Origin of the sequence: Bradyrhizobium sp. JR4.1, from assembly GCF_040548605.1 — a bacterium.
In the GTDB taxonomy this organism is placed as follows: Bacteria; Pseudomonadota; Alphaproteobacteria; order Rhizobiales; family Xanthobacteraceae; genus Bradyrhizobium; species Bradyrhizobium canariense.
Map to the genome: position 1 here is coordinate 1 of NZ_JBEPRY010000014.1, position 207,711 is coordinate 207,711.

A 207,711-nucleotide genomic window follows, 5' to 3' on the forward strand; every position below is an offset into this window, starting at 1 on the left:
ATAAAACTCGGCTGCCCCGTCTGCTTCACCGCCATCGTCATTCCTCCAAGGCTTTGCCTTAGAGAATCACAATTGACGGATTACGCAACAGGCCCCTTGCGGGAGAAGCTGGCGCGAAGCGCCGGATGAGGGGTATCTCTCGGCGAGGTCAAGTTGTCAGAGATGCGCTCGCGGAGACAGACCCCTCACCTGAGTGAGTCCGCGTCTACCGGCATCGCTGCCCTCTCCCACAAGGGGCGAGGGCGCATCAACGCGCGTCTCGCTTCGCGCGAATACTCATTTCGTCGCGCGCGCACCCGCGCTCACGATGGGCGGCTTCGCATTCAGCGCTTCCACCTGGAAGCCGGCGACGCGCTTGTAGTTGGCGGCAACATCCTCCAGCTCCTGTTGCGACAGCACGTCAGTGACGACCTTGTAACCATCCGGCGCCCGCTCTTCGACGAGCTGCATCACCTGCTCGGGGCCGTTCTTGCGGTTGAGCAGGACGAGACTGGTGGTTGCAGGCCTTCGCTCGGCCTCATAGGCGAGCAGGGCCGCTTGCGTCGGGCCGTGCGCCAGGATCTCGCGCGTGATGGTGCGGGCATCGAGGATCGCCTGCGAGGCGCCGTTGGATCCGATCGGGTACATCGGATGTGCGGCGTCGCCCATCAGCGTGACGCGGCCGAAAGTCCATTGTGACACCGGATCGCGATCGACCAGCGGATATTCATAGGCGTGCGGGCAGTTCTTGATGAGGCCGGGCACGTCGAGCCAGTCGAACTGCCAGCTCTCGAACCAGGGCAAGAACTCTTCCAGCCGTGCGGTGCGGTTATAGTCCTCGCGCCGCCATTGATAGGTCGGCGGCATGTGGCGCTCGGCAACCCAGTTGATCAGATGGTTGCCCGCGGCGTCCGGTTCCTTCGAGATCGGATAGCAGACGAATTTCAGGATCTCGTGGCCGGCCATGATCATGGTGCGGCCGCTGAGGAAGGCTTTTGCAGGCGTGACGCCGCGCCAGAGGATGCGGCCGTTCCAGATCGGCGGGCCTTCGTCGGGATAGAGTTTTTCTCGCGCGGCGGAATGGATGCCGTCGGCGGCGATCAGGATCGTGCCGTCGTAAGTCCCCGCGGCCTTGCCGGTGGCCTTGTCGATGAAATCGGCGCGCATGCCGTCTGCCGTTTCGGTCCAGCCGGTCAGATGATGGCTGGTGAGGATGTTGTCGCGGCCGAGCCGCTCGATAGCGGTGTCGAGCAGGAGCTGCTGGAGCGTGCCGCGATGGATCGAGAATTGCGGCCATTTGTAGCCGGCCTCCAGTCCGCGCGGCTCGCTCCAGATCGGCTTGCCGTGCTTGGAGAAATAGGCGAGCTCGCGGGTGCGCACGCCGCTGGCATCGAGCTTGTCCATCAGCCCGAGCTCGATCAGCTCGCGCACCGCATGCGGCAGCACGTTGATGCCGACACCGAGCGGCCGCAGCTCGGCGACGCTCTCGAACACTTTCACGGGAATGCCGATTCCGTGCAGGCTGAGCGCAAGCGTCAGGCCGCCGATGCCGCCACCGGCGATGAGTACGGTCATGGGAAAGCCCCTCCAACTAGAGGCGTCTTGGCACAGCCGGGCGCCGGTGGGCAACTGCGAAGAGCAAGGGCACACTGAGAACGCCGTGCTATGGACCTAGGGGCCGGCAGCCGTTAACTTCCGGCTTTCCCATGAGGTCCGACATGCTCAAGCTCTACTACGCCACCGGCACCTGCGCGCTCGCCACCTACATCACCCTGGAAGAAGCCGGCGCCGACTACGCCGCCGAGCGGCTGAGCTTCAAGACCAACCAGCAAAACAGCGCGGAGTACCTCGCGATCAACCCGAAAGGCCGCGTGCCCGCGCTGGTGACCGATCGTGGCGTCCTGACCGAGACGCCCGCGATGCTGGCCTATCTCGCGCAGACCTTCCCCAAGGCCAAGCTCGCGCCGCTCGACGATCCCTTCGACTTCGCCCAGGTGCAGTCCTTCAACTCCTATCTCTGCTCGACCGTGCACATCAACCATGCGCACAAGATGCGCGGCGCGCGCTGGGCGAGCGAAGAAAGCTCGTTCGCCGACATGAAGCAGATGATCCCAAAGACCATGGGCGCCTGCTTCGCCCTGATCGAGCAGAAGATGTACAAGGGACCCTGGGTGATGGGCGAGCAGTTCACGATCTGCGATCCTTATCTTTACACCCTGTCGACCTGGCTCGAAGGCGACAGCGTCGACATCAACACGACGCCGAAGATCGCCGATCATTTCAAGCGCATGTCCGACCGCCCCGCCGTGCGGAAGGTAATGGACGCGCAGAAGGCGTAGGGCTCTTGTAGGGTGGGCAAAGGCGCGTAGTGCCGTGCCCACCATCTCTGATCACTTCAACAGAAGTAGTGGGCAAGCTTCCGCCCTCGCTCTTCGAGCTACGGCGGACAAGTCGCTTTGCCCACCCTACGAAGCCTTCCGCTTCTCCAATTCCCGTCCCGTCTCCAGCATCAGCCGCCTGAGCCAGATCGAGCCGGGATCCATCTGTGCGCGGGTCGGGTAGAACATGAACTGCTCGTCGATCCCGGGGTCGAGTGGTGGCGTCACCGTGACGAGGCCGAGCTGCTTGGACAGCGCCGCGATCAGCCGGCGCGGCACGAAGGCGACGAGGTCGGTGCGGGCGGCGACATGCAGCGCTTCGAGATAACCGGGGACGACGAGAGCGATGTGCCGGTCGATGCCCTTGGTGCGCAGCCAAGTGTCGATCAGGTCCTCCGGCTGGCCGCGGATAACTACTCCGACATGGCGCGCGGCCAGGAACGTCTCGCGCCGCTTCAGCGCCGTGGCGACGGGGTGGCCGCGCCGCACCGCCAGCGCGTCGCTGTCGGTGTAGAGCAGCTGGCGGTGAAATCCCTTGAAGGCGTTGCCGATCGAGATCACGAGATCGATGGTGCGGGCGAACTCGGCGTGGAAAATCGCCGGTCCCCGCCACGGCACCACGTCGATCCGGACGTTGGGAGCGGCCTGCGTCACCTTTTCCATCAAGGGCGGCATCAACAGCTCGACCGCGAGGTCCGGCATCATCAGTCGGAATTGCCGCTCGCTGCGCGCCGCATCGAATTCATTCGATACGAACAGCCCGCGCACCTGGTCGAGTGCCTGCGCCAACGGCGCGCGCAAGGCTTGTGCCCGCGGCGTCAGCTCCATCCGCGCGCCTGTGCGTACCAGGAGCGGATCGCCAAGGATGTCGCGCAGACGCTGGAGCGCATGACTGGCCGCCGGCTGCGACAGCCCGATCCGCAAGGCGGCGCGACTGACGCTGGCCTCGCGCAGCAGTGCGTCGAGCGCGGTCAGGAGATTGAGGTCGAGCGAATTCAAATTCATGAGGCGAATAGATATCATATCCACTATCGATTTGAAGAATTTAGAGCCGGCGGCGATGATCTCGGTGTTCTCACCGAAGGAGATGCCGCCATGAGCGCGAGCGCCAACAAGAAACTGATGCAGGATATCTTTGCAGCCGCCGCCAGCCCCGATCCGGCTGCGCGCGACCGCGGTTTGTTCACCGAAAGTCTTGCCGGTGACGCCAAATGGATCGTGACCGGCCAGTACTCCTGGTCGCGCACCTTTTCGGGCAAGCAGGCGATCCTCAACGATCTGCACGCCTATGTGCGGACCCGCCTTGTCGACCGGACGCGGACGGTTGCCCACCGCTTCATCGCCGACGGCGATGTCGTCGTCGTCGAAGCAAAGGGCGACAATGTCACGCCCGAGGGGGTGCGCTACGACAACGATTATTGTCTCGTGTTTCGTCTCGAGGACGGCAAGATCAAGGAGATCCGCGAATATTGCGACTCGGTGCTGACCGAGAAGGCCCTCGGTCCGTTTCCGCAGACGGCCGCGAGCTGAGCGGATCGAGCGGCGTCGCGTCCGCCGACCGGTGCCGTCCGCCGCGGTCGGCGAGGGGCGGTCGGTCGCACAGGCCGGACAGACTGCAGCGGCATGCATGCCGCTGCGGGCTTCGGGCCAAAACCTTGCTCACCTGCCGATAAAATCAGCAGATGTTGTGCCGTCTGGCGCATGCGCGCGCGAAAAATTTGAAGGTTCAATTGACGAGTGTCGCCCATTGTGTCGCGGTGCAGCGTGGTTCGCGAACAACGCGACCCGCGGCTGCCGGGGTGGCGCGACAAATCGCCGGAGTTGTTCGTCCGCCCGAATTCACATGCTTCTGAGTGGACAGTGGGAATGCCGAGTTTTCGTTTGCGGATCAGGGGACGCCTGTACGCTGGTTTCATGGCCTTGGTGGCGGTTGGTCTTGTGATGGCGGTGGTCGCCATCTGGAATTTGCGGTCCGTCCAGGATCAGGTCGCAAAACTCTCCAAATTGTCGGACAGCACGGCGCGCATCCTGGAGATATCGACCCATCTTCAGGCCATCCAGCGGGCCAATCTGCGCTACATTTACGATGCCAACGAACCTGCGATGCGGGAGGCTGCCGAGCGAGAGACCGCGGCGACCGCGCTGTTGCAGCTCGGAGCAAAGGGCACCCTCTCGGAGGAGCGGCGGAAGCTCTACAACGATCTGATCGGCGACATCGCCAAAATGAAAAGCCTGCGTGACAGTCTCGGCGACGCCGTCAACGAGGCGCGGACCGGCAAGGCGACGCTGTTGCCGAGTGGCGAAGAGCTGACCGTCAAGATGGCCAAGCTGGTGGATGTGGCCCGCGCCGCCGCCGACGACGACACCGTGTCACTCGTCGCGGACCTCGAATCCCGGGTCCTGCTGGTTCGAATCGCGAACTGGCGCTTCCTCGCTCTGCGCGACACCAACGGCCCCACCGCCTTCAGAACCAATGTCGACAGGGCGGTACAGCGGCTGGCAGCCGTCGAAAGGAGCCCGCAGGCGGCGGACCTTCGGTCGTCTCTGACGCCTGTGAAGACCGCGCTCGGTATCTACAAAGCCGCGTTCGAAACGACCTCCGCCGCGATGCTGCGGTCCGACGAGATCTACCACAAGGATCTCGCACCGCTCATCTCCGCGAGCATCGCCAAGCTCAAGGTCACGGAAACCACCTTGAAGGCGGATTACAACGATTCGCGCATGGCGGCCGATGCCGTGATCGACGGCACGACCTCGCTACAGGAGATCGCGGGCGGCCTCGCCGTCCTGTTCGGACTGATCGTCGCCTTCCTGACCGCCCGCAGCATCGTGGGGCCGCTGACCTCGATGACGCGCGCAATGGGGCTGCTTGCCGGGGGCAATCTCGCCGTCGAGATCCCCTCGCGCGGCAAGGCCGACGAGATCGGCGATATGGCCAAGGCGATCGACGTCTTCAAGACCAACATGATCGAGACCGAAAGGCTGCGCCATGAGCAGACCGCAACCGAGGCTCGGCAGGCCGAGGGCCGCAAGGCCGACATGGCCCGGCTCGCCAGTCAGTTCGAGCAGGCGGTGGGCGAGATCGTCGATACCGTATCCTCGGCATCGCAGGAGCTCGAGGGCTCGGCCGGCACCCTGACCGCGACCGCAAGGCGCGCGCAGGATCTCTCCACCGAAGTGCAATCCGCCTCCCAGGAAGCCTCGGCCAATGTGCAGGCGGTCGCCTCCGCGACCGAGGAATTGTCCTCCTCGGTGACGGAGATCGCGCGCCAGGTGCAGGAATCCGCGCGCATCGCGGGCGAAGCCGTCGGTCAGGTGAGCAAGACCAACGCGCGCGTCAGCGAGCTCTCCAAGGCTGCAGCCCGCATCGGCGACGTGGTCGAGCTGATCAGCACCATCGCCGGCCAGACCAACCTTCTGGCGCTGAATGCTACCATCGAGGCGGCGCGCGCGGGTGAAGCCGGCCGCGGCTTTGCCGTGGTCGCCTCGGAGGTCAAGGCGCTCGCGGAGCAGACCGCGAGGGCCACCGGTGAGATCGCGCAGCAGGTCTCGGGCATCCAGGCCGCGACGGAGGAGTCGGTCGGCTCGATCAGGGAAATCAGCGGCACCATCGAGCGGCTGTCGGAGATCTCGTCGACGGTTGCCGCCGCCGTGGAGGAGCAGGGTGCGGCGACGCAGGAGATCTCCCGCAACGTCCAGCAGGCGGCCCAGGGCACGCAGCTTGTGTCGTCCAACATCGGCGACGTGCAGCGCGGCGCTTCCGAGACCGGCTCGGCCTCTTCGCAGGTGCTTTCGGCGGCACGCTCGCTGTCGGCCGACAGCAACCGCTTGAAGCAGGAAGTCGCCAACTTCCTGAACTCGGTCCACGCCGCCTGAGCATGAAAAGCAAAAGGCCACGCGCATGCGCGTGGCCTCGCATTGTGACGTGGTGCGATCAGGCGACTTTCGTCGTCATGTGCTTGAACATGTTGCTGCGGGCCTCGTCGTCCATCTCCGCCTTGAACGTGAACTTGTCCTTCAGCGCGATCGCGCGCGTCGCCGCGGGCCGGGCCGAGATCTCGTCCACCAGCCGCTTCACGTCCGGATATCGCGCGAAGGCGTCGTCGCCAAGCTTGAATGGCACCATCCGTGCCCAACCCCACAGCGCCATGTCGACGATCGAATAGCTGTCGCCGACCATGTAGCGGCGACCTTTGAGGTGACCGTCGAGAATCTTGTAATGGCGATCGGTCTCGAACTGGTAGCGGTTATGCGCGTAGTCGTGGTTCTGGTCTTTCGGCGCAAAATGCTTGAAGTGCACGGCCTGGCCCGAATACGGCCCGACGCCGGTGGCGACGAACATCAGCCATGACAGCATCTCACCGCGAACATTGGCGGCGGGCAGGAATTTGCCGGTCTTCTCGGCCAGATAGAGCAGAATGGCGTTGGAATCGAACACGATGGTGCCGTTGTCATCGATCGCCGGCACCTTGCCGTTCGGATTGATCTTCAGATAGTCCGGCGTGAACTGCTCGCCCTTGCGGGTGTCGATCTTCACCGGCTCGAAGGGCAGGCCGGCCTCTTCGAGATAAAGCGCGACCTTGGTCGGGTTCGGCGAACCGTTAAAATAGAATTTGAGCATCGGGCATCTCCCCTGTGTTTGTTGGCCGAGAGTGGAGGCAGCAACATGTCCGCAAGCCGCCTTGTCTTGCCTGAACCTTGTTGGGGAGGGCAACCGGCGAGTTTGCCGGGCGGTATCTGCGCGCGACGCAGATCAGCCGGCGTAACAAAGGCCGATCGCCGCCGTAATGACCATGGCCGCGCCCACAGCCTCGAGGCGCAGCCCGATCCGCGTGGCGATATGCATGTCGGAGGCCCGCGCCTTGCGCTCCGATCCGCGCGCATAGCCGTGAACGATGACGTCGTGATTGAAACTGTCATGGGCCTCGTTGCTGCTGGCGAGCCCGACACAGACCACGAGCACGCCGAACAAGGCGAGGCCGAAAAATCCCAGCAGCGCAATCAGGAACATCGGAAACATGCCGACCAGAAAGATCGGAAGCAGCGGCACCAGCAGCAATGTCTCGGACTGTCGTCGCATGGCTCGACCGATCAAGACGGGGCGTAGACAGTCAATCTAGTCCCGGCCGTCGCGTCATTCAAGACGCCGTAGGGTGGGCAAAGGCGCAAAGCGCCGTGCCCACCAAACATCGCGGCGAGAATGGTGGGCACGCTTCACTTTGCCCACCCTACAACATGACGGGAAGGCTACCCCGCCGCCATGCCGGCGCGGATCTCGGCGCGGAGCTCGTCGATCAGCTTGAGACCCTTCTTGGTCTCGATGTGCCAGAAGGTCCATCCGTTGCAGGCTTGCGCGCCTTGCGCCACCGCGCCCATGCGGTGAATGGAGCCGACCTTGTCGCCGAACATGATGGCGCCGTCGGCGCGGACCAGCGCGCCGAGCTTCTTCTTGGCGTCGAACAGCTTGGTGCCGGGCATGATCATGCCACGCTCGATCAATTCCGAGAACGCAACCCGCGGCGCTTCGCGCGCCGTCATGAACGGGGCGAGGCTTGCCTCCGGCAACGGCTCGACCGCGGCGATGCGCGCTTGTGCCGCTTTCGCATAGGTCTTGTCACGCTCGAAGCCGATATAGGAGCGGCCGAGGCGCTTGGCGACCGCGCCGGTGGTACCGGTGCCGTTGAAGGGATCGATCACGAGGTCGCCGGGTTTGGAGGACGACAGCAGCACGCGTGCGAGCAGGCCTTCCGGCTTCTGCGTCGGGTGCACTTTCTTGCCATCGGCGCCCTTGAGGCGCTCCTCGCCGGTGCAGAGCGGGATCAGCCAGTCGGACCGTGCCTGCACGTCCTCGTTGGCGGCCTTCAGCGCCTCGTAGTTGAAAGTGTAGCCCTTGGCCTTCTCGTCGCGCGCGGCCCAGATCATGGTTTCGTGTGCGTTGGTGAAACGGCGGCCGCGGAAATTCGGCATCGGGTTGGTCTTGCGCCAGACGATGTCGTTCAGGAGCCAGAAGCCGAGATCCTGCATGATCGCGCCGACGCGGAAGATGTTGTGATAGGAGCCGATCACCCAGATCGTCGCCGACGGCTTCATCGCGCGGCGGGCGGCGAGCAGCCAGGCGCGGGTGAAATCGTCATAGGCGGAGAACGAATCGAACTTGTCCCAGTCGTCGTCGACCGCATCGACATGGGATTCGTCGGGGCGCTTGAGATCGCCCTTGAGCTGAAGATTGTAGGGCGGATCGGCGAACACCAGGTCCACCGAACCAGCCTGAAGCTTCGACATCTCTGCGACGCAATCGCCGAGGACGATGCTGTGCGAAGGAGACTCAAAATTTGTGCGGGGCGCCCTTGCAGACGCCCCGCGACGCGACTCTACCATGACTCAAGAACTCTGACTCAGGCGACGCTGTCGGCGACGCGGGACCAAACAACCGACTGACCGTTACATTGAAGCGGCAAAGTAAAAATCGACTTAACCCGCCGCTTTCGTAAGCAGCCCTCGCATCGCGCCTCGCACGCGGTTCGCTCCGCGTATTCGCCGTGTTTTGCAGTGTATTTCGCGTTTCTTCGCGTCGCGGCTGTGATCGGAGCGCAAAAAGACTCGAAATTTCTCTCGGAAAAAATTGCTCGATGCCCGGAAAAAATTGCTGGCATTGCCATGCTGTCGCACTAGGCAATAATTGCCGAGCGGGATATTGATTAACGCAATGGAAATTTTACGTGCATGGTGCGTTGAGCTTTGCCGCCTTTGCGCCCAATTGATGCCAGCCAGGACCGAGGGAAGCCGCCATGCGCTACGATGATTTCCGCCGCAGCGACGACATCGAGGATCGTCGCGACGATGGTGGCGGGGGCGGTGGAGGAGGCGGGTTCGGCCTCCCCATGGGCGGCGGCGGGCTCGGGATCGGCACCATCATCGTGCTCGGCTTGGTCGGCTACGCCTTCGGCATCGATCCGCGCATCCTGATCGGCGGCGCCGAGATCCTCACCGGCGGCGGCCAGGCGCCGTCCTACCAGACCGATCGCCAGTCGTCGTCCAACGCCAAGCGCGGCGCGCCGACCGACGAGATGGGCAGCATGATCTCCGGCATCCTCGGCGAGATCGACGATCGCTGGAGCGAGATCTTCCAGGCCTCGGGCCAGTCCTTTACCGGTCCGAAGGTCGTGCTGTTCCGCAACGTCACCAATGGCGGGCGTTGCGGCCGGGCCGAGTCGGCGATGGGACCGTTCTATTGCCCGCCGGACAAGACCATCTTCCTCGACACCGGTTTCTTCCGCGAGGTCGAGACGCGTTTTCGCGGCTGCTCCGGCAAGTCCGCTTGTAACTTCACCACCGCCTACATCATCGCCCATGAGGCCGGCCATCACATCCAGAACCTGCTCGGCATCATTCCACGCGTGACGCGCCTGCAGCAGCAGGCCGGCAGCAAGGCGGAGTCGAATGCGCTCCAGGTGAAGGTCGAATTGCAGGCCGACTGCCTGTCCGGTGTCTGGGTCAATCGCGAGGCGAAGAAGCGGCCGAACTTCCTGGAGCCGGGCGACATCGACGCCGCACTCACCACGGCGAGCGCGATCGGCGACGACACGCTGCAGCGCCAGTCCACAGGCCGCGTCGTGCCCGATTCCTTCACCCACGGCTCGGCGGCGCAACGCAAACAGTGGTTCATGACCGGCTACCAGCAGGGCACCGTCCAGGCCTGCAACACGTTTGGTGGCGGACAGTAGGCTGACGGTTTCGTGCCCCGGACGCAGCGCAGCATGTAATGCTGCGCTGCTGAGCCGGGGCCCATAACGCCGGCGCCTCTGAGATTTCACGAGCATGGGTCCCGGCTCTGCGACGCACCGCTGACGCGCTGCATCGCGTCCGGGACACGAGAGGAAGTACAATGACCTCCATCGACGAAACAAAACAATTCGTCCCGCTCAACATCGCAGTGCTCACCGTGTCCGACACGCGCGTGCTCGCGGATGACAAATCCGGCCAGACCTTGGCCGACCGTCTCACCGCGGCCGGCCATCATCTCGCCGCGCGCGAGATCGTCACCGACGACGTCGAGGCGATCCGCACCGTCATCCGCCGCTGGATTGCGGACGCAGGCGTCGACGTCGTCATCACCACCGGCGGCACCGGCTTCACCGGGCGCGACGTCACGCCGGAGGCGATCGAGCCCTTGTTCGAGAAGCGCATGGACGGTTTCTCGATCGCATTCCACATGCTGAGCCACGCCAAGATCGGCACGTCGACGATCCAGAGCCGCGCCACGGCCGGCGTCGCGGGCGCAACCTACATCTTCTGCCTCCCAGGTTCGCCCGGTGCCTGCCGCGACGGCTGGGACGGCATCCTCAAAGCCCAGCTCGATTACCGCACGCGTCCCTGCAATTTCGTCGAGATCATGCCGCGGCTGGACGAGCATCTGCGTCGGCCGAAGGCCCAGGGCGCGACGGTGTAGGGGTCCGCGTTGGCGCGCCATTCTTCCCTTCCCCCCCTTGTGGGGGAAGGTGGCATAGGCCGCCTTGGGCCGCCGTTCTTAAAGAACGCCGAAGCGAAGCTTCGGCTATGGCGCCGGATGAGGGGTATCTATCGGCACGGAATGTGCCGAAGCAAACCCCTCACCCAAGTGGGCTTGTGTCTACCAGCGTCGCTGCCCTCTCCCGCAAGGGGCGAGGGCGCATTCATGCGCATCTCGCTCGTTGCGAAATAGTCAGAGATCCCGCTCCCAGGTCTCGCCGATCAGATCGACACCGAAGCTGTGGTGCTTCTCTTCCTTCACGAGCTTGAAGCCTGCACTTTGATAGATGCCACGCGCGGCGACCAAGATGCTTTGCGTCCACAGCGTCATCTTGCTGTAGCCCCTCTCGCGCGCACCCTGGATACATTGCTGGACCAGCGCGCGGCCGACACCGAGTCCCCGCGCTTTCTTTTCCACCTGCAACAGGCGCAGCTTGGCAATCTCGTCCGTAGCCTTGACCAGAAAGATCGAGCCGGCCGGCTCGCCGCCCACTTCCGCAATCCAGCAGTGCTCGCGGGCGACGTCATAGTTCTTGATGAACTGTGCGCAGATCTCGGCGACCAGGGCCTCGTAGCTGATATCCCAGTTGTAGTCGGCCGCATAGGCGGCGGCCTGCCGTGAGATGACCCAGCCCATGTCGCCGACGCGATGGCTGCGCAGCATGAAAGCCGCGGGCTGGCTTCGACGCTCCAGCACGGCCTCGATGGTCGCCATAGCCTGCGTGAGCCGCGTTGCATCGCTGGCCGAAAGCTGAGCCAGCATTGCGGCGACCTCATTTTGCGAGCTCAGGTTCAGCTTGGCAAAGGTCTGGCGACCCTTGGCGGTGAGGCTGAGCTGGTATTGCCTGCGATCCGCGGGCAGGGGCCTGCGGGTGATCAGGCCCTTTTCGTCGAAGCTTTGGACTATGCGGCTGAGATAGCCGGGGTCGAGGCCAAGCTCGTTGCCGATCTCCTTGGCGGCAAGGTCGTCCCGTTGTGCGAGCTCGTAGAGCACGCGGGCCTCGCTGAGCGAGAACGGGCTCTTTCCAAGGTGCTGGTCGAGCACGCCAAGTTTGCGGGTGTAAAAGCGGTTGAAGGCGCGGACCGCTGCGATGTGGTCGTCGGTACCGTTAAATGACATGGGTCACCTTGATACTTGCCATTGTCAAACAATTATTTGACTTTGGCAAGTATCGAGAGTGTTAGCCGACCATGACGATCCGACTGCGCAGCATGATCCGCGACGAGCGGCCGAGCCGCCGCAGCAGCCGCGCCTCGGAGCGGCGGGCTTGGGGCGCGTAGCCGCCGATGCGGTCGTAGTGATCACGCGCGATCAAAAGTCCCTGATCGCCGAAGGGACCGACGAGCTTGCGCATCAGGGCCCAGAGAATATCGCGGAAGCCGGCATCGGCGTAGGGCGAGCGGGCATAGCGGAAGACGGCCGCACGATCCCGGCCGCTGGTCGAGACGGACTGGATGAACTGGGTGGTTTCCTCGATCCAGCCGGTTTCCAGCACAGCGCCCGCAGGGAGGAACATCAGCCAGGACGAACGGGCCTGGAGTGCGCCGGCGGCGAGCGCGGCGCCTTGCGTGGATCCTTCGAAGCCGATGAAACGGCAGCCCGCGACGTCGGCAACGCGCTCGATGACGCCATTGCGGGTGCCGTCGACCAGGAGCACTTCCCGGATGATGCCTGCGGCGGCACCGGGTACCAGCGCGGCCAGAGTGGCGACCGCCGTCTGCTCGACGCCTTCGGTCGGAATGATGACGCTCAGCATGATTGAGGCTTCAGTGTCCACACTTCGGGAGAAGCGTAGCTCATTATGAGGGCGTCATAAAACATGTGGCGCTGCCGAGCAACTTTCCGGCCGCGCTTCGGGTATACGATGGTAAACCGCTGCAGCTGTCGCATCCAAATGTGTCCCGTACGGGGCGGCGATATTGCCGAATGTGTCGCCCCAAGCCTGTCCTGTCCGTATTAGTCCGGAGACGAACCGCAACATTGCGAGGCGCGCCGGCCGTTCGTAAATCCTGCAAGAGGAGGATGCGATAGCGGGAGAACGGGAAAAACCGTGCAATGGTGCTGCTGACGAGGCTTTGAATGAACGCCGATCAACTTGCTGTTAACTCGCCGGCAACATCTCCCAGGCCGGACGGCGCGCCGACCTTGCGGATCCGCGCCGTGATGCTGGGTGAACGCATCAATCCCTCCGGACTCGAAATTGGCGCGACAGTCTCCTCGATGCCGGCCGCCTTCCGCGTCCATGCCGGCCTTGCGGTCATCTTCCGCTACGGCGTCGTGGTGCTGATCGGTCTCCTCCCTTCGGAGGAGAAAGTGCTGATCGACAGCCTGAAGCCCCGCGTGATCGGCGAGTTCAGCCCCTACGAGGAGGAGATCGCGCATGCGCAACTCTGCAAGGACGAAAGCGCCGAGGCTATCCAGCCGGGTGGCCCGATCTGTCTCGCCAAATTCTCCGACGACCGGCTGCTGCTGATCGCGGACGCGCTTGCCAAGAGCACTTCGCTCGCACGTGACGAGCGCCGCGTCGCCGCCGTCTTCGACGTGATCGAGCCATTTGCGCGCAAGCTCGCCGAGCAGGGCCGCACGCCGCCCCGGCGCAAGGGCATCTTGCAATTGATCGGCAATGCGCTTCTCGTCCAGCAGCGCGTCGCCGGCCGTGTTGCGGTGGCCGAGAAACCCGACGTGCTCTGGGAGAAACCCGAACTCGACCGGCTCTATGCCCGCCTTGAAGACGAGTACGAACTGAAGGAGCGCCTGGACACGCTCGAGCGCAAGCTCGCCGCCGTGTCCGCGACCGCCAACGCACTTACCGACATCATCGATACCCAGCGCTCGCTCCGCCTCGAAATCGCCGTGGTGGTGCTGATCGTGATCGAGGTCGCGATCGGGTGTTTCCAGATTTGGTCGGGGACGCATTAGAACGCGCGGGCCGCTGGATCAATTTACCCCGCGAGCGAGATGCTCGTGACTGCGCCCTCGCCCCTTTCGGGAGAGGGCAGCACCGCAAGGAGACACAAACTCACAGGCGTGAGGGGTATGTCTCCGCATACTCACATGCATACATCAGCGACGAAAGAACCCCTCATCCGGCGCTTCGCGCCACCTTCTCCCGCAAGGGGAGAAGGGAAGCAACGCCGACCGTACGCCGTTGATCACGAACTGACGGCCCGCAGCACCGCCGCACAATGTCGTGCGATCATCAGTTCCTCATTCGTTGGAATGACGAAGACATCGACTGCGCTGTCGCCATCGTTGATACGCTCGCGCGCCGCCTCATTCGCAGCGGCATCGATGCGCACACCGAGCCAGTCGAGACGCTCACCGATCGCGCCGCGGATTTCCCCGGCGTGTTCGCCGATGCCGCCGGTGAAGACCAGGCAGTCCAGCCCGGCAAGCGTTGTCGCCATCGCCGCCACTTCCTGCGCGGCGCGGAAGGTGAAGAGCTCGACCGCCTCCCGTGCCGCAGCTTCGCTGCTCGCAAGCAGCGTGCGCATATCCGAAGCGATGCGGGAGACGCCGAGCAGGCCCGATTCGTGATAGAGCAGGTGCTGGACGTCTTCGACCGACATCTTCTCGTGCTGTTGCAGATAGAGCAGTACGCCCGGGTCGATCCTGCCGCAGCGCGTGCCCATCACCAGTCCGTCGAGCGGCGTCAGTCCCATCGTGGTGTCGATGCTGCGGCCGTCGCGCACGCCGCACAGGCTCGCGCCGTTGCCGAGATGCGCGATCACAGTGCGCTTCGCCACGAGCTGTGGTGCGATTCGGGCGAGCCGTCCCGCGACATATTCGAACGAGAGGCCATGAAATCCGTAGCGCCGGACGCCGCGCTCTTCATAACCTCTCGGAATGGCGAAGCGGCTGGCGGGCGGCGCAATGCCGTGGTGGAAAGCGGTGTCGAAGCAGGCGATCTGCGTCAGGTCGGGCCTTATCGCCGTGATGGTGCGGACCGGCGCCAGGCAGCGCTGCTGGTGCAGCGGCGCCAGCGGCGTCAGCGCTTCCAGCTTTGCGGTGACATCGTCCGTCAGCTCGACCGGAGCGGAATAGTCCGGACCGCCATGGACGACACGATGGCCGACGGCGCGCAAGCGATGGTCGCCGAAACGATCCTCGATGAAGCCGAGCACGTCGGCGAACAGATGATCGCTGTCCGCATCCGATGCTTCCCTCCGTTTCCCGAACAGGTCCTCGCCCGCGGGGCTCTTCACGACGAGCCGCGGCTTCGTCTCGTGCTCGTCGAGCAGGCCCTTGCAGAGCAGGGTGGGCTCGGCCGCCGAGATATCGAACAGGCCGAATTTGATGCTCGACGATCCCGAGTTGAGAACGAGTACTGTGTTTGACATGGCTGCTGTCAGTCGCCTGCCTGCGCCGGCGTGTTGCCGCCGGCGCTGTTCTGCCAGACCCATTCCTGGATTTCCGGCATGTCCTCGCCGTATTCGCGCACATAGCGCGAATGCTCGATCAGCTTATCGCGGAATTGCTGCTTCACCTGCGCCGCCTTGGTGGCCAGTCCCGGCACGCGCTCGATCGCCTCGATCGCGAGGTGATAGCGGTCGAGCTCGTTGAGCACGACCATGTCGAACGGCGTCGTCGTGGTGCCTTCCTCGGCAAAGCCGCGGACGTGCATGCCGGCGTGGTTGGTGCGGTTATAGGTCAGCCGGTGGATCAGATAGGGATAGCCGTGATAGGCGAAGATCACCGGCTTGTCGCGCGTGAACAGGCCGTCGAAGTCGCGATCGGACAAGCCGTGCGGGTGCTGCTCCCTGGGTTGCAGCGTCATGAGGTCGACAACGTTGACGACGCGGATCTTCAGCTCGGGCAGCGCCTTGCGCAGCAGGTCGACGGCGGCGAGTGTTTCCAGTGTCGGCACGTCGCCGGCGCAGGCCATCACGACATCGGGCTCGCCATTCGCGTCTTCCGTGCCGGCCCAGCTCCAGATGCCGATGCCGGCGTCGCAATGCGTGGCCGCCTCCTGCATCGACAGCCATTGCGGCGCCGGCTGCTTGCCGGCGACGATGACGTTGACGCGGTCATAGGTGCGCAGGCAGTGATCGGCGATCCACAGCAGCGTGTTGGCGTCCGGCGGGAAGTAGATGCGGACGATGTCGGCCTTCTTGTTGGCGACGAGATCGACGAAACCGGGATCCTGATGGCTGAAGCCGTTGTGGTCCTGACGCCAGACATGCGAGGTGAGCAGATAGTTGAGCGAGGCGATCGGTCGCCGCCACGGCAGATGCCGGGTCACCTTCAGCCATTTGGCGTGCTGGTTGAACATGGAATCTACGATGTGGATGAACGCCTCGTAGCAGGAGAAGAAGCCGTGCCGGCCCGTGAGCAGATAGCCCTCTAACCAGCCCTGGCAGAGATGCTCGCTCAGGACTTCCATCACGCGTCCGTCCTGGGCGAGATGCACGTCGTAAGGTTTTGTCGGCTCCATCCAGACGCGTTCCGTGGCCTCGAACACCGCATCGAGCCGGTTTGACGCGGTCTCGTCCGGACCCATGATGCGGAAGTTGCGGGCCTCGGCGTTGAGGCGGATGACGTCGCGCAGGAATTTCCCGAGCTCGCGGGTTGCCTCCGCCACGACGCCGCCCGGCTGAGTTACCTCGACGGCGAAGCTGCGGAAGTCCGGCAGCTTCAGCTCCTTCTTCAGAAGGCCGCCATTGGCGTGCGGATTGGCGCCCATGCGGCGATTGCCTTCGGGCGCGAGCGCCTGGAGCTCGGCAATCAGAGCGCCGTTGGCGTCGAACAGATTTTCCGGCTCGTAGCTGCGCATCCAGTCTTCGAGAATCTTCAGATGCGCCGGATTCTCGCGGCAGTTCGCGACCGGCACCTGATGCGCCCGCCAAAAACCTTCGACCTTCTTGCCGTCGACTTCCTTGGGGCCGGTCCAGCCCTTCGGGCTGCGCAGCACGATCATCGGCCAGCGCGGGCGTTCGATGCTCTTGCGGCCGTCGCGGGCGTGCTGCTGGATCGACCGGATGCTGGCGAACGCGACATCCAGCGCGTCCGCCATGGCCTGATGCATCGGCTTGGGATCGTCGCCCTCGACGAACAGCGGCTCGTGGCCGAGCCCGCGGAACAGATTGCGGATCTCGTCGTCGCGCATCCGCCCGAGCACGGTCGGATTAGCAATCTTGTAACCGTTGAGATGCAGGATCGGCAGCACCGCACCGTCATGGGCGGGATTGAGGAACTTGTTGGAGTGCCAGGACGCGGCGAGCGGGCCGGTCTCGGCCTCGCCGTCGCCGACGACACAGGCGACGATCAGGTCGGGATTGTCGAAGGCCGCGCCATAGGCATGCACCAGCGCGTAGCCGAGCTCGCCGCCTTCGTGGATCGAGCCGGGCGTTTCCGGCGCCGCGTGACTCGGGATGCCGCCGGGGAAGGAGAACTGTCTGAACAGCTTGCGCAATCCGTCGGCATCGCGCGCGATATCGGGATAGATCTCGCTGTAGCTGCCTTCGAGATAGGTGTTGGCGACCATGCCGGGGCCGCCGTGGCCGGGACCGCAGACATAGATCACGCTCAGGTCCAGCGCGCGGATGACGCGGTTGAGATGGGCGTAAATGAAGTTCAACCCGGGCGTCGTGCCCCAATGGCCGAGCAAACGCGGCTTGATGTGCTCGGGCCGTAACGGCTCGCGCAGCAGCGGATTGTCGAGCAGGTAGATCTGCCCGACGGAGAGATAGTTCGCGGCGCGCCAGTAGCGGTCGAGCAGATCGAGGTCGCTGCTCGCTGCGGCCAATTGTTGTTGATTTGTCATGTTCCTGCCGACCTTCACCCGGGATCGTCACCAACCGAGTTCCGGCGAGATCGATCCTTCGGCAGCATCAAACGGGATCGCCGTGACGCCACTGTTGCGTGAGGTCAAAAGCGGGCGCGCGAAGTTTGGGCAGCTCTACTGTGCATGGGGTTGTTTTCACGTTTTTCGTTTGTGTTCTTGATTTGTTCCTTTGGCGTGCTATCTTTGCTTCATGAGTCCAGCATCCTCTCATGCTCTCAAGCACCCGCCGGTCACGGCGCCCTCCGAGCCGGCGGGTGCGCCTTCTGACTTCCCTGAGCTGGCGGTCGCCATCGACCGCCAGCGCAGGCGAGGCCGGGGCGCGCAGTCCAACGCCAGCGGCCGGTTCGAGGCCGAGGCGCGCGTCGCATTCGACGATGGCTGGCAAAGCCTTGAAGAACTGCCTCCGTTCAAGACCACGGTCGGGATCGACACCTCGCGCAAGGTGATTACCCGCAACGATTCTCCCGACATCGGCTTCGATCGTTCGATCAATCCCTACCGCGGCTGCGAGCACGGCTGCGTTTATTGCTTCGCGCGGCCGACCCATGCCTATCTCGGCCTGTCGCCGGGGCTCGACTTCGAGTCGAAGCTGTTCGTGAAGCCCGAGGCGCCGGCGCTGCTCGAGAAGGAGCTTGCAGCGCCGGGCTACGAGCCGCGGATGATCGCGATCGGCACCAACACCGATCCCTATCAGCCGATCGAACGCGAGCGCAAAATCATGCGCGGCATTCTGGAGGTGCTGGAGCGCGCCGGCCATCCCGTCGGGATCGTCACAAAGTCGGCGCTGGTGACCCGCGACATCGACATTCTCGCGCGCATGGCCAAGCGCAACCTCGCCAAGGTCGGGATCTCCGTGACCTCGCTCGATCCGAAATTGGCGCGCACCATGGAGCCGCGGGCGTCCACGCCGCCGAAGCGGCTGGAGGCGCTGAAGCAGCTTTCCGAGGCCGGCATTCCGACCACCGTCATGGTCGCCCCCGTCATCCCCGCGCTGAACGATTCCGAGATCGAGCGCATCCTGGACGCCGCCGCTCATGCCGGCGTCAAGGAAGCCTCCTACGTGTTGCTGCGGTTGCCGCTCGAGGTGCGCGATCTCTTTCGGGAATGGCTGATGGCGAACTATCCGGACCGCTATCGCCACGTCTTCACGCTGATCCGCGACATGCGCGGCGGCCGCGACTACGACGCGAAATGGGGCGAGCGCATGAAGGGCACCGGTCCGATGGCCTGGACCATCGGCCGCCGCTTCGAGATCGCCTGCGACAGGCTCGGGCTGAACAAGCGGCGCTCCAAGCTGACGACGGATCATTTTGCCAAGCCGAAGCGGAACGGCGATCAGCTCAGCCTGTTCTGAGGGACGAAGTGGGAGAGGCGTCGTATGAGTCAGGAACTGCCAGCTCCAATCCCGCGGCTCACCGTCATCACGCTGGGCGTGAATGACATCCGCGCCAGCATTGCCTTTTACGACGCGCTCGGGTTTTCGCGCCGGCTCAAGGTGACCGGTGAGGCCGTTGCGTTCTATGACACCGGCGGTCCGGTGCTCGCGCTGTTTCCCTGGGACCAGCTCGCGGTCGACGCCAGATTGCCGGATCATCCGAGGCCATCGACGTTCCGCGGCATGACGCTCGCTTGGAACTGCCGCGCGCGTGAGGAGGTGGATGCGGTGCTGGCTTTCGCCATCGGCAAGGGAGCCGCGCTGCTGAAGGCCGCGCATGAGACCGATTACGGCGGCTATTCCGGCTATTTCGCCGATCCTGATGGCCATCCATGGGAAGTCGTGGTCGCACCCGGCATCGACGTCGGCGAGGACCGGCGGGTGCATCTGGCGGAATAGGGCGGCTGACTTGAATCTTGAATAGCGGGAATTGTCCGAGGTTCCCGGTTGCGCAGGCCGTGCCGCTTGCGCACGATCCCCGCCATGATTCGGGATCAGTCCGCCAAGAAGCCGGCCAAAGGTGCGCCCAAGAAGGCTGCGCCTGAAAACAAGAAAGCTGCGCCCAAAAAAATCGCCAAGGCGCTGGCCGGCACAAAGAGCGCCATCATCGTCGCCCCAAGCTTCCGCCGGGAGCGCGCGCTGATGAAGCGCGGCGTCTGGCCGGTGGCGGGCTGCGATGAGGCCGGGCGCGGGCCGCTGGCCGGTCCTGTGGTGGCTGCGGCGGTGATTCTCGATCCCGACCGCATCCCGCGCGGGATCGACGATTCCAAGCGCCTGACGGCCGAGGAGCGCGAAAGGCTGTTCGACAAGATCTGCGCCACCGCCCAGGTCTCGGTGGCCGTCGCCTCGCGCGCCCGCATCGACCGCGACAACATCCTGCGCGCCTCGCTGTGGGCGCTGAAGCGCGCCGTGGTGGCGCTGCCCGAGCAGCCCCGGCACGTCTTCGTCGACGGCCGCGACCGGCTCGACACGGAATGCGATTGCGAGGCCGTGATCGGCGGCGACGGCATCGTCCTGTCGATCGCAGCGGCCTCGATCATCGCCAAGGTGACGCGGGACCGCCTGATGTGCGCGCTGGCGCAGGACTGTCCCGGCTACGGTTTCGAGCAGCACAAGGGCTACGCCGTTCCCGAGCACCTCGACGCGCTCAACCGCCTCGGTCCCACCGTCCACCACCGCAGCTTCTTCGCCCCCGTCGCCGCCGCCCGCGCCAAGCACATGCCCTGGACCGTCGAGCCGGCGCAGGATCTGTTTGCGGTGACCGAGATCGAGCTGCAGGTGGACACGAGCCTGGAAGTCGACGCGTCGGCAAATCTCTAGACGAGACTCGGTTGCCACGACGCGCCGCGCCCTCTATCAAAATAGTCGTTAGCGAATAGGGCCGGCTTCACGGGTTGGCTGCATCTTTCGGACGTTGCATGCGGTTTACCTCCCTGGTCATCGAGCTCATTCGCGCGCGGCCGCGGCTGATCGTCTGGATCGCCGTGCTGCTCCAGGCCGCGATGTGGCTGTTCGTGGCGCTGGTGTTTTATCGCAGCCCGCCCGGCAGCCTCGCGACCCTGCTGGCGTTCGGCCGCGAATACCAGGTCGGCACTGATTTGGGCCCGCCCTTACCGGTCTGGCTCGCCGACATCGCCTATCGCGCCGCCGGCGGCCACGTGTTCGGCGTCTACGTCCTTGCGGAGCTCTGTGGGGTCGCGACCTTCATCGCGCTCTATCATCTGTCCCGCGCGGTGGTCGGCCCCCAGCAGGCAGTGCTGGCCGTGCTGCTGACCATGACGCTGCTGGCCTTCTCCTCGCCAGCACTCGACTTCGGCCCCCTGGTGCTGGCGCGGCCGCTCTGGGCGCTGCTGCTGCTGCATTCCTGGCAGATCATCGGACAGCGCCGCGGCAACGCTTGGTTCGCCTGGTCGATCGAGGCCGGCCTCTTGCTGCTGACGACGCCGGCTGCGATCTTCTTCTTGCTGCTGATCGTCGTCTTCGCGCTCGCAACCGCGGACGGCCGCCGCACGCTGCGCGCATTCGACCCACTGTTTGCGCTGGTGGTCGTCGCCGTGCTGGCATTGCCCTATGCCGTCTGGCTGATGCGCGCCGAGGTGCTCGTCCTGCCGGCCTTGCCTGAGGTCGCCCAGCTCAATGCCCGCGCGCTGCACGCGGCCTGGCTGCTCGGGGGGCTCCTGCTCGGTGCGGCGGCGATCCCGGCGCTGACGGTCCTCAACACCGGCCTGTTCGTTCCCAAGAGCGAGGAGGCGCCGATCATCTACCGCCCGCCGGTCGAGCCGCTCGCGCGCAATTTCGTCTATTTCTTCGCGCTGGCGCCGCCACTCGGCGCGGTGCTGATCTCCGGCCTGCTGGGCCTCGACGCCGTCGTCGGCGGCGCCGGCGTCGTGCTGGTGTTGTCGGGGCTTGCCGTGGTCGTGGGGGCCGGCGATCTCATCGCGATGCGCCGCGCGAGGATGCTGCGGATGGTCTGGGCGGCCGCCGTCATCGCGCCCGCAATCGGCGTCGTGCTCGCCGTCCTGCTCCTGCCGTGGACCGGTGCCAACGAGATCGCGACCTCGATGCCGGCGCGCGCGATTTCGGACTTCTTCGACGAGAGCTTTGCCCGTCGCACCAATCATCGCCTGCGCGCGGTCGCCGGCGAGACCCAGCTTGCGAGCCTGATCACGCTGCATTCCGGCCGGCCGCATCTCTTCATCGATGCCGAGCCCGCGCGGACGCCTTGGATCAATCAGGCCAAGTTCAGCGAGACCGGCGGCGTCGTGGTCTGGCGCGCCTCTGATACCGGCGGCACTCCGCCGCCGGACATCCTCGCGCGCTTTCCCGGCATCGTCCCGGAAGTCCCGCGCGCCTTCGAATGGCTGGTGACCGGACGCCAGCAACTGCTGCGCATCGGCTGGGCCATCGTGCGGCCGAAGGGGACTTAGTCGCTCGCCCTTTCCCTCGTCATTGCGAGGAGCGCTTGCGACGACGCAATCCAGAGTCCGCGGAAAGATTCTGGATTGCCTCGCTGCGCTCGCAATGACGGGGAAGGGTCGTACGGCTCCTCACGCCCCCGCCAGCGCCTTCGCGATCGCGCGCAGATCCTGCCAGGCCAGCCGCTTGTACGACGGCGAGCGCAACAGATAGGCGGGGTGGAAGGTCGGCAGCGCGCGGATGGTGCGCGCGCCCGTCTCGTAGTCGAACCAGCGGCCGCGGGTGCGCATGATGCCTTCGCGGGTCGACAGCAGCGTCTGCGTCGAGGGATTGCCGAGCGTCACCAGCACATCCGGATTCACCAGCTCGATCTGGCGCTGGATGAACGGCAGGCAGATTTGCGTCTCCTGCGGCGTCGGCGTGCGGTTGCCGGGCGGCCGCCAGGGGATCACGTTGGCAATGTACGCGGTGGTGCGGTTGAGGCCTATGGCTCCTATCATCAAATCGAGCAGCTTGCCGCTGCGCCCGACGAAGGGAAGCCCCTCGATGTCCTCGTCGCGGCCCGGTGCCTCGCCGACGAACATGATGCGCGCCTGCGGATTACCGTCGGCGAAAACCAACCGTGTCGCTGTGTGCTTCAGCGCGCAGCCGTCGAAGCCCTGCATCAGCTCGCGCAGCGCCTCCAAGGTCGGCGCGGTGCGTGCGGCCTCGCGCGCCGAGGCGATCGCGATGTCGGGTGCGGGCGCAGCCTCGCCGCGCAACACCGCCGGCGCGGCGGCCGGCCGTGGCGCCTCGAGCGGAGGTGGGGCGCGCGGGGCCGCAGGTGGAGCATCCAATTCCGCCAGGCGGTCGATCGGTTCCTCTGCGAGCGTGCAATCGACTCCGGCCTCCAGATAGAAGGCGAGAAGCTCTCGGACCGTGGGTGCGGGTTCTGGGATCATTGGAAAGTCTGACTATTAGTCCAGTTTGGGGCGCCTTGCACCCCGGCGAAACGCATTTCCGAGGTTGTCCTACCCGGAAAAATCGGAAACAAGAGGGCGCAATCGACCAAGGACCGTCTCAAGGGCTGAGATCAGATGAGCACCGAAGAACTTCCCCCGCGCGAATCCATGGAATTCGACGTCGTCATCGTCGGCGCCGGCCCCTCGGGCCTGGCTGCAGCGATCCGGCTGAAGCAGATCAATGCCGATCTCAATGTCGTCGTTGTGGAGAAGGGCTCCGAGGTCGGTGCGCATATTCTCTCCGGCGCCGTGATCGACCCGGCCGGGCTCGACAAGCTGATCCCGGACTGGCGCGAGGATTCCGATTGTCCTCTGAAGACCCAGGTGAAGGACGATCGCTTCTACTGGATGACGGGCGGCAGCGCGATCAGGCTGCCTAACTTCATCATGCCGCCGCTGATGGACAATCATCACTGCTATATCGGCTCGCTTGGCAATGTCTGCCGCTGGCTGGCGCGCAAGGCAGAGGCCCTCGGCGTCGAGATCTATCCGGGCTTTGCCGCGGCCGAGGTGCTCTATGACGAGCAGGGCGCGGTGAAGGGCATTGCCACCGGCGACATGGGCATCGGCCGGGACGGCAAACCGAAGGACTCCTTTACCCGTGGCATGGAATTGCTCGGCAAGTACACGCTGTTCGCGGAAGGCGCGCGCGGCAGCCTGACCAAACAGCTCATCGCGAAGTTCGCGCTGGATACCACGAGCGAGCCGGCGAAATTTGGCATCGGGCTCAAGGAAGTCTGGCAGATCGATCCCGCCAAGCACCAGAAGGGCATGATCCAGCATTCGTTCGGCTGGCCGCTCGATCTGAAGACCGGCGGTGGCTCGTTCCTCTATCACTACGACGACAACCTCGTTGCCGTCGGCTTCGTCGTGCATCTCAACTACGACGACCCGTATCTGTCACCGTTCGACGAGTTTCAGCGTTTCAAGACCCATCCGTCGATCCGCTCCACCTTCGAAGGTGCCAAGCGGCTCGCCTATGGCGCGCGCGCCATCACCGAGGGCGGGTATCAGTCGGTCCCGAAACTCAGCTTCCCCGGCGGCGCCCTGATCGGCTGCGCGGCCGGCTTCGTCAACGTTCCCCGGATCAAGGGCGTGCACAACGCGATGGGCACGGGCATGCTCGCCGCCGAGCACGTTGCGTCCGCCATTGCCGCCGATCGCGCCAATGACGAGATCGTCGATTACGAGAACGCCTGGCGCTCCTCCTCGGTCGGCAAGGATTTGTTCCTGGTCCGCAACGTCAAGCCGCTGTGGTCGAAGTTCGGCACAGTGCTCGGCGTTGCGCTCGGCGGCTTCGACATGTGGTGCAACACGCTGTTCGGCGGGTCCCTGTTTGGCACCCAGTCGCACGCGAAGCCCGATCGCGCGACGCTCGATCCGGCCAAGACCCACGCGCCGAGGACCTACCCGAAGCCTGACGGCAAGATTTCCTTCGACAAGCTCTCCTCGGTATTCCTGTCCAATACCAATCATGAGGAGGACCAGCCGGTCCATCTCAAGGTCACGGACATGAACCTCCAGAAGACGTCCGAGCACGACGTGTTTGCAGGTCCCTCGAATCGCTATTGCCCGGCCGGCGTCTATGAGTGGATCGAGGAAGGTTCCGGCCCGCGCTTCCAGATCAATGCCCAAAACTGCGTTCACTGCAAAACCTGCGACGTGAAGGACCCCAACGGCAACATCACCTGGGTTCCCCCCGAGGGCGGCGGCGGTCCGAACTACGAGGCGATGTAGGCGGGGTCAGCAAGCCACGATCCAGGTGACCAAGGCCCAAGGGCGACCAATATTGCGTGACCTTGGCCCTGCGACGCACGTTCGCGTGAGAACCCGGCCGCGGTCGCGGTCCGTGGTCACGATAAGGCCATACTGGCGGCGTCTTGGGGCGCTCTTGACCGGTCACTTGGCCGATTTGGGGCGTGCGGAGGGGATCGCCCGGCCCGAATCCTTGCGGTGAAGCGCCAAAAGCGGCATTGTCGGCCCGACGGTTCCGGGTCCCCATGCCACCGGCCGCGTTCGCATGCGATACGGCCTTCTTCAGACCCAGGCACTACCAACTCAAGGCGAGCCCTGATGTTTTCAAATCGTTTCAACCGCTGGACTGTTGCCGCCATTGCCCTCATGGGCTCAGCGATGGCGACGGTCCCCGGCGCGGTCCTGGCGCAGACGCCGGACCATCCGTCCGACACGGCGGCGCAGTTTCCGACCCGAAACGATCTGAAGGCGCTGACCACCTCCGGCAGCTATCTCGCCGCCCGCCACGCCAGCGTCGAGCGCGACGCGGCCTCCGCCGCCGCGTTCTATCGCTCGGCCCTGCGCACCGATCCCAAGAACAACGAGCTGCTCGACCGCGCCTTCATCTCTTCGGTCGCCGACGGTGACATCGACGAAGCCGTCAAACTCGCCGAGCGCATCCTGACCATCGACAAGACCAACCGCGTTGCGCGCCTCGTCGTCGGCGTGCACGATCTCAAGTTCAAGAAGTACGCGACCGCGCAGACCAACATCAACCAGTCGATCCGCGGTCCGATCACCGATCTCGTCGCCACGCTGCTGTCGGGCTGGGCCGCCTATGGTGCGGGTGATGCCAAGGGCGGCGTCGCCACCATCGACAAGCTGGCCGGTCCGGAATGGTATCCGCTGTTCAAGGATCTCCATGCCGGCATGATCCTCGAGCTCGCCGGCAAGGAGAAAGACGCGGGCGCCCGGTTCGAGCGTGCCTACAAGCTCGACGATTCCATGTTGCGTGTCACCGAGGCCTATGCGCGCTGGCTGTCGCGCAACAAGGACTCGGCCGCCGCGACCACCGTCTACCAGGCTTTCGACAAGAAGCTCGCCCGCCATCCGCTGATCGTAGAAGGGTTGCGCGACACCAAGGCCGGCAAGAAGATGCCGCCGCTGGTCGATAGCGCGCAAGCCGGCGCCGCAGAAGCACTCTACGGCATCGGCGCCACACTGACCCGCCGCGGCGGCGAGGATCTGGCGCTGGTCTACCTCCAGCTCTCGCTCTACCTCCAGCCCACCCATCCCCTGGCGCTGCTCTCGCTTGCCGATCTCTATGAATCGGTGAAGCGGCCGCAGATGGCGATCAAGGTCTATGAGCGGGTGCCGGCGTCCTCGCCGCTCAAACGCAACGCCCAGATTCAGCTCGCCATCGATCTGGATTCCGCCGACCGCACCGACGAGGCGATCAAGATCCTCAAGGGCGTCACCACTGAGGATTCCAAGGATCTCGAAGCCATCATGGCGCTCGGCAACATCGAGCGCGGCCGCAAGAAGTTCGGCGAATGCGGCGCGACCTATTCGCAAGGCGTCGACGTGCTGCCGGCCGGCAACGACAAGGCCAACAGCGTCTGGTATTATTATCGCGGCATCTGCGAGGAGCGCTCCAAGCAGTGGGGCAAGGCCGAAGCCGACATGAAGAAGGCGCTGGAGCTGCAGCCCGACCAGCCCCACGTCCTCAACTATCTCGGCTATTCCTGGATCGACCAGGGCATCAATCTCGACGAAGGCATGAAGATGATCAAGCGGGCGGTCGAGCAGCGCCCGGATGACGGCTACATCGTCGACTCCCTTGGCTGGGCCTATTACCGCATCGGCAATTACGAGGACGCGGTGAAGAACCTCGAGCGCGCCATTGACCTCAAGCCCGAGGATCCCACGATCAACGATCACCTTGGCGACGCCTATTGGCGCGTCGGCCGCACGTTGGAAGCCAAGTTCCAGTGGGCGCACGCCCGCGATCTCAAGCCCGAAGCGGATGAGCTTCCGAAGATCGAGGCCAAGATTGCCAACGGAATGACCGACGACAATTCGAACTCCTCGGCTGCGCAGGCGGAGAAGGAGAAGAAGAAGGACGACGGCAAGGGCGGCTGAGTGAGTTGAAGGTGGGGCGTGTCGTCAATGCCGGCGTTGATTGAAGAAGGGCGCGCGAAGGTCAATCTGAGCCTTCGCGTGGTCGGCCGTCGTGCCGACGGCTATCATGATCTCGAAAGCGTGGTCGCGTTTGCCGACTGCGCCGACCGGCTCACGCTGGAGCCCGGCAGCGAGCTGAAGCTCACCACGACAGGGCCACTCGCGGCGGCCTGCGGCGATATGGCCGACAACCTCGTGTTCAAGGCGGCCAAGCTCCTGGCCGAAGCCGTCCCGAACCTGAAGCTGGGCGCCTTCGCGCTCGACAAGGTGCTCCCGGTCGCCGCCGGCATCGGCGGCGGCTCGGCCGACGCGGCTGCGGCGCTGCGATTGCTGGCGCATCTCAACGATCTTTCGCTCGAAGACCCGCGGCTGCAGAAGGTTGCGCTTGCGACCGGTGCCGACGTGCCGGTGTGTCTGTTCTCGCGCGCCTGCGACATGACCGGTGTCGGCGAACAGCTGCTGCCGCTCGCGTTGCCGAGCATGCCCTGCGTGATGGTCAATCCGCGCGTGCCGGTCGCGACCAAGGATGTGTTCCAGGCGCTGGGCCTGCGCAACGGCGAACTCCTGGTCGGCGCCACCTCCGTCCTCGACGCTCCGGCCTGGCCGGGCGAGGGCGCCTCCATTGCCGATTGGGTCGACACGCTCGAGACCGTCGCCAACGATCTCGAAGCCCCCGCGATGCGCATCGAGCCTGTCATCGGCGACGTGCTGGAAGCCTTGCGTGGCTCCGCCGGCGTCAAGCTTGCCCGCATGTCCGGCTCGGGTGCGACGTGCTTTGCGATCTATGGCGCATCTTCCGAAGCGCATGCCGCCGCCGAGACGATCCGCAGGGATCATTCCGGCTGGTGGGTGCACGCGGGGACGCTGAGCTAGGCCAGCCCGAGAAACTCCCGGATCTCACCTAACACCTCCTGCGGCTTGTCATGTTGCAGCCAGTGTCCGGCCCCGGCGATGGTCTCGACGCGCGCCTGCGGAAAGTAGCGCTCCAAGCCCGCGGCCCTTGCGCCAGCCAGAAAGCTTTCGCCGGCATTCAAGAGCAGCGTCGGACAGGCGATGCGCGACCACAGCGCGATGTGATCGTCCGGCCAGAGCCGGTGCGGCGCAGAGGCGCGCTGGTGGGGATCGAACTTCCAGCTATAGGTGCCGTCCTCGTTCTGCCGCGCGCCGTGGGTGGCGAGATGCAGCGCGAGGTCGCGGGATAGCCGCTTGTTGTGAAGCACCATCTGCGCCGCCGCATCTTCGAGCGTCGAATAACGGCGCGGTGCGCGGTCGTGCAGCTTGTCCAGCTGACCGACCCATTTGCCGATACGCTCATGCACCGGCGGTTTTGGTGTATCCGGCAACATCGTCACGCCGTCGAGCACGACCAGCTTCGAGACCTGTTCGGGGAAAGCCCCTGTAAAGATCAGGCTGACCATGCCGCCCATGGAGTGGCCGATGAGAGTGACTTGAGGCGCTGCGACGGCACGGACGAGCTGGGCCAGATCGTACACATACTCCGTCAGTGCGTAGCTGCCGCCTTTGGTCCAGTCCGAATCGCCGTGACCGCGCAGGTCGGGTGCGAGCACGTGGAAATGCGGCTGCAGCGACCGGGCGATGACGTCCCAGCTCCGGCAATGATCGCGGCCGCCATGAACCAGGATGGCGACCGGCGCGCCGTCGTTGCCCCAGTCGGCATAGTGCAGCCGCAGGCCGTGAGACTCGTAAGTGCGGCTTTGCGGGGCGGGCATGGTGGCGCTATCCATTCGCGGGTCGCCGCGCCAGTGCGAGCGACAGGCCGAGCCCTGCGATGAAGAGGCCGGAGCCCTGGGTGAGACGTCGCATCAGATGTGGCCTTCCGATCAACTGCGTGCGTGTCGCGGAGGCCATCAGCACCACCACGATGTCGGCGAGCGTGTTCAGCGTCACCGAGATCGCACCCAACATGATGAATTGCAGTGTCGGGTTCGATCCCGCGGGGTCAAGGAACTGCGGAATGAAGGCGAGGAAGAAGGCGGCGGTCTTCGGGTTCAGCGCCTCGACCAGCACGCCGTCGCGAAAGGCGCGCTTGTCGCCGACGGGCTCGCTGTCGAATGACAGCGTGCGGCCGGCGCTGCGAAAGGTCCTGATGCCGAGCCAGACCAGATAGAGTGCGCCGACAAACTTCACGGCGGCGAACAGCTCGGCGCTGGCAAGAATGATGGCGGAGATGCCGAGGCTGCCTGCGACCACATGAACCAGCCCGCCGAGCGCGGTGCCCACGGTCGATGCAAAACCGCTGGCGCGCCCTTCCGACAAGGTCCGTGCCGCGACGTAGAAAATACCGGGGCCGGGAACGGCGGCGATGAGACAAGCGGCGGCCAGGAACAGCCAGAAATTCGTGTTGATCATCCCGCTTTGGTAGCGATGCTTGCCGCGATTGCAAGGCCCCGTCGTCTACAAGGCTTGCGTTTAGCCCATCCGGCGGAAGATCACGCTGGCATTCACCCCGCCGAATCCGAACCCGTTCGAGATCGCGTGCTGCATCGGCATCGGGCGCGCCACACCGGCGATGATGTCGATGCCGTCAGCGGCGGGATCAGGGTTTTCGAGATTGAGCGTCGGCGGCGCGATCTGGTCGCGCAGGGCGAGCACGGTGAAGACCGCTTCCAGCCCACCCGCGGCGCCGAGCAGATGGCCGGTGGCCGATTTGGTCGCGCTCACGGCGATGCCGCGGTGACGACCGAACAGGGCGGCAATCGCGCCAAGCTCGCTCTCGTCGCCGGCCGGTGTCGACGTCGCATGCGCGTTCAGGTGCTGCAAATCCGCAGGCGCAAGCTTCGCCTGCCGGAGCGCGATCTCCATGGCGCGCCGCGCGCCGTCACCGTCAGGCGGACCCGATGTCATGTGATAGGCGTCCGCGGTCGTACCGTATCCGACAATCTCCGCGATCGGCGTCGCGCCACGCGCCAATGCATGCTCCAGCTCCTCGATCACCAGGATGCCGGCACCTTCGCCCATGACAAAACCGTCGCGGTCGCGATCGAACGGGCGCGAGGCGCGTGCGTCATTGAACCCGCTCGACAGTGCGCGGGCCGCAGCGAAGCCGCCGAGGCTGACGATGTCGATGCAGGCTTCCGCGCCGCCGCAGATCGCCACATCAGCCTCGCCCGCGCGGATCATGCGCGCGGCATCCCCGATCGCCTGAACGCCGGCGGCGCACGCCGTGACCGGTGTGCCCAGCGCTCCCTTGTAGCCGTATTTGATCGAGACGTGCCCCGCAGCGAGATTGGCGAGGAAAGAGGGGATCGTGAACGGCGACAGCCGGCGCGGGCCGCGCAGTTCGGTGATGCGCACCGCCTCCGCCATCGCCGGAAAACCGCCGACGCCGGAGGCGATGATCGTCGCGGTTCGTTCCTGTGCTGCCGCGTCCTGCGGTGTCCAGCCGGCCTGCGCCACAGCTTCTGCAGTGGCGAGCAGCGCGAACAGGATGAAGCGGTCCATCTTGCGCTGGTCTTTCGGCGCGGCGGCCTGCGCGGGATCGAAGCCGCCGTCCGCATCATCGGCCTTGTCGGGCACGAGGCCGGCAATGCGTGCCGGCAGCGCCTGCGACCATTCCGGCAGCGGGCGCAGCCCGCTTTGACCGGCCAGCAGCCGGCGCCACGACAGTTCGACACCGCAGCCAAGCGGCGACACCGCGCCCATTCCCGTCACGACGATACGACGCATGTCAGTCTCCAGCCGGCGCGACGGCCGGGTTCATGGCTTTGAGCGAGGTCAGCCGTTTGCGCATGACACGGCTGGCGCGGGGACCGGCGATGATGACCGCATTGGTGAGCGTAATCGGCTGCATGTCGGCGGCATCGACCACCACCGGATTGAATGGACGACGATCGCGCCGGTTCGCGAGCAGGATCGCTTCGCCCTTCGGTGCGAGATGCTTGTTGCCCCAGGCGAGCAGGGTCGCGACCACGGGGAAGAAGTCCCGGGCCTTGTCCGTCAGCACATATTCATAGCGCGGCGGCCGTTCATTGTAGCGGCGGCGGACGAACATGCCGCTTTCGGTGAGATGGGCCAACCGCCGCGACAGGATGTTCGGCGCGATCCCGAGGCTTTGCGAAAATTCGTCGAACTTCGTTGCGCCCTGGAAGGCATCCCGCAGGATCAAAATGCTCCACCATTCGCCGACCGTCTCCACGGCGCGGCCGACCGGACATTCCTGAATGGAGGGGGATTTGGGCTGCATGAGGGGAAGGTAGGAGAGTGGCTTGCAAAATGCAAGTCACTGGGCGAGCAGTGGCCGATGTGGGTGGAGGGAGCCAAGGCAGCTGCGAAGCTGAAGCTGTCGCTGCGCTCGCAATGACGGTGTTGATGAAGTGGCGAGGCTATCTCAACGATGTCGTCCCGGCGAAGGCCGGGACCCATACCCACGACCGTTGGTGCACGATGGTGGCCACAGCGCGCTCAGACAACGCTGACCGGGGTCATGGGTCCCGGCCTTCGCCGGGACGACGCTGAGGGTGTGGCGACCGGCAAGCGCTAAGGATGCGGAGCCCTAATGCGACCGTGCCAGACAGAACGCCACGACCTGCTCCAGCGCGCTCTTCATTGGCGAGGATGGGAACAGCGCCAGCGCGTCCACCGCCATGGCGCCGTAGTGCTGGGCGCGGCTGCGCGTGTCTTCGAGCGCACGATGCTTGTTCATCAGCCCGATGGCGTGGTCGAGGTCGGTGTCGCCGATTTCGCCGCGCTCGAGCGCGCGGATCCAGAAGGCGCGCTCGGTGTCGTTGCCGCGGCGGAAGGCGAGCACGACGGGCAGCGTGATCTTGCCCTCGCGGAAATCGTCGCCGGTATTCTTGCCGAGCTTCGCGCTCTTGCCGCCATAGTCGAGCACGTCGTCGACGAGCTGGAAGGCGATGCCGAGATTCATGCCGACCGAGCGGCAGGCGGTCTGCTCCGCCTTCGGACGGTTGGCGATCACGGGGCCGACCTCGCAGGCGGCCGCGAACAGCTCGGCGGTCTTGCCGCGGATCACGGCGAGATATTCGTCCTCGGTGGTCGCGGTGTTCTTGGCGGCGGCAAGCTGCATCACCTCGCCCTCGGCGATGGTGGCGGCGGCCGCGGAGAGAATGTCGAGCGCGCGGAGCGAGCCGACCTCGACCATCATGCGGAAGGCCTGGCCGAGCAGGAAGTCGCCGACCAGCACGCTTGCCTCATTGCCCCAGAGCATGCGCGCCGACAGCTTGCCGCGGCGCATCTCGCTTTCGTCGACGACGTCGTCATGGAGCAGGGTGGCGGTATGCATGAACTCGACGCTGGCGGCGAGCTTGATATGGCCGTCGCCGGTGTAGCCGGCGAGGTTGGCCATGGCCAGCGTCAGCATCGGGCGCAGGCGCTTGCCCCCGGAGGAGATCAAATGGTTGGCGACCTCCGGGATCATGGTCACGTCCGAACCGGTCCGCGACAGGATCGTGGCGTTGACGCGCTCCATGTCACCGGCGACAAGGGCAACCAGCTCTTCGATCGACGCGCCGGGAGTTTCGAAAGGTACGATGACGGCCACGCCGGTCTCCAATATTTGCCCCGGAAGGGCTATTCTGATGGAGAGACAATAGAAACTGGACGGGGATGCGGCAAGGGCCGTGGAACCATTGACATTTGGCGCTTAATCCCCGCCAGGCAGGAGGCTTGTGTTTTGCGAGAACTGGTTCGGACCAACGATATGGTGCTGGTGTCGGCGATCGGCGCGCTGCTCGACGGCGCCAACATCCATCATCTGGTGCTGGACCAGAACATGAGCATCATCGAGGGCTCGCTCGGCATTTTGCCGCGGCGGATCCTGGTCCACGAGGACGACGCCATCGAGGCCCGGCAGCTTCTGACCGAGGCCGGCCTCAGCCACGAACTGCGCGGCGATGAGTGAAGCACTGGCAGACCTCACCGAGGACGCCTTTCTCGGCGGGCAATTGCGGCTGAAGCAGAAGCGGTCCGGCCATCGCGCCGGGCACGATGCCATTCTGCTCGCGGCGGCGACGGAGGCGAGGGCGGGCGACCGCGTCGTCGATTTCGGCGCCGGTATCGGTGCGGCCGGGCTTGCGTTGGCGCGGCGCGTTGCCGGGATCAGGCTCGGCCTGGTCGAGATCGATCCCGAACTGGCGGAGCTTGCGCGCGTCAATGCGGCAGCGAATGCGATTGCCGCCGAGACGATCGTGCTCGACGTCACCGCGGACGCGCAGGCCTTCGCGGCCAGCGGGCTCGCGCCGGATAGTGTCGACGTGGTGCTGATGAACCCGCCCTTCAACGATCCCGCTCGCCATCGCGGCTCGGCCGACCAGGCGCGCCAGATCGCGCATGTGGCGACGGATGAGACGCTGAATGCCTGGGTGCATGCGGCGCGGCGCATCCTCCGCTCGAATGGCGCGCTGACATTGATTTGGCGCGCAGATGGGATCGCGGAGGTTTTGGCGGCGCTGTCTCGCGGCTTCGGCAGTCTTGTGATTCTGCCGGTTCACGGTGAAGCCGGGCGGCCCGCGATCCGCGTGCTGGTGCGCGCGGTCAAGGGCGGGAGGGCCCCGGCACGATTGTTGCCCGGCCTCATGCTCAACGAAGAGTCACGCGTGCCTAAAAAAGAGGTGATGGATATTCTGGAGGGAAGGGCGGTTCTACCCCTGGTGGAACCGTGCTGAGCTATTGCGGAAGCGATTCCGACTGGTGCTCTTGCGGAGTCGTCAGGCGGATCGCCATGAATAGCGCACCGATCAGCAGCATCAGCAGATAGATTTTCATGGTGTTCTCCGCTGGCCCATTGCAGCCTCTCAACGGGGTTTTTGCAAAACACGTTCCGGGCCCTTCCAATGACAGTCGCGTGATAAGAAATGGTTAATTAGAGGTAACGGCATGGCCGAACAATTGAACGATCGTGAGAGTTCCGGCCTGGCCGACAAGCTCATGCAATATCTGCCGGCGCGCTTCCGTCCCGGCACGGCCGTGGTGCCGGTGGTGCGGCTGTCCGGTGTGATCGGCGCGGTGACGCCGCTGCGTCCGGGTATGACGCTCGCGACCGTTTCGCGGGTGCTGGAGCGGGCGTTTTCGACGCGCAACGCCAAGGCGGTGGCGCTGGTGATCAATTCGCCCGGCGGCTCGCCGGTGCAGTCGCGCCAGATCTACCTGCGCATCAAGCAGCTCGCGGCGGAGAAGAAGCTGCCGGTGCTGGTGTTCGTCGAGGACGTCGCGGCCTCCGGCGGCTACATGATCGCCTGCGCCGGCGACGAGATCATCTGCGATCCGTCCTCGATCCTCGGTTCGATCGGCGTGGTCGGCGGCAGTTTTGGTTTCCAGGAGGCGATCAAGCGGCTCGGCATCGAGCGGCGCCTCTACACCGCCGGTGCGCACAAGGCGATGCTCGACCCGTTTCTCCCTGAAAACCCCGACGACGTCGCCAAGCTGAAGGCGCTCCAGCGCGAGATCCACCAGATCTTCATCGCGCTGGTGAAGGAGAGCCGCGGCGCGCGGTTGAAGGGCTCCGACGACACCCTGTTCACGGGCGAATACTGGGCCGGCGAGAGTTCGATCGCGCTGGGGCTCGCCGACAGCATCGGCGATCTCCGCTCAACTCTTCGTGCCCGCTATGGCGAGAAGGTTCTCACCCCCGTGATTGCCCAGCCGACCGGTCTGCTCTCCAGCCTTTTGGGCCGGAAATCGCCAGGCGCGGGGCAGCTTTCGGCCATGGAATCAATGGCCGGCCTGCCGGACGACCTGATCTCGGCGGTCGAGACGCGCGCGATCTGGGCGAAATTCGGGTTCTAGACGGAGCCCCTCCGCGCCATTTGGTCCCAAGGAGACTTGAGGCTGAACCAATTGCGGCGCGGCCCGGTCTGAGCAAGAATGCGCGTGGGGGCTGAGCATTGAACAAGGATCGACCGATGCCGCCGTTCGTCGCTTTCGCGGGCGTCCTGGGCGGGCTTGCCGTGGTCCGCTGGGCCTACAAGACCGCCGTCAGGATCAACCAGGAGCTGGAGGAGATGCGCCTCTCACGCGTCGCCGAGGCCGCCCATAGGGAGGCCGTCCAGACGCTGAAACAGGATCCTGTGACCGGAGCCTATCGACCGGGTTAGCTGGCGTCTTTCCATACGCCGTCATTCCGGGGCGATGCGAAGCATCGAACTAGGGTGCGCAGTTGCGCACCTGAGAAGCTCGACATTCCGGGTTCGCCCTTCGGGCGCCCCGGAATGACGCCATTCCACCCCCTTCGCCTTGATTCCCACCCCTGCCGTCGATACGGTCCCGCGCGATTCAACCCCCCGCGAGAGCCCGATCTGACGATGGACGCCTCCTTGCCCGCCCATATGCGCCCGGAACGCTCGTTCCAGGGTTTTATCCTCGCGCTCCAGCGGTTCTGGGCCGAGCAGGGCTGCGTGATCCTGCAGCCCTACGACATGGAGATGGGTGCGGGCACCTTCCATCCGGCGACGACGCTGCGCGCGCTCGGGCCAAAGCCCTGGAATGCGGCCTATGTGCAGCCTTCGCGCCGACCCAAGGACGGCCGCTACGGCGAGAATCCGAACCGGATGCAGCACTACTACCAGTTCCAGGTGATCATGAAGCCGTCGCCGCCGAACCTTCAGGAGCTGTACCTGAAGTCGCTCGCCGCGATCGGCATCGATGCCGCCATGCACGACATCCGCTTCGTCGAGGACGATTGGGAGAGCCCGACGTTGGGCGCCTGGGGCCTCGGCTGGGAGTGCTGGTGCGACGGCATGGAAGTCAGCCAGTTCACCTATTTCCAGCAGGTCGCGGGTGTCGAATGCGCGCCGGTCGCGGGCGAGCTTACCTACGGGCTCGAGCGGCTCGCGATGTACGTGCAGGGCGTCGATCGCGTCTACGACCTCAACTTCAACGGCCGCGACGGTGACGCCAAGGTCACCTATGGCGATGTCTTCCTGCAGGCCGAGCGGGAATATTCGAAGCACAATTTTGAGATCGCCGACACCGCGATGCTGTTCGAGCAATTCAAGATGGCTGAAAGCGCGTGCAGAACGTACCTAGAAGCCGGCTGGAAAGATGGCAAGCGCGAGGCGCATTTGATGGCGCTGCCGGCCTATGACCAGTGCATCAAGGCGAGCCACGTGTTCAACCTGCTCGACGCGCGCGGCGTGATCTCGGTGACGGAGCGGCAGAGCTACATTCTTCGCGTGCGCGAATTGGCAAAGGCTTGCGGCGAGGCCTGGATCCATACTGAAGCGGGCGGAGCGGCCTGATGCCCGATCTTTTGCTTGAACTGTTCTCCGAAGAAATCCCCGCGCGCATGCAGGCCAAGGCGGCGGAGGACCTGCGCCGCATGGTCACCGACAAGCTCGTCGCCGAAGGCCTCGTCTACGAGGGCGCGAAGGCGTTCGCGACGCCGCGCCGCCTCGCGCTCACCGTGCACGGCATCCCTGCGCGCCAGCCTGACCTGAAGACCGAACGCCGTGGACCGAAGATCGGCGCGGCCGATGCGGCCGTGCAGGGGTTCCTCAAAGCGACGGGCCTGACATCGCTCGACGAGGCCAAGATCCAGCGCGACCCAAAGGGCGACTTCTACATCGCGCTGATCGAGAAGCCCGGCCGCGACGCCATCGACGTGCTCGCGGAAATCCTTCCCGTCATCATCCGCACTTTCCCCTGGCCGAAATCGATGCGCTGGGGCGCGCGCTCCGGCAAGCCGGGCTCGCTGAGCTGGGTGCGCCCGCTGCACGCGATCACCGCGACGTTCGGGCTCGAAACCGAAGAGCCCGACGTCGTGAAATTCGCGGTCGATGGCATCGAGGCCGGCCAGACCACCCACGGCCATCGCTTCATGGCTCCTAGCGCGATTTCCGTGCGCCGCTTCGAGGACTACGAAGCGAAGCTGAAGGCTGCCAAGGTCATCCTCGATCCGCAGGCGCGCAAGGACATCATCTTCGCCGACGCCAAGGAGCTGACCTTCGCGCAAGGGTTCGAGCTGGTCGAGGACCAGGTGCTGCTCGACGAGGTTTCGGGCCTCGTCGAATGGCCTGTCGTCATGATGGGATCGTTCGAGCCGGAATATCTGGCGATCCCGGACGAGGTGATCCGCGCCACGATCCGCAACAACCAGAAGTGCTTCGTCGTCAGGGATTCCAAGACGGGCAAGCTGACCAACAAGTTCGTCCTCACCGCCAACATCGAGGCGCCCGACGGCGGCAAGACCATCGTCGCCGGCAACGAGCGCGTGATCCGTCCGCGCTTGTCGGATGCGAAGTTCTTCTACGAGACGGATTTGAAGACGAAGCTCGAGGATCGTCTGCCGAAGTTCGAGCAGATCGTGTTTCACGAGAAGCTCGGCACTCAGGCTGAACGCATCAAGCGGATCGAACGCCTCGCCGCCGAGATCGCGCCGCTTGTCGGTGCCGATGTCGCGAAGGCGACGCGTGCCGCGCATCTGGCCAAGGCCGATCTGCTGACCGAAGTCGTCGGCGAATTCCCCGAGGTGCAGGGCCTAATGGGCAAATACTATGCGCTGGCCCAGGGCGAGGATGCGTCCGTCGCCGCGGCTTGCGAGGAGCACTACAAGCCCCAAGGTCCTGCCGATCGCGTGCCGACCGATCCGGTTAGCGTCGCCGTGGCGCTCGCCGACAAGCTCGACACGCTTGTCGGCTTCTGGGCGATCGACGAAAAGCCGACGGGCAGCAAGGACCCGTATGCGCTGCGTCGCGCGGCGCTGGGTGTGATCAGGCTGATCGCTGAGAACGCACTGCGTCTGTCGATCATGAAGACGGCGGCGTCCGCACTCGCCGGCTTGTCCTTGAAGCCTGCCGATGCGCAGAAGCTTCCGAGCGACCTGCTTGCTTTCTTCGCTGATCGCCTGAAGGTTCAGCTCCGAGAGCAGGGCGCGCGGCATGATCTCGTCGATGCCGTGTTCGCGCTCGGCGGCCAGGATGATTTGCTGATGATCGTTCGCCGCGTCGAGGCGCTCGGCAAGTTTCTCGAGACCGACGACGGCAAGAATTTGCTCGCCGGCATCAAGCGCGCCAGCAATATCCTGGGCATCGAGGAGAAGAAGGACAAGCGCACGTTCGACGGCGCGCCCGACGCTGCACTCTACAGCCTCGATGAAGAGAAGGCGCTGGCGAAGGCGATCGGCGAAGTGCAGGCGGAAGCAAGCGCCGCCGTCGCCAAGGAAGACTTCGCGGCTGCGATGAGCGCGATGGCAAAGCTGCGCCCGCCGGTCGATGCGTTCTTCGAGAAAGTTCGCGTCAACGACGAGGATGCGAAGGTGCGTGAGAACCGCCTGAAGCTGCTCAACGAAATCCGCAGCGCCACGCGTGCGGTGGCGGATTTCTCGAAGATCCAGGATTGACCTCGTGCCCCGGACGCGGCGCAGCGCTTCTTAGCGGTGCGCTGCAGAGCCGGGGCCCATGCCGCCGCAAAAGATTCTGGGTCCCGGCTCTGCGCCGCAACGCTACGCGCTGCGTCGCGTCCGGGACGCGAGAGCACGCACACACGAAGCACAAAAAGCCCCGCCCGGCGGGGGGAGGACCGGGCGGGGCCTGATGTCCGACTCTACTGCTCGCGTCAGCCTGATTGATGTGACGCGCCGGACACCTAGTCGATCCCTGAAGACGCTAGTCCATCACCTCGACGATGCGCCGCGAGCGCGGCTCGACCAGCACGGTCTCGCCGTTCACGACGGTGTAGCGATAGGTGGTGGCGCCGAAACGTTGCGGCACGTCATAATAGGTCACGCCGCTTTCAGGTAAGGTGGCACCGACCACCACGCGATCCGGGATGCGGAAAGCCGGCACACGTTGTTCGACGACATAGTCGCGGAACGCCGGCCGCTGCTCGACCGCAATGGTCGGACCGCTGTCGACGACGACGGGTGCGCGTCCCACTGTGACGCTGCTTTGCGCCTGCGCCGCAAGGGGCGAGCCGATCGCGGCCGCGAGCGCTGCAAGAGCAAGAATCCTGTTCCGCATGGGCAACTCCTTCGAGAAGGTTTTCGGGAAGCGCCAATGGCGCGACCGGTTGCCAATGCATGCGTCTTCGCGATGTTCCGGAAAACGGCCGCCGCATTCGCGGCATTTTCGGGCAGTTTTCGCGAAGCCGGGAACTCGCGCCCGCCCAGTGCGTCTCTACCCGCGGAACCTAGTCCGCTATGATCCCGCCGCGATTCGCCCCCACCCCACGGAAAGAAAGTTCATGCACATCACCGTCGCCCATATCTCGCCGATCCTGTCGCTGCTTGCGGGTGTGCTCATCCTGATCATGCCGCGCCTGCTGAACCTGATCGTCGCGATTTTTCTCATCATAAATGGTGCGATCGGGCTCGGATTGTTGAAGTGGCTCCATCTCTAGGCCTTCATTCTACGGAACTCTTCGACTTGCGCGGACCTGCCCAAAGTGGTGTAAGGCCCGCGATTACCCATTCCTCTCGCAGGTTGTGTGCAAGCTATGGCCAAAGCCGCCTCGAAAACTTCAGCGAAAATGCCAGCGAAATCAAAGTCCTCTGCCAAGGCGAAAGCCGCGCCGGCGGCCCGCAAGGCACTTGCCAAGCGCGCCCCGAAGCCCGTGGCCAAGGCTGCTGCCAAGCCGGCTGTGAAGCCTGCGGCCAAGGCCGTTTCCAAGGCTGTTGCGAAGGCGCCGAAGAAGCCGGTTGCGCCGAAGGTCGCCGCGAAGTCGGTACCGAGCAAGGCTGCTTCAACCAAGGCGGCGCCTGTTGCGGCCAAGGCCGGCAAGTGGGTGTTCACGTTCGGGGACGGCAAGGCCGAGGGCAAAGCGGAGATGCGCGACCTGCTCGGCGGCAAGGGCGCCAACCTCGCCGAGATGGCCAATCTCGGCCTGCCGGTGCCTCCGGGCTTCACCATCCCGACCTCGGTCTGCACCTATTTCTACGCGCACGACAAATCCTACCCCAAGGAATTGAAGTCGCAGGTTGAGAAGGCGCTCGACCATGTCGGCAAGTTGACCGGCAAGATCTTCGGCGATTCCAGGAACCCGCTGCTCGTCTCCGTGCGTTCCGGCGGCCGCGCCTCGATGCCGGGCATGATGGACACCGTGCTCAATCTCGGCCTCAACGACGAAACCGTGGAAGCGCTGTCGGAACTGTCGGGCGATCGCCGCTTCGCCTATGACAGCTATCGCCGCTTCATCACCATGTATTCGGACGTGGTGCTCGGCTTCGAGCATCATCATTTCGAGGAAATCCTCGACACCTTCAAGGACAGCCAGGGCTACACGCTCGACACCGATCTCACCGCCGACGACTGGGTCGATCTGGTCGGCAAGTACAAGGACGCGGTCGCGCGCGAAACCGGCAAGGATTTTCCGCAGGATCCGCACGACCAGCTCTGGGGCGCCATTGGCGCGGTGTTTTCATCCTGGATGAACGCGCGCGCGGTGACCTACCGCAGGCTGCACGACATTCCGGAATCCTGGGGCACCGCGGTCAACGTGCAGGCCATGGTGTTCGGCAACATGGGCGAGACCTCGGCGACCGGCGTTGCCTTCACGCGCAATCCCTCGACCGGCGAGAGCAAGCTCTACGGCGAGTTCCTGATCAACGCGCAAGGCGAGGACGTGGTGGCGGGCATCCGCACGCCGCAGGACATCACCGAGGAAGCGCGCAAGGACTCGGGCTCCGACAAGGCGTCGATGGAATCGGCGATGCCGGAAGCCTTCAACGAGCTGACCCGGATCTACACGCTGCTCGAGAAGCACTACCGCGACATGCAGGACATGGAGTTCACGGTCGAGCAGGGCAAGCTCTGGATGCTGCAGACCCGCGGCGGCAAGCGCACCGCGAAAGCGGCGCTGCGCATCGCGGTCGAGCTCGCCAATGAAGGCCTGATCACCAAGAAGGAAGCGGTGACGCGGATCGACCCCGCCTCGCTCGATCAGCTGCTGCATCCGACCATCGACCCCAATGCCAAGCGCGACGTGATCGCGACCGGCCTGCCGGCCTCGCCGGGTGCGGCCTCCGGCGAGATCGTGTTCTCCTCGGACGAGGCGGCCAAGCTTCAGGCCGACGGTCGCAAGGTGATTCTGGTCCGGATCGAGACCAGCCCCGAGGACATCCACGGCATGCACGCCGCCGAAGGCATCTTGACCACCCGTGGCGGCATGACCTCGCATGCTGCGGTGGTCGCGCGCGGCATGGGCAAGCCATGCGTCTCCGGTTGCGGCACCATCCGCGTCGATTACGGCCGCGGCACCATGAGCATCGGCTCGCGCACCTTCAAGACCGGCGACGTCATCACCATCGACGGCTCGCTCGGCCAGGTGCTCGCCGGCCGCATGCCGATGATCGAGCCCGAGCTGTCCGGCGAGTTCGGCACGCTAATGAAATGGGCCGACCAGGTCCGTAAGATCGGCGTGCGCGTCAACGCGGACACGCCGGAAGACGCGCACACCGCGATCAAGTTCGGCGCGGAAGGCATCGGCCTGTGCCGTACCGAGCACATGTTCTTCGAGGAGACGCGCATCCGCACGGTGCGCGAGATGATCCTCTCCGAGGACGAGCAGTCGCGCCGCGCTGCGCTGGCAAAGCTGCTGCCGATGCAGCGCGCCGACTTCGTCGAGCTGTTCGAGATCATGAAGGGTCTGCCCGTCACGATCCGCTTGCTTGATCCGCCGTTGCACGAGTTCCTGCCGCACACCCATGCCGAGGTTGAGGAAGTGGCGCGCGCCATGAACACCGACCCGCGGCGCCTGGCCGACCGCGCGCGCGAGCTGTCGGAGTTCAACCCGATGCTCGGCTTCCGCGGCTGCCGTATCGCGATCGCCTATCCCGAGATCGCCGAGATGCAGGCGCGGGCGATCTTCGAAGCGGCGGTCGAGGCCGAGAAGCGCACCGGCAAGGCCGTCGGCCTCGAGGTGATGGTGCCGCTGATCGCCACCAAGATGGAGCTCGACCTCGTCAAGGCGCGCATCGATTCCACCGCGAAGGCGGTGATGCGCGACACCAACACCAAGCTGACCTACCAGGTCGGCACCATGATCGAGCTGCCGCGCGCCTGCCTGCTCGCGGCCGAGATCGCGGAGAGCGCCGAGTTCTTCTCGTTCGGTACCAACGACCTTACGCAGACGACGTACGGCATCAGCCGTGACGATGCCGCGAGCTTCCTCGGCACCTACGTGTCCAAGGGCATCCTGCCGATCGATCCCTTCGTCGCGCTCGACCAGGAAGGCGTCGGCGAGCTCGTCAAGATCGGCGTCGCACGCGGCCGCAAGACGCGCGCCTCGCTCAAGGTCGGCATCTGCGGCGAGCACGGCGGCGATCCCGCCTCCGTCGCCTTCTGTCACGCGATCGGCCTCGACTACGTCTCCTGCTCGCCCTACCGCGTCCCGATCGCCCGCCTCGCGGCGGCGCAAGCCGCGCTCGGCAAAGCGGTTGCGAGCCAGGCATAAGCCGATTTGAAATGCTGAATGCGGAGAGGCGGGGCCAAGCCCCGCCTCTTTCTTTTTGAGGCTCGACTGCTTCCACGCCGTCATTGCGAGCGTAGCGAAGCAATCCAGAATCTTCGTGCGGCAGCAGTCTGGATTGCTTCGTCGCAAGAGCTCCTCGCAATGACGAGCTTGAGGAGCGTGCGTGTGAGCACATCGCGCAATACCGGGAACCCATCGCGCGTCCCGTAATGACACGTGCGAGCAAGAGTTCCTTCACCATTCGCGTTGACCAATTGTTTACCGCGCAGCGTGAGGGCGCGTTTACCAACGCGCATCGTCGCCCTGTGAAAACACCTGCGATTGCTTGCGTGTGCCGCATGCGCAACGCCGATTAACGCCCCGGCAACCTAAATTAGATACTCACGATAAAGATCGAATTGCACGGATGTACTGCGGCTCGATTTTTCTAGCGTAAGCGTAGCGTGAGCGTATCGATGTTATTGTTGCGTACCCATCCGAAGGGCGCGCGGTTCGCGTCCTTCGGCATCGGTCTCTGCATCTTCGCATTGATGCCGAGAGAGACCGGCTATCAGGACATTGCCTCGCTGCTGGCGCGCCAACCCGGCGTCGCGGAGCGTTGGCAGAAGCAGGTATTCTCTGCTGCGTCCTCCATACAGCTGGCCACTTACAGTTTTTCCCGGCCGATCGGCACTTCGGCTCCGCAGAGCGCGATGGTTCGCCTCGCGAGCCTCGATGGCCGCGATGTCACCGGCGCGATCAGCCGCAATCCGGCGCTTCAGGCGCCGCCGCGCTACCAGGCCGCCGATTTTCCCAAGGTCGATCGCTCCATGAAGGGTGATCGCCTCGCAACGGTCACACCGACGCAGGCTCCCGAAGCGGGCGCGCCGACGGCAGCGCCGACGCAGGAAGATCCCGCGACATCGAACAGTTCGGTGTTCGGCGCCAAGACCGTCGCACTGCCACAGGCGATGTCGCCGGAGTCCGCGGCCGCGCTCGATCCCGAACTCGCGGAGGCGCTGCGCGCGCCGCCGCTGCCGCAATACACCAATGCGCCACAGGCCAGCGACGCCGCGCGCTCGATCGCGCTCCAGCCGCTCGAAGCGCTGAAGCAGGCCACCATTCCGGCTGCACCGCCGCGCGATCCGTTCCGCGTCAAGACCTCGAACCTATTCTTCGGCAGTTCCTCGCTCGGCGGCAATGTCGAGAGCATCGAGAGCTGGCAACCCGGTGCGGAGCCGCTGATCGTGATGCCCGACCCCGACATGAAGGTGACGGCCTCGCTGTCGCCGCCGGAGGATCTTGCGAAGGATATCGAAAGTGGCGAGAGCGTCGCGCCGAAAGGTGAGGTCAACGTCGACAACCAGCGTGCCAGATCGCCGGCGGAGCGGCTCGCGCTCGACGACAAGTCGCGCGCGAAGTCCGAAAAATGCCTCGCGGAAGCCGTCTATTTCGAATCCCGCGGCGAGGCCGTGCGCGGCCAGATGGCGGTTGCGCAGGTGGTGATGAACCGCGTGTTCTCCGGTAAATATCCCGACACCGTGTGCGGCGCCGTCTATCAGAACAAGCACCGCCATCTCGCCTGCCAGTTCACCTTTGCCTGCGACAACAATGCCGACGTGATCCGCGAGCCCGAGATGTGGGAGCGTGCGAAAAAGATCTCGAAGGCCATGCTCGACGGCCAGATCTGGCTACCCGAGGTCGGCAAGTCCACGCACTACCACGCCTATTGGGTGCGCCCATCCTGGGTCGCCGAGATGAAGAAGATGTACAAGACCGGCGTCCACACCTTCTATCGCCCGCGCGCCTGGGGCGACGGCAGCGAGGAGCCGAGCTGGGGAACCCCGGCGCAGACCGCCGCGCTCTCCGCCGAGCTCACCCAGGAAGCCAAGAGCTCCGCCGAGATGGGCGTAAGCGAACGAAGATAGGCGTTCACAAGAATTCGTCATGCCCGGGACAAGCCCGGCCATGACGGAGAGGGAAGTCCGCCTCACATCTCGATATCCAGCGCGCAGTCGAAATTCGGCGCCGAATGCGTCAGTGCGCCGGATGAGGCGTAGTCGACGCCGGTCGCCGCGATGGCTGCGATCGAGTCCAGGGTGACGCCGCCGGATGCCTCCAGCTTGAGGCGTCCCTCGTTGATCCCAACGGCTTCGCGCAGCGTCGCAATGTCCATGTTGTCGAGCAGCACGGCGTCGGCAAGGCCGGTGTCGAGCACCTCGCGCAACTGCGCCAGCGTGTCGACCTCGATCTCGATCTTGACGAGATGGCCGGCATGGGCGCGGGCGCGCTCCAGCACGGGGCGGATGCCGCCGGCAACCGCGACGTGGTTGTCCTTGATCAGGATCGCGTCGTCGAGCCCGAAGCGGTGATTGAAGCCGCCGCCGCAGCGTACCGCGTATTTCTCTAATGCGCGCAATCCCGGCGTGGTTTTTCGCGTGCAGCAGATCCGCATCCGGGTGCCCTCGATGCGCGCAACATAGTCCGCCGTGAGCGTCGCAACGCCTGACAGGCGGCCGACGAAATTCAGCGCGGTCCGCTCCGCCGTGAGGACGGCGCGTGCCGGCCCCGAGATCGTCAGCACCTGCTGCCCGCGGGCGACGCGCGCGGCGTCGCGAACATGTGCGCGTACCTCGATGTCGGGCGAAAGCCTTTGCAGGGTGGCGAGCGCCAGCGGCAAGCCGGCGATCACGCCGGATTGCCGTGCGACCAGGATCGCTTGCGCCTTCGTTGCCTCGGGGATCGTCGCAAGCGAGGTGATGTCGCCGGCGCGGCCGAGATCCTCATCGAGCGCGCGGTGCACAGCCTCGTCGATCGCGAGCGGGGAGAGGAAGGCGTCGGGGTAGAGCAGAGAGGTTGGGGTGATCATGGCGGACTCCGTCAAGCGATCATGGGTTGCGCGATGCGTGGTGTCGGGCGTTCGGTTAGGCCATCTGCGATCTCGCGCACTGCTGCGAGCGTCGTCATCGTGCGTTGTGCGAGCGCGGGAACGTCCGCGGAATGGTCGGAGCGGAAATGCGCGCCGCGGCTCTCGCGCCGGTTCCAGGCCGACGCCGCCACGAGCAGGGCTGCCGTTGCCATGTTGCGGACCGTGATGCTCGCGGCCTCGCATTCGAGCGCGGCGAAGCTGCGGACCGCCTCCGCAAGCCCCTCACCATTGCGGATCACGCCGACATGCGCGCTCATCAGCGTCCGCAGCCGGTTCACGTCCGCAGCATCCGGCGCGTCGCCCCGCGGCGTCGGCACGTCCTCAAGGCGCGCGGGCGAGGGAATGGTGCGGCCGGCGATGTCGTCGGCGATGCGCGCGGCGTAGACCACGGCCTCCAGCAGCGAATTCGACGCAAGCCGGTTCGCGCCATGCGCGCCGGTGGACGACACTTCGCCGCCGGCCCAGAGCCCGTCGATCGAGCTGCGGCCGCGATCGTCCACCGCGATGCCGCCCATGTGATAGTGCGCCGCCGGTGCGATCGGGATGGCCTGCGTGGCGGGGTCGATGCCGGCGGCGATGCAGCTTGCATGAACGGTCGGGAACCTGTCGGCAAAACGTGCGCCCAGCGCCTGCCGCGCATCGAGGAAGGCGCCGCGCCCGGCCGAGATCTCCGCGAATACGCCGCGGGCCACGATGTCGCGCGGTGCGAGCTCGGCGAGCGGATGGCGCGCCGCCATGAAACGCTCGCCACGGCCGTTGATCAGCGTCGCGCCTTCGCCGCGCAGGGCTTCCGTGGCGAGCGGCGCGGGATCGCGGCCGACCATGATGGCGGTCGGGTGAAATTGCACGAATTCGGGATCTGCAATGACCGCGCCGGCGCGTGCGGCGATCGCAAGGCCGGATCCGCTGGCCTCGCGCGGATTGGTGGTGACGGCATAGAGATGGCCGATGCCGCCGGTGGCGAGCACCACCGTCCGCGCAGCGAGGAGGACCGGCCGTGCGGCGTAATTGCGGACTTCGCGCAGTTGAAGGCCGATGACAGCGCCGTCCTCGGTCAACAGCGCTTCGGCGACAAAGCCTTCGATCAGCCGGATCGATGGTGTGCGCCGCACGGCCTCGCTCAGGGCTGCGATGATGGCGGCGCCCGCGCCGTCGCCGCGCACATGCACGATACGCCGCGCCGAATGTGCGGCTTCGCGCCCGACGGCGAGCCTGCCTTCGAGATCGCGGTCGAACGGCACGCCATAGGCGAGAAGATCCTGAATCCGCGGTGCGGCCTCGCGCGCGATCCCCAGTGCGACAGCTTCGTCGACGATGCCGCCGCCGACGGCAACCGTGTCCGCAGCGTGCGCTTCCGGCGTATCGCCTTCAGCCACGGCCGCGGCGATGCCGCCTTGCGCCCATGCGGATGACGCGCCCTGTCCGAGCGGCGCGGCCGAGATCAATGTCACCGGCCGCGGCGCGAGCTTCAATGCGCAAAAGAGTCCGGCGAGACCGCCGCCGACGATGACGACATCGTCGGCGCTGCGGGCGAGGGGGTGGATGGTGTTCGTTGTCATAGCTTTCTCCAAGCTCTCAGCTGTCGTCCCGGCCTAGTGCGCAATTGCGCACGGGGGGGCCGGGACCCATGCTCCGCAGCAGCTGTTGTTTGGCTCAGCTGCTTGACGCTGTTCTTTGCAACCGGCGGCGTTCGGTGGTTATGGGTCCCGGCCTTCGCCGGGACGACCGCTGTGTGTTGCTAGTTCTTCAAATTGATCATCCGCTCGACCGAGCGCCTTGCGCGGTCCGCAAGCGTGGGATCGATCGTGACCTCCTCGCGAAGCGTCAGCAGGCTCTCCAGAATGTTGGCGAGCGTGATGCGCTTCATGTGCGGGCAGATGTTGCAGGGACGCAGCATCTCCACATCGGGCAGCTCGGCGCGCACATTGTCGGCCATCGAGCATTCCGTGATCATCACCAGCCGCCGCGGCCGCCGCTCGCGCACCCAGTTGATCATGTGCGCGGTCGAGCCCGTGAAGTCGGCCTCGGCCAGCACGTCCGGAGGGCATTCGGGATGGGCGATGATCTGAACGGAGGGATCGGCCTCGCGGTAGCTGCGCAGCTCGGCGCCGGTGAAACGCTCGTGCACCTCGCAGGCGCCCTTCCAGGCAATGATCTTCACGTCGGTCTTCGAGGCCACGTAAGTGGCGAGATAGCGGTCGGGCAGGAAGATCACGCTGGGCGCGCCGAGGCTCTCGACCACCTGAACCGCGTTCGACGAGGTGCAGCAGATATCGACCTCGGCCTTCACCTCCGCGGAGGTGTTGACATAGGCAACGACAGGCACGCCGGGAAATTTTTCGCGGAGCAGGCGGACGTCGGCGCCAGTGATGCTGGCGGCGAGCGAGCAGCCCGCGCGCGTATCAGGGATCAGCACCGTCTTGTCCGGATTGAGCAGTTTCGACGTCTCCGCCATGAAGTGCACGCCGCACTGGACGATGATGCCGGCCTTCACCCTGGTGGCTTCGACCGCGAGCTGGAGCGAATCACCGCCGATGTCGGCGACGCAGTGGAAGATCTCCGGCGCCTGGTAATTATGCGCGAGAATCACCGCGCCGCGCGCCTGCTTCAGTTCGTTGATCGCCTTGATCGTCGGGGCCATCAGCGGCCATTCGATCGGCGGGATCACCTGTTTCACGCGCTCGCAAAGCGGTGCGGTGGCTCGCTCGACCTCCGGCGTCCATTCCAGTGAAGGCATCGGCAGCGGAGGTCCGGTTCGCGCCTGCCCCGGCCGTGCCGGCGCGATGACGTGGCCCTGCGGCCGGTTGGCAAAGTCGTCGGGGCCGTAAATTCCAGTTAGCGGCATCGAAGCCTCCCGAGTATGTCAGTTGTACTCAATATGAGTATATTTGTGGCCTGAGAAATCCGGCCGAGGGGGCCGGTGGACCGTCGATATGCTCAACTTGAGTAAATCGAAGATAACACGGCGCGCGGCGGGCCGCCAGATCTTGCCGCACACATTTCCGTCAAGTCAGGTGCCCGGCGCGTCGGGCTAGGCCGCGAGGAAATGCAATGCTCCCGCGCCAGCTCTTCGCGGAATGCAATCGTTTTTGACTTGGGGTTTTCATGCAGATGCATTAAACGAGCTGGCTCGCGGCTGCCATTTGCGAATCCGCGACGACGCACGAGGAACAGCATGTCGACACAGATGGGCGAGCTCGGTTCGGTCTCCCGTTCCTCCTCCTGGCGTACGCCGGCGATCATCATTCTCTGCGGCTGCGCGATCGGGATGCTCGGCTTCGGCCCGCGCTCGGCGCTCGGTTTCTTCGTACAGCCGATGAGCCATGAATATGCCTGGGGCCGCGACGTGTTCGGCCTCGCGATCGCGTTTCAGAATTTGCTGTGGGGACTGGGCCAGCCCGTCGCCGGCGCGGTCGCCGATCGCTTCGGCCTGTTCCGGGTAATGTGCGTCGGCGCTCTGCTCTATGCCGGCGGCTTGCTCCTGATGCGCTATTCCTCGACGCCGCTGTCGCTCAACATCGGCGCTGGCGTCATGGTTGGCTTCGGTCTCGCCGGCTGCTCGTTCAATCTGGTGCTCTCGGCATTTACCAAGCTCTTGCCGGCCGAGAAGCGCGGCCTTGCGCTTGGCGCCGGCACTGCGGCGGGATCGTTCGGGCAGTTCCTGTTCGCGCCGATCGGTGTGGCCCTGATCGACAATTTCGGCTGGCAGCAGGCGCTCACCGTGTTCGGCTTCCTGATGCTGCTGATCATCCCGCTGGCGCTGGCGCTCTCGACGCCGCCGGTCGCAAGCACGGCAAACGCGGCGCCTGCGGACCAGCAGACTTTCACCAAAGCGCTCGCGGAAGCCTTCGGCCATCGCTCCTACGTGCTGCTTGTGCTCGGCTTCTTCACCTGCGGCTTCCAGCTTGCCTTCATCACGGTGCATCTGCCGGCCTTCCTGGTCGATAACGGGATCTCCACGCAAATCGGTGGCTGGGTGATCGCGGCGATCGGCCTGTTCAACATCATGGGATCGCTGAGCGTCGGCTATCTCCAGAACTCACTTCCCAAGCGCTACATCCTCTCGAGCATCTATTTCACCCGCGCGCTTGCGACGTTTGCCTTCATCTCGTTCCCGATCACGCCATTCTCGGCGATTGCGTTCGGCGCGGTCTCCGGCCTGACCTGGCTGTCGACCGTGCCGCCGACCTCGGCGCTGGTCGCGATCATGTTCGGCACGCGCTGGTTCGCCACCCTCTATGGCTTCGCCTTCGTCAGCCATCAGGTCGGCGGCTTCCTCGGCGTCTGGCTCGGCGGCATTGTGTTCGAGCGGTTCGGTTCCTACACGCCGATCTGGTGGCTCTCGATCCTGTTCGGCGTGCTCTCGGCGCTGATCAATCTTCCGATCGTGGAAAAACCGGTCCAGCGGGCGGTTGCGCAGCCTGCCTGATCGGCTAAACATCCCCTGAAACAAGTCAGGGAGTTTTGCTGTGGCGACGTTCAAGGCGATCCGGATCGACAAGGCGGACAAGGGCACCACCGCGCAGCTCACGCAGTTCGACGAAGCCGAGCTGATGGAGGGCGACGTCACCGTCCGCGTGGAATGGTCGACATTGAACTACAAGGACGGCCTTGCGCTCACCGGCAAGGCGCCGGTGGTGCGCCGCTTTCCGATGATTGCCGGCATCGATTTCGCCGGCACCGTCGAGCAGTCCTCGCATCCGCAATGGAAGGCGGGCGATAAAGTCGTCTGCACCGGCTGGGGCATGGGGGAGACCCATCTCGGCGCCTATGCCGAGAAGGCGCGGGTGAAAGGCGACTGGCTGGTCGCTCTTCCGCAGGGCCTGTCGGCGCGCGACGCCATGGCGATCGGCACCGCCGGCTTCACCGCGATGCTGTCCGTGCTGGCGCTGGAGAAGCACGGAGTGTCGCCGAACAGCGGTCCGGTCGTGGTGACAGGCGCGGCGGGCGGCGTCGGCTCGGTTGCGACCGCCGTGCTCTCGAAGCTCGGCTATCACGTCATCGCCTCCACGGGACGTGCGTCCGAAGCGGACTATCTGAAAGAGATCGGCGCGACTGAGGTGATCGACCGCAACGAATTGTCAGCGGCCGCCAAGCCCATCGCCAAGGAGCGCTGGGCGGGTGGCGTCGACAGCGTCGGCTCGACCACGCTCGCAAATCTCCTGTCGATGACAAAGTATGGCGGCGCGATCGCGGCCTGCGGCTTGGCGGCCGGCATGGACCTGCCGTCTTCCGTCGCACCCTTCATTTTGCGCGGGGTGTGCCTTCTCGGCATCGATTCCGTGATGTGCCCGATCGAGCCGCGGAAAGCCGCCTGGCAGCGCCTGGCGTCCGATCTGGACCGGACGAAACTAGCTGAAATTACTCACGAAATTCCGCTTTCCGAAGTTCCGGAGTGGGGCGCGAAAATCCTGGCCGGCCAGGTCCGCGGTCGCACCGTGGTAAAAATTCTCTAACGGCGTTCAGACTTTACCAACCATGCTGCTTCAATGTCGCCATGGTTAGTATGGTAAGCAGCGGGTAAAGAGATAAGGCATAGCCCGCTGCGGGGTTGGTTCGGAGTTGAGCATGCTTGCGCGTATTGTGTTGGGGGCGGTCACGGCGGTAGCGACGTTTGCGCCGGCCATTGCTGGAAGCATGAACGCCGATGAGGCGCGCCGCTTCGTCGCCGGGAAGGTGTTTGCTTTCACCTGCTTTGACGGCACCCGCGGGGCTGGCCGCATCATGGACGACCTCGGCGCCGCCGGCGCCGTGCAGTTCTCGGGTGCAGGTCCGGTGAAACATCTCCGTCTGCCCGGCAACACGCTTCAGATCCGCGGCCAGAACGTCTGCGCCTCGATCAAGGGCATTCCGTTCGAGCCCTGTTTCAATCTTGAAAAGACCGACGATCGCAGTTTCCGCGGCTCGGTGTCGGGGATGGGCTTTGCCTATTGCGACTTCCATCACCAAGGCGGCAACCAGATGCTGATGGCGCGCGCCGTCGCGCGGCCGCGCTCGCTGCGCACCTCGGAACACACGGGTTCGGTCGGCGCGACCAACACCGAAGTCGCCGCGCGTGTCGAGACCCCGCGCGTCGAGAGCAGCCGGCTCGAGCCGGTGAAGCCGCAAGTTAAATCGGAGCCCGCCAGGGACGACGCCCCGCTGGAGCTGCGCCGCTCGACCCAGTGAGTTGGCTGCGCGGGACAGTCCGCGCACTTTGTCGTTGAGAGCTGCCATCAAACACGAAGCCGCCGCGCCGTAGTCATACGGACGGCGGCTTTCATGCGTTGGTAGCTGTTCGCGCCCCAGTTTGCGTACGGCCGGGGGGCGCGGCCCGATCAAAGGGTTCAACGATGTCGCTGTACTTCTTCCGTATCAGCACGGGCCGCTATTCCGGTGCTGCCGACCAGCCATATGAGTTCGAGGACCGCGCCGCGGCCTGGACCGAGATGACCGAAGTCTGTGCCAATTTGCTCGGCGGCATCTCACGCGGCCTGAAACAGGACGCCGAATGGCGCATGGAGCTGCTCGACGAGAACAAGGAGCCGGTGTTCCGGATCAGCCTGATCGGCGAGAGCCAGAAAGCCCTTGGTCGCACTGGCTAAAAATCGGGCATCCTACCGCCGCGTGTGGTTAACCTGTTAAGCGCGCGGACCGTGCCATTTTTCAAGGGATTTCCCGGCGAAGCCGGTATTTGTCCGGGGGCGGCCGTTAACCGGATCACCACACCTGAAGCTCAGTTTTTAGGCAAGGGCGATCAACGCCGAGGGCGGCCGACAATGACTTGGCCGCGCATCCCGGGAAACGCCCTCATGTCGAGACTCATCCAGAATCTACAAATTGGTACCAAGCTCGCGCTCGCTTCGGTGTTCGGCGTTATTCTCGTCGGCGCCATGATCGCGAGCCAGGTCATTGGCAACAACACCGTGCGTCATTCCAACCAAGCAGCAATTGCGCAGCAGGAATTGGTGCGCGAGGCCACCGAAGCCAAGCTTGGAATACGTGGCATGCAGCTCGCTGTACGCGACATGCGTCTCGCCAACAATCAGGGTGACTTGCAAAAGGCGAGCGAGACTCTGCTGGAGCGGTCGAAAGCGCTGAACGGCGTCATCGATTCCATGCTCAGATTGACGCACTCCCCGGGAAATCGCGCGCGAATGGAGAAGCTCAGGTCTACGTCCGCCGATTACCTGAAGGGCGCACAGCAGAACGCCTCTTTTCGCAGCGAGGCCATTGCCGTTGCGGCCACGGACCCAGCGCGCGCGGCCAAGATTTCCGAGGAAGGCGCGCGCCAGATCCGTGAGGTGACGCTGCCGCTTGCGACGCAACTGGATAATTTGACCAGCGAGATCGCCGATTTCGCCAAGCACAAAGGCGAGGAAGAAATCGCTGCCGCGACCCAGGAGATGGCCGCGAGCGAGCGTCTCGGCATGGTGGTCGGTGCGTGCGCCGTGCTCGTCCTCGTCGGTTCATGGCTGATGTCCTTCCTGACCATCGCGCGGCCGATCCGCGCGCTCACGGTTGCCATGGACAAGCTCGCTGGTGGTGACTTCTCCGTGGTGCTGCCGGGGCTCGGCCGCAAGGACGAGGTTGGCGGCGTCGCCGCGTCCGTCGAGAAATTCAAGATCGTATCCGAGCAAAAGGCGCGCGAGGATGCCGAGGCCAAGATCAGGCAGGACCAGGTCGCAGCCGCGCAACGCAAGGCAGAGATGCACAAGCTCGCGAACGGCTTCGAAGCTGCCGTCGGGGAGATTGTCGACACCGTCTCCTCGGCCGCGACGGAGCTCGAAGCGTCGGCCTCGACGCTGACCTCGACGGCGGAGCGGGCACAGGAACTGACGATAGTGGTTGCTGCGGCCTCGGAGGAGGCGTCGACCAACGTGCAGTCGGTGGCGTCGGCCACGGAGGAGCTGTCGTCCTCGATCACCGAGATCAGCCGACAGGTGCAGGAATCGGCGCGGGTGGCAAGCGAGGCGGTTACCCAGGCCCGCACCACGACCGAGCGTGTCGGCGAATTGTCCAAGGCGGCGGCTCGCATTGGCGACGTGGTCGAGCTGATCAACACCATCGCCGGCCAGACCAATCTGCTGGCGCTCAATGCCACCATCGAGGCCGCGCGCGCGGGCGAGGCCGGCCGCGGCTTTGCCGTGGTGGCTTCCGAAGTGAAGGCGCTGGCCGAGCAGACCGCAAAGGCGACCGGCGAAATCGGCCAGCAGATTTCCGGCATTCAGGCCGCGACGCAGGACTCGGTCGCCGCCATCAGCGCCATCAGCAACACCATTGAAAAGCTGTCCGAGATATCGTCCACGATCGCCGCGGCCGTCGAGGAGCAGGGCGCGGCGACGCAGGAAATTTCCCGCAACGTGCAGCAGGCGGCGGAAGGCACCCATCAGGTCTCGTCCAACATCACCGACGTGCAGCGCGGCGCGGGCGAAACCGGCTCGGCATCCTCGCAGGTGCTGGCAGCGGCACAGTCGCTGTCCGGCGACAGCAACCGCCTCAAGCTTGAGGTCGGCAAATTCCTCGACACCGTGCGCGCCGCCTAAGAACCTCGTTCCGGACAGCTCGGAAGACGCCCTGCCTCCTTAGGCGGGGCGTTTTTGCATCCGATCGTCGCCGCGAACGTCTCGCGCACGCCTTCGGCGAACGTCGGCTGCAAAAACAAACAGCGGCGACCTCAAGCTGAAATTTACAACTTGCTCGCGAAATTACCCCTTCGATTTCAACTATTTGGGCTGAAATCTCAGTATTTCTCCGAACCCTCCCGTTAACCAGAATGCGAAAACACGAGGACTAGATTCTCCGGCAAGGGCGATCAACGTCCATGCAGCCGGCAAGGACTTGGCTGCGTGTTTCCTTCGGGGAAAACGTACCATGTTGAGCCCTGCACATCATCAGGCCCGAACTCAGGCCGCCAGCGCGTGGAGTCGGCTCGGACATGTTCGGATCGGCACGATCTTGCCGATCATCATCTCTGCCCTGGTCTTGCTGGGGTTGGCCTCGGCCGGATTCATCGCCTATGAGGCCATCCTCAAGAGGCGAGAGTCCGAGGCATTCCTGAAGGTCAATGCAGTTGCCCAGCTGCTGCTGCGCAGCGCAGGACATTGGGCGATTGAACGCGGGCTGACCAACGCCGTGCTGAAGTCTCCTGATGTCGTCAGCCCCGAGCGCCGTGCCGAAATCGCAAAGGCGCGCGCGACGGCCGACGAGGCCTTTCGCCAAGCCATCCTCGATATCAGCGCGATTCCCGAAATGGGGGCGGGGCAAAGACAGATTGCGGACGCAGCGACGAAATTCGAGGCGCTGCGTCTCCTGCGTGAGAAGGCCGACGTGGGAATGTCGCGCCCGCGCGTCGAACGCGAACCTGACCTCGTCGATGGCTTCGCGCCAACGATTACGGAGGTGATCGACGTCGCGAGCAACCGCTTGCGGCTGACGCTCGAAACGCTCACCAGCCCGCCCGTGGCAAGGCTGGCGCAGCTCATCGGCTTGCGACATCTGACAGCTCAGATGGCCGAGAATGCCGGAAGGGAGCGGGCCCTGCTGGCCGGTGTCGTCGGTGCGCGTGCGAAGCTCGGGATGGAGGGCCATGAGCGCCTTTCGGCGCTGCGGGCCAAGGTCGAACTCGCATGGGACACCGTATTGCCGGTGCGGCTGCGCTCGGACTTCGCCCTGCAGATCGGCGAGGCAATGACGGAGGTCGAGAAGTCCTATTTTGGACTCTACGGTGAAACGCGGGCGCTTGTGCTCGCCGGTGGCGAAGGCGGCAACTACAAGATCACCGGACCCGAGTACTTCACGCGGGCCACTGTCGGCATCAATGCGGTGCTGAAGCTCGGTGAAGCCATTGGCGCGGCCGCTGACCGCGAAGCCACGATGCAGGCAGAAGTCAGCACTCGTAATTTCGCTTTCACGGTCGTGTTGCTCTGCGCCTCGGTGATGCTCGCTGGCCTCAGTTTCTGGATCACCTTTGGCCGGATCCTCAAGCCGCTTTCAGCCATTTCGGTTGCGATGGGTGGGCTCGCCAATGGCGACTTCACGACGGTCGTACCAGGCACCCGCCGAGGTGACGAGGTCGGCGAGATGGCACGGACCGTTGAAGTCTTCAAGCAAAACGGCCTCGAAGTCGAACGCATGCGCGGCGATCACGCTGCGGCCGAGAAGCGGGCAGCCGAGCAGCGCAAGGTGGAAATGCGGAAGCTGGCCGACGGCTTTGAAGCCGCGATCGGGGAGATCGTCGACACCGTGTCCTCGGCAGCGACCGAACTGGAAGCCTCGGCGTCGACGCTCACGTCGACCGCGGAGCGTGGGCAGCAGCTCACGACCATGGTTGCTGCGGCCTCCGAGGAGGCGTCCACCAACGTACAGGCGGTGGCGTCGGCGACCGAGGAGCTGTCGTCCTCTATCACCGAGATCAGCAGGCAGGTGCAGGAATCGGCCCGCGTGGCCCACGAAGCTGTCGGCCAGGCGCGTGTCACCACCGAGCGTGTCAGCGAATTGTCCAAGGCGGCGACGCGGATCGGCGCCGTGGTCGAGCTGATCAGCACGATCGCAGGTCAGACCAATCTCCTGGCGCTCAACGCGACCATCGAGGCCGCGCGCGCCGGCGAAGCGGGTCGCGGCTTTGCGGTTGTCGCCTCCGAGGTCAAGGCACTCGCCGAACAGACCGCGAAGGCCACCGGTGAGATCGGGCAGCAGATCGCCAGCATCCAGACCGCGACCGAGCATTCGGTCGGCGCAATCAAGGACATCAGCGGCACTATCGAGAAGCTCTCGGAGATTTCCTCCACGATCGCGGCGGCCGTGGAAGAGCAGGGCGCGGCGACACAGGAAATCTCCCGCAACGTGCAGCAGGCGGCGGAAGGCACCCATCAGGTCTCGGCCAACATCACCGACGTGCAGCGCGGGGCGAGCGAGACCGGCTCGGCGTCGTCGCAGGTGCTGGCGGCGGCCCAGTCGCTCTCTGGCGACAGCAACCGCCTCAAGCTCGAGGTCGGCAACTTCCTCAATACCGTGCGCGCAGCGTGACGCGGCATCGCGCAGCGCAAGCGGAACGCGAGATCGGCTTCGTCTGCTGAGCGACGACGCGCCCGCGCACTGGGATCGACGTTAACGCACGTGACGCGGCAAATTCGCGAGGCGTGTTTCGATTGCGCGGGATGGTTGCGATAATCCGGCAATTGAGCGACATATTCAGTATTTCTACTCAAGCGGCATCGCCTCGCGCTTAACATTAATGGAAAGCTCGCAGACTAGCCTCCAAGGCTGTTCGCGCGCTTCGCCGCGACAATGCGTATCCCGGGGACGTTTTCGATGATGTTCATTCAGAATCTGCGAATTGCCACCAAACTCGCCATCACCTCGGCGCTGACCCTCGCGCTCGTTGCGCTGATGATCCTCCTCCAGATGAGCGGAAGTGCCGAGGTCCAGAAGCTCAACAATAGCGCATCGGGACAGCAGGCGATCGCGCAAAACGCCGCGGAAGCGAAGGCGTCGGTGCGGGGCATGCAGATCGGCATTCGCGACATCCTGACCTCGTCCTCGCCTGCCGAGTTGCAGAAGGCCGCCAGCTATTTCAACGACCGCCAGACGGCTGCCCTTAAGTTTTCCGGTGAAATGGCAGGGCTCTCGCAATCGCCGGAGAACCACAAACGTATCGACCGCCTGACCGTGTTGATTGGCAATTTCCAGAAAGGCGAGCAGCAGATCGAGGCGATCCGTAAGCAGGAGCTCGCGCTCGAGTCGAGGAAGGACGGCGAAGCGGCGACGCAATTGGCAAAGCTGACCGCTGAAATCATCCGCATCCGCAAGGAGATGCTGATGCCGACCAACGCGGAAATATCGGAACTGGCCGACGAGATCACGAACTTCGCCAAGCATAAGAGTGCAGAGGCGCGCACGGCGGCGGAAACAGAGGCTGCGTCCGTTGCGCGGACGTCATTCGTCGCAGGCGTGCTGGTCGCGCTGGTCCTGATCGGCGCGTGCGTCTTCTCGATCTTCAGCATTGCCCGTCCGATGCGCGCCCTGACTGTCGCGATGGAGAAGCTCGCGGGCGGCGACTTCGCTGTGGTGCTGCCGGGCCTCGGCCGCAAGGACGAGGTCGGCGGCGTTGCCGGTGCCGTCGAAAAATTCAAGACCGTATCCGAGCAGAAGGCGCGCGAGGAAGCGGAAGCCAAGATGCGGCAGGACCAGATGGCGGCCGAGCAGCGCAAGGCCGAGATGCGCAGGCTTGCCGACAGTTTCGAAGGCGCCGTCGGCGAGATTGTCGGCACGGTGTCGTCGGCCTCGACCGAACTCGAAGCGTCGGCCACGACGCTGACCTCGACCGCCGAGCGCACGCAACAGCTCACGACCGTGGTTGCAGCAGCCTCGGAGGAAGCCTCGACCAACGTGCAATCGGTGGCGTCTGCGACCGAAGAGCTGTCGTCCTCGATCACCGAGATCAGCCGCCAGGTGCAGGAATCCGCACGTGTGGCAAGCGAGGCGGTAACACAAGCCCGAACCACGACCGACCGTGTCGGCGAATTGTCCAAGGCGGCGGCTCGCATTGGCGACGTGGTCGAGCTGATCAACACGATCGCCGGCCAGACCAACCTGCTGGCGCTCAATGCCACCATCGAGGCGGCACGCGCCGGCGAAGCCGGTCGTGGCTTTGCCGTGGTGGCTTCCGAAGTGAAGGCGCTCGCGGAGCAGACCGCAAAGGCGACCGGCGAAATCGGCCAGCAGATTTCGGGCATCCAGGCCGCGACGCAGGACTCGGTCGCCGCCATCAGCGCCATCAGCAACACCATCGAAAAGCTGTCCGAGATATCGTCTACGATCGCTGCGGCCGTCGAGGAGCAGGGCGCGGCGACGCAGGAGATCTCGCGCAACGTGCAGCAGGCGGCGGAAGGTACCCATCAAGTGTCGTCCAACATCACCGACGTGCAGCGCGGCGCGGGCGAAACTGGATCGGCATCCTCGCAGGTGCTGGCAGCGGCACAGTCGCTGTCCGGCGACAGCAACCGCCTCAAGCTCGAGGTCGGCAAATTCCTCGACACCGTGCGCGCCGCCTGACGGGCGCATATCTCCGAGAGAACTGCAACCGCCGCGCGTAGAAGCGCGGCGTTTGCGCGCGTGCATATTGCGGCGCCGCGACGAAGACCGCGCAGGGTTAACTTTCCGGAAAACCGATGCAGTCATGATCCCCGCAATATTCCGGGCGCTGAGTCGCCCTCACGTATTGCGTATCGACGTATTGGAGCACACTCATGAGCGGCCCTTCCATTCGCCTCGCCCACAAGGTCATGGCGATCGGACTGTTCGGATTGTTGGGCCTCGTCGCCTTCGGCGCGATCTACGAGATCGGCAGTCTCTCCCAGGACGCCTCTCGCGAGATTGCCAACCGGGCTCGTGCGATCGCCGACCTCGACGAGCAGCTCTCGATCGAGATGCTGGAGGCTCGCCGGGACGAGAAGAACTTCCAGCAGCGCCGCAACGAAAGCTACGCCAAGTCCCATGCCGAATTGATCGGGCCGATCAACCGCGACTTCGAGGAGATCGAGCGGCTGGTTGCGGCCGGCGGCATGGGCGCGCTGTCCGACCGGATGAAGCAGGCGCATGACGGCTTCAAGCGATACGCGTCGGACTTCGGCGCATTGGTGGCCGCGGAGACCCGGCTCGGCCTGAACGAGACGCTGGGCCTCTCCGGCTCGCTCCGCGCCGCCGTGCACGACATTGAGGCCAAGCTCAAGGAGATCGACGATCCCAGGTCCACGAGCTGGATGCTGATGATGCGCCGGCATGAGAAGGATTTCATGCTGCGGCGCGACCCAAAATACATCGCCGAGATGAAGAAGGCCGCAGTTGAATTCTCCAAGGCGATAGAGGTTGTCGCGGTCCCTACGGCGGTGATGACCGACATCACGGCCAAGCTGCAGAAATACCAGTCCGAGTTCGCGGCGTGGGCCGACACTGCACGGCAGAGCGCAGCCCTTGACGCCAGCATGATGAAGACCTTCCGCGAGCTCGAGCCGGGTATGGTCGAGGTACGCAATACAGTCGAAGGCCTGTACAAGCAGGCCGAATTTGGGGAAGCTGCGACCCGCGATGCCGTGCGCGTATGGATGATGGTCGCCTTCGGCGTCACCGTCGTCGTGCTCGCCGCAGTCGGCTTCCTTCTGGGGCGTTCGATCTCGAAGTCGCTTGCCGGCATGGTCGGTGCGATGACGCGGCTTGCGCGCGGCGAGCTTTCGATTTCCGTTCCCGGCATCGGGCGCAGGGAGGAGATCGGCGAGATGGCCGGTGCCGTCGAGGTGTTCAGGACCAACATGGTGGAGGCCGAGCGGCTGCGCGTCGAGCAGATCGATGCCGAGGCGCGCGGGCGCCAGCAGCGTAAGGCCGACATGCACCGGCTCGCCGATAGTTTCGAAGGCGCGGTCGGCGAGATCATCGATACTGTTTCATCGGCTGCAACCGAGCTCGATGCGTCTTCGAACACGCTGATGCAGGCCGCCGAGCGCGGCAACGGGCTTGCCACCGTCGTGGCGGCCGCCTCCGAAGAGGCCTCCGCGAACGTGCAGTCGGTGTCTTCAGCGAGCGAGGAAATGACCTCCTCGATCTCCGAGATCAGCCGTCAGGTGCAGGAATCGGCGCGTGTCGCCGATGTCGCCGTCGAGCAGGCCCAGCGCACCAATGCGCGCGTCGCCGAGCTGACCAAGGCCGCTTCCCGCATTGGCGACGTGGTCGAGCTGATCAACACCATCGCCAGCCAGACCAATCTGCTGGCGCTCAACGCGACGATCGAAGCGGCGCGAGCGGGCGAGGCCGGCAAGGGTTTTGCCGTGGTCGCGACTGAAGTCAAGGCGCTCGCCGAGCAGACTGCGAAAGCGACCGGCGAGATCAGCCAGCACATCGGTGCGATCCAGACCGCAACGCAAGACTCAGCCGGGGCGATCAAGGAGATCGGCGACACCATCGCGCGGATGTCGGAGATCTCGTCGACCATCGCGGCCGCGGTCGAGGAGCAGGGCGCCGCCACGCAGGAGATCTCCCGCAACATCCAGCACGTCGCGAATGGCACCTCCGAAGTCTCAGCGAATATCGGCCACGTCCAGCGCGGCGCAGGCGAAACCGGGGCTGCCTCGGCGCAGGTGCATTCGGCTGCGCAATCCCTTTCGCAGGAGAGCAACCGGCTGAAGAGCGAGGTCGCGCGCTTCCTGGAATCGGTACGGGTGGCGTGACAGCCGCTGCCGCGTTGGTCGCATGTTGCGGCGCAAGCGGACACGCTGCGCGTGGCAGCATGAGGTGGCTGCGAGCTGCAACAAATGGTTGCATGAGAAATAGCGACTGTCGGAAGTGTCCCGTAATTTTACGTAGGTCCCTGTTAACGCCTGCTTGCGACTATGTGTGCAATCTCACGGGATAAGAACCAGCCAGCATTGTTGAACTGACATCCGTCTCGCCACCGTCGTGGCGATCACGGCGCAGGTGATTTGCGCGTTGTCAGGTAACATCGGGATTTGTCGTGATGTCGAAATTGTCGATCGTCTTCAAGCTTCTGGCCGTGCTGTCGGTCCTCGTTCTTTCGCTCGCCGGTGTCGGCGTGACGGCGATCGGCACCATGCAGAACATCAATTCCCATACGGTCGAGATTGCGGAGAGCTGGCTGCCCAGCGTGCGCGCGCTTGGCTCGCTTCGCGCCGACATCAACGAGCTGCGCGTGGCGCTCCGTCTGCATCTGATGCAGGACAGCGTCGAGGGCAAGGACGCCGCCGAGAAGCGCTTGGCCTCGCTGCGCGCGCGCATCGACCAGACCCGCAAGGTCTACGAGCCGCTGATCACCTCCGCCGAGGAGCGCTCGCTCTATGGGCAATGGAGCACGGCGTGGGCCGAGTATCTGAACGGCGTGCAGGACGTGATGGCGTTGTCGCGCAAGGGCGTGGGACGTTTCCCGGCCGACGCTAACGAGCTGTTGCAGACCAAGGTCGCGAAGATGGCCCAGGCCGCCGACCCGCTGCTTCAGAAGGGCATCGAGATGAACAATCGCGGCGCCGAGCTGGAGACCAAGCAGGCCGCCGACAGCTATGCCATGATCTTCCGCGTGCTGGTCGGCATCATCGTGCTCTCGGTCGTGATCGCGATTGGCGCCGCCTATTATCTCGTGCGCGACGTTTCCCGTGGCATTGCCTCGATTATCCGCCCGATGCAGTCGCTCGGCGAGGGTGACCTTTCGGCCGAGGTGCCGCATCGCGGCGAGCGGACCGAGATCGGCTCGATGGCGGATGCGCTGCAGATCTTCAAGGAGGCGCTGATCGCCAAGAAGGCCGCCGACGAGGCCGCCGCGCGCGACGCCGAAGTCAAGATCGAACGCGGCCGCCGCGTCGACGCCATCACCCGCAAGTTCGAAGCCATGATCGGCGAGGTCGTCGGCACCGTATCCTCGGCCTCCACCGAGCTCGAGGCCTCCGCCTCGACGCTGACCAACACCGCGCAGCGCGGACAGGAACTCGCGACCGTCGTCGCAGCCGCCTCCGAGGAAGCCTCGACCAACGTCCAGGCGGTAGCATCCGCTTCGGAGGAGCTGTCGTCCTCCATCACCGAGATCAGCCGCCGGGTGCAAGATTCGGCGCGGATGGCCGCGGAGGCCGTCGAGCAGGCGGCGCGGACCAACGACCGCGTCAACGCGCTGTCGCAGGCGGCGTCCCGCATCGGCGACGTCGTCGAGCTCATCAACACCATCGCGGGCCAGACCAATCTGCTGGCGCTGAACGCGACCATCGAAGCCGCGCGTGCCGGTGAAGCGGGCCGCGGATTCGCGGTCGTCGCCTCCGAGGTCAAGGCGCTGGCCGAGCAGACGGCAAAGGCGACCGGTGAGATCGGGGCGCAGGTCTCGGGCATCCAGGCAGCGACGCAGGAATCGGTCAGTGCCATCCAGGAGATTGGCGGCACCATCGAGCGGCTGTCCGAGGTGGCTGCGGCCATCGCCGCCGCCGTCGAGCAGCAGGGCGCGGCCACGCAGGAAATCTCGCGTAACGTCCAGCAGGCCTCGGTCGGCACGCAGGAGGTCTCGTCGAACATCACCGATGTGCAGCGGGGTGCGTTCGAGACCGGCGAAGCTTCGAACGAGGTGCTGTCGGCGGCGAAATCGCTCGCGACCGACAGCACCCGTCTCAAGGTCGAGGTCGCGCAATTCCTGGAATCGGTTCGCGCGGCGTGAGCCTCAAATGCTCGTCTGCGGAGCCGGCGGCGGTGCGACCTGCCGCCGGAACAGGATACGCTGGTAGAGCCAGCCGATCGCGACCAGCACGATGCCGAGGCACATGAAGGACAGCGCGCGGTAGACGCCCGTCAGCGTCGACATGTCGATGACGAAGGCCTTCAGGATCGTCAACGCGATCACGACGGCCGACGCCAGCCGCGCCCGCTCCGAATTGACGAGAATGCCGACGCCGAGCAGCACCACGCCGAAGCCGAGCCAGCCGATCGAATAGGTATATTGCTCGGCGCCCGTCGTCTCCCCGGAGGAGAGGATCGGGCCGTGATAGAAGCGGCGGATCTCCAGCGTGACATAGGTCAGCGCGAACAGCAGCGCGCCGCCCGCAATCGTGTTGGCGTAGGCCTTGCCGCGTTCGCCGGCCACGGCATATGACAGCAGCAGCATCAGCACCGCCGGCAGCGCGTAGCCGAGCAGCAGCAGGTTGAACACGGTCCCGCCGACATCGGTGCGCCACAGCAGCGGGTTCTCCAGGATCAAGAGGCCGAACACGCCGACGAGCCCCGCGATTGCCGTGAGCACGACCGCGCCGACATTGTGCACGATGCTGCGGCTGCGCTGCCGCAGACGCTCCAGCCCGATCGCCATGGCGAGCGCGACACAGGCCTGCAGCGCGCATTCGAGCAGCGACGGTGCCGACGTCACGTCGCCGCCGGTCGCAAAGTGCCGGATCTCCATGAAGGCGAGCAGTGCGGTGAACAGGATCGCGGCGCTCTCGATCATGCGCAACGGGGCGTCGTCGCCGCGGCGGCGCAGGAACAGGCTCGCCGCCCAGAACGATGCCGCCGGCACGCCGTAGCCCCACAACAGCCAGTTGAAGATCGGCGTGGTTCCGACGGCGTCGCCGACGATGCGTGGATCATAGCCGATCCGAGCGGTGACCAGGCCTGCGAAGATCGCGGCCAGCCAGCGCAGGAACGGGATCGGCCGCTGCATCGAGATCCAGGCGGTGCCGAGCGACATCAGCGCGAGTGCGATCGTGAGCCAGCCCTTCTCCAATGCAAATGTCAGCGCCAGCGCCAGCGCACCGAGCGTGCCGGTCGCGAACAAGGCCGTGGAGATCATGGCGCCCGGCCGGGTCTCGCGGCGCGCAAGCGCTTCGGTGGCAGCGCCGAAGGCGGCGGCGAGCAGTACCGCGAGGATGGCGAACGGGATCGAGCGGTCGAGATGCGCGATGCGTGCGTAGAGCGCGACCAGGATCGCGATCGGCGTCGCGACACCCGCGACCGACCACACCACCGGAATGATCGCCGAGTTCGAACGGCCCTGCGCGAGGAAGCCCGCGATGCCGAAGCCGGCGGCGAAGATCGCTGCCATCACCAGATGTAGCGTCACCGCGCTGTCGATCGCCGTCGGCGCGATGCCGGCGATGGGGCCGCCCGGCAGCACCAGCATGTCGGGATTGGCGCGCACCGCCCATTCGGCGAACACGATGAAGACGGTCGCGGCGGCCGCGCCGAGCGCGCCGGTGGCCGCCGGCGCGCGCCAGGCGACAAGCAGCGTCGCGCCGACGAGCAGCGTGAAGGCGATCAGCGCCAGGTCCGCATGCGCGCTCGACAGCACGATCAGCATCGCGCCGAACAGATAGGCACCGAGCGAGCCCGACGAGACCGGCTCGATCTCACCGTCCTCGATCGTCGGGCCGAACATGAAGCCGCAGACGACGAGAAGAGCGGCAAGAACGAAGCCTGCGATCACATGCAAAGCGTGCGGCGCGACCTGCAAGTCGCTGGTATCGAGCCCCGGAAAGATCCAGAGCACGGCGAAGGCGATCGTGGTGACCGCAAGCCAGCGCCACAACCGGATACGGGCGAGGCCGAAGCTCGCGGCGGTGACGATGGCGAGATAGATGTAGAGTGCCCAATAGTTCGGCTTGTCGCTCGAGACGAGGATCGGCGTCACGAACGCGCCGACTACGCCGAGGCCCGCGAGCGCGGGCCCGTGCAAGAGCGCTGCAGCCAGCGTGCCGAGCGCGACGAGGCCGAGCAGCACGAAGGCGGTCGCGGGGACGAGGAATCCATAGAGCGCGTAAGCCGCGTAGATGGTCGCAAATGCCACCGCCGTGCCGGCCGCGGTGAGGATCGCGGGAATGTTGGCGATCGGCAGCGCGGCGATGTTGGAGATGCTCTCCTTGCGGCGTGACCATTCGCCGGCGCCAAGCAGCGCCAGCGCGAACACGCCGCCAAGGAACACGCGCACACCGGGGCCGACGAGGCCGGCCTCGATCGAATAGCGCACCATGAAGAAGCCGCCGAGCGCGAGCGCAAGGCCGCCGATCCACACCACCCAGCGCGTGCCGAGCCGTTCCTCGAAGCCGGGCGCGGGCGCGGGTGCGGGCCGCGGCGGCGGCGCGTCGGCCTCGGTGCTCGCTTCGAGCGGAGGCGGTGAAACATCCTCCGTGACGGGCGGGGGCGGCGCCTCGGCTCCCGGTTCGGCTTGGGGCACAAGCGGCGGCGGCGCTGCAGAAGTCGTCGCGGACGCTTCAGCCCACACATCTGCCGGGATCCGCGGCGGCTGCACGGGCCGTTGCGCGTGGAACGTCGCTTCGAGCGAGCTCAGCCGTCGTCGCAGCTCAGCCGCCTGGCTGGAGGCCTTGATCGCGATGATGAAAGCGATGACCGCAATGATCAGCGCGAAGACGTCGAACGGGCCGTCAGACATAAAGCCTCCAGGCAATCGGCGGGCAGGGGCCGATCACGCATTTCTCGGGTTAGCGCCGGGAGCGTACGCGCAAGCCCGGCGCGGGCCGCTCCTGGAGCACGTCGCGACGGAAGCGGTAGAGCGCCGCCGGACGTCCGCCCGTCTGTGTCGACATCACCCCGGTCGGTTCGACCAGGGCTTCCATTTCGACCAGGCGGCGGAAATTTTGTTTGTGCAGGTGTCGGCCGGAGATCGCCTCCACCGTATACTGCAATTCGGTGAGTGTGAACTCGGCGGGCAAAAGTTCAAAGACCACAGGACGATACTTCAGTTTTGCACGCAGTCGCGCGATCGCTGTCGCAAGAATCCGGCGGTGGTCGAAGCGCATGGATGTGCCGAGCGCGGGCAGTGCCTTGCGCGCTAATGCCGCAGGGCGACCGTCGCGCCGTGCTTCCTCGACCAGCCCGGCCTCGTACAGGAGCTCGTAGCGGTCGAGCACGCGCTCCTCGTCCCAGGACGCGCCGTCGAGACCGAAATAGAACCGCACGCGATCCTTGCGCGGCAGTGCGCGCGTCGTCTCCGGCGTCTCCTCTTCGGCCCACTCGGTCAATGCCGGGATGATGTCGTCCGCGATGATCGCGGGCGGCCCCTCGCGCCAGTCCTCCCACGGCAGGAAGCGATACCACGGCGCGAAGCTCGCACTCGTGGCTGCGAGTTCGCCGCCGATGGCGCGCGTCAGTGCGAGATAGCCGATCGACACCATGTGCGCGCCGATGTCGCCGGCTTCGGCATGCCGGCCGCGATCGCCGAACGTGTAGAGCTGTTCGACATAGCCGAGCCGCAGGCCCGTCTGTTCCTCGACCCAGGCCCGCAGGCCGATCTCGAAAGTGCGATGGCTCGGCGCATCGAACGGGCCGAACGGCAGGCCGGCCAGGCCATCACTGTCGCGCGCGGTGAGGATCAGCGGTTCATGATTCTCGATCGCGACGATCGCGGCAGTCAGGCCGATCTCGATCGGCGTCAGCAGCTTTTCGCTCATGCGACGGCGATCGCGTGAGTGATGAGATAGGTATGCCAATTGTTTGAGCCGGTCTCGCCGCGGGCTCGCTGTAACCTCTCCCGCTTGCGGGAGAGGTCGGCGCGCAGCGCCGGGTGAGGGCTTTCTCCTCTAGGGGACTGTCCCGATGCGGAGATACCCTCTCCCCACCCCTCTCCCGCAAGCGGGAGAGGGAGCGCACCTGTGCTGTGGTGCGCAACGATCATTCGAGCTCGATCACAAAGGGGCGGCCCTCGACCATCATCGCGCCCGGTCCCATCTCGTCGAGTGCGCGCAGCATGCGGCCGTTGCGTCCCAGCGCACGGTCGGCAAGGCTGACGATGCGGCGGTTCGGCGAGGCGATCGGGGAAGCCGCTCTAATCTTCTTTGCGATCTCGGTCTCGTCGCGATCCGGATTGAGTGCGCACACGGCGGCGAAGGCGCTCGCGGTGGAGCGGCTGATGCCGGCATAGCAATGCACCACCAGCGGCGCGTCGCGGTCCCAGCTGCGCACGAAGTTCAGCACCTGCTCGATATGCGTTTCCGATGGCGCGACGAAGCCGTCCATCTCCTCGGTGATGTCGTCCATCGATACCTTGAGATGGTTGGCCGGCAGCACCGACACCGGCCGCGCCACCTGCTCGACATTGGCCATCACGGTCAGCACGTGGCTGGCCTTGGTGAGGCGGACGGTTTCGGGAAGGGCGGCGAGGGAACAGACGTGGATCATGGCGGACCTTTTTGGCGGCGAGTATAGCGAGCGCCCGTAGGGTGGGCAAAGGCGCATCGCGCCGTGCCCACCATTTCGCAACTGCGCATCTCCACCAGTTTGGTGGGCACGCTTCGCTTTGCCCACCCTACAAAGGGATAGGGTTCACGCAAACACTGCGCCAAACCGCTCCAGAAACTGCTTCTCGGCCCGGGCAGCCGTCCAGGGGGTGAGATAGTCGCGCCGGACGCTGTCGGGCAGGCCCGGATCGCGGCCGAACAGGCGCCTGGACTCGCTTTCGCTGAAGCCGGCGAGCGTCGTCGCCTCCAGATAGGCCGCGCCGCGATCGGCGGCCTTGATCGCCAACGTGATCTCCTCCGGCAGCACCGGCGGCAGGCCAAAGCGGATGTGGATGGCGCCGAGTAGGCGTTTTTCGACTGCCTTGTAATGACCGTCGAGCACGGCCTTGAACGGCGATATCATATCGCCGATCACGTATTCGGGCGCATCGTGCAGCAGCGCGGCAAGCCGCACGCGCAGATCCACGCGCGGGTTCTCGTGCCGAATCACGGTTTCGACCAGCAGCGTATGCTGCGCGACCGAGAAGATGTGTGCGCCGATGGTCTGGCCGTTCCAGCGGGCGACACGCGCCAGCCCATGCGCGACGTCGGCGATCTCGATATCGAGCGGGGAGGGATCGAGCAAATCGAGCCGCCGGCCCGACAGCATGCGCTGCCAGGCACGAGACGCCACATCGGGTGACGACTTCCTGGCCGTCATTTGGACTTGAGGCGCGGCTTGCGCTGCGTCTTGCCGCAGCTCGCGTGACAATGGCAGTCGACGAGATGATCGTTGACCATGCCGGTCGCCTCCATGAAGGCATAGACGATGGTCGGGCCGACGAATTTGAAGCCGCGCGAGGACAGCTCCTTGGAGATTTGCGTGGAGAGCGGCGTCGAGGCCGGTACGCTCGCGGTGGTCTTGAAATGATTGACCTTGGGCCTTCCGTCCATGAAGTCCCACAGGAATTTCGAGAAGCCGGGGCCCTTCTCCATGATGTCGAGATAGGATTTCGCGCTTGATATCGTGCCGTCGATCTTGGCCTTGTTACGCACGATGCCGGCATCGTTCATCAGCGCGTGAACTTTCTTCTCGTTGTAGCGTGCGATCTTTTCCGGCTGGAAATCGTCGAAGGCTTTGCGGAAATTGTCGCGCTTGCGCAGGATCGTGATCCAGGACAGGCCGGCCTGGAAACCGTCGAGGATCAGCTTCTCATAGAGCGCGCGGTCGTCATATTCCGGCACGCCCCATTCGGTGTCGTGATAGGCGACGTAGAGCGGATCCTCGCCGGGCCAGGGGCAACGCGTCTTTCCGTCGGGATGCAAGCGTGGAGCACGGCTCATGCGATGGGTTGCTTCGTCGGAATGCGGACGATTTCAGGTTCCGCTAGCCTCACAGCGAGGCCACCGGCAGTCAGCGCCTGTCCTGCGTCGAGCGCATCGGCGACGCGGTCGATGCGCACCAGCGCGATACCCTTGCCCTGCGCCGACGAGCCCATCGTGCCGACCGGCTTGTCGCCGGCGAGAATGCTGACGCCGGGCTCAGGCGAGGAGTCCTCGAGCAGTACCTTGACGCTGCGGGTGCGGGCGGTGCCGCGATGCTGCATGCGCGAGACGACCTCCTGGCCGACATAGCAGCCCTTGTCGAAATCGACGCCGGAAAGGCGGTCCATGTTGGTCTCGTGCGGGAACGCATCGCTGTACGTGAAATCGAGCCCGCCGCGCGGCACGCCGAGCGCGATGCGGTGGGTCTCGTATGCGGCGGCGTCGACGAGCTCGGCGCCGATCAGATCGGACAGCTTCTGTTTGAGATCTTCGGGGATCAGGATGCGGGTGCCGAGGTCTTCATTGCGCGGATCGGCGAAGGCGAGGTCGGGCTGGGCCGCGGGCTTGCCGTCCCAGGCCGCGAGCACGCCGAGATCGTCGGACAGGTTTTCCACAGTGACCTTGGCGCGCAGCTTGTAGAATTTCAGCTTGGTGGCGAGGCCATCGGCAAGCGGCTTCGGGCAATCGATCAGGAACCCGCCGCCATGGCCGGCAGGCGCCTCCGTGATCAGGAAATCCACGATGATCTTGCCCTGCGGCGTCAGCAGCGCGCCGAATCGGCCGAGGCCCGGCTTCAGCTTGTCGGCATCGGTCGTGACGAGGCCATTGAGGAAGTTGCGCGCATCCTCGCCCGCGACCTTGATCACGCCCCGGTCCGGAAGAAACGCTGATTTCATACGAAAATCTCTTGCGACATGTTGCTCCGGAACGTAAGCCCGCAAGGCAAAAACGACAAGACCTCAAGCCCTGCGCTTGGGGACGAGAGAGGCCTTCAGCCATGACCCAGCGTTTCGACGTGATCCTCAAGGGCGGCACTGTCGTCAACCAGGACGGCGAGGGAGCCCGCGATATCGGCGTCGTCAACGGCCGCATTGCCGAGATCGGCACCCTGTCGCAGGCTTCCGCCGCGGAGGTGATCGACTGCAAGGGCCTGCACATCCTGCCCGGCGTGATGGACACGCAGGTGCATTTCCGCGAGCCCGGGCTGGAGCAGAAGGAAGACCTCGAGACCGGCTCGCGCAGCGCCGTGATGGGCGGCGTCACCGCCGTGTTCGAGATGCCGAACACCGCGCCATTGACCGTGACGGAGGCCACCTTCACCGACAAGGTGAAGCGCGCTCATCACCGCATGCATTGCGACTTCGCCTTCTTCATCGGCGGTACCCGCGAGAACGTGCAGGATCTGCCGGTGCTGGAGCGTGCGCCGGGTTGCGCAGGCGTCAAGGTGTTCATCGGCTCCTCGACCGGCGCGCTCTTGGTGGAAGACGACGAAAGCCTGCGCCGCATCTTCCAGGTGATCCGCCGCCGCGCGGCGTTCCACGCCGAGGACGAGTACCGCCTCAACGACCGCAAATCGCTGCGTATCGAGGGCGACACGCGCTCGCACCCGGTGTGGCGCGACGAGACCGCGGCGCTGATGGCGACGCAGCGCCTGGTGAAGCTCGCGCACGAGACGGGCAAGCGCATCCACGTGCTGCATATCTCGACCAAGGAAGAGATCGAATTTTTGCGCGACCACAAGGACGTCGCCTCCTGCGAGGCGACGCCGCATCATCTCACGCTGGTGGCGCCCGAATGCTACGAGCGGCTCGGCACGCTGGCGCAGATGAATCCGCCGGTGCGCGGCGCCGATCATCGCGCCGGGATCTGGCGCGGCATCGAGCAGGGCATCATCGACGTGCTCGGCTCCGATCATGCCCCGCATACGCTCGAAGAGAAGCAGAAGATCTATCCGGCCTCGCCCTCCGGCATGACCGGCGTGCAGACGCTGGTGCCGCTCATGCTCGATCACGTCAATGCGGGTCGGTTGTCGCTGGCGCGTTTCGTCGATCTCACCAGCGCCGGCCCCGCGCGCCTCTACAATATGGCCTGCAAGGGCCGCATCGCCGCCGGCTACGACGCCGACTTCACCGTCGTCGATCTCAAGCGCAGCGAGACCATCACCAACAAATGGGTGGCCTCCAAGGCCGGCTGGACCCCCTATGACGGGTTGCGCGTCACCGGCTGGCCCGTCGGCACCTTCATCCGCGGCCGCCGCGTGATGTGGCAGGGCGAGCTCGTGACGGCCTCGCAAGGTGAGCCGGTGCGGTTTCTGGAGACGTTGAAACAGTAGGGAGCGGCACAAGCGTTCCGCACTCCCGGCGTCGTCCTGGCGAAAGCCAGGACCCATTACCCCGACTGCATCTTGTGCGAAGACTGGTGGCCAACACTTGCGCGCCACAACTTGATCCTGTGGTAATGGGTCCTGGCTTTCGCCAGGACGACGCCGAGGGAGGAATGAATGTCCCAACCGACACCCCTCATCACCACCGAGCAACTCGCCGCCATACTCGGCGATCCCAATCTCCGCCTCTACGACTGCACGACCTACAACGAGCCGGTGCCGCCGGGCAGCGACGTGCCCTATCGCGCCGTGCCCGGCGACAAGACGTTCGAGGCCGGCCACATTCCAGGCGCCGATTTTCTCGACCTGCAAGGCGAGTTCTCCGACGCCTCTGCGCAGCAATTCTTCATGATGCCTGACGTGGCCCAGCTGGAGACCGCCTTCGGCCGCCACGGCCTCGATGCGTCCAAGTCCGTCGTGCTCTACAGCATCGGCACCATGATGTGGTCGACGCGGTTCTGGTGGATGCTGCGCTCGCTCGGCGTTGACGCGCGGGTGCTCGACGGTGGCCTCGACAAATGGAAGGAAGAGGGGCGGCCGGTCGAGACAGGTGCGCCGAAGGGCTATCCGGCCACCACCTTTAAGGCCATACCGCGCGCAGGCTTCTTCGTCGATAAGAATGCAGTGAAGGCACGGCTCGGCGATCCCGCGACTGTTATCGTCAACGCGCTCGGTTCCCAGTTTCATCGCGGCCTCGAGCCGAGCCGCTATGGGCGGCCCGGCCGGGTTCCCGGCAGCGTCAACGTTCCCGCGGCGGTTCTCACCAATGCCGACAAGACGCTGACGACGCTCGCCGATGCCGAAGCCAAATTCGCCGCGGCAGGCGTCACCTGCGACAAGAATGTCATCCTATATTGCGGTGGCGGCATCTCGGCGACGATCGATCTGCTGCTGCTGACGCAGCTCGGTTATGACAAGCTGACGCTGTACGATGCTTCGATGGGGGAGTGGGCGAAGGATCCGGCGCTGCCGATCGAGACGGATTAGGACATTCCCTGGTCTCTCCCCCAGGGGAAGGACAGAAACTTGGGAACCTTTCCCTTGGGGCGGCATCCAATGTCCGGAACGAAGCCAAACGAGCAGGTGACCGCCATGCCACGGACCGCAGCCGGCCTGTCCGCCGGCGCTAAGACTTCAGAAACCCGGACATTGGAAGCCGAACTGGTCGAGCGGGCGCGGGGCCGTGACGAGGCCGCGTTACGCGAGATCATGCAGGCCAACAATCGCAGGCTCTATCGTCTGGCGCGCGGAATTCTGCGCAGCGACAGCGAAGCCGAGGATGTCGTTCAGGAAACCTATATCCGCGCCTTCACCCATCTCGACGGTTTTCGCGGCGAGTCCGGTCTGTCGACATGGCTGTCGCGCATCGCCATCAACGAGGCGCTTGGCCGGACGCGAGGCGCCAGGCCGCATGTCGAGCTGGGCTCGGTGCCCGAAGCGACGCTCGAGGCGCAGATCATCAAATTTCCCGCTTCTCCCGCAGGCGATCCGGAAAGGACCATGGCCCAACGTGAAATCCAGCGCGTCGTCGAGCGCGCCATCGATGAGTTGCCGGATGTCTTCCGCATGGTCTTCGTCGCACGCGTGATGGAAGGCATGAACATCGAGGAGACCGCCGAGCTGCTCGGCGTCAAGCCCGAGACCGTGAAGACGCGACTGCACCGTGCGCGCACCATGTTGCGCGAGAACGTCGAGAAGGAGATCGGTCCGGTGGTGATGGATGCGTTCCCGTTCGCCGGGTGGCGCTGCGAGCGGCTGACCGTGTCAGTGCTGAAGCGGCTCGGCATCGGCGGCTGAATTTTTCGGGAACGTTCGCGCGAAAATTCCATCCAACGCCTGTGAAGCAACGCGCCGGCAAAACATCCGGCACCACAGGAGTGTCAAACCATGTTCGTTCGTTGGACCACGGCGATCGCCGCTGCAATTTTGTTGTCGAGCCCCGCGCTGCTGCAAGGCGCCAGAGCAGCCGACAAGCTGACCAATCCGCAGATCGCCCATATCGCCTACACCGCGGGTGTGATCGACATCAACGCAGCCAAGCAGGCGCAGAAGAAAGCCAAGAACAAGGACGTGAAGGTGTTTGCCGACGACATGCTGCGCGACCACGAGGCCGTCAACAAGCAGGCGCTCGCGCTGGTCAAGAAGCTGAACGTCACGCCTGAAGACAACGACACCAGCAAGGCGCTGTCGAAGCAGGCGAGCGAGAAGCTCGCCGAATTGGACAAGCTGAGCGGTGCGGCCTTCGACAAGGCCTACGTCGCAAACGAGGTCGCCTACCACAAAACCGTCAATGGCGCGCTGGAAACCCAGCTCATTCCGTCCGCCAGCAATGCCGAACTGAAGAGCCTGCTGCAGACCGGCCTGAAAATTTTCCAGGGCCATCAGCAGCACGCCGAGCACATCGCGGCGGAGCTGAAATAGGGAGGCGATGATGCCGGGACGATTGTCTGCGATCGCGTCAGCGGTCCTGCTCGTGGCGTTGGCCGTCCCGGCGCACGCTGCGACCATAGAGATCACGATGGAGAATCTCGAAGTGTCGCCGAAAGACGCTTCGGCCAAGGTCGGCGACACCATTGAATGGATCAACAAGGACGTCTTCGCCCACACCGCGACGGCCAGGAACGGCGATTTCGACGTGAACTTGCCAGCGAAAAAATCGGGGACGTTGGTTCTGAAGAAGGCAGGCACGGTGGATTATTACTGCCGCTATCATCCCAACATGAAAGCGACGCTCAAGATCGAGCCGTAATGGGCTGGGGAGCGCATTCCCGACGGCAGCGGAAACTGGCCCGCCCGCGTGGCGGGGGCGTTTTCGGCAAGGCTTACTGCCTGAAGAAAGACTTACTGTCGGGAGATGTCGACCGAGAATTCGCCGTTGCGGATGCGGCCGGGAAAGCCTTCGACGAACTTCGCCACCGCGTCCTCGCCATAGGTGCCGACGAGCTCGGCAAGGGCCGCGAACAGGCTCGCCTGCGCCAGGCAGTCGCCGTCGACGCCGTCATGGCGCGCTTCGGCCCAGGCCTCGTTGAGATAGCTCAGTGCGGCCTGTTTCTGCTCGTGATCGGGCAGCGGCGCGCGTGCGGGGGCGTAGGACACTGGATGGCTCATGAAACTCGTCAGGGCTGGGGCGCAATCCACGGCGATGCGCTGTGCGAGAGGTGTAGCACGCGGGTTAACGCCCGCTAGGCCACTTCTTTAGGAACGGTTAACGGCTGTGTACAAAGTCGATGACAGGGTTCCCCGATGCCCAACCCTCATGGTGAGGAGCGTGCAAAGCACCCGTCTCGAACCATAGAGGCCCCGCTGCTGCAGCCGGGCCTTTCATCCTTCGAGACGCGCGTTCCGCGCTCCTCAGGATGAGGAATTTACAGGTCTGGATGTGATTGGCGGTAATTCAGTTCGCGTAACGCGCCGTGAGATCGCGCGAGATCTTCGCGCCTTCCTCGATGTAGCGGCGGATCGCTACCGTCGCGGCCGGCGTGCAGCTCCGGTAGGTCTGCTGAAAACCGTTATAGCCGCGGTTGAAGCCGGCGATCATGCGGGTGCGGCGTTCGCCCGCGGGGGTTTCGGCATCGATCAGCGCCTGCATCTCGCTGCGCCATTTGTTGCCCTCGTTGGACCCGCAGATGCCGCGCAGATAGTGCAGCCCGCCGAGGATCTCCGCCAGCCGCTGCAAATCGCCGTCAAACGGCGCTGCCCCGTCCTGAGCCCTCGTGGGCACCGAGGCGCAGGCGAGAATCAGGGCAAAAATGGCCAGAAATCGCATCGACATCGGCCGGGTGTATGCCTCCTCGGGGCGACAGACGCAAGGCGCCGGGCCGCGCGAGCGGTGCGCTCCCTCCCCCGCTTGCGGGGGAGGGTCGGGGAGAGGGTATCTCCGCAGGCGAGCACCCCCAAGAGGAAAAAGCCCTCACCCGCCGCGCTCTCGCGCGTCGACCTCTCCCGCAAGCGGGAGAGGTGCGGCGGAGTTCGCTGTGCTGCCTATGCCTCGATCAGGCGCGCGGCGGACTGGATGACCTCTTCCAGCCCGCCGGTCAGCTTGAGGTCGCCAAGGCTCGCCAGGGCCTGCGGGGCGATCCAGCGGAAGTCGTCGAGCTCGTCGTTGAGAACCGGCTCCCGGGCCACCCAGCGGGCGGCAAAGGACATGATCAGGTAGTGGCCGGCGCCGGCCGCGGCCGGCAGCACTTCGCGCCAGCCCGCGAGGCCAATGATGTCGATATCGAGCCCGGTCTCCTCGTCGATCTCGCGCGCCAGCGCCTGGTGCAGACATTCGCCGAACTCGACCCGGCCGCCGGGCAGCGAATAGAACCCCTTTGCCGGCGATCGCGCGCGACGGGTCAGAAGCACCTTGCCGTCACGAAAAATCGCGGCACTGACCGCGATCTGGGGACGGGTCGGCTGAACGATCGCAGCCATGACTTCACCTGCTCGAGCTCAGTTCGCCATGATATTGTCGACGTCGGCTTCAGCGCCGCCATTGATGATGCCGCCGCAGGCCGCGATCAGCGGCCTGACCCACTGGGCGGCCTGCTCGGCGAGGCGCACCCGGGTCGTGTCCTTCTCGACCTCGCGCATGGCCGAACCGACCGCCGACAGGATCGAGGTCATGGTGTCCGTGAGGTGGTCAAACTGGGCGCGCACGTTCGGATCAGCCTTCTCATAGGCCTCGATCGCCAGATCCCGGGCCTTGAAATTCGATGCGGTGAAATGCTCGGCATAGGACAGCGGCGACCAGGTCAGAAAATCTTCCGCGCATTCCGGCATGTCCGGCACCATTTCCAGCAGCATCACGGCTTCATTGAAATGGTTGAGATAGTCGGTGGCAAGCCCGGTCCGCGGGTTGATGTTGGCCACGCGCAGCCGCTCGGCCCAGGCCACGGCCTCGGGCGCCGTCTGTCCATGCATTCGCGCCGGCTGGGAGACCGTTGAGCTCATCTGCCGCAGTGTTAACGTTCGGGGTTAAAAGGACCTGAACGGACCCTATATAGGCCCTCAAGGATGTGTGGACGCTTCGTCATAACTTCGGCCCCCGCGGCTTTGCGGCAACTATTCGGCTACATTGAGCAGCCGAACTTCCCGCCCCGGTTCAACGTGGCCCCGACGCAACCGATTCCGGTCGTGCTGGCCGAGAACGGCGCGCGCCATTTTCGCCTGATGCGCTGGGGCCTGTTGCCGGGCTGGGTCAAGGATCCCCGCGGATTTACGCTCCTGATCAATGCCCGTTCCGAGACGGTGCTGGAGAAGCCCGCCTTCAAACGCGCGATCCGCCGGCGCCGCGGCCTGATTCCGGCCGACGGCTATTACGAATGGAAGGCGGAGGGTGGCCGCAAGCAGCCCTTCTTCATCCATCGCGTCGACGGCGCGCCGCTCGGCTTTGCCGCATTGTTCGAGACCTGGGTCGGGCCGAACGGCGAGGAGCTCGACACGGTCGCGATCGTCACGGCGGCGGCGGGCGAGGATCTCGCCACGCTGCATGACCGCGTGCCCGTCACCATCAGCCCGCGCGATTTCGAGCGCTGGCTCGACAGCCGCAGCGATGACGTCGATGCCGTGTTGCCGCTGATGACCGCGCCGCAAATCGGCGAATTCGCCTGGCATCCGGTCTCCACCCGCGTCAACCGCGTCGCCAATGACGACGACCAGTTGCTCCTTCCGATCAGCGCGGAGGAGATGGAGGCGGAGGTAGAGGCCGCGAAACCGAAGCGGACGGTGCGGAAGGCCGCGGTCGGCTCGGCGGATGACGGGCAGGGGTCGTTGTTCTGAACACTGGCGCCGTAGGGTGGGCAAAGCGAAGCGTGCCCACCATTGCGCACCGAAGAAGCGGATAGGTGGTGGGCACGGCGCGTTGCGCCTTTGCCCACCCTACGGCAGCGGAGTTTGCGGCAGCCCTACACAATGTCTTTCGCCCGTAGTCCCGCGATCTCCGCCGCGTCAAATCCCAGCTCGCCCAGCACCGCGTCCGTATCCGCACCGAGCTCCGGCGCCATGCGGTCGAGCCTGCCGCCGCCATGCGCGAGCTTGAAGCCGCTGCCGGCGAAGCGCAGGCGACCGTAGGGCGTATCGAGCTCCTGGATTGCGCCGCGCGCCTTGATCTGCGGATGGTCGATGACTTCCTCGACCTTCCAGATGCTGGCGCAGGGCGCGCCGGCATCCTCCAGGATTGTCTCCCATTCGCGCGCCGGCCTGGCCGCGAGCGCCGCTTCGATGATGGCACGTAGTGCCGGCTCGTTCTCGTTGCGCGCGAACCAGTCGGCGAAGCGCGGATCGGACAGCGTATCCTCGCGGCCGAGCGCAGACATCAGCGCGCGATATTGCTTCTCGTTGTTGACGGCGAGCAGGATGTGACCGTCGCCGCATCTAAACAAATTCGCAGTGGTCCTGCGGCTGACGGCCTGATTGCCCGACAGCTGCTGGCGATGGCCGGCGACCGACCAGTCCGCGATCTGTCCCGACAGGAACGCCATCGTCGCCTCCAGCATGGAGACGTCAATGAGTTGGCCCTTGCCGGTGCGATCGCGCTGGTACAGCGCGCTCGACACGCCAAAGGCAGCCGTGGCGCCCGACAGCACGTCGCACACCGCAAAGCCCGCACGAGTTGGCCCAGTCTCCGGATGACCCGTGATCGCCATGATGCCGGACAGCGCCTGCATCTTGCCGTCATAGCCGGGGCGCAGCCGATCCGGACCGGTCTGGCCGAAGCCTGACACCGCGCAGTAGATCAGTTTTGGATTGATTGCGGACAGCGCCTCATAGCCGATGCCGAGCTTGTCCATGACACCGGGGCGGAAATTCTCCATGACCACGTCGACCTGCGCGGCGAGCTTCTTCACGATCGCGATCGCATCGGGCTTTTGCAGATCGAGCGTCAGGCTGCGCTTGTTGCCGTTGATGGCCTGGAACGCCGGCGCCAGCCCGCGCTCGGCCCATTCGCGGCTGAGCGGCGTGCGGCGCATGTCCTCGCCCTCGCGCCGCTCGACCTTGATGACGTCGGCGCCCAGGAGCGCGAGCTGGTAGCTCGCATAGGGGCCTGCCAGCACTTGCGTGAAGTCCAGGATCTTCACGCCCTCGAACGGTCGCGTCACGTCGCTCTCCCTTTTGTTGTGGTTGTCGGAGGACGTCAGGCGGCGCGATTGCCGCGCGCGATCTCCTTCTGCTTGTCGAATTCGGCGCGGCGGCGCGCCAGCTCTTCGGCTGAGAGCTGCGCGACGTTGTTGTAGTCGAGCTTCCAGGAGGCGTCCTCGCTCCAGCGCAGCGGCGACTGCATGGTGGTCTGCGGGCCGCTCGCGGTCTCCAGCAGTTTCAGCGCCAGCTCGAGCGTCTGCGCCTGCGAGACGATGTCGTGCGGCTTGCCGGCGGAATTGCCGAGCGGGAAATCCGAGAACAGGAAACGCGGCACGGCGGCGTGCTCGATGATGTCCTTGGCGCAGCCCATGATCACGGTCGGAATGCCGTTGGCCTCGAGATGCCGCGCCACCAGCGCCGTGGTCTGATGGCAGACGGGACAGTTCGGAACCAGCACCGCGACATCGACCTTGTCGGCAAGGCAGCGCGCCAGAATTTCCGGCGCGTCGGTGTCGAGGGTGACGCGATGGCTGCGGTTGGTCGGCGCCCCGAAGAAGCGCGGGGCCACCTCGCCGATGCGCTCCGCAGCGCTCGCCTTCAAAAGCTGCGGCAGCGGAAACCAGGTGCCGTTGTCGGTGGCCGTGGTGTGCTTGCGGTCGTAGCCGATATGCGAGATGCGAAGGTCGTGCTGCTTCGCCGTGTCGCCGTCATAGACCTGGTAGAATTTCGCGCCGCCATTATACGCCGCGCCCGGGCCCTGGTCGCCCTTGGTGGGGTCGTACGGCGCGGCCGTCGTGATGATAGTGACGCGTGATTGCGACAGCGGCTTCTTCAGCGGCTGGAACGGCGCCTCGGTGTAATGGGCCCAGCGATACGCCGTGGTGTAGCCAATCGCGGCGTAATAGTCCCGCGTGCGCTGCATATAGGGGACGGGGGCGTCATAGTCGGGCGCAAAGCCAAATTCGTCGTCGCGCGAAGCGGACATGGGCGCGTCTCCTGGTTCTTGTTGGCGACAGACTAGAGATAGTCGGGGGAGAGCTCAACGGGGGGCAGTGCGATGCAGGTCAGAATTGCAGCGCTGATACAGCGAGTCCCGCTTTTTCCCCTCTCCCCTTGCGGGAGAGGGTGGCTCGCCGCGAAGCGGCGAGACGGGTGAGGGGTCTCCGTCCGCGTGCTCAACTGCATGAGATGCGCGCGCGGAGAGAAACCCCTCATCCGGCGCTTCGCGCCACCTTCTCCCGCAAGGGGAGAAGGAAGGAAGACAACCTACCGAAACACATGCAGCGCCACATGCTGCAGCAGCATGATCGCCTTGGCGTCGATGATGCGCCCGTCCGCGATCATCGCCAGCGCCTCGTCGATGCCAAGCTCCAGCACCTCGATGTCCTCGCCTTCGTGTTCAAGGCCGCCACCATCGCTGACCCGCATCTCCGGCTCGTACTCGGCGACAAAGAAATGCAGCTTCTCGGTGATGGCGCCGGGACTCATGAACGCTTCGAACACCTTGTGGACGTGGTGCAGGCGATAGCCGGTTTCTTCCTCCGCTTCGGCGCGGATGCGTACCTCGGGCGAGGCATCGTCCAGCACGCCGGCGGCGGCTTCGATCAGGAGATCGTCGTAACCGCGGATGAAGGCCGGCAGGCGGAATTGCTTCACCAGGATCACCGTACGGCGTGCCAGATTATACGGCAGCACGGCGGCGGCGTTGTCGCGCTCATAGGTCTCGCGGTGCTGGGTCTGCCATTCGCCATTGGCGCGCCGGTACTCGAACGTGGTGTTCTTCAGCGTGGTCCAGCCGTCCGAGAGCACGCGGACGTCCTTGATGCGGACGCGGTCGGAAATCGTCATGGCTCGATCTCAATTGCTTGGCGTTGTGGTGCGGCCGTCGAGCCACTTCTGAAACATCACCGAGGTCGATTCCTCGAAACCCAGCGACTGGTAGAACGCATTGGCCTGCTCATTGCCGCGCCGGACCAGGAGCTGGAGCTTTGCGATGCCGGCCGCGCGCAGCCAGTCCTCGGCCGCCGCCATGATGACGCGGCCGTAACCACGTTTCTGGCTATCCGGATCGACCGCGACGTAATAGACCCAGCCGCGATGGCCGTCATGGCCGACCATCACGGTGGCGACGATGGCGCCGCCGTCGCGGCCGAGCAGGACGGTGGAATTGTCGCGCCGCCGCGCCAGCGCGATGTCCGCATGCGGATCGTTCCACGGCCGCGTCAGGCCGCAGCGCTGCCACAGCGTGACCACGGGCTCGACATCGGCCTCGGTGATCGCATCGATCGTGAGCGCACTCACAGCACTTTTCCCGGGTTCATGATTCCAAGCGGATCGAGCATCGCCTTGATGGACCGCATCAGCTCGATTGCAGTCTTGTCCTTCACATCGGGAAGCTCGTCGCGCTTGAGCACGCCGATACCGTGCTCCGCCGAGATCGAGCCGCCCATGCGCAGCACGATGGCGAACACGACCGCGTTCATCTGGTGCCAGCGCGCCAAATAGTTCGCGGTGTTGGCGCCGATGGGCTGGCTGACATTGTAGTGCAGATTGCCGTCGCCGAGATGGCCGAACGGCACCGGCCGCGCGCCGGGGATCAGCTTCACCACGGCTTCATTGGCTTCGGCGATGAAGGCGGGCACGGTGGCCACCGGCACGGAAATGTCGTGCTTGATCGAGCCGCCCTCCGGCTTCTGCGCCGACGACATCTCGTCGCGCAGCTTCCAGAAGCCGGCGCGCTGGGTGAGATTGGCCGCGATCACCGCGTCGTCGACAATCTCGTCCTCCATGGCGCGGCCGAGGATCGTTTCCAGCGGCGTGCGGGCGTCATCGCCGGGGGACGACAATTCCATCAGAACGTACCAGGCATGCTTTTGCGCCAGCGGATCGCGCACGTCGATGCCGTGGCGGATCGAGAAATCGACTGCCATCTCCGACAGCAGCTCGAAACTCGTCAGCGCATTGGCGGCCTCGCTTTGCGCGATCGCCAGCAGTTTCAGCGCGGCGTCCGGCGACTTCAGCCCGACGAAGGCGGTCTCGATCGACCGAGGCTTCGGAAACAGCTTCAGCGTCGCCGCGGTGATGATGCCGAGCGTGCCTTCGGCGCCAATGAAGAGGTTGTGCAGATTGTAGCCGGTGTTGTCCTTCTTCAGCTTCGAGAGCACGCCGAGCACGCGCCCGTCCGCCAGCACCACCTCGAGCCCCAGCGCCATCTCGCGCGCGACGCCATAGGCGAGCGCGGCCGTGCCGCCGGCATTGGTCGAGAGATTGCCGCCGATGGTGCAGCTCCCTTCCGCGCCCAGCGAAAGCGGAAACAGCCGGTCCACGTCCGCGGCCTTCTGCTGCGCGATCTGCAGCACCACGCCGGCCTCGCAGGTCATGGTGTTGGAGGCGGTGTCGATCTCGCGGATCTTGTCGAGCCGCCGCAGCGACACCACCACCTCGCCATTGTGCGGGGTCTGGCCGCCGACGAGCCCGGTGTTGCCGCCCTGCGGCACCAGCGCGATCTTGTGCTCCGAAGCGAGCTTGCAGATCGCGGCGACCTCCGCGGTCGAGCCTGGGCGCAGCACCAGCGGCGAGCGGCCGTGGAACAGATTGCGCTCCTCGGTGACATAGGCCTCGATGTCGGCCGCATCGGTGATGGCGTGCCTCTCGCCGACGATCTTGCGGAATTGTTCGATCAGCTCGGGCGCAAGCGGAGGGGTGGCGGAATGATTAATGTTCATTGTCTTGTCTCTTGCTTCGCTCTTATCTCGCCACGGCCGCCCGGCGCAGCCGGTCGTTGATCGCTTCGCCTAGATCCTCCTCGGGGATCGTCATCACCGCGATCGCCCGCGGGCGCCTCTCATCGAGGGCGCGAAGATAGCCGAACAGATTGGCGGCGGCTTCATCGAGATCACCGCTGGGCGACAAATTCATGACCGCGGCAGCGGCCTCCAGGCCAGGCAGGCGCGCGGGGCCGAACGCCAGCAGCGCTTCGCCCGGCGCGACGTCCTGCGCATTGAGCCGCACATGGGCGCGCGGCGCGTAATGCGAGGCCAGCATGCCCGGCGCCAGCGGCTGGCTGTCGTCGCTGTCGGCCTCCGCCGGCAGTCGCGCCAGCGGTGCGCCGAGCACGGCCTCGATCCGCTCGCGTGACAGGCCGCCGGGCCGCAGCAGCATCGGCGCCGCAAAGCAGCCGACGATGGTCGATTCGACGCCGACCGTAACAGGCCCGCCGTCGACGATCAGGTCGATCCGGCCCGCAAGGTCGCCCTCGACATGAGCTGCCAGCGTCGGCGAGACGTGGCCGGAGAGATTGGCAGACGGCGCCACCACAGCCCCGCCAAAGGCGCGCAGGATCGCCTGCGCCACCGGATGGGCCGGAATGCGGATCGCGACCGTGTCGAGGCCCGCAGTGGCAAGCTCGGCCACCGGGCAGTTTTCCGTCTTCGGCACCACCAGCGTCAGCGGCCCCGGCCAGAACGCCTCCGCAAGGCGCGAGGCGCAGGCGTCGAATCGCCCGATCCTGCGCGCGGCCGCGAGGTCGGCGACATGCGCGATCAGCGGATTGAAGGCCGGCCGCCCCTTGGCGGCGTAAAGATGGGCGATCGCGCCGGCATTTCCGGCATCCGCCCCGAGCCCGTAGACCGTTTCGGTCGGGAACGCGACCAGCCCGCCGGCGGCCAATGTCCGGGCGGCAGCCTCCGCGCCAGCCTCGCCGGCCGGTAAAATCAGCGTTTCAAGACCCGTTTTCACAGGGATAAGATTCCTCAGCTCGGCCGCTTGCGGTGCGCCAAACCCGACGCTATAAGCCGGCCTCTTGTCGGAGTGTGGCTCAGCCCGGTAGAGCACTGCGTTCGGGACGCAGGGGTCGCAGGTTCGAATCCTGCCACTCCGACCAATCTTCCAAAAGTCGACGTTTTCCTAAAGGCTCGTTCCCAAAGGCTTGGCGGACCGGCCGCCGGCGCCCGGGAGCGCCTTCTTGCAACGATTTTCGGGGCGGGTCCACGGCCGATTTGGCCGGGCAGGGCGGCTTGTGTGAGCGGCATGGCTCGGCATTTGCCGATATCAATGACTCGGCGTTGTAAGCTAGGTCAGAGGACTACCGCCGCGCCACCAGCACGCCGATCATGAACGCCACCATCAGCGCCGGCAGCGGCGCCTCGCGCACCATGCCGCGAACGACGTGTGTCCAATGTTGCTCCGGGACGAGGTTCGGCGACCTGATCTCCGGCGTTGGCGTGATGCCCCATTCCGACGCTAGCTCTGCGACCTCGCTCGATGCGAGCCGCACGCCATCGCGGACGCGGAAGATCGCTGCGTCGGATCGTTCGCCTGGTGCGAGCGCCATCAGCGTCGCGACGGCTGTGCGCAACGTCATCTCGCCGTAGCCTTGCAGCCTGACCGATTCCTCGGGGTCGGACGTCATCGCAAATACCTCACAGCGCCAAATGCTCTACAGCGCGAAGTGGCGCGCGATGGTGAAGGCCATCGTCGCGCACAGGACCAGCGTGGATACCGCGCCGGCCACGCCGCGCACGAGATCGGCCCGCGTCAGGTGCCTGGTCATGATCTTGCTCCATGCTCGGCATGGCAATGGCGGGGAGGCGGCGTTGGTTCCTTGCGCGACGGGCGAATCGCGAACCGCGGCTATTTCCGCAGCAGCTCGCTCAGTGCGGCCGTCGCCTCGGCGCAGCGGATATCGTCGATTTCGCGCGACAGGCTGAGGGCGCTCGATCTGAGCTCTTCGACTTTCCAGCTCTCGGGGTGCTGGGTCTCGAGTTGACCGAGCCGCTTGTTCAGATCGTCCAATCTGGTCTGCAACTGCTCGACGCTGGCAGCCCCGTTCACCACCCAGACTCGTTGCGCACGCATCGTCGTTCCCCTGCTCGTCTCACGGCGTTGTGAGAGGGGTTCGTGGCCGCAATGGGAGTTTCTTTTGTCCGGCTTCAGACGGACGGGAACCGTTGCAGATCGGCAACGGGAGTTCCTTCGTGTTAGCGTGCGTCTGGAGCTCGGCCCGTCGCCGCATCAGGCCGCGCGCGGCCACTCGGTCGATTGCTTTTCAAGCCGGCGTTCGAGAATGGCGACGCTCACCCGGATATTCTCGCGTCGAGCCCGCATTTTGTGCGCGAGCATGGGATAGGCGACGTTCTGGGGATCGCAGATTCCAGCCTTCCGCTCTTCCTCCAGAATGTCGGCGTCGATCATTCGCAGGCGCCAGCGCAGGTCGGAGATCAATGCATGGAGCTGTGTCGGCATGGTCGCTTCGAAACGGGACGTCGGGTGCATGATCGCCTCACGATGAGACAGACCCACTGCGGGTCTGAGGGATTTGACTGCCGTGCAGCAAGCGGAATGCCAGTGGGCGGCTGAGCGTCTCGCGCGATTGCTCGACGGCGCACCGGAACGATTGCCACTTTTTCCCGTTGCTGCAGGGGCCTCGACAACGAGGCGATCGAGGGACCCATGCCGCTCATCCGCTATTTCGTCTTCACCGGCGGCGCTCTGCTCGCCCTCCTGTACCTCGCTGACTACTACCTCGCCGGCCCCGTAAGCGCCGCCGCCGAAACCGGACCGGACCTCTCGATCGCCCGAATTCATTCTGCACAGACCTGGCCGGAGAAGATCGTCTTCGACACCAACGTGCGACAGATTCCGTTGACCAAAACTGTGGCGTCAACGTCAGACGCGGCGGCGCCAGTCGCGCCGGACGGTACGCGCCAGGCATTTGCCATGGCGGCGCAGCCCGCCGCGGAGCCCAGGCAGGCCAAGGCGGCCTCTCCGAACAAGCGCGTCGCGGAGCGGCATCGGCGCCGCCAGCCGTCGCGCATGGTGGCGCGCAGTCAGTTCTTCAACGAGCCCGTCGCCGCAGAATGGTGAGTGGCGCCCTGTGAGGGTGTTTGCGCGCGACGTGGATGCGATCAATCCCAATTCATCCTCGGCGCTTCCCGCGGAACGGTCGGGCTGCCTCTCGGTTGGGCACCGTGCCGGACAGCGGGGCTGTGCGCGCGGCGCATCGCGCGATAGGCTCTGCCGCGACCTGACCCGGGAAGCGGACGAGGGAAAGATTCGTGGCGAGATTTGTAACTGTTGCGGCCGGCCAGCTTGGCCCTGTGGCGCGGACCGAGACCAGAACCGCGGTCGTGGCGCGCCTGATGGCCTTGATGCGCCAGGCGCACGCAAACGGTTGCGACCTGATCGTCTATCCCGAACTCGCGCTGACCACGTTCTTTCCGCGTTGGTATTTCGAGGATCAGGCCGAGATCGACAGCTTCTTCGAGCGGGAGATGCCGGGGCCGGAGACGAGAGGCCTGTTCGATCTCGCGCGCGAGATCGGCATCGGATTTTATCTTGGCTATGCCGAGCTGACGGTCGAGGCCGGAATGGTCAGGCGCTACAACACCTCGATCCTGGTCGAGAAGAGCGGCGCCATCGTCGCGAGATATCGCAAGGTTCATCTGCCCGGGCATGCCGAGCACGAGCCCTGGCGCGAATTCCAGCATCTGGAAAAACGCTATTTCGAGCCCGGCGATGGTTTTGGCGTGACCGAGGCCTTTGGCGGCGTGATGGGGATGGCGATCTGCAATGACCGCCGCTGGAGCGAGACCTATCGGGTGATGGGCCTGCAGGGCGTCGAGATGGTGATGATCGGCTACAACACGCCGGTGCACAATCCGCCCGCGCCCGAGCATGACGATCTCTCGCTGTTTCACAATCATCTGGTGATGCAGGCCGGCGCGTACCAGAACGGCACCTTCGTGGTCGGCGTCGCCAAAGCGGGTGTCGAGGAGGGCGTCGACCACATCGGCGGAAGCTGCGTCATCGCGCCCTCCGGCGAGATCATCGCGCGATGCACGACCAAGAGCGACGAGATCGCGCTCGCCCGCTGCGATCTCGATCTCTGCAACTCCTACAAGCGCACCACCTTCAATTTCGACGTTCACCGTCAGCCGCAGGCCTACGGGATGATTGTCGAACGGAAGGGCGTGACCATGATGGCGGATGGAACGCCGGTGCGAACGACGGGGTGATCTCCTGTAGCCCGGGTGAGCGTAGCGATACCCGGGGCCGCTCGCGCGGCGTTCGCACCTTCCCGGATTACGCTTGCGCTCCATCCGGGCTACGGGACTTCCTGTGTCGCCCCCTGTCAGTCCGCCGCCGCTTAGAGGCGATGCTATCCCGTGCTTCGCTCGGAATTGGCCATGTCGCGGCAGTCAGGCGCAACAATCTCAAATGTCGTCCTGGCGAAGGCCAGGACCCATACCGCGAGGTCAAGCGATTTGACGCGGTATCAATCCCACCGAACGAATGTCCGCCAAACCCCTCCCTGGATAATGGGTCCTGGCCTTCGCCAGGACGACGCCTGAGCCATCAGTTTGATCCGTGATCTCATCACAACCAAGTGTCTTTATTCGGAAACAATCATTCCCTATTATTCCGCAATGCAAAAGACCGCCCGCAAATCCCAGCCGATTGCCCGTCCGCCCGGCCGTCCCCGGGAGTTCGACATGGACACCGCGCTCGACAGGGCCGTCCGCGTGTTTTCCGAGCGCGGCTACCATGCCACCTCGATCGGCGATCTCACCACGGCGATGCGGCTGGCGACCGGCAGCGTTTACAAGGCATTTCGCGACAAGCATGCGGTGTTTCTCGCCGCCTTCGAGCGCTACGTGGCTCTGCGCCAGGAGCAGACGCGTAGCGCGGCGGCGAAAGGCGCCAATGGCCGCGAGCGGCTGCGCAACATGCTGCTGTCGTATGTAGAGCATTCCCAGGGCAGCGAGGGGCGGCGCGGCTGCCTCGTGGTCGGCAGCGCCGTCGAATTGTCCGCGGTCGATCCGGTGGTCGCCGCCCTCGTCAGCGCGCGGCTGGAAACCAACGAAGGCTTCATCGCCGGCCTCATTCGCGAGGGGCAGGCCGACGGCTCTATACCCCGCCATGTCGCCGCGGACGACACCGCGCGGCTGATGATCTGCATCACGCAGGGTCTGCGCGTGGTCGGCAAGGCGCGCCTTTCGCTCGACGGCAAGCGCCTGGTCGCTGTCGCGATGAAGCTGCTCGCCTGAATTTTTTGTCATATTAGGGAACAAGCGTTTCCTATAGTTCGGAGACTGTGTGAATGACGATGAATGCCACGATCGAGACCGCGCCGGATCCGGATGCGGTGTCGCAGCTCCTGACCTTCGTGCTTGCCGCGGCCTGTGGCATGGTCGCCGCCAACATCTATTACGCCCAGCCGCTGATCGCCCCGATCAGCGCCGCGCTCGGCCTGTCGCATGAAGCGGCGGGGCTGATCGTCACCATGACGCAGATCGGCTACGGCGTGGGGCTTCTCTTCATCGTGCCGCTCGGCGACCTCGTCGAGAACCGTACCCTGATCTGCTCCGTCATCACGCTCGGCGCGGCAGCCCTGCTCGCCGCGGGGTTCGCGTCCCACGCGCTGCCTTTCCTGATCGCCGCGCTGTTCATCGGGCTCGGCTCGGTCGCGGTGCAGATCATCATTCCCTATGCGGCGCATCTGGCGCCGGCAGCCATTCGCGGCCGCGTCGTCGGCAACGTCTCGACCGGCCTGATGCTCGGCATCATGCTGGCGCGGCCGGTGTCGAGTTTCGTCACGGCGATGCTGTCGTGGCACGCGGTGTTCTTCTCTTCGGCCGCGCTGATGATTGTGCTCGCAGCCGTGCTCTGGATGACGCTGCCGAAGCGTAAGCCGGTCGCGCGGATGCATTACGGCGAGTTGCTGCTGTCGATGCCGCATCTGGCGCGGACCACGCCGCTGCTGCGCCGCCGCGCGCTGTACCAGGCCAGCCTGTTCGGCGCCTTCAGCCTGTTCTGGACCGTGACGCCGCTGCTGCTCGCGAGCGAGTTCGGCTTCACCCAGAGCGGCATCGCGCTGTTCGCGCTCGCCGGTGTCGCCGGCGTGTTCGCGGCGCCGATCGCGGGGCGGCTTGCCGATCGCGGCCACAGCCGCATGGCAACACTGGTCGCGCTGCTGCTCGCGGCCGTGGGCTTCCTGATCACGCATGTCGGCGCGGCCGGATCGGTGCTGAACCTCGCCTGCCTGGTCGTGGCCGCGATCGCGATCGACATCGGCGTGCAGGGCAACGTCGTGCTCGGCTTCCGCGCGATCTTCGCGCTGGGGCATGAGCACCGCAGCCGCCTCAACGGCCTCTACATGGCGACGTTCTTCACGGCGGGCGCGGCGGGCTCGGCGGTCGGCGCCTGGGCGTTTGCGCAAGGCGGCTGGACGCTCGCATCGGCCATTGGCCTCGCGTTGCCCGTCGCAGGGCTGATCTATGCGGCCACCGAGTAGCGGCCGCGGTGGTCCAGATTGCGCGATTCGGCCCGTTTACCAAGGCCGTCCGGCCGGCAATTTCCACCTCGCAGTTTCCCTGCCGCTGTAGTACTTTGGTCGCAAGCGAGCCTGGTTAACGGGCGGCAGGGGGAGGCTGATGAGGCGTGCGGGGCTGGTTGGCGTACCGCGGGTACGACCATGGTCGTGGCAGGCGTTTCTGCTTGGATTCGTCGTTGTCGCGATGTCGGCTGCGCTCCAGGGCGTCTGTGTTGCGCTCGGCGCAAAACTTTATTTCGCGGCGTTCCTACCCAGCCTGTTCGTGCTCGGCATTGTCGCGGGCGCGCCGGCGGCGGCGTTCGCCGCGGTGCTTACAATTCCGCTGGTGTGGTGGGCGTTCATGCCGCCCTTCTTCGAGTTCAATTCGCTGACCAGCGCGCATGCCGATTCCATCAAGCTGTTCTGCCTGCTCGCCGTGCTGGTGATCGGCCTTGCCGATCTCTGCCGTGCGACGATGGCGATCATCAGCCGCGGCGGGTTGAAGCCGCGGAGCGAGAGCGCGGCAACGAATTCGCAATAGATCGGCCTTGCGCGGTCGCGCACGTTGCGCGCAGGCAACAGTCCGGAAACCATTCGCACGCTTGCTGTGCGGCGCTAACTTTTCGAAAAAGATTTGGCCGCAATTTCTCCCCCGGGAATGACGAGGGAGTTTTCGGACATGAACGGCCAAATCACCGGTCACGCCATCTTGGAGAACGTGCGCCGCTACCGCGGTATCGCGTCGCTCTATCGCCAGACCGCTGCATTCCGTCCGGGCCAGAGCTGGTCGCTGCTCGAGCAGGCGAAGGATTGGGAAGCGCGGGCGCTGCTGGAGCTGGAAGCCTATTTTGCCGCGCGGATGGACTACGCCGCGACGCGTGCGGCCTGATCGTTAACCATCGGCGCGGGCTTGGGCAGGCCCGCCGAGGGGCCGGTCGTCGGGTCGCGTACGGAGACCACGGGGCGATTACGGAGTTCTCTCGACGCCCGCCTGTGCTAGCAACGTCCCGACCGAGACATCCCAATTCGGCCGGGGCAAGCGATGACCACCTTTAACCGCATCTTCACGACCGAGCGCCTGCTCCAGATCATCGTCATTCTCGCGGCCACGGTCGCGATGAAGCTGATGGGCTGAAATTCGACGGGCTATCGCGCGCCGAGTTCGGGCAATTCGGGAAGATAGTTCGACCCCTCCGATCCCAAGAAATCGAACATCGCCTGCGCCGGTGGCAACAGCACCTTGTCGCTGCGGCGGATCACGTACCATTGCCGCACGATCGGCAGGCCCGCGACGTCGAGCACGATCAGCCGGCCCTCGGTGAGCTCGTGCGCCACGGTGTGGGCCGAGATGAAGGCGATGCCGAGCCCGGCGATGACAGCCTGCTTGATGGTCTCGTTGCTGCTCATCTCCATGCCGATGATCGGCTCGAGATCCGACCTCTGGAACATGCCTTCCATCAGTGTCCGCGTGCCCGAGCCGGGCTCGCGGGTGAGGAAGGTCTCGTGCACGAGGTCGGTCAGGTTGAGGCCGGAATCCTTCTCCAGCCAGTGCCCCTTGCGCGCGACGATGATGTGCGGATTGCGCCCGAGCTGACGGACGTCGACGCTGACATCGGCCGGTGGCCGACCCATCACCGCGAAATCGAGATCGTAGCCGTGCATGGCCTCGCGGATCTCCTCGCGATTGCCGACCGTGAGCTTGAGCTCGATCTTCGGATACCGCTTCGAGAATGCCGCGATCGCGTGCGGCACGAAATACTTTGCAGTCGAGACAGCGCCGAGATGCACCGTGCCGCCGGTCCGCCCCGCAAGCAGGTCGAGCGCGCCCTGGCAGTCGGCGATTGCGGCTTCGACCCGCTCGGCGAGGGTAAGCACCTCCTTGCCCGCCTCCGTCAGCAGCATGCCGTCGCCGGTCCGCTGCAGCAGCGGCAGTCCGGCGAGATCCTGAAGCTGGCGCAGTTGCTGGGTCACGGCCGGCTGCGTCAGGCCGAGTTGGGTCGATGCGGCCGTGACGCTGCCCTTGGCCGCGAGCGCCGCGAGCGAGCGAAGCTGCCGGATCGTCAGATGCCGGAGCTGTGCTGAGGCATTATAAGATAATTCTTTGGCACTCATTATGAATAGAAATTTTCCTTATTAAGCCGCCCCTGTCAATCTCATCGTTGTTGGCACTGACCGCACCGGACCTCCAGCGGGGAGGGAACTGGATACGGCACCAGCAAGGGGATGGACGCAGATGACCGGGCAACTCAGGCTGGACGACCACCTTCAGCGGTATTCCGAGACGGCGCCGCATGCGCTGGCCGTGGCGGCCGCGGTCGACGCCATCGCGGCAGCCGCGATCGAGATCGCCGATCTCATCGCGACGGGAGACCTTGCGGACGCATCGGGCCTGACCACCGGCCGTAACAGCGACGGTGACGTCCAGCGCGATCTCGACGTGCAGGCCGACGCGATCCTGCGCCGCTGCCTCGGCAAGCTGCCGATCGCGGCACTGGCATCAGAGGAGATGCGCGAACCTCAGATCGGCGACCGCGCGGCGAAGATCTGCGTCGCGATCGATCCGCTCGACGGCTCCTCCAACATCGACATCAACATGACCGTGGGCACGATCTTCTCGATCCTGCCCGCGCCCGATGATCTCACGCTCGCCTTCCATCAGCGCGGCTCGGCGCAGCTCGCGGCGGGGTTCGTCACCTATGGTCCGCAGACCTCGCTGGTGCTGACGCTTGGCGAGGGTGTCGACATCTTCACGCTTGACCGCAAGTCCGGTTGCTTCCGTCTCGCCCGCAGCGCCGTGCAGATCTCCGAGACCTGCGAGGAGTTCGCGATCAACGCCTCGAACCGCCGGCATTGGGAACAGCCGGTGCGCGCCTTCGTCGACGAATGCCTCGCCGGTGTGGAAGGGCAGGCCAATCACAATTTCAACATGCGCTGGGTCGGCTCGCTGGTTGCCGAGGCCTATCGCATCCTCACCCGCGGTGGCGTGTTCCTCTATCCCTCCGATGCACGGCCCGGTTATGGCGACGGCCGCCTGCGCCTCGTCTACGAGGCGCACCCGATGGCCTACATCATCGAGCAGGCCGGCGGCTCGGCTTCGACCGGGCGCGAGCGCATCCTCGAACTCTCGGCGCAGAGCCTGCACCAGCGCGTGCCGCTGATCATGGGCTCGAGCAACGAGGTGCAGCGTGTCGAGGAGCTGCATTGCGATCCCTTGCTGGTCGCCAGCGTCTCCGCACCGCTGTTCGCGCGGCGCGGCTTCTTCCGGCTGTGAGCGAGGCATCCTATGTCCAGGAAGTATCCGATCATCTCCATCACCGGCTCTTCCGGCGCCGGCACCACGTCGGTCAAGAAGACCTTTGAGCAGATCTTCTTCCGCGAGAAGGTCAACGCCGCCTACATCGAAGGCGACGCCTTCCATCGCTACGATCGCGCGGAAATGCGCACGCAGATGGCGAAGGAGGCCGATCGCGGCAACAGGCATTTCAGCCATTTCAGCCCCGAGACCAACCTGTTCGAGGAGCTGGAGCGGGCGTTCCGCGATTATGGCGAGAGCGGCACAGCGATGACGCGCCACTACGTCCACGATGCCGAGGAATCCGCGCTGCATGGTGCCGCACCCGGCACCTTTACCGAATGGAAACGACTGCCGGAGAGCTCCGATCTGCTGTTCTACGAAGGCCTGCACGGCGCGGTCGTCACCGACAAGGTCAACGTCGCGCGCTATGCCGACCTCAAGATCGGCGTCGTGCCCGTCATCAATCTCGAATGGATCCAGAAGCTGCATCGCGACCGCAGTGCGCGAGGCTATTCGACCGAGGCCGTCACCGACACCGTTCTGCGGCGGATGCCCGACTACATCCACTACATCTGCCCGCAATTTTCCGAAACCGACATCAACTTCCAGCGCGTGCCCACGGTGGACACCTCCAATCCATTCATCGCGCGCTGGATCCCGACGCCGGATGAATCGATGGTCGTGATTCGCTTCAAGAATCCGCGCGGCATCGACTTCCCCTATCTGCTCTCGATGCTGCCGCAAAGCTGGATGTCCCGCGCCAATTCGATCGTCTGCCCCGGCGCGAAGCTCGATCTCGCCATGCAGCTCATCCTGACGCCGCTGATCATGCAGCTGATCGAGCGCAAGCGAAACCTGAAGTGAACGAGGGGAGGATCCGATGAACATCTCCGTCCACGCCGACGCCGACCTCACGGCGGTCACGCACAACGATCTCGCCAATTCCGTCCGCTTTCTCGCGGTCGATGCCATCGAGACCTCGCAGTCCGGCCATCCCGGCCTGCCCATGGGCATGGCCGATGTCGCGACCGTGCTGTTCTCGCGCTTCCTGAAATTCGACTCGGCTCACCCCAATTGGCCGGACCGCGACCGCTTCGTGCTGTCGGCGGGCCATGGCTCGATGCTGCTCTATGCATTGCTCCATCTCACCGGCGGCGACCTCAGCCTCGATGACATCAAGGCGTTCCGGCAATGGGGCTCGAAGACGCCGGGGCATCCGGAATATGGCCACACGCCGGGCGTCGAGACGACGACCGGTCCGCTGGGGCAGGGGATTGCGACCGCGGTGGGCATGGCCCTCGCCGAGCGCATGGCCAATGCGCGGCATGGCGATGGCCTCGTCGACCACTTTACGTATGTGATCGCCGGCGACGGCTGCCTGATGGAAGGCATCAGCCAGGAAGCGATCTCGCTCGCCGGCCATCTCGGGCTGGGCCGCCTGATCGTGCTGTTCGACGACAATGGCATCTCGATCGACGGCCCGACCTCGCTCGCGACCTCCGACGACCAGCTCGCGCGCTTCGCTGCCTCCGGCTGGTCGGTTCGCCGTGTCGACGGGCACGATCCCGAAGCAGTTGCGCAGGCGATCGCCGAGGAGCGTGAGAGCACAAGACCGTCATTGATCGCCTGCCGCACCATCATCGGCTATGGCGCGCCGGATCGTCAGGGCACCGAGAAGGCGCATGGCGCGCCGCTCGGCACCGAGCAGGCGGCAGCGGCGCGGCGAGCGCTCGGCTGGGACTATCAGCCCTTCGTGGTGCCAATCCCGATCCTGAAAGCATGGCGGATGATCGGGCAGCGCGGGCAGGTCGCGCGTCTCGCCTGGCTCGATCGCTATGAATGCGCGACGCCCGAGCAGCGCGATCTGTTTGTCGAGGGCAAGACGGTTGCCCTGCCGAACGCCTATGCCCAAGCCTCGGCGAAATTGCGCGAACGCTTTGCCACCGAGCGTCCGAAGCTTGCGACGCGGCAGGCGTCGCAACAGGTGCTCGACGGCATCGCAGGGACGATTCCCGGATTTGTCGGCGGCTCGGCGGACCTCACGCATTCGAACCTGACGCATGCCAAGGCGCAGACCCCGGTCAAGCGCGACGCGTTCGCCGGCGATTACATCCATTATGGTATCCGCGAGCACGGCATGGCGGCCGCGATGAACGGCCTCGCGCTGCACGGCGGCTTCATTCCCTATGGCGGCACCTTCCTCGCCTTCTCTGATTACAGCCGGCCGGCGATCCGCCTTGCGGCGTTGATGCGGATCCGCGTCATTCATGTGATGACCCATGACTCCATTGGTCTCGGTGAGGACGGCCCCACGCATCAACCAGTCGAGCATCTCGCAGCGCTTCGCGTCATTCCGAACCTGCTTGTGTTCCGGCCGGCCGACGCGGTTGAGACGCTGGAAGCCTGGGACTGCGCGCTCCAAGCTGAAAATCGTCCCTCCGTGCTGTGCCTGTCCCGTCAGGCCCTGCCGACCTTCCGCAGCGATGTCCGTGGAAGAAACCGCGTCGCACGCGGCGCCTATCTGATTGTTTCGCCGGACGGCGGCCGAGACGTGACGCTCATTGCAACAGGTTCGGAAGTCTCGACTGCGCTGGAAGCGGCTCGCCTGCTTGCCACCGAGCATATCCGCGCGGCCGTGGTCTCCGCACCCTGCTTCGCGTTGTTCGAGGAGCAGCCGGAGGACTACCGCGCTGCCGTGCTCGGCACTGTGCCCCGGGTGGGCATCGAGGCGGCAGTCGCCGGCGATTGGCATCGCTGGATCGGCACCGAGGGCGAATTCGTCGGCATGCGCGGCTTCGGTGCTTCAGCGCCGGCCCCGGTGCTCTACCGCGAATTCGGCATCACGCCACAAAGCGTTGCGGAAGCCGCCCGGCGGGCGATGGCCCGCACAGGCAAGCAATAACAGGAGGAATTGTCGTGGCCCGTATCACCCTTCGCCAACTGCTCGACCACGCCGCCAGTCACGGTTACGCGGTGCCGGCGTTCAACATCAATAACATGGAGCAGGGTATCGCGATCATGCAGGCGGCGGCCGAGGTCGATGCGCCCGTCATCATCCAGGCTTCGCGCGGCGCGCGCAGCTATGCCGGCGACCTCATGCTCTCGCACATGATCGACGCGCTGGAGCGGACCTATCCGGACATCCCGCTCTGCATGCACCAGGACCACGGTAATGACGAGGCGACCTGCGCCTCCGCCATCGCGCATGGCTTCACCTCCGTGATGATGGACGGCTCGCTCAAGGCCGACGCCAAGACCGCGGCCGATTACGAGTACAATGTCGCGATCACCAGCCGCGTCGTCGATCTCGCGCATTGGGTCGGCGCCTCCGTCGAAGGCGAACTCGGCGTGCTCGGCTCGCTCGAACATGGCGGCGGCGAGCAGGAGGATGGCCACGGCGTCGAAGGCACGGTCAGCCATGATCAGTTGCTGACGGATCCCGACCAGGCGGTCGACTTCGTCCGCGCCACCAAGGTCGATGCGCTCGCGATCGCGATGGGCACCTCGCACGGCGCCTACAAGTTCAGCCGCAAGCCGGACGGCGACATTCTGGCCATGCGGGTGGTCGAGGAGATTCATCGCCGGCTGCCGAACACGCATCTCGTGATGCACGGCTCTTCCTCGGTGCCGCAGCCGCTTCAGGACATGTTCAACCAGTTCGGCGGCGAGATGCCGCAGACCTGGGGCGTGCCGGTCGAGGAGATCGTCCGCGGCATCAAGAGCGGCGTGCGCAAGGTCAATATCGATACCGACTGCCGACTGGCGATGACCGCGGTGTTCCGCAAAGTTGCGGCGCAAACGCGCTCGGAGTTCGATCCACGCAAATTCCTCAAGCCCGCGATGGATGCGATGCGCGAGCTCTGCCGCGAGCGCTTCGAGCAGTTCGGGACCGCAGGACACGCCAGCCGGATCAAGGTCGTTCCCTTGAGCGAGATGGCGCGGCGCTACCGCGCCGGAGAACTCGATCCGAGCGTCGACGCCCGCGACCCTGTCGCAGCCTAATCATTCAGAGAGAGAAGAGCAGGAGAGAGCTATGAACGCACACGCAGGAACCGTCCGCGGCAAGGAAAGATATCGATCGGGCGTGATGGAATACAAGCGCATGGGCTATTGGGAGCCTGACTATGTGCCAAAGGACACCGATGTCATCGCGCTGTTCCGCGTCACGCCGCAAGAGGGCGTCGATCCGATCGAGGCGTCGGCCGCTGTCGCCGGCGAATCCTCGACGGCGACCTGGACGGTGGTGTGGACCGATCGCCTGACCGCCGCGGAGAAGTATCGCGCAAAATGCTATCGCGTCGATCCGGTGCCGGGCACGCCGGGCTCGTATTTCGCCTACATCGCCTATGACCTCGACCTGTTCGAGCCGGGCTCGATCGCCAACCTCTCGGCCTCGATCATCGGCAACGTGTTCGGCTTCAAGCCGTTGAAAGCGCTGCGTCTGGAAGACATGCGCTTCCCCGTCGCTTATGTGAAGACGTTCCAGGGACCGGCAACCGGCATCGTGGTCGAGCGCGAGCGGCTCGACAAGTTCGGCAGGCCGCTGCTCGGCGCCACCGTCAAGCCCAAGCTCGGGCTTTCGGGCCGCAATTACGGCCGCGTGGTCTACGAGGCGCTGAAGGGCGGGCTCGACTTCACCAAGGATGACGAGAACATCAACTCGCAGCCGTTCATGCACTGGCGCGACCGCTTCCTCTATTGCATGGAGGCGGTGAACCGCGCGCAGGCGGCCTCCGGCGAGGCGAAGGGCACCTACCTGAACATCACCGCGGGAACGATGGAGGACATGTACGAGCGCGCCGAGTTCGCGAAGGAGCTCGGGTCGTGCATCGTCATGATCGACCTCGTGATCGGCTACACCGCGATCCAGTCGATGGCGAAATGGGCGCGTCGCAACGACATGATCCTGCATCTGCATCGCGCCGGTCACTCGACCTACACGCGGCAGAAGAGCCACGGCGTGTCGTTCCGTGTCATCGCCAAGTGGATGCGGCTTGCCGGCGTCGACCACATCCATGCCGGCACGGTGGTCGGCAAGCTCGAAGGTGATCCGAACACTACGCGCGGCTATTATGATGTTTGCCGCGAGGACTTCAACCCGACCAAACTCGAACACGGTCTGTTCTTCGACCAGTCCTGGGCGAGCCTGAACAAGATGATGCCGGTCGCCTCCGGCGGCATCCATGCCGGCCAGATGCACCAGCTGCTCGACCTGCTCGGCGAGGACGTCGTGCTGCAGTTCGGCGGCGGTACCATCGGCCATCCCATGGGCATCGCGGCCGGCGCGATCGCCAACCGCGTGGCGCTGGAAGCGATGATCCTCGCCCGCAACGAGGGCCGCGACTATGTCCACGAAGGTCCGGAGATCCTGGCCAGGGCGGCCGAGACCTGCACGCCCCTGAAAGCCGCACTCGAGGTCTGGAAGGACGTCTCCTTCAATTATGAATCCACCGACACGCCGGACTTCGTGCCGACCGCGCTCGAAACCGTTTGAGGAGATTTGACATGAAGCTGACCCAAGGCTGCTTCTCGTTCCTTCCAGATCTGACCGACGACCAGATCACCAAGCAGGTGCAGTATTGCCTGACCAACGGTTGGGCGGTGAACATCGAGTTCACCGACGATCCGCATCCCCGCAACACCTATTGGGAGATGTGGGGCCTGCCAATGTTCGATCTCCAGGACGCCGCCGGCGTGATGATGGAGCTCGCCGAATGCCGCAGAGTGTATGGCGACCGTTACATCCGTCTCAGCGGCTTCGACTCCAGCCACGGCTGGGAGTCGGTGCGGATCTCGTTCATCGTCAACCGCCCGCCGCAGGAGGCCGAGTTCGAGCTGGTGCGGCAGGAGGTGGGCGGACGCGCGATCCGCTACACCACCGTGCGTCGGCAGCCCGCGCACGCGCCAACCTAACTCATTCTCCTCCGCGCGGAGCACTCCCTGCTCCGTTTCCTTGGCGGACCACTGCTTCGCCGCTCCCCCGCGGCGAAGCCCTTTTCTTCGAGGTGCCGATGCTGGATGTTCCCCACGCCATGACCACTGAGCCCGGCGAGACCAGTTTCGATCTCCGCAAGGAGGCCGAAGCGGCTGGAATCACCGGCACGCTGCAACAGCTCGAGCAGGAGCTGATCGGATTGAAGCCGGTGAAGAACCGCGTGCGCCAGATCGCGTCGCTCTTGCTGATCGAACGTATCCGGCAGCGTGCGGGACTGGCTTCGTCGCCGCCGACGCTGCACATGTCGTTCACCGGAAATCCCGGCACCGGCAAGACGACCGTTGCGCTCCGCATGGCAAAGATCCTGCACGGCCTCGGCTTCGTGCGGCGCGGGCAGGTGATCTCGGTGACGCGCGACGATCTCGTCGGCCAGTATATCGGCCACACCGCGCCGAAGACCAAGGAGATCCTGAAGAAGGCGATGGGCGGCGTGCTGTTCATCGACGAGGCCTATTATCTGCACCGTCCCGACAACGAGCGCGACTACGGCCAGGAGGCGATCGAGATACTGCTCCAGGTGATGGAGAACCAGCGCGAGGACCTCGTCGTCATCCTTGCCGGCTATGGCGAGCGAATGACCAGCTTCTTCGCCTCCAATCCCGGCTTCCGCTCGCGCATCGCCCATCACATCGACTTTCCGGACTATGCGGAAGCCGAGCTGCTTGTCATCGCCGAATTGATGCTGAAGGAACGGGGTTATCGCCTCTCGGCGGCGGCGCGCGAAGCTTTCGAGAAATACATTGCGCTACGCCGGACCCAGCCGTTCTTTTCGAATGCACGCTCGATCCGCAATGCCGTCGACCGCATCCGCCTGCGGCAGGCCGATCGCCTGGTATCCGATCTCGATCGCATGCTCGAGATCGCCGACCTCGAAACGATCGATGCCATGGACGTCCTGGCGAGCCGCGTGTTTAGCGGCGTTGCGGACGCGCAGGGGAGTGCGAAGCCATGACCAGAGAAATCCTCATCGCGCCGTCGATCCTGGCTGCGGATTTCGCCCGCCTCGGCGAGGAGATCGCGGCGATCGACGCTGCGGGTGCCGACTGGATTCATTGCGACGTCATGGATGGGCATTTCGTTCCGAACATCAGTTATGGCGCGGACGTCATCAAGGCGATCCGGCCGCTGACGAAGAAAATATTCGACGTGCATCTCATGATCGCGCCGGCCGATCCCTATCTCGAGGCGTTCGCGAAGGCCGGCGCGGATGTCATCACGGTGCATGCCGAAGCCGGTCCGCATCTCGATCGCTCGCTCCAGGCCATCCGCGCGCTCGGTAAGAAAGCCGGTGTCAGCCTGTGTCCCGCCACTCCCGAAAGCGCGATCGAATATGTGCTCGATCGTCTCGATCTCGTCCTGGTGATGACGGTCAATCCGGGCTTTGGCGGCCAGTCCTTCCTGGAGTCCCAGCTCGAGAAGATCGGGCGTATTCGAAGCATGATCGGCGACCGGCCCATCCGGCTCGAGGTTGACGGCGGCATCACGCGCGACAATGCCGCTGCCGTGGCCGCTGCGGGTGCCGATACGCTTGTGGCGGGCTCCGCCGTGTTTCGCGGCAAGAGCAGCGCAGACTATGCCGGCAACATCGCCGCCATCCGCGCTGCTGCGGAAGCCGGCAGGGTTCCGGAGCTGCAACATAGTGCGGCGCAGACGATCCGGACCGGTGAGCCCGCGCTCATCCGGTAGGCTATGGGATACAGGCGGAGCGAGCCGGTACCCGAATGGGCTGTGCCAGGGCCTGCCACTTTCCACCAGACATATTGAGTCCGCGCTGATTGGAACTTTCGGCGCAACACGCGTTTGCCTAGAAGCGGGTCAAGCGCGCGGCGGGCGCAGCAAATCTTTTGCACAACCGCCATCGCCCTGACGCAAATAAGGGCAATAAGCTCTGTGAATGCGAGGGAGGGTCTCATGGACAACGTACGTCGCTATCGCGCGCTAGCGTCCCTCTGTCGTCAGCAGGCCGCCTACCGGCCGCTCCAGAGTTGGGAACTGCTCGGCCAGGCCGAACATTTCGAATATCTCGCCGAAGTCGAACTCAAGGCGCATTTCGACGCGTGCAATGCGCAACACGACGAGGACGGCGTCGAGGCCTCGGCGTGGGAGAGGCCCGCCGCGGCGTGACGGGCCAACCTGTTCGAATATGACCCGAACTTGCCGACGCCGGCACCGCTCAAGGACGAGGTTGTCGGCCCGAACGACAGGTCTTGTGACCGGCCCGACCTGGTCGTCCCTCGATTAATGCGACATCAGCGTCGGAACGGTCATGGCTTCCAGCATGGCGCGGGTGACACCGCCGAGGAACCGCTCCTGCAATCGCGAATGGCCGTAGCCGCCCATGACCAGAAGATCGAGGTTCTCATCGGCTGCCAGCGACAGCATGGTCGGCTGAATGTCGGAGCGCGCCGCCGACAGGTTGACGGTGCGGGTCGACAGTCCGCGCCGGCCGAGATGCCTTGCCAGATTGCGCGTCGAGACTTCGTCGGGAACCATATCTGTTTCGTTGATCGCAATGATCACGATCTCCTCGGCGCGAGCCAGGAATGGTGCGGCGTCGCGCATGGCGCGCGCGGCGAGGCGGCTGCCATCCCAACAGATGCCGATTCGTTTCGCCTTGAACGCTCCATGGAAGGTGTAGGGCAGGAAAAGCACCGGCCCGCCCGCCTGGAACAGGATCTCGCGGGGCACATCGTTGTCGAGTGAGCCTTGCGCCGGATCCGGCTGGAGCACGATGCTGAGATCGTGCAGCCGCGCCATCTCGCCAAGCAACCCGACCGCATCCCCCGGCATCGCTCCGAGTGGGTGGCATGTGTAGGAAATGCCGGCGTTCATCGCTTCGCTCTTGAACACCGCGAGCGCCGCCTCGGCCCGCTCCACTGCGCTTTCGCGCTCCATCTCGAACACCGCCGCCACCGCGGCGCCGCCCTCCATCACGTAGGCCGCGCTGGTTGCCACATAGCCAACCGCGACTGCATCGAGATGGGCGTTGAGGCCCGCTGCGAGTGAGATCGAGCCATCGATCACCGGGCGCATCGGCCGCTCGGTAGGGATGTGGACGAGAATGTCTTTGTACATGACCGCCTCCGATGGACATCATCCGGTAGCTGCAGTCTTTCACGGTGCGCAGCGCCCGCGTTGAGCTGCATCAAACGTGCAGTCTCGACTTTTGGCCGTGTCGCCGGCCCCGGCTACTTTGCCAAGATTTAATCGCGTGGACGGGACGCTGTAAGGTGGCGACCACCATGTTGGGTCCAAGGCGACTTACCCAACATGGACATATCGACATGAACGATCACGTCAATTCCGACACCACCGCGTCCCGCAAGATCCTGAGACCGCGCCGGCTCGCGCTGCTCGGCACCGTGGCCGCGCTTGGCCTGGCCGTGCTGGCGACTGCCCCCGGCTCTTCGCCGTTCGGCGCGAACTCCTTCATTGCGCCCGCCCAGGCCGCGGAGAGCGCCGCGACACCGCCGGGCTTCGGCGACCTCGTCAGCAAGGTCAAACCCGCCGTCATCTCGGTCCGGGTCAGGATCGACCAGGACAACGACAAGAGCGCGATGCTGCAACAGAACCGGATGGATTCGGACGAAGCATCGCCGTTCGACCAGTTCTCACGGCAATTCGGCTTCCGCGGCCCGGGTGGCATGGAAGGCATGCCGCGCCAGCACCGCCAGATGATCACGGGTGAGGGCTCCGGCTTCTTCATCTCAGCGGACGGCTACGCCGTGACCAACAACCACGTCGTCGATCACGCCGAGTCGGTGCAAGTGACGATGGACGACGGCGCGATCTACAGCGCGAAAGTGGTCGGCACCGATCCGAAGACGGACCTCGCGCTGATCAAGGTCGAGGGAAAGAAGGATTTTCCGTTCGTCAAATTCTCCGACCAGAAGCCGCGTATCGGCGACTGGGTGGTCGCGGTCGGCAATCCCTTCGGCCTCGGTGGCACCGTGACCGCCGGGATCGTCTCGGCCAGCGGTCGCGACATCGGCAACGGTCCCTATGACGACTTCATCCAGATCGACGCGCCGATCAACAAGGGTAACTCCGGCGGCCCGGCCTTCGACATGAATGGCAACGTGATCGGCGTGAACACTGCGATCTTCTCGCCCTCCGGCGGCTCGGTCGGCATCGGCTTCGACATTCCGGCCTCGACCGCAAAGCTCGTCGTCGCACAGTTGAAGGACAAGGGCGCGGTCACACGCGGCTGGCTCGGCGTGCAGGTGCAGCCGGTGACGTCGGATATCGCCGACAGCCTCGGCCTCAAGGAGGCGCGCGGCGCGATCGTCGACAATCCGCAGGACGGCAGCCCGGCAGCGAAGGCGGGCATCGAGGCGGGCGACGTCATCACCGCCGTCAATGGCACCGCGATCAAGGATTCCCGCGATCTCGCCCGCACCATCGCCACCCTGGCGCCAGGCACGTCCGTGAAGCTCGATGTCGTCCACAAGGGCGACAACAAGACGGTGACACTGGCGCTCGGCGAGTTGCCGAACGAGCGGCAGGCTAGAGCCGACGAGGGCAAGTCGCAGCCAGATGCCGGCATGCCGCCGCGTCTCGGCCTCAGCCTGGCTCCGGCCGGGGACGTCCAGGGCGCCGGCCAAAAGGGCGTCGTCGTCACCGAAGTCGATCCGCAAGGGCCGGCCGCGCAGCGCGGCATCCAGACCGGCGACGTCATCCTCAATGTGGGGGGCAAGGCCGTCGCCAATATCGGCGATGTCCGTTCGGAGCTGGCGCAGGCGAAATCGTCCGGCAAGCGCAGCGTGCTGCTGCAGGTCAGAAGCGCGCAGGCGACCCGGTTCGTGGCGGTGCCGCTCGCATAAGTCGAACGTCGATCGGCGCAACTCCAAAAAGGCGGCCTACGGGCCGCCTTTCCTGTTCGCCTTCAGGATTTCGGATGCCCGCCGATAACATTCTCGTTAACGGCAGGGAGGATGACCCGGTTCGTCCGAAAAAGCCGTGTTCGTTCATCACAATTACGGATCTCGTATGGACTCGGCGGCAATGAAGCCGCCGACGATTGCAAGCGTGGAACTTCGAACTTGCCGCCGCTGAGCCGGCCGGCAATTCGTATTTGATCGGTGCCGACATGGATCGATTGAAGCTCTCGCTGACGGCTGCGCTGCTCGTGGCGCCGTTCGTGCTGTGGGGCGGAAACGCTCTCGGGCGTGACGACGGCCGCTACGCGGACTCACCTCTTAAGCCGTGGTTCGACGGCCTGCGCAGCCATCTCGGTCCGTGCTGCTCGGATGCGGACGGGTTTGCCGTCGCCGATCCCGATTGGGACTCGCACAATGGACATTATCGCGTGCGGCTCGACGGCGAATGGGTCGAGGTACCGGACGAAGCCGTGATCACCGAGCCGAACCGGGCCGGCCGCACCATGGTGTGGCCGGTGAAGACCGCGTTCGGCGTGTCGATCCGCTGCTTCATGCCGGGCAGCATGATCTGACGGAGGTCAGCGCGACCGTTTGGAAGATTTGCGCTTCGACGTTTTCTTCGAACTCTTCTTCGAAGTCTTCTTGGATGTTTTCCGAGATGTCTTCTTTGACGTCTTCTTGGACGACTTCCGTTTCGCTGCTTTCTTCGGGACCTTCTTGCCCTTCTTGCGCGCTTTCGACAGGCCGATCGCGATCGCCTGCTTGCGGCTCTTCACGCGTCCGCCTCGACCGCCAAGTCCGCTTTTCGCGGTCCCCTTCTTGTAGCGCTTCATCTCGCCTTCGACATCGCTGCCGGAGCTGCGCGAGTAGCGGCGCTTCTTTGCCTTGCGTGCCATGCATGTTCTCCCTTGGCCTGGGAAAACAATCCGAGACAGGCATAGTTCCGAAAGCGCAAGCAACGTCCCGGATACGCGGCCTAGCCTAGAACGAATCCGCCAGCTCGATCTCCGCTTCCAGCACCTGAATGCGCCGCGCTGCCTCGCTGGAGGACAGATCCCGCGCATATTGCGCGGGTTGATACGCCTCTTCGCTCAGCCGTTTCAGCCGGAGGCCCTGCGCCCGCGTCATCTGCTCGGTGAGGAAAGCTTTGGCGTCGTATCTACCCTGAACCTGCATATCGCTTCTCCCTTCTGAAATCGTGACTTGACTATATGTTCTTATTTTGTTCTAACAAGTCATGGACAATAGAATTAATGAAATTCGACGTAAAATCAGCGCCTTGAGGTTGGAAATGGCCGATATCGAGGTGTCCGTCCGCGAACTCGTCGAGCGCGATCGCGACTGCACGGAGAAGGCCCTGGCGCAGATGGATCTGCGCCGGAAAATCAATCTGCTGATCGGCGAATGGAAGGCTGCAGGTGGCGGCGATGTCCTGCCGAATGTCCGCGATAGGATGCGCCTTCGTTCCGCGAAGGCAGCAGGTAGTCCTCTGCGCGTGGTCGCGCGCCGCTGAGAGCTTTGGGAGCGCACGGTGGGGGAAGACCCGGATGTGTACCGGATTCTAAAGCTGCGCGCCGAGATTCTCGAACTGGGCTCTGCCATCCGGCAGCTGCAACGCGAGGGGCTCGACGACGCCGCGGCCCAGCTCTTGATCGCCCGCAAGCGGGCACGGCTCGATCATCTGGTGAAATCAGATCCTGCGGGCGTCCACCCTGACATCCTGGGCAGCCATCGTAGCTGAGCCTTGGCGTAACGCGCGTGCGGGGCTCGTCGATACCGCATGTCGACGAAGCGGCCCGAGAAAAAGTTCGTTTGAACACCAAAGCAAAAGGCCCCGCGATCGCGGGGCCTTCATGATTTCGGGGAACACCTACTTGGTGTTGCTCATGCCGCCCTTGTTGTTCGTCATGGTGCCGCCCTGGTCGGAGCCGGGGCCGGAGCCGCCCTGACCGGAGGGATCAGCACCCTTGGAAGACTTGGTGTTGGCGCCCGTGGTGGTCTGCGACGATGACATCGAGGATCCGTGTTTTGCCTTGTGCGACTTGGCCTGCACGGCGAACGGTGCGGCGGCGAGGCCGGTTGCCAACATCACGGCAAGAGCGAGCTTGGTGGTCTTCATATGCGGGAACTCCCTGAGTTGAATTGACGCAGGCAGCCAACTGCCATTGGTCGCAGGAGTTCCGAACAAGGAAGTTCCGGTAAAGCACGCATCCTTCAAGATTGCTTGTCCTCTTCGAGGATGAATACGACCCCGGTCAGTGTTGCGCCGATCGCGAACGTCGTCACCAATGTGAGGGCGAAAACGACAACGGCCTGCCTTCCGCCGTGACTCAGCAAATTGGCGACGCCGGGATTGGACAGCACGAGCAAGAGGCTGAAAGCGAGCCCGAGGGCTGCGCCCATCATCGCGTGCGTCATCAGCTTGACGAGCCCGCTGGGAGAGATCAGGTCCGACGACTTCTTCGCGCGCATGGAACTCTATCCCAATCCCGCATGAAACGCCTGCGACACGCGCCGGTTCCACCCGCATGAAGGAATCGTTATCGCCCGCTTCATCCGACGTTCATGCCGGGTGGGCGAGAATGACCCTGCAACACGGGAACATTCGATATGGGTAAGGTGGTCTTTCTCTATCGCTCTCTGGCTTATCGCAACGCCGCTGCGGACATCCTCCGCAAAGCGCGCAAACTGCCCCGCGGCGCGGAGCGAAGCGCGGCGCGCCGCTATGCCAAGGCGCTGCGCGATCTCGCCCAAACGGAAGCCTGGCTCGAAGGGCGGGTCGCGCGCGAACCGCAAACGACGCAGCGCAGGAAGAGTGCGGCCTCCGGTTAACCGGACGCGCGCTGCAATTCGGCGGAGCTCGCGGCTTCGAAGTTTCCGGGCGCAGTCGTCGCGGCAGTCTTGCGGACCAACGGCACCTCGAGCCGGCACAACAGACCCTCGGCGCGCCAATCGAATCGCGCCTGCCCGCCGAGCTGGGACTCGACGCTCGCAAGCAGGCTCCGCGTACCAAAGCCGCGGGATTTCGGCGTCATGACAAGCGGGCCGCCGGATTCCTCCCACGTCAGCGTGAGCAGCTCGTCCTCGACCTGCCAGTCGATCGCGAGCCGTCCCGTCCGCGTCGAGAGCGCGCCATACTTCGCCGAGTTGGTGAAAAGCTCGTGCAGCGCCAGCGCCAGCGTCTGGGCGGTCGCCGGCAGCAACTGAACTTCGGACCCCGCCAATTTGATCTGGCCGCCGAGGGAATAGGGCGCAAGCTCCTCGTCGATCAGCTTCGAGAGTTCTGCGCCCTGCCAGCTCGACAGCGACAGGATCGTATGCACGCGCGCCAGTGCATTGATGCGTCCCTCGACGGCGCTGACATAGGCTTTGACCTCGTCGGCGCGGGTGAGGCGCACAATCGATTGCGCCAGCGCCAGCGCATTCTTGGCGCGATGATCGACTTCCCGCGCCAGGAGAGTCTGCCGTTCCTCGGCGCGCTTGCGTTCGGTGATGTCCACCGTCACGCCGCTGACGCGCATGACCCGACCGCTATCGTCAACCGTGGCGGCGGCCGTGCCGACACACCAGCGCACATCGCCGTCGGGCCGCACGATGCGGAACTCCGTTTCATAGGAGCGTGTGCCCTTGTTGAATTCGGCGATCGCCTTGCGCAACTGATCGACGTCATCCGGATGCAACAGCGCCTGAACGTTGGCCGGATTCACCGCGAAGCTCTCCGGGCCAACACCAAAGATGCGGTACTGTCCCTCGTCCCACATCCAGTCGCCGGTGATCCAGTCCCAGTCCCAGGAACCCATCTTGCCGGCGGCGATCGCCATACTGCGCCGCTCTTCGCTCTCGCGCAGCTTTGCAGTGGAATTCTCCAGCTCGGCGGTGCGTGCGCGCACGCGGTCCTCGAGATCCTGGTTCAGTCGTTCGAGTTCGCGCGTCTTGCGATAGAGCTCCGCAAACACCTTGACCTTGGCGCGCAGCACCTCCGGCACGACGGGGACCGGGACGTAGTCGACGGCGCCCATCTCGTAGCCGCGCAGGCGGTCGATGTCGCTGACTTGAATGGCCGAGATGAAGATCATCGCGGTCTTCTGGAAGCGCGGGTGCTCACGGATCATCGCGGCGAGCTCGAAGCCGTCGAGCTCGGGCATGCAGACGTCGACCAGGATCACCGCGATCTCGGTCTTGAGCAGCACCTCGAGAGCCTCGCGACCGGACGAGGCGATCACGAGGTTCTGGCCGAGATCCTTCAGGATCACCTCATAGGCGAGCAGCTTGGCCGGCTGGTCGTCGACGAGGAGGATGTTGACCTTTTCGTGGTCCATACGGGCATCCAACTCAGCGGTGCAGCCACATGCGGATTGCAAGCAGCAATTGATCGGTGTTGACGGGTTTGGCGAGGTAGTCGGACGCGCCGGCCTCGAGGCACTTCTCGCGGTCGCCCTTCATGGCCTTGGCCGTCAACGCGATGATCGGAAGACGGGCGAAGGTCGGATTTTCACGAATGACGCCGATGGTCTGATAGCCATCCATCTGCGGCATCATGATGTCCATCAGCACGATGGCGATCTCCGGGTTGGATTCGACCAAGGTCACCGCCTCGTTGCCGGTCGTGGCCGTCAGCACCTTCATGCCGCGCCGCTCCAGCACGCTCGACAGCGCGAAGATGTTGCGGGCGTCGTCGTCGACGAGCAGGGCTGTCTTGCCGATCAGGTCTTCGTCGGAACTGTTCAGCTTCTCGAGCATGCGCTGCTTCTCGACCGGCAACTCCGTGATCACGCGATGCAGGAACAGCGCGGTCTCGTCAAGCAGGCGCTCCGGCGATTCCACGCCCTTGACCACGATGCTTCGCGCCATGGTGTGGAGCTCCGCATCTTCCTCGGCCGACAGCTCGCGGCCGGTGAAGACGACGACCGGAACGTTCGAGAGCGCCTCGTCGTTGCGGATCTGGTCCAGCACCTCGAAGCCGGTCATGTCGGGCAGGCGCAGGTCGAGCACGACGCAATCACAGGGGGTCTCACGCAGCATCGAGAGCGCGTCGGCACCGGTGCCGGTCGTCACGATCTCGATGTCGTCGTGATGCAGGAGCTCGCGGATCGAGAGCTGCTCGGCCTCGTTGTCCTCGACGATCAGCAGCCGCTTGCGCCGCGGCCGCGCATATTCCTTGATCTGGGTCAGCGCGGCCGAGACGCCCTCGGTCGTCGTCGGTTTGTTGACGAAGGAGAAGGCGCCGCGCGCCAGCGCATGCTGGCGGTCCTCGTCGAGCGTGATGATCTGCACGGGGATGTGGCGGGTCAGCGGATTGTGCTTGAGCTGGCTCAACACGGTCCAGCCGAGCATATCCGGCAGGAATACGTCGAGCGACACGGCCCTCGGCTGGTACTGCTTTGCTAGCTCCAGCGCCTCCGCGCCGCGTGCGGCGACCAGCACCTTGAATCCCTTGTCGCGCGCGAGGTCGACCAGCACGCGTGCGTAGTGCGGGTCGTCCTCGACGATCAGGAGGATACTGTCGCCGGGTTCGAGGTTGAGCCGGTCGTCGGGAAGCTGCTCGATGACGCGCTGCGGTTCGGCTGTAGCGGGCTGCAGCGCCGGCGGCTGGCTTTGTTGGGGCGTCGCGCGGGGCGCGAGCGTCGGGCCGGAATATTTCAGCGGCAGGTAAAGCGTGAAGCACGAGCCTTTGCCCGGCAAGCTGCGCAGGTGGATCTCGCCGCCGAGCAGGCTTGCGAGCTCGCGGCTGATCGCAAGGCCGAGGCCGGTGCCGCCATATTTGCGGCTGGTGCCGGCATCCGCTTGCTGGAACGCCTCGAAGATCAGCTTCTGCTTCTCCAGGGGAATGCCGATGCCGGTATCGGACACTTCGAATGCGATCACGGCCGGCGCCGAGTTCAGTACGGGATGATCCGTGCCCCAGCCGCCGACCGCGGCGGCGACCTTCAGGCGCACTTCGCCCTCGGCGGTGAACTTGAAGGCGTTGGAGAGCAGGTTCTTCAAAACCTGCTGCAGGCGCTTGGAATCGGTGACGAGGCTGCGTGCGAGATTCGGATCGACGTCGATCTTGAACGACAAATTGCGGTTCTCCGCCTCGTGACGGAACGGCCGCCCGACCGTCTCGAGCAGGTTCGCGGTCAGGATTTCCTCGGCGTCGACCGTCACCGTACCGGACTCGATCTTGGAGAGATCGAGAATGTCGCTGATGAGATTGAGTAGGTCGGTGCCGGCGCCGTGGATGGTGCGGGCGAATTCGACCTGCTTGCCGGTAAGATTGCCGTCCGGATTGTCGGTGAGCTGCTGGCCGAGGATCAGGATCGAGTTCAGCGGCGTGCGCAGCTCGTGGCTCATATTGGCCAGGAATTCGGACTTGTACTTCGAGGTCAGCGCGAGCTCGGTCGCCTTTTCCTCCAGTGCGCGGCGGGCCTGCTCGATCTCCTGGTTCTTGCGCTCGACTTCGACGTTGCGCTCGGCGAGCTGCTGCGCCTTCTGTTCGAGCTGGTCATTGGTCTGCTGCAATTCGCGCTGCTGGGTCTGGAGTTCGCCGGCGAGCTGCTGCGACTGCTTGAGCAGGCCTTCGGTCTGCATTGTCGCTTCGATCGAGTTGAGCACGATGCCGATCGAGTCCGTGAGCTGCTCCAGGAAGGTCATCTGCGAGGTCGTGAAGGAGGTGAGCGAGGCGAGCTCGATGACCGCCTTGACCTGGCCTTCGAACAGCACCGGCAGCACCACGAGGTTCTTCGGCGCGACGCGAAGCAGCGCCGAATTGATCGGCACCACGTCGGGCGGAATGTCCGCAATTACGCGCGGGCGCCGGTCGAGCGCGCATTGGCCGATCAGGCCGTCGCCGAATGGCAGCACGCGCGGATACGGATAGACGCCGTCGCCGGCATAGGAGGCAAGCAGCAGGAGCCGCGGATTGTCTTCGTTCTCGACCTGATAGATCACGCCGGTATGCGCGTTCACCAGCGGCGACAATTCGGTCAGCAGCAGGCGACCGACAGTGGTGAGGTCGCGCTGGCCCTGAAGCATGTTGGTGAATTTCGCCAGATTGGTCTTCAGCCAATCCTGCTCGGTGTTCACGTCCGTCGTGAGACGGAGGTTGGTGATCATCGTGTTGATGTTGTCTTTCAGCTCCGCGACCTCGCCGCGGGCGTCGACCTGGATCGACCGCGTCAGGTCGCCCTTGGTCACGGCGGTCGCCACTTCCGCGATCGCGCGCACCTGCGAGGTGAGGTTGGCCGCCAGGAGATTGACGTTGCCGGTGAGGTCCTTCCAGGTGCCGGCGGCGCCGGGCACGTCGGCCTGACCGCCCAGCCGGCCCTCGACGCCGACCTCGCGCGCCACCGACGTCACCTGGTCGGCGAAGGTCGCGAGCGTCTCGGTCATGTTGTTGATGGTGTCGGCGAGTGCGGCGACCTCGCCCTTCGATTTCACGGTGAGGTTCTGCTTGAGATCGCCGTTGGCGACCGCGGTCACCACCTTGACGATACCGCGGACCTGCTCGGTCAGGTTCGCCGCCATGAAGTTGACGGTGTCGGTGAGATCCTTCCAGGTGCCGGCGACGCCGGGCACCTGGGCCTGGCCGCCGAGTTCGCCTTCGGTGCCGACCTCGCGCGCAACGCGCGTGACTTCGCCGGCGAACGCATTGAGCTGGTCCACCATGGTGTTGATGGTGTTTTTGAGCTCGAGGATTTCGCCCTTCACGTCGACGGTGATCTTGCGCGACAGGTCGCCGCGCGCCACCGCGGTGGTGACTTCGGCGATGTTGCGGACCTGGGTGGTGAGGTTCGCGGCCAGCAGGTTGACGTTGTCGGTGAGGTCCTTCCAGGTGCCGCCGACGCCGGGCACGACGGCCTGGCCGCCGAGCCGCCCCTCGGTGCCGACCTCACGTGCGACGCGTGTCACTTCCGCGGCGAAGGAGCGAAGCTGCTCGACCATGGTGTTCAAGGTGTCCTTGAGCAGCAGAATTTCGCCGCGCACGTCCACCGTGATCTTCTTCGACAGGTCGCCGCCGGCGATCGCGGTCGCGACCTCGGCGATGTTGCGGACCTGCGCCGTCAGGTTCGAGGCCATGAAGTTGACGTTGTCGGTGAGATCCTTCCAGGTGCCGGCAACGCCGGGGACTTCGGCCTGGCCGCCGAGCTTGCCTTCGGTGCCGACCTCGCGCGCGACGCGCGTCACTTCACCGGCGAAGCCGTTGAGCTGGTCCACCATGGTGTTGATGGTGTTCTTCAGCTCCAAAATCTCACCACGGACGTCGACGGTGATCTTGCGCGAGAGGTCGCCGCGCGCCACGGCAGTGGTGACTTCGGCGATGTTGCGGACCTGGGCAGTGAGGTTGCCCGCCATCGAGTTGACGCTGTCGGTGAGGTCTTTCCAGGTGCCGGCGACGCCGGGCACGTTGGCCTGACCGCCGAGCCGGCCTTCGGTGCCGACCTCGCGCGCGACGCGCGTCACTTCACCGGCGAAGCGGTTGAGCTGGTCGACCATCGTGTTCAGCGTGTCCTTGAGCTGAAGGATCTCGCCGCGCACGTCCACGGTGATCTTGCGCGACAAGTCGCCGCCGGCGATCGCAGTCGCGACTTCGGCGATGTTGCGGACCTGGGCGGTGAGGTTGCCCGCCATCGAGTTGACGCTGTCGGTGAGGTCCTTCCAGGTGCCGGCGACGCCGGGCACTTCGGCCTGACCGCCGAGCTTGCCTTCGGTGCCGACCTCGCGCGCGACGCGCGTGACTTCGCCGGCGAAGGCGTTGAGCTGGTCCACCATGGTGTTGAGCGTTTCCTTCAGCTGAAGGATTTCGCCTGACACGTTGACGGTGATCTTCTTCGACAAATCACCCTTGGCCACCGCAGTCGCGACCTCGGCGATGTTGCGGACCTGGCCGGTCAGGTTCGAGGCCATCGAGTTGACGCTGTCGGTGAGATCCTTCCAGGTGCCGGCGACGCCGCGCACCTGGGCCTGGCCGCCGAGTTTGCCTTCAGTGCCGACCTCGCGGGCGACGCGCGTGACTTCGCCGGCAAAGGCGTTGAGCTGGTCCACCATGGTGTTGATGGTGTCTTTCAGCTCCAGGATTTCGCCGCGGACATCGACCGTGATCTTTTTCGACAGATCGCCGCCCGCGACCGCGGTCGTCACCTCGGCGATGTTACGGACCTGCGCGGTGAGGTTCGAGGCCATCGAGTTGACGCTCTCGGTCAAGTCCTTCCACGTGCCCGCGACGCCTAGCACGTTGGCCTGGCCGCCGAGCCGCCCCTCGGTGCCGACCTCGCGCGCGACGCGCGTGACTTCGCCGGCGAAGGCGTTGAGCTGGTCGACCATGGTGTTGAGCGTTTCCTTCAATTGAAGGATTTCGCCCGAGACGTTCACCGTGATCTTCTTCGACAGGTCGCCGCTCGCGATGGCGGTGGCAACATCGGCGATGTTGCGGACCTGCGCGGTGAGGTTCGACGCCATGAAATTGACGTTGTCGGTGAGGTCCTTCCAGGTACCGGCGACGCCCGGCACCTGGGCCTGGCCGCCGAGCTTGCCTTCGGTGCCGACCTCGCGCGCCACGCGCGTCACTTCCGAGGCGAACGAGTTGAGCTGGTCCACCATGGTGTTGATGGTGTCCTTCAGCTCCAGGATCTCGCCGCGCACGTCGACCGTGATCTTGCGCGACAGGTCGCCGCGCGCCACGGCGGTGGTGACGTTGGCGATGTTGCGCACCTGCGCGGTGAGGTTGCCGCACATCGCGTTGACGCTATCGGTGAGATCCTTCCAGGTGCCGGCGACGCCTGGCACGATGGCCTGGCCGCCAAGCTTGCCGTCGGTGCCGACCTCGCGCGCCACGCGCGTCACTTCCGAGGCAAAGGAACGGAGCTGGTCCACCATCGTGTTGATGGCTTCCTTGAGCTGAAGGATCTCGCCGCGGACGTCGACCGTGATCTTTTTCGAGAGGTCGCCGTTCGCAACCGCGATCGTCACCTCGGCGATGTTGCGAACCTGGTTCGTCAGGTTGTTCGCCATCGAGTTGACGCTCTCGGTCAGATCCTTCCAGACGCCGGTCACCTCAGGTACCTGGGCCTGGCCGCCGAGCTTGCCCTCGGTGCCGACCTCGCGCGCCACGCGCGTCACTTCGGAGGTGAACACGCCGAGCTGCTTGATCATGGTGTTGACGATGGTCGCCGACTGCAGGAATTCGCCGCGCAAGGGACGCCCATCGACGTCGAGCTTGACGGTCTGGAGCAGGTCGCCCTGCGCCACGGCCGCGACCGCGCGCGTCACCTCGCGCGTCGGCCACAGCAAATCGTCGATCAGCGTGTTGACGGAGCCTTCCATGTCGGCCCAGGAGCCGGAGGCCAGCCCAAACTTTACGCGCTGCCGCGTCTTGCCCTCGCGGCCCACGACCTGGCCGACCAGTTCGAGCTGCTGCGCCATGCGCTGATTGGCGGCGATGATGTCGTTGAAAGTGTCCGCGAGCTTGCCGTCGATGCCGAGATAGTCGCCGCTCATGCGCACGGAGAAATCGCCGTTGCGCATGGCCTGCAGGGCGAGCAGCAATTCTGCCCGGGAATCGGGCTCCGACATGCCGTTGGTTTTTGGCTTTGGAACGCGACGACCGGAACGTGATGCAGATCCGGGATCGAGGTCGCTCATACTGATTCCCCCGCAGGCGTCGGCCGATTCCCAGGCGAGACGCGGTTTATCAAAATAGAGCGTCAGCCAAATTCGAAATCAAGCGCCAACGTGACGGCGCCAGGAAGTGGAACCTGCTTTGCTCAGCCCGATTAACCTAAGTGCGATCCCTCGGAATGGTTCCAGCCGGTTCCAGTATTTCCGGGCCGGCCGTTTGTTTTCAGCGACTTGGTTATCTGCCTTCCGGAACGGAGCGCCGGGCGTGCCGTTAGCCCGCAGATGGAGGGAGAGCGCACATGAAAGCAGGATTTGCCGTCATCGGGACCGTGATGTTGTTGGCCGGATCGGCGTTCGCGCAGGGCGGGGCCCCCAGCGGCCGTGGGGCCGTCACCGGCGATCCCGCCGCAAGCTCCGCCACGCCACGCGCGGACACACCAACTACGGGTACGTCGACCCGGCCTAACCCCAGCGGTAGCGGCACGTCGAGTTCGGGCGGCAAGGATGACAATGGGGATGCCGGCCGCGACAGGATGCCGGAGAGCAACCGCACCGTGCGGCCGGAGAGCCAGCAAAGTCATCCCAGCGACAAGTGAACGGTCTACTTGTCTGCCATGGTGCGCTCGGCGTCCTTGACCTGCGAGCGCAACATCGGGAGCTGCTCGCGCGCGAACGCTGCAAGCGCGGCATTGTCGGGTGCCTTGAGATAGCGTTCGAGCAAGTCGATGACAGATTCATACTCGGGAATCTGCGCGGCATAGAAGCTTCTGACGAAAGTGGGTCCGTCCGAGGTTTCGGGCTCGACCAGGCTCGCGCTCGCCGGGGTCGTCTTGGTGACGCGCGGTTCGGTGCCGATCGCCTCCTGAATTGGCTTCAGGGTCTTATCGCGCCGGGCCGCTTCTTCGGCACGCAGGGCGGCGAGGTTCTTGACCTCGGCATTGCCCTTGAGGTCGGTGCTCTCCAGCAGACCCTGCTGGAAGCGGCTGAAGCTGTAGAGATCGCTGATGGTCTCGGTTGCGGTCGGCGTGCGGCCGCCCGGCCTTCGCTCCCCAGTGCTGTCGGCAAGCGCTGCCGTGCTGACGAATGCCAAAACGATCGCGAGAAGAATCCGCATGGATATCCAAGGCGGACGGCGGTCGAAAGTTCCGCAGATGTTACGATCCGGTAAGGGCGGTTGCGACGCGACGGTTCCGTCCCCAATTCATACTGATGAAACAGTCCGAGATCTTCAGGAATAACGCCGACAACTGCCTCCAGCTCGCCGAGAGGGCCGAAGGGCAGCCGGCACACAATCGTTTTCTGCGCATGGCGAATGCGTGGACGGCACTTGCCGACGAGCAGGATTGGCTCGACGGCGAGGTGCCGCCCGTTCCAGCCCGCATCCGTCAAAAGCAGGATGCGTAACGCTCTCGTTTCGTGGATCTGCGTGTGAGACTGCTCACGGACAGCAAGCAGGATCATTCGTAACAGTCGATCGCGTTGATTTCCTATTCCAGGAGGTTTTTGCAATGGCTCCACGTCTGGCTCTTCTTTCGCTCATCCTCGCCTTTGGCGTGTCGGTCGCGTTCGCCACCGTGACGACAGTGCGGCAGGTGCATCACGAAAATGCATCGGCCCCGGTGCACTCAGCGCACAGTTAGCAGTCCGATCTCGCGGGCCGGAACCTTCGACGCTCCGGCGCGTAAGCGCTTCGAGACAGCAAAGAGGCGAGAGCTATCATGGCCCATTCCGACCAAGGCATCATCAGAGATCAGCGCGGTGAACAGCAGCCGCGGGACAAGCAGCGCGCGCAGACCGTGCACAAGTCGGAGCCAAAGGGCTCGCCCTCTCGTGAGGCTACGCGCGATCCCAAACTGAACGACAACAGCAAGACGCCTGGCTCCGGCATGGCGCCGGATGATTCCGGCGACGCCCCGAGCGGCTAATTCCATCAGGAACGAATTCGCACGCAAAGAGTCGAGGGATTGCTTCCGGCTGTCATGCCCCCGGTGATCCGGAAGCAATCTCCAAGGACGGCCCTGGCACCCCGTGCCGGGGCCGTTTGCTTGAGCATCAGGCTGGACTAATCCTCGGCGTCGCGGTGCGGATGCGGTTGCGTATGGCCGTCCGGGCCGCGCCCGAAAACCCCGAACCTGCTCGATTTGACATTAGGCCCTGCATCGACAGCGGCGGTGGCCAGGCCGAGCTTGAGGAGCTCGCGCACAGCCGCGGCTCGCGTCGGCATGCGATGTTTGAACCGGAAGTCGTCGACCGCGGCCAGTTCTTCCGGTGACAGCATGACCTGGAGCCGCTCGGCGCGAAGGTCGTTCATGATCAATCATCCAAAATGAGCAAGTTGAGTAGTTTACTCAACGAACTCATTCCACCGCGGTTCCATAAGATGCGGCTATGGCGCCAAGTGAGTAAAATAATATAGCAAAATCAACAAGTTGAATGGTGCAAAGGTCGTTGGGCGGGTGTATGCTTCCGGCAAATGGGAGAGACCTCATGACGAGCGAAGTCACATTGCCCCGCAAACATGTCGACGAGAGCGCGGCACCCAAGCCGGTGCGCCCCAGCCACCAGAAGGTCATCGAGCAGGTCGAGCGCTGGGCCAACAGTCCGGGCCTTCAACCGCCGAGATTGCGGCCGTCAACGCATGCCAAAGCGGGCTAGCGCTTCGCAAGGGGAGAGCCCTTTGACGATAGCGAATGGGCTGATCGGTGCGATTTGCGGGAGACGATGCGAAGCTTGCGCCTGAGCCACCAGGCCAAGACCGAAACGATGGTCCAGACTGTCAACGCGGCAGCGAAAGCGCCCGGAACGCTCGCGGCCACGGTGAAATGAAAGACGGCAGCGAATGCCAGGAGACCGATGCTTCCCCAGGCGGCACCAGCCGCGTCGAGCGCGGCGGCCTCTTGCCCGCGGCGCGTGCCGCTGAGGCCGGCCTTCTCCTTGGTGCGGCGTTCATGGCTTTCGACCAGCGTGGCGCTCGCGCAAAAGATGGCGGGAAGCGCAAGGAAAAGTCCGCCGACGGACACACCGAAGCGCGCTCCCAGAACCCCCGTGAGCACGGTCGCCAGGCCACCGAGCAGGAAACGAATGCCGTATTCGTACCAGCGTGTCTGCTTGAGCGCGGAGAGCGACAGCTTGACCGGCATCAGGCCGCACCTCCGAACCCGGCGAGCAGGCCGAAGGCGACTGCAAGCCACACGATAACAGCAAGGACTGTCGCGGGCAGCGCGGACACACGGTATCTGATCAGCAGATGGCAGACGACGACGCTGTAGCAGCCGAGCGCGACCGCGCCATAGATCATCGTCCAGCTTTCGGCCGCAGCATATTGCGGGCCGTGCTGGACGACGGCGATGCCGAGCGTCGCCAGTGCGACCGACGGTGCCGCGCCGAGCAACCCCGCAAAGCTTTTGGGTTTGAGCATATCGCCCAAGATCGCAAAAGCGGAGACGATGATGCCACCGGCGATGAAGCGCACGATATATTCGGTCACGGCTTTTCCCGCCGATTGACTTGCTTGCGGAACGATTGCGTCAGTGTCCATGGCCGCAAGAGTCTCTCTACGGCCGCGCCAAGCGCAAAGCCTGCGACCACGTCGCTTGCCCAGTGCGCGAGCACCGCGATCCGTGTCAGTGACAGCGCGATCGCAACCGTGCGCAGCAATCGGCGCGGCGTCTTCGGTAGCAAGCCCGCCGCCGAGGCAAGAGCGCCCATATGGACCGCGTGACCGGACGGGAAGGCGTCGCGCGCTCGTCCTGAGACGGGTACTCCATGCCCGTGCCCGCGTATGGTCAGCCGGTCTGGCCTGGTCTGATCGAACACGGATTTCAGGACATGCGGCAGGGCGGCCGTCGCGAGCGACACGGCCAGGACGTGGTTTGCCACGGGCCGCTGTTGCGGCTGCCGAATATGAGTATAGAGCCACCCTATTGCGGCCAGCGCGAGCAGCACGTGCTCGTCAGCGGCCCAGGTCAATGTCTGCGCCGTGTGCTCGACGCCTGAATTGGTGTGATCAGCGATCGTATCCGCGATCGCGGTGTCGATCCGGCTGGGTTTGACCTCTACCAATGCCATCGGTCTGCAAGCGTGATGTCCTTTGTGACAGTTTTGTAAAGCCCGAAGACAAAGAAGGTTCCTGGGCCCTACCTTGCGGCATCAGCCTGGGGCCGGACCAAAGCGCCGTTTACGGCTGTCCCGATCCACCAGCGGACCCATACACCTGGCCGGTCGCATAGCTCGCGTCGGCTGCGGCAAGCTGCACGTAAATGGAGGCCAGTTCGGCGGGCTGGCCGGGACGGCCGAGCGGCGTCATGCCGCCGAATTTTTCGAGCTTCTCCATCGTGGCGCCGCCGGAGACCTGGAGTGGCGTCCAGATCGGTCCCGGGGCGACGCCATTGACGCGAATGCCCTTCGGACCCAACTGCTTTGCCAGCGACTTGACGTAGTTCATCGTCGCCGCCTTGGTCTGCGCGTAGTCATAGAGATCGGGCGAGGGATCGTAAGCCTGCTCCGATGCCGTGCCAATGATGCACGAGCCGGGCTTCAAATGCGGCAGCGCCGCCTTGATGATCCAGAACGGCGCGTAGATGTTGGTCTTCATGGTCGCGTCGAAGTCTTCCGAGGAGACGTCGAGAATGGACGCACGTGTCTGCTGCCGCGCCGCGTTGCAGACGACGATGTCGAGTCCGCCGAGACCTTGGACGGCCTGCTCGACCAGCTTCTTGCAGAAAGCCTCAGCCTTGAGGTCGCCGGGAATCGCGAGCCCGATACGCCCTTCCTTCTTGATCAGCGCGATGACGTCCTGCGCATCCGGCTCTTCGGCCGGTAGATAGTTGATGGCGACGTCGGCGCCTTCGCGTGCGTAGGCTATCGCAGCGGCGCGGCCCATACCGGAATCGCCGCCGGTGATCAGCGCTTTGCGGCCGGCGAGCCGGCCGGAGCCCTTGTAGCTGGTCTCGCCGTGATCCGGGGGCGGCTCCATCTTGCCGGCGAGGCCAGGCCAGGGCTGCGATTGCTTCTTGAACGGCGGCTTTGGAAAGCGGGTGACGGGATCGACCAGGTTCTGCTCGGCCATTTTCTGCTCGGCCATGGACGTGTCTCCTTTCGCTGTGGAAGAGGCCAGCGAAGCGGCAGCAAGCGTTGCGCTCGCCGCTTGGACGACGTGCCGGCGGGATACTGAAGCCTTGTCGTGATGTGTCATGACGATCTCCGCGATCTCGCGATCTCAATGCGCGGAGAGAGGCATCGTTGCAAAACGAGAGGACGCCGACCCGCAAGCCGGCGTCCTCGGAAGATGTTTACTTGGTCTGGCCGACGCTTGGCGCCTTGCCGAGCTCCTTGGCCATGTCGAGATGGTGCTTGAGCGCCGGCAGCGTCTTGCCGGCCCAATCCTTCAGGTCGGAATTGTCGCCGCCCTTGGCGTAACGCTCGAACAGCGAGACCGCGTCCTCGTGGGCGCTGACCTGGTACGAATTGTAATCCGAGCTGAAGTCCCTGCCATTCGCGCTCTTGAGCTTGTCGAGCTTGCTCTGATGCGAGCTGTCGAGCGCTGTCGGAAGGGTCGCCTGCACCTTGCCGCCGGTGACGAGGCCCTTCAGTTCGCTGCTGGTCTTGGTGTGGTCGGTCACCATCTGTTGCGCAAATGTCTTTTCCTGCGCGTTGCCTTTCTGCTCGGCAAGTTTGCTCGATTCGATCTCGAACATGTCGCTGATGGCGACTTCCTTGACGAAGTCGGTGGTGGCGGGCGCGACGCCGAGCGCCGAGTTGACGCCGGTTTTCTCGCCGAGCGACTGGGCGAGCGCGGGGCCTGCGAGCAGCACGCAAGCAGCTGCGATAATCATTCGTTTCATGGTCCGATCCCTCCGAATGGGCGCGCAGCCTCTCGCCGCGCGGCGTTGCGCCCACCAACACGCTGCAGCGGCCGGAGTTCCTAACGGCTAATCCGTCGGTCTCCGCCCGCTCCGTGGGTTGATGGGATCCGTCGGCTTGCGCCGAAGCCGTTCGGGCAGGAACGGCTCGCTCGGCGTGGCAGTGGCCTCGGCACGCACGTCTGCATGTCGTTGTGCCCGTTCATGCGGCGTCCGGTTGTCGTTGATCTGCCGCTTCACGTCGAGGCCATCGACGGGATCGTTGACGCCGTGCTGGATATCGCGGAAATCGCTCATGCTTCACCTCATTCACTTCCAGGCAGGATCTTTTCCAACACCTGCCGCGCCGCGCCCTTGATCACTCCGCTCTCGTTGGGATCGCCCTTCATCAGCGCAAGAGAGAAGTTCTTGGCCTGCTGCAAGGTGATGTGCGGCGGCAGCGGCGGCACTTCGGGATCGGTCTTCACCTCCAGCACCACCGGCATCTGGCTCGCGAGCGCCTGGTCCCAAACCGAGCCCAGTAGCTGCGGGCTGTCGACGTAGATGCCGGAGAGGCCGATCAGCTCGGCAAAGCGCGAATAGGACACGTTCGGGATGCGCTGCGATGCCTCGAATTTCGGATCGCCGTTGATGACGCGCTGCTCCCAGGTCACCTGGTTGAGGTCTTCGTTGTTGAAGACGCAGACGATGAAGCGCGGATCCTTCCACTCGCGCCAATACTTCGCGGCGGTGATCAGTTCGGCCATGTTGTTCATTTGCATCGCGCCGTCGCCGACAAGGGCAATCACCGGGCGGTCGGAATGCGCGTATTTCGCGGCGAGCGCATAGGGCACCGCGGCACCCATCGAGGCGAGGCCGCCTGAGAGCGAGGCCGTCATGCCGCGGCGCATCTTCAGGTCGCGCGCGAACCAGTTGGCGCAGGAGCCGGAATCGCTGGTGACGATGGCGCGGTCGGGCAGGCGCGGAGACAGCTCCCAGGCGACGAGTTGCGGATTGACCGGTGCCGCGGGCTGATGTGCCCGATCATCGAGCGTCTTCCACCATTTCGCGACGTCGTCTTCGATGCCCTGGCGCCAGGCGCCATCGCTCTTGGGTTTCAGTCGCGGCAGCAGGGCGCGCAGCGTCTCGGCGGCATCGCCCACCAGGCCAACCTCCATGGGAAAACGGATCGCCATCATGCTGGCGTCGATGTCGATCTGCACGCCGCGCGCCGCGCCTTCCTTCGGCAGGAACTCGGAATACGGAAACCCCGAGCCGACCATCAGCAGCGTGTCGCATTCCATCATCATGTTGTAGCTGGGTTCGGTGCCGAGCAGGCCGATCGAGCCGGTGACCCAGGGGAGATCGTCGGGGAGCGCCGCCTTGCCGAGCAGCGCTTTGGCGCAGCCGGCGGACAAGCGGTCGGCGACGGCGATCACCTCCTCGGTGGCGTTGAGTGCGCCGGCACCGATGAGCATCGCGACCTTCTTGCCGGCGTTGAGCACCTCGGCGGCGCGGTCGAGGTCAGCGTCACGAGGCTTGATGCCTGGCGCGCTGTAGCCGACGCCAGAGTGCAGGGTGCCGTGAGCGCGCGGCGGATCCTCGTACGGCTCCTCCTGGATATCGTTGGGCAGGATGATCACCGTGGGCGTCCGCCGGGCCAGCGCGGTGCGGATCGACCGGTCGATCAGATGCCGGATTTGCGCCGGCGAGGAGGCCTGCATGACGTAGGCGCCAGCCACATCCTTGAACATCGAGACCAGATCAAGTTCCTGCTGATAGTGTCCGCCCAGTGCATTGCGTGCCTGCTGACCGACGATCGCGAGCACGGGCTGGTGATCCAGCAGGGCATCGTAGAGCCCGGTGATCAGATGCGAGGCGCCGGGGCCCGAAGTGGCGATACACACCCCCAGTTGGCCAGAGAACTTCGCATAGGCGCTCGCCATGAAAGCGGCCATCTCCTCATGCCGCGCCTGGACAAAGCCGATCTTGCCCTCAGCGCGCTGAAGCGCACCGAACACGCCGTTGATGCCGTCGCCGGGATAGCCAAAGAGGTGGCGCACGCCCCATTGATGCAGACGTTGAACGATGAAGTCGGAGACGGTCTGTGACATCGAGGGCGCCCTTCGTTTTCCGGTATTTGGATTCCGGGATTTGAAGCTGAGAGAACCGCCCGTTTCCGGCGATGTTCCTCAAGTCTGACGGAATATGCCGGAACGATCGCGCACCTCTTTGGGTTGTCTCCACACTGGCTGAGTGGAGAATTGAGATGTTGAATCAGGGTGAACTGGACCAAAACGAGATGGGTCGGTTGATCGGCAGCGACAAGGTCGAGGGAACATCGGTCTACGGCGCCGATCGCAACAAAATCGGCTCGATCGAACGCGTGATGATCGACAAGATCAGCGGCAAGGTGTCCTACGCCGTGCTCGGCTTCGGCGGATTTCTGGGCCTCGGCAACGACCATTATCCGCTGCCCTGGCAGTCGCTGAAATACGACACGGAGCTCGGCGGTTACGTCACGGGCATCACCACCAAGGAACTGGAAGGCGCGCCGAAATATGGCGAGCGGAGTGATTGGAACTGGGGGGATGACGCCGCGGTTCGCGGCATCAACTCCTATTATGGCGTCCCCTTCGCGTAAGCGTTTCCACCGAAAGGAAGCTCGATGAGCAAGGAACGGCCTAACGACGATCCCCGGCAGCAGAGCGACTGGGGTTCGCACAAGCAGACGGACAAGCCCTGGAAGGGCACTCCGGAAAAGGAGCAGGGATCGGACGAGGTGAAGCCCGATCTCGAGAAATGGCACGCGACGAAGACGCACTGAGACACGGTGCCGTTCCCATGAGTCATCGAGGCGAGCGCGGCATCCAGTGTGCCGCGCTCGCTTTTGGGCAGGGCGTTCACGAACGCGATGGTGCTCGCAACAAGGGGAACCATGATCAGGAGTTGCAGTTGGGCTCGCGTCGCGTGAGCCGGCTTTGGCGGCTCTGCCGCCAGTTTAATCCCGAGAAAGGTGTTTACCGTGGATGCTCAGACACGGGAGCGTGGACCGTCCGCGGAGCAGCCGCAGAGGGCGAAGGAAGCTCCGAAGACATCTCCTGATCAGGCCCACGACGCCAAGGATTCGAAGCCGGCGAAGGCGCCGTCGCTGCAAGACCGGCTTCGCGAGCATTGGCTGGTGGCAAGCGTTGGCGCCATCGTCTTGCTCGCAGCTCTGATCGGCGGATTGCTCTATTGGCTCCAGATAAGCCACTATGAATCCACCGACGATGCCTTCGTCGCCGCGCGCAGCTTTTCCGTGGCCTCCAAGGTCGGCGGCTACGTGACCGACATCCCGGTGACGGACAACCAGCATGTCAACGCCGGGGACCTTCTCGCCAAGATCGACGAGCGCGACTATCGGATCGCCATCGATCAGGCTAATGCGCAAGTCGCGGTCGCCAAGGCGAACATCGCCAATGTCCAGGCGCAGATCGTTTCGCAGCAGGAGCAGATCAAGCAGGCGGAGGCGCAGCTCGAACAGGCCCAGGCCCAGCTTCAGTTCTCGCAGGAAGAATTCGCGCGCGCCCAGGATCTGGTCGAGAAGGGCGCCGGCACCGTGCAGCGCCAGCAGCAGACCCGCTCCGATCTTCAGGCGCAGCAGGCCAACACCGAGCGCGCGAAGACCGCGGTGACGGCCGCGCAAGTCGGCATCAAGACGCTGCAAGCGCAGCTTGAGGGCGCCCGGGCGCAGCTCGAGCAGTCGCAGGCGCAGGTCGATCAGGCCAAGCTGAACCTGCAATATACCAGCGTCGGTGCGGCGCAGTCCGGCCGCGTCGTCAAGCTCAGCGGCGCCAAGGGCACTTTCGTCACAGCGGGACAGAGCCTGATGATGTTCGTGCCTGACGAGGTCTGGATCGTCGCCAACTACAAGGAGACGCAGCTCAACGACATGCGGCCGGGCCAGCCGGTCGAGATCCGCATCGACGCCTATCCCGGGCGCAAGCTGACCGGCCATGTCGAGTCGGTGCAGCCGGGCTCCGGCACTGCGTTCAGCCTGTTGCCCGCGGAGAACGCCACCGGAAATTACGTCAAGGTGGTGCAGCGCGTGCCTGTGAAGATCGTGGTCGACAGCTGGCCGGCCGATTTGCCCGTCGGTCCCGGCATGTCGGTCGTGCCCTGGACCAGGGTGCGATGACCGACACGGCGCAAGGCGGCGCGTCCGCGGGCGGCTGGTCGCCGGAGCGCTCGGCGGCCGGCGGTCATAATCCTTATCTCATTGCGTTCGTCGTCTCGATCGCGACCTTCATGGAGGTGCTCGACACCACCATTGCCAATGTCGCCTTGCGCCACATCGCCGGTGGGCTTGCCGTCGGCATCGACGAGAGCACCTACGTCATCACCAGCTATCTCGTCGCCAACGCCATCGTGCTGTCGATCTCGGGCTGGCTGTCGACCGTGATCGGCCGCAAGCGCTTCTACATGATCTGCGTTGCGGTTTTCACAATCTCCTCGCTCTTGTGCGGCTTTGCCTGGAATTTGCAGGCGCTGGTGCTGTTTCGAATCCTTCAGGGCCTTGGCGGCGGCGGCATGGCGACCAGCGAGCAGGCGATCCTCGCCGACTCCTTCCCGCCGCACAAGCGCGGCCAGGCTTTCGCAATCTATGGCGTCGCCGTCGTGGTCGCGCCCGTGGTCGGTCCGACGCTCGGCGGCTGGATCACCGACACCTACACCTGGCACTGGGTGTTCCTGATCAACGTCCCCATGGGATTGCTGTCGCTGTTCCTGGTCGGCACGCTAGTCAAGGAGCCCTCGGGGGCGGAGGAGGAGAGGGAGAAGCTGCTGAGCAAGGGCCTGCGCGTCGACTATGTCGGCTTCGTGCTGGTCGCGATCGGGCTCGGCTCGCTCGAATACGTGCTCGACGAAGGCCAGCGCAACGACTGGTTCGGCTCGAACATGATCGTGTTCTTCGCGGTGCTTTCGGCCATGTCACTGCTTGCGCTGATCCCGTGGGAGCTGACGCGTGAGGATCCCATCGTCGATCTCCGCCTGCTCGGCCGCCGCCAGTTCGCCGCCTGCTTCCTGGTCATGCTTGCGACCGGCGCGGTGCTGATCTCGACGACGCAGCTTTTGCCGCAACTGCTCCAGAGCGATTTGAACTACACCGCCATGCTGGCGGGTCTTGCGTTGTCACCGGGCGGAATCGCGACCCTGGTGCTGATGCCGGTGGTGGGCCGTCTCGTCAGCAGCGTGCAGCCGAAATACCTCATCATGCTCGGCGCCACCATCGTCGCGTTCTCGATGTGGCATCTCACGGGCCTCACCGGCGACATCACCTACGGCTACGCCGCGATGTCGCGCATCTTCCTGGCGCTCGGTCTGCCTTTCCTGTTCCTGCCGGTCACGACCGCGTCCTATGACGGCGTGCCGCCGGACAAGACCAACCAGGCCTCGGCGCTGATCAACGTCGCCCGCAATATCGGCGGCTCCATGGGCGTTGCGCTGGCGCAGACAATCCTGGCGCAGCGCCAGCAATTCCATCAGAGCCGTCTGATCGAGCACGCCGCGCCGTCGGACCTCGGCTACCAGCAAGCTATCGAGACGATGACCCGCTTCTTCCAGGCTCAGGGCTCGAATGCGAGCGATGCGGCTGCGCAGGCGGTCGCCTGGGTCGGCCGCACCTTGCAGCAGCAGGTCGATTTGCTCGCTTATATCGACGTGTTCTGGACGCTCGCGGTCATCGCGGTGCTGATGATCCCGACCGCCGCGGTGCTGCGCCCGATCAAGCTGGGCGCCCCCGCGCGGGGGCATTGAGGCAACAGCCGCTCGGCTCGAAATGGAGAGAGAAAGGGTGACCGCGGCGCAAATGTCCGGCTAGACTGGTCCGAACGTCAAGCAAATGCCCGGGAGGTAATTTAAGTGAAGACCGCGATCACCGAACTGTTCGGCATCGAGCACCCCATCATCCAGGGCGGCATGCATTTCGTCGGCTTTGCCGAGCTGGCGGCTGCCGTCTCCAATGCCGGCGGGCTCGGCATCATCACCGGTCTCACGCAGAAGACGCCGGAGCTGCTTGCAAAGGAGATCGCACGCTGCCGCGATATGACCGACAAGCCGTTCGGCGTGAACCTCACTTTCCTGCCGACCTTCGCCGCGCCGCCTTATCCGGAATACATCGCGGCCATCGTCGAAGGCGGCATCAAGTCCGTGGAGACCGCCGGCCGCAGCCCGGAAGCCTACATGCCCGCGCTGAAGGCCGCCGGGATCAAGGTCATCCACAAATGCACGTCGGTGCGCCACTCGCTGAAGGCCGAGCGCATCGGATGCGACGCCGTCAGCGTCGACGGCTTTGAGTGCGGCGGCCATCCCGGCGAGGACGACATTCCCAACATGATCCTGTTGCCGCGCGCGGCGGAGGAATTGAAGATTCCGTTCGTCGCGTCCGGCGGCATGGCCGACGGCCGCAGCCTCGTCGCGGCGCTGTCGCTGGGGGCGGCCGGCATGAACATGGGCACGCGCTTCATCGCCACCAAGGAAGCGCCGGTGCATCAGAACGTCAAGAACGCGCTGGTCGCCGCGACCGAACTCGACACCCGCCTGATCATGCGGAGCCTGCGCAACACCGAGCGCGTGCTGAAGAACGCCAATGTCGACCGCCTGCTCGAGATCGAACGCGAGAAGGGCGACAAGCTGAAGATCGACGACATCCACGACCAGGTCGCGGGCGTTTATCCCAGGATCATGCTGGACGGGCAGATGGACGCGGGCGCGTGGAGCTGCGGCATGGTCGCAGGCCTCATCCACGACATCCCCACCTGCAAGGAACTCGTCGACAGGATCATGGCTGAAGCGGAAACCATCATCCGTACCCGTCTAATGGTGTTTCTTGAAGAGACGGGTGCACCGCGAAAGGTCGCCTGACACCGCCAAACTTCTTAACCACGGCGGCAGTTGACCGCTGGAATTGCGCGCGACGCCTCCTAAATAGAGGTAAATTACCTCTTAACAATCGATTTCAGGAGGCGTCCGTGATTATGAAGAGCGCTCCTTTTGCAATGGCCGTTGTCCTCGTGCTCGCATGGGCCGGCGTCGCGCGCGCTGACGACTACAAGCCCGACGAATATCTCGGCCTCGATCTTTCGAAGGCGGTGTTGTCGCCGAAGCGGCTGGGGCCCGAAACCCAGTTCGCGCCGGTCGCGCTGGAGGCGCGCGGCGGCAACGAGGCGCAGGCGCGCGCCGAGCCGGTCGACGTGCCGAAGAAGGTCGCTGCCGAACGCGTGCGCGTGTCGGAGCCGAAGGTCGCGCACGCCAAGCCCGCGCACCCGCGCGGCGCGGCGCGCACCAAGCTCGCGCATCGTCACGGCAATCCGCTCGACGCGCAGGCGATGGACACCCGCATCCAGACCTGGCCGTGCCGCAGCGGCGGCATCTGCAACTGGAAGCATTAGGTCAGTTCCGAGCGTCATCCGCACGTCGTAAAACCGTAGGCCCGCGGTCAAGAAACCGTAAGCCGGGGGTCAAACGACGCAGGCACCTTCCGTCGCTAGTCGACGAAGGTTTCCTGAATGGTAGCGCTCCGCGCCTCGCGCGCCTGGACCCGGCGGCAATTCCTGGTCCGTTCCACCTCGAGCCTCACCGTTGCCGCGCTCGCAACGCCACATCTCAGCCGCGCCGCGGATCGTCCGCAGCTCGCAGGCGGCATCCAGTCCGGCGACGTCTCGGATGGCTCGGCGGTGATCTGGGCGCGCGCCGACCGGCCGGCGCGGATGCGGGTGGACTATTCGACCGTGGAGAGCTTCAAGACGATCATTGCGTCGGCTTCGCGCGATGCGTCGCCCGATGCCGACTTCACCTCGAAAGTGCTGCTGAACGATCTGCCGCCCGGGCAGGACATCTTCTATCGTGTGCGCTTCGACGACATCGCGACCGGCATCGCCGGCGAAAGCCGCGTCGGCCACTTCCGCACTGCGCCGGCTGCCGGCCGGTCGATCTCGTTCCTGTGGTCCGGCGACACCGCGGGGCAGGGCTGGGGCATCGACACATCGCGCGGCGGCTATCGCAGCTATCGCACCATGCTCGACAATCGCCCGGACTTCTTCATCCACTCCGGCGATCACATCTACGCCGACTGCACGATCCCCTCCGAGCAGAAGCTGCCGAACGGCGAGATATGGCGCAACGTCGTGACCGAGGAGAAATCCGAGGTCGCGCACACGCTGGCGCAGTTCCGCGGCAATTACAAATACAACCATCTCGACGAGCACTTCCGCGCCTTCCATGCCGAAGTGCCGATGTTTGCACAATGGGATGACCACGAGGTCACCAACGATTGGTCGCCGACCGGTAGCTATGACGCCGCCGGCCATGAGGATGACGGCACCCCGCGCCTGGTCGCGCGCGCCCGCCGCGCATTCTTCGACTTCATGCCGATCCGCGACATCGGCGCGCGAAAGGGGCGGGTCTATCGCAAGATCGCCTATGGTCCGCTGCTCGACGTCTTCATGATCGACATGCGCAGTTATCGCGACGAGAGCTGGAACAAGGGTGATGATCACCGCGGCTGGATCCTGGGCGCCGAACAGCTCGCCTGGCTGAAGCGTGAGCTCGCGGCCTCGCGCGCGACCTGGAAGGTGATCGCGGCCGACCTGCCGATCGGGCTCGTCAGTCTCGATGCGGTCGCGCTGGGGAATGGGACGCCCGACCGGCGCGAGCATGAGATCGCCGATCTTCTTGCGTCCATCAAGCGCGCCGGAATTCGCAACATCGTCTGGCTCACCGCCGACATGCATTACACCGCCGCGCATTACTACGATCCGAACAGGGCGCAATTCCAGGAGTTCGAACCGTTCTGGGAGTTCGTCTCGGGACCCTTGCATGCCGGCACCTGGGGCCCGGGCGAGCTCGACGACACCTTTGGTCCGGTCGCGATGTACCAGAACGGGTGCAGTGAGGCGCAGGGCGAAAACCTCGCGCCCTGTTTCGGACTGCAGTTCTTCGGCAAGGTCGACATCGATGGCCGAACCGGCGCGATGACCGTGAGGCTGAAGGACGTCGACAATCGGGATCTCTGGTCGGTCAATATCGAGCCGCAGCCGCAGACGCGTCCAGCCGTGGTGGCGCAGCATTCCTAGGTCGCTAACCCGATCTTGATTGGCCGCCGTGCGCCTGCCGCGCTATGATGTCCGTTCCCGCCACCTCTTTTCCGTCCCCGAAGAGTCTGCTCACGCAGCATCGCTGCTGGCCTCCGGCGGGCTGAACGATGTCAGGAGCCTTTTCATGGATAATCTCAAGACCCAGGGCATCAGCATGCCCAAGCTCGGCCTCGGGACTTTCCGCATGCAGGGCGATGCCTGCCGTGCGGCGGTCGAGAGCGCGCTGTCGATCGGCTATCGCCATATCGATACCGCCGAGATGTACGGCAACGAAGAATCGATCGGCGCGGCGCTCGCCGCGGCCCGGCTGCCGCGGGGCGAGCTGCACGTCACGACAAAAGTCTGGCACGAGAACCTCAGCCCCGACGCCATCCGCCGCGCCTTCGACACCAGCCTGAACAAGCTGCGGCTCGACCATGTCGATCTCTATCTCGTGCACTGGCCGTCCAAGGCGGCGAACTGGGGCGCGGTGTTCGAGACCTTGATGACGCTGAAGCAGGAGGGGCGGACGCGGGCGATCGGCGTCGCCAACTTCACGACGGCGCTGCTCAAGATCGCGGTCGAGGACATCAAGGCACCGATCGCCTGCAATCAGATCGAATATCACGCCATGCTCGATCAATCGAAGGTGCTGGCCTATCTCAACGCCAAGTCGATCCCGCTGGTCGCCTATTGCCCGCTGGCGCAGGGACGCGTCGCGTCAGATGAGTTGCTGGCCGAGATCGGCGCCAGGCACAATGCAACCGCTGCGCAGGTCGCGCTGAAATGGCTGCTCGACCAGGACGGTGTCGCCGCGATACCGAAGGCGTCGCGGCGAGAGAGCCAGCAGGCCAATCTCGACGCGCTGAAGATCACGCTCGACGATGCCGACCGCAACAAGATCGCCGCGCTGCCGAAGGACAGACGCTGCGTCAATCCCGGTTTCGCACCGGCGTGGGACTGAGAGTCGTCGCTGAGCGCACCGTCTCTCTCCGCGTGCACATTTGTCAGTTTGAATTCGCCGGGGAATACCCCTCATCCGGCGCTTCGCGCCACCTTCTCCCACAAGGGGAGAAGGAAGAAAGAACGCAAAGAAATGGCCCCGTGAGGGGCCATTTCCATATTGCGTTGCGCATTAGTCCCAATGGTGACGGTGGCCACGCTTGATCACGACGACGCGGTCGCGATTGTGCCAGCCGCGATGCCAACCGTGATCGCGATGCATGCCGTATTCGGCGCGGGCGCCATACATGCCGTGATGATGACCTCCGCGCTTGATCACCACCGTCTCCGCGCTGGCGAGCGTCGGCAATGCAACAGCGAGCGCGCCGACAGCGGCAAGCACATAACCAAACTTCTTCATGATGTCCTCCTCCAATGGAATGCAAATCTAAACGGCGCATTCGCGGGAACGTTCCGGAGGAATCGCAGGAGAATTCTGAACGCCTGTTCAGGCGGGTTAATCGCAGCGCTGTTGTGGAGGTGTCGGCGCGCCGGTCGCGACGTATTTGCCGTCCCTGATCGTGTACTCGCCGCGCTCGCTGCGATTGTAGATCGCGCGCAAGCTGCCTTGCTTCGAAAGGAGCAGGCCGAACTCGCGCGTCTGCTGCAGCAAGGGGAAGTACACCATCACATCGAGCAGGCCGTCGGCGTTGACCATCGCCGATACCACTTCGTTTTCGTCTTTGGCCTCGCCGAAATTGCGCCGGTACATCACCCTTCCGTCCTTCCGGATCTCGTAAACCAAGAGCGCGCCCTTGTCGCGGTCGGGCCGGGCCGCGCAGTCGACCGCCCATGAGCCGAGCAGGCCCCATTGCTCGACGGTCGTCGCAAGCGATTCGGCACCGGCCGCGGGCGTGAACGCAACCCACAGCACTGCTGCCGCAATCCAGCGGCTCAAGCAACTCGTCATGTCCTGATAAGCCCCACCTCCGAATAATTCCGAAGTGTAGCATCCCGCGCGCGATCGTCCACGCTGACCGCCATTCGCGCGCGAATTTGATCCGCGTCAATGAGGCCGGCCGCTTCCGGAGTAGGATGGCGTTCCCGAAGGCGAAATTGGATAGACCGATGCTGAATCAAGTCAGGGATTTCGCAGGCGAGGTGCTGCCGGGGAGCTGTGCCGTGCCGCCTTATTCCGAGACCGCGTTTCTGGCCGAGCTGGGCGACCGCTTGAAGTCCTCACGCATGCGCTGCGTCCTGTCGCGCCGGGAGCTGGCCCGCCGCTCCGGGATTTCCGAGCGCTACATCGCCCAGATCGAGGCCGGCAAGGGCAACGTCTCGATCGTGCTGCTGCTGCGGCTGGCCTCCGCGATCCACGGCAGCCAGCCCCAGATCGTCTGAAGGCTCAGGCCCGCTTCTCCACATTGGCGCTGCGGGCCGGCACGCCGAACTCCTTGCGGCAGATCTCGGCCAGCACGGCGACGCCCTCGCGGATCTGCTGATGCGAGGGGCTCGCAAAGCACAGCCGCAGTCGCGATCTGGAGTGGTTTTTGTCAGTCGACCATTCCGGCCCCGGATTGATCGATACGCCGGCGGCAAGCGCGGCCTGATACAGCTTCAGCGTATCGACCTGATCGGGCAGCTTCACCCAAAGGAAGATGCCGCCCTTCGGCTCCTCGAATTCGGCGGCCGTCCCGAACTGCTCGTTGACGGCCTCCATCAGCGTGTCGAGCTTGGTGCGCAGTGCCTTCGTCAGCGCCGGCACGTGGGTCGAGAAATGCGGCTTGCAATAGGCGGCGAGCACCATCTGCTCCAGTGCGCCGGAGCCGGCATCCGTCTTCAGCGCCAGCATCCGCGACATCACATCCCAGGGCGCGACGATGAAGCCGACGCGCAGCGCGGGCGCGATCGACTTCGAGAACGAGCCGATATGGATCACGCCGCCGTTCGGGCTCATCGCATGGATCGCCGGCGGCCGCTGTCCTGACCAGACCAGATCGGCATAGCAATCGTCTTCGAAGATGGGCACGCCGTAGTCTGCCGACAGCCGCAACAGCTCCGTGCGGCGGCCCTCCGGCATGATGCTGCCGGTCGGGTTCTGCACGGTCGGAATGGTGTAGATGTACTTCGGCCGGATGCCGCGGCCCTTGAGGTCGGCAAGCATCGTGGCCAGCACGTCCATGCGCATGCCGTCCTTGTCGAGGGGGATGCCAACCACATTGACCCCGAGCCGCGCCAAACGGGTCAGCGAGCCCTGATAGCTATCCTGCTCGAAGATCACGGTATCGCCGCGCGTCAGCAGCGTGGTGTTGACGAGGTCGAGCGCCTGCAGCGAGCCGGAGACGATCAGGAGATCGTCGACCGTGCAGTTGATGCCGGCATCGCGCTTGAGTTTCGTCACCAGGAATTCGCGCAAGGGCAGATAGCCCTGGGGACCATGTGCCAGCCCGTAAGTGGCGAGCGAGCGGCCTTCGCGTTGCAGAGCCATGTTGGCCGCCTCGATCAGATGATCGAGCGGCAGCTGCTCGGCGTCGTTGTTGCCGCCGACAAAACTGTATTTGGCGAGACCCGTCCAGCGCGCAGAGGGGGCCGGCAGCCCTGCGGGAAACAGGGGCGCAAAATCGAAGCTGGACGTCATGGGAGCGTTCCTCATTCTATTCTTGTCAGGCTGCCGGCTTTGCGCAGGTCAGTCGTGCTTCTTACTTATTTCTTGCCGACCGTCCGGGTCGGACGGCCCTGGCTGATGAAAGCGTAATGCGCATTGGCGACGCCGCCAACCATCAAGGCCTCGACGGCAGGCTCGGCGATCTCGCTTGTTGCGGCCCAATCGACGAGGAAATTGGCTCCCGTCCCGCCGCGTACGTCGTCGGTCGGAATGAAGATCGAGACGGTGGCGAGGGGCTTCAACGCGACGGGTGCCTTCAGATAGCTCTCGACCTGCTTGCCTGAGGTATCGAAATAGCCGATGCGTTTGACCACCAGTGCTTGCGTCTCGGAGGCGTTGTGCACGCTCAGGGTCACCGAGAAGTCGACGCGCAGCTTGCCCTGGCTCATCGCGACGCTGGAATAGGCGGGCACGTAGAACCCGCCGGAGACGGCGAGTTCTTCCTTCGGCAGCGCGGTGAGGGAATCGGCAAAGCTTTGTTCGATATTGACCTTGGATTGAGCGTCTGCGGGGATGGAGGAGGCGAGGGGGCATAGCAGCATTGCAATGGCGAGCCCCATCCGGATGTGACGAATTGCTCGCTTGCCGCGCCGCACTCGATCACTAGGGTGCGGCAAAACGGACCAATCTGGCATGCACGAGCTCATTCGCGACATCACTCTCTGTATCCTGTTTGCCTGGATGCTGGGCCTGCTTGCCCACTTCTCCAGGCAGCCGCTGATCCTGGCCTATCTTATCGCCGGCTTCTGCATTGGTCCATTTGGCGCCGGCTGGGTCAAGTCGCAGGAATCGATCAGCGTCATCTCCGAGCTCGGCCTGATCTTCATGCTGTTCATGATCGGCCTGGAGATCGACCTGAAGAAGATCGTGCGGGCCGGAAAGGTCATCCTGTTCGCGGCGGGCGGCCAGCTCCTCGGCGGCTGTCTGCTCGGGGTGCTGTTCTTCGTCGGCATCGGCCTATCGCTCGGTGGGGGCCAGTTCGACGCGGTTTATCTCTGTGTCGCCTGCGCGCTGTCGAGCACCGTCATCATCGTCAAAGTGCTCTACGAGAAGCGCGAGCTCGACACGCTGCCGGGCCGCATCACCCTCGGCGTGCTGGTGCTCCAGGACATCTTCGCCATCCTGTTTCTGGCGGTGCAGCCGAGCCTTGCCAATCTGGAAATCAGCGTCATCCTGCTCTCGATCGGCCGGGTCGCGGTGCTGGTCGCCGCGGCACTGCTGGTGAGCCGCTACGTGCTGCCGCGTCTGTTTCACCAGATCGCCCGCCGCCCCGAGCTGATCCTGCTCGGCGCGCTCGCCTGGTGCTTCCTGGTCGCCGAGACAGCCGAGCGGCTGTCGCTGTCCCGCGAGATGGGCGCCCTGATCGCCGGCGTCTCGCTCTCGACCTTTCCCTACGCGCTCGACGTCACGGCTAAGGTCACGACGCTACGCGATTTCTTCATCACGCTGTTCTTCGTCGCGCTCGGCATGACCATTCCCGTGCCCGGGTTCTCCGTGATCGGGCTTGCCCTGATGATCGCGGCGTTCACGGTGGTGAGCCGCCTCGTCACCACTTTCGCCCCGCTCTATCTGATGAAGCAGGGCCTGCGCGCTAGCCTGTTGCCGGCCCTGAATCTCGCGCAGATCTCCGAGTTCTCGCTGGTGGTGATCCAGACCGGCGTCGCCGACCACCACATCGCGGCCGAGACGGCGAATGCGGTCTCCTTCGCCTTCGTGGTGCTGGCGGTGCTCTCGACCTTCGTGATGACCCGCAGCGACGCGATCACCCGCTGGGCGATCGGCCCCCTCAAGCGGATCGGCCTGCGCGATCTCGATCACGGCAATGGCCAAGGCGAGGAAGGGCACGAAGGCCATGGCGAGGCCCGCCGCATCGTCATCCTCGGCTTTTTCCGTGCGGCGAGCGCGCTGCTGGCCGAGATCGAACGGCAGGCCCCGGTGCTGCTCGAGCAGATCACCGTGATCGACTTCAACCCCAATGTGTACCAGACGCTGCTTTCGCGCGGCCTGCACGTGATCTATGGCGATATCAGCAGCGCCGACACGCTGCTCCATGCCGGCGTCGGCAAGTCCGAGATGATCATCCTCAGCGTACCGGATGCGCTTCTGAAGGGTGCCAGCAACGAGAAGCTGGTCCGCCACGTTCGCACCCTCAACCCGACCGCCATGATCGTTGCCACGGCCGATCTGTTGTCGGATGTAGGCGAACTCTACGCGGCCGGCGCCAGCTATGTCACCGTGACCCGGCTCAGCGACGCTCATGAGTTGTTCACGGTGATCGAGGCCGCCCAAGCCGGCCTGTTGGCCGACAAGCGTGCCGAGCTCGATCAGCGGCTCGGCGAGCGGCGCGAAGTGCTGCCCTGACCGCGCCCGGCTGGCTTCTCACCGGGCTTTTCCGCGCCCATATCCCTGGTATGCCCGTGCAAGCCGCCCGCCGGGCAGGGCTGCGGTCCGGCATATGTGGTTGCGCCGGGGACACTAGCGCCCCGGGCCAAGTCCGGCTAAGCCTCCGGGCCATAACCGATAGAGATTGGGAAATGCCGGATAACGTCCAGGAAGTCTTGCAGGCCTTTGCCCGGGGTGAGCTCGTGGTCGTCACCGACGACGATGACCGCGAGGGTGAGGGCGATCTGATCGTCGCCGCCTCGTTCTGCACCGCCGAGAAGATGGCGTTCATCATCCGCCACACGTCCGGCATCGTTTGCGCGCCGATCACCACCGAAGATGCGCGCCGCCTGCGGCTCGATCCGATGGTGGCCCACAACGATTCCGCGCACACCACCGCATTCACGGTTTCGATCGACTACAAGCCCGACGGCGGCACCGGCATCTCGGCCGAGGAGCGCGCCTCGTGCTGCCGCGCGCTGTCCAATCCCAACGCCGGCGCCAACGATTTCGCCCGTCCCGGCCATATCTTCCCGCTGATCGCCAAGGATGGCGGCGTGCTGCTGCGCTCCGGCCATACCGAGGCCGCGGTCGATCTGTGCAAGCTCTCCGGCCTGCCGCCGGTCGGCGTCATCAGCGAGTTGATGAACGACGACGGCAGCGTGATGAAGGGCGAGCAGGTCGCCCGCTTCGCCGCCCAGCACAAGCTCAAGCACGTCACCATCGCCGACATGATCGCCTACCGCCAGGTTCGCGAGAAGCTGATCGAGCGGGTCTCGACCTTCGTCACCGAGAGCCCGATCGGGCCGCTGCAGGGCTATGCCTACCGCTCGCCGTTCGATTCCATCGCCCACGTCGCCTTCGTCTACAACGGCGTCGGCGACGGCAAGAACGTCCTGACACGCTTCCACAAGCCGAACATCGTCAAGGACATCTTCACCGGCCACAAGCGCATGGCGGCGGTGCTCGAGCACTTCAAGAAATCCGGCCGTGGCGTTCTGGTCTATCTGCGCGACGGTGCGGCCGGTGTCCCCGTGGCGCCGCTGCCCGATGAGAGCGCGACCGAGGCCGACCGCAACCGCCAGTGGCGTGAAGTCGGCGTCGGTGCGCAGATCCTGCGCGATCTCGGCGTCACCTCGATCCGGCATCTCACCTCCTCGGTGCACGACTACAAGGGCCTTTCGGGCTTCGGCATCGAGATCGTCGCCAACGAGCAGCTCGAAAGCTAGCGCTGTCATCTCGGGGTGCGCGAAGCGCATCCCCCGAGGTGAGCCTCGCTCGTCCCCGGGATTCACGCAGACCCGATCATCTGCAACGCAATTGCACTTGTTGCCGCGGCGCTTTACGTTGTCGGGCAAATTTTGACGGAACCAGACGAAAGGACGTTTCATGACCGCGCGCCCTCAGGCCAAGGACAAGCCGGCTTCGGCTTCTTTCCAATGGGACGATCCGTTCCTGCTCGACGAGCAGCTCACCGAAGACGAGCGCATGGTGCGCGACACCGCGCGCGCCTACGCCCAGGACAAGCTGCTGCCGCGCGTTGCCAAGGCCTATCTCGAAGAGAAGACAGATCGCGAGATCTTCAACGAGATGGGCGAGCTCGGCCTGATCGGCATCACGTTGCCGGAGGAATATGGCTGCGCCAATGCAGGCTATGTCGCCTATGGTCTGGTCGCGCGCGAGATCGAGCGGGTCGATTCCGGCTACCGCTCGATGAACTCGGTACAGTCCTCGCTGGTGATGTATCCGATCTACGCCTATGGCGACGAGAACCAGCGCAAGAAGTACCTGCCGAAGCTCGCCAGCGGCGAGTGGGTCGGCTGCTTCGGGCTGACCGAGCCTGACGCCGGCTCCGATCCGGCCGGCATGAAAACCCGCGCCGAGAAAGTTTCGGACGGCTATCGCCTGACCGGCAGCAAGATGTGGATCTCGAACGCGCCGATCGCCGACGTGTTCGTGGTCTGGGCCAAGTCGGCCGCGCACGACAACCAGATCCGCGGCTTCGTGCTGGAGAAGGGCATGAAGGGCCTGTCGGCACCGAAGATCGGCGGCAAGCTGTCGCTTCGCGCCTCCATCACCGGCGAAGTCGTGATGGACGGCGTCGTGGTTCCGGAAGACGCGCTGCTGCCCAACGTCTCCGGCCTGAAGGGCCCGTTCGGCTGCCTCAACCGCGCCCGCTACGGCATTTCCTGGGGCGTGCTCGGCGCGGCCGAGGACTGCATGCACCGCGCCCGGCAGTACACGCTCGACCGCAAGCAGTTCGGCAAGCCGCTCGCTGCGACCCAGCTCGTGCAGAAGAAGCTCGCGGACATGCAGACCGAGATCGCGCTGGGCCTCCAGGGCTCGCTTCGCGTCGGCCGCCTGATGGACGAGGGCAAGTTCGCGCCCGAGATGATCTCGATCATGAAGCGCAACAATTGCGGCAAGGCCCTCGACATCGCCCGCGTCGCGCGCGACATGCACGGCGGTAACGGTATCTCGATCGAGTATCACGTGATGCGCCACGTCCATAACCTCGAGACCGTCAACACCTACGAGGGCACCCACGACGTCCACGCCCTGATCCTGGGCCGCGCGATCACGGGTATTCAGGCGTTTTTCTGATTGCCATGTATTCCATGGCAGTTGCCTTGCTCCGCTGTCATCGTCCGCCTTGTGCGCATTGCGCACTGGGGCGGACGATCCAGTATCCCAGAGGCCTCGCCTTCGTCTCGACCGCCGCGGCGTACTGGATACCCCGCTTTCGCGGGGTATGACGGCAGAGAGTTTGGCTACAGGAAGTCCCATGTCCGACAACGACGACGTCCCGTTCAACCGCGACTTTCCGCTGAAGCCCGGCATCGTCGAGGAAGTCCGTCCTGGCGTGCGGCGGGTGCTCTGTAACAATCCGAGCCCGTTCACTTTCACCGGCACGGTCAGCTACATCGTGGGCCGGGGCAACGTTGCGATCATCGATCCCGGTCCGGACGACGAGGCGCATGCGGCGGCGCTGCTCGATGCCGTCAGCGGCGAGACGGTGAGCCATATCTTCGTGACCCACACCCACCGCGACCATTCGCCGAACACCGCGCGGATCAAGCGGGCGACCGGCGCGCCAGTTTACGCCGAAGGCCCCCACCGCGCCTCGCGCCCGCGTTTCGAGAGCGAGAAGCACAACCCGGAATCCGGCGCCGACCGCGACTTCGCGCCGGATATCAGGATCGCCCATGGCGACGTGGTCGAAGGAGACGGCTGGCGGCTTGAGGCCGTGGCGACGCCCGGCCATACCGCCAATCACCTCGCGTTCGCCTGGCCCGAGCGGAAGTTCAACTTCGTCGGCGATCACGTGATGGGATGGTCGACCTCGATCGTGGCGCCGCCCGACGGCTCGATGATCGACTACATGGAATCGCTGGATCGCCTCGCCGTGCGCGAGGAGGATGTGTATTTCTCCGGTCACGGCCCCGAAATTCCCGACGGTCCGCGCTTCGTGCGTTTCCTGATCCGTCACCGCAAGGCGCGCGAGGCCTCTATCCTGCACCGCCTGGCCAAGGGCGAGACCGACATCCCGACCATGGTCCGGGCGATCTATATCGGCATCGATCCGAGGCTCACCACCGCGGCGGGCTACTCCGTGCTGGCGCATCTGGAAGACCTGGTCGCCCGCGGCGTGGTGGCGACGGACGGCGATCCCGTGATTGGCGGGACCTATCGGATGGCGAACTAGTCCCTCGTCATTCCGGGGCGCGCGTTAGCGCGAACCCGGAATGACAGAATCCTACTTCTTCACCGTCTTGGCCGGCGCCTTCGGCGGCGCCACCGGCGTCTTCTTCACCGGCTTGAGTGCGTCGGCATCGGCGGCGGTGTTGAGATCGTCGATGAATTTCTTCACGCGCGCGGCGTTGCTGCCGAGGTCGCTCTCGAAATAGCGCGAGGCGGAGCGGATATCGACGCGGGAATCCTCGCCGTCGGGCACGACGCGGATCGCGATGTCCTCGCGGAACCCCATGATCGGCGAGCGCGCCACCGCCTCGATGCGGCCGATGCGGCGCGGCGGCTGCGGCGCGCGCTCGTCGATCACCAGCCATTTGCGCTTGTTGACGAGCTGAAGCGCGATCGCATAGGCGCGGTCGACTGAAATCTCGAGTTCGATCGGCTCGATATCGGGATAGAACTGACGCTGCTGCTCGGCCGAATAGAGGCCGGCATACACCGCGGGGTTGGCACCATCGCCGGTGCGCAGGCGGGCCAGTGCGTCGAAGCGCGGCGGGTCGATCGGGTCAGTCGTGATGTCGTGGATCGCCGGCAGCTTGCGGTATTGCAGGCCGAGATAAGCGGGGTAGGCGAGGATCGCACCGTCGATCAGGAACGCAAGCAGGATGCGCGCCATGCCGCGCGAGCCGTTCTGCCAGATCGCGGCGAAGCCGGCGAGCCCGAACAGGATCGAGAGCGCCGCAATCCCGAGCCCGCCGAAGAAGGTCGCGAGTGCAGGCTTCATCTCCAGGAAGCCGAACCGGACGATGATGATCGAGACCACCACCGCCACCACCGCGAACACGGCCAGATTGCGCGCCCAGCTCGCGAGGCTGGACACGGGCTCCGACTGATAGGGAGCGGAAAACCTGCGGGCCATCGGGTGAGCTCTGCCGGGGTCTTGAGGGCGATGCCGGCCGATCGGGCACGACGATGGGCCGTTGAGACCACGGCCCCGAGGCAAATTCAAGGGAGACCGGACTGTTACCGCCCGTCATTCCGGGGCGATGCGGAGCATCGAACCCGGAATCTCGAGATTCCACGGTGCGCAATTGCGCACCTGAGGTCTGGTCCTTCGGACCATCCCGGAATGACGTCGCTTGCTTTACCGTTACGCCGCCGCGTTCGGGAAGCGGTATTCCTTAAACTGGTCGCGCAGCGCGGTCTTCAGGATCTTGCCCGTCGCCGTATGCGGGATGCCTTCGACGAAGGCAACGTCGTCGGGCATCCACCATTTGGCGATCTTGCCGTCCATGAACTTCAGGATGTCCTCGCGGCTGGCCTGCTGGCCCTGCTTCAGCTGCACGATCAGCAGCGGACGCTCGTCCCATTTGGGGTGGAACACGCCGATCACGGCGGCTTCCGCCACGGCCGGATGGCCGACTGCGAGGTTTTCCAGGTCGATCGAGGAAATCCACTCGCCGCCGGACTTGATCACGTCCTTGGAGCGGTCGGTGATCCGCATGTAGCCGGCCTCGTCGATGGTCGCGACGTCGCCGGTGTCGAAAAAGCCGTCCTCGTCCAGAATGTTGGCGTCGACCCGGTAATAGGCCTTGGCGACGGCCGGGCCGGCGACCTTGAGGCGGCCGAAGGTCGTGCCGTCCCACGGCAGTTCCTTGCCGGCATCGTCGGTGATCTTCATCTCGACGGCGAACGGCGCGTAGCCCTGCATCTGCAGCACGTCGAGCCGTGCCTCGCCCGTCGCATTCTGGAACGGCGGCTTCAGCGCCGCGACGCTGCCGATCGGGCTCATCTCGGTCATGCCCCAAGCGTGGCGGACGTTCGAGCCCATGTCGAGGAAGGCCTTGATCATCGAGCGCGGCATCGCCGAGCCGCCGCAGATCACCATCTTCAGATCCGGCAGTTTGAGATTGTTGGCGGTCATGTGCTGGAGCAGCATCAGCCACACCGTGGGCACGCCGGCGGTATGCGTCACCCTCTCGGTCGAGAGCAGCTCATAGACCGAGGCGCCGTCGAGCTTGGCGCCGGGCATGACGAGCTTGGTGCCCTGCGAGGGCGCGGAGAAGGCGATGCCCCAGCTGTTGGCGTGGAAGAGCGGCACCACGGGAAGCATGGTTTCGGAGGCGCTGGTGCCGAGCGCATCGACATTGTTGGCCATCAGCGCGTGCAGCACGTTGGAGCGATGCGAATACAGCACGCCTTTGGGGTCGCCGGTGGTGCCCGATGTGTAGCACATCGCGGCCGCCGTGTTCTCGTCAAAGTCCTTCCATTTAAACTTGCCGTCGGCCTCCGCAATCCAGTCCTCGTAGGCGACCACGTTCTTCAGCGTCGTCTGCGGCATGTGCGCCTTGTCGGTCAGTACGACGTAGCGTTCCACGCTTGTCAGCTTGTCGGCGATCTTCTCCAGGACCGGAATGAACGTGATGTCGGTCATCACGATGCGGTCCTGCGCATGGTTGATGATCCAGGCGATCTGTTCGGGGAAAAGGCGGGGATTGACGGTATGGCAGATAGCGCCGATCCCCATGATGCCGTACCAGACCTCAAGATGGCGCCAGGTGTTCCAGGCGATCGTTGCGACACGGTCGCCGAGCTTGATGCCGTCGCGTTCCAGCATCTGCGAGACCTTGAGCGCCCGCTTGTGGATATCGGCATAGGTGGTGCGATGGATCGGTCCCTCGACCGAGCGCGTCACGACCTCCTGCTTGCCATGAATCTTGGCGGCGTGTTCGATGATCCGGTGGCAGAGCAGGGGCCAGTCTTGCATCAAACCAAGCATTCCGTCGTTCCTCCGAGAAGCCGCTGGGCGGATTGTCGCTCTCAGCGTTGGGCCAAAGAATTGTCATGAGTCTTAGCCTGCCCGCCATTCGCCGCAAATGGTCTTGTCGCGGCTATATGTCCGTCGGCGCGGCCATGGTTACCGTGGCGCTCGGGCTCGCGGATCGGGCAGAGGCGCGCAAATATGGGTCCCCGCTGGACATCTTTGGTATTGCTGCACCACGGCCGCGCGCGACGGTTCGTTCTGCCAATATCTCTGGCAAGATCCCGCTCCCAAGGCCTCGCCCCGAGGAGGCCCCCAAGGCGTCGGACGAGGCGTCGGACGAGGCTCCTCCGGAGACCGGCGGCAAGCCTTCCGTGGACAAACCTGGCACCACCAAGCCCGCCGAGGCGGCGCCGCCGCCCGAGAAGCAGGCCTCGGCGTGCCGCCTCGGGCTGACCGAGGAGATCGCGATCGCGCCCTCGATCCCGGATATCCGCGGCCCCGGCGCCTGCGGTGGTGAGGATCTGGTGCGGCTCGAAGCCATCGTGCTGCCGGACCAGCGCAAGGTGGCGGTCAAGCCCGCGGCGATCCTCCGCTGCACCATGGCGTCCGCAATCGCCGATTGGGTGCGCAAGGACGTGGTGCCGCTGGCCGCGAGCCTCGGCTCGACCATCAGCGATCTCGACAATTTCGACAGCTTCGAGTGCCGCGGCCGCAACCGCGTTGTCGGCGCCATGCTGTCCGAGCACGGCAAGGCCAACGCGATCGATGTCCGCGCCATCAAGCTCGCTAACGGGCAGTCGATCGGCCTGACCGACCGCACCATGTCGCGCGAGGTGCGCGAGCGCGTGCTGCATTCGGTCTGCTCGCGCTTTTCGACCGTGCTCGGCCCCGGCTCGGATTGGTACCATGAGGACCATATCCATCTCGACCTCGCGCAGCGGCGCAACGACTACCGGATCTGCCAGTGGAACGTCTGGGATCCCCTGCCGCAGGTTGCGCCGCTGCTGCCGCCGGAACGGCCCGAGGAGGCCCCGCCGCGTGAGGTCGCGGCCAAACCTGAAGAAAAGCCCGAGACGAAGCAAGGAGTTGACGACGAGGCGGAGAAATCTCCTACGCCTGCGGACAAGTCGGCGGCCGAGGGCCACAAAGCCCAGCCGCACAAGCCGGCAACAAAAAAGCGCCGGTGAAACCGGCGCTTTTGAATGTCAGAGATCAGGAGGCAATCAGTAGCTGCCCGCCTGGCCAGTTCCGCCGCCGCCGAGCGCAAGGCGCGAATTGTACGGCGAGTCGCCATGCTTCGGTTCGAGCACCACGACGATGGTGCCGACCTTGACCCGGCCATAGAGGTCGATCGCGTCCTCGTTGGTCAGGCGGATGCAGCCCGACGAGATTGAGGCGCCGATATATTCCGGCTGATTTGTGCCGTGAATGCGGAACAATGTGTCCTTGCCGCCCGAATACAGATACATCGCCCGCGAACCCATCGGATTGTCCGGACCGGGGGCGACGAAGGTGGGCACGCCCAGGCGCGAAATCTCGCCGGGGGTCGGGTGCCAGGCCGGCCATTCGGTCATGCTGCCGACCTTGGCAATGCCGGACCAGGCCATGGCTTCTTCACCGACGGTGATGCCGTAGCGGATCGCCTTGCCGCCATCCAGGACGTAGTAGAGGTAATGGTTGTCGGAATCGACCACGATCGAGCCGGGCGATTCCTTGCGGTGGTACTCGACGATGGCGCGGCGGAACGGCTCTGCGACCGGGGTGTTCTCGTACCGAACCTTGGCAAGGAGTTCCTTGTCCTTCGGCTTGAATGCCTTGGTGTCGGTCGCTTCAAAATGCGTGGCCTGCATGCAGCCCGACAGCATCAGGCCAGCGGCCAAAATACCCAGCGTAACTTTCAGCAACGACATGATTTGGTTCCAATCGACAACAACAAGCTTTCGTGGGGCTTGAGCAGGCCCAATTCCACGATTCCGTTGGCCCCATTATCGTTGAAATCTGCCACAATTCCAGCCTTACGAAGCTTCTCCCGCGCTGCAAGACCTTACCTGTGGCTTTTCTGCCGCAAGTTTTGCGGGCCCGAGTCGGTTTCTGGGCAAAACGGGCACATGTGTCGATTCCGTGCCACAGTTGGGCCACGGCGCCGCCACAAATGCAAACGCTCCGTTAATGTGCTTGTCATCATCAACTTGTCAGAATCGCGCTAAGGGCTGTCAGTCTGTCGCAGGCCCCTCCTGGAGTTGTGCATGTTTTCTGTGTTTGTTCCCTCCGAGTCCTCCCTCAAGAAGGCCATCGTCGAGGATCTCGCGGCAGTACCGGAGCATGCGGTCTGGATCGACCTGGTCAACCCGACCGCGGCCGAGGACAAAGCCGTCGAGAAGCTCTCGGGGATCGCAATCCCGACCCGGGAGGACATGCAGGAGATCGAGATCTCGAGCCGCCTCTATATGGAGAACGGCGCGCGCTACATGACCGCGACGCTGATGTGCCACTCCGATACCGATATGCCCCGAACCACGGCGGTGACCTTCATTCTCGGCGACCACCGCCTGGTGACGGTGCGCTATGACCAGCCCAAGCCCTTTGCGCTGGTCGAGGCCAAGCTGGCCCGTTCCTGCACGCCGGCCATCACCGGCGAGATGGTGCTGATGGAACTGCTCGATGCCGTGATCGACCGCTGCGCCGACATCCTGGAGCGCTGCGGCGCCGAGATCGACCAGGTCTCGCATGACATCTTCGAGCCGGAGAGCGAGCGCCACGGTCATGCCAAGCAATATTCGCAAATCCTGATCTCGATCGGCCGCAAGGGCGACCTGACCTCCAAGGTTCGCGAGAGCCTGGTCTCGATCGGCCGTGTCGTCGCCTTCCTCTCGGCGGTGGTGGAGGGCGTGAAATGGTCGAAGGACATGCGCGAGCAGCTCAAGACCATGCAGCGCGACGTCGTCTCGCTGACCGATCATGCCTCCTATCTTTCCAGCAAGATCACCTTCGTGCTCGACGCCATGCTCGGCGTCGTCAATCTCGAGCAGAACAACATCATCAAGCTGTTTTCGGTCATGGCGGTTGTCCTGATGCCGCCGACGCTGATCGCCTCGATCTACGGCATGAACTTCAAGTCGATGCCGGAACTCGAATGGGCGCACGGCTATCCGTTCGCGCTGGTGCTGATGCTGATTGCGGCGATCGTTCCGTACTGGATCTTCAAGTGGAAGAAGTGGCTGTAATAGCTACCGAGACCTTACGCGGGACGCAGAGACACAGTGTCTGGTGTCGCAGAATAGAGCGGGATTGCGGCCGCACGGCGATGTGTGCTCGCCGCCCCAATTCCTCCGGTAAAATTTGAGCGGTGGGCTGAACGTTTACGCGAAACTTGTCTGCGATAAGGAGCAGGTAAGCCGCGAGGAACAGCCATGGTTGAAAAACACATAACGACGCCCCCCAACGTCATCGATCTGGCGAGCTATCGCCACGTCGTGACGAGCGGCAAGGCGTCGTCGATGTCGGCACGCATGTGCCGACACTGTGGTGCTCCGCTGCTCGACGGTGAGAACGACGACGATTGTTCGACTGCAATCAGCACGGCCGCTCCGCAGCCACGCGAGAGGTCACGTCGGATTCGACTCGATTGAGGAACGGGAGCCAAGGGCGATCCAGGTCTTGCGGCGGCGTTGTCTGGATCGCCTTGCTCCCGCCCTTCGGCAAATCAGCTAGCGCTTCACGATCTGCGCCGTCGAGACGATGGTCTCGGCCACGACCCCGTTGCCGCTGAAAGAAGCCAGGTGCTCCCGGACGTCGCGTAGCATCGCCTCGACATTGTCGCCCAGCGCATCTGGTGATGACGACGAATAGGTCAGCGTGCGCCGCGTCAGGTCCTCCACGCCAACTACGTGGCTGGTCTCGACCGTGACGAGTTCGGTGGGCTGAAAGGCGCTGCCGCGAAAGAACGCTGGCAAGTCGCGATGGGTGCGCGTGCCCCTGCCTGCCTCCTCCCAGAGCTTGGCCGGCGACCAGCGGCGGCGTACGTCGCTGTAGCCATCGAGCCACGGGTTTCTGCCGTCGGTGACCGAGAACGAGGCGCAGATCAGAATTGCGCCACCGCGCGCAACCAGCCGATCGAGCCGTGCAAGCGTCGGCTCACGATCCATCCAATGCAGCGCGCGGCCGATCGTCACGACGTCGAAGCTGATGTCGGGGCTGAGCGTCTCGACCTTGCCTTCGATCAGCGTGAGTGCGTGGCCTGCGCTCGCAGCCGTACGTCGCGCCGCATCGAGCATGGCAGGTTCTGGGTCGACGCCGACGATGCGGCCGACATAGGGCGCAAAGCCGAGCGCCAGCAGCCCAGGTCCGGTGCCGAGGTCGATCAAGCTGCTTTGCGTGGAGAGGCCGAGCTTTTCCGCGACGCTGCGAAAGAATTCGCTCGGGTACGGCGGTCGCAAATGCTCGTAAAGTGCCGCAGTGCTAGCGAACCGCCCCATGCTTCGCCTACACGTGCTGGCCACCGTTGATGTGGATCTCGGCGCCGTTGACGTAAGAACTGGTGTCCGTACACAGCACGTAGATGATCTTGGCGACCTCGTCGGGCGTGCCGAGCCGGTGCATCGGGATCTGCTGGTCGACGATCTTCTCGGTGCCCGGCGACAGGATGGAGGTGTCGATCTCGCCCGGCGCGATCGCGTTGACGCGCACGCCGACGCGGCCGAAGTCGGAGGCCATCTCGCGCGTCAGGGATGCCAGCGCGGCCTTCGAGGTGGCGTAGGCGGCGCCTGCGAAGGGATGCACGCGCGAGCCCGCGATCGAAGTGACGTTCACGACAGAGCCCTTGGCCGTCTTCAGTTCCTCGAGCAGCCCGCGCGCCATCATGATCGGCGCGAAGAAGTTGACGTTGAACACATGCGTCCAGGTGTCGAGGTCGGTGTCGATCGAGCCGAGCCTGGAGCCGCCGGCGCCCTTCGGTGAGATCGCGGCATTGTTGACCAGCGCATGCAGCATCCCGCCTTCGAGCCGGTCGCGGATGTCGGAGATTGCGCGGGTGGTATCGGCGGGCGTGGCGAGGTCGACCTGGATATGGTCCTCAGGGCCTGCATCCCACGGACAATCCTCCGGGAACGGATGTCGCGAGCAGGTGATCACGCGCCAGCCGGCCGAGGAGAAACGGATCACGGTGGCATGGCCGATGCCGCGGCTCGCCCCGGTCAGGAGCAGCGTACGGCGCGGCGCGTTGGAAGGCTGCGGCATGAAGGTCTTTCAGGTTGGAGCATGATCCGGATCCGGAGGGGCCGCGTTAGCGCAAAGCGTGCAGCGGTTTTCCGAAAGGACCATGGTCGAACAAAATACTAGGGATACATCCGCGTCTTGGACCATTTCTGGCCGGCCGCGTCACGGCGAAATTCGATGCGGTCGTGCAGGCGGAATGGGCGGTCGTGCCAGAACTCGATACGCGACGGCGCGATGCGCCAGCCGCTCCAGCCCGGCGGCCGTGGCACCTCGCCGATCATGTGCTTGGCGGCGACCTTGGCGATCGCCTGCTCGAAGGCGAAGCGGCTCTCCAGCTCCTGCGACTGCTTGCTCGCCCAGGCACCGATCTGCGCCTGCTTCGGGCGGGTGGCGAAATAGGCGTCGGCTTCGGCCTCGGTCACGGGCGTCACGTTGCCGCGGATGCGGACCTGCCGGCGCAGCGACTTCCAGTGAAAAAGTAACGCCGCCTTAGGATTTGCGGCGAGTTCGCGGCCCTTCTGGCTGGCGATGTGGCTGTAGAAGACGAAACCATCGGTATCGAAGCCCTTCATCAGCACCATGCGCACATCCGGCAGGCCATCGGGATCGACGGTTGCGAGCGCCATGGCGTTCGGATCGTTCGGCTCGCTCTTGATGGCTTCGTTCATCCAGGCCTCGAACAGCGCAAACGGCTCGTCGGCGGCGGTGAAATCACCGGATGTTAAGGGTGTCTGGTGTTTCATCGAGGTCGTGTCGGTCATGTCTGGGGTCCGAGTTGCGTCCTGCGGTCCAAAACGCGCTGTTGTCTGCTACCGCCCTATATAGGGTATGGGGACGCGTTGGCCTATCGGCGATCCGGCCGTCCGGCTTCGTCATGACGATCATTCTGATCGGGCTCGGCACCGGCGGTTGCAGCTTCTCCCGCAACGACAAGAGTGCCTACGCCAAGGCCGAGGACAGCGACCTCACCGGCTCGATCGCAATGCCGGCCAGGGCGGCGGCACCGACCGAGACCGATCTCGCCTTCGCCCGCAACGCCGCCTCCGACGTCCTCAGCAAGAACGATAAGGATTCCAGCCAGCATTGGGAGAATCCGGAAACCGGGGCGCGCGGTTCGGTCACGCCGATCGCGCAATCCTATGCCGCCGAGGACGGCCGCAAGTGCCGCGACTTCCTGGCGAGCTACGTCAACGGCAGCACCGAAAGCTGGCTCCAGGGCGCGGGCTGCCAAAGCAGCCGTGGCAGTTGGGAGATTCATACGCTAAAGCCGTGGCGGAGCTAGGAATCGCTTCACCAGGCTAGTTGCAAAAATACCACTCGCCCCCCACATGAGGCTCAGTTGGGGGCGGGGAGCCCTTTGAACAATTCGATTTCTTGAAGGAGACGTGACGGATGCGCGACCCCTATGAGGTCTTGGGGGTGCCGCGGAGCGCCAACGCTGCCGCGATCAAGAGCGCCTATCGCAAGCTTGCTAAGAAGCACCATCCTGACAGCAACAAGAACGACCCGAAGGCGGCCGAGCGCTTCGCTGAGCTCAATTCGGCCAACGAGATCCTCGGCGACGAGGACAAGCGCAAGCAATTCGACCGCGGCGAGATCGACGCCGACGGCAAGCCGCGCTTCCAGGGCTTTCCCGGCGGCGGCGGGCCGCGCGGTCGCGCGGGTCCCGGCGGGTTCGAGAGCTATACGTTCCGCGGTGGCGGCGCGGGCCCTGGTCCGGGCGGCGGCGCGTTCGAGGACATCCTCAACAGCATGTTCGGCGGTGGGCCGCGTCCGCGCCCCGGGGCCGGCGGCGGTGCCCAGTTCGAATTCGACACCGGCGGGATCGGGCTCGATCTCGACGTCAATGTCGCTATGACCGTCTCGCTGGAGGAGGCGGTGAAGGGTGGCGAGAAGCGCGTCCGGCTGCCGAACGGCAAGGAACTCAACGTCAAGGTTCCGGCCGGCGTGACCGAGGGCCAGCAGATCCGGTTGCGGGGACAGGGCGAGAGCGCCCAGGGCCATCCGCCGGGTGATCTCTTGATCACGATCGGCATCGCGCCGCATCCGTTCTTCAAGATCGAGGGCGCCGATCTCCGGATCGACCTGCCGGTCACGCTTTATGAGGCGGTGCTTGGCGGCAAGGTCCGCGTGCCCACCCTCGGCAATGCCGTGGAGCTTTCGGTCCCGCAAAACACCTCTAGCGGCCGGACCTTCCGGCTTAAGGGCAAGGGACTGCCAAAAGCTGGCGGAACCGGGGATCTCTTCGTCACTGTCAGGATTATGCTACCGGACGGGAACGACGCCGAGCTTGAAGCATTGATGGAGAAGTGGCGGGACCAACGCCCCTACAATCCACGTAGCGGGCTTGGCTAAGCGTGATCCAGAAAGTGTGAAGGGGTTCTCCTAACGACTGAGAGCGTCGTCCATCGAGATGATGCTCATCATATGCCCGAGGCGTGGTAGCTCTTCTTGGCTCAGGTGCTCGACGTGTCGGCTGTCCGGCGGGGCAGCCGATAAAAAGGTGCGGCCTCGAGAGGGGGACCAGCGCGGTACCAAAAACCCCAATCGAGGCCGCCCGCGTCGATCGGCGGATCGAACGCTGCTCATTTTCGCGTGATCATCCGGTGCGATAATGAGACGCGCCGATGTCTTCATTCCAAATTTTCAATGTCGGAATCGAGGCACCGCGTTTGCGTAGTTGTCTAGGTGCCGCTTTTCTCTGCTTGGTCGTAGACCGCCTGCGCCACTTTGGTCAGCCGGTCCCGGTCACCGCCACCGCTGACGACGTAGCCGACGCCGCGCTCCGACCAGAACAGCGCCCCGTCCTTGTCCGTTCGGGCGTAGCGCATCTGCGTTGCACCATTCTCGGTCTTGGCGGTGTAAATCGTGTACCGCTCGCCCGAGGCACCCTCATACATCAGGAACGACGCCGGCCCGTTCGGCCCCGGCAAAAGCCGGCCACCGACGAGCTTTAGTCCACTCGCCTCCAGGTTCGGTGCAAACACGGTCCAGCCGCAGCGCCGGGTCAGCCAGGCCTGGAGGTGGTCGCGCTCGTTGCCGCCGACCTCGACGGGATGGCGAACCTCGACGACATAGAGGCGGTGGGCGTCGAGTGCGTCAGTCGTAAAGCTCTGGAAGGTCGAGGGCGCGTTGGCGGCACCATGCGCCAGCCAGCCGGCGGTGCCGCCGGCGACGAAGGCCACCAGCACGGCCGCGGCGGCGCCATAGAGCCAGTGCCGCGGGCGGCGCTCCAGCCGTTCGAGCTCGAGCCGCGCCGGCACCGGCTCCTGGGCGACGGAATCGTAGCGGGCGTGCAGCATCTCGGCCATGGCGCGCCAGGACTGCACGCGCTCGCCATCCTCAGGCTGCGCGGCAAGCCAGGCCTCGACGTCGGCGCGGCGCTCGGCCGGCAACTCGCCGTCGACATAGGCGTGCAGTTCGTCCTCGGTCACTGGGATCTTGCGGTCGTTCATATCGATCGTCTCTGGCTCTGCGGCCCAAAATGTTCTTCGTGGTTCAACTGCGCCGCTTCCCATGCCATGCAGGAGAAACGACCGGCGCGATGCATCAATCCTGCCATCATTTCACCCGCCTGAGCGCCGGGCGCTCACCCTCCAGCGAGGCTTTAACGTGGGCGCGGGCGCGTGCCAGGCGCGACATCACGGTGCCGATCGGCACGCCCTGGATGTCGGCGACCTCGCGGTAGCTCATGCCCTCCAGCATCACCAGGAGCAGCACCGAGCGTTGCTCCTCGACGAGCGTCGCCAGCGCCCTCTCGATATCGCGCCCTTCGGCTTCGGTCCCGCTGGCGTCCGGGTTGTTCTCCGTCAGCTGCATGAATTGCGGGCGCCGTGCCAGCGAGCGCCGCCGGTTCTTGTTGAGGTTGGTCAGGATCGTATAGAGCCAGCTCCTGACGTCGCCCCCGAGGAACAGGCGCTCCGAACGCAGCGCCCGCACCAGCGTGTCCTGCACCAGATCGTCGGCCGCATCTGCCTCGCGCGTGAGCGCGCGGGCGTAGCGGCGCAACGCCGGGATCATGGCTTCAACACTCTGGCGAAACGCACTCATTGCGATCTTGACGTCCTGATGTCCGGCGCGAGCGCCACAACGATCATAACACCCGAGCGGAACGGCTATTCCGGCGCGTGAAACAGCGTTAACGCCGCGTATTAGGACTGTACCGCCACGGAGGGCTGGTGTACCTCCAAACCTTACCGGGAGCTCGACGGGACGTTAGCAAAATGGCGCAGAATTCAGGTCTGATGCAGGGCAAGCGGGGCGTGGTCCTCGGCGTTGCCAACAACCGCTCGATCGCCTGGGGCATTGCCAAGGCATGCCACGCGGCCGGCGCCGAGCTTGCCTTCACCTATCAGGGCGATGCGCTGAAGAAGCGCGTCGAGCCGCTCGCCGCCGAGATCGGCGGGCTCGTGCTCGGCCATTGCGACGTCACCGATGCTGCGACCATCGATGCGGCCTTCGCGGTGCTGAAGGAGAAGTGGGGCGAGATCGACTTCCTGGTGCATGCGATCGCCTATGGCGAGCAGCTCGACGGCCGCTACGTCGACACCACGCAGGAGAATTTTTCGAAGTCCATGCTGATCTCCTGCTACTCGTTCACAGCCGTGGCGCAGCGCGCCGAGAAGCTGATGACCGACGGCGGCTCGCTGATCACGCTCAGCTATTACGGCGCCGAGAAGTGGATGCCGCATTACAACGTCATGGGCGTCGCGAAAGCGGCGCTCGAAGCGAGCGTGCGTTACCTCGCCGCCGATCTCGGCGAGAAGAACATCCGCGTCAACGCGATCTCCGCAGGGCCGATCAAGACGCTCGCGGCGTCCGGCATCGGCGATTTCAGATATATCCTGAAGTGGAACGAGGCCAACGCGCCGCTGCGGCGCAACGTCTCCACGGAAGACGTCGGCGGCAGCGCGCTGTATTTCCTCTCCGACCTCTCGCGCGGCGTCACCGGGGAGGTGCACCACGTCGATTCCGGCTATCACGTGCTCGGCATGAAGCGCCCGGACGCGCCGGACATTTCGTTCGGCGGGAAGGACTAACTTTTTACCCAGCAATGCCCGTGCCCACGATCTATTATCTGCGCCACGGCGAGACCGAGTGGAATGCGCTCGGGAGGCTTCAGGGCATCAAGGACATTCCGCTGAACGCGCGCGGTCGCGATCAGGCCGTGCGGGCCGGCGGCATTCTCGCCGATCTGTTCAAGCGCGAGGGCCGCGACAAGGCTGCATTACCCTACGTGTCGAGTCCGCTTGGCCGCGCGCGACAGACCATGGAACTGGCGCGGAGCAAGCTCGAACTGCCGATTGCGGACTATACGCTCGACGATCGCCTGCGTGAGATCGGCTACGGCACCTGGGAGGGACTGACGCTGGCCGAGAGCGAGGCCTCCGATCCCGACATCTACGCCCGGCGCCTCGCCGACAAATGGACTGTGGGCCCCGCGGGCGGGGAGACCTACGCCGATGTCCAGGTGCGCGTGCGCGCCTGGTACGACCAGCTCCGGACCGACACCGTCGCAGTCGCCCATGGTGGGACCTGCCGGGCCCTGATGGTTTCACTCGGCCTGGAGACGCCGGCGAGCGCCGCCGAACTCTATATCGAGCAGGGCGCCGTCTACGTGTTCCGGGATGGGCGGCTCGAGAAGTTCAGTTAAGCCGGCTCGCCGTCTCCGTGGGGGCTGCGGGTTTGACCACCGGCGCCCCGCGCGTTACCACACGCGGGAACCGAGCCAGCGAGCAGCGATGTCCTTCAACACCTTCGGCCACATGTTCCGCGTCACGACCTTCGGCGAGAGCCATGGGGTGGCGATCGGCTGCGTGGTCGACGGCTGCCCGCCCATGATCCCGCTCGTCGAGGCCGATATCCAGGGCGATCTCGACCGGCGGCGGCCAGGCCAGACGCGCTTCACGACCCAGCGTCAGGAGGCGGACCAGGTCAAGATCCTCTCCGGCGTGATGGCGCATCCGGAGACCGGCGTGCAGGTGACGACGGGCACGCCGATCGGGCTCCTGATCGAGAACACCGACCAGCGCTCCAAGGACTATTCAGAGATCAAAGACAAGTTTCGCCCCGGTCATGCCGACTTCACCTATGAAGCAAAGTACGGCCTGCGCGATTATCGCGGCGGCGGCCGCTCGTCGGCGCGCGAAACCGCGACGCGCGTTGCCGCCGGCGCGATCGCGCGAAAGGTGTTGCCCGATGTGAAGGTGCGCGGCGCGTTGGTGCAGATGGGGCCGCACAAGATCGACCGCGCGAAGTGGGACTGGGACGAGATCGCGAAGAATCCGTTCTTCTGTCCGGACAAGGACAAGGCCGCATTCTTCGAGACCTATCTCGACGGCATCCGCAAGAGCGGCTCCTCGATCGGCGCGGTGATCGAGGTCGTCGCCGAAGGTGTGCCGGCTGGCCTTGGCGCGCCGATCTACGCCAAGCTCGATTCCGATCTGGCGGGCGCGATGATGACCATCAACGCGGTGAAGGGCGTCGAGATCGGCGCCGGCTTTGGCGCGGCGGAATTGACCGGCGAAGAGAACGCCGACGAGATGCGCACGGGCAATGACGGCACGCGTTTTCTCTCCAACCACGCCGGCGGCGTGCTGGGCGGCATCTCCACAGGGCAGCCGGTGGTGGTGCGTTTCGCGGTCAAACCGACCTCGTCGATCCTGCAGCCGCGTCTCACCGTCGATCGCAACGGCGCCGACACCGAGATCATGACCAAGGGCCGCCACGATCCCTGCGTCGGCATCCGCGCCGTACCCGTCGGCGAAGCCATGATGGCCTGTGTTTTGGCGGATCATTTCCTGCGCGACCGCGGCCAGGTCGGGCGCTAGCGTTCTGCGAGGCGCTTGTATCGCGCCACTGGCCCACCGCGCAGCTTGACGATCCCACAACTTCGTCCGCAAATGCGCGCATGGAAAGTTCCGAGCTCCAACGCATCACCAGCTGGCTGATCGACGGCGCCTGGTCGTCGAAGACCCCGGCCGAGATGACGGCGGAAGCCTGCGAACGGATGGTCGCAGCCGGTCTGCCGCTATGGCGGTTCGGCATCTTCATCCGCACGCTGCATCCCGAAATTTTCGGTCGCAACTTCATCTGGCGGGAGGGCGAGGAGGTCGAGATCGGCACGGTCGATTTCGAGATCCTGGAGACGCCGGAATTCGCCAGAAGTCCGCTGCGGGTCGTGTTCGAGCAGGGACTTGAGGTGCGCGGACGCATGGACGATCCCGGCAGCAAGCATTTCCCTTTTTTCGACGATATGCGTGCCGAAGGCGTAACCGACTACGTCGCGATGCCAATGCAGTTTCTCGACGGCTCGGTCCACGCGACGAGCTGGACCACGCGCCATCCAGGCGGATTCACCGATGAACACATCGCGGCGATTCACGCCATCATCAAACCGCTCGCGCGCATCACCGAGATCATCAGCCTGCGCCGCACCGCCGAGATGCTGCTCGACACCTATGTCGGCAATCGTGCCGGCGCGCGCATCCTTGGCGGTCAGATCCGCCGCGGCCACAACGACACCATGCAGGCTGCGATCTGGCTCTCCGATCTGCGCGGCTTCACCGCACTGTCGGACCGGCTGCCGGCCGAGACCGTGGTCGAGATCCTCAACCATTATTTCGACTGCCAGGTCGCCGCGATCCGCGGCCATGGCGGCGAGGTGCTGAAATTCATGGGGGACGGCCTGCTCGCGGTATTCCCCATCGACGAATATGTCGGCGATGCCGCGCATGTCTGCACGCGGGTGCTGGAGGCGGCGCGCGAATCCCGCGCCAGCGTCGAGGCGCTCGCGTACCCTGTCGGCGACGTCGTCGAGCGCTTCCGCTTCGGCGTTGCGCTCCACGTCGGCAACATCCTCTACGGCAATATCGGTGGCGGCAATCGCCTCGACTTCACCTGCATCGGTCCCGCCGTGAACCTTGCCGCCAGGCTCGAGAAGATCACCGGTCGCCTGGGGCGGACCGTCGTGGCCTCGGAAATGTTCGCCAATGTCTGCCGCCACGACTGGCACGAACTCGGCGAATTCCCGATCGCGGGCTTTTCAAAGGCGCAGCGCGTGTACGGGCTGACGGAGGAGACGCCGGTGCTGATGGCCTGAGGTCGTCCTCGGATGTCCGCCGCCGCCAAGCCGGTGAGCAGAATTCAGGCGTTCGACGCCATCACGGACTTCAGCGGTACATCCAGCTGATAGACAAATCCGGACGGTTCGTAGGCCAGCCGCACCTGCCCGTTCAGTTGCTGGCCGAGCGACTCGATCATCCGGGTGCCGTAGCTTCGCCGCGTCGGCGGCGCCACCACGGGGCCGCCGCTTTCGCTCCACTTCAGGCGCAGCCTTTGCTCGATCTCGTCCACCGTCCATGCGATCTCGACATGGCCGGAGGAACTGGACAGCGCGCCGAATTTCGTTGTGTTGGTGCAGAGCTCGTTGAATGTCATCGCCAGCGCTATCACGGCACCGGACGTGATCCGGAGGTCCGGCCCATTGAAATGGAATCGTCGGCCCCCCTGACTGTCAAAAGGATCGGTGGCGCCGCTCAGGGTGTGAGTGAGGCTCGCATTTGACCAGCTGACCTGTATCAACAGGTCGTGGGCACGCCCCAACGCCAGCAAGCGGCCATCCATGGCTTTTTGGCCTTGCTCGAGATTGATTGCGGCCCGGAAGCTCTGGGCTGCGATTGCGCTCACCGTCGCAAGCGTATTCTTGATGCGATGATGCAGCTCTCCGAGGATGAGCTTTTGCAACTTGTCGGCGGCCTCGCGTTCGTGGGCTTCGATGCCGGCTTGAGCGAGCAGGACCTTGGCGTCGGTGTCGGCCTGTTCCAGCAACAGGCGCAGATTGTCGTTCTCCGCTACCAGAACCGATTCCTGTGGCGATCGAGCAACCTCAAGGTTTTCCCCGGGATCTGTCGTTGTGTTCGGAAGGATTTTTAGCGCGCCCGCTCCGATCATCGTCTGCAACTGCGAGATCATTTCGTCGACGGCGAGCGGCTTGCGAAAGAAGCGGCTGTCCGCCGGCGTTTCGTTTTCAGACGGCTTTACCTGACCGGAAACCAGCACGATCTTGATGGCAGGCCAGCGATCGTGCACCGCGTGGGCCAGCTTCAAGCCGTCCATGGTCCCGGGCATCTGGATGTCGCTGAACAGAAGCGAGATGTCCGACCGCGACTCGAGGATTGCGATGGCTTCGTCGGCGTTGACGGCCTGCACAGGGCAGAAGCCTGCATCCTCCACGATATCGACCGCGCGCATGCGCAGGATCATCTCGTCTTCGACGACGAGCACATTCGGCAGGGAGGTTGGAGGTGTTGACATCTGTGCACGATACTTTCCTGGACATCCGACAAGCTCGGCCGGCGCTTTGCGATTGTTGATTTAGCGGCGCGCCGTCACCAAACGAGCTTCATGAACCCTGACATCGGATTCACCTCGGCGCAGACACGACGCTTCGAAGTCCGGCCAGACCTGGCCCAGGCAATTCCTGGCCACCGGATGGCTCGCCAGCCGGTCCGCCTTCGCCAAAGCAACGGTTTCGCGCGCTTTCACTTGCGGAGCGAAGCCGGGCAACACCATTACCGACACTCCGAGGAGCGCGAACATCGCGAACGCGATAAGAGATTTCATCATCGGGGGGCTGCTTTGCTGTTGCCTGCTCCCGCTGCGTTCGGGGAACGCTATCTCAACAATCAAAACAAGATATCGTTCACCACGTGCAACTTATATTTGAGTTCTGGTTTCCGGGAATGCTGCGCCGGCGCTCAAACTGGCACTGCTGCCTTGGGCTTCGCTCCATCGGCAGGCTGATGCATTCGCGACTAGCGCGGCGCCTTCAGGCCCGGCGAACTTAGCCAATCATGAATGTGCGAGGCTGTTTCGCTCAAGCGCGCCGCCTTGAGAAGCGATTCCCGCTGAACGCCGGGCGGGGCAATCTCTGCGCGACGGCGAGCCTCGGCTGCCAATTGGGCAAGGCGATTGCTCAGCGGGATGGTTCTCTTGGTGGTGTCTTGCATGGGACGCTCCGCATTGGGCGGGAGCGCAAAGACTCTCTCAGTCACCGATAGATGCCGTGACGGGCCGGTGATGGCTCACCATGCGCCTGTTGACGGCCAATAGATACATTATTCGGCAGAGCCGATTCGGCGCTGAAATCGCAACAGGGCGCCAAAGCACCAAAGCCGGGCCGGAGCCACTATTCCTCCGGCTCCGTGGTGAACAGCAGCGGATAGCCCTTGGTGCGGCCGGCATCCGTTGCGCGGGTAGCCTTGGTCTCGGCGACGTCCTTGGTGAAAACCGCGACCACGCAGGCGCCGAGCTTGTGGGCGGTGATCATCACCTTGTAGGCCTGATCCTCGGTCATCCGGAACTCGGCCTTGAGGATCATCGTGACGAATTCGCGCGGCGTGAAGTCGTCGTTGATCAGGATGACCTTATGAAGCTTCGGCCGCTCGACCTTGGTCTTCGTCCTGGTTTTCGGTTTGGCAACGGTATCGTTCATTCCGCCTCCCGGATATGGCGGGCTCGGGTTCCTGCCGGCGCGCTCAGCGCGCGGCCTTCTCACCATATTGCAGGACCTGCACCTTCTCCAAGGTGATCAGGCCGCTCGACATCATGCCATCCAGGATGGGCAGGAATGCATTGATGTTGTCCTCGCTGTCGACGATCTCGATCAGCAGCGGCAGGTCTTCCGAGAGCCGCAGAATCTTCGAAGTGTGCAGCCGGCTCGACTTGCCGAAGCCCATCGGGCCGCGCAGCACGGTGGCGCCGGCCAGATGCCGCTCGCGCGCCGTCATCACGATCGCTTCATAGAGCGGCTTGCCGTCGAAATGGTCGTTCTCGCCAATGAAGATCCGGAGCGAAACTGCCTGATTGGGGATTTGCATGATTAGCTCCTTCGCAAGCGGTTGGTGCCGCTGGCTATCATATGGCCTGCCCATACCGACACCAGCCAGCAAATGACGGATGCCGCGATATAGGCGAGCGCCGTATATTTCATGCCGCCGTGGAGCAGGCGGAAAGTCTCCAGGCTGAAGGTCGAAAAGGTCGTGTAGCCGCCGCAGAACCCGGTCATGACGAACTGCCGGTGCTCGGGCCGGGCCAGCAGGCGGCCGTCGGGCCCGGTCAGGGTCGCGTAGAAGCCGATGATCAGTGAGCCCGTGGCGTTGATGAACAGCGTCGCGACCGGGAAGCCGGGGCCGGTGTCGAGCGCAAGCCCGACCAGATAGCGCGCCAGCCCGCCGACCATGCTGCCGGCGGCAATCCAGGCATAGAGCGTCGCGGTGCGCCAGCGATCGGCAAAGGAGGGGGACTTCATCTGCCTCTAGCCTGCCAGAGTGTCCGCGAGGAGGAAGCCGCAACTGACGGCCGCGAGGCAGAGCACGACCGAGACCGCGACATTCCCGAGCGCGTGCATCGCCTCGCCGTTGCGCGCCAGCGTCAGCGTTTGCAGACTGAACGAGGACACCGTGGTGTAGCAGCCAAGAAAACCGGTGACCGCGAACAGCCATGGATCGGGCGCGGCGAAGACCGAGCCGGGATGGGTCGCCAATGCGCCAAAAATGCCGATCAGAAAGGCGCCGGTGACATTGATGGTCACGGTGCCCCACGGAAACGTCTCGCCCAGCCGCCGGGCGATCGCGCCGGAGATGAAATAGCGCGCGCAGCCGCCGAGCATGCTGCCGATCATGATCGCAAGCACTCCGCTCAGCACGGCGAACAGCCCCCCGTCATCGTTTCTCCTCCGTAGCCAGCCTGCCGCCGACGGCGAATAGTCCCACGAGCGCGACCAGCGCGAAGCCGAGCCCCGCCAGGAACGTGCCGGCCGGACCATAGGCATCCCACAAGGCGCCGGCGATCACGCTTGCGGCCAGCAAGGCAAGGCCGGTGAACAGGTTGAAATAGCCGAACGCGGTGCCGCGCAGGCTCGGTGGCGCCGCGTCGGCGACGAGGGCCGAGAGCAGGCCTTGCGTCAACCCCATATGCAGTCCCCACAGCACGACGCCGAGGGCGAGGCCCCCAAGGTTTGGCAGCAGCGCGAGCGCAAGATCGGCGCCGGCGAGGAAGACGAGGCCGAGCGCGAGCAGGCCGGTGCGGTTGATCCGGTCCGAGAGCACGCCGGCCGGATAGGCCGACAACGCATAGACGATGTTCATCAGCACCAGCACGGCCGGCACCCACATCGCATTGAGGCCGATGTTCTGCGCGCGCAGGATCAGGAAGGCCTCGCTGAAGCGCGCCAGCGTGAACACGACGCCAACCGCGACCACGCGCCAGTACACGGACCCGAGTTGGCGCACCGCGGCGGTATTCAGTGGATTCCTTGAGGGCTCCCGGCCAGGGTCTGGCTCCGGCTCGCTCACCGCGAACGCGATCAGTCCGAACGACAGGAAGCCCGGCAGCACGGCCACCCAGAACACCATCGTAAAATTGTCCGCCGTCCACCACATCAGGCCGATCGCCATGAGCGGCCCGACGAAGGCACCGATAGTGTCGAGCGACTGCCGCAGGCCGAAGCTCGCGCCACGCAGGCCGATGGGTGCGATATCGGCGATCAGCGCATCGCGCGGCGCGCCGCGAATGCCCTTGCCGACGCGGTCGATGAAGCGCGCGGCAACCAGCCATCCGACGCCGGGGGCAAGCGGGAATAGCGGTTTTGTCAGCGCGGCGAGTCCGTAGCCCAGCGCGGCGAGCAATTTGCGCCGGCCTAGCCAGTCGGACAACGCGCCGGAGAAGATCTTCGTGATCGAGGCGGTCGCCTCGGCAATGCCCTCGATGAAGCCAACGGTAAGCGTGGAGGCGCCGAGCACGGTGACGAGATAGACCGGCAGCAGCGCGTGGATCATCTCGGAAGAGACATCCATCAGCATCGAGACGAAACCGAGCACCCAAATTCCCCTGGGCAGCCCCGCACGTGCAGCATTCGGTGTTGTCGTCGTCACGTCCAGGACTTCTCCTCGGCCTCTGCTTGACCTCTGCTTGACCTCTCCTTGGCCTTCGCGTCCAGGCAACAAAAAACCCGCCAGCGGCGGGTTTGTCCATGCTCCCGCCGAAGGCAAAGGCTTAGAAATTGCCCGTCCTCAAGCAGGAGTCATCAGCCCATTACGGTCACAGGCCGCCGGGCGGTTGTCGGGGGACTCCATCCCCATCTGTGTCGCCAGCCTAGCATGAAAATGGCGCCGGACAAATGGGCGAGGGTGCTCTGTCCAGTGGCCCGTTCTTCCGGGGCGCATGGCGCATGACGGCATACCCGTGCCAGCGATCGCGCAGTCAGCGGCGCGAGCGCGGCAACATGGCGGCAGCTTTGCGTAATGCTTCGCAATTCCCGACTCGCAGATCCCAACGCGCAAATCCCTAACTGGAATGTGAAGCGCAAGCGATCTTCGGACTTTGCGGCAAGGCGATTGCATGTCACCATCGCGTCATACGACGGGAGGCTGCGATGCGCTTGCTGTTCTCGATCGGGGCTGTGCTGGTGACCGGCATGTTTGCCGGAGGGGACGTCGCGGGCATAGCGGCACCAGGACCCAAATTTGAGTCGCCTAAAATTCAGCCGCAGCGGCAAGCAGCCGACAGGGAGGCGCAGACGGTCGATGTCGAGCTGATCCTCGCTGTCGACGTCTCCTACTCCATGGACATGGACGAGCTCGCGATCCAGCGTGAAGGCTATGCGCAGGCGATCCAGTCGAAGGAATTCCTGCAGGCGCTGAAGCTGGGCCCGAACGGCCGGATCGCGGTGACCTATTTCGAGTGGGCCGCCTCGACCGACCAGAAGATCATCATCCCCTGGCGCCTGATCGACGGACCGGAGACCGCCGATGCCGTCGCCGCCGAAATCCTGAAGACGCCGATCCGGCGCGCCTCGCGCACCTCGATCTCCGGCGCGATCAGTTTCGCGATGCCGCTGTTCGACGAGGATCCCTATCGAGGCTTGCGCCGTGTGATCGATATTTCCGGCGACGGTCCCAACAACAATGGCACTCCGGTCACGATTGCGCGCGACGCGGCGATCGAGAAGGGCATCGTGATCAACGGCCTCCCGATCATGGTCAAGGAGCCGTCCTATTCGACCATGGATATCGACAATCTCGACTTCTACTATGAAGATTGCGTCATCGGCGGCCCCGGTTCCTTTGTCATCACGATCAAGGATCGCGAGAAGTTCAAGGAAGCCATCCGCACCAAGCTCTTGATGGAGGTTGCAGGCCGTATGCCGGAGCGCCCGGTGATGCGCGTTGCGGAGAAGGACAGGGAGCCGCGTGTGAACTGCATGATCGGCGAGAAGATCTGGTCAGACCGCTGGGGTCGCTGAGCGCGGCCCCCGGACGAGACCTTTTGCCCTATTTGCCCGCGATGGAATTTTAACCATGCGTTAACTGTTGCGTGGCCCTAATCGGCTGCTTCCAATTGTTTCCGGATACTGTTCTGACGTTCCTGTCGGGGCGCGAACCAAGCGGGCCTGTCAGACAAATCCGCCGAGCAATCCAATGGCCATCGTCTCATCGAGCACCAGCCAGATTTCGCCCGCCAACGAGCGGGTGTATCACCAGAGCGCCCTGCTCGGTGACTGGAAGGGCAATTGGGCGGGCAACAACCAGCCCGTCGGCTTCAAGGTCGTGAACATCCGCGGTGCCCGGGCGCAGGTCGAGTACACCCATAACGGGCACACCGAGCGCGGCTTTGGCGAGGTCGCCGGTTCGCTTCTCACCTTCGGTAACATCACGGTCGGCACCAAGGACGGCAAGAGTTTGGTGCTGTTATCCTCCGCGGGCGCTGGCAAGCAGACCGCGACGCTGGACAAGCAGGCGCCGCCGGCCTCGGACAGCCGTCTGATGGGAAGCTGGGGTGGCTATTCAAGTGACAATGGCAAGAGCGCGAGCTTCAGGGTGCTCGGTGTCAACGGCAACGAAGCGCAGGTCAGCGTCACCACCGACGGCGTCACCCGTCAGGGCACCGGCACCGTCTACAAGAACGTCATCATGTTCGGGCAGGCGCAGATTGCGACCGACGACGGGCAGAACGGCAAGATCATCTACCAGGTCGGCAACAAGTCATTCATGGTGCCCGTGACGAAATATCCGCCGGCGGACACATCGTCCTCGGTGGACAGGACGGCATAGCCGATCACGGCTGCTGCTCGCTGGACCGCGTCAGCGCCTTCAATTGCCGGTCGATCTGACGCAAGACGTCGCACGCGGGCGCCAAAGCGCCATTACCGATCATTTGCGGCGGCCAGCTTACGTTGCCGCGCGAGCGAGGCAAGGATGTCGGCGCCAGGCGTGGCTGCAGCATCGGCATGGCCATATACCGCAGCCACGCGCCGGAATGGGGAAGATCAGATCCGCGCCTCCAGAATCAGATTGAAGGGCGTTTCAGCTGCGCGGCGGAAGCGCGTCAGTCCGCCCTCTCGCGCGACCTTGCGCAGCCTTGCCTCGCCGGCTTGCGCGCCCAGTGCGAGGCCCACCTCCTGGTCGAGCGAGGCCGGCGTGCAGATCATGGTCGACGCCGCATAATAGACCCGCCCGACCGGGTTGAGATTGTCCTCGAGGCGGTCGCCTGCGAACGGCTCGACCAGCATGCAGGTGCCGTCCTTTGCCATGGTCTCGCGCACGTGGCCGATGGCGCCGACGGGATCGCCCATGTCATGCAGGCAATCGAAGAAGCAGACGAGATCATAGCCCTCGGCCGGATAGGTCTTGGCGGAATGAACAGCGAAGCTGACCCGGTCGCCCAATCTGGCTTCGGTGGCCGCCTTTCGCGCGGCCTCGATCGAACCCTCGTGATAGTCGAAGCCGTAGAAGCGGGAGTTCGGGAAGGCTTCCGCCATCAGCCGTGTCGAGACGCCGTGCCCGCAGCCGACATCGGCGACCTTGGCGCCGCGCTTCAGCTTGTCCACGACGCCGTCGAGCGCGGGCAGCCATTCCTGCACCAGATGATGCATGTACCCGGTCCGGAAGAAGCGGGCGGTGCCGCAGAACAGGCACTCGCTGCGCCGGTTCCAACCGACGCCCTTGCCGGATTTGAATGCGTCCGAGACCTTCGGCTCGTCGAGAAACGCCGAGGCAATGACATTGCCGAACGCGCCGAGGAACACCGGACTGTCCTCATCGGCAAGCGCCATCGCCTGCTCCGGCAGCATCGAGAATTTTGCCGAAGCGGAATCGTATTCGATATAGCCGGATGCCGCCTGGCTCGCGAGCCATTCGCGGACGTAGCGCTCCGCCGTCCCGGTGGCGCTTGCGAGCTCGGACGAGTTCATCGGTCCCTTGGCGGCAAGGGTACGGTAGAGACCGAGCTTGTCCCCGAGCAGGACCAGCGACGCATTCATCGCTGCCCCGAATTCGGTGACCATCTTGCCCATAAAGGCATTCAACCTGTCGGAATTGACCTCCATGACAGCCTCCGTGCTGACGCGCCCCCTTAGGTGGGTCAATCCGGAATGCGGGAAGTTCAAACTGGCAGGAAAACGTGATCCCGGAACTCAAGGGAAGACTGGTGTCGCTATGCTGGCATTCATGCTGTCTGGTGGGTATAATTCGCAAGCTTTTCGACGGTTATTTGGATGTCCAGGCTTACACGCTCTTGCGGTCTCGCGGTTTTTCTTGCCCTGCTCTGCCTCGGCGAAGCGCCGGCTCATGCGCAAGGCGCACCCCTGCAATATTGGATCCCCGGCGGACCTTTCGGCTTCGGCGGCGTTGCCGGCCAGAGCGCCGACAGCTACGGCAATTTCCCGAGCTTCAATGGCGGCGACGCAAGCGGCCGCAGCAATTTTGCGAACGGCTTCTTTGTCGGCAGCCAGCATGGCAATCTCAATTGGAGCGGTCTCAGCCCGGCCGGACTGAGCGGCAATTTCAGCGCGCTCTCCTACGACAGCACGCAGTTCGGCTACAACACCAAGACTGCGGACGGCATGCCCGTCACGTTCTTTGCCGGTTTCGACACCCTGAAATACGGCAACGGCATCGGCAGCTCGCTTGCGCCGCTCACCTCCAGCGCCTCGCCCGGCTACGGCGCATTTGCGGGTGTCGAGTTCAAGCCGACCTCCAACCTCAGCCTGTCGTTCGGCGCCGGCTTCACCCAGCAGGACTCGGGCCGCATGGATAGCGATCTCAGATCGAACATGCTGCCCGGCGAGTCGCCGGCGTTGAGTGGCCTTCGGCGCTAACTAGCGCGTGAACTTCGCAACCAGCTCGACATGCGGCGTGTGGCGGAACTGATCCACCGGCACGACTACGTCAATCTTGTAGCCGCCATCGATCAGCAGCCGCGCATCGCGAGCAAAGGTCGCGACATTGCAGGAGACCGCGACCACCACCGGCACCTTGCTCGCGGCGAGCTTCAAGGCCTGCGCCTGTGCGCCCTGGCGCGGCGGGTCGAACACGACAGCGTCAAAATCGCGCAGCTCCGGCGCCACCAGGGGACGGCGGAACAGGTCGCGCGGCTCGGCCTTGATCGGCTTGAGCCCCGGCGTGCGTGCTGCTTTTTCGAGCGCTGCAATGGCGCCGACGTCGTTGTCATGGGCGCTGATGCGGGTCTTCTCGGCGAGCCGCAACGCAAACGGCCCGACACCGCAGAAGAGGTCGAGAACGTTCTTCGCCTTGCCGATGCGCTCCGCGACCAGCGACGCAAGCGTCTCTTCGCCGGCGACGGTGGCCTGCAGGAACGAGCCCGGCGGTAGCGTCACTTCGGCGCGGCCCATCTGCAGGGTCGGTGGCAGGCGTTGCAGCACCAGTTCGCCGTGCCGTGTCAGCCGTGCCAGGCGATGCTGCTCGGCGACGCGCGACAGCGCCGTCACGAGCGGCGTTGGCAGCGGGCCGGAGCCGCGCACGTCCACGTCGAGACCGTTGGCGGTCGCGGTCACCTGGATGTCCAGCGGCTTCGTCACCAGCATTTTGGACGTCAGCAGTTCGGCGAGCGCCCAACCGGCATCGAGCGCGCCCTCGAGCCCGGGATCGAGGATCGGGCAACGATCGATCGGGATGACATCGTGCGAGCTCGCAGCCGAGAAGCCGACCTTGAGGATGTCATGGGTGCCCAACCGGCCGTGCAGCGTGATGCGCCTGCGTCCCGCACCGTGGGCATCGACCAGCGGCGCCACCTCGCAGTCGATGCCGGCCTGGGCCAGGGTCTCGACCACGATGCCGCGCTTCCAGGCGTGATACGGTTCAGTCGCCCAGTGCTGGATCGCGCAGCCGCCACAGACGCCGAAATGCGGACAGAACGGCGCGACGCGCTCGGGGCTGGCGACATCCACCGCCAGCAGCTTGCGGCGATCAGGATGGTTGCCGACGACACGATCGACCTCGACGGTCTCGCCGCCGAGCGTGTAGGGCACATAGACGGCATCACCAGCGTCGAGCGAGACGCCGTCGCCGCGATGGCCGACGTGATCGATCGTCATGCGCTCAACCACGGCGCGCGCCCAGGAAGAATTCGATATTGCCGTCGCCGCCGGTGATCGCCGACGGGAACACCTCGATATCGGTGCAGCCGAGCGAGGCCGCAAAGGCGGCGATGTCGTCGCAGATCTCGCGGTGCACGGCGGCGTCGCGGACGATGCCCTTCTTGTTGTGCTTCCGGTCCGCCTCGAATTGCGGCTTAATCAGTGCCAGCAGGCTCATCGGCGCGGCCGCCAGCGACAGCGCCACGGGCAGCACCGTCTTGAGCGAGATGAAGCTGACGTCGATCACGACGACATCGGGCCGCGCCGGCAAACGCTTGCCGTCATAGGCGCGGATGTCGGTCTCTTCCATCGACACGATTTTGGAGTGACCGCGCAGCGAGGGATGCAGCTGACTAGAGCCGACGTCGACGGCAAAAACGAGACTCGCGCCATTCGCCAGCAGCACCTCGGTAAATCCGCCGGTGGACGCGCCGACGTCGAGGCAGACATGGTCCTCGATCTCGATCGGATAGCGCTCCAGCGCGCCGGCGAGCTTGACGCCGCCGCGGGAGACGTAGGGGTGCGCGGGCTCGGCCTGGATCACGGCGTCCTCGGCGATGGTCTCCGACGGTTTTGCCACCCGCTTGTCGTCGGCCGTGACGAGCCCGGCCTCGATCGCCGCGCGCGCCCGCGCCCGGCTCTCGAACAGGCCGCGCTCGACCAGCAGAACATCCGCGCGCTTGCGGGCAGGGGACATCATCTCTCCGAAGACGCCTGAGGCGCTTATGTAGCGATCAATCGCGCGGCCGCCATCCGGACGCAAGCCTCGAACGCGGCCAGATCGTGCCAGACGTCGATCGGCATTTGCGCCGGCGTCACCAGCGGGCAGCCATGCAGCTCCAGCGCGTGGATCATCATGAGATTGTCGACGAGGCCGAAATCCTCGACCGTCAGCCCCTGCGCATCGATCAGCCGCCCGTCCTCTGACGTCACGTCCATGAAGCGACTGAGGCGGTCGGCATAGGCGGCGCCATCATTGGAATAGGCGAGGCAGAACTTGCGGCGGCCGGCCATGTAGCCGAGCTCGTAGACCGTGCCCGGATCGGCGCCGGCGCCGCGGAACGGCGTGAGGTTGGCGATGATCGCATCGGCGCCGTCCATCATCGCCTCGTTGCCGCAGAAGATCTGCCGCGAGGCGTCGGGAGCGGCGAGGTCGATCTCGTTGTCGAGGGGATAGAGGCCGGTGAGGCCGTTCGCGGCACAGATCGCGACCTTCTGCCGGCCGATCTCGACCGCATCTGGCAGGAACACGTCGGGGCCTGCCAGATAGATTTTCATCAGAGCTGCTTCGCGGAAGGTCGAAGCTCGCTGTTAGGCGAGCTTGACCGTCTCGGCCTTGACGTCCTTGCCGAGCGCCTCGAACACCTTGGCGACGATGCCCTTGGCGTCGAGACCGGCACGACCGTACATCGCCGCCGGGGTGTCGTGGTCCTGGAACACGTCGGGCAGCACCATGGTGCGGAACCGCACCAGGCCGCTGTCGAGCGCGCCCTGGTCGGTCAGGTATTGCGCGACATGCGAGCCGAAACCGCCGACCGAGCCTTCCTCGATCGTGATCAGGATCTCGTGGTCGCGCGCGAGCTTGAGCACCAGCTCGGTGTCCAGCGGCTTCATGAAGCGCGCATCCGCGATCGTGGTCGAAAGGCCGTGGGCCGCGAGCTCGTCGGCGGCCTTCTCGCATTCGGCAAGGCGCGTGCCGAAGGAGAGCAGGGCGATCTTGCTGCCCTCGCGGACGATGCGGCCCTTGCCGATCTCGAGCGGAACGCCGATTTCGGGCATCTCGATGCCGCGGCCTTCGCCGCGCGGATAGCGCAGGGAACTCGGACGATCGTTGATCGCGACCTGGGTTGCGACCATGTGCACCAGCTCGGCTTCGTCGGCCGCCGCCATGATCACCATGTTCGGCAGACAGCCGAGATAGGCGTTGTCGAACGAGCCGGCATGGGTGGCGCCGTCGGCGCCGACGAGGCCGGCGCGGTCGATGGCGAAGCGCACGGGCAGGCTCTGGATCGCGACGTCATGCACGATCTGGTCGTAGCCGCGCTGCAGGAAGGTCGAGTAGATCGCGCAGAACGGCTTGTAGCCTTCGGTGGCGAGACCGGCGGCGAACGTCACCGCGTGTTGCTCGGCAATGCCGACGTCGAAGGTGCGGTCCGGGAACGCCTTGTTGAAGATGTCGACGCCGGTGCCGGAGGGCATCGCCGCGGTGATGGCGACGATCTTGTCGTCCTTCTCCGCTTCCTTGACGAGGCTCTGGCCGAACACGTTCTGATAGGCCGGCGCGTTCGGCTTGGACTTGGCCTGGGTGCCGGTCGCGACGTCGAACTTGACCACGGCGTGGTACTTGTCGGCGGAGGCTTCCGCCGGGCCGTAGCCCTTGCCCTTCTGCGTCACGACGTGGAGCAGGATCGGGCCGGTCTCCATGTCGCGCACGTTCTTGAGCACGGGCAGGAGATGGTCGAGGTTGTGGCCGTCGATCGGGCCGACGTAATAGAAGCCGAGCTCCTCGAACAGCGTGCCGCCGTCCATCATGAAGCCGCGGGAATATTCCTCGACGCGATTGGCGCGGTTGGCGAGGATCTTGGGCAGGCGCTGGTTGATCTGCTTGGCCACATCGCGCAGCGTGCGATAGGTCTTGCCGGAGTAGAGCCGCGACAGATAGGCGCTCATCGCGCCGACCGGCGGTGCGATCGACATGTCGTTGTCGTTTAGGATGACGATCAGGCGCGAGTTCATCGCCCCCGCATTGTTCATGGCCTCGTAGGCCATGCCCGCCGACATCGCGCCGTCACCGATGACGGCGATAACGTTGTTCTTGCCGCCGGAGAGGTCGCGCGCGACGGCCATGCCGAGGCCGGCGGAGATCGAGGTCGAGGAATGCGCGGCGCCGAACGGATCGTAATCGCTCTCGCTGCGCTTGGTGAAGCCGGACAGGCCGCCGCCGGTGCGCAGGGTACGGATGCGATCGCGCCGGCCGGTGAGGATCTTGTGCGGATAGGCCTGGTGGCCGACGTCCCAGATCAGCCGGTCGCGCGGGGTGTCGAAGACGTAATGGATCGCAGTGGTGAGCTCGACCACGCCGAGGCCTGCGCCGAAGTGACCGCCGGTCACCGAGACGGCATCGATGGTCTCCTGACGCAGCTCGTCGGCGACCTGGCGAACCTGCTCGACCTTGAGCTTGCGCAGGTCGTCCGGCGTCCGGATGGTGTCGAGAAGCGGCGTTTTACTATATGCGTTCACGGCGATTTCCAATTTGTCAGCGCCGGAAGATTGTTCCGGTGCGCGATGGGTTTGCTCAATATCGGCGCAGCGCGAGTCCTTAAACCGTCGGAGCCACCTGCATGGGGCAAAGCCCCGTCTTCAAGCTTAGGTGAGCTTAAGTGCTCTCCGGTTCAGTCTCTGTGATCCCTGTCACTTAGATCGGCTTCGTCCATCCCAGCCAATTCATCAGCAGTTTGAAGCGCTTGTCGTCGGTAATCAGTGCCTACGCAAGGCTTACAAAAAGCCACACTCCGCGCAGCTTTACACCAAAGCTTGGGCCAAAGCCAACCCGCTGGGCCGATTACGGGCATGCACCTGCAACCCCCGGGCCAGAGTGGTTAATCCCAGCGCCAGCGGAAGGGTTCCAAGCTTGCCCGGTTCCTCGGCAAGGTTTTTCGCGTGCGGAAGCTATTTTTAGACGGATTTAGGAGGGCGAGGGGCCCTCTGCGGGAGGTTCCGTGATCTCCAGAGTGCCGGTTCCCTTGAATCAAGCAGCAGCAGCAACGCCGACGGCGCCGTGCGATCATGAAAAATTGCCGGTGCCCGCTGCGTGAGATAGGCGGCTTTGAAGGCGGCCCTTACTGGACGTCGAGCGGCGCGGTGCCGGTGGCCTGGCCGCTGGCATCGGTGGTGATCTTGTCGACGCGCGCCTCGGCCTGGCGCAGCAACTCCTCGCAGCGGCGCTTCAGGGCCTCGCCGCGCTCGTAGATCGTCACGGATTCCTCGAGCGGCACCTTGCCGTCCTCGAGCCGCTTCACGATGGTTTCGAGCTCCTCGATGGCGCGTTCGAAGGTCAGCCTGGAGATGTCGATTTGGGTATTTTCGGCCATATAAGTTTCCGATTGCCCGATTCGCTTCATGTCGGAGAAAGCAAAGTTTTGCGGGCGCAATGTGGCGGGTGTGTCAGGCGCCCATCAGGGCGCCGACATGCGCCGTAACAGATTCTTTCAGTCCTTGCAGGTCGTAGCCGCCCTCGAGCACAGAAACAACGCGCCCCCCGGCGGTCTTGTCGGCGAGGTCCATCAGCTTGCGCGTCACCCAGGCATAATCCTCCGCGCGCAAATTCAGCGACGCCAACGGATCGCGATAATGCGCGTCGAAGCCCGCAGAGATGACGAGCAGCTCCGGGCTGAATTTTTCGAGCTGCGGCAGGATCAAATTCTCGAACGCGATGCGGAATTCCGGCCCGCCGTCCTCGGAGGCGAGCGGCGCGTTGACAATGGTGTCGTGGTCGCCGCGCTCGCTCTTGGCACCGGTGCCCGGAAACAGCGGCATCTGGTGCGTCGAGCAGTACATCACGGTCGGGTCCGACCAGAAGATGTCCTGCGTGCCGTTGCCGTGATGCACGTCGAAATCGACGATGGCCGCGCGCTTGATGCCGTATTTGCGCTGCGCGTGGCGCGCGGCGATGGCGACGTTGTCGAAGAAGCAGAAGCCCATCGGCTTGCCGATCTCGGCGTGGTGGCCGGGCGGGCGCACCGCGACGAAGGCGTTGCGATGCTCGCCATTCATCACCGCTTCGGTCGCCGCGACCGCGCCGCCGACGCCGCGCATCACCGCTTCCCACGTGCCCGGCGACATCGAGGTGTCGCCATCGATATAGACGAGGCCGCTGGTCGGCGCGATGTGGCGCAGCTCCGTGACGTAGTGCTCGTTGTGGCAGAGCGTGACGAGATCGAGATCGCCCTCCGGCGCCTGGTCGCGCACCAGGAACTGGAAGCGCTCGTGCGACAGCGCCTCCTCGACCGCGCGCAGGCGGTCCGGCCTTTCAGGGTGTCCCGGCGGCGTGACGTGGTCGAGGCAGGCCTTGTGGGAGAGGAGAAGCGTACTCATCAGTCGGCCTCATGGGATGCGGGCTCTCGACGTCGCTTGGCGCATCCGGCGCCAAAACGCAAATGCAAAACCCAATCTATGCGTTCCCCCGGGAATGGCAAAGGGTGTCCCGAACCGGCCCGTTTGATCCGGATCAATTCACGCGCAGGATGCGGCTCAGCGGCAGCGGCCCGATCGGTCCGTGCGCCCTGAAGAACGCGAACAGCGCGTCAGCGTCGTAGCCGCCATATTGCGGCCCCGTGCCTTGTTTGGCGACCGTAAAGCCGTCGCCGCCAACTGCGAGGTAATCGTTGAGGGTGACGCGGTAACCGCTTCCGGCTTCGATCAGCCTGCCGTTGAGCGTCATCTTCTCGTTGATCACGCGCTCGCCGAATGGCTTCGCCGCATCCCAGGCGTAACTGAACCCGTTCGAGACCTGGAGAATCCGCGGCCGCTTCGGATCGAGCCATTGCTGCTCCAGCATGTCCTTGAGCTGGCTGCCCGTGAGCGTCGTGGTGACGAGCCGGTTGCGGAACGGCTGGCTGGCGAAAACGTCGCCGAAGGTGATCGCGCCGTTCTCCTTCGGGACGATGTCGGTGCGGATACCGCCGGGATTGGTGAGCGCGATGACGGCGCCGCCATCCTTGGCGTCCCTGGTCGCGGCGAGCTGCGCGTCCGCAATGACGTCGCCGAGCGGGCTTTCTCCGGCCTTGTTGGGCACGCGTGACAGCGCCTGCGTCACCGATCCAGCCGGGCGATTGGCGATCGGCGCCGAAAGCCTGTCGTAGGCATCGATCAGTGCGGTCTGCTCGGGATCCCTAGGCAGCGAGGCGTTGGCGACGAGGACGTTCTCGGCCCGGGCGCTGACGACGTCGCGGGTTACAGGATCGAGCTTGAGGTCGATCGCGGTGACCAGCGTCCCGTATTTGTCCCCGCTGGTGACAAGCCGCCCGTCAATATCGCAGACATAAGCACGATGAGTGTGGCCGCTGACGACGACGTCGACGGCGCGATCGAATTGTTTCACGATGTCGACGATCGGCCCCGTGATCGCAGGGCATTCGTTGTAGTCGCCGGCCGGCTCGCCGCCCTGGTGGATCAGCACCACGATCGCCTCGACCCCGCGCGCCTTCAGCTGCGGCACCAGCGCGTTCACCGTCTCGGCTTCGTCGCGGAATTCAAGACCCGTGATGCCCGATGGCGAGACGATGCCCGCGGTGTCCTTCAAGGTCAGCCCGATGAAGGCGATGGGGATGCCCTCGAATTCCCTGATCTCGTAAGGGGGCAGCACGCTCCTGCCGGTCGCGGTCTCGATGGTGGACGCCGCGAGATAGCGGAATTTGGCGCCCGTGAAGGGGTGCGGCCCCTGGCAGCCGTCGACGGGATGACAGCCCCCGTTCTGCATCCGCAACAGCTCGGTCTTGCCCTCGTCGAATTCGTGATTGCCGACCGAGGTGATCGCGAGCCCCATCATCGAGAGCGACTCGATCGAAGGCTCGTCGTGGAACATCGCCGACAGGAACGGGCTCGCGCCGATCAGGTCGCCGGCGGCGACGAAGATCGTGTTCTTGTGGCCCTCGCGCAGCTGCTTCACCAGCGTCGCCATGTATTCGGCACCGCCGGCCGCCACCATCACCTTCCTGGACTTGTCCTCGGGATCGCTGATCCGGATGCCGCCCGGCGGCGGGCGCAGATTGCCGTGGAAATCGTTGATCGCGAGGATGCGCAGCTCGACGGGGGCGGGCGTTTGGGCGGACGCGGGCAGGGCAGCGAGCGCGAGCGCGAAGACGGTCAGGCGGAGAACATGTCGCATGGAACCAGACTAGTCGTTCCGCACGAAGTTTTCACGAAAGTTATCGCGTCATTCCGGGACGAGGCGCCGGGCGGCAGCCTACTTTTTCTTCTTCCTGCTCGCAAACGCGTTGAACGCGGCGGTGGCTTCTTCCGACTTCAGCCGCTCGCCGAACAAATGGGCCTCCTGGTCGATCCGGCGGGTGAGCTCCTCGGATGCGACGCGCAGCAGTTTGCGCGAGGTCGCGACCGCTTCGGCGGGGAGCCGGCAGATATCGCGCGCCACCTTGCGCGCCTCGACCTCGGTATGTCCCGGCGAGACCACGGTGTTGACGAAGCCGGCGGCATGCGCTTCCGCGGCCGTAAAAGTCCGCCCCATCACCAGCATGGCGAAGGCGCGCTGGTAGCCCATCGTGTTCGGCATCAAGAGGCTGGACGCGCCGACCGGCACGAGCCCGAGATGGATGTAGGGCGCGGAGAAGGTCGCCGCGTTCGAGGCCAGCACATAGTCGCAATGGAACAGCATCACGGTGCCCATGCCGATCGATGCACCGTCCACGGCCGCGATCACCGGCTTGGCGTTGAGGGCGAGCGAATAGAGAAACTTGGCGCCGTCGGACAGCGTCTCGGGGCGCGACGTGTCGGCGTGCATGAAATCGTCGATATCATCGCCGGCGGTGAACACGCCGGAGCCTCCGGTGATGATCATGCAGCGGATGTCGGGATTGTTCTGCGCGGTGTCGATCGCGCGGCTCATCTCCCGATACATGTCCTGCGTGATCGCGTTCTTCTTGCTCGGGCGACGCAGGGTGATCACGCGTGTTCCGCGCTCTTCGGTGACGACGATATTGCCATTCGGCATGAGGGGCCCCTGCGGTCACCGCGATACTGACATTGGCTAGACTCGCGAAACGTCAGCCTACATCATCTTGCAGGCGTGCCAATGCGCTCGCTCAACCTTTTGGAGGTCGAATTCGCCCGAGACGGGCGCATCACGCTCCCGCCGTGTGACGCGTTGCAATAATCAGCTGCCATTTTCGATTGAAAAACCCCTGGTTGTGGTGCACGATCGCCTCGCGCCGCTCCATTTGGCCGATTGCCTGATTGATGATTGCCGCCACTCGTGTTGACGAATCCTCGCTGCACTATCGCGGCTGGCGCGTCGTGCCGGCCTGCTTCCTGATGGCTTTCTTCATGTTCGGCTTCGGCCTCTACGGCCAGGGCGTCTATCTCGCCGAACTCCAGCGCGCCCATGGCTGGCCGGGCACGCTGGTCTCCGCGGCCAGCACCTTCTCCTTTCTCCTGACTGCCGTCCTCGTCATCTTCACCGACGATCTGCTCGCCCGCATCGGGCTTCGGTCGCTGATCCTGTGCGGCCTGTCGGCGCTCGGCGCTTCGACGGTGCTGCTGGCGCTGCTGCAGACGCCCTGGCAGCTCTATCTCGCCTATGCGCTGATGTCGGTCGGCTGGACCGGCATGGGCACGGTGGTGATCGCGACCGTGCTGAACTCCTGGTTCGAACGGCGCCGCGGGCTCGCGCTCAGCCTCGCCTACAACGGCGCGACCTGCGGCGGCATCGTCCTCGTGCCGCTGCTGCTGTCGCTGAGCGCCAGCATCGGCTTCCGTTCCGCGATGCTGGCAGCCACGCTCGCGATGGTGGTGCTGGTGCTGCCGGTGGTGGTCATCTTCACCGGCTGGCGGACCGAAATGCCGCCGACGCCGGGTGGGGATTCATCCGCTGGCGGCACTGCCTTGCCCGCGATTCACTCGCGCAAGACGCTACTTGCCAACGCGGCGTTCTGGACCATGGTGCTGCCGATCGCGGTCGCGCTGCTGGCGCAGATGGGATTCATCATCCACCAGGTGACGTTCCTCGAACCGCTGATCGGCCGCGCCAGTGCGGGCCTTGCCGTCACCGTCATGGCGGCGATGGCGGTGGTCGGGCGCCTGTCGCTCGGCCTGTTCGTGGACCGGCTCGATCCGCGGCTCGCCTGCGCGGCATCGATGACGAGCCAGGCGGCGGCTCTGTTCGTGCTTCTGCAAAGCACGAACCCGACCGTGCTGCTCGTGTGCTGCGCCGTCTACGGCTTCTCGATCGGCAACATGATCACGTTCCCGCCCTTGATCATCCAGCGCGAGATCGGCGCGAGCGCCTTCGCCGCCGCGATGGGACTGGGCACGTCGATCAGCGGCATCGTCAGTGCCTTCGGCCCCGGCATCGTCGGTCTCGTGCGCAGCGTAACCGGCGATTACACGACGGCATTTGCGATGTGCGTGGTGCTCGACCTGTTGGCGGCGGGCGTGGTGCTGTGGCGGCCGGGGCGACGTACCAAGCTCGCGGCTTCGTAGCCCGGATGGAGCGCAGCGCAATCCGGGATTCGTGCCACGAGCAATGACGGCCCTGGATTACGCTGCGCTCCATCCAGGCTACGCCGTCCCAGCTACCCCAACAGCACCGCATCCGCCGCCGCGACCGACTCCGCGCTTTCCGTCACGGTGCGCTCGAGCGCGCCGGCCTGCACGGCGATGTTCTCGGCGAAGAAGCGCGCCAGCGAGACGTAGCGCGCGGCGTCCGTGATGCCATCGGATTTCGCGGCGAGCGCTTCGGATGCCAGCATGCAGCCGCCGAGCGTGGCGCCGAACTGTTGCAGATACGGCGTCGCGCCGGCCAGCGCCTCGTTCGGCGCGGACGCAACCCGCTCCAGCAGCCATTTGCTGGTGCGCGTCAGCGCCTCCAGTGCCTCGCGCAACTTCACGCCCGTGGTGCCGAAGGCGGGATCGTTGGAAGCTTCGACCTGCTTCACGATGGCCGAGAGTTCGTCGAGCAGCGCCCACACCGCTGCGCCGCCGTTGGCCGCGAGCTTTCGCGTGACGAGGTCGATGGCCTGGATGCCGTTGGTGCCCTCGTAGATCGCGGTGATGCGGGCATCGCGATAGTGTTGTGCCGCGCCGGTCTCCTCGATGAAGCCCATGCCGCCATGCACCTGCACGCCGAGATAGGCGACCTCGTTGCCGATGTCGGTGGAATAGCCCTTGGCCATCGGCGTCAGCAGCGCCGCGCGCGCGGCAGCGTCGGCGCGGACCTTCGGATCACTGGCGCGCGTCGAGACGTCGATCGCCACCGCGGTCGCGTAGCAGATGGTACGCGCCGCCGCGGTCTGCGCCCGCATCCGCATCAGCATGCGCTTGACGTCGGGATGCACGAAGATCGCATCGGAGCCGTCACCCTTCTTGCCGAGAGCGCGGCCCTGCTTGCGCTCCTGTGCGTAAGACAATGCCTGCTGATAGGCGCGGTCGGCAACACCGACGCCTTCGAGGCCGACGCCGAGGCGGGCCTGGTTCATCATTGTGAACATGCAGCGCATGCCCTGGTTCTCTTCGCCGACCAGGAAGCCGATGGCGCCGCCATGATCGCCCATTGTCATGGTGCAAGTGGGCGAGGCATGCATGCCGAGCTTGTGCTCGACGCCGCTTGCGAAAATGTCGTTGCGCGCACCCAGCGAGCCGTCTTCGTTGACCATGAATTTCGGCACCAGGAACAGCGATATCCCCTTGGTGCCGGCCGGCGCGTCCGGCAGGCGCGCCAGCACGAAATGCACGATGTTGTCGGTCATGTCGTGCTCGCCATAGGTGATGAAGATCTTCGTCCCCTTGATGCGATAGGTGCCGTCGGCCTGCTTCTCGGCGCGGGTGCGCAGTGCGCCGACATCGGAGCCGGCCTGCGGCTCGGTCAGCTGCATCGTGCCGGTCCATTCGCCGGAGACGAGCTTCTCGAGATAGATCTTCTTCAGCTCATCGCTGCCATGCGCGTCCAGAGCCTCCATCGCCGACGCCGTCAGCAGCGGGCAGAGGCCGAAGGCGACGTTGGCGGCGCTCCAGATCTCGGTGCAGGCGGCGTTGATCGCGAGCGGCAGGCCCTGGCCGCCAAAATCCTCGGGGCCGGAGACCGCATTCCAGCCGCCCTCGGTCCAGCGCTTATAGGCATCCGGCCAGCCCGGCGCGGTCGTGACCTTGCCCTCGCTGAGCTTGATGCCGTGCTCGTCGCCGACCTTGTTGAGCGGCGCCAGCACGTCGGTTGCGAACTTGCCGGCTTCCTCCAGCACGGCGCTCACGATATCGCCGTCGAAATCGCCGTAATGGCCGGCCTCCATGGCAGCCTTCAGGCCGGCGCCGTGGTTGAGCGACAGCAGCATGTCAGAGATTGGCGCGCGGTAGGTCATGGCTCACTCCCGTGGACAGTTCTTGGCGCCGTATTCCCACGAAACGGGGGAGGTCTCAACTGCCGGGAGGGGTGGCGGAGCGGCCGTCGGGAGCGGGGGGCGTAGCGCCCCTATAAGGCATGGCGCGGCGCCGCCGGCGCCTGTGGTATTTTGCCCCTCCGGGCGGTTGAAATGCCGCGCCTCTCCCTATAGACCGGCACCACTCGAGGGAATCCGCGGGCGCTCCTGTCGCCGCCGTTCCCACGGGCCTGATGGGGCGTAGCCAAGTGGTAAGGCAGCGGATTTTGATTCCGCCATTCGGAGGTTCGATCCCTCCCGCCCCAGCCAGCGCTTAGCTCGCGGCGCTTACTCGGTCGCTTCCATGTGGTTTTGGTCGACGACCCGCAGCGTCCGCCGCACCATGCCCTCGACAATGACCGTCGACTCGCTTGGACGCAGATGGATCGCCGTGGACCTGAGCAGCCATGGCAACACCGACTGCTCGAGCCGCTCTTCATAGGCGTGGCGCATCATGTCGAATGCCATCAGGCCTGGACCCGCCAGGATGACATGGTGCGGCCGCAGCACCGATATGGTTGCGGCGACCGCCTCCGCGAGCGCGCGACCCGCCTGCAGGAACAGGTGCTCGAGACGTGGATCTCCGCCCAGTGCGCGCTCGCGCAACAGAGCCATCTGTCCTTCGGACGGCTGCTGCGAGTCCGCCGGCGGCAGATCGAGAAAGGTGCGGGCGTCGCGGTAGAGCGCATAATCGGCAAGATAAGCCTCGATGCAGCCGCGCTGGCCGCAGCGGCATTGCGGGCCGTCCGGCGCCAGCTTGACATGGCCGATCTCGCTGCCGGCGCCCCAGCGTGCTTCACCATCGGCAACGACGCCCATCCCGATGCCGTGACCGACCATGATCGTGGCCGAGAGGCCTTGCGCCAATGCCGGTTCGGCGGACGTGAGGGCGAGCGCGACCGCGACAGCGTCGTTCGCCATCACGACCTCGACCCCGAACGCCTGACGTATCGGCGTCGCCAGATCGACTTCGGTGATCGACAGCGCGGGACTCCACAGCGTCGTGCCGGTGTCGACGTTCACGATGCCTTGCAGCGCAATCCCGATTCCCAATAGCCGATGGCGCGGCGTCGCCGTCGCATCGAGCAGCGCATTGATCTGCGCGATCACGAGATCGCGCAGCGCGTCTGCATCGAGCGCGCGCGTCGACAGTGCAAGTCGCGACTGCGCCACGCCGGAGCCCCGGAAATCCGCGATCAGCGTCTCGATCAGGTTCATACGCACGGAGATCGCGACGATGCGCCCGAACTCCGGGTTCAAGGTCAGCAGCACGGCCGGCCGGCCGCGGCGACGGCCATTCGGCCCGTCCGCATCCTCTTCGTCGGGATCGTCGGACCATGCGGTTGCCGCTGTCTCGGTCTCGCACAGCATCTCTTCCGCGATCAGCCGCGACGTCAGGCCTGAAACGGCCGGGAAGCTCAATCCCGTGTTCCGGGCGAGCTCCACACGCGGCAACGGCCCTTGGCGTCGCAAGACTTCGACCAGGCGGCCACGGTTGGAGCCGCGGGCCACGGTTGAAACGCGTCTCGGCGGCTCAGTCTGGTCAACCATGTTGCCCCTTTAATTCTATTGGTGAATTTAATATGCGCGCGGTGCAGTACTGTGGCGTAAAAAGCACATTCGGAAAACGTCTTTGGGCGCCATGTTTACTAATATCGTACCTTATGTACTATTTACGCTTGAATAAGACGCTCGTACATCCTGATCTTGACACTTTGCGCTGCGTCATTTCTTCGCGGCGTAAATAAAATAAGGGCGCAAAAGCGCTGTGAAGCCCCGGAGTGGGTGAACAAAGGGAGATACACATGAACGGATCAATCAAGAAATTGATAGTGCCGCTGCTCGCGACCGCCGCCGCGCTCGCGATGGCCACGGGAATGGCGCAGGCTCAGCAGAAAAAGACCATTGCGCTGGTCACCAATGCCGCGGCCGATTTCTGGACCATCGCGGGCCGTGGGCTCGAGAAGGCTCAGAAGGAGCACCCGGAATACGACATCCAGTTGATCGTCACCAACGAGGCCACCGCGGCCGGCCAGCGGCGCGAGCTGGACGACCTGCTGGTGCGCGGCGTCGCCGGCATTTCCATCTCGGTGGATGATGCGCCGCACGCAACCGAAGAGCTCAACAAGGTTGCGGCCAAGACCGTGCTGATCACGACGGACAGCGACGCGCCGCAGAGCAATCGCCTTGCCTATATCGGCACCGACAACGTCGCGGCCGGACGCCAAGCAGGCGAGGAGATCAAGAAGGCGCTGCCGAACGGCGGCAAGATCGCGCTGTTCGTCGGCACGATGGATGCGGACAATGCCCGCGAGCGGGTGCAGGGTATCAAGGACGCGATCGCCGGCACCAAGGTCGAGCTGGTCGACGTGTTCACCGACCAGGTGGACTTCGCCAAGGCCAAGGCGAACATGGAGAACGTGCTCGTCAAATATCCCGACATCGCGCTGTTGTCCGGGCTTTGGAGCTACGAGACACCGCTGATCTATGACGCCGTCAAGGCGGCGGGCAAGGCCGGCAAGGTGAAGATCGTCGGCTTCGACGAGGACCAGCGCACACTGCGGGGCGTTTCCGACGGCACGATCGAATCGACGGTGGTGCAGCAGCCCTACGAGTTCGGCTATCTCTCCGCCACCAACATCATCAAGACGCTGAACGGCGACAAGTCCTGGATCCCGGCGGGCGGCAAGCTGATCGTGCCGACCAAGGTAATCAGCAAGGCCAACGTCGCGGCGTTCACCGCAGACATGAAGAACCTCCTCAAGAAGTGAGTATCAGGCGCCCGGCGGCACGTCCGCCGGGCGTCGTGCGGGAGGAAATGAATGGCGGAAATCCTGTTCGAACTCGCCGGGATCAGCAAATCCTATCCCGGGGTCATGGCCCTCGATGACGTCAGCCTGCGGGTGTACCGCGGCGAGGTGTTGGGCCTGATCGGCGAGAACGGCGCCGGCAAGTCGACGCTGATGCGCGTGCTCGGCGGCGTGATCGCGCCGAGCGAGGGTGTGATCCGCATCGGCGGTAACGACTACGCGCGGATAACGGTGAACGAGGCGACGCAGGCCGGCATCGCCTTCGTGCATCAGGAATTGAACCTGTTCGAGAATCTCGACGTCGCCGCGAACGTCTTCATCGGGCGCGAGAAGCTGATGGGCGGGCCGCTGAAGCTGGTGGACAGCGCGCAGATGCGCGCCCGCGTGACGCCGCTGCTGGAGCGGCTGGGTGCGGATTTCGCGCCGGATACGCTGGTCGAAGACCTGTCCATCGCCGAGCGTCAGATGGTGGAGATCGCCAAGGCGCTCTCGATCGACGCCCGCGTGATCATCATGGACGAGCCGACCTCCAGCCTGACGATTTCGGAGACGGAACGGCTGCTCGAGGTGATTGCCGACCTGAAGGCACACGGCATCTCGGTGATCTATATCTCCCACCGGCTCGGCGAGATCATGACCTGCGCCGACCGCGTCGTGGTGCTGCGCGACGGCCGCACGGTGGGAGAGCTGGCGCGGAACGAGCTAAGCCATGCCGCGATGATCCGGCTGATGATCGGCCGCGACCTGAAAGCGCTGCATACTCCGCCGAAATACCCGCCGCAGCCGGGCGGCTGCGACATCGTCGGCGTCGTGACATCAGCCTTTCCCGACCGGCAGGTCGATCTTTCGGTGCGGCATGGCGAGATCCTGGGCCTAGCGGGGCTGGTAGGCGCCGGCCGCACCTCTCTTGCCCGCGCGGCCTTCGGGGTTGACCCGCTGCTGGGCGGCGAGATCAGGATCGACAACGCGCCGATCGCAATCGCATCGCCGCGCGACGCGATCAGCCAAGGCATCTATCTGGTGCCGGAGGATCGCAAGAAATCCGGGCTCGTGCTGGAGCTGCCGATTCGCGAGAACATGACGCTGGCGAGCCTGTTGGATCATGCGCGGATGTGGCTGGTCAGCGGCGCGGCCGAACGCAAGGTCGCGAAAGAGCAGGTCAGGCGCCTCTCCATCAAGGCGCCGAGCATCGACATGGAGGTGGTGACGCTCTCCGGCGGCAACCAGCAGAAGGTCGTGCTCGGCAAATGGCTGTCCATGCAGCCGCGCGTGATGTTCTTCGACGAGCCCACCCGCGGCATCGATGTCGGTGCCAAGAGCGAGATCTACGCGCTGATGCGCGACCTCGCCGACCATGGCGTCGCGATCGTGATGATCTCGTCGGACATGGAGGAAGTCATCGGCGTCTCCGACCGGGTGGCGGTGATGCATGAAGGCAGCGTCAGCGGCGTGCTCGAGCGGGAGCAGTTCAGCGAATACAACGTATTGCGACTGGCCATGGGCCAGGCGCTGGAAACCGCGGAAGCGGCTGCGCCATGATCAGGAAAGAGCTCGGTCTGGGATTGCTGCTGGTGGTGATCGCCGCCATCACGGGCGCGATCAATCCCGCCTTCCTGTCGCTGGTGAACCTCTTGAACATGGCCAATCTGATCGGCCTGTTCGGTGTGTTCGCGCTCGGCGAGGGGCTCGTGATCATCACCGGCGGCATCGACCTGTCGCTCGGCTCGATGTTTGCGCTGCTCGGCGTCGTGTTCGTCGACCTTCTGACGACCTACGACGTGCCGTGGCCTCTGGCGCTGGCGGCCGTGCTGCTGGGCGGGCTGGTGCTTGGCGGCATCCAGGGGTTCCTGATCACCCGGCTGAAGATGCAGCCCTTCATCGTGACGCTGTGTGGGTTGCTGATCTATCGCGGCGCCGCCCGCTACTACACGAGCGATTCGACCCGCGGCTTCGGTTATGGCGACGAGGCGGCGACACTGAGCAACATCGCCTCGGGCAATGTGGCGGGAATCCCGAACACCTTCATCCTGCTGATCGTCCTTGCGCTGATCCTCGCTGTGCTGCTGCACCGCTCGGTCTACGGGCGCTGGCTTTATGCCGTCGGCAAGAACGAAGAGGCGGCGCGCTTCTCGGGCATCAGCACAAACGTCGTGATCGCAACCGCCTATATCATCAGCGGCGGGCTCGCCGGAGTTTCGACGGTCTTGTTCGTGTTCTACACGAACTCGGTCTCGCCGAGCTCCTTCGGCAATTTCTACGAGCTCTACGCGATCGCGGCCGCCGTCCTGGGCGGGTGCAGCCTGCGCGGCGGCGAGGGGTCTATTCTCGGTATCGTGCTGGGCACGGCGCTGCTGCAGGTGTTGCAGAACCTCGTGAACATCCTGGGCATTCCCAACTCGCTGAACTTCGCGGTGATGGGCACGGTCATTCTGATCGGCGTGTTGGCGGATCAGCAATTGCAGGCACGACGGCGCCGCAAGCTGGCGCTGGCCGGCCTCGCCCGTGCGGCGCCGAAATCGACATTGGCCGAGCAAGTCCAAGGCGCGTCACCGCGCCCCGCGGATGCATTGCCGGCGAGAACGGGTGATCGGGCATGACAGATCCACGCTCCAGTTGACACAAGGCCGCCTGGTCGGCGGCCGCTGGGGGAGGGAGCGCGTTCCAGGCTCGAGGGCTTTGGGCAGGGGCGTGAGGCGAAACAAGCAAAGCCTGAGACGGCGGGAGGACGAGACAAATGTTGCGCAGGTTTATAAACACCGCAGGGGTGTGCGGTGTGGGGATTGCTTTCTCATCGCTGTTTTGCGGTGGAGTACATGCGGCCGATTTTTCGACGAAAGCTGCACCTGTTCCTTATGCGGCTGACGATTTCTGGACGAGACCGTATCTGTTCGGCGATCTCGGCAGGACCAGGCTGAAGGAGCAGGGCATCGATATCGGCCTGACGCTCGGTAACGAATCCGTCGGCAATCTCTCCGGCGGAAGCAGGAACACTGCGGCCAACGCCGGTCAGTTGTGGTTTGGCGCGAAGCTGGACATGGGGAAACTCGCCGGCATCCCCGGCGGCACCGTCGGTCTCACGCTGGTCGACCGCTTCGGCAAGAATCTGAATACCGAAGCGGACATTCCCGCCCTGCAGCTGACGAACGAAGTGTTCGGTCGCGGCAATATTCTGCGCCTGACGCAGCTCTACTACTCGCAGAAGCTTTTCGATGACCGGCTTGAACTCAAAGGCGGCCGTCTTCCGGTCGGCTCGGACTTCTTCTTCGGCCTGTGCGAGTTCATCAACCTGACCTTCTGCGGCGGCCAGCCCGGCAACATCCAGGGCGGCTACATCTACAATTGGCCGGTGAGCCAGTGGGCCGGTGTCGTGCACTACAAGATCGCGCCGGAATTCACGGTGTCGGTCGGTGTCTACGACGCCAATCCGGGTTACCTGACGACGTCGGACCCAGGCGTCTACTTCTTGCCCGGCATTCCCGCCTCGAATCGCGCCAGTGGCGTGATGGTGCCGGTGGAATTGGTTTGGACGCCGAAGGGGCCCTTGACCGGGACCTGGAGACTTGGCGGCTGGTACGACAGCGCCTCGTCTATTGATGGTGGCCTTCCGGGTGTTATCAGCACCATCCCGGGCGTCGGTGGTGTGCCGGATCAAAATATCAGCGATCAACGCGGCCGCTTCGGCGTCTACGAGTCGATCCTGCAACGATTGACTGTTGACGGTCCCGGTGCGGTAGGTTGGTACACCTTCCTCAATACGACCGTTGCCGATCACCGGACGTCGTACCAGGATTACCAGATCGCCCTGGGCTTCAGGCATACCGGTACGTTCTCCTGGCGTCCCCAGGACGAAGTCGGCTTCGCGGTGGGCACGACCCACGTGAACACGGCTGCCCTCAGTCCCAACGCCGGCGGCAACGAAGTGCCGCTCGAAGTCTGGTACGGATGGCAGGCGACCGGCTGGCTGAACCTCAAGTTCGACGCCCAGTATGTCATCAATCCCGGCGGGCGCGGCTATAACGGGGTGGGCGTGAAGACCGACAATGCCGTGGTTCTTGGCATGCGCACCGAGGTCCACTTCTGACGGGACGCTCACCCGTCTGATGCGAAAGGTGGGGCATGCCCGTCCCACCGGAGCGCACGCAACATGTGGCGGCTCCGCTCAGCGGAGCCGCCCGGCCGCGCCTTCGGTCATTCCGACGTTGCTGCGGCTAGGCGCGGGACTTGGTTATCACCTATCCCTCGTATTGATCCGGCCCCATCGCCCAAAGCGCCTGATCGTGGCCGGATGCATAGTTCCGATTGTTCAGCGCCGGATTGCGATTGACCATCGGCCGCATGAACATCGGGTGGGTGGCGCTGCGCACCTCGTGCTCGACCGTGAACAGCGGCTTGCCGCTGTCGAGATCGACGATGTCGCAGAAGCGGTACTGGTACTGATTGTCCTCGCGCGAGATCAGATCGCGGGCCAGCAGCTTGCGATAGGGGCCGGAGAAATCGGTGATGTACATCTGCACATGGTGGCCGTCATAGTCGCCTTGCGGCCGATCGGTCTCGCGAAACAACAAATGCTGGTCGCGGCCGGTCTTCACGGCGGCAACCGTGCCGTCGCCGTTCCGCAACTCGGATGGCATGCCCATGATCTCGGGGTAGAAGGTGCAGATGCGCGCGGCAGATCCCACCGGCACGTCGAACTCGACATAGGGAATGCCGAGCGCGACGCGACCGAAGCGCGCGGCGTCGGGCTCGTAACAGCGTAGCCGGTTGCCCCACGGACAAATCGCTTCGACATGGTCGTTACGCTCGGCGAAGGCGAACGCCGTGCCCTCGAGCTTCTTCGCGACTGACGCCAGTCGCGCCAGCAGCGCCTCGCGGCCCGCGATGACCAGCCCGACATGACCGCGCAGCACCTGCGGCCGGCCGCTCGGCAAATGAAACTGGCTCCGTCCGGCGTTGATCCACATGTTGGTGTCGGACACCATGAGGTAGGGATCACGGGTGAGCCCGAGGCCTGCGACATAGAACAGCGTGGCGAGGCGCTGGTCCGGGACCTGGATGTTGACGTGCTCGAAATGGATCGCGTTGCCGAGATCTTCTTTGGATCGATCGAATTGTTGCGGCATGGACGGGGCTCTGATGCGGGAGGGGCAGGTCCATACTAGAGCACAATTTCCGCCAGTCGAAATGATTCGCCGATCACATCTCGAGGGCGGGGCATGGCGTCTGTTGCCACCTTGCCGCAAATGCCAATCCCTGTAAGCTGACGAACAGCACAAAGGAAAGAGATCGATGGGAGGGGTTCTGGACGGCGTCCGGGTTCTCGATTTCGGGCGCTATATCGCGGGGCCCTATTGCGCGACCTTGCTGGCCGAATTCGGCGCCGAGGTCATTCGCGTGGAGAAGCGCGACGGCAGCGAGGATCGCTTCGTGGCGCCGGTCGGCGAAAATGGCGAAGGCGCGCTGTTTCTTCAGGTCAACCGCAACAAGAAGTGCCTCACGCTCGATCCGATGAAGCCAGAAGGGCAGGAGGTGATGCGCCGGCTGATTGCGACCGCGGACGTGGTCGTCGCCAATTTGCCGCCGCAGACATTGCGCGCGATGAAGCTCGACTACGATTCGCTCAAGGCGATCAAGCCGGACATCATCCTGACGACGGCGACCGCGTTCGGCGGGCCGGGGCCATGGTCCGACCGCGTCGGCTTCGACGGTGTCGGCCAGGTCATGTCGGGATCGGTGTACATGACGGGCGCCGGCGATCCGCCCTACCGGGCTGCGGTCAACTGGGTCGATTTCGGGACTGCGCTGCATTGCGCGTTCGGCACGCTCGCCGCGCTGATCGAGCGCGGCAAATCCGGGCGCGGGCAGATCGTCGAGGGCGCATTGCTCGCCACCGCCTTGTCCTTCACCAATGCCACGCTGATCGAGCAGGCCGTCATCAACGTCAATCGGGTGCCGACAGGCAATCTCGGCCAGACCGCGGCGCCCGCCGACATCTATCGCACGAGGGACGGCTGGGTGCTGTGCCAGGTCACGGGGTATCCGCTGTTCAAGCGCTGGGCGAAACTGATGGGCGAGGAGGAGGTCTGGCTGAACGATCCGCGCTTTACCGACGACATCAGCCGCGGCAACAACGGCCCTGTCATCAGCGAGCGGATGGCGCGCTGGTGCGCCGAGCGCACCACGCAGGAGGCCGTCGACACCCTGGGCAAGGCCATGATTCCGACCGGCCCCGTGCTGAGCCCGCAGCAGGCGCTGGATCATCCGCACATCCGCTCCGCCGGATTCATGCAGGACGTCGACTATCCCGGCTTGCCGAAGCCCGCACCGGTGGCGCGCGCCGCCGTCCGCCTGTCCGAAACGCCCGGTGAAATCGCGACGCGCCCGCCCACGCTCGGCGAGCATACCGACCTTATCCTGAGCGAGCTCGGCTACGACAAGGCCGCGATCGCGGCGCTCCGGCAGGGCGGCATCGTCTAGCGGTGAACAACGGCGCCTGCACGGCGGCTTGCCGTCGTGATCGCCGCGCTTTGCCGCACGTTGAGCAATTGCTTCAACGCCTGTGCATCGGCCGGCGCCGCGCTCTTCTGGTCGTTGTCGAAATAGACGTAGACGTCGCAGCCCTGCCGCTTCCAGGACGTGATGCGCCGCGCCCATTGCGCCAGCGTGGGTTTCGTATAGTGCCCGTGATAGCGCCCGCTTGGTCCGTGTCCGCGCACATAGACGAAATCCGCGGTGCGCTTCCACGGCGCCGGCGCGTCGTGATGGTCGGACAGGCACAGCGAAATGTTCTCGTCGGCCAGCATCCGCAAGATGCGCGGTTGATACCAGCTCGGATGACGGAATTCGAAACTGTAACGCCGCTTCCGCGACAACAGCTTGAAGAAGCCGGCGAGGCGGTCCGCGTCGGCTTCGAATTGCGGCGGCAGCTGGAACAGGATCGGGCCGGCCTTGCCGCCGAGCCGTGAGATGCGATCCTCGAGCAGCTCGAGGCTGTTCACCGAGCGGTCCGACAGGCGCTTCCAATGCGTGATGAATTTCGAGGCCTTCCAGGAAAAGACGAAATCGCGGCCGGTCTGCTCGCGCCACCCCTTGACGGCCTCCGGCGTCGGGGTGCGGTAGAACACGCCGTTCAGCTCGGTGGTGTCGAACTGTCCGGCGTAATAGCTCAGCTGCTGCTTCAGCGTCACGCCCTCGGGAAAGAACGGGCCTCGCCAGGAGGCGTAATGCCAGCCGGAAGTTCCGATCAGAACGCGCGCCATGTTTGCCATGTCCATCCGTTGCGATTTGCCGGATGGGAACGTCCGTGCGGCCGATACGTTGCTCGTGAGCTTGATCAACGCAGGAACGGAACCGATGTACGCGCTGTTCGAAGGCAATAAGCAGATCGGCGACCCCTTTCCCTCCGAGAAGGAAGTGTGGGAAGCCGCCTTGATCGAGGGGCTGGTGACCGACGTGCCGGTCGCGGACGAGGAGGGCGGCCGGCTTCTGCCTGCCGGCTATCACGTCGCGCAGGTCGAGGAGACGTTCGAGCCGAAGCCGGGCTGGAAGCTGCCGCGCGAGATCTCTTGAGCGGGCGCGTGTTCGCAGGGCGGTGAGCTTACTACGCGCAGCCAGGCTTAGCCGGATGAATGCGCAAGACCCGGTGAGTTCGTTATCGCTTGAAGCACGGCAAGACGGTCGGGCCTCAAGATGATCCGCCGCGGCGGCTGATCGCCGACTTTCGAAATTGGTCCGTCGACGAAGTAGTGGCGCACCTCGTTGAGGCCCGTTCAGCGAGGCATGACGGATTTGGATTTGCTCAGGTTCAGTTCTTCGATGCCGCTATCGCGATGTCGGGCCGAAACCCGAAAGCTCGTCGAGACCGTCACATAGTTTGCATCGAGGTTAAAATGATACTTGGCAGATCTGACGGCATTTGGCTGAATGAGCCGAAACAATGGACCGAGAAGGGCAACAGCCTTGAAGTGGTCACTGACAATGCCACCGACTTCTGGCGCGAGACTCATTACGGCTTTATCCGCGACAACGGACATTTTCTCGGGTTTCTGGCCGGGGATGCCTTCACGGCCGAGTTGCGGGTGCGAGGTAATTTCCAAGCGCTCTACGATCAAGCCGGCATCATGGTGCGCGTAGACGCTAATCGCTGGCTTAAGGCCGGAATCGAATTTGCGGACGGACGGGCCATGCTTTCGAGCGTATTGACGGATGGGCGGTCGGACTGGGCAACAGCACCCTATGAGCACGACGCACGTGACTTCCGATTGCGGGTAACCGTTGCTCATGGCGTTCTTCGTGTGCAAGCTTCGAACGATGGCAAGGTTTGGCCTCTCATGAGGCTTGCGCCGTTTGCCAAGAAACCTTCCTATCTTGTTGGACCGATGGCTTGCACGCCGGAGCGGGCCGGGCTGGAAGTGGCTTTTTCGGAGTTTCGGATGACGGCGCCGCTCGGCAAGGACCTTCACGATCTAGAATGAGGCTGCTGGCGCGGCCGGAGGCAGCGCTGAAGTCTGAAGTCGCCCATCGCCGTCGGTTGGCGCATTGCAGCGGCAGGTGTGGAGTCGGGGTAGGGCAGAAGTCGTTGCCCGGTGCAGACCGCCGCCTTTGACCCGTCGGAAGCATGGCGGGCATCAAGTGCAGTGTCATTCATGGATACACACTCTAGTTCGAGGCCAGCGCCGCCTTGGCGACTTCCACCATCCAGCTCGATGCCACCGGCAAAATCGCGTCGTTGAAATCATAGCGCGGGCCGTGCAGCTCGGCGCCGTCGCGCAATTCGCCGTTGCCGATCCAGACGAAAGCGCCGGGGCGCCGCGAGAGATGGTGGGCGAAATCCTCACCGGCCATGCTGGGCGCGAGGTCGCGTCGGAGCTCGGCCCGCACCTTGTCCGCGGCGAGGCGCGCGAGATCCGCCTCGGCCGGCGTGTTGATCACGACGCCGACGCCCATGACGATCTCGGGCGTGACCTTGACGCCGAAGCTCGTGGCAATCCCGGCGCAGATCTGTTCGATCCGCGCCACGACGGTGTCCTTCACCGCATCGCGATGGTAGCGCAGCGTGCCGCCGATCGAGACGCGTCCGGCGATTTGGTTGCGTGCCGTGCCGCCTTCGAGCGTACAGAGCGAGAGCACGGCGGTGTCGAGCGGATCGACGCTGCGCGAGACGATCGATTGCAGCGCCACGATCAAATGGCCGGCCGCCATCACCGGATCGCGCGTCAGATGCGGCATGCCGGCGTGTCCCGCATGGCCATCGATGGTGATGGTGATGCGCCCGCCGGAGGCCATGACGACGCCGTCATGGACCGCGATGGTGCCGGCGGCAAGCCCCGGCCAGTTGTGAAAGCCGAACACCCGCTGCATCGGAAATCGCTCGAACAGCCCGGCCGCGACCATCGCGCGCGAGCCGCCATAACCTTCCTCGGCCGGCTGGAAGATGAAATCGACCGTCCCGCTCCAGCTGGTGTCGGCGGCGAGCAGCGCGGCGGCGCCGAGCAGCGAAGCGGTATGTCCGTCATGGCCGCAGGCATGCATCACACCGGGATTTTGCGAAGCGTAAGCTAGCCCCGTATCTTCGGTGATCGGCAGCGCATCCATGTCGGCGCGCAGGCCGACGCGGCCCTGGGCGTGGCCGCGCGTGAGGGTCGCGACGATACCGTGGCCGCCGATGCCTGACACGAAGGGAATGCCGAGCTCGGTGAGCTTGTCCTGCACGAAGGCGGCGGTGGCTTTCTCCTGGAGGGACAGTTCGGGATGCGCATGCAAATGCCGGCGCCACGCGGTCAGTTTCTGGTGCAGCTCGGGTGTCAATGCGGGAATCTCTCGGCTTGTGTGTCGGCGCCGACACCATAGCCGAATAATTGCGGCTTGCATCAAGCGCCAGTGAATGCCCCGCGTGCAGCAACGCGTTGGTGATTGCTGGGACAAACCGACTGCGCTGCGCGCTCCGCTTCACCTCTCCCGCTTGCGGGAGAGGGGGCGCGGTCGTGGCTCCGCGCTACGCCGACAGCTTCGCCAGCCCGTCCCAATCGAAGCTGATGCCGTGGCCGATCCGGTCCGGCGCGAGCGCAAGCCCGTCCTCAAGCACCAGCGGATGCTCGATATATTTGTCGAGCCCAAAACCGTGCGCCTCCAGATACGACCGGTTCGGGCAGGCTGCGAGCAGGTGCACGGTGATGTCGTGCGCGCCGTGGCTGGTGACGGGCAGGTTGAACGCTTCCGCCAGCCGCGCGATCTTCATGAAGGCGGAGACGCCACCGCAATTGGTGACGTCAGGCTCGGGATAGGACACCGCGCCTGCGACGATGTAGTTCTTGAACTCCCACAGCGAACGCAAATTCTCGCCCGCCGCGATCGGCACGCCGCCGGCCTGCATGATGCGGGCGTGGCCCGCGACGTCGTCGGGAATGATCGGCTCCTCGAGCCAGGTGAGGTCGTAGGGTTGGAATGCGCGGGCGGCGCGGATCGCTTCCTCGACCGTCCATTTCATGTTGGCATCCACCATCAACGGAAAGCCGTCGCCGAGATGCTGTCGCATCGCCGCGACCCGCGCCACATCCGATTTGAGATCGGGCCGGCCGGCCTTCATCTTGATGGCGCGAAAGCCCTTGGCGAGATTGCCGTCGGTCTGCCTGAGCAGGGCCTCGACCGAGAGATCGAGGTCGATGCCGCCGGCATAGCAGGGCACGCGCGCATCGAAGCCGCCGAGCAATCGATACAGCGGCAATTTCGCGCGCCGCGCTTTCAAATCCCACAGCGCGATGTCGAGCGCCGAGAGTGCCAGCACCGCCGGCCCGCCGCGCCCGCCATAATGCAGCGCCCACCAGACCTGATGCCAGATCGCTTCGGTATCATCGGCTTCGCGACCCTCGACCAGCGGCGGGATTTCGCGCTTGAGGATGTCGGCGACGGCGCCGCCATTGCGCCCGACCGTGTAGGTGTAGCCGACGCCCTCGGCGCCATCGGCATCGCGGATGCGGCAGGTGATCAGCTCGAACGCGGCGATGTCGCCGTGGGTCGAGTCGGAGAGCATGACGGGGAGGGGGATCCGGTAGAATCCGGTCTCGATGGTCGAAACGCGCGGCATGCGGCCTCCCTTATTTTTTTTCTTGTAGGATGGGTTTCGCTGCGCTCTACCCATCCTACAGGCTGCGTGCTCACCGCATCGTTGCGAGCTGCACGGCCAGCGCGCAGGCGCGGTCATATTCGTCGAGATTGATCCACTCGTCGATCGTGTGCGCCTCGTTCTGGCCGGCGCCGAAGGTCACGGTCGGAACGCCGTGGCGGACCATCCAGTTGGCATCGAGGCCGCCATTGGCGGTGCGCACGTTCGGGGTACCGCCGACGGCGGACACGGCCTCGACAGCGCGTTTGACGACGGGCAAATTGTCCTTCATGCGGAACGGGAAATAATCGGTCTCGGCCTTGAACTTGACCTTGCCGGATTTGCCTTGCGCGTTGGTGACTTTCTTGGCCGCCTTCTCGAACGCGGCCTTGTAGGCTTTCGTGATCTCCTTGAAGAACTTTCCGTCATGGCTGCGGCTTTCGCCGCGCACATGCACGTAGTCGGTGACGACGTTGGTGGCGTCGCCCGCAGGCCGCCCCTCGCCGCCGGTGACGGGGCCGACATTGCTGGTGCCTTGCTGCTTGCGCTTGACCACCTTGCCGAACCAGCCGCCGGCCTTCACGTCGGCGAGCGCGAGGGCCATGATCATGGTCGATGAAATGCCGCGCTCCGGCGCGACGCCGGCATGCGAGGCGCGGCCGAAGATTTCGACGGTCCAGCGGTCGGCGCCGACTGCGCCGATGACGACGTTGGAGGCCGAGCCGCCGTCATAGTTGAACGCCATCACCGGCGAGCCGAGTTCGTCGAGCTTGACGTGGCGCGCGCCGTAGAGCCCGCTCTCCTCGCGCACGCAGAACAGCAACGTGATCGGCGGATGATCGAGCTGCTGCTTCTCGAGCTCGGCCGCCAGCGTCACCAGCACGCCGCAGCCGCAGCGATTGTCGCCGCCGAGTGCGGTCTTGGCCTCGTTGACGATCTTGCGACCCGACTTCTTCGGCTTGGCGCCGGCGCACAGCGGCACGGTGTCCATGTGGGTCATGAACATGACGCGCGGCTGGTTGTGCAGCGCGCCGCGGCCGGGCAGGTCGACGATGAGGTTGCCGGTCTCGGTCGGCACCGGAATGCGCGTATTGGCGTCGTCGAGCCGGATCGCCTTCGCCGGCACGCCGCTCTCCTTCAGCGCGGCCGTGAGCTCATGCCCGATCGCCGCCTCCTGTCCGGTGACGCCCTCGACGGCGAGAAAGCGCATGAGGCGTTCGGTGGCGGCTTTGGTGTCGACAGGCATGAGATGTCCCTTTGATGCACGGTGCCTGCCAGCATCCCCTGCGGCAGCTTGTTTCGCAAGGCGGCCTCAACGCATGAACTGTGGCGCCGCGTTGCTGTGCGCGCATGGTCCCAGAACCAACCGCTGTTCCCGTCCGATCAGTCGTGCACGATGGCCGTCGCCTCTATTTCGACACGAGCCCGGGCGGGGGTTAAAGCGGCTACCTGAACGAGCGTGCTTGCCGGACGCGTCGCCCCGAATGTTTCGCTATGCGCGCGGGCGACTTGGTGTGTGTCCGCCATATCGAGAACGTAGACGACTGTTCTCACCACGTGCCGCAGCTCCGCGCCAGCATCTGCAAGCGCCTCGGCGACTATCGCGATTGCGCCCAGCATCTGTATGTACGCATCCCCTTCGAGTGCCGGAGGACGAGCCGTCGTTCCGGAGACGAAGACATGGTCCCCGACACGGACGGCACGCGCATAGCCATAGCTGTCCTCAAAAGGATAGCCGGACATGACGCTTTTCCTGATCAAAACGATTTCCCGCATCTGCATCTACGACATCAGCACGCCTTCCGCACCGGATGTCTGCGAATTGACATCCTCCGGCCGGGACTTCGCCGGCTACATCTGCCGGGCCGCGCCGGAGACCCGGATGCTCGCGCCGGGTTCGGCGCTGATCTCGGCGCGCAGCCGCGACGGCACACCCATGTCCTCGCCCTGAACGATATCAATCGTGCCGCCATGAGGCCAGCCAAGGTCCCGCAGATATCCGGCGAGGGCCGCGGCCGCGGCGCCTGTCGCGGCATCCTCGTAGACTCCGCCGGCTGCGAATGGATTGCGGGCGTGGAACAGCGTGTCGGTCTCGGCATGGACGAGGCTGATGGTGACGAGGCCGGCTGCTGTCATCAGCTGCCGCCCTTGCTCCAGGTCATAATGCATCGCGGCCAACTTCTGCCGGCTCGCCAAGGCCAGGACGAGATGCCGGGCGCCGGCCTCGGCGATCGCGGGAGGCAGGCGCGGGTCGAGATCGGCAACGCTGTACGAAAACAAACCCAGCGCGGCTGCGACCAGTGCGTCGGGCGCCTGCGCGCTGCGCGTGCGCGGCGATTGCAGCGCCGCCATCAGTGCGGACTGCTTCCGCCAGCCTGTCACCGTGATCGCTGTGTCGTTGAGCTGGAGCGCGAAGGTGCCTTCGCCATGGGCAAGGGCAAGCGCGGCCCCGAGCGCGATCGTTGCATGGCCGCAGAACGGCACCTCGATCTCGGGGGCGAAGTAGCGCACCCGCCAGCCATCCTGGTTTGGCGCGGCGAAGACCGTCTCCGAATACCCGACCTCCGCCGCGATCGCCAGCATCCGGTCGGCCGGAGGCAGCGCGTCGCAGAGTACGACCCCGGCAGGGTTGCCCCCGTTCTCTCCTTGCGAAAAAGCGGCGATCCGCTGCACGTCCATTCGTCCCTCCAGAATGAAGACCAGGAACTCCGAGCCTACCGGTTTTGGACGGTCCGCGTATAGGCCAGAAAGATGAGCGTACCGAACAGAAGCATGGCTGCCATGAACAACAGCACCGCCGGCAGTCCCGCGAACGCCGCCACCGCGCCGGTGATCGACTGCATCAGCGCCGCGCCGAGGAAGAAGGCGAGGTTGATCGCCGCGAGCGCCTTGCCTGCAACCTGGGCGTCGACCAGCTGCCGCGACATGCCGAACAGCAGCGGCTGCGCCGAGGTCGCCAAGCCAATGAGCACGAACAGTACGAGGTCGTATTCCGGCGGCATCACGGGAAGGCCGAGCAGTATCGAGACGGCATAGTGCGGCGCCCCTAACGCCATCAGCGCCAGCAGCAATGCGCCGGCCAGGTGCGTCCCCGCCACCAGCGCGCGGCGGCGGCCGATCCTGCGGTCGATCATGCCGATGAGAAGCGGACCTGCGATCATCGCCAGCGTAAACGCGCCGAGCTGGTTGCCGGCCTCGACCCGCGACAATCCCTTGACCTGCATCAGCCACGGTCCGCCCCAGAGGCCGCGCAGCACCAGCGAGGTCGCAAGCGACACCAGCGCCAGCGCGATCAGGCCGCGCAAGGGCCGCGACAGTCCGAGCCTGAGCACCTCGATCATCTGCGACAGCGGCGAGGATTCGTCCTTGTGCTCGGCCGGCTGGTTCGGCACCAGCAGGAACACCGCGAGCGCCACGGCGACGCCGCCGAGCGCCGAGATCCAGAACCCGGCGCGCCAGCCGTAGGTGTCGACCACGAAGGCGAGCGGGCTCGACGACAACAGCATGCCGATATTGCCGATCGAGAGGATCGCGCCCGACCAAAGCCCGAAGCGGGCGGCCGACAATTGCTTGGCCGCCAATGTCATCGGGCACATCAGCATGCCGGAGGTGGCGACGCCCAGCAGCACCTGACCGACCGCGAAGCTTTCGGGGCCCGTCGCGAATCCCGACGCGATGGCGCCGACCACGGTTCCCGCAAGCAGGCTCAGCGACACCGGCCGCACGCCAAAGCGGTCCATCGCCGCACCGACCGGGATCTGCGCGGCCGCAAACGCGAACGGGTAGACCGAGGTGAGGCTCGCCAGCGCCTGCGGTTCGATGCCGAAATCCGCCGCCATCAAATCGAGGCTGACCGCCGGAATGGTGCGCAGTAAGGTCGAGAGCATGTGCCCGCAGGCCAGCGCAAGCAGCGCAAAGATCAGCGCGCGGGTGGCTCCCGCGTCGTTGGTGGCGGCGGTGGTCATGGGCGTTGCGTCCCGAGAAGGTTTCGGGTGGGGTTACATGATTGACGGGTGCGTGCCAACATCGGGAACGCCATGGCCGCAATGTCATGGATGCACAAGGCAAGTGACATCATGTATCTCGGCATCGACCTCGGCACCTCTGCCGTCAAAACCGTTCTGGTCGACGACGCGCAGCGCGTGGTGGCGAGCCGCAGCCGGTCGCTGACGGTCTCTTCGCCGCGTTCCGGCCATTGCGAGCAGGACCCGGCGCAGTGGATCGAGGCCACATTTGCGACGCTGGACGCGCTGAAGGCAGATCACGCGCGCGAACTGGCCGCGGTCGAGGGCATCGGCCTGTCCGGCCAGATGCACGGCGCGACGCCGCTCGACGCCGGTCACATGCCGTTGCGGCCCTGCATTCTCTGGAATGACGGACGGTCCGTTGCGGAATGCGCCGAGCTGGAGCGGCGCTGGCCCGCCTTGCGAATGACGACAGGCAACAAGGCGATGCCGGGATTCACGGCGCCAAAATTGCTGTGGGTCGCGAGGCACGAACCGGAGATCTTCGCGGCGACAACACTCGTGCTGCAACCAAAAGCCTATCTGCGCCTGGTGCTGACGGGCGAGGCGATTGAGGATGTCTCGGACGCCTCGGGTTCGCTGTGGCTCGACGTTGGCAGCCGCGATTGGTCGGATGTGGGGCTTGCCGCGACCGCGCTGTCGCGCCGGCAGATGCCGCGTCTGGTCGAGGGCTGCGCGCCGGCGGCACGGCTGCGCAGCGAGATGGCGCAGCGCTGGGGCATGACCGGGCGGCCGATGCTCGCCGGCGGGGCCGGCGACAATCCGGCGGGAGCCGTCGGCATCGGCGCCATCAATCCCGGCGCAGCCTTCATTTCGCTCGGAACCTCCGGCGCATTGCTGGTGCCCACCGAGACGATCGCGGTCAACCCGGAGCGGGTCGTGCACACGTTCTGTCACGCCGTCCCCGACAGGTGGATACAAGCCGGCGCGATCCTCTCGGCGGCCTCGTGTCTGGCCTGGATCGCGCGGCTGTTCGGGACCTCCGAGGCCGACCTGCTGGCGCCGCTCGGGTGCCGCCCGCGGGCGCCGTCGCAGGTCAGCTTCCTGCCGTACCTCTCCGGCGAACGCACCCCGCACGATGATCCGGATGTGCGCGGCATGCTCGACGGGCTCAGTCACGCCACCGATCGTGATGCGATCGTGCAAGCCGTGCTCGAAGGCGTCGCCTTCGCGCTGGCGGATTGCCGGGACGTCCTTGCCGAGACCGGATTGGCGATCGCGGAGGCGGATGTCATCGGCGGCGGCTCGCGGTCGCGGTTCTGGCTTTCGGTGCTGGCCAATGTCCTGAACATCCCCATGCATCGCTTTGCCGACGGCGAGACGGGCGCGGCGTTTGGTGCGGCGCGGCTTGGCCGCCTCGCCGTCACCGGGGAGGCGATTGATGCCGTCTGCACTGCACCACGGCGCGTCGAGACCTTCGAGCCTGAGCCCGCGCTTGCGCAGGCCTATGCCGAGCGGCTTCCGCAATGGCGCCGCCTGTACCGGCCGCGGCGCTGATCGCGATACGCGATGATGTGGCGAAGAAAAGGCATCACGCGTGGGATCGGTTCCGTCTGCAAAAGATAAAAGCAGCGCCGGACCGTTCGTCGGCATGCGTGAGGTATTGCCCTGCGCCACAACCTTTTGTTTAATGCTTGCACCCGCGCCAGGGACCAACGAGACGCGGGTGAGATTGCGATGCCGCCGTCGGCGCATCGGGGAGGTGTGATGAGCGAGCCCATCCTCGAGATGCGCCGGGTCTCTAAATCGTTTTTCAGCATCAAGGCGCTGCGCGACGTCGACCTCACCGTCTACGCGGGCGAGATCCACGCTTTGATGGGCGAGAACGGCGCCGGCAAATCCACCCTGATGAAGATCCTGTCGGGTGCCTACCGGCCGGACCCGGGCAGCGAAATCCGCATCGACGGCCAGCCCGTGCAGATCAGCGGTCCGCTCGGCGGCCGCGCGGCCGGCATCGCGATCATCTATCAGGAACTCTCGCTCGCCCCCAATCTGAGCGTTGCGGAGAACATCTATCTCGGTCGCGAGGTCTCCCGCGGCGGCTTGCTGGCGCGCGAGGCGATGCAGGCCGGCGTCGGTCCGATCCTGGCGCGGCTCGGCGCGGATTTCACGCCGCAGACGCAGGTCGCCAATCTCTCGATGGGCCAGCGCCAACTGGTCGAGATCGCGCGCGCGCTGCACGCCCGCTCCAGGATCCTGATCATGGACGAGCCGACCACCGCGCTGTCGGCCGGCGAGAGCGAAAGGCTGTTCGCGCTGATCCGCCAGCTGCGCGCCGAAGGTCTCGCCATCATCTACATCTCGCATCGCATGGACGAGGTCTATGCGCTCGGCGACCGCGTCACGGTGCTGCGTGACGGCACGCTGGTCGGTTCGCTCGACAAAGGCGACATCCGCGCCGACACCATCGTCCGGATGATGGTGGGTCGCGACGTCTCCTCCTTCTACAAGAAGGAGCATGATCCCAGGAATGATGCGCGGTCGGGAGCTCCCGTGCTCGCGGCCGTCGACATCGCCGACGGCAGGCGCGTCAAGGGATGTTCGCTGACGGTGCATGCGGGCGAGGTCGTCGGCCTTGCCGGCCTGGTCGGCGCCGGCCGCACCGAGCTTGCGCACCTCATCATCGGCGCCGCGCCGATGGTCTCCGGTCATGTCGAGATCGAGGGGCGCACGGTCTCGATCCGCACGCCCGGTGAGGCGCTGGATGCCGGAATTGCCTATCTCACCGAGGACAGGAAGGCGCTCGGCCTGTTCCTCGACATGTCCTGTCTCGACAACATCAATCTTGCGGTGCTCGGCCGGGATGCGAAATTCGGCGGCATCCTCGATCGCGACAAGGCCCGCGACCGCGCCAAACGCGCGTTTGCGGGGCTCGGCATCCGTGCTGCCAATGTCGGTGTTCCCGCCGGCGGGCTCTCCGGCGGCAACCAGCAGAAAGTGCTGCTGTCGCGGCTGCTCGCGATCGGCCCGAAGATCCTGATCCTCGACGAGCCGACGCGCGGCGTCGACGTCGGCGCCAAGTCCGAGATCTATTCGATCATCGACAATCTCGCGAAGTCGGGCACCGCGGTTCTCGTCATCTCGTCCGACCTGCCCGAGATCATCGGCATCTGCGACCGCGTTATCGTGATGCGTGCGGGACATATCGCCGGGCAGATCCGGCGCAACGCGACATCGCCGCTCAGCCAGGAGGACATCATGGCCCTCGCCACCGGAACGGAGCAGCTCGATGCCTGAGAACGGCGCTTCCTCCAGCACCGCCCCCGCCAAAGCCGTCCCCGTCGCGCCCGGTCTTGCCGCCGCGCAGGAGACGAAGCGGCAGCGGACGCGGATGATCATTCGCGCGGTCGGCATGCTGCCGGTGCTGCTGCTGCTGTGCATCGGTTTTCACGTGCTGTCGGACGGCCGCTTCTTCACCGGCCAGAACATCGGCATCGTGGTGCAGCAGTCCGCGGTCAATACGGTACTGGCCGCAGGCATGACCTTCGTCATCCTCACCGGCGGCATCGACCTGTCGGTCGGCTCCATCCTGGCGGCGTCGGCGATGGCGGGGCTGATCATCTCCAAATTCCCCGATCTCGGGGTGCTGTGGTTGCCGGCCGCGGTGCTCACCGGCGCCGTCTTCGGCATTCTCAATGGCGGCTTGATCGCGCTGTTGCGCCTGCCGCCCTTCATCGTCACGCTGGGGTCGTTGACCGCCGTGCGCGGCGCGGCGCGGCTGCTCGGCGCCGACACCACGGTGTTCAATCCGTCGATCCCCTATGCTTTCATCGGCAACGGCGCTTTGACGCTCATTCCGGGCGTCGTGTCGATTCCCTGGCTCTGGGTGATCGCGTTGCTGGTCATCCTGGTGTCGTGGCTGGTGCTCAAGCGCACCGTGCTCGGGGTCCATATCTACGCGGTCGGCGGCAACGAGAGCGCCGCGCGGCTCGCCGGCATCAAGGTCTGGGCCGTGCTGATCTTCGTCTATGGCGTGTCCGGCCTGCTCGCGGGCCTCGGCGGCGCGATGCAGGCGGCGCGGCTCTACGCCGCCAATGGCCTGCAGCTCGGCCAGTCCTACGAGCTCGACGCCATCACCGCCGTGATCCTGGGCGGCACCTCCTTCGTCGGCGGCATCGGTTCGATCTGGGGAACGCTGGTCGGCGCGCTGATCATCGCCGTGTTGTCGAACGGCCTGATCCTGATCGGCGTGTCCGACGTCTGGCAATATGTGATCAAGGGCCTGGTGATCATCGGCGCGGTGGCGCTGGACCGCTATCGGTTGCAGGGCTCGGCCCGCACGTGAGCGCGGAAAAAATGCAGCGGGCGCTGCGCCGTCATGTTCATTTCGTCACGGCAACTGGTCGCCGTGCCGGAGCTTCAAACGGACCAGGGAGGAAGCCAATGTTGAAGTCGATCTCGTTTGCCGGCGCCGCGATGGCGCTCGTCCTGAGCTCCGCGCCGTCCTTTGCGAAGGAGCTCAAGTCGATCGGCGTTTCGCTGGGCTCGCTCGGCAATCCGTTCTTTGTCGCGTTGTCGAAGGGCGCCGAGTTCGAGGCCAAGAAGACCAACCCCAACGTCAAGATCACCACCGTCGGCTTCGAATATGATCTCGGCAAGCAGGTCACCCAGATCGACAATTTCATCGCCGCCGGCGTCGACCTGATCCTGCTCAACCCCGGCGATCCCAAGGCGGTCGGACCGGCGATCAAGAAGGCGCAGGCCGCCGGCATCGTCGTGGTTGCCGTCGACACCGCGGCCGAAGGCGCCGACGCCACGGTGACCACCAACAACGTCCAGGCCGGCGAGATCTCCTGCCAGTACATCGTCGACAAGCTGGGAGGCAAAGGCGACGTCATCATCGAGAATGGCCCGCAGGTCTCCGCGGTGATCGACCGCGTCGTCGGCTGCAAGAACGTGCTCGGCAAGAACCCCGGCATCAAGGTCCTGTCCAACGACCAGGACGGCAAGGGCTCGCGCGAAGGCGGCCTCACGGTGGCGCAGGGCTATCTGACCCGCTTCGCCAAGATCGACGCCATCTTCGCCATCAACGATCCGCAGGCGATCGGCACCGACCTTGCCGCGCGCCAGCAGCAGCGCACCGGCATCATCATCACCGCGGTCGACGGCGCACCCGACATCGAAGCAGCCCTCAAGGATCCGCAGGCGGCGCAGATCCAGGCCTCCGCCTCGCAGGACCCGTTCTTCATGGCCCGCCGCGCCGTGCAGGTCGGCGTCAACATTCTCAACGGCCAGAAGCCGGCGTCCACGGTCGAGCTGCTGCCGTCGAAACTGGTGACGCGCGACAATGTTGGCGAGTACAAGGGCTGGACCTCGGACCGGACGCAGTAGCGGGCGCGAGACGGCCGGCGCCGGATGTGGCGCTGGCCGGCTTGCGTGGCGTGGTGCTAGCTCGGCATGTAGCGTTTGACCGGGGCTGGGTCGACCGCGCTCTCGTTAGGCTCATGATCTTGAGGTCGCAGGTTCAAATCCTGTCCCTAATCATACCCGCAGACTCAACCACCCGACGTCCGCTTTTCGACACGAAGCGGGCCCCTGGCTTTCAATGCACCAGTTCAGCTTGTGACCCGTTGCCGACATGATCCGTGTCCGACATATTGATCGCATGCCTAGGGATGAGAGCTATCTTGAAGGAATTTCTGATCTTGCACCTCAATTGAGAGAGGTGCTCGCTAAACTGAAGGCCCAGTGGTCGCCCGAAGTGGTGCCCGTAACCCTCGTGGGTACCGGATTGGCGGAGGCTTTTGTCGAGCATTTCAATCGACTGCCAAAAAGCACAGTACGATCCATCTTTGAACTCTGCGAACAAGCACTCGAAGACGGCTCTGCTCAAGAACGTGCCGCCTTATCAACCGGCTTTCTTGAATCACTACAGCATGCAGATGGCAGAAAGGCGTTCGATTTCAGGTCGGTGGTAGGCCTCCTGGGACCGAAGTCCAGAGAGCATTGCTCAGCAATGGATAGGTTCTGGAAAGCCACGACGAGCGGCTTGTAGAGGTCCGCTTATGGCCCATAGCTGACCTGTCCCGCGCAGCCGGTCCATGACCGCTTGTGACCCTTAGCCGACCTCGCGCCGCTTGGCTCAGGTGCGGACATCAAGTTGCACCAGAATTGCGATCGGACAATTCCACCGGCTTGCGCAGCGACATCGTGTGTTGGTGGGGTGCGCCGCCGCGTCAATGCGTTACCACGATGAAATCCGTGTCTTTTCCCGTCTCCTGGCTAATTCCGTTGTCGGAAACAATCAACGAAGAGGCCGGCGTCAGGAGTTCAGAGATCTTCTCAACCGTATCCTGGGGCATTTCGATGCGGTTGAGCGCCGCGTTGGCTTTGTCGGGTAACGGTTCCGGCGCGGTTTGCTTCGCGGGCGCTTCTCGCCGTTTCGTGGCAGCTTCGGACATACGGGGCAATTCCTCTGGAATCGACACGACGCTCCAGCGAATAGCCGTTCCCTCGTTCTGGAATTCCATTGCGGTAAACACGTGCGTTCCCAGCGGCTCCTCCGGATTTTCGATCTTGACCGGGACATCAAACAACGGCGTGAAGCCCTGACGCACGAACAGCTTGCTCAACTTACGACTGACGAAGATGGAGATCGGGACGATCTTTTTAGGCACGCTTGCAGCGGGAGCCGAGCCCGGCTCCTGGAGACTGGCGGCTTCTGGAGTCTCGGCGCTTGACACCAGTGATCCCTGCGTTGCCGCGGCTGCACCGATGCTCTTGGTTGCGACGGTGGCACTCTGGAATTCGGACGAACCGGACGCGGCTTTCGGTTGAAAAAGATGCGGATTGGTTATCTCGACCGGCTGGACATCACCATGCGCAATGATCACGCGCGTGCCGCGCTTCGTGAGATGCCAGAGTCGAACGGCAAAATCATTTTTCAAACGGATGCAGCCGTGTGACGCTGGATGCCCGGGCACGACACCGGCGTGCAACGCTATCCCTGACCAGGTGATGCGTTGCATGTAGGGCATGGGGGCGGCGCTATAAATATTTGAACGGTGCCATCGTTCTTTGCTAATGACGCTGAACACGCCGAGGGGAGTCGGATGCCCCTCCATTCCCGTGGACACCGAAGAGCGTGCAATCAGGGCCCCGTTGTCAAAAAGCGAGACCCGTTGGTCTGCGAGCGAGATGATGATCTGGAGCGGGCCCTTCGGAAGGGGCTCGGGCCGAACGCTCTTGGCCGTTTCAGAGTTTGTCTGCCGGTGGTGGTGCTTGTCTTTGTACGGAGCGTATTGGCTTCGCCAGAACGTGTGTTGGGGTCCAAACAGAAATTGAGCGTGTGCGATCCCCGCAGGGAGCATGAAAATGGCGAGTACAGCGGTTGTTATCGCGCGCTGCATTGCTGGTAATTCCTTAACGAGCATCGCCCGGTCCCGTAGGCGCGATTCCATCGTTTCGAGACGATGCGCGAAGCCGAAGCCTGATGCGTCATCCTGACAGCGCACCAAGCCTCTCCTCCAAATCTGGTCGCAGTGGGTCGAAAATTGGACCGTACTCACAATTACCGTGGGAGTTGCCGCTGAGACGGGCGCGATTGCTTGCGATCGACGCGTTGCAATCGGGCAACACGTTTCGGAAAAATTGACGAGCGGCCGTTTGCGCCATTGCGCGACCCACATTGATCCCAAGAATGAGCCTCTTCGCATGCTTGGCTTTTCTACACGGCTCCGGTGGAGCCTATGGGGGCGACGGCATCATGAACCCGCGGCGACTTACGATGGTGGCGCCGACGTTTTGCGGAACGGTCGTTCTCGCGGGGTGGATCGTTGGCTGGCTGGCCGGCTTCGGTCCGGCCGGCTCCGAGAACGGCCGCGCAGTGACCATCCAGGACCGCGCAGCATCTCTCGCCGCCACCGCGATGCTCGCGGATGAACCGCAGGCAATCGCAATGGGCAACACCGGACCCGCGAACGCCGCTGTCGCTAGCGCCGAAGTGGCGACGGCCGCTGAGCCCGCGGCGGTGACGGCCACCGACACGACGGCGGCCTCGGATAAATCGGAATCAATCGTCGTGGCCGCGTTGCCCGATCCGTCGCAAACGCTGTCGGCCGATTTACCGCCTGCGCAGGACTCGGTGGACTTGGGCCACCACGATGTCGTCCAGCCGGCGCCGACCACGTGCGGTGCATCCGGCGGTGCCTCCAGCACGGGGCCGCAGGATTTCCGGTATCTCATTTGTTATGTCTGGTCCGAACTGCCGCCTGCCGAGAAGCCGGCGGCGATCGTCTTGCGTTCGTTCAAGGACATCCCGGTCGGAACGCCGGTGGAAGAGATCAAGCGCGCGTCCGACGCTTTCGGTCTGGATTTCACTTTCATGAAGGCCGTGGCCAAGGTCGAGTCCGGTTTCGATCCCAAGCAGCGCACCGGGTCATATATCGGGCTGTTCCAGCTGAGCAAATACGAGTTCAGAAAATTCGGCTCCGGAGACATTCTTAGTCCCCGCGATAATGCCGTTGCGGCAGCCTACAAGGTCATCACGGAAGGCATTCTATTCCAGTGGGTGACGCACAGGAAGCCGGACTTGAACGATCTTTACCTGATCCATCAGCAGGGCTGGGAAGGCGCCGCGGAGCACCTCAGTCAACCCAATCGCATCGCCTGGAAATCGATGTGCGCCACTGGCGAAGGCAGGGAGAAGGGCGAAAAATGGTGCAGGCGCGCGATCTGGGGCAATACGCTTCCGGCCGTCAAAGAGGCGTGGAAATCCGTGGAGAAGCTGACGTCGGAGGCGTTCGTCGGAATGTGGCGCGAGCGGGTTGCTCATTTCCAATCGAAATACATGGGCACCGCGACCGCCGACGCCGAGCGGGCGCAGGCACCAGTGAATGTCCGTTGAGTGGTTAGCAGGAGTTGCCGCACCCGCGGGCGAGCGGGCCTTCCGTCGCTGGTCGCGCGGATGCACTTTACATTGTTGCCTGATCAGTCATTCGCGCCGACATCGGTAAAAAGGAACCCCGCCGGCGTCTTGGTAAAGACGAAGATGACCTCGCCGCAGAAGACGAAGTAAGTGTCGTTGTTCTCTTGATCGCGGTCGTAGACGGCCTTGCCGCGCTGGATACACGCGCGGTTTTTCGCCGTGAACGAGGTCGGATAGGTCTTGGCGCGAAATTGCGCGGCGTCACGAATTGCGCTGTCGTTCATGAACGGCAATCGTGTCATACCGGCGACGGCGGCGGAATCGTTTGTCCTCAGCGCCGCGCGAAACCTCTCGATGAAGGCATCGAATTCCTTCTGCAAGGCAGGAGAAGCGACGGCTTTCTTCGCTTGTACAACGGCTGGAGCAAGGTTCACGAAAGCGGTTGCGAGCATAATTCTCAGCAAAAATCCCAAGGGTCGGCTCCGTCCATCGACTAATCAAGGCCCTCCGACCGATCCAAATCCATGGTGTTCTGTTGCGTCAAGGGCTTTCTGGCGCGCCAGCGCAGCGTTAGCCCGCGCCCAGGCGTGGACCAACAGTATTTGCTTGGCGCCCACTGCTGATTTTCAACCCTTAGCCGATCTCCAGGCTGGCGCCGAGCTTGTCCGCTCGTGACGGCGTAGCCGAGCAAAGCCCTCAGGGACTTTAAGAAAATGACCCACGGTGCAAGTCTGCAGGGCATCTGTTGCGGGTCTCTGCAAGCGTCCTCGTCAACAACAATTGCGATCTACGCTGGCTTGAGAATCTATTCGGCAACTCGCGACAGCTCCCCAAGTAGCTTCAACGCATCATCCAGCACCTCGTGAAGCTGCCTTCGTTCAGCGGCCGTATCACGCGTGAATGCGCCGTGCGTTTGCGCATTCTGATTTCCTTTCGGCGCGCCTGATCTCCGTGCGCCGCCGTGCATGCGCCAGCGAGACTTGCCGTGCACGGCGGGTGAGAAGACAGCTATTTTGATCTCGCTCCAATGCGAGCAACGCAAGGATCAGCGCGCGGGCACCGCCCGCGTCGTTGGTGGCGCGGTCCCCATCAGCGTCCCGTCCCGATCAGCTTTTCGGTGGCGTTACACGATCGGGCGGCCCGTGCGCAAGTGGCGCGCCGACAGACCATCGTTGCAGATGGCGAACGGTCAGATCACGGCGTGGAACATCATATACAGCAGGCCGGCGATCAGCATGGCCGCGGGCAATGTCAGAACCCATGCCAACACGATGTTCCTGATCGTGCCCGTCTGCAGCCCCGAGCCGTTGGCCGCCATGGTGCCGGCGACGCCGCTGGACAAGATATGCGTGGTCGACACCGGCATGCCGTAAAACTCAGCGCCGAGGATGGTGCCGGCGGCCACCAGCTCGGCCGAAGCACCTTGCGCGTAGGTCAGGTGCTGCTTGCCGATGCGCTCACCGACCGTCACGACGATCCGCCGCCAGCCGACCATGGTGCCGAGGCCAAGCGCGATCGCGACCGAGACCTTGACCCAGGTGGGAATGAAGCGCGTGCCGTCTTCCAGGCTGGTGCGATAGTTCTTCAGGATCGCGGCATCGCCCGGCTCGAGCTTGGCGCCCGCCTCGGGCAGCAGACGGATGGCGTCGGCCGCCAGGTACATGTCGTTGCGCATATTGGCCGTCGCCGCCGCCGGAACCCGGCTGATCGATCCGTAGCTCTTCACGCCATTGGCGACCTCGTCGGACAGGCTTGCGAGCGCTGCGAACACGTCCGGCCGGTTCAGGTTCCGGGTCTTGAGCGCGGTCCCGATCAGGCCGCGTGCATCGTTCGGACTGACCTGCTGAGCGCCTTGTGCATGCGCCGCGAACACCCACTTCGCCTTGCTGGTGATGTCGACGAACGCCGGCGTGCTCGAATCCGGCATGGTCCGGTTCAGAGCGTAGGCGGTCGGCGCCACGCCGATCAGGATCAGCATGATGAGGCCCATGCCCTTCTGCCCGTCATTGCCGCCATGCGCAAAGGACACGCCGGTGCAGGTCAGGATCAGGATGCCGCGGATCCACCACGGCGTCTTGCCCTTCGGCTCCTGGTACAGCTTCGGCACGGGAACGACGGCCTTCAGCAACAGCAGCAGCAAGGCCGACAACGCGAAGCCGACCACCGGACTGAACAGCAGCGCCTTGCCCACGCTCATGGCCTGGGTCCAGTCGACCCCCGACGTGGCCTGCCCGGCGGGGGCGAGAAGCTCGTTGGTAAGCCCGACGCCCATGATCGATCCGATCAGACAGTGCGACGAGCTGTTCGGGATGCCCATCGACCAGGTCGCGAGATTCCAGATGATTGCCGCGATCAGCAGGGCGAAGATCATGGCGTAGCCGGCGGCGCTGCCGACCTGGAGGATCAGGTCGACCGGCAACAGCGTGATCACGCTGTAGGCCACCGCGCCGGTGGAAACGAGCACGCCGAGAAAGTTGAACACGCCCGACCAGATCACCGCGGTCAGCGGCGGCAGGCTGTGGGTGTAGATGACGGTCGCGACTGCATTGGCGGTGTCATGGAAGCCGTTCACGAATTCGAAGCCGAGTGCGATCATGAGGGCGACGCCCAGCAGCAGCAGCGCACTGATCGCGAGTGGCTCGCCGACGCTTTGCGTATCGGTGAAGATGCCGTAGGCGGCATAGCCGATGCCGCTGACGAGGAAGAGCAGGAAGACCGCCACCATGCTGACATGGGGTTTCTTGTGGAGGTCGGGTTTGGCGGCGGCTTGCGCGGCCGGACGTGCATCGTTGAGTGCGAGATCGGACATGGGGATTGCTCGGCGGTCAGTCTGTCAGCGATGATCCCGGCGGATCAGGAAATCCATGGGAGCCTCAGCTCAGCCGCTGGGCACGGCGCGCAGCCGGCGCAACCGGTGCAGCTCCCTTGCCGCGTCCTTCATCAGGCCATCGGCGGCCTCGCGTTCCTGGCCGACGATGACCCCCGATGTGAAAGCCTGGGCGCGGCGGTGTGCAGGCGGCGCCGCCAGCGCAGCCTCGGTCGCCAGTTTGCGGTGTGTCATGAAGTCGTTCAGCGATCCCAGGGCCGATTGAATCTGCTTCAGCCGGCCGGAAAGAGCTGCAAGCTCCCTCTGGCCGCGATCGCCGTAAAGGCTGCTGAAGAAGTCGGTTGCATAGCGAATCTTCTTGATCTTGATCCGCAGCTTGTGGCGTTGCACCGGATCGAGATCATTCAGTCGCTTGCCTTGCTTTCGCGCCTTCCTGATGCGCCGATCCAGCACCTCCGCGGCGTAGGCGGCGATCGAGCGGTCGTCATCGACGCGAGGCCGTCCGGCTTCGATCCACTCGATCGTATCGATCAGCAGGCGGCGGTAACGCGCCGCCGCGACCGCGTCGCGGGCGCGCTTGAAAGCCGCCATCCTTTGCCTTGAGAACCTCTCGCGGATCGCCCGTGCGCCGCGTGCCGGGACGCCGTGCCTGGTGATCGGCTGTATGCTCTCCTTCAGAAACACGTCGATTTCACGCGCAGGCGCCAGTTCGTCGGTGAGCCATTTCAGCTCGGCCTTGATCCGCGCCGTGCTTGCTCGCGGCAGGATGTCGCCGAACAGCGAAATCGCCGCGCGCAGGCGCCGCAGCCCGACGCGCATCTGATGAACGCCCTCGGCATCGAGGTCACGCACCGGATCGGCGTTCGCCGTGATGTGACGCAGCGTCGAATGCGCGATCACGCGGAATGCCTCGTGCGGCGATTGCTCGGGAATGAGCTCGATCGCCTCGGCATGTTGCGCGCCGCCGCCGCTGTTCGCGACGAGCTGGTAACCGCGCTCGGCCTTGGAGCGCAGATCAAGCTCGGCCCCCGTTCGGCGTTCGAGATGGCGCGCGAGGCGGAACAGGTCCGCGACATGTCCGGATTTGAGTTCCAGCTCCAGTTCGGCAACGGGCCGTGACCGCCGCCCGGCGCTGATGCGGCCCCGGTCGACGGCGAGTTCGATCTGGCTCTTTCGTACGCGGCGGGCCTGCGCCATCCGACGGATGTCGGTCTGGAATACCGGCTTCAGCTTGCGGGGAAGTTTCCCCGTAGCAAGGCGCCGGAGCGGTGTATGGCTGGTCTTGGCAAGATCGGGATTTGCGCCGGAGACCTCGTGCTCCCATTCTCCGCGCCTTATGCCGCCCGCGCTGCCTGCTTTGACGGTTTGCACGTAGCGGTCCTCGATCTTGCGAACGCGTAGCGTTAGGCCGTGGCGCCTCAGCTTGTGCCTGTTCGTATCGTAGTAGGTCGACACCAGCGTCTGCTCGGATTTGTCGCGGCGCTGGCCCGCAGCGCCGCTCCGCAAAATCGACGACAGTTTGTGCGGTGAAATCCGGAATTTCAGTTCCGTTTCTGCATTCATGGCTGGATCTTTCCGTTGCCCATTCAAAGTGGCGCACCCGCGGGAAGTTCCGATGCTGCGAGCATTTCAAAGCGGCTGGCGATTAGGGGCGCCGCAAGTCATGGAAACTTCACGGAACCCGGCGCCAGCGTGCTCGATTGAGGAGCAGCACCACGATTGAAGGAGGCAGCCTTGAGGCGAACGAACGCAATTGCGATCCTGATCATCGTGCTCATCCTCGCTGGCGGTGCTGCTGCGCTTTATCGTCTGGATACCGGCGAAGGAACCCGTACCAGTCGCGCGGATTCGGCAAGGACGGCGTCGGATTGAGCCGGGCGGATCCTGCCGAGAGCCAGGCTTGCTGCAGCGATTGACCGGAGAGCAAATACGTCGATGTCCAGAACCGCGATCACCGTTCGAGACCTCACGGCCGGGGTGCTTGCCATTGTCCATGCGCATCCAGACTGCGAGCTCGTGAAGGAGATCGCGATCACGCCGGTTGAGATCACCGGCGTGGGAAGGACTTGGCACGCGAATCTCGTCGACAGCGGCGGCGCCGATGTGCAGCGCGCGGCCAGCGTCTTGAGGCAGGCGAGAGACGATCTCGAGCCGATGTTTGAATTGGTTGACGAACCGCCACCGAAGGACGAGCCATGAAAAAGCCCGCGATCCATCCAGATGACTTCCCGGTTGAGACCAGCAAGACGACCGTCAAGACCAACAAGGGCGAACCGCTTGCGGACGCCGAAAGCGAGCCGGTGGCGGAGGAGATCGCCGACCGTCTCAACGAGCATGCCTACCGCGAGGAGCACGATCGATGGTCGCCGTGACCTCCGGATATCCACGGTCGCGATCGACGCTACGCGCAACAGCCGTTCGCTGTCATTCCGCCGACGGACTGGCGGCTTAGTTCGCGAAGCAGTTCGCCTGCCTGATCCAGCAGCGTCCGAACGTTGTTCCGCTCCGCGACCGCTTCCCCCGTGAACATCCCATGCTTCCGCGCATTGCGGTTGCCGGGCGGCGCGCCTGTCCTTGCGGCGCCGCCATGCATGCGACATCGACTCTTGCCGCGCACCGCCGGCGCGCAACAGGGGGTACCACTACGAGCCCTTGCGCCGCAGCGGCGGCTCGCTTGCATCGGGCTGGTGTTGCGAACGTGATCGCTGCTCATGCGATGGCGCCGTCCTCTACGTCAACGTTCGGCTCCGCGACGATCATGCTGGCGTGTTGCGTGACGTTGCCTACGATCGCCCTGCCGCCGTCCTGCACCGACAAATTCCGGACCGTGATCGCGCGCTCGCCGTTGTTGCGGTGGCGGCTCAGTGCCTCGATCTGGCTTGCGAAGGTGCGGGCCAGCCGGGTCAGCGCGCGTGTGAGGCTCTCCTGCTGCGGGATGTCATCGGTGAGGGCGAGGCGGCAGGCGGAGCGCATCGCTGCGGCGTGAACGGACACCATCTGCACCGCGAGCATGGCCTCGATCGAGTCCTTCGGCGCGATATTCTTCACCAGTGAGATCAGGAAGGCGAGGGCGGATTCAAACGGTCGTCGCAACACCAGTTACTTTCACTCATAACAGAAGATCGTCAAGCGCCTCCGCCGGCGTTTTCCAGCCTAGTGTCTT

Annotated in this window: 202 protein-coding genes, 2 tRNA genes, 1 pseudogene and 1 riboswitch; of the genes and pseudogenes, 103 read left to right on the forward strand and 102 right to left on the reverse strand. The window is 64.7% G+C overall.

Annotated features, from left to right (window positions below; translation table 11 throughout):
- Positions 1-276: 276 nt before the first annotated feature.
- Complete coding sequence (locus ABIB90_RS24695) at positions 277-1,554, reverse strand: flavin-dependent oxidoreductase (RefSeq protein ID WP_354162125.1); 1,278 nt, start codon at positions 1,552-1,554, stop codon at positions 277-279.
- A 143-nt stretch (positions 1,555-1,697) separates the two neighbouring features.
- On the opposite strand from ABIB90_RS24695, the gene ABIB90_RS24700 reads away from it, so the two are divergent.
- Positions 1,698-2,318 (forward strand): glutathione S-transferase family protein, encoded by a 621-nt coding sequence (locus tag ABIB90_RS24700; RefSeq protein WP_354162122.1) that lies wholly within the window; start codon positions 1,698-1,700, stop codon positions 2,316-2,318.
- Between the two features lie 126 nt (positions 2,319-2,444).
- Here ABIB90_RS24700 and ABIB90_RS24705 read toward each other — a convergent pair whose 3' ends face one another.
- Positions 2,445-3,362 (reverse strand): LysR family transcriptional regulator, encoded by a 918-nt coding sequence (locus ABIB90_RS24705; protein WP_354162119.1) that lies wholly within the window; start codon positions 3,360-3,362, stop codon positions 2,445-2,447.
- Between the two features lie 90 nt (positions 3,363-3,452).
- On the opposite strand from ABIB90_RS24705, the gene ABIB90_RS24710 reads away from it, so the two are divergent.
- Positions 3,453-3,887 carry a nuclear transport factor 2 family protein gene (locus ABIB90_RS24710; protein WP_354162116.1) on the forward strand — a complete coding sequence of 145 codons (435 nt, stop codon included), beginning with the start codon at positions 3,453-3,455 and terminating at the stop codon, positions 3,885-3,887.
- A 336-nt stretch (positions 3,888-4,223) separates the two neighbouring features.
- Positions 4,224-6,233: a methyl-accepting chemotaxis protein gene (locus ABIB90_RS24715; RefSeq protein ID WP_354162113.1), complete on the forward strand. Its 2,010-nt coding sequence runs from the start codon at positions 4,224-4,226 to the stop codon at positions 6,231-6,233.
- A gap of 58 nt (positions 6,234-6,291) precedes the next feature.
- On the opposite strand, the gene ABIB90_RS24720 is transcribed toward ABIB90_RS24715, so the two are convergent.
- The 3 genes from ABIB90_RS24720 to ABIB90_RS24730 all read right to left on the reverse strand — a co-directional run bounded on the left by ABIB90_RS24720 (position 6,292) and on the right by ABIB90_RS24730 (position 8,735).
- On the reverse strand, positions 6,292-6,978 hold the full coding sequence (locus tag ABIB90_RS24720) for a glutathione S-transferase family protein (RefSeq protein WP_354162111.1): 687 nt from the start codon (positions 6,976-6,978) through the stop codon (positions 6,292-6,294).
- A 132-nt stretch (positions 6,979-7,110) separates the two neighbouring features.
- A complete protein-coding gene (locus tag ABIB90_RS24725) occupies positions 7,111-7,437 on the reverse strand; it encodes a hypothetical protein (protein WP_219684695.1) in 327 nt (108 codons plus the stop codon).
- Positions 7,438-7,604: 167 nt separating this feature from the next.
- Positions 7,605-8,735, reverse strand: a complete 1,131-nt coding sequence (locus ABIB90_RS24730) for a site-specific DNA-methyltransferase (protein WP_007607106.1) — start codon at positions 8,733-8,735, stop codon at positions 7,605-7,607.
- A 410-nt stretch (positions 8,736-9,145) separates the two neighbouring features.
- Between ABIB90_RS24730 and ypfJ the strand changes: the two genes are divergently transcribed.
- Both ypfJ and moaB read left to right on the forward strand, forming a co-directional pair.
- Positions 9,146-10,081, forward strand: a complete 936-nt coding sequence (gene ypfJ, locus ABIB90_RS24735; RefSeq protein WP_007594991.1) for a KPN_02809 family neutral zinc metallopeptidase — start codon at positions 9,146-9,148, stop codon at positions 10,079-10,081.
- Between the two features lie 161 nt (positions 10,082-10,242).
- Positions 10,243-10,806, forward strand: coding sequence for a molybdenum cofactor biosynthesis protein B (moaB, locus tag ABIB90_RS24740; protein WP_007594989.1), 564 nt, complete (start codon positions 10,243-10,245; stop codon positions 10,804-10,806).
- A gap of 252 nt (positions 10,807-11,058) precedes the next feature.
- Here the strand turns inward: moaB and ABIB90_RS24745 are convergent, their stop codons facing one another.
- Both ABIB90_RS24745 and ABIB90_RS24750 read right to left on the reverse strand, forming a co-directional pair.
- Positions 11,059-11,985, reverse strand: a complete 927-nt coding sequence (locus tag ABIB90_RS24745) for a bifunctional helix-turn-helix transcriptional regulator/GNAT family N-acetyltransferase (RefSeq protein ID WP_354162108.1) — start codon at positions 11,983-11,985, stop codon at positions 11,059-11,061.
- A gap of 61 nt (positions 11,986-12,046) precedes the next feature.
- On the reverse strand, positions 12,047-12,622 hold the full coding sequence (locus ABIB90_RS24750; RefSeq protein WP_007594985.1) for a glycosyltransferase family protein: 576 nt from the start codon (positions 12,620-12,622) through the stop codon (positions 12,047-12,049).
- A 323-nt stretch (positions 12,623-12,945) separates the two neighbouring features.
- Here ABIB90_RS24750 and ABIB90_RS24755 point away from each other — a divergent pair, with 323 nt between their 5' ends.
- Positions 12,946-13,785 (forward strand): RMD1 family protein, encoded by an 840-nt coding sequence (locus tag ABIB90_RS24755; RefSeq protein WP_354162105.1) that lies wholly within the window; start codon positions 12,946-12,948, stop codon positions 13,783-13,785.
- A gap of 233 nt (positions 13,786-14,018) precedes the next feature.
- Here ABIB90_RS24755 and ABIB90_RS24760 read toward each other — a convergent pair whose 3' ends face one another.
- Positions 14,019-15,206, reverse strand: a complete 1,188-nt coding sequence (locus ABIB90_RS24760) for an acetate/propionate family kinase (protein WP_354162102.1) — start codon at positions 15,204-15,206, stop codon at positions 14,019-14,021.
- Positions 15,207-15,214: 8 nt separating this feature from the next.
- Positions 15,215-17,629, reverse strand: coding sequence for a phosphoketolase family protein (locus ABIB90_RS24765; protein WP_354162099.1), 2,415 nt, complete (start codon positions 17,627-17,629; stop codon positions 15,215-15,217).
- A 211-nt stretch (positions 17,630-17,840) separates the two neighbouring features.
- On the opposite strand from ABIB90_RS24765, the gene ABIB90_RS24770 reads away from it, so the two are divergent.
- The 4 genes from ABIB90_RS24770 (at position 17,841) to ABIB90_RS24785 (ending at position 22,012) form a co-directional block, all read left to right on the forward strand.
- Positions 17,841-19,004, forward strand: coding sequence for a PA0069 family radical SAM protein (locus tag ABIB90_RS24770; RefSeq protein ID WP_007594981.1), 1,164 nt, complete (start codon positions 17,841-17,843; stop codon positions 19,002-19,004).
- A 24-nt stretch (positions 19,005-19,028) separates the two neighbouring features.
- Entirely contained in the window at positions 19,029-19,484 is a 456-nt protein-coding gene (locus tag ABIB90_RS24775; protein WP_007594979.1) for a VOC family protein, read from the forward strand.
- Between the two features lie 84 nt (positions 19,485-19,568).
- Complete coding sequence (gene rnhB / locus ABIB90_RS24780) at positions 19,569-20,405, forward strand: ribonuclease HII (protein WP_354162095.1); 837 nt, start codon at positions 19,569-19,571, stop codon at positions 20,403-20,405.
- Between the two features lie 98 nt (positions 20,406-20,503).
- Positions 20,504-22,012, forward strand: coding sequence for a glycosyltransferase family 39 protein (locus ABIB90_RS24785; protein ID WP_219684689.1), 1,509 nt, complete (start codon positions 20,504-20,506; stop codon positions 22,010-22,012).
- A 120-nt stretch (positions 22,013-22,132) separates the two neighbouring features.
- Here the strand turns inward: ABIB90_RS24785 and ABIB90_RS24790 are convergent, their stop codons facing one another.
- Positions 22,133-22,942: a uracil-DNA glycosylase gene (locus ABIB90_RS24790; protein ID WP_007594976.1), complete on the reverse strand. Its 810-nt coding sequence runs from the start codon at positions 22,940-22,942 to the stop codon at positions 22,133-22,135.
- Positions 22,943-23,077: 135 nt separating this feature from the next.
- Here ABIB90_RS24790 and ABIB90_RS24795 point away from each other — a divergent pair, with 135 nt between their 5' ends.
- The 3 genes from ABIB90_RS24795 to ABIB90_RS24805 all read left to right on the forward strand — a co-directional run bounded on the left by ABIB90_RS24795 (position 23,078) and on the right by ABIB90_RS24805 (position 27,790).
- Complete coding sequence (locus ABIB90_RS24795; protein WP_354162091.1) at positions 23,078-24,739, forward strand: electron transfer flavoprotein-ubiquinone oxidoreductase; 1,662 nt, start codon at positions 23,078-23,080, stop codon at positions 24,737-24,739.
- A gap of 336 nt (positions 24,740-25,075) precedes the next feature.
- Positions 25,076-26,878, forward strand: a complete 1,803-nt coding sequence (locus ABIB90_RS24800; RefSeq protein WP_219684687.1) for a tetratricopeptide repeat protein — start codon at positions 25,076-25,078, stop codon at positions 26,876-26,878.
- 27 nt (positions 26,879-26,905) lie between these two features.
- Positions 26,906-27,790 (forward strand): 4-(cytidine 5'-diphospho)-2-C-methyl-D-erythritol kinase, encoded by an 885-nt coding sequence (locus ABIB90_RS24805; RefSeq protein ID WP_354162088.1) that lies wholly within the window; start codon positions 26,906-26,908, stop codon positions 27,788-27,790.
- Here the strand turns inward: ABIB90_RS24805 and ABIB90_RS24810 are convergent.
- From ABIB90_RS24810 to ABIB90_RS24830, 5 genes are all read right to left on the reverse strand, one after another.
- Complete coding sequence (locus tag ABIB90_RS24810; RefSeq protein ID WP_354162085.1) at positions 27,787-28,647, reverse strand: alpha/beta fold hydrolase; 861 nt, start codon at positions 28,645-28,647, stop codon at positions 27,787-27,789. The genes ABIB90_RS24805 and ABIB90_RS24810 overlap by 4 nt on opposite strands.
- A 7-nt stretch (positions 28,648-28,654) precedes the next feature.
- Positions 28,655-29,287 carry a LysE family translocator gene (locus ABIB90_RS24815; RefSeq protein WP_354162083.1) on the reverse strand — a complete coding sequence of 211 codons (633 nt, stop codon included), beginning with the start codon at positions 29,285-29,287 and terminating at the stop codon, positions 28,655-28,657.
- A 60-nt stretch (positions 29,288-29,347) separates the two neighbouring features.
- Positions 29,348-30,604, reverse strand: a complete 1,257-nt coding sequence (fabF, locus tag ABIB90_RS24820) for a beta-ketoacyl-ACP synthase II (RefSeq protein ID WP_354162080.1) — start codon at positions 30,602-30,604, stop codon at positions 29,348-29,350.
- 1 nt (position 30,605) lies between these two features.
- Positions 30,606-31,121, reverse strand: coding sequence for a winged helix-turn-helix transcriptional regulator (locus tag ABIB90_RS24825; protein WP_354162078.1), 516 nt, complete (start codon positions 31,119-31,121; stop codon positions 30,606-30,608).
- Between the two features lie 309 nt (positions 31,122-31,430).
- Complete coding sequence (locus ABIB90_RS24830) at positions 31,431-32,438, reverse strand: polyprenyl synthetase family protein (protein ID WP_007594965.1); 1,008 nt, start codon at positions 32,436-32,438, stop codon at positions 31,431-31,433.
- 132 nt (positions 32,439-32,570) lie between these two features.
- Between ABIB90_RS24830 and ABIB90_RS24835 the strand changes: the two genes are divergently transcribed.
- The 6 genes from ABIB90_RS24835 (at position 32,571) to glyS (ending at position 38,231) form a co-directional block, all read left to right on the forward strand.
- A complete protein-coding gene (locus ABIB90_RS24835; protein WP_007607161.1) occupies positions 32,571-32,798 on the forward strand; it encodes a putative signal transducing protein in 228 nt (75 codons plus the stop codon).
- A complete protein-coding gene (locus ABIB90_RS24840; RefSeq protein ID WP_354162074.1) occupies positions 32,791-33,561 on the forward strand; it encodes a tRNA1(Val) (adenine(37)-N6)-methyltransferase in 771 nt (256 codons plus the stop codon). Before ABIB90_RS24835 ends, ABIB90_RS24840 begins: the two co-directional genes overlap by 8 nt.
- 211 nt (positions 33,562-33,772) lie before the next feature.
- Positions 33,773-34,681 (forward strand): S49 family peptidase, encoded by a 909-nt coding sequence (locus tag ABIB90_RS24845; RefSeq protein WP_354162071.1) that lies wholly within the window; start codon positions 33,773-33,775, stop codon positions 34,679-34,681.
- A gap of 116 nt (positions 34,682-34,797) precedes the next feature.
- Complete coding sequence (locus ABIB90_RS24850; protein ID WP_354162142.1) at positions 34,798-34,989, forward strand: hypothetical protein; 192 nt, start codon at positions 34,798-34,800, stop codon at positions 34,987-34,989.
- Between the two features lie 207 nt (positions 34,990-35,196).
- Positions 35,197-36,132 (forward strand): glycine--tRNA ligase subunit alpha, encoded by a 936-nt coding sequence (locus ABIB90_RS24855; RefSeq protein WP_354162068.1) that lies wholly within the window; start codon positions 35,197-35,199, stop codon positions 36,130-36,132.
- Positions 36,132-38,231: a glycine--tRNA ligase subunit beta gene (gene glyS / locus ABIB90_RS24860; protein WP_354162065.1), complete on the forward strand. Its 2,100-nt coding sequence runs from the start codon at positions 36,132-36,134 to the stop codon at positions 38,229-38,231. Before ABIB90_RS24855 ends, glyS begins: the two co-directional genes overlap by 1 nt.
- A 265-nt stretch (positions 38,232-38,496) precedes the next feature.
- Here glyS and ABIB90_RS24865 read toward each other — a convergent pair whose 3' ends face one another.
- Positions 38,497-38,850: a DUF1236 domain-containing protein gene (locus tag ABIB90_RS24865; protein ID WP_007594952.1), complete on the reverse strand. Its 354-nt coding sequence runs from the start codon at positions 38,848-38,850 to the stop codon at positions 38,497-38,499.
- Positions 38,851-39,073: 223 nt separating this feature from the next.
- Between ABIB90_RS24865 and ABIB90_RS24870 the strand changes: the two genes are divergently transcribed.
- From ABIB90_RS24870 to ABIB90_RS24880, 3 genes are all read left to right on the forward strand, one after another.
- Positions 39,074-39,229, forward strand: a complete 156-nt coding sequence (locus ABIB90_RS24870) for a DUF3096 domain-containing protein (protein WP_007594951.1) — start codon at positions 39,074-39,076, stop codon at positions 39,227-39,229.
- A 96-nt stretch (positions 39,230-39,325) separates the two neighbouring features.
- Positions 39,326-42,280, forward strand: coding sequence for a pyruvate, phosphate dikinase (gene ppdK / locus ABIB90_RS24875; protein WP_007594947.1), 2,955 nt, complete (start codon positions 39,326-39,328; stop codon positions 42,278-42,280).
- 473 nt (positions 42,281-42,753) lie between these two features.
- On the forward strand, positions 42,754-44,205 hold the full coding sequence (locus ABIB90_RS24880) for a cell wall hydrolase (protein WP_354162060.1): 1,452 nt from the start codon (positions 42,754-42,756) through the stop codon (positions 44,203-44,205).
- A gap of 62 nt (positions 44,206-44,267) precedes the next feature.
- Here ABIB90_RS24880 and nadC read toward each other — a convergent pair whose 3' ends face one another.
- The 3 genes from nadC to nadA all read right to left on the reverse strand — a co-directional run bounded on the left by nadC (position 44,268) and on the right by nadA (position 48,051).
- Entirely contained in the window at positions 44,268-45,146 is an 879-nt protein-coding gene (gene nadC, locus ABIB90_RS24885; RefSeq protein ID WP_354162057.1) for a carboxylating nicotinate-nucleotide diphosphorylase, read from the reverse strand.
- Between the two features lie 11 nt (positions 45,147-45,157).
- Positions 45,158-46,765, reverse strand: coding sequence for an L-aspartate oxidase (locus ABIB90_RS24890; protein ID WP_354162055.1), 1,608 nt, complete (start codon positions 46,763-46,765; stop codon positions 45,158-45,160).
- A gap of 179 nt (positions 46,766-46,944) precedes the next feature.
- Positions 46,945-48,051, reverse strand: coding sequence for a quinolinate synthase NadA (gene nadA, locus ABIB90_RS24895; RefSeq protein ID WP_354162052.1), 1,107 nt, complete (start codon positions 48,049-48,051; stop codon positions 46,945-46,947).
- A gap of 330 nt (positions 48,052-48,381) precedes the next feature.
- On the opposite strand from nadA, the gene ABIB90_RS24900 reads away from it, so the two are divergent.
- The 9 genes from ABIB90_RS24900 (at position 48,382) to ABIB90_RS24940 (ending at position 62,382) form a co-directional block, all read left to right on the forward strand.
- Positions 48,382-49,635, forward strand: a complete 1,254-nt coding sequence (locus ABIB90_RS24900; RefSeq protein ID WP_219684676.1) for an MFS transporter — start codon at positions 48,382-48,384, stop codon at positions 49,633-49,635.
- A gap of 40 nt (positions 49,636-49,675) precedes the next feature.
- A complete protein-coding gene (acuI, locus tag ABIB90_RS24905) occupies positions 49,676-50,662 on the forward strand; it encodes an acrylyl-CoA reductase (NADPH) (protein ID WP_219684675.1) in 987 nt (328 codons plus the stop codon).
- A 112-nt stretch (positions 50,663-50,774) separates the two neighbouring features.
- A complete protein-coding gene (locus ABIB90_RS24910) occupies positions 50,775-51,374 on the forward strand; it encodes a hypothetical protein (protein ID WP_007594937.1) in 600 nt (199 codons plus the stop codon).
- A 164-nt stretch (positions 51,375-51,538) separates the two neighbouring features.
- Positions 51,539-51,790, forward strand: a complete 252-nt coding sequence (locus ABIB90_RS24915; RefSeq protein WP_007594936.1) for a DUF6894 family protein — start codon at positions 51,539-51,541, stop codon at positions 51,788-51,790.
- Positions 51,791-51,997: 207 nt separating this feature from the next.
- A complete protein-coding gene (locus tag ABIB90_RS24920) occupies positions 51,998-53,731 on the forward strand; it encodes a methyl-accepting chemotaxis protein (protein ID WP_354162047.1) in 1,734 nt (577 codons plus the stop codon).
- Positions 53,732-54,059: 328 nt separating this feature from the next.
- On the forward strand, positions 54,060-56,213 hold the full coding sequence (locus tag ABIB90_RS24925) for a methyl-accepting chemotaxis protein (RefSeq protein ID WP_354162044.1): 2,154 nt from the start codon (positions 54,060-54,062) through the stop codon (positions 56,211-56,213).
- 285 nt (positions 56,214-56,498) lie between these two features.
- Entirely contained in the window at positions 56,499-58,241 is a 1,743-nt protein-coding gene (locus ABIB90_RS24930; protein WP_354162041.1) for a methyl-accepting chemotaxis protein, read from the forward strand.
- Positions 58,242-58,435: 194 nt separating this feature from the next.
- Complete coding sequence (locus ABIB90_RS24935) at positions 58,436-60,406, forward strand: methyl-accepting chemotaxis protein (protein ID WP_354162038.1); 1,971 nt, start codon at positions 58,436-58,438, stop codon at positions 60,404-60,406.
- A gap of 287 nt (positions 60,407-60,693) precedes the next feature.
- The gene (locus tag ABIB90_RS24940) at positions 60,694-62,382 is read left to right on the forward strand and encodes a methyl-accepting chemotaxis protein (protein ID WP_354162036.1); all 1,689 of its coding nucleotides are present in this window, start codon (positions 60,694-60,696) and stop codon (positions 62,380-62,382) included.
- A 3-nt stretch (positions 62,383-62,385) separates the two neighbouring features.
- On the opposite strand, the gene ABIB90_RS24945 is transcribed toward ABIB90_RS24940, so the two are convergent.
- The 6 genes from ABIB90_RS24945 to ygfZ form a co-directional block, all read right to left on the reverse strand.
- Entirely contained in the window at positions 62,386-65,100 is a 2,715-nt protein-coding gene (locus ABIB90_RS24945; protein ID WP_354162034.1) for a DUF2339 domain-containing protein, read from the reverse strand.
- A gap of 49 nt (positions 65,101-65,149) precedes the next feature.
- Positions 65,150-66,118 (reverse strand): NUDIX hydrolase, encoded by a 969-nt coding sequence (locus ABIB90_RS24950; RefSeq protein ID WP_007594925.1) that lies wholly within the window; start codon positions 66,116-66,118, stop codon positions 65,150-65,152.
- Between the two features lie 220 nt (positions 66,119-66,338).
- A complete protein-coding gene (locus ABIB90_RS24955; RefSeq protein ID WP_007594910.1) occupies positions 66,339-66,845 on the reverse strand; it encodes a tyrosine phosphatase family protein in 507 nt (168 codons plus the stop codon).
- Positions 66,846-66,989: 144 nt separating this feature from the next.
- Complete coding sequence (locus ABIB90_RS24960; RefSeq protein WP_007594908.1) at positions 66,990-67,604, reverse strand: YfbR-like 5'-deoxynucleotidase; 615 nt, start codon at positions 67,602-67,604, stop codon at positions 66,990-66,992.
- Positions 67,601-68,227, reverse strand: a complete 627-nt coding sequence (locus ABIB90_RS24965; RefSeq protein WP_007594906.1) for a DNA-3-methyladenine glycosylase I — start codon at positions 68,225-68,227, stop codon at positions 67,601-67,603. Before ABIB90_RS24965 ends, ABIB90_RS24960 begins: the two co-directional genes overlap by 4 nt.
- The gene (gene ygfZ, locus ABIB90_RS24970; protein ID WP_354162029.1) at positions 68,224-69,105 is read right to left on the reverse strand and encodes a CAF17-like 4Fe-4S cluster assembly/insertion protein YgfZ; all 882 of its coding nucleotides are present in this window, start codon (positions 69,103-69,105) and stop codon (positions 68,224-68,226) included. Before ygfZ ends, ABIB90_RS24965 begins: the two co-directional genes overlap by 4 nt.
- A gap of 101 nt (positions 69,106-69,206) precedes the next feature.
- On the opposite strand from ygfZ, the gene ABIB90_RS24975 reads away from it, so the two are divergent.
- From ABIB90_RS24975 to ABIB90_RS24995, 5 genes are all read left to right on the forward strand, one after another.
- Positions 69,207-70,541 (forward strand): dihydroorotase, encoded by a 1,335-nt coding sequence (locus ABIB90_RS24975; RefSeq protein WP_219678670.1) that lies wholly within the window; start codon positions 69,207-69,209, stop codon positions 70,539-70,541.
- 168 nt (positions 70,542-70,709) lie between these two features.
- On the forward strand, positions 70,710-71,579 hold the full coding sequence (locus ABIB90_RS24980; RefSeq protein ID WP_219678668.1) for a sulfurtransferase: 870 nt from the start codon (positions 70,710-70,712) through the stop codon (positions 71,577-71,579).
- A gap of 105 nt (positions 71,580-71,684) precedes the next feature.
- The gene (locus ABIB90_RS24985; RefSeq protein WP_354162024.1) at positions 71,685-72,389 is read left to right on the forward strand and encodes an RNA polymerase sigma factor; all 705 of its coding nucleotides are present in this window, start codon (positions 71,685-71,687) and stop codon (positions 72,387-72,389) included.
- Between the two features lie 90 nt (positions 72,390-72,479).
- On the forward strand, positions 72,480-73,013 hold the full coding sequence (locus ABIB90_RS24990) for a DUF4142 domain-containing protein (RefSeq protein ID WP_354162021.1): 534 nt from the start codon (positions 72,480-72,482) through the stop codon (positions 73,011-73,013).
- Between the two features lie 10 nt (positions 73,014-73,023).
- Positions 73,024-73,341, forward strand: coding sequence for a cupredoxin domain-containing protein (locus tag ABIB90_RS24995; protein WP_007594893.1), 318 nt, complete (start codon positions 73,024-73,026; stop codon positions 73,339-73,341).
- A 92-nt stretch (positions 73,342-73,433) separates the two neighbouring features.
- Here the strand turns inward: ABIB90_RS24995 and ABIB90_RS25000 are convergent, their stop codons facing one another.
- From ABIB90_RS25000 to ABIB90_RS25015, 4 genes are all read right to left on the reverse strand, one after another.
- Entirely contained in the window at positions 73,434-73,700 is a 267-nt protein-coding gene (locus tag ABIB90_RS25000; RefSeq protein ID WP_007594892.1) for a hypothetical protein, read from the reverse strand.
- Positions 73,701-73,986: 286 nt separating this feature from the next.
- A complete protein-coding gene (locus ABIB90_RS25005) occupies positions 73,987-74,364 on the reverse strand; it encodes a TIGR02301 family protein (protein WP_007594891.1) in 378 nt (125 codons plus the stop codon).
- 209 nt (positions 74,365-74,573) lie between these two features.
- Positions 74,574-75,008, reverse strand: coding sequence for an NUDIX hydrolase (locus ABIB90_RS25010; RefSeq protein ID WP_354162017.1), 435 nt, complete (start codon positions 75,006-75,008; stop codon positions 74,574-74,576).
- Between the two features lie 18 nt (positions 75,009-75,026).
- Positions 75,027-75,527: a hypothetical protein gene (locus tag ABIB90_RS25015; protein ID WP_219678657.1), complete on the reverse strand. Its 501-nt coding sequence runs from the start codon at positions 75,525-75,527 to the stop codon at positions 75,027-75,029.
- Between the two features lie 63 nt (positions 75,528-75,590).
- Between ABIB90_RS25015 and ABIB90_RS25020 the strand changes: the two genes are divergently transcribed.
- Positions 75,591-76,355, forward strand: coding sequence for an SOS response-associated peptidase (locus ABIB90_RS25020; protein ID WP_219678655.1), 765 nt, complete (start codon positions 75,591-75,593; stop codon positions 76,353-76,355).
- Positions 76,356-76,480: 125 nt separating this feature from the next.
- Here ABIB90_RS25020 and ABIB90_RS25025 read toward each other — a convergent pair whose 3' ends face one another.
- The 6 genes from ABIB90_RS25025 to ABIB90_RS25050 form a co-directional block, all read right to left on the reverse strand.
- On the reverse strand, positions 76,481-77,674 hold the full coding sequence (locus ABIB90_RS25025) for a CaiB/BaiF CoA transferase family protein (protein ID WP_354162012.1): 1,194 nt from the start codon (positions 77,672-77,674) through the stop codon (positions 76,481-76,483).
- A gap of 35 nt (positions 77,675-77,709) precedes the next feature.
- A complete protein-coding gene (locus tag ABIB90_RS25030; RefSeq protein ID WP_007594885.1) occupies positions 77,710-78,639 on the reverse strand; it encodes a hypothetical protein in 930 nt (309 codons plus the stop codon).
- Positions 78,640-78,920: 281 nt separating this feature from the next.
- Positions 78,921-79,502 (reverse strand): NUDIX hydrolase, encoded by a 582-nt coding sequence (locus ABIB90_RS25035; RefSeq protein WP_007594883.1) that lies wholly within the window; start codon positions 79,500-79,502, stop codon positions 78,921-78,923.
- 9 nt (positions 79,503-79,511) lie between these two features.
- Positions 79,512-79,955, reverse strand: coding sequence for a GNAT family acetyltransferase (locus ABIB90_RS25040; RefSeq protein ID WP_354162008.1), 444 nt, complete (start codon positions 79,953-79,955; stop codon positions 79,512-79,514).
- Positions 79,952-81,379, reverse strand: a complete 1,428-nt coding sequence (locus ABIB90_RS25045; RefSeq protein WP_354162006.1) for an FAD-binding oxidoreductase — start codon at positions 81,377-81,379, stop codon at positions 79,952-79,954. Before ABIB90_RS25045 ends, ABIB90_RS25040 begins: the two co-directional genes overlap by 4 nt.
- 22 nt (positions 81,380-81,401) lie before the next feature.
- Positions 81,402-82,391, reverse strand: coding sequence for an L-threonylcarbamoyladenylate synthase (locus ABIB90_RS25050; protein WP_354127348.1), 990 nt, complete (start codon positions 82,389-82,391; stop codon positions 81,402-81,404).
- Positions 82,392-82,459: 68 nt separating this feature from the next.
- Here ABIB90_RS25050 and ABIB90_RS25055 point away from each other — a divergent pair.
- Positions 82,460-82,536: transfer RNA gene (locus tag ABIB90_RS25055), tRNA-Pro, on the forward strand.
- Between the two features lie 201 nt (positions 82,537-82,737).
- Here ABIB90_RS25055 and ABIB90_RS25060 read toward each other — a convergent pair.
- From ABIB90_RS25060 to ABIB90_RS25070, 3 genes are all read right to left on the reverse strand, one after another.
- Positions 82,738-83,064: a hypothetical protein gene (locus ABIB90_RS25060; RefSeq protein WP_219678648.1), complete on the reverse strand. Its 327-nt coding sequence runs from the start codon at positions 83,062-83,064 to the stop codon at positions 82,738-82,740.
- A 221-nt stretch (positions 83,065-83,285) separates the two neighbouring features.
- Positions 83,286-83,510: a hypothetical protein gene (locus ABIB90_RS25065; RefSeq protein ID WP_007594875.1), complete on the reverse strand. Its 225-nt coding sequence runs from the start codon at positions 83,508-83,510 to the stop codon at positions 83,286-83,288.
- A gap of 156 nt (positions 83,511-83,666) precedes the next feature.
- Complete coding sequence (locus ABIB90_RS25070) at positions 83,667-83,846, reverse strand: hypothetical protein (RefSeq protein ID WP_354201561.1); 180 nt, start codon at positions 83,844-83,846, stop codon at positions 83,667-83,669.
- Between the two features lie 258 nt (positions 83,847-84,104).
- Here ABIB90_RS25070 and ABIB90_RS25075 point away from each other — a divergent pair, with 258 nt between their 5' ends.
- The 6 genes from ABIB90_RS25075 to ABIB90_RS25100 all read left to right on the forward strand — a co-directional run bounded on the left by ABIB90_RS25075 (position 84,105) and on the right by ABIB90_RS25100 (position 88,855).
- Positions 84,105-84,518 (forward strand): hypothetical protein, encoded by a 414-nt coding sequence (locus ABIB90_RS25075; protein ID WP_219678647.1) that lies wholly within the window; start codon positions 84,105-84,107, stop codon positions 84,516-84,518.
- A 191-nt stretch (positions 84,519-84,709) separates the two neighbouring features.
- On the forward strand, positions 84,710-85,669 hold the full coding sequence (locus tag ABIB90_RS25080) for an N-carbamoyl-D-amino-acid hydrolase (RefSeq protein ID WP_219678645.1): 960 nt from the start codon (positions 84,710-84,712) through the stop codon (positions 85,667-85,669).
- A gap of 411 nt (positions 85,670-86,080) precedes the next feature.
- A complete protein-coding gene (locus ABIB90_RS25085; protein ID WP_035993264.1) occupies positions 86,081-86,701 on the forward strand; it encodes a TetR/AcrR family transcriptional regulator in 621 nt (206 codons plus the stop codon).
- Between the two features lie 53 nt (positions 86,702-86,754).
- Positions 86,755-87,948 (forward strand): MFS transporter, encoded by a 1,194-nt coding sequence (locus ABIB90_RS25090; RefSeq protein WP_354127345.1) that lies wholly within the window; start codon positions 86,755-86,757, stop codon positions 87,946-87,948.
- A 139-nt stretch (positions 87,949-88,087) separates the two neighbouring features.
- Positions 88,088-88,507: a hypothetical protein gene (locus ABIB90_RS25095; protein WP_007594853.1), complete on the forward strand. Its 420-nt coding sequence runs from the start codon at positions 88,088-88,090 to the stop codon at positions 88,505-88,507.
- A 138-nt stretch (positions 88,508-88,645) separates the two neighbouring features.
- The gene (locus tag ABIB90_RS25100) at positions 88,646-88,855 is read left to right on the forward strand and encodes a hypothetical protein (RefSeq protein WP_007594851.1); all 210 of its coding nucleotides are present in this window, start codon (positions 88,646-88,648) and stop codon (positions 88,853-88,855) included.
- Between the two features lie 257 nt (positions 88,856-89,112).
- Here the strand turns inward: ABIB90_RS25100 and ABIB90_RS25105 are convergent, their stop codons facing one another.
- Positions 89,113-90,078: a LysR family transcriptional regulator gene (locus ABIB90_RS25105; protein WP_219678637.1), complete on the reverse strand. Its 966-nt coding sequence runs from the start codon at positions 90,076-90,078 to the stop codon at positions 89,113-89,115.
- Positions 90,079-90,199: 121 nt separating this feature from the next.
- On the opposite strand from ABIB90_RS25105, the gene ABIB90_RS25110 reads away from it, so the two are divergent.
- The 9 genes from ABIB90_RS25110 (at position 90,200) to ABIB90_RS25150 (ending at position 99,380) form a co-directional block, all read left to right on the forward strand.
- Positions 90,200-91,237 (forward strand): class 1 fructose-bisphosphatase, encoded by a 1,038-nt coding sequence (locus ABIB90_RS25110; RefSeq protein WP_007594848.1) that lies wholly within the window; start codon positions 90,200-90,202, stop codon positions 91,235-91,237.
- Positions 91,238-91,249: 12 nt separating this feature from the next.
- Positions 91,250-92,125, forward strand: a complete 876-nt coding sequence (locus tag ABIB90_RS25115) for a phosphoribulokinase (protein ID WP_007594842.1) — start codon at positions 91,250-91,252, stop codon at positions 92,123-92,125.
- A 16-nt stretch (positions 92,126-92,141) separates the two neighbouring features.
- Positions 92,142-94,163, forward strand: a complete 2,022-nt coding sequence (gene tkt / locus ABIB90_RS25120; RefSeq protein ID WP_354161996.1) for a transketolase — start codon at positions 92,142-92,144, stop codon at positions 94,161-94,163.
- 14 nt (positions 94,164-94,177) lie between these two features.
- A complete protein-coding gene (gene fba, locus ABIB90_RS25125) occupies positions 94,178-95,263 on the forward strand; it encodes a class II fructose-bisphosphate aldolase (protein WP_354161993.1) in 1,086 nt (361 codons plus the stop codon).
- A 31-nt stretch (positions 95,264-95,294) separates the two neighbouring features.
- Positions 95,295-96,755: a form I ribulose bisphosphate carboxylase large subunit gene (locus ABIB90_RS25130; RefSeq protein ID WP_027516500.1), complete on the forward strand. Its 1,461-nt coding sequence runs from the start codon at positions 95,295-95,297 to the stop codon at positions 96,753-96,755.
- Between the two features lie 11 nt (positions 96,756-96,766).
- A complete protein-coding gene (locus tag ABIB90_RS25135; RefSeq protein ID WP_007594833.1) occupies positions 96,767-97,174 on the forward strand; it encodes a ribulose bisphosphate carboxylase small subunit in 408 nt (135 codons plus the stop codon).
- A 98-nt stretch (positions 97,175-97,272) separates the two neighbouring features.
- On the forward strand, positions 97,273-98,208 hold the full coding sequence (gene cbbX / locus ABIB90_RS25140) for a CbbX protein (protein WP_354161988.1): 936 nt from the start codon (positions 97,273-97,275) through the stop codon (positions 98,206-98,208).
- Positions 98,205-98,942 (forward strand): ribulose-phosphate 3-epimerase, encoded by a 738-nt coding sequence (rpe, locus tag ABIB90_RS25145; protein WP_354161985.1) that lies wholly within the window; start codon positions 98,205-98,207, stop codon positions 98,940-98,942. Before cbbX ends, rpe begins: the two co-directional genes overlap by 4 nt.
- Positions 98,943-99,167: 225 nt before the next feature.
- Positions 99,168-99,380, forward strand: coding sequence for a hypothetical protein (locus tag ABIB90_RS25150; RefSeq protein ID WP_354127340.1), 213 nt, complete (start codon positions 99,168-99,170; stop codon positions 99,378-99,380).
- A 114-nt stretch (positions 99,381-99,494) separates the two neighbouring features.
- Here the strand turns inward: ABIB90_RS25150 and ABIB90_RS25155 are convergent, their stop codons facing one another.
- Positions 99,495-100,331, reverse strand: coding sequence for a universal stress protein (locus ABIB90_RS25155; RefSeq protein WP_007594814.1), 837 nt, complete (start codon positions 100,329-100,331; stop codon positions 99,495-99,497).
- A gap of 209 nt (positions 100,332-100,540) precedes the next feature.
- Between ABIB90_RS25155 and ABIB90_RS25160 the strand changes: the two genes are divergently transcribed.
- Positions 100,541-102,079 (forward strand): Do family serine endopeptidase, encoded by a 1,539-nt coding sequence (locus ABIB90_RS25160; RefSeq protein ID WP_354161981.1) that lies wholly within the window; start codon positions 100,541-100,543, stop codon positions 102,077-102,079.
- 266 nt (positions 102,080-102,345) lie between these two features.
- The gene (locus tag ABIB90_RS25165; RefSeq protein WP_007594801.1) at positions 102,346-102,708 is read left to right on the forward strand and encodes a hypothetical protein; all 363 of its coding nucleotides are present in this window, start codon (positions 102,346-102,348) and stop codon (positions 102,706-102,708) included.
- 6 nt (positions 102,709-102,714) lie between these two features.
- Here ABIB90_RS25165 and ABIB90_RS25170 read toward each other — a convergent pair whose 3' ends face one another.
- Together ABIB90_RS25170 and ABIB90_RS25175 are read right to left on the reverse strand one after the other, a co-directional pair.
- Positions 102,715-103,032, reverse strand: a complete 318-nt coding sequence (locus ABIB90_RS25170) for a DUF6496 domain-containing protein (protein WP_354161978.1) — start codon at positions 103,030-103,032, stop codon at positions 102,715-102,717.
- Between the two features lie 85 nt (positions 103,033-103,117).
- Positions 103,118-103,312, reverse strand: a complete 195-nt coding sequence (locus ABIB90_RS25175; RefSeq protein WP_007594797.1) for a DUF3072 domain-containing protein — start codon at positions 103,310-103,312, stop codon at positions 103,118-103,120.
- A gap of 115 nt (positions 103,313-103,427) precedes the next feature.
- Between ABIB90_RS25175 and ABIB90_RS25180 the strand changes: the two genes are divergently transcribed.
- Complete coding sequence (locus ABIB90_RS25180) at positions 103,428-103,649, forward strand: hypothetical protein (protein ID WP_007594795.1); 222 nt, start codon at positions 103,428-103,430, stop codon at positions 103,647-103,649.
- 18 nt (positions 103,650-103,667) lie between these two features.
- Complete coding sequence (locus ABIB90_RS25185) at positions 103,668-103,877, forward strand: hypothetical protein (RefSeq protein ID WP_354161974.1); 210 nt, start codon at positions 103,668-103,670, stop codon at positions 103,875-103,877.
- Between the two features lie 129 nt (positions 103,878-104,006).
- On the opposite strand, the gene ABIB90_RS25190 is transcribed toward ABIB90_RS25185, so the two are convergent.
- Positions 104,007-104,255 (reverse strand): hypothetical protein, encoded by a 249-nt coding sequence (locus tag ABIB90_RS25190; RefSeq protein WP_007594791.1) that lies wholly within the window; start codon positions 104,253-104,255, stop codon positions 104,007-104,009.
- Positions 104,256-104,350: 95 nt separating this feature from the next.
- On the reverse strand, positions 104,351-104,608 hold the full coding sequence (locus tag ABIB90_RS25195) for a hypothetical protein (protein WP_007594789.1): 258 nt from the start codon (positions 104,606-104,608) through the stop codon (positions 104,351-104,353).
- Between the two features lie 138 nt (positions 104,609-104,746).
- Here ABIB90_RS25195 and ABIB90_RS25200 point away from each other — a divergent pair, with 138 nt between their 5' ends.
- Complete coding sequence (locus ABIB90_RS25200) at positions 104,747-104,968, forward strand: hypothetical protein (protein ID WP_007594788.1); 222 nt, start codon at positions 104,747-104,749, stop codon at positions 104,966-104,968.
- On the opposite strand, the gene ABIB90_RS25205 is transcribed toward ABIB90_RS25200, so the two are convergent.
- Positions 104,965-106,455 carry an HWE histidine kinase domain-containing protein gene (locus ABIB90_RS25205; RefSeq protein WP_354161970.1) on the reverse strand — a complete coding sequence of 497 codons (1,491 nt, stop codon included), beginning with the start codon at positions 106,453-106,455 and terminating at the stop codon, positions 104,965-104,967. The two genes, ABIB90_RS25200 and ABIB90_RS25205, sit on opposite strands and share 4 nt — an antisense overlap.
- A 13-nt stretch (positions 106,456-106,468) precedes the next feature.
- The gene (locus tag ABIB90_RS25210) at positions 106,469-112,756 is read right to left on the reverse strand and encodes a HAMP domain-containing protein (RefSeq protein ID WP_007594784.1); all 6,288 of its coding nucleotides are present in this window, start codon (positions 112,754-112,756) and stop codon (positions 106,469-106,471) included.
- A gap of 275 nt (positions 112,757-113,031) precedes the next feature.
- Between ABIB90_RS25210 and ABIB90_RS25215 the strand changes: the two genes are divergently transcribed.
- Positions 113,032-113,328 (forward strand): hypothetical protein, encoded by a 297-nt coding sequence (locus ABIB90_RS25215; RefSeq protein WP_354161967.1) that lies wholly within the window; start codon positions 113,032-113,034, stop codon positions 113,326-113,328.
- Between the two features lie 5 nt (positions 113,329-113,333).
- On the opposite strand, the gene ABIB90_RS25220 is transcribed toward ABIB90_RS25215, so the two are convergent.
- Entirely contained in the window at positions 113,334-113,846 is a 513-nt protein-coding gene (locus ABIB90_RS25220) for a DUF4142 domain-containing protein (protein WP_354161964.1), read from the reverse strand.
- Positions 113,847-113,941: 95 nt separating this feature from the next.
- Between ABIB90_RS25220 and ABIB90_RS25225 the strand changes: the two genes are divergently transcribed.
- Both ABIB90_RS25225 and ABIB90_RS25230 read left to right on the forward strand, forming a co-directional pair.
- On the forward strand, positions 113,942-114,136 hold the full coding sequence (locus tag ABIB90_RS25225; RefSeq protein WP_354161961.1) for a hypothetical protein: 195 nt from the start codon (positions 113,942-113,944) through the stop codon (positions 114,134-114,136).
- A 314-nt stretch (positions 114,137-114,450) separates the two neighbouring features.
- Positions 114,451-114,657: a hypothetical protein gene (locus ABIB90_RS25230; protein ID WP_007594775.1), complete on the forward strand. Its 207-nt coding sequence runs from the start codon at positions 114,451-114,453 to the stop codon at positions 114,655-114,657.
- A gap of 137 nt (positions 114,658-114,794) precedes the next feature.
- Here ABIB90_RS25230 and ABIB90_RS25235 read toward each other — a convergent pair whose 3' ends face one another.
- Complete coding sequence (locus tag ABIB90_RS25235) at positions 114,795-115,043, reverse strand: hypothetical protein (protein WP_354201562.1); 249 nt, start codon at positions 115,041-115,043, stop codon at positions 114,795-114,797.
- Positions 115,044-115,219: 176 nt separating this feature from the next.
- Here ABIB90_RS25235 and ABIB90_RS25240 point away from each other — a divergent pair, with 176 nt between their 5' ends.
- Complete coding sequence (locus ABIB90_RS25240) at positions 115,220-115,387, forward strand: hypothetical protein (RefSeq protein ID WP_354201563.1); 168 nt, start codon at positions 115,220-115,222, stop codon at positions 115,385-115,387.
- Here ABIB90_RS25240 and ABIB90_RS25245 read toward each other — a convergent pair.
- The 7 genes from ABIB90_RS25245 to ABIB90_RS25275 all read right to left on the reverse strand — a co-directional run bounded on the left by ABIB90_RS25245 (position 115,384) and on the right by ABIB90_RS25275 (position 120,686).
- Positions 115,384-115,872: a hypothetical protein gene (locus ABIB90_RS25245; RefSeq protein WP_354161956.1), complete on the reverse strand. Its 489-nt coding sequence runs from the start codon at positions 115,870-115,872 to the stop codon at positions 115,384-115,386. The two genes, ABIB90_RS25240 and ABIB90_RS25245, sit on opposite strands and share 4 nt — an antisense overlap.
- Complete coding sequence (locus ABIB90_RS25250) at positions 115,872-116,219, reverse strand: DUF3147 family protein (protein ID WP_027568683.1); 348 nt, start codon at positions 116,217-116,219, stop codon at positions 115,872-115,874. The genes ABIB90_RS25245 and ABIB90_RS25250 overlap by 1 nt, the downstream gene beginning before the upstream one ends.
- Positions 116,216-116,800 carry a phosphatase PAP2 family protein gene (locus ABIB90_RS25255; protein ID WP_354161953.1) on the reverse strand — a complete coding sequence of 195 codons (585 nt, stop codon included), beginning with the start codon at positions 116,798-116,800 and terminating at the stop codon, positions 116,216-116,218. The genes ABIB90_RS25250 and ABIB90_RS25255 overlap by 4 nt, the downstream gene beginning before the upstream one ends.
- A gap of 109 nt (positions 116,801-116,909) precedes the next feature.
- Positions 116,910-117,800 carry an SDR family oxidoreductase gene (locus ABIB90_RS25260; protein ID WP_354201592.1) on the reverse strand — a complete coding sequence of 297 codons (891 nt, stop codon included), beginning with the start codon at positions 117,798-117,800 and terminating at the stop codon, positions 116,910-116,912.
- Between the two features lie 223 nt (positions 117,801-118,023).
- The gene (locus tag ABIB90_RS25265) at positions 118,024-118,575 is read right to left on the reverse strand and encodes a DUF4142 domain-containing protein (protein WP_354161950.1); all 552 of its coding nucleotides are present in this window, start codon (positions 118,573-118,575) and stop codon (positions 118,024-118,026) included.
- Positions 118,576-118,662: 87 nt separating this feature from the next.
- Positions 118,663-118,890 (reverse strand): hypothetical protein, encoded by a 228-nt coding sequence (locus tag ABIB90_RS25270; protein ID WP_018456212.1) that lies wholly within the window; start codon positions 118,888-118,890, stop codon positions 118,663-118,665.
- An 8-nt stretch (positions 118,891-118,898) separates the two neighbouring features.
- Positions 118,899-120,686 carry a thiamine pyrophosphate-requiring protein gene (locus ABIB90_RS25275; RefSeq protein WP_354201564.1) on the reverse strand — a complete coding sequence of 596 codons (1,788 nt, stop codon included), beginning with the start codon at positions 120,684-120,686 and terminating at the stop codon, positions 118,899-118,901.
- A 155-nt stretch (positions 120,687-120,841) separates the two neighbouring features.
- Here ABIB90_RS25275 and ABIB90_RS25280 point away from each other — a divergent pair, with 155 nt between their 5' ends.
- The 8 genes from ABIB90_RS25280 to ABIB90_RS25315 all read left to right on the forward strand — a co-directional run bounded on the left by ABIB90_RS25280 (position 120,842) and on the right by ABIB90_RS25315 (position 128,649).
- Positions 120,842-121,216 carry a PRC-barrel domain-containing protein gene (locus ABIB90_RS25280; RefSeq protein WP_007594753.1) on the forward strand — a complete coding sequence of 125 codons (375 nt, stop codon included), beginning with the start codon at positions 120,842-120,844 and terminating at the stop codon, positions 121,214-121,216.
- A gap of 24 nt (positions 121,217-121,240) precedes the next feature.
- Entirely contained in the window at positions 121,241-121,399 is a 159-nt protein-coding gene (locus ABIB90_RS25285; protein WP_007594751.1) for a hypothetical protein, read from the forward strand.
- Positions 121,400-121,597: 198 nt separating this feature from the next.
- Positions 121,598-122,752 (forward strand): HlyD family secretion protein, encoded by a 1,155-nt coding sequence (locus tag ABIB90_RS25290; protein WP_354201565.1) that lies wholly within the window; start codon positions 121,598-121,600, stop codon positions 122,750-122,752.
- Entirely contained in the window at positions 122,749-124,368 is a 1,620-nt protein-coding gene (locus ABIB90_RS25295) for a DHA2 family efflux MFS transporter permease subunit (RefSeq protein WP_354161942.1), read from the forward strand. Before ABIB90_RS25290 ends, ABIB90_RS25295 begins: the two co-directional genes overlap by 4 nt.
- Positions 124,369-124,473: 105 nt before the next feature.
- Positions 124,474-125,475 carry an NAD(P)H-dependent flavin oxidoreductase gene (locus ABIB90_RS25300; RefSeq protein WP_354201566.1) on the forward strand — a complete coding sequence of 334 codons (1,002 nt, stop codon included), beginning with the start codon at positions 124,474-124,476 and terminating at the stop codon, positions 125,473-125,475.
- A 134-nt stretch (positions 125,476-125,609) separates the two neighbouring features.
- The gene (locus ABIB90_RS25305) at positions 125,610-126,002 is read left to right on the forward strand and encodes a hypothetical protein (RefSeq protein WP_371261317.1); all 393 of its coding nucleotides are present in this window, start codon (positions 125,610-125,612) and stop codon (positions 126,000-126,002) included.
- A 117-nt stretch (positions 126,003-126,119) separates the two neighbouring features.
- On the forward strand, positions 126,120-127,685 hold the full coding sequence (locus ABIB90_RS25310) for an alkaline phosphatase D family protein (protein ID WP_354201567.1): 1,566 nt from the start codon (positions 126,120-126,122) through the stop codon (positions 127,683-127,685).
- 145 nt (positions 127,686-127,830) lie between these two features.
- Positions 127,831-128,649 carry an aldo/keto reductase gene (locus ABIB90_RS25315; protein WP_354201568.1) on the forward strand — a complete coding sequence of 273 codons (819 nt, stop codon included), beginning with the start codon at positions 127,831-127,833 and terminating at the stop codon, positions 128,647-128,649.
- 171 nt (positions 128,650-128,820) lie between these two features.
- On the opposite strand, the gene ABIB90_RS25320 is transcribed toward ABIB90_RS25315, so the two are convergent.
- Positions 128,821-129,048, reverse strand: coding sequence for a hypothetical protein (locus tag ABIB90_RS25320; protein WP_007594737.1), 228 nt, complete (start codon positions 129,046-129,048; stop codon positions 128,821-128,823).
- Between the two features lie 96 nt (positions 129,049-129,144).
- Positions 129,145-129,597, reverse strand: coding sequence for a hypothetical protein (locus ABIB90_RS25325; protein WP_354201569.1), 453 nt, complete (start codon positions 129,595-129,597; stop codon positions 129,145-129,147).
- Between the two features lie 158 nt (positions 129,598-129,755).
- Here ABIB90_RS25325 and ABIB90_RS25330 point away from each other — a divergent pair, with 158 nt between their 5' ends.
- On the forward strand, positions 129,756-130,028 hold the full coding sequence (locus tag ABIB90_RS25330) for a helix-turn-helix domain-containing protein (protein ID WP_219678604.1): 273 nt from the start codon (positions 129,756-129,758) through the stop codon (positions 130,026-130,028).
- Between the two features lie 4 nt (positions 130,029-130,032).
- On the opposite strand, the gene ABIB90_RS25335 is transcribed toward ABIB90_RS25330, so the two are convergent.
- Both ABIB90_RS25335 and ABIB90_RS25340 read right to left on the reverse strand, forming a co-directional pair.
- Positions 130,033-131,265 carry an aminotransferase-like domain-containing protein gene (locus ABIB90_RS25335; RefSeq protein WP_354161930.1) on the reverse strand — a complete coding sequence of 411 codons (1,233 nt, stop codon included), beginning with the start codon at positions 131,263-131,265 and terminating at the stop codon, positions 130,033-130,035.
- Between the two features lie 65 nt (positions 131,266-131,330).
- Positions 131,331-131,834 carry a DUF3124 domain-containing protein gene (locus ABIB90_RS25340; protein ID WP_502918243.1) on the reverse strand — a complete coding sequence of 168 codons (504 nt, stop codon included), beginning with the start codon at positions 131,832-131,834 and terminating at the stop codon, positions 131,331-131,333.
- A 91-nt stretch (positions 131,835-131,925) separates the two neighbouring features.
- Here ABIB90_RS25340 and ABIB90_RS25345 point away from each other — a divergent pair, with 91 nt between their 5' ends.
- From ABIB90_RS25345 to ABIB90_RS25360, 4 genes are all read left to right on the forward strand, one after another.
- Complete coding sequence (locus ABIB90_RS25345; protein ID WP_354161928.1) at positions 131,926-133,653, forward strand: cation:proton antiporter domain-containing protein; 1,728 nt, start codon at positions 131,926-131,928, stop codon at positions 133,651-133,653.
- A 173-nt stretch (positions 133,654-133,826) separates the two neighbouring features.
- Entirely contained in the window at positions 133,827-134,903 is a 1,077-nt protein-coding gene (gene ribB / locus ABIB90_RS25350; RefSeq protein WP_007594722.1) for a 3,4-dihydroxy-2-butanone-4-phosphate synthase, read from the forward strand.
- A gap of 160 nt (positions 134,904-135,063) precedes the next feature.
- Complete coding sequence (locus ABIB90_RS25355; RefSeq protein WP_007594720.1) at positions 135,064-136,278, forward strand: acyl-CoA dehydrogenase; 1,215 nt, start codon at positions 135,064-135,066, stop codon at positions 136,276-136,278.
- A 181-nt stretch (positions 136,279-136,459) separates the two neighbouring features.
- A complete protein-coding gene (locus ABIB90_RS25360) occupies positions 136,460-137,380 on the forward strand; it encodes an MBL fold metallo-hydrolase (RefSeq protein ID WP_354161923.1) in 921 nt (306 codons plus the stop codon).
- A gap of 51 nt (positions 137,381-137,431) precedes the next feature.
- On the opposite strand, the gene ABIB90_RS25365 is transcribed toward ABIB90_RS25360, so the two are convergent.
- Both ABIB90_RS25365 and ABIB90_RS25370 read right to left on the reverse strand, forming a co-directional pair.
- Entirely contained in the window at positions 137,432-138,286 is an 855-nt protein-coding gene (locus tag ABIB90_RS25365; protein ID WP_354127320.1) for a DUF1499 domain-containing protein, read from the reverse strand.
- Between the two features lie 231 nt (positions 138,287-138,517).
- On the reverse strand, positions 138,518-140,146 hold the full coding sequence (locus ABIB90_RS25370; protein ID WP_354161920.1) for a fatty-acid--CoA ligase: 1,629 nt from the start codon (positions 140,144-140,146) through the stop codon (positions 138,518-138,520).
- Between the two features lie 65 nt (positions 140,147-140,211).
- On the opposite strand from ABIB90_RS25370, the gene ABIB90_RS25375 reads away from it, so the two are divergent.
- Complete coding sequence (locus tag ABIB90_RS25375) at positions 140,212-141,318, forward strand: extensin family protein (protein ID WP_354161917.1); 1,107 nt, start codon at positions 140,212-140,214, stop codon at positions 141,316-141,318.
- Positions 141,319-141,354: 36 nt separating this feature from the next.
- Here the strand turns inward: ABIB90_RS25375 and ABIB90_RS25380 are convergent, their stop codons facing one another.
- Positions 141,355-142,041: a L,D-transpeptidase gene (locus tag ABIB90_RS25380; RefSeq protein WP_007594711.1), complete on the reverse strand. Its 687-nt coding sequence runs from the start codon at positions 142,039-142,041 to the stop codon at positions 141,355-141,357.
- Between the two features lie 336 nt (positions 142,042-142,377).
- Between ABIB90_RS25380 and ABIB90_RS25385 the strand changes: the two genes are divergently transcribed.
- Positions 142,378-143,355, forward strand: a complete 978-nt coding sequence (locus ABIB90_RS25385) for a magnesium transporter CorA family protein (protein WP_007594709.1) — start codon at positions 142,378-142,380, stop codon at positions 143,353-143,355.
- A gap of 483 nt (positions 143,356-143,838) precedes the next feature.
- Here ABIB90_RS25385 and ABIB90_RS25390 read toward each other — a convergent pair whose 3' ends face one another.
- The 3 genes from ABIB90_RS25390 to pdxH all read right to left on the reverse strand — a co-directional run bounded on the left by ABIB90_RS25390 (position 143,839) and on the right by pdxH (position 146,106).
- On the reverse strand, positions 143,839-144,606 hold the full coding sequence (locus tag ABIB90_RS25390) for a class I SAM-dependent methyltransferase (protein WP_354161913.1): 768 nt from the start codon (positions 144,604-144,606) through the stop codon (positions 143,839-143,841).
- 7 nt (positions 144,607-144,613) lie between these two features.
- A complete protein-coding gene (locus tag ABIB90_RS25395) occupies positions 144,614-145,366 on the reverse strand; it encodes an SDR family NAD(P)-dependent oxidoreductase (RefSeq protein ID WP_007594703.1) in 753 nt (250 codons plus the stop codon).
- A gap of 98 nt (positions 145,367-145,464) precedes the next feature.
- Positions 145,465-146,106: a pyridoxamine 5'-phosphate oxidase gene (gene pdxH, locus ABIB90_RS25400; RefSeq protein WP_354161910.1), complete on the reverse strand. Its 642-nt coding sequence runs from the start codon at positions 146,104-146,106 to the stop codon at positions 145,465-145,467.
- A gap of 113 nt (positions 146,107-146,219) precedes the next feature.
- Between pdxH and ABIB90_RS25405 the strand changes: the two genes are divergently transcribed.
- Both ABIB90_RS25405 and ABIB90_RS25410 read left to right on the forward strand, forming a co-directional pair.
- Positions 146,220-146,627 carry an RT0821/Lpp0805 family surface protein gene (locus ABIB90_RS25405; protein WP_007594695.1) on the forward strand — a complete coding sequence of 136 codons (408 nt, stop codon included), beginning with the start codon at positions 146,220-146,222 and terminating at the stop codon, positions 146,625-146,627.
- 110 nt (positions 146,628-146,737) lie between these two features.
- Entirely contained in the window at positions 146,738-147,700 is a 963-nt protein-coding gene (locus tag ABIB90_RS25410; protein ID WP_219678588.1) for a DnaJ C-terminal domain-containing protein, read from the forward strand.
- Between the two features lie 329 nt (positions 147,701-148,029).
- On the opposite strand, the gene ABIB90_RS25415 is transcribed toward ABIB90_RS25410, so the two are convergent.
- Together ABIB90_RS25415 and ABIB90_RS25420 are read right to left on the reverse strand one after the other, a co-directional pair.
- Positions 148,030-148,800, reverse strand: a complete 771-nt coding sequence (locus ABIB90_RS25415) for an anti-sigma factor family protein (RefSeq protein ID WP_007594681.1) — start codon at positions 148,798-148,800, stop codon at positions 148,030-148,032.
- A 106-nt stretch (positions 148,801-148,906) separates the two neighbouring features.
- A complete protein-coding gene (locus ABIB90_RS25420) occupies positions 148,907-149,395 on the reverse strand; it encodes a sigma-70 family RNA polymerase sigma factor (protein ID WP_007594679.1) in 489 nt (162 codons plus the stop codon).
- Between the two features lie 173 nt (positions 149,396-149,568).
- Between ABIB90_RS25420 and fabI the strand changes: the two genes are divergently transcribed.
- The 4 genes from fabI to ABIB90_RS25440 all read left to right on the forward strand — a co-directional run bounded on the left by fabI (position 149,569) and on the right by ABIB90_RS25440 (position 153,446).
- Positions 149,569-150,384, forward strand: coding sequence for an enoyl-ACP reductase FabI (gene fabI, locus ABIB90_RS25425; RefSeq protein ID WP_354161905.1), 816 nt, complete (start codon positions 149,569-149,571; stop codon positions 150,382-150,384).
- A 14-nt stretch (positions 150,385-150,398) separates the two neighbouring features.
- Entirely contained in the window at positions 150,399-150,998 is a 600-nt protein-coding gene (locus tag ABIB90_RS25430) for a histidine phosphatase family protein (RefSeq protein ID WP_354161902.1), read from the forward strand.
- 88 nt (positions 150,999-151,086) lie between these two features.
- Positions 151,087-152,175, forward strand: coding sequence for a chorismate synthase (gene aroC, locus ABIB90_RS25435; protein ID WP_354161899.1), 1,089 nt, complete (start codon positions 151,087-151,089; stop codon positions 152,173-152,175).
- A gap of 80 nt (positions 152,176-152,255) precedes the next feature.
- The gene (locus ABIB90_RS25440; RefSeq protein WP_219678582.1) at positions 152,256-153,446 is read left to right on the forward strand and encodes an adenylate/guanylate cyclase domain-containing protein; all 1,191 of its coding nucleotides are present in this window, start codon (positions 152,256-152,258) and stop codon (positions 153,444-153,446) included.
- Between the two features lie 44 nt (positions 153,447-153,490).
- On the opposite strand, the gene ABIB90_RS25445 is transcribed toward ABIB90_RS25440, so the two are convergent.
- The 8 genes from ABIB90_RS25445 to ABIB90_RS25480 all read right to left on the reverse strand — a co-directional run bounded on the left by ABIB90_RS25445 (position 153,491) and on the right by ABIB90_RS25480 (position 158,280).
- Entirely contained in the window at positions 153,491-154,660 is a 1,170-nt protein-coding gene (locus ABIB90_RS25445) for a sensor histidine kinase (RefSeq protein ID WP_354161893.1), read from the reverse strand.
- 60 nt (positions 154,661-154,720) lie between these two features.
- The gene (locus tag ABIB90_RS25450; protein WP_219678579.1) at positions 154,721-154,972 is read right to left on the reverse strand and encodes a hypothetical protein; all 252 of its coding nucleotides are present in this window, start codon (positions 154,970-154,972) and stop codon (positions 154,721-154,723) included.
- A gap of 188 nt (positions 154,973-155,160) precedes the next feature.
- Positions 155,161-155,355, reverse strand: a complete 195-nt coding sequence (locus ABIB90_RS25455) for a hypothetical protein (protein WP_219678576.1) — start codon at positions 155,353-155,355, stop codon at positions 155,161-155,163.
- 179 nt (positions 155,356-155,534) lie between these two features.
- Positions 155,535-155,840 carry an ATP-dependent Clp protease adapter ClpS gene (clpS, locus tag ABIB90_RS25460; protein WP_007594672.1) on the reverse strand — a complete coding sequence of 102 codons (306 nt, stop codon included), beginning with the start codon at positions 155,838-155,840 and terminating at the stop codon, positions 155,535-155,537.
- 43 nt (positions 155,841-155,883) lie between these two features.
- Complete coding sequence (locus tag ABIB90_RS25465) at positions 155,884-156,225, reverse strand: DUF190 domain-containing protein (protein ID WP_007594670.1); 342 nt, start codon at positions 156,223-156,225, stop codon at positions 155,884-155,886.
- A 2-nt stretch (positions 156,226-156,227) separates the two neighbouring features.
- Positions 156,228-156,656, reverse strand: coding sequence for a fluoride efflux transporter CrcB (gene crcB / locus ABIB90_RS25470; RefSeq protein ID WP_219678574.1), 429 nt, complete (start codon positions 156,654-156,656; stop codon positions 156,228-156,230).
- 6 nt (positions 156,657-156,662) lie between these two features.
- A complete protein-coding gene (crcB, locus tag ABIB90_RS25475) occupies positions 156,663-157,061 on the reverse strand; it encodes a fluoride efflux transporter CrcB (RefSeq protein WP_219678686.1) in 399 nt (132 codons plus the stop codon).
- A 7-nt stretch (positions 157,062-157,068) separates the two neighbouring features.
- Positions 157,069-158,280, reverse strand: coding sequence for an MFS transporter (locus tag ABIB90_RS25480; RefSeq protein WP_354201570.1), 1,212 nt, complete (start codon positions 158,278-158,280; stop codon positions 157,069-157,071).
- Between the two features lie 136 nt (positions 158,281-158,416).
- Positions 158,417-158,494: riboswitch (Fluoride riboswitch) on the reverse strand.
- Between the two features lie 286 nt (positions 158,495-158,780).
- On the opposite strand from ABIB90_RS25480, the gene ABIB90_RS25485 reads away from it, so the two are divergent.
- Together ABIB90_RS25485 and ABIB90_RS25490 are read left to right on the forward strand one after the other, a co-directional pair.
- Positions 158,781-159,650 (forward strand): DUF1194 domain-containing protein, encoded by an 870-nt coding sequence (locus tag ABIB90_RS25485; protein ID WP_354201571.1) that lies wholly within the window; start codon positions 158,781-158,783, stop codon positions 159,648-159,650.
- A 175-nt stretch (positions 159,651-159,825) separates the two neighbouring features.
- Positions 159,826-160,458, forward strand: a complete 633-nt coding sequence (locus ABIB90_RS25490; RefSeq protein ID WP_219678568.1) for a hypothetical protein — start codon at positions 159,826-159,828, stop codon at positions 160,456-160,458.
- Between the two features lie 4 nt (positions 160,459-160,462).
- Here ABIB90_RS25490 and ABIB90_RS25495 read toward each other — a convergent pair whose 3' ends face one another.
- Entirely contained in the window at positions 160,463-160,642 is a 180-nt protein-coding gene (locus tag ABIB90_RS25495; protein ID WP_354201572.1) for a hypothetical protein, read from the reverse strand.
- A 31-nt stretch (positions 160,643-160,673) separates the two neighbouring features.
- Positions 160,674-161,732: a class I SAM-dependent methyltransferase gene (locus ABIB90_RS25500; protein WP_027516562.1), complete on the reverse strand. Its 1,059-nt coding sequence runs from the start codon at positions 161,730-161,732 to the stop codon at positions 160,674-160,676.
- Positions 161,733-161,900: 168 nt separating this feature from the next.
- On the opposite strand from ABIB90_RS25500, the gene ABIB90_RS25505 reads away from it, so the two are divergent.
- Entirely contained in the window at positions 161,901-162,503 is a 603-nt protein-coding gene (locus ABIB90_RS25505) for a hypothetical protein (RefSeq protein ID WP_354201573.1), read from the forward strand.
- Here the strand turns inward: ABIB90_RS25505 and ABIB90_RS25510 are convergent, their stop codons facing one another.
- The 9 genes from ABIB90_RS25510 to ABIB90_RS25550 all read right to left on the reverse strand — a co-directional run bounded on the left by ABIB90_RS25510 (position 162,504) and on the right by ABIB90_RS25550 (position 171,766).
- Positions 162,504-163,751 carry a class I SAM-dependent RNA methyltransferase gene (locus ABIB90_RS25510; protein ID WP_354201574.1) on the reverse strand — a complete coding sequence of 416 codons (1,248 nt, stop codon included), beginning with the start codon at positions 163,749-163,751 and terminating at the stop codon, positions 162,504-162,506. It lies immediately after the preceding gene.
- Entirely contained in the window at positions 163,744-164,478 is a 735-nt protein-coding gene (locus tag ABIB90_RS25515; RefSeq protein ID WP_354201594.1) for a TlyA family RNA methyltransferase, read from the reverse strand. Before ABIB90_RS25515 ends, ABIB90_RS25510 begins: the two co-directional genes overlap by 8 nt.
- Positions 164,479-164,504: 26 nt before the next feature.
- Entirely contained in the window at positions 164,505-165,059 is a 555-nt protein-coding gene (locus ABIB90_RS25520; RefSeq protein ID WP_354161873.1) for a nucleoside 2-deoxyribosyltransferase, read from the reverse strand.
- 33 nt (positions 165,060-165,092) lie between these two features.
- Positions 165,093-167,021: a 1-deoxy-D-xylulose-5-phosphate synthase gene (dxs, locus tag ABIB90_RS25525; protein WP_007594649.1), complete on the reverse strand. Its 1,929-nt coding sequence runs from the start codon at positions 167,019-167,021 to the stop codon at positions 165,093-165,095.
- A 599-nt stretch (positions 167,022-167,620) separates the two neighbouring features.
- Positions 167,621-167,872 carry an exodeoxyribonuclease VII small subunit gene (locus tag ABIB90_RS25530; RefSeq protein WP_007594646.1) on the reverse strand — a complete coding sequence of 84 codons (252 nt, stop codon included), beginning with the start codon at positions 167,870-167,872 and terminating at the stop codon, positions 167,621-167,623.
- A 73-nt stretch (positions 167,873-167,945) separates the two neighbouring features.
- Complete coding sequence (locus ABIB90_RS25535; protein WP_354161866.1) at positions 167,946-168,875, reverse strand: histone deacetylase family protein; 930 nt, start codon at positions 168,873-168,875, stop codon at positions 167,946-167,948.
- A 133-nt stretch (positions 168,876-169,008) separates the two neighbouring features.
- A complete protein-coding gene (locus tag ABIB90_RS25540; protein ID WP_354201575.1) occupies positions 169,009-170,667 on the reverse strand; it encodes a bifunctional metallophosphatase/5'-nucleotidase in 1,659 nt (552 codons plus the stop codon).
- Between the two features lie 78 nt (positions 170,668-170,745).
- Positions 170,746-171,507, reverse strand: coding sequence for an enoyl-CoA hydratase-related protein (locus ABIB90_RS25545; RefSeq protein ID WP_007594643.1), 762 nt, complete (start codon positions 171,505-171,507; stop codon positions 170,746-170,748).
- 130 nt (positions 171,508-171,637) lie between these two features.
- Positions 171,638-171,766 carry a hypothetical protein gene (locus ABIB90_RS25550; RefSeq protein WP_256375804.1) on the reverse strand — a complete coding sequence of 43 codons (129 nt, stop codon included), beginning with the start codon at positions 171,764-171,766 and terminating at the stop codon, positions 171,638-171,640.
- On the opposite strand from ABIB90_RS25550, the gene ABIB90_RS25555 reads away from it, so the two are divergent.
- Positions 171,753-172,994 (forward strand): MFS transporter, encoded by a 1,242-nt coding sequence (locus tag ABIB90_RS25555; protein ID WP_354201576.1) that lies wholly within the window; start codon positions 171,753-171,755, stop codon positions 172,992-172,994. The genes ABIB90_RS25550 and ABIB90_RS25555 overlap by 14 nt on opposite strands.
- 92 nt (positions 172,995-173,086) lie before the next feature.
- Here the strand turns inward: ABIB90_RS25555 and ABIB90_RS25560 are convergent, their stop codons facing one another.
- Positions 173,087-174,865 (reverse strand): acyl-CoA dehydrogenase family protein, encoded by a 1,779-nt coding sequence (locus ABIB90_RS25560; RefSeq protein ID WP_354161857.1) that lies wholly within the window; start codon positions 174,863-174,865, stop codon positions 173,087-173,089.
- Between the two features lie 252 nt (positions 174,866-175,117).
- On the opposite strand from ABIB90_RS25560, the gene ABIB90_RS25565 reads away from it, so the two are divergent.
- Positions 175,118-175,192: transfer RNA gene (locus tag ABIB90_RS25565), tRNA-Gln, on the forward strand.
- 18 nt (positions 175,193-175,210) lie between these two features.
- Here the strand turns inward: ABIB90_RS25565 and ABIB90_RS25570 are convergent.
- Entirely contained in the window at positions 175,211-176,473 is a 1,263-nt protein-coding gene (locus tag ABIB90_RS25570; RefSeq protein WP_354161600.1) for an ROK family protein, read from the reverse strand.
- 254 nt (positions 176,474-176,727) lie between these two features.
- On the opposite strand from ABIB90_RS25570, the gene ABIB90_RS25575 reads away from it, so the two are divergent.
- From ABIB90_RS25575 to ABIB90_RS25590, 4 genes are all read left to right on the forward strand, one after another.
- Positions 176,728-177,693 carry a sugar-binding protein gene (locus ABIB90_RS25575; RefSeq protein WP_007594182.1) on the forward strand — a complete coding sequence of 322 codons (966 nt, stop codon included), beginning with the start codon at positions 176,728-176,730 and terminating at the stop codon, positions 177,691-177,693.
- A gap of 51 nt (positions 177,694-177,744) precedes the next feature.
- The gene (locus ABIB90_RS25580; RefSeq protein ID WP_354201577.1) at positions 177,745-179,271 is read left to right on the forward strand and encodes a sugar ABC transporter ATP-binding protein; all 1,527 of its coding nucleotides are present in this window, start codon (positions 177,745-177,747) and stop codon (positions 179,269-179,271) included.
- Positions 179,268-180,329: an ABC transporter permease gene (locus ABIB90_RS25585; protein WP_007594180.1), complete on the forward strand. Its 1,062-nt coding sequence runs from the start codon at positions 179,268-179,270 to the stop codon at positions 180,327-180,329. The genes ABIB90_RS25580 and ABIB90_RS25585 overlap by 4 nt, the downstream gene beginning before the upstream one ends.
- 137 nt (positions 180,330-180,466) lie before the next feature.
- Positions 180,467-181,813: a carbohydrate porin gene (locus ABIB90_RS25590; protein ID WP_354161590.1), complete on the forward strand. Its 1,347-nt coding sequence runs from the start codon at positions 180,467-180,469 to the stop codon at positions 181,811-181,813.
- Between the two features lie 151 nt (positions 181,814-181,964).
- Here ABIB90_RS25590 and ABIB90_RS25595 read toward each other — a convergent pair whose 3' ends face one another.
- Positions 181,965-182,852: a VOC family protein gene (locus ABIB90_RS25595; protein ID WP_354161587.1), complete on the reverse strand. Its 888-nt coding sequence runs from the start codon at positions 182,850-182,852 to the stop codon at positions 181,965-181,967.
- Between the two features lie 166 nt (positions 182,853-183,018).
- Here ABIB90_RS25595 and ABIB90_RS25600 point away from each other — a divergent pair, with 166 nt between their 5' ends.
- The gene (locus tag ABIB90_RS25600) at positions 183,019-184,206 is read left to right on the forward strand and encodes a CaiB/BaiF CoA transferase family protein (protein WP_354201578.1); all 1,188 of its coding nucleotides are present in this window, start codon (positions 183,019-183,021) and stop codon (positions 184,204-184,206) included.
- On the opposite strand, the gene ABIB90_RS25605 is transcribed toward ABIB90_RS25600, so the two are convergent.
- On the reverse strand, positions 184,203-184,988 hold the full coding sequence (locus ABIB90_RS25605; protein ID WP_354201579.1) for a DUF72 domain-containing protein: 786 nt from the start codon (positions 184,986-184,988) through the stop codon (positions 184,203-184,205). The genes ABIB90_RS25600 and ABIB90_RS25605 overlap by 4 nt on opposite strands.
- Before the next feature lie 94 nt (positions 184,989-185,082).
- On the opposite strand from ABIB90_RS25605, the gene ABIB90_RS25610 reads away from it, so the two are divergent.
- Positions 185,083-185,298, forward strand: a complete 216-nt coding sequence (locus ABIB90_RS25610; protein WP_007607539.1) for a hypothetical protein — start codon at positions 185,083-185,085, stop codon at positions 185,296-185,298.
- A 320-nt stretch (positions 185,299-185,618) separates the two neighbouring features.
- Positions 185,619-186,203, forward strand: a complete 585-nt coding sequence (locus ABIB90_RS25615) for a DUF1349 domain-containing protein (RefSeq protein ID WP_354162131.1) — start codon at positions 185,619-185,621, stop codon at positions 186,201-186,203.
- A gap of 184 nt (positions 186,204-186,387) precedes the next feature.
- Here the strand turns inward: ABIB90_RS25615 and ABIB90_RS25620 are convergent, their stop codons facing one another.
- From ABIB90_RS25620 to ABIB90_RS25645, 6 genes are all read right to left on the reverse strand, one after another.
- Positions 186,388-187,536 carry an amidohydrolase gene (locus ABIB90_RS25620; protein WP_354201580.1) on the reverse strand — a complete coding sequence of 383 codons (1,149 nt, stop codon included), beginning with the start codon at positions 187,534-187,536 and terminating at the stop codon, positions 186,388-186,390.
- 187 nt (positions 187,537-187,723) lie between these two features.
- Entirely contained in the window at positions 187,724-188,812 is a 1,089-nt protein-coding gene (locus tag ABIB90_RS25625) for a mandelate racemase/muconate lactonizing enzyme family protein (RefSeq protein ID WP_354201581.1), read from the reverse strand.
- A 70-nt stretch (positions 188,813-188,882) separates the two neighbouring features.
- Positions 188,883-190,076, reverse strand: a complete 1,194-nt coding sequence (locus tag ABIB90_RS25630) for a M20/M25/M40 family metallo-hydrolase (protein WP_354161570.1) — start codon at positions 190,074-190,076, stop codon at positions 188,883-188,885.
- 137 nt (positions 190,077-190,213) lie between these two features.
- A complete protein-coding gene (locus ABIB90_RS25635) occupies positions 190,214-190,612 on the reverse strand; it encodes a Rid family hydrolase (RefSeq protein ID WP_354161567.1) in 399 nt (132 codons plus the stop codon).
- A gap of 69 nt (positions 190,613-190,681) precedes the next feature.
- Positions 190,682-191,509 (reverse strand): PhzF family phenazine biosynthesis protein, encoded by an 828-nt coding sequence (locus ABIB90_RS25640; protein ID WP_219685137.1) that lies wholly within the window; start codon positions 191,507-191,509, stop codon positions 190,682-190,684.
- A gap of 35 nt (positions 191,510-191,544) precedes the next feature.
- Positions 191,545-192,795 carry an MFS transporter gene (locus ABIB90_RS25645; protein ID WP_354201582.1) on the reverse strand — a complete coding sequence of 417 codons (1,251 nt, stop codon included), beginning with the start codon at positions 192,793-192,795 and terminating at the stop codon, positions 191,545-191,547.
- A gap of 111 nt (positions 192,796-192,906) precedes the next feature.
- On the opposite strand from ABIB90_RS25645, the gene xylB reads away from it, so the two are divergent.
- The 5 genes from xylB to ABIB90_RS25670 all read left to right on the forward strand — a co-directional run bounded on the left by xylB (position 192,907) and on the right by ABIB90_RS25670 (position 198,850).
- Positions 192,907-194,352 carry a xylulokinase gene (gene xylB, locus ABIB90_RS25650; RefSeq protein ID WP_354201595.1) on the forward strand — a complete coding sequence of 482 codons (1,446 nt, stop codon included), beginning with the start codon at positions 192,907-192,909 and terminating at the stop codon, positions 194,350-194,352.
- A gap of 210 nt (positions 194,353-194,562) precedes the next feature.
- A complete protein-coding gene (locus tag ABIB90_RS25655) occupies positions 194,563-196,092 on the forward strand; it encodes a sugar ABC transporter ATP-binding protein (RefSeq protein ID WP_354161558.1) in 1,530 nt (509 codons plus the stop codon).
- A complete protein-coding gene (locus ABIB90_RS25660; RefSeq protein WP_354201583.1) occupies positions 196,085-197,140 on the forward strand; it encodes an ABC transporter permease subunit in 1,056 nt (351 codons plus the stop codon). Before ABIB90_RS25655 ends, ABIB90_RS25660 begins: the two co-directional genes overlap by 8 nt.
- A 98-nt stretch (positions 197,141-197,238) precedes the next feature.
- On the forward strand, positions 197,239-198,186 hold the full coding sequence (locus ABIB90_RS25665) for an ABC transporter substrate-binding protein (protein ID WP_354161555.1): 948 nt from the start codon (positions 197,239-197,241) through the stop codon (positions 198,184-198,186).
- A gap of 247 nt (positions 198,187-198,433) precedes the next feature.
- Positions 198,434-198,850: a DUF7674 family protein gene (locus ABIB90_RS25670; protein ID WP_354201584.1), complete on the forward strand. Its 417-nt coding sequence runs from the start codon at positions 198,434-198,436 to the stop codon at positions 198,848-198,850.
- Positions 198,851-199,031: 181 nt separating this feature from the next.
- On the opposite strand, the gene ABIB90_RS25675 is transcribed toward ABIB90_RS25670, so the two are convergent.
- On the reverse strand, positions 199,032-200,309 hold the full coding sequence (locus ABIB90_RS25675) for a L,D-transpeptidase (protein ID WP_311985943.1): 1,278 nt from the start codon (positions 200,307-200,309) through the stop codon (positions 199,032-199,034).
- 251 nt (positions 200,310-200,560) lie between these two features.
- Between ABIB90_RS25675 and ABIB90_RS25680 the strand changes: the two genes are divergently transcribed.
- Positions 200,561-201,700, forward strand: a complete 1,140-nt coding sequence (locus ABIB90_RS25680; RefSeq protein ID WP_354201585.1) for a lysozyme family protein — start codon at positions 200,561-200,563, stop codon at positions 201,698-201,700.
- Positions 201,701-201,783: 83 nt separating this feature from the next.
- On the opposite strand, the gene ABIB90_RS25685 is transcribed toward ABIB90_RS25680, so the two are convergent.
- The 3 genes from ABIB90_RS25685 to ABIB90_RS25695 form a co-directional block, all read right to left on the reverse strand.
- Positions 201,784-202,194 carry a hypothetical protein gene (locus ABIB90_RS25685; RefSeq protein WP_007594128.1) on the reverse strand — a complete coding sequence of 137 codons (411 nt, stop codon included), beginning with the start codon at positions 202,192-202,194 and terminating at the stop codon, positions 201,784-201,786.
- A gap of 716 nt (positions 202,195-202,910) precedes the next feature.
- Positions 202,911-204,530 (reverse strand): inorganic phosphate transporter, encoded by a 1,620-nt coding sequence (locus ABIB90_RS25690; RefSeq protein ID WP_354201586.1) that lies wholly within the window; start codon positions 204,528-204,530, stop codon positions 202,911-202,913.
- 69 nt (positions 204,531-204,599) lie between these two features.
- The gene (locus ABIB90_RS25695) at positions 204,600-206,111 is read right to left on the reverse strand and encodes a CYTH and CHAD domain-containing protein (protein WP_354201587.1); all 1,512 of its coding nucleotides are present in this window, start codon (positions 206,109-206,111) and stop codon (positions 204,600-204,602) included.
- A 372-nt stretch (positions 206,112-206,483) separates the two neighbouring features.
- On the opposite strand from ABIB90_RS25695, the gene ABIB90_RS25700 reads away from it, so the two are divergent.
- Together ABIB90_RS25700 and ABIB90_RS25705 are read left to right on the forward strand one after the other, a co-directional pair.
- A complete protein-coding gene (locus tag ABIB90_RS25700; protein WP_219685128.1) occupies positions 206,484-206,747 on the forward strand; it encodes a hypothetical protein in 264 nt (87 codons plus the stop codon).
- A complete protein-coding gene (locus ABIB90_RS25705; protein WP_007594113.1) occupies positions 206,744-206,920 on the forward strand; it encodes a hypothetical protein in 177 nt (58 codons plus the stop codon). The genes ABIB90_RS25700 and ABIB90_RS25705 overlap by 4 nt, the downstream gene beginning before the upstream one ends.
- A 29-nt stretch (positions 206,921-206,949) precedes the next feature.
- On the opposite strand, the gene ABIB90_RS25710 is transcribed toward ABIB90_RS25705, so the two are convergent.
- Together ABIB90_RS25710 and ABIB90_RS25715 are read right to left on the reverse strand one after the other, a co-directional pair.
- On the reverse strand, positions 206,950-207,261 hold the full coding sequence (locus ABIB90_RS25710) for an HGGxSTG domain-containing protein (protein WP_354201589.1): 312 nt from the start codon (positions 207,259-207,261) through the stop codon (positions 206,950-206,952).
- Positions 207,258-207,638, reverse strand: a pseudogene (locus ABIB90_RS25715) (hypothetical protein); the annotation flags it as partial. The gene ABIB90_RS25710 and the pseudogene ABIB90_RS25715, both read right to left, overlap by 4 nt.
- Positions 207,639-207,711: the final 73 nt, after the last annotated feature.

Excerpts from the sequence above, each read along its gene's own strand:
- ABIB90_RS24695 (WP_354162125.1), bottom strand. The coding sequence starts at position 1,554 with ATGACCGTACTCATCGCCGGTGGCGGCATCGGCGGCCTGACGCTTGCG.
- ABIB90_RS24700 (WP_354162122.1), top strand. The coding sequence starts at position 1,698 with ATGCTCAAGCTCTACTACGCCACCGGCACCTGCGCGCTCGCCACCTAC.
- ABIB90_RS24705 (WP_354162119.1), bottom strand. The coding sequence starts at position 3,362 with ATGAATTTGAATTCGCTCGACCTCAATCTCCTGACCGCGCTCGACGCA.
- ABIB90_RS24710 (WP_354162116.1), top strand. The coding sequence starts at position 3,453 with ATGAGCGCGAGCGCCAACAAGAAACTGATGCAGGATATCTTTGCAGCC.
- ABIB90_RS24715 (WP_354162113.1), top strand. The coding sequence starts at position 4,224 with ATGCCGAGTTTTCGTTTGCGGATCAGGGGACGCCTGTACGCTGGTTTC.
- ABIB90_RS24720 (WP_354162111.1), bottom strand. The coding sequence starts at position 6,978 with ATGCTCAAATTCTATTTTAACGGTTCGCCGAACCCGACCAAGGTCGCG.
- ABIB90_RS24725 (WP_219684695.1), bottom strand. The coding sequence starts at position 7,437 with ATGCGACGACAGTCCGAGACATTGCTGCTGGTGCCGCTGCTTCCGATC.
- ABIB90_RS24730 (WP_007607106.1), bottom strand. The coding sequence starts at position 8,735 with ATGGTAGAGTCGCGTCGCGGGGCGTCTGCAAGGGCGCCCCGCACAAAT.
- ypfJ (WP_007594991.1), top strand. The coding sequence starts at position 9,146 with ATGCGCTACGATGATTTCCGCCGCAGCGACGACATCGAGGATCGTCGC.
- moaB (WP_007594989.1), top strand. The coding sequence starts at position 10,243 with ATGACCTCCATCGACGAAACAAAACAATTCGTCCCGCTCAACATCGCA.
- ABIB90_RS24745 (WP_354162108.1), bottom strand. The coding sequence starts at position 11,985 with ATGTCATTTAACGGTACCGACGACCACATCGCAGCGGTCCGCGCCTTC.
- ABIB90_RS24750 (WP_007594985.1), bottom strand. The coding sequence starts at position 12,622 with ATGCTGAGCGTCATCATTCCGACCGAAGGCGTCGAGCAGACGGCGGTC.
- ABIB90_RS24755 (WP_354162105.1), top strand. The coding sequence starts at position 12,946 with ATGAACGCCGATCAACTTGCTGTTAACTCGCCGGCAACATCTCCCAGG.
- ABIB90_RS24760 (WP_354162102.1), bottom strand. The coding sequence starts at position 15,206 with ATGTCAAACACAGTACTCGTTCTCAACTCGGGATCGTCGAGCATCAAA.
- ABIB90_RS24765 (WP_354162099.1), bottom strand. The coding sequence starts at position 17,629 with ATGACAAATCAACAACAATTGGCCGCAGCGAGCAGCGACCTCGATCTG.
- ABIB90_RS24770 (WP_007594981.1), top strand. The coding sequence starts at position 17,841 with ATGAGTCCAGCATCCTCTCATGCTCTCAAGCACCCGCCGGTCACGGCG.
- ABIB90_RS24775 (WP_007594979.1), top strand. The coding sequence starts at position 19,029 with ATGAGTCAGGAACTGCCAGCTCCAATCCCGCGGCTCACCGTCATCACG.
- rnhB (WP_354162095.1), top strand. The coding sequence starts at position 19,569 with ATGATTCGGGATCAGTCCGCCAAGAAGCCGGCCAAAGGTGCGCCCAAG.
- ABIB90_RS24785 (WP_219684689.1), top strand. The coding sequence starts at position 20,504 with ATGCGGTTTACCTCCCTGGTCATCGAGCTCATTCGCGCGCGGCCGCGG.
- ABIB90_RS24790 (WP_007594976.1), bottom strand. The coding sequence starts at position 22,942 with ATGATCCCAGAACCCGCACCCACGGTCCGAGAGCTTCTCGCCTTCTAT.
- ABIB90_RS24795 (WP_354162091.1), top strand. The coding sequence starts at position 23,078 with ATGAGCACCGAAGAACTTCCCCCGCGCGAATCCATGGAATTCGACGTC.
- ABIB90_RS24800 (WP_219684687.1), top strand. The coding sequence starts at position 25,076 with ATGTTTTCAAATCGTTTCAACCGCTGGACTGTTGCCGCCATTGCCCTC.
- ABIB90_RS24805 (WP_354162088.1), top strand. The coding sequence starts at position 26,906 with ATGCCGGCGTTGATTGAAGAAGGGCGCGCGAAGGTCAATCTGAGCCTT.
- ABIB90_RS24810 (WP_354162085.1), bottom strand. The coding sequence starts at position 28,647 with ATGCCCGCCCCGCAAAGCCGCACTTACGAGTCTCACGGCCTGCGGCTG.
- ABIB90_RS24815 (WP_354162083.1), bottom strand. The coding sequence starts at position 29,287 with ATGATCAACACGAATTTCTGGCTGTTCCTGGCCGCCGCTTGTCTCATC.
- fabF (WP_354162080.1), bottom strand. The coding sequence starts at position 30,604 with ATGCGTCGTATCGTCGTGACGGGAATGGGCGCGGTGTCGCCGCTTGGC.
- ABIB90_RS24825 (WP_354162078.1), bottom strand. The coding sequence starts at position 31,121 with ATGCAGCCCAAATCCCCCTCCATTCAGGAATGTCCGGTCGGCCGCGCC.
- ABIB90_RS24840 (WP_354162074.1), top strand. The coding sequence starts at position 32,791 with ATGAGTGAAGCACTGGCAGACCTCACCGAGGACGCCTTTCTCGGCGGG.
- ABIB90_RS24845 (WP_354162071.1), top strand. The coding sequence starts at position 33,773 with ATGGCCGAACAATTGAACGATCGTGAGAGTTCCGGCCTGGCCGACAAG.
- ABIB90_RS24850 (WP_354162142.1), top strand. The coding sequence starts at position 34,798 with ATGCCGCCGTTCGTCGCTTTCGCGGGCGTCCTGGGCGGGCTTGCCGTG.
- ABIB90_RS24855 (WP_354162068.1), top strand. The coding sequence starts at position 35,197 with ATGGACGCCTCCTTGCCCGCCCATATGCGCCCGGAACGCTCGTTCCAG.
- glyS (WP_354162065.1), top strand. The coding sequence starts at position 36,132 with ATGCCCGATCTTTTGCTTGAACTGTTCTCCGAAGAAATCCCCGCGCGC.
- ABIB90_RS24865 (WP_007594952.1), bottom strand. The coding sequence starts at position 38,850 with ATGCGGAACAGGATTCTTGCTCTTGCAGCGCTCGCGGCCGCGATCGGC.
- ABIB90_RS24870 (WP_007594951.1), top strand. The coding sequence starts at position 39,074 with ATGCACATCACCGTCGCCCATATCTCGCCGATCCTGTCGCTGCTTGCG.
- ppdK (WP_007594947.1), top strand. The coding sequence starts at position 39,326 with ATGGCCAAAGCCGCCTCGAAAACTTCAGCGAAAATGCCAGCGAAATCA.
- ABIB90_RS24880 (WP_354162060.1), top strand. The coding sequence starts at position 42,754 with ATGTTATTGTTGCGTACCCATCCGAAGGGCGCGCGGTTCGCGTCCTTC.
- nadC (WP_354162057.1), bottom strand. The coding sequence starts at position 45,146 with ATGATCACCCCAACCTCTCTGCTCTACCCCGACGCCTTCCTCTCCCCG.
- ABIB90_RS24890 (WP_354162055.1), bottom strand. The coding sequence starts at position 46,765 with ATGACAACGAACACCATCCACCCCCTCGCCCGCAGCGCCGACGATGTC.
- nadA (WP_354162052.1), bottom strand. The coding sequence starts at position 48,051 with ATGCCGCTAACTGGAATTTACGGCCCCGACGACTTTGCCAACCGGCCG.
- ABIB90_RS24900 (WP_219684676.1), top strand. The coding sequence starts at position 48,382 with ATGTCGACACAGATGGGCGAGCTCGGTTCGGTCTCCCGTTCCTCCTCC.
- ABIB90_RS24910 (WP_007594937.1), top strand. The coding sequence starts at position 50,775 with ATGCTTGCGCGTATTGTGTTGGGGGCGGTCACGGCGGTAGCGACGTTT.
- ABIB90_RS24915 (WP_007594936.1), top strand. The coding sequence starts at position 51,539 with ATGTCGCTGTACTTCTTCCGTATCAGCACGGGCCGCTATTCCGGTGCT.
- ABIB90_RS24920 (WP_354162047.1), top strand. The coding sequence starts at position 51,998 with ATGTCGAGACTCATCCAGAATCTACAAATTGGTACCAAGCTCGCGCTC.
- ABIB90_RS24925 (WP_354162044.1), top strand. The coding sequence starts at position 54,060 with ATGTTGAGCCCTGCACATCATCAGGCCCGAACTCAGGCCGCCAGCGCG.
- ABIB90_RS24930 (WP_354162041.1), top strand. The coding sequence starts at position 56,499 with ATGATGTTCATTCAGAATCTGCGAATTGCCACCAAACTCGCCATCACC.
- ABIB90_RS24935 (WP_354162038.1), top strand. The coding sequence starts at position 58,436 with ATGAGCGGCCCTTCCATTCGCCTCGCCCACAAGGTCATGGCGATCGGA.
- ABIB90_RS24940 (WP_354162036.1), top strand. The coding sequence starts at position 60,694 with ATGTCGAAATTGTCGATCGTCTTCAAGCTTCTGGCCGTGCTGTCGGTC.
- ABIB90_RS24945 (WP_354162034.1), bottom strand. The coding sequence starts at position 65,100 with ATGTCTGACGGCCCGTTCGACGTCTTCGCGCTGATCATTGCGGTCATC.
- ABIB90_RS24950 (WP_007594925.1), bottom strand. The coding sequence starts at position 66,118 with ATGAGCGAAAAGCTGCTGACGCCGATCGAGATCGGCCTGACTGCCGCG.
- ABIB90_RS24955 (WP_007594910.1), bottom strand. The coding sequence starts at position 66,845 with ATGATCCACGTCTGTTCCCTCGCCGCCCTTCCCGAAACCGTCCGCCTC.
- ABIB90_RS24960 (WP_007594908.1), bottom strand. The coding sequence starts at position 67,604 with ATGACGGCCAGGAAGTCGTCACCCGATGTGGCGTCTCGTGCCTGGCAG.
- ABIB90_RS24965 (WP_007594906.1), bottom strand. The coding sequence starts at position 68,227 with ATGAGCCGTGCTCCACGCTTGCATCCCGACGGAAAGACGCGTTGCCCC.
- ygfZ (WP_354162029.1), bottom strand. The coding sequence starts at position 69,105 with ATGAAATCAGCGTTTCTTCCGGACCGGGGCGTGATCAAGGTCGCGGGC.
- ABIB90_RS24975 (WP_219678670.1), top strand. The coding sequence starts at position 69,207 with ATGACCCAGCGTTTCGACGTGATCCTCAAGGGCGGCACTGTCGTCAAC.
- ABIB90_RS24980 (WP_219678668.1), top strand. The coding sequence starts at position 70,710 with ATGTCCCAACCGACACCCCTCATCACCACCGAGCAACTCGCCGCCATA.
- ABIB90_RS24985 (WP_354162024.1), top strand. The coding sequence starts at position 71,685 with ATGCCACGGACCGCAGCCGGCCTGTCCGCCGGCGCTAAGACTTCAGAA.
- ABIB90_RS24990 (WP_354162021.1), top strand. The coding sequence starts at position 72,480 with ATGTTCGTTCGTTGGACCACGGCGATCGCCGCTGCAATTTTGTTGTCG.
- ABIB90_RS24995 (WP_007594893.1), top strand. The coding sequence starts at position 73,024 with ATGCCGGGACGATTGTCTGCGATCGCGTCAGCGGTCCTGCTCGTGGCG.
- ABIB90_RS25000 (WP_007594892.1), bottom strand. The coding sequence starts at position 73,700 with ATGAGCCATCCAGTGTCCTACGCCCCCGCACGCGCGCCGCTGCCCGAT.
- ABIB90_RS25005 (WP_007594891.1), bottom strand. The coding sequence starts at position 74,364 with ATGTCGATGCGATTTCTGGCCATTTTTGCCCTGATTCTCGCCTGCGCC.
- ABIB90_RS25010 (WP_354162017.1), bottom strand. The coding sequence starts at position 75,008 with ATGGCTGCGATCGTTCAGCCGACCCGTCCCCAGATCGCGGTCAGTGCC.
- ABIB90_RS25015 (WP_219678657.1), bottom strand. The coding sequence starts at position 75,527 with ATGAGCTCAACGGTCTCCCAGCCGGCGCGAATGCATGGACAGACGGCG.
- ABIB90_RS25020 (WP_219678655.1), top strand. The coding sequence starts at position 75,591 with ATGTGTGGACGCTTCGTCATAACTTCGGCCCCCGCGGCTTTGCGGCAA.
- ABIB90_RS25030 (WP_007594885.1), bottom strand. The coding sequence starts at position 78,639 with ATGTCCGCTTCGCGCGACGACGAATTTGGCTTTGCGCCCGACTATGAC.
- ABIB90_RS25035 (WP_007594883.1), bottom strand. The coding sequence starts at position 79,502 with ATGACGATTTCCGACCGCGTCCGCATCAAGGACGTCCGCGTGCTCTCG.
- ABIB90_RS25045 (WP_354162006.1), bottom strand. The coding sequence starts at position 81,379 with ATGAACATTAATCATTCCGCCACCCCTCCGCTTGCGCCCGAGCTGATC.
- ABIB90_RS25060 (WP_219678648.1), bottom strand. The coding sequence starts at position 83,064 with ATGACGTCCGACCCCGAGGAATCGGTCAGGCTGCAAGGCTACGGCGAG.
- ABIB90_RS25065 (WP_007594875.1), bottom strand. The coding sequence starts at position 83,510 with ATGCGTGCGCAACGAGTCTGGGTGGTGAACGGGGCTGCCAGCGTCGAG.
- ABIB90_RS25070 (WP_354201561.1), bottom strand. The coding sequence starts at position 83,846 with ATGATCGACGCCGACATTCTGGAGGAAGAGCGGAAGGCTGGAATCTGC.
- ABIB90_RS25075 (WP_219678647.1), top strand. The coding sequence starts at position 84,105 with ATGCCGCTCATCCGCTATTTCGTCTTCACCGGCGGCGCTCTGCTCGCC.
- ABIB90_RS25085 (WP_035993264.1), top strand. The coding sequence starts at position 86,081 with ATGCAAAAGACCGCCCGCAAATCCCAGCCGATTGCCCGTCCGCCCGGC.
- ABIB90_RS25090 (WP_354127345.1), top strand. The coding sequence starts at position 86,755 with ATGACGATGAATGCCACGATCGAGACCGCGCCGGATCCGGATGCGGTG.
- ABIB90_RS25095 (WP_007594853.1), top strand. The coding sequence starts at position 88,088 with ATGAGGCGTGCGGGGCTGGTTGGCGTACCGCGGGTACGACCATGGTCG.
- ABIB90_RS25100 (WP_007594851.1), top strand. The coding sequence starts at position 88,646 with ATGAACGGCCAAATCACCGGTCACGCCATCTTGGAGAACGTGCGCCGC.
- ABIB90_RS25105 (WP_219678637.1), bottom strand. The coding sequence starts at position 90,078 with ATGAGTGCCAAAGAATTATCTTATAATGCCTCAGCACAGCTCCGGCAT.
- ABIB90_RS25110 (WP_007594848.1), top strand. The coding sequence starts at position 90,200 with ATGACCGGGCAACTCAGGCTGGACGACCACCTTCAGCGGTATTCCGAG.
- ABIB90_RS25115 (WP_007594842.1), top strand. The coding sequence starts at position 91,250 with ATGTCCAGGAAGTATCCGATCATCTCCATCACCGGCTCTTCCGGCGCC.
- tkt (WP_354161996.1), top strand. The coding sequence starts at position 92,142 with ATGAACATCTCCGTCCACGCCGACGCCGACCTCACGGCGGTCACGCAC.
- ABIB90_RS25130 (WP_027516500.1), top strand. The coding sequence starts at position 95,295 with ATGAACGCACACGCAGGAACCGTCCGCGGCAAGGAAAGATATCGATCG.
- ABIB90_RS25135 (WP_007594833.1), top strand. The coding sequence starts at position 96,767 with ATGAAGCTGACCCAAGGCTGCTTCTCGTTCCTTCCAGATCTGACCGAC.
- cbbX (WP_354161988.1), top strand. The coding sequence starts at position 97,273 with ATGCTGGATGTTCCCCACGCCATGACCACTGAGCCCGGCGAGACCAGT.
- rpe (WP_354161985.1), top strand. The coding sequence starts at position 98,205 with ATGACCAGAGAAATCCTCATCGCGCCGTCGATCCTGGCTGCGGATTTC.
- ABIB90_RS25150 (WP_354127340.1), top strand. The coding sequence starts at position 99,168 with ATGGACAACGTACGTCGCTATCGCGCGCTAGCGTCCCTCTGTCGTCAG.
- ABIB90_RS25155 (WP_007594814.1), bottom strand. The coding sequence starts at position 100,331 with ATGTACAAAGACATTCTCGTCCACATCCCTACCGAGCGGCCGATGCGC.
- ABIB90_RS25160 (WP_354161981.1), top strand. The coding sequence starts at position 100,541 with ATGAACGATCACGTCAATTCCGACACCACCGCGTCCCGCAAGATCCTG.
- ABIB90_RS25165 (WP_007594801.1), top strand. The coding sequence starts at position 102,346 with ATGGATCGATTGAAGCTCTCGCTGACGGCTGCGCTGCTCGTGGCGCCG.
- ABIB90_RS25170 (WP_354161978.1), bottom strand. The coding sequence starts at position 103,032 with ATGGCACGCAAGGCAAAGAAGCGCCGCTACTCGCGCAGCTCCGGCAGC.
- ABIB90_RS25175 (WP_007594797.1), bottom strand. The coding sequence starts at position 103,312 with ATGCAGGTTCAGGGTAGATACGACGCCAAAGCTTTCCTCACCGAGCAG.
- ABIB90_RS25180 (WP_007594795.1), top strand. The coding sequence starts at position 103,428 with ATGGCCGATATCGAGGTGTCCGTCCGCGAACTCGTCGAGCGCGATCGC.
- ABIB90_RS25190 (WP_007594791.1), bottom strand. The coding sequence starts at position 104,255 with ATGAAGACCACCAAGCTCGCTCTTGCCGTGATGTTGGCAACCGGCCTC.
- ABIB90_RS25195 (WP_007594789.1), bottom strand. The coding sequence starts at position 104,608 with ATGCGCGCGAAGAAGTCGTCGGACCTGATCTCTCCCAGCGGGCTCGTC.
- ABIB90_RS25200 (WP_007594788.1), top strand. The coding sequence starts at position 104,747 with ATGGGTAAGGTGGTCTTTCTCTATCGCTCTCTGGCTTATCGCAACGCC.
- ABIB90_RS25205 (WP_354161970.1), bottom strand. The coding sequence starts at position 106,455 with ATGGACCACGAAAAGGTCAACATCCTCCTCGTCGACGACCAGCCGGCC.
- ABIB90_RS25210 (WP_007594784.1), bottom strand. The coding sequence starts at position 112,756 with ATGAGCGACCTCGATCCCGGATCTGCATCACGTTCCGGTCGTCGCGTT.
- ABIB90_RS25215 (WP_354161967.1), top strand. The coding sequence starts at position 113,032 with ATGAAAGCAGGATTTGCCGTCATCGGGACCGTGATGTTGTTGGCCGGA.
- ABIB90_RS25220 (WP_354161964.1), bottom strand. The coding sequence starts at position 113,846 with ATGCGGATTCTTCTCGCGATCGTTTTGGCATTCGTCAGCACGGCAGCG.
- ABIB90_RS25225 (WP_354161961.1), top strand. The coding sequence starts at position 113,942 with ATGAAACAGTCCGAGATCTTCAGGAATAACGCCGACAACTGCCTCCAG.
- ABIB90_RS25230 (WP_007594775.1), top strand. The coding sequence starts at position 114,451 with ATGGCCCATTCCGACCAAGGCATCATCAGAGATCAGCGCGGTGAACAG.
- ABIB90_RS25235 (WP_354201562.1), bottom strand. The coding sequence starts at position 115,043 with ATGAACGACCTTCGCGCCGAGCGGCTCCAGGTCATGCTGTCACCGGAA.
- ABIB90_RS25240 (WP_354201563.1), top strand. The coding sequence starts at position 115,220 with ATGACGAGCGAAGTCACATTGCCCCGCAAACATGTCGACGAGAGCGCG.
- ABIB90_RS25245 (WP_354161956.1), bottom strand. The coding sequence starts at position 115,872 with ATGCCGGTCAAGCTGTCGCTCTCCGCGCTCAAGCAGACACGCTGGTAC.
- ABIB90_RS25255 (WP_354161953.1), bottom strand. The coding sequence starts at position 116,800 with ATGGCATTGGTAGAGGTCAAACCCAGCCGGATCGACACCGCGATCGCG.
- ABIB90_RS25260 (WP_354201592.1), bottom strand. The coding sequence starts at position 117,800 with ATGGCCGAGCAGAACCTGGTCGATCCCGTCACCCGCTTTCCAAAGCCG.
- ABIB90_RS25265 (WP_354161950.1), bottom strand. The coding sequence starts at position 118,575 with ATGAAACGAATGATTATCGCAGCTGCTTGCGTGCTGCTCGCAGGCCCC.
- ABIB90_RS25270 (WP_018456212.1), bottom strand. The coding sequence starts at position 118,890 with ATGAGCGATTTCCGCGATATCCAGCACGGCGTCAACGATCCCGTCGAT.
- ABIB90_RS25275 (WP_354201564.1), bottom strand. The coding sequence starts at position 120,686 with ATGTCACAGACCGTCTCCGACTTCATCGTTCAACGTCTGCATCAATGG.
- ABIB90_RS25280 (WP_007594753.1), top strand. The coding sequence starts at position 120,842 with ATGTTGAATCAGGGTGAACTGGACCAAAACGAGATGGGTCGGTTGATC.
- ABIB90_RS25285 (WP_007594751.1), top strand. The coding sequence starts at position 121,241 with ATGAGCAAGGAACGGCCTAACGACGATCCCCGGCAGCAGAGCGACTGG.
- ABIB90_RS25295 (WP_354161942.1), top strand. The coding sequence starts at position 122,749 with ATGACCGACACGGCGCAAGGCGGCGCGTCCGCGGGCGGCTGGTCGCCG.
- ABIB90_RS25305 (WP_371261317.1), top strand. The coding sequence starts at position 125,610 with ATGGCCGTTGTCCTCGTGCTCGCATGGGCCGGCGTCGCGCGCGCTGAC.
- ABIB90_RS25310 (WP_354201567.1), top strand. The coding sequence starts at position 126,120 with ATGGTAGCGCTCCGCGCCTCGCGCGCCTGGACCCGGCGGCAATTCCTG.
- ABIB90_RS25315 (WP_354201568.1), top strand. The coding sequence starts at position 127,831 with ATGGATAATCTCAAGACCCAGGGCATCAGCATGCCCAAGCTCGGCCTC.
- ABIB90_RS25320 (WP_007594737.1), bottom strand. The coding sequence starts at position 129,048 with ATGAAGAAGTTTGGTTATGTGCTTGCCGCTGTCGGCGCGCTCGCTGTT.
- ABIB90_RS25325 (WP_354201569.1), bottom strand. The coding sequence starts at position 129,597 with ATGACGAGTTGCTTGAGCCGCTGGATTGCGGCAGCAGTGCTGTGGGTT.
- ABIB90_RS25330 (WP_219678604.1), top strand. The coding sequence starts at position 129,756 with ATGCTGAATCAAGTCAGGGATTTCGCAGGCGAGGTGCTGCCGGGGAGC.
- ABIB90_RS25335 (WP_354161930.1), bottom strand. The coding sequence starts at position 131,265 with ATGACGTCCAGCTTCGATTTTGCGCCCCTGTTTCCCGCAGGGCTGCCG.
- ABIB90_RS25340 (WP_502918243.1), bottom strand. The coding sequence starts at position 131,834 with ATGCTGCTATGCCCCCTCGCCTCCTCCATCCCCGCAGACGCTCAATCC.
- ABIB90_RS25345 (WP_354161928.1), top strand. The coding sequence starts at position 131,926 with ATGCACGAGCTCATTCGCGACATCACTCTCTGTATCCTGTTTGCCTGG.
- ribB (WP_007594722.1), top strand. The coding sequence starts at position 133,827 with ATGCCGGATAACGTCCAGGAAGTCTTGCAGGCCTTTGCCCGGGGTGAG.
- ABIB90_RS25355 (WP_007594720.1), top strand. The coding sequence starts at position 135,064 with ATGACCGCGCGCCCTCAGGCCAAGGACAAGCCGGCTTCGGCTTCTTTC.
- ABIB90_RS25360 (WP_354161923.1), top strand. The coding sequence starts at position 136,460 with ATGTCCGACAACGACGACGTCCCGTTCAACCGCGACTTTCCGCTGAAG.
- ABIB90_RS25365 (WP_354127320.1), bottom strand. The coding sequence starts at position 138,286 with ATGGCCCGCAGGTTTTCCGCTCCCTATCAGTCGGAGCCCGTGTCCAGC.
- ABIB90_RS25370 (WP_354161920.1), bottom strand. The coding sequence starts at position 140,146 with ATGCTTGGTTTGATGCAAGACTGGCCCCTGCTCTGCCACCGGATCATC.
- ABIB90_RS25375 (WP_354161917.1), top strand. The coding sequence starts at position 140,212 with ATGAGTCTTAGCCTGCCCGCCATTCGCCGCAAATGGTCTTGTCGCGGC.
- ABIB90_RS25380 (WP_007594711.1), bottom strand. The coding sequence starts at position 142,041 with ATGTCGTTGCTGAAAGTTACGCTGGGTATTTTGGCCGCTGGCCTGATG.
- ABIB90_RS25385 (WP_007594709.1), top strand. The coding sequence starts at position 142,378 with ATGTTTTCTGTGTTTGTTCCCTCCGAGTCCTCCCTCAAGAAGGCCATC.
- ABIB90_RS25390 (WP_354161913.1), bottom strand. The coding sequence starts at position 144,606 with ATGGGGCGGTTCGCTAGCACTGCGGCACTTTACGAGCATTTGCGACCG.
- ABIB90_RS25395 (WP_007594703.1), bottom strand. The coding sequence starts at position 145,366 with ATGCCGCAGCCTTCCAACGCGCCGCGCCGTACGCTGCTCCTGACCGGG.
- pdxH (WP_354161910.1), bottom strand. The coding sequence starts at position 146,106 with ATGACCGACACGACCTCGATGAAACACCAGACACCCTTAACATCCGGT.
- ABIB90_RS25405 (WP_007594695.1), top strand. The coding sequence starts at position 146,220 with ATGACGATCATTCTGATCGGGCTCGGCACCGGCGGTTGCAGCTTCTCC.
- ABIB90_RS25410 (WP_219678588.1), top strand. The coding sequence starts at position 146,738 with ATGCGCGACCCCTATGAGGTCTTGGGGGTGCCGCGGAGCGCCAACGCT.
- ABIB90_RS25415 (WP_007594681.1), bottom strand. The coding sequence starts at position 148,800 with ATGAACGACCGCAAGATCCCAGTGACCGAGGACGAACTGCACGCCTAT.
- ABIB90_RS25420 (WP_007594679.1), bottom strand. The coding sequence starts at position 149,395 with ATGAGTGCGTTTCGCCAGAGTGTTGAAGCCATGATCCCGGCGTTGCGC.
- fabI (WP_354161905.1), top strand. The coding sequence starts at position 149,569 with ATGGCGCAGAATTCAGGTCTGATGCAGGGCAAGCGGGGCGTGGTCCTC.
- ABIB90_RS25430 (WP_354161902.1), top strand. The coding sequence starts at position 150,399 with ATGCCCGTGCCCACGATCTATTATCTGCGCCACGGCGAGACCGAGTGG.
- aroC (WP_354161899.1), top strand. The coding sequence starts at position 151,087 with ATGTCCTTCAACACCTTCGGCCACATGTTCCGCGTCACGACCTTCGGC.
- ABIB90_RS25440 (WP_219678582.1), top strand. The coding sequence starts at position 152,256 with ATGGAAAGTTCCGAGCTCCAACGCATCACCAGCTGGCTGATCGACGGC.
- ABIB90_RS25445 (WP_354161893.1), bottom strand. The coding sequence starts at position 154,660 with ATGTCAACACCTCCAACCTCCCTGCCGAATGTGCTCGTCGTCGAAGAC.
- ABIB90_RS25450 (WP_219678579.1), bottom strand. The coding sequence starts at position 154,972 with ATGATGAAATCTCTTATCGCGTTCGCGATGTTCGCGCTCCTCGGAGTG.
- ABIB90_RS25455 (WP_219678576.1), bottom strand. The coding sequence starts at position 155,355 with ATGCAAGACACCACCAAGAGAACCATCCCGCTGAGCAATCGCCTTGCC.
- clpS (WP_007594672.1), bottom strand. The coding sequence starts at position 155,840 with ATGAACGATACCGTTGCCAAACCGAAAACCAGGACGAAGACCAAGGTC.
- ABIB90_RS25465 (WP_007594670.1), bottom strand. The coding sequence starts at position 156,225 with ATGCAAATCCCCAATCAGGCAGTTTCGCTCCGGATCTTCATTGGCGAG.
- crcB (WP_219678574.1), bottom strand. The coding sequence starts at position 156,656 with ATGAAGTCCCCCTCCTTTGCCGATCGCTGGCGCACCGCGACGCTCTAT.
- ABIB90_RS25485 (WP_354201571.1), top strand. The coding sequence starts at position 158,781 with ATGCGCTTGCTGTTCTCGATCGGGGCTGTGCTGGTGACCGGCATGTTT.
- ABIB90_RS25490 (WP_219678568.1), top strand. The coding sequence starts at position 159,826 with ATGGCCATCGTCTCATCGAGCACCAGCCAGATTTCGCCCGCCAACGAG.
- ABIB90_RS25495 (WP_354201572.1), bottom strand. The coding sequence starts at position 160,642 with ATGGCCATGCCGATGCTGCAGCCACGCCTGGCGCCGACATCCTTGCCT.
- ABIB90_RS25500 (WP_027516562.1), bottom strand. The coding sequence starts at position 161,732 with ATGGAGGTCAATTCCGACAGGTTGAATGCCTTTATGGGCAAGATGGTC.
- ABIB90_RS25505 (WP_354201573.1), top strand. The coding sequence starts at position 161,901 with ATGTCCAGGCTTACACGCTCTTGCGGTCTCGCGGTTTTTCTTGCCCTG.
- ABIB90_RS25515 (WP_354201594.1), bottom strand. The coding sequence starts at position 164,478 with ATGTCCCCTGCCCGCAAGCGCGCGGATGTTCTGCTGGTCGAGCGCGGC.
- ABIB90_RS25520 (WP_354161873.1), bottom strand. The coding sequence starts at position 165,059 with ATGAAAATCTATCTGGCAGGCCCCGACGTGTTCCTGCCAGATGCGGTC.
- ABIB90_RS25530 (WP_007594646.1), bottom strand. The coding sequence starts at position 167,872 with ATGGCCGAAAATACCCAAATCGACATCTCCAGGCTGACCTTCGAACGC.
- ABIB90_RS25535 (WP_354161866.1), bottom strand. The coding sequence starts at position 168,875 with ATGAGTACGCTTCTCCTCTCCCACAAGGCCTGCCTCGACCACGTCACG.
- ABIB90_RS25540 (WP_354201575.1), bottom strand. The coding sequence starts at position 170,667 with ATGCGACATGTTCTCCGCCTGACCGTCTTCGCGCTCGCGCTCGCTGCC.
- ABIB90_RS25545 (WP_007594643.1), bottom strand. The coding sequence starts at position 171,507 with ATGCCGAATGGCAATATCGTCGTCACCGAAGAGCGCGGAACACGCGTG.
- ABIB90_RS25555 (WP_354201576.1), top strand. The coding sequence starts at position 171,753 with ATGATTGCCGCCACTCGTGTTGACGAATCCTCGCTGCACTATCGCGGC.
- ABIB90_RS25560 (WP_354161857.1), bottom strand. The coding sequence starts at position 174,865 with ATGACCTACCGCGCGCCAATCTCTGACATGCTGCTGTCGCTCAACCAC.
- ABIB90_RS25570 (WP_354161600.1), bottom strand. The coding sequence starts at position 176,473 with ATGGTTGACCAGACTGAGCCGCCGAGACGCGTTTCAACCGTGGCCCGC.
- ABIB90_RS25575 (WP_007594182.1), top strand. The coding sequence starts at position 176,728 with ATGAACGGATCAATCAAGAAATTGATAGTGCCGCTGCTCGCGACCGCC.
- ABIB90_RS25580 (WP_354201577.1), top strand. The coding sequence starts at position 177,745 with ATGGCGGAAATCCTGTTCGAACTCGCCGGGATCAGCAAATCCTATCCC.
- ABIB90_RS25585 (WP_007594180.1), top strand. The coding sequence starts at position 179,268 with ATGATCAGGAAAGAGCTCGGTCTGGGATTGCTGCTGGTGGTGATCGCC.
- ABIB90_RS25590 (WP_354161590.1), top strand. The coding sequence starts at position 180,467 with ATGTTGCGCAGGTTTATAAACACCGCAGGGGTGTGCGGTGTGGGGATT.
- ABIB90_RS25595 (WP_354161587.1), bottom strand. The coding sequence starts at position 182,852 with ATGCCGCAACAATTCGATCGATCCAAAGAAGATCTCGGCAACGCGATC.
- ABIB90_RS25600 (WP_354201578.1), top strand. The coding sequence starts at position 183,019 with ATGGGAGGGGTTCTGGACGGCGTCCGGGTTCTCGATTTCGGGCGCTAT.
- ABIB90_RS25605 (WP_354201579.1), bottom strand. The coding sequence starts at position 184,988 with ATGGCGCGCGTTCTGATCGGAACTTCCGGCTGGCATTACGCCTCCTGG.
- ABIB90_RS25610 (WP_007607539.1), top strand. The coding sequence starts at position 185,083 with ATGTACGCGCTGTTCGAAGGCAATAAGCAGATCGGCGACCCCTTTCCC.
- ABIB90_RS25615 (WP_354162131.1), top strand. The coding sequence starts at position 185,619 with ATGATACTTGGCAGATCTGACGGCATTTGGCTGAATGAGCCGAAACAA.
- ABIB90_RS25625 (WP_354201581.1), bottom strand. The coding sequence starts at position 188,812 with ATGCCGCGCGTTTCGACCATCGAGACCGGATTCTACCGGATCCCCCTC.
- ABIB90_RS25630 (WP_354161570.1), bottom strand. The coding sequence starts at position 190,076 with ATGCCTGTCGACACCAAAGCCGCCACCGAACGCCTCATGCGCTTTCTC.
- ABIB90_RS25635 (WP_354161567.1), bottom strand. The coding sequence starts at position 190,612 with ATGCAGATGCGGGAAATCGTTTTGATCAGGAAAAGCGTCATGTCCGGC.
- ABIB90_RS25640 (WP_219685137.1), bottom strand. The coding sequence starts at position 191,509 with ATGGACGTGCAGCGGATCGCCGCTTTTTCGCAAGGAGAGAACGGGGGC.
- ABIB90_RS25645 (WP_354201582.1), bottom strand. The coding sequence starts at position 192,795 with ATGACCACCGCCGCCACCAACGACGCGGGAGCCACCCGCGCGCTGATC.
- xylB (WP_354201595.1), top strand. The coding sequence starts at position 192,907 with ATGTATCTCGGCATCGACCTCGGCACCTCTGCCGTCAAAACCGTTCTG.
- ABIB90_RS25655 (WP_354161558.1), top strand. The coding sequence starts at position 194,563 with ATGAGCGAGCCCATCCTCGAGATGCGCCGGGTCTCTAAATCGTTTTTC.
- ABIB90_RS25660 (WP_354201583.1), top strand. The coding sequence starts at position 196,085 with ATGCCTGAGAACGGCGCTTCCTCCAGCACCGCCCCCGCCAAAGCCGTC.
- ABIB90_RS25665 (WP_354161555.1), top strand. The coding sequence starts at position 197,239 with ATGTTGAAGTCGATCTCGTTTGCCGGCGCCGCGATGGCGCTCGTCCTG.
- ABIB90_RS25670 (WP_354201584.1), top strand. The coding sequence starts at position 198,434 with ATGATCCGTGTCCGACATATTGATCGCATGCCTAGGGATGAGAGCTAT.
- ABIB90_RS25680 (WP_354201585.1), top strand. The coding sequence starts at position 200,561 with ATGAACCCGCGGCGACTTACGATGGTGGCGCCGACGTTTTGCGGAACG.
- ABIB90_RS25690 (WP_354201586.1), bottom strand. The coding sequence starts at position 204,530 with ATGTCCGATCTCGCACTCAACGATGCACGTCCGGCCGCGCAAGCCGCC.
- ABIB90_RS25695 (WP_354201587.1), bottom strand. The coding sequence starts at position 206,111 with ATGAATGCAGAAACGGAACTGAAATTCCGGATTTCACCGCACAAACTG.
- ABIB90_RS25700 (WP_219685128.1), top strand. The coding sequence starts at position 206,484 with ATGTCCAGAACCGCGATCACCGTTCGAGACCTCACGGCCGGGGTGCTT.
- ABIB90_RS25705 (WP_007594113.1), top strand. The coding sequence starts at position 206,744 with ATGAAAAAGCCCGCGATCCATCCAGATGACTTCCCGGTTGAGACCAGC.
- ABIB90_RS25710 (WP_354201589.1), bottom strand. The coding sequence starts at position 207,261 with ATGAGCAGCGATCACGTTCGCAACACCAGCCCGATGCAAGCGAGCCGC.